209 protein-coding genes, 7 tRNA genes and 7 pseudogenes (1 of these 223 running past the window's edge) are annotated in these 227,510 nt (G+C 63.1%); 126 read left to right on the forward strand and 97 right to left on the reverse strand.

Features of this window, described 5'->3' with window-relative positions:
* Positions 1-94 precede the first annotated feature (94 nt).
* The 5 genes from V1293_RS00005 to V1293_RS00025 form a co-directional block, all read right to left on the reverse strand.
* Positions 95-1,213: a branched-chain amino acid ABC transporter substrate-binding protein gene (locus tag V1293_RS00005; RefSeq protein WP_334505592.1), complete on the reverse strand. Its 1,119-nt coding sequence runs from the start codon at positions 1,211-1,213 to the stop codon at positions 95-97.
* A 183-nt stretch (positions 1,214-1,396) separates the two neighbouring features.
* Entirely contained in the window at positions 1,397-2,143 is a 747-nt protein-coding gene (locus V1293_RS00010) for an ABC transporter ATP-binding protein (RefSeq protein ID WP_334505594.1), read from the reverse strand.
* Positions 2,140-2,973, reverse strand: coding sequence for an ABC transporter ATP-binding protein (locus V1293_RS00015; RefSeq protein ID WP_334505596.1), 834 nt, complete (start codon positions 2,971-2,973; stop codon positions 2,140-2,142). Before V1293_RS00015 ends, V1293_RS00010 begins: the two co-directional genes overlap by 4 nt.
* A complete protein-coding gene (gene livM / locus V1293_RS00020; protein WP_334505598.1) occupies positions 2,970-4,289 on the reverse strand; it encodes a high-affinity branched-chain amino acid ABC transporter permease LivM in 1,320 nt (439 codons plus the stop codon). The genes V1293_RS00015 and livM overlap by 4 nt, the downstream gene beginning before the upstream one ends.
* 11 nt (positions 4,290-4,300) lie before the next feature.
* On the reverse strand, positions 4,301-5,218 hold the full coding sequence (locus tag V1293_RS00025; RefSeq protein WP_334505600.1) for an ABC transporter permease subunit: 918 nt from the start codon (positions 5,216-5,218) through the stop codon (positions 4,301-4,303).
* A 362-nt stretch (positions 5,219-5,580) separates the two neighbouring features.
* On the opposite strand from V1293_RS00025, the gene V1293_RS00030 reads away from it, so the two are divergent.
* Together V1293_RS00030 and V1293_RS00035 are read left to right on the forward strand one after the other, a co-directional pair.
* A complete protein-coding gene (locus tag V1293_RS00030) occupies positions 5,581-5,748 on the forward strand; it encodes a hypothetical protein (protein WP_334505602.1) in 168 nt (55 codons plus the stop codon).
* 185 nt (positions 5,749-5,933) lie between these two features.
* Positions 5,934-6,437: a hypothetical protein gene (locus tag V1293_RS00035; RefSeq protein WP_334505604.1), complete on the forward strand. Its 504-nt coding sequence runs from the start codon at positions 5,934-5,936 to the stop codon at positions 6,435-6,437.
* On the opposite strand, the gene V1293_RS00040 is transcribed toward V1293_RS00035, so the two are convergent.
* The 4 genes from V1293_RS00040 to V1293_RS00055 form a co-directional block, all read right to left on the reverse strand.
* On the reverse strand, positions 6,434-7,690 hold the full coding sequence (locus V1293_RS00040; protein ID WP_334505606.1) for an MFS transporter: 1,257 nt from the start codon (positions 7,688-7,690) through the stop codon (positions 6,434-6,436). The two genes, V1293_RS00035 and V1293_RS00040, sit on opposite strands and share 4 nt — an antisense overlap.
* Before the next feature lie 151 nt (positions 7,691-7,841).
* Entirely contained in the window at positions 7,842-8,234 is a 393-nt protein-coding gene (locus V1293_RS00045; protein WP_057902478.1) for a carboxymuconolactone decarboxylase family protein, read from the reverse strand.
* Positions 8,235-8,244: 10 nt separating this feature from the next.
* Positions 8,245-9,027: a 3-oxoadipate enol-lactonase gene (gene pcaD / locus V1293_RS00050; RefSeq protein WP_334505608.1), complete on the reverse strand. Its 783-nt coding sequence runs from the start codon at positions 9,025-9,027 to the stop codon at positions 8,245-8,247.
* 18 nt (positions 9,028-9,045) lie between these two features.
* Positions 9,046-10,401 carry a 3-carboxy-cis,cis-muconate cycloisomerase gene (locus tag V1293_RS00055; protein WP_334505610.1) on the reverse strand — a complete coding sequence of 452 codons (1,356 nt, stop codon included), beginning with the start codon at positions 10,399-10,401 and terminating at the stop codon, positions 9,046-9,048.
* A 167-nt stretch (positions 10,402-10,568) separates the two neighbouring features.
* Between V1293_RS00055 and V1293_RS00060 the strand changes: the two genes are divergently transcribed.
* The 8 genes and pseudogenes from V1293_RS00060 to V1293_RS00095 all read left to right on the forward strand — a co-directional run bounded on the left by V1293_RS00060 (position 10,569) and on the right by V1293_RS00095 (position 17,476).
* Positions 10,569-11,015 carry an SRPBCC family protein gene (locus V1293_RS00060; RefSeq protein WP_334505612.1) on the forward strand — a complete coding sequence of 149 codons (447 nt, stop codon included), beginning with the start codon at positions 10,569-10,571 and terminating at the stop codon, positions 11,013-11,015.
* Positions 11,016-11,216: 201 nt separating this feature from the next.
* Positions 11,217-11,696 carry a (2Fe-2S)-binding protein gene (locus V1293_RS00065; protein WP_334505614.1) on the forward strand — a complete coding sequence of 160 codons (480 nt, stop codon included), beginning with the start codon at positions 11,217-11,219 and terminating at the stop codon, positions 11,694-11,696.
* 43 nt (positions 11,697-11,739) lie between these two features.
* On the forward strand, positions 11,740-12,543 hold the full coding sequence (locus tag V1293_RS00070; RefSeq protein ID WP_334505616.1) for an FAD binding domain-containing protein: 804 nt from the start codon (positions 11,740-11,742) through the stop codon (positions 12,541-12,543).
* Between the two features lie 37 nt (positions 12,544-12,580).
* Positions 12,581-13,489: an AAA family ATPase gene (locus V1293_RS00075; RefSeq protein WP_334505618.1), complete on the forward strand. Its 909-nt coding sequence runs from the start codon at positions 12,581-12,583 to the stop codon at positions 13,487-13,489.
* 139 nt (positions 13,490-13,628) lie between these two features.
* Positions 13,629-14,832: pseudogene (locus V1293_RS00080) on the forward strand (vWA domain-containing protein).
* Between the two features lie 12 nt (positions 14,833-14,844).
* Entirely contained in the window at positions 14,845-15,174 is a 330-nt protein-coding gene (locus V1293_RS00085) for an XdhC family protein (RefSeq protein ID WP_334505621.1), read from the forward strand.
* Entirely contained in the window at positions 15,171-15,875 is a 705-nt protein-coding gene (locus V1293_RS00090; RefSeq protein WP_334505623.1) for an XdhC family protein, read from the forward strand. Before V1293_RS00085 ends, V1293_RS00090 begins: the two co-directional genes overlap by 4 nt.
* The gene (locus V1293_RS00095; protein WP_334505625.1) at positions 15,872-17,476 is read left to right on the forward strand and encodes a molybdopterin-binding/glycosyltransferase family 2 protein; all 1,605 of its coding nucleotides are present in this window, start codon (positions 15,872-15,874) and stop codon (positions 17,474-17,476) included. The genes V1293_RS00090 and V1293_RS00095 overlap by 4 nt, the downstream gene beginning before the upstream one ends.
* A gap of 137 nt (positions 17,477-17,613) precedes the next feature.
* Here V1293_RS00095 and V1293_RS00100 read toward each other — a convergent pair whose 3' ends face one another.
* Positions 17,614-18,408, reverse strand: a complete 795-nt coding sequence (locus V1293_RS00100; RefSeq protein WP_334505627.1) for a hypothetical protein — start codon at positions 18,406-18,408, stop codon at positions 17,614-17,616.
* Between the two features lie 208 nt (positions 18,409-18,616).
* Between V1293_RS00100 and V1293_RS00105 the strand changes: the two genes are divergently transcribed.
* Positions 18,617-19,006, forward strand: a complete 390-nt coding sequence (locus V1293_RS00105; RefSeq protein WP_334516562.1) for a DUF4189 domain-containing protein — start codon at positions 18,617-18,619, stop codon at positions 19,004-19,006.
* Positions 19,007-19,105: 99 nt separating this feature from the next.
* Here the strand turns inward: V1293_RS00105 and V1293_RS00110 are convergent, their stop codons facing one another.
* A complete protein-coding gene (locus V1293_RS00110) occupies positions 19,106-21,001 on the reverse strand; it encodes a peroxidase family protein (protein ID WP_334505629.1) in 1,896 nt (631 codons plus the stop codon).
* Positions 21,002-21,237: 236 nt separating this feature from the next.
* Between V1293_RS00110 and V1293_RS00115 the strand changes: the two genes are divergently transcribed.
* From V1293_RS00115 to V1293_RS00130, 4 genes are all read left to right on the forward strand, one after another.
* Positions 21,238-21,648 carry a DUF2000 family protein gene (locus V1293_RS00115; RefSeq protein WP_334505631.1) on the forward strand — a complete coding sequence of 137 codons (411 nt, stop codon included), beginning with the start codon at positions 21,238-21,240 and terminating at the stop codon, positions 21,646-21,648.
* Positions 21,649-21,974: 326 nt separating this feature from the next.
* Positions 21,975-23,264 (forward strand): sulfite oxidase, encoded by a 1,290-nt coding sequence (locus tag V1293_RS00120; protein WP_334505633.1) that lies wholly within the window; start codon positions 21,975-21,977, stop codon positions 23,262-23,264.
* Positions 23,265-23,317: 53 nt separating this feature from the next.
* Positions 23,318-23,611 (forward strand): hypothetical protein, encoded by a 294-nt coding sequence (locus V1293_RS00125; protein ID WP_334505634.1) that lies wholly within the window; start codon positions 23,318-23,320, stop codon positions 23,609-23,611.
* A 93-nt stretch (positions 23,612-23,704) separates the two neighbouring features.
* A complete protein-coding gene (locus V1293_RS00130) occupies positions 23,705-23,926 on the forward strand; it encodes a hypothetical protein (RefSeq protein ID WP_334505635.1) in 222 nt (73 codons plus the stop codon).
* A gap of 149 nt (positions 23,927-24,075) precedes the next feature.
* Here the strand turns inward: V1293_RS00130 and V1293_RS00135 are convergent, their stop codons facing one another.
* The gene (locus V1293_RS00135) at positions 24,076-24,285 is read right to left on the reverse strand and encodes a dodecin (protein ID WP_334516563.1); all 210 of its coding nucleotides are present in this window, start codon (positions 24,283-24,285) and stop codon (positions 24,076-24,078) included.
* A gap of 365 nt (positions 24,286-24,650) precedes the next feature.
* Between V1293_RS00135 and V1293_RS00140 the strand changes: the two genes are divergently transcribed.
* Positions 24,651-25,739, forward strand: a complete 1,089-nt coding sequence (locus tag V1293_RS00140; protein WP_334505636.1) for a TRAP transporter substrate-binding protein — start codon at positions 24,651-24,653, stop codon at positions 25,737-25,739.
* A gap of 177 nt (positions 25,740-25,916) precedes the next feature.
* Here the strand turns inward: V1293_RS00140 and V1293_RS00145 are convergent, their stop codons facing one another.
* The gene (locus tag V1293_RS00145) at positions 25,917-26,228 is read right to left on the reverse strand and encodes a hypothetical protein (RefSeq protein WP_334505637.1); all 312 of its coding nucleotides are present in this window, start codon (positions 26,226-26,228) and stop codon (positions 25,917-25,919) included.
* 235 nt (positions 26,229-26,463) lie between these two features.
* Positions 26,464-26,835: a nuclear transport factor 2 family protein gene (locus V1293_RS00150; protein WP_334505638.1), complete on the reverse strand. Its 372-nt coding sequence runs from the start codon at positions 26,833-26,835 to the stop codon at positions 26,464-26,466.
* A gap of 1,213 nt (positions 26,836-28,048) precedes the next feature.
* On the opposite strand from V1293_RS00150, the gene V1293_RS00155 reads away from it, so the two are divergent.
* The 6 genes from V1293_RS00155 (at position 28,049) to V1293_RS00180 (ending at position 33,988) form a co-directional block, all read left to right on the forward strand.
* Positions 28,049-28,759 carry a TetR/AcrR family transcriptional regulator gene (locus tag V1293_RS00155; RefSeq protein ID WP_334505639.1) on the forward strand — a complete coding sequence of 237 codons (711 nt, stop codon included), beginning with the start codon at positions 28,049-28,051 and terminating at the stop codon, positions 28,757-28,759.
* Positions 28,756-29,541, forward strand: coding sequence for an HlyD family secretion protein (locus tag V1293_RS00160; RefSeq protein ID WP_442894190.1), 786 nt, complete (start codon positions 28,756-28,758; stop codon positions 29,539-29,541). Before V1293_RS00155 ends, V1293_RS00160 begins: the two co-directional genes overlap by 4 nt.
* A complete protein-coding gene (locus tag V1293_RS00165) occupies positions 29,538-30,482 on the forward strand; it encodes an ABC transporter ATP-binding protein (RefSeq protein ID WP_334505640.1) in 945 nt (314 codons plus the stop codon). The genes V1293_RS00160 and V1293_RS00165 overlap by 4 nt, the downstream gene beginning before the upstream one ends.
* On the forward strand, positions 30,479-31,645 hold the full coding sequence (locus V1293_RS00170) for an ABC transporter permease (RefSeq protein ID WP_334505641.1): 1,167 nt from the start codon (positions 30,479-30,481) through the stop codon (positions 31,643-31,645). The genes V1293_RS00165 and V1293_RS00170 overlap by 4 nt, the downstream gene beginning before the upstream one ends.
* A 104-nt stretch (positions 31,646-31,749) precedes the next feature.
* Complete coding sequence (locus V1293_RS00175) at positions 31,750-33,060, forward strand: adenylate/guanylate cyclase domain-containing protein (protein WP_334505643.1); 1,311 nt, start codon at positions 31,750-31,752, stop codon at positions 33,058-33,060.
* A 13-nt stretch (positions 33,061-33,073) separates the two neighbouring features.
* Entirely contained in the window at positions 33,074-33,988 is a 915-nt protein-coding gene (locus tag V1293_RS00180; RefSeq protein ID WP_334505645.1) for a PhzF family phenazine biosynthesis protein, read from the forward strand.
* Positions 33,989-34,071: 83 nt separating this feature from the next.
* On the opposite strand, the gene V1293_RS00185 is transcribed toward V1293_RS00180, so the two are convergent.
* Positions 34,072-34,536: a DUF488 domain-containing protein gene (locus V1293_RS00185; RefSeq protein WP_334505647.1), complete on the reverse strand. Its 465-nt coding sequence runs from the start codon at positions 34,534-34,536 to the stop codon at positions 34,072-34,074.
* Between the two features lie 138 nt (positions 34,537-34,674).
* On the opposite strand from V1293_RS00185, the gene V1293_RS00190 reads away from it, so the two are divergent.
* Complete coding sequence (locus V1293_RS00190) at positions 34,675-35,646, forward strand: Bug family tripartite tricarboxylate transporter substrate binding protein (RefSeq protein ID WP_334505649.1); 972 nt, start codon at positions 34,675-34,677, stop codon at positions 35,644-35,646.
* Between the two features lie 3 nt (positions 35,647-35,649).
* On the opposite strand, the gene V1293_RS00195 is transcribed toward V1293_RS00190, so the two are convergent.
* Positions 35,650-36,474: a DUF72 domain-containing protein gene (locus tag V1293_RS00195; protein WP_334505651.1), complete on the reverse strand. Its 825-nt coding sequence runs from the start codon at positions 36,472-36,474 to the stop codon at positions 35,650-35,652.
* A 171-nt stretch (positions 36,475-36,645) separates the two neighbouring features.
* The gene (locus V1293_RS36070; protein WP_442894326.1) at positions 36,646-36,954 is read right to left on the reverse strand and encodes a phasin family protein; all 309 of its coding nucleotides are present in this window, start codon (positions 36,952-36,954) and stop codon (positions 36,646-36,648) included.
* A gap of 535 nt (positions 36,955-37,489) precedes the next feature.
* Between V1293_RS36070 and V1293_RS00205 the strand changes: the two genes are divergently transcribed.
* The 3 genes from V1293_RS00205 (at position 37,490) to V1293_RS00215 (ending at position 40,652) form a co-directional block, all read left to right on the forward strand.
* Complete coding sequence (locus V1293_RS00205; RefSeq protein WP_334505655.1) at positions 37,490-37,687, forward strand: hypothetical protein; 198 nt, start codon at positions 37,490-37,492, stop codon at positions 37,685-37,687.
* A gap of 324 nt (positions 37,688-38,011) precedes the next feature.
* A complete protein-coding gene (locus V1293_RS00210; RefSeq protein ID WP_334505657.1) occupies positions 38,012-39,142 on the forward strand; it encodes a glycosyltransferase family 2 protein in 1,131 nt (376 codons plus the stop codon).
* A 7-nt stretch (positions 39,143-39,149) separates the two neighbouring features.
* On the forward strand, positions 39,150-40,652 hold the full coding sequence (locus tag V1293_RS00215; protein WP_334505659.1) for a glycosyltransferase family 39 protein: 1,503 nt from the start codon (positions 39,150-39,152) through the stop codon (positions 40,650-40,652).
* Positions 40,653-40,665: 13 nt separating this feature from the next.
* Here the strand turns inward: V1293_RS00215 and V1293_RS00220 are convergent, their stop codons facing one another.
* Positions 40,666-42,561, reverse strand: a complete 1,896-nt coding sequence (locus tag V1293_RS00220) for a CHASE2 domain-containing protein (protein WP_334505661.1) — start codon at positions 42,559-42,561, stop codon at positions 40,666-40,668.
* An 8-nt stretch (positions 42,562-42,569) separates the two neighbouring features.
* Positions 42,570-43,088 carry a FecR domain-containing protein gene (locus tag V1293_RS00225; RefSeq protein WP_334505663.1) on the reverse strand — a complete coding sequence of 173 codons (519 nt, stop codon included), beginning with the start codon at positions 43,086-43,088 and terminating at the stop codon, positions 42,570-42,572.
* A gap of 275 nt (positions 43,089-43,363) precedes the next feature.
* Here V1293_RS00225 and V1293_RS00230 point away from each other — a divergent pair, with 275 nt between their 5' ends.
* From V1293_RS00230 to V1293_RS00260, 7 genes are all read left to right on the forward strand, one after another.
* Entirely contained in the window at positions 43,364-44,059 is a 696-nt protein-coding gene (locus V1293_RS00230; RefSeq protein WP_334505665.1) for a DUF899 family protein, read from the forward strand.
* Between the two features lie 148 nt (positions 44,060-44,207).
* Entirely contained in the window at positions 44,208-45,548 is a 1,341-nt protein-coding gene (locus V1293_RS00235) for an RtcB family protein (protein WP_334505667.1), read from the forward strand.
* A 266-nt stretch (positions 45,549-45,814) separates the two neighbouring features.
* Positions 45,815-46,990: a DUF2778 domain-containing protein gene (locus V1293_RS00240; protein ID WP_334505669.1), complete on the forward strand. Its 1,176-nt coding sequence runs from the start codon at positions 45,815-45,817 to the stop codon at positions 46,988-46,990.
* Between the two features lie 376 nt (positions 46,991-47,366).
* A tRNA-OTHER gene (locus V1293_RS00245) sits at positions 47,367-47,437 on the forward strand.
* An 8-nt stretch (positions 47,438-47,445) separates the two neighbouring features.
* Positions 47,446-47,509 (forward strand) — tRNA-Arg (locus tag V1293_RS00250).
* Between the two features lie 342 nt (positions 47,510-47,851).
* Positions 47,852-49,003 (forward strand): slipin family protein, encoded by a 1,152-nt coding sequence (locus V1293_RS00255; protein ID WP_334505671.1) that lies wholly within the window; start codon positions 47,852-47,854, stop codon positions 49,001-49,003.
* Positions 49,004-49,811: 808 nt separating this feature from the next.
* On the forward strand, positions 49,812-50,591 hold the full coding sequence (locus tag V1293_RS00260) for a Crp/Fnr family transcriptional regulator (RefSeq protein ID WP_334505673.1): 780 nt from the start codon (positions 49,812-49,814) through the stop codon (positions 50,589-50,591).
* A gap of 89 nt (positions 50,592-50,680) precedes the next feature.
* On the opposite strand, the gene V1293_RS00265 is transcribed toward V1293_RS00260, so the two are convergent.
* The 5 genes from V1293_RS00265 to V1293_RS00285 form a co-directional block, all read right to left on the reverse strand.
* A complete protein-coding gene (locus V1293_RS00265; protein WP_334505675.1) occupies positions 50,681-50,878 on the reverse strand; it encodes a hypothetical protein in 198 nt (65 codons plus the stop codon).
* 42 nt (positions 50,879-50,920) lie between these two features.
* Positions 50,921-51,133, reverse strand: coding sequence for a hypothetical protein (locus V1293_RS00270; RefSeq protein WP_334505677.1), 213 nt, complete (start codon positions 51,131-51,133; stop codon positions 50,921-50,923).
* A gap of 207 nt (positions 51,134-51,340) precedes the next feature.
* On the reverse strand, positions 51,341-51,787 hold the full coding sequence (locus V1293_RS00275; RefSeq protein ID WP_334505679.1) for a phasin family protein: 447 nt from the start codon (positions 51,785-51,787) through the stop codon (positions 51,341-51,343).
* Positions 51,788-52,197: 410 nt separating this feature from the next.
* On the reverse strand, positions 52,198-53,841 hold the full coding sequence (groL, locus tag V1293_RS00280; protein WP_334361075.1) for a chaperonin GroEL: 1,644 nt from the start codon (positions 53,839-53,841) through the stop codon (positions 52,198-52,200).
* 91 nt (positions 53,842-53,932) lie between these two features.
* Entirely contained in the window at positions 53,933-54,247 is a 315-nt protein-coding gene (locus tag V1293_RS00285; RefSeq protein ID WP_214488690.1) for a co-chaperone GroES, read from the reverse strand.
* 382 nt (positions 54,248-54,629) lie between these two features.
* On the opposite strand from V1293_RS00285, the gene V1293_RS00290 reads away from it, so the two are divergent.
* Positions 54,630-54,917, forward strand: coding sequence for an usg protein (locus V1293_RS00290; RefSeq protein ID WP_334505683.1), 288 nt, complete (start codon positions 54,630-54,632; stop codon positions 54,915-54,917).
* A 176-nt stretch (positions 54,918-55,093) separates the two neighbouring features.
* Positions 55,094-55,642 (forward strand): cupin domain-containing protein, encoded by a 549-nt coding sequence (locus V1293_RS00295; RefSeq protein ID WP_334505685.1) that lies wholly within the window; start codon positions 55,094-55,096, stop codon positions 55,640-55,642.
* A gap of 104 nt (positions 55,643-55,746) precedes the next feature.
* Here V1293_RS00295 and V1293_RS00300 read toward each other — a convergent pair whose 3' ends face one another.
* Together V1293_RS00300 and V1293_RS00305 are read right to left on the reverse strand one after the other, a co-directional pair.
* The gene (locus V1293_RS00300; protein ID WP_334505687.1) at positions 55,747-56,997 is read right to left on the reverse strand and encodes a NupC/NupG family nucleoside CNT transporter; all 1,251 of its coding nucleotides are present in this window, start codon (positions 56,995-56,997) and stop codon (positions 55,747-55,749) included.
* Positions 56,998-57,016: 19 nt separating this feature from the next.
* Positions 57,017-58,192, reverse strand: a complete 1,176-nt coding sequence (locus V1293_RS00305; protein WP_334505689.1) for an IS481 family transposase — start codon at positions 58,190-58,192, stop codon at positions 57,017-57,019.
* A 189-nt stretch (positions 58,193-58,381) separates the two neighbouring features.
* Between V1293_RS00305 and V1293_RS00310 the strand changes: the two genes are divergently transcribed.
* Complete coding sequence (locus tag V1293_RS00310) at positions 58,382-59,605, forward strand: MFS transporter (RefSeq protein ID WP_334505691.1); 1,224 nt, start codon at positions 58,382-58,384, stop codon at positions 59,603-59,605.
* A gap of 140 nt (positions 59,606-59,745) precedes the next feature.
* Here V1293_RS00310 and V1293_RS00315 read toward each other — a convergent pair whose 3' ends face one another.
* Together V1293_RS00315 and V1293_RS00320 are read right to left on the reverse strand one after the other, a co-directional pair.
* Entirely contained in the window at positions 59,746-60,510 is a 765-nt protein-coding gene (locus V1293_RS00315) for an SDR family oxidoreductase (protein WP_334505693.1), read from the reverse strand.
* A 13-nt stretch (positions 60,511-60,523) separates the two neighbouring features.
* Positions 60,524-61,282, reverse strand: coding sequence for a proteasome-type protease (locus V1293_RS00320; protein ID WP_334505694.1), 759 nt, complete (start codon positions 61,280-61,282; stop codon positions 60,524-60,526).
* Positions 61,283-61,416: 134 nt separating this feature from the next.
* Here V1293_RS00320 and V1293_RS00325 point away from each other — a divergent pair, with 134 nt between their 5' ends.
* Entirely contained in the window at positions 61,417-61,803 is a 387-nt protein-coding gene (locus V1293_RS00325; RefSeq protein ID WP_334505696.1) for a hypothetical protein, read from the forward strand.
* Between the two features lie 62 nt (positions 61,804-61,865).
* Positions 61,866-63,476 carry an ABC transporter substrate-binding protein gene (locus tag V1293_RS00330; protein WP_334505698.1) on the forward strand — a complete coding sequence of 537 codons (1,611 nt, stop codon included), beginning with the start codon at positions 61,866-61,868 and terminating at the stop codon, positions 63,474-63,476.
* A gap of 136 nt (positions 63,477-63,612) precedes the next feature.
* Here the strand turns inward: V1293_RS00330 and V1293_RS00335 are convergent, their stop codons facing one another.
* The 3 genes from V1293_RS00335 to V1293_RS00345 all read right to left on the reverse strand — a co-directional run bounded on the left by V1293_RS00335 (position 63,613) and on the right by V1293_RS00345 (position 66,961).
* The gene (locus tag V1293_RS00335) at positions 63,613-64,449 is read right to left on the reverse strand and encodes a transglutaminase family protein (RefSeq protein ID WP_334505700.1); all 837 of its coding nucleotides are present in this window, start codon (positions 64,447-64,449) and stop codon (positions 63,613-63,615) included.
* 132 nt (positions 64,450-64,581) lie between these two features.
* A complete protein-coding gene (locus V1293_RS00340; protein ID WP_334505702.1) occupies positions 64,582-65,526 on the reverse strand; it encodes an alpha-E domain-containing protein in 945 nt (314 codons plus the stop codon).
* A gap of 16 nt (positions 65,527-65,542) precedes the next feature.
* Positions 65,543-66,961 (reverse strand): circularly permuted type 2 ATP-grasp protein, encoded by a 1,419-nt coding sequence (locus V1293_RS00345; RefSeq protein ID WP_334505704.1) that lies wholly within the window; start codon positions 66,959-66,961, stop codon positions 65,543-65,545.
* Positions 66,962-67,181: 220 nt separating this feature from the next.
* Between V1293_RS00345 and V1293_RS00350 the strand changes: the two genes are divergently transcribed.
* The 3 genes from V1293_RS00350 to V1293_RS00360 all read left to right on the forward strand — a co-directional run bounded on the left by V1293_RS00350 (position 67,182) and on the right by V1293_RS00360 (position 69,216).
* Entirely contained in the window at positions 67,182-67,922 is a 741-nt protein-coding gene (locus V1293_RS00350; protein ID WP_334505705.1) for a competence/damage-inducible protein A, read from the forward strand.
* A 73-nt stretch (positions 67,923-67,995) separates the two neighbouring features.
* Entirely contained in the window at positions 67,996-68,487 is a 492-nt protein-coding gene (gpt, locus tag V1293_RS00355) for a xanthine phosphoribosyltransferase (protein WP_108516673.1), read from the forward strand.
* Positions 68,488-68,598: 111 nt separating this feature from the next.
* Complete coding sequence (locus V1293_RS00360; RefSeq protein ID WP_334505707.1) at positions 68,599-69,216, forward strand: hypothetical protein; 618 nt, start codon at positions 68,599-68,601, stop codon at positions 69,214-69,216.
* 76 nt (positions 69,217-69,292) lie between these two features.
* On the opposite strand, the gene V1293_RS00365 is transcribed toward V1293_RS00360, so the two are convergent.
* The gene (locus V1293_RS00365) at positions 69,293-70,315 is read right to left on the reverse strand and encodes a methionine synthase (protein ID WP_334505709.1); all 1,023 of its coding nucleotides are present in this window, start codon (positions 70,313-70,315) and stop codon (positions 69,293-69,295) included.
* 118 nt (positions 70,316-70,433) lie between these two features.
* Here V1293_RS00365 and V1293_RS00370 point away from each other — a divergent pair, with 118 nt between their 5' ends.
* The 3 genes from V1293_RS00370 (at position 70,434) to V1293_RS00380 (ending at position 72,881) form a co-directional block, all read left to right on the forward strand.
* Positions 70,434-71,135, forward strand: coding sequence for a glutathione S-transferase N-terminal domain-containing protein (locus V1293_RS00370; protein WP_334505711.1), 702 nt, complete (start codon positions 70,434-70,436; stop codon positions 71,133-71,135).
* Between the two features lie 163 nt (positions 71,136-71,298).
* Positions 71,299-71,907, forward strand: a complete 609-nt coding sequence (locus V1293_RS00375) for a 2-hydroxychromene-2-carboxylate isomerase (RefSeq protein WP_334505713.1) — start codon at positions 71,299-71,301, stop codon at positions 71,905-71,907.
* On the forward strand, positions 71,907-72,881 hold the full coding sequence (locus tag V1293_RS00380; protein ID WP_334505715.1) for an NADPH:quinone oxidoreductase family protein: 975 nt from the start codon (positions 71,907-71,909) through the stop codon (positions 72,879-72,881). The genes V1293_RS00375 and V1293_RS00380 overlap by 1 nt, the downstream gene beginning before the upstream one ends.
* 35 nt (positions 72,882-72,916) lie before the next feature.
* On the opposite strand, the gene V1293_RS00385 is transcribed toward V1293_RS00380, so the two are convergent.
* The 7 genes from V1293_RS00385 to V1293_RS00415 all read right to left on the reverse strand — a co-directional run bounded on the left by V1293_RS00385 (position 72,917) and on the right by V1293_RS00415 (position 81,358).
* Positions 72,917-73,915, reverse strand: coding sequence for an IS30 family transposase (locus V1293_RS00385; protein ID WP_334505717.1), 999 nt, complete (start codon positions 73,913-73,915; stop codon positions 72,917-72,919).
* 103 nt (positions 73,916-74,018) lie between these two features.
* Positions 74,019-74,717: an esterase/lipase family protein gene (locus V1293_RS00390; protein WP_334505718.1), complete on the reverse strand. Its 699-nt coding sequence runs from the start codon at positions 74,715-74,717 to the stop codon at positions 74,019-74,021.
* Positions 74,714-75,604 (reverse strand): crotonase/enoyl-CoA hydratase family protein, encoded by an 891-nt coding sequence (locus tag V1293_RS00395; protein ID WP_334505720.1) that lies wholly within the window; start codon positions 75,602-75,604, stop codon positions 74,714-74,716. Before V1293_RS00395 ends, V1293_RS00390 begins: the two co-directional genes overlap by 4 nt.
* Positions 75,605-75,776: 172 nt before the next feature.
* Complete coding sequence (locus V1293_RS00400; RefSeq protein WP_334505722.1) at positions 75,777-77,201, reverse strand: amidase; 1,425 nt, start codon at positions 77,199-77,201, stop codon at positions 75,777-75,779.
* Positions 77,194-78,366, reverse strand: a complete 1,173-nt coding sequence (locus V1293_RS00405; RefSeq protein WP_334505724.1) for a M20 aminoacylase family protein — start codon at positions 78,364-78,366, stop codon at positions 77,194-77,196. Before V1293_RS00405 ends, V1293_RS00400 begins: the two co-directional genes overlap by 8 nt.
* 5 nt (positions 78,367-78,371) lie before the next feature.
* On the reverse strand, positions 78,372-79,904 hold the full coding sequence (locus tag V1293_RS00410; protein WP_334505726.1) for a M81 family metallopeptidase: 1,533 nt from the start codon (positions 79,902-79,904) through the stop codon (positions 78,372-78,374).
* 323 nt (positions 79,905-80,227) lie between these two features.
* Positions 80,228-81,358 carry a M20/M25/M40 family metallo-hydrolase gene (locus tag V1293_RS00415; RefSeq protein ID WP_334505728.1) on the reverse strand — a complete coding sequence of 377 codons (1,131 nt, stop codon included), beginning with the start codon at positions 81,356-81,358 and terminating at the stop codon, positions 80,228-80,230.
* A 407-nt stretch (positions 81,359-81,765) separates the two neighbouring features.
* Between V1293_RS00415 and V1293_RS00420 the strand changes: the two genes are divergently transcribed.
* The 4 genes from V1293_RS00420 to V1293_RS00435 all read left to right on the forward strand — a co-directional run bounded on the left by V1293_RS00420 (position 81,766) and on the right by V1293_RS00435 (position 86,894).
* Positions 81,766-83,346, forward strand: coding sequence for an ABC transporter substrate-binding protein (locus V1293_RS00420; protein WP_334505730.1), 1,581 nt, complete (start codon positions 81,766-81,768; stop codon positions 83,344-83,346).
* Between the two features lie 65 nt (positions 83,347-83,411).
* Entirely contained in the window at positions 83,412-84,353 is a 942-nt protein-coding gene (locus tag V1293_RS00425; RefSeq protein WP_334516567.1) for an ABC transporter permease, read from the forward strand.
* Entirely contained in the window at positions 84,353-85,276 is a 924-nt protein-coding gene (locus tag V1293_RS00430; protein ID WP_334505732.1) for an ABC transporter permease, read from the forward strand. The genes V1293_RS00425 and V1293_RS00430 overlap by 1 nt, the downstream gene beginning before the upstream one ends.
* Before the next feature lies 1 nt (position 85,277).
* On the forward strand, positions 85,278-86,894 hold the full coding sequence (locus V1293_RS00435) for an ABC transporter ATP-binding protein (protein ID WP_334505734.1): 1,617 nt from the start codon (positions 85,278-85,280) through the stop codon (positions 86,892-86,894).
* Positions 86,895-87,231: 337 nt separating this feature from the next.
* On the opposite strand, the gene V1293_RS00440 is transcribed toward V1293_RS00435, so the two are convergent.
* Positions 87,232-88,089 carry an alpha/beta fold hydrolase gene (locus tag V1293_RS00440; RefSeq protein ID WP_334505736.1) on the reverse strand — a complete coding sequence of 286 codons (858 nt, stop codon included), beginning with the start codon at positions 88,087-88,089 and terminating at the stop codon, positions 87,232-87,234.
* Positions 88,090-88,213: 124 nt separating this feature from the next.
* Between V1293_RS00440 and V1293_RS00445 the strand changes: the two genes are divergently transcribed.
* On the forward strand, positions 88,214-88,981 hold the full coding sequence (locus V1293_RS00445; RefSeq protein WP_334505738.1) for a lysophospholipid acyltransferase family protein: 768 nt from the start codon (positions 88,214-88,216) through the stop codon (positions 88,979-88,981).
* Here V1293_RS00445 and V1293_RS00450 read toward each other — a convergent pair.
* Both V1293_RS00450 and V1293_RS00455 read right to left on the reverse strand, forming a co-directional pair.
* Positions 88,978-89,559 carry a TMEM175 family protein gene (locus V1293_RS00450; RefSeq protein WP_334505740.1) on the reverse strand — a complete coding sequence of 194 codons (582 nt, stop codon included), beginning with the start codon at positions 89,557-89,559 and terminating at the stop codon, positions 88,978-88,980. The two genes, V1293_RS00445 and V1293_RS00450, sit on opposite strands and share 4 nt — an antisense overlap.
* A 204-nt stretch (positions 89,560-89,763) precedes the next feature.
* Positions 89,764-89,850 (reverse strand) — tRNA-Leu (locus V1293_RS00455).
* Positions 89,851-90,024: 174 nt separating this feature from the next.
* On the opposite strand from V1293_RS00455, the gene V1293_RS00460 reads away from it, so the two are divergent.
* Positions 90,025-90,468, forward strand: coding sequence for a twin-arginine translocation pathway signal (locus tag V1293_RS00460; protein ID WP_334505742.1), 444 nt, complete (start codon positions 90,025-90,027; stop codon positions 90,466-90,468).
* 33 nt (positions 90,469-90,501) lie between these two features.
* Here V1293_RS00460 and V1293_RS00465 read toward each other — a convergent pair whose 3' ends face one another.
* Positions 90,502-91,704, reverse strand: coding sequence for an FAD-dependent monooxygenase (locus tag V1293_RS00465; protein ID WP_334505744.1), 1,203 nt, complete (start codon positions 91,702-91,704; stop codon positions 90,502-90,504).
* 7 nt (positions 91,705-91,711) lie between these two features.
* Positions 91,712-91,957, reverse strand: coding sequence for a zinc-finger domain-containing protein (locus V1293_RS00470; RefSeq protein WP_334361042.1), 246 nt, complete (start codon positions 91,955-91,957; stop codon positions 91,712-91,714).
* A 249-nt stretch (positions 91,958-92,206) separates the two neighbouring features.
* Between V1293_RS00470 and V1293_RS00475 the strand changes: the two genes are divergently transcribed.
* Positions 92,207-93,367, forward strand: coding sequence for a hypothetical protein (locus tag V1293_RS00475; protein WP_334505745.1), 1,161 nt, complete (start codon positions 92,207-92,209; stop codon positions 93,365-93,367).
* A 53-nt stretch (positions 93,368-93,420) separates the two neighbouring features.
* Entirely contained in the window at positions 93,421-94,173 is a 753-nt protein-coding gene (locus V1293_RS00480; protein WP_334516569.1) for an alpha/beta fold hydrolase, read from the forward strand.
* A gap of 18 nt (positions 94,174-94,191) precedes the next feature.
* On the opposite strand, the pseudogene V1293_RS00485 reads toward V1293_RS00480, so the two are convergent.
* Positions 94,192-95,544: pseudogene (locus tag V1293_RS00485) on the reverse strand (hypothetical protein); the annotation flags it as partial.
* 204 nt (positions 95,545-95,748) lie between these two features.
* On the opposite strand from V1293_RS00485, the gene cysE reads away from it, so the two are divergent.
* Together cysE and V1293_RS00495 are read left to right on the forward strand one after the other, a co-directional pair.
* Positions 95,749-96,576, forward strand: a complete 828-nt coding sequence (gene cysE / locus V1293_RS00490) for a serine O-acetyltransferase (protein ID WP_247520682.1) — start codon at positions 95,749-95,751, stop codon at positions 96,574-96,576.
* 107 nt (positions 96,577-96,683) lie between these two features.
* The gene (locus tag V1293_RS00495; RefSeq protein ID WP_025590201.1) at positions 96,684-96,902 is read left to right on the forward strand and encodes a DUF3126 family protein; all 219 of its coding nucleotides are present in this window, start codon (positions 96,684-96,686) and stop codon (positions 96,900-96,902) included.
* Positions 96,903-97,012: 110 nt separating this feature from the next.
* Here the strand turns inward: V1293_RS00495 and V1293_RS00500 are convergent, their stop codons facing one another.
* Positions 97,013-97,723, reverse strand: a complete 711-nt coding sequence (locus V1293_RS00500; RefSeq protein ID WP_334505746.1) for a hypothetical protein — start codon at positions 97,721-97,723, stop codon at positions 97,013-97,015.
* A 217-nt stretch (positions 97,724-97,940) separates the two neighbouring features.
* Between V1293_RS00500 and V1293_RS00505 the strand changes: the two genes are divergently transcribed.
* Entirely contained in the window at positions 97,941-98,270 is a 330-nt protein-coding gene (locus V1293_RS00505; RefSeq protein WP_334505747.1) for a DUF6949 family protein, read from the forward strand.
* A gap of 73 nt (positions 98,271-98,343) precedes the next feature.
* Positions 98,344-98,874 carry a gamma carbonic anhydrase family protein gene (locus V1293_RS00510; RefSeq protein ID WP_334505748.1) on the forward strand — a complete coding sequence of 177 codons (531 nt, stop codon included), beginning with the start codon at positions 98,344-98,346 and terminating at the stop codon, positions 98,872-98,874.
* A gap of 19 nt (positions 98,875-98,893) precedes the next feature.
* On the opposite strand, the gene V1293_RS00515 is transcribed toward V1293_RS00510, so the two are convergent.
* Together V1293_RS00515 and V1293_RS36075 are read right to left on the reverse strand one after the other, a co-directional pair.
* A complete protein-coding gene (locus V1293_RS00515) occupies positions 98,894-99,061 on the reverse strand; it encodes a hypothetical protein (RefSeq protein ID WP_334505749.1) in 168 nt (55 codons plus the stop codon).
* Positions 99,058-99,564 (reverse strand): hypothetical protein, encoded by a 507-nt coding sequence (locus V1293_RS36075; RefSeq protein WP_442894191.1) that lies wholly within the window; start codon positions 99,562-99,564, stop codon positions 99,058-99,060. The genes V1293_RS00515 and V1293_RS36075 overlap by 4 nt, the downstream gene beginning before the upstream one ends.
* A 425-nt stretch (positions 99,565-99,989) precedes the next feature.
* Here V1293_RS36075 and V1293_RS00525 point away from each other — a divergent pair, with 425 nt between their 5' ends.
* The 5 genes from V1293_RS00525 to V1293_RS00545 all read left to right on the forward strand — a co-directional run bounded on the left by V1293_RS00525 (position 99,990) and on the right by V1293_RS00545 (position 116,107).
* Positions 99,990-100,553: a hypothetical protein gene (locus V1293_RS00525; protein ID WP_334505750.1), complete on the forward strand. Its 564-nt coding sequence runs from the start codon at positions 99,990-99,992 to the stop codon at positions 100,551-100,553.
* 101 nt (positions 100,554-100,654) lie between these two features.
* Positions 100,655-100,804, forward strand: a complete 150-nt coding sequence (locus V1293_RS00530) for a hypothetical protein (RefSeq protein ID WP_334505751.1) — start codon at positions 100,655-100,657, stop codon at positions 100,802-100,804.
* 325 nt (positions 100,805-101,129) lie between these two features.
* Entirely contained in the window at positions 101,130-105,785 is a 4,656-nt protein-coding gene (locus tag V1293_RS00535; protein ID WP_334505752.1) for a beta strand repeat-containing protein, read from the forward strand.
* A 527-nt stretch (positions 105,786-106,312) separates the two neighbouring features.
* Positions 106,313-114,037 (forward strand): MBG domain-containing protein, encoded by a 7,725-nt coding sequence (locus tag V1293_RS00540; RefSeq protein WP_334505753.1) that lies wholly within the window; start codon positions 106,313-106,315, stop codon positions 114,035-114,037.
* A 303-nt stretch (positions 114,038-114,340) separates the two neighbouring features.
* A complete protein-coding gene (locus V1293_RS00545; protein WP_334505755.1) occupies positions 114,341-116,107 on the forward strand; it encodes a ShlB/FhaC/HecB family hemolysin secretion/activation protein in 1,767 nt (588 codons plus the stop codon).
* A gap of 21 nt (positions 116,108-116,128) precedes the next feature.
* On the opposite strand, the gene V1293_RS00550 is transcribed toward V1293_RS00545, so the two are convergent.
* The 8 genes from V1293_RS00550 to V1293_RS00585 form a co-directional block, all read right to left on the reverse strand.
* Positions 116,129-117,016: a dienelactone hydrolase family protein gene (locus tag V1293_RS00550; protein ID WP_442894192.1), complete on the reverse strand. Its 888-nt coding sequence runs from the start codon at positions 117,014-117,016 to the stop codon at positions 116,129-116,131.
* A 388-nt stretch (positions 117,017-117,404) separates the two neighbouring features.
* Complete coding sequence (locus V1293_RS00555) at positions 117,405-117,905, reverse strand: hypothetical protein (protein ID WP_334505757.1); 501 nt, start codon at positions 117,903-117,905, stop codon at positions 117,405-117,407.
* A gap of 156 nt (positions 117,906-118,061) precedes the next feature.
* Positions 118,062-118,949 (reverse strand): alpha/beta hydrolase, encoded by an 888-nt coding sequence (locus V1293_RS00560; RefSeq protein WP_334505759.1) that lies wholly within the window; start codon positions 118,947-118,949, stop codon positions 118,062-118,064.
* Between the two features lie 22 nt (positions 118,950-118,971).
* Entirely contained in the window at positions 118,972-119,436 is a 465-nt protein-coding gene (locus V1293_RS00565) for a GNAT family N-acetyltransferase (RefSeq protein WP_334505761.1), read from the reverse strand.
* Between the two features lie 275 nt (positions 119,437-119,711).
* Positions 119,712-120,341, reverse strand: a complete 630-nt coding sequence (locus tag V1293_RS00570) for a transglutaminase-like cysteine peptidase (protein ID WP_334505763.1) — start codon at positions 120,339-120,341, stop codon at positions 119,712-119,714.
* A gap of 331 nt (positions 120,342-120,672) precedes the next feature.
* Entirely contained in the window at positions 120,673-121,290 is a 618-nt protein-coding gene (locus V1293_RS00575; protein ID WP_212422063.1) for a PilZ domain-containing protein, read from the reverse strand.
* 96 nt (positions 121,291-121,386) lie between these two features.
* Positions 121,387-122,550, reverse strand: coding sequence for an MFS transporter (locus tag V1293_RS00580; RefSeq protein WP_334505766.1), 1,164 nt, complete (start codon positions 122,548-122,550; stop codon positions 121,387-121,389).
* A 62-nt stretch (positions 122,551-122,612) separates the two neighbouring features.
* On the reverse strand, positions 122,613-122,897 hold the full coding sequence (locus V1293_RS00585) for a hypothetical protein (protein WP_334505768.1): 285 nt from the start codon (positions 122,895-122,897) through the stop codon (positions 122,613-122,615).
* 145 nt (positions 122,898-123,042) lie between these two features.
* Here V1293_RS00585 and V1293_RS00590 point away from each other — a divergent pair, with 145 nt between their 5' ends.
* Positions 123,043-123,816: an enoyl-CoA hydratase-related protein gene (locus tag V1293_RS00590; RefSeq protein ID WP_334505770.1), complete on the forward strand. Its 774-nt coding sequence runs from the start codon at positions 123,043-123,045 to the stop codon at positions 123,814-123,816.
* Between the two features lie 9 nt (positions 123,817-123,825).
* Here the strand turns inward: V1293_RS00590 and V1293_RS00595 are convergent, their stop codons facing one another.
* The 6 genes and pseudogenes from V1293_RS00595 to V1293_RS00620 all read right to left on the reverse strand — a co-directional run bounded on the left by V1293_RS00595 (position 123,826) and on the right by V1293_RS00620 (position 128,175).
* A complete protein-coding gene (locus V1293_RS00595; protein WP_334505772.1) occupies positions 123,826-124,554 on the reverse strand; it encodes an amino acid ABC transporter ATP-binding protein in 729 nt (242 codons plus the stop codon).
* Positions 124,541-125,191 (reverse strand): amino acid ABC transporter permease, encoded by a 651-nt coding sequence (locus V1293_RS00600; RefSeq protein WP_334505774.1) that lies wholly within the window; start codon positions 125,189-125,191, stop codon positions 124,541-124,543. Before V1293_RS00600 ends, V1293_RS00595 begins: the two co-directional genes overlap by 14 nt.
* A gap of 3 nt (positions 125,192-125,194) precedes the next feature.
* Positions 125,195-125,857, reverse strand: coding sequence for an amino acid ABC transporter permease (locus V1293_RS00605; RefSeq protein ID WP_334505776.1), 663 nt, complete (start codon positions 125,855-125,857; stop codon positions 125,195-125,197).
* A gap of 21 nt (positions 125,858-125,878) precedes the next feature.
* Positions 125,879-126,658, reverse strand: a complete 780-nt coding sequence (locus V1293_RS00610; protein ID WP_334505778.1) for a transporter substrate-binding domain-containing protein — start codon at positions 126,656-126,658, stop codon at positions 125,879-125,881.
* 224 nt (positions 126,659-126,882) lie between these two features.
* Positions 126,883-127,437: a PAS domain-containing protein gene (locus V1293_RS00615; RefSeq protein ID WP_334505780.1), complete on the reverse strand. Its 555-nt coding sequence runs from the start codon at positions 127,435-127,437 to the stop codon at positions 126,883-126,885.
* Positions 127,438-127,883: 446 nt separating this feature from the next.
* Positions 127,884-128,175 (reverse strand): annotated as a pseudogene (locus V1293_RS00620) (GIY-YIG nuclease family protein).
* A gap of 386 nt (positions 128,176-128,561) precedes the next feature.
* On the opposite strand from V1293_RS00620, the gene V1293_RS00625 reads away from it, so the two are divergent.
* Positions 128,562-129,359, forward strand: a complete 798-nt coding sequence (locus V1293_RS00625) for a rhomboid family intramembrane serine protease (protein WP_334505782.1) — start codon at positions 128,562-128,564, stop codon at positions 129,357-129,359.
* A 189-nt stretch (positions 129,360-129,548) separates the two neighbouring features.
* Positions 129,549-129,977, forward strand: a complete 429-nt coding sequence (locus V1293_RS00630; protein ID WP_334505784.1) for a CBS domain-containing protein — start codon at positions 129,549-129,551, stop codon at positions 129,975-129,977.
* Between the two features lie 304 nt (positions 129,978-130,281).
* On the opposite strand, the gene V1293_RS00635 is transcribed toward V1293_RS00630, so the two are convergent.
* A complete protein-coding gene (locus V1293_RS00635; protein ID WP_334505786.1) occupies positions 130,282-131,346 on the reverse strand; it encodes a patatin-like phospholipase family protein in 1,065 nt (354 codons plus the stop codon).
* Between the two features lie 227 nt (positions 131,347-131,573).
* On the opposite strand from V1293_RS00635, the gene V1293_RS00640 reads away from it, so the two are divergent.
* Positions 131,574-132,677 (forward strand): hypothetical protein, encoded by a 1,104-nt coding sequence (locus V1293_RS00640; RefSeq protein ID WP_334516573.1) that lies wholly within the window; start codon positions 131,574-131,576, stop codon positions 132,675-132,677.
* 214 nt (positions 132,678-132,891) lie between these two features.
* Here the strand turns inward: V1293_RS00640 and V1293_RS00645 are convergent, their stop codons facing one another.
* Both V1293_RS00645 and thrS (V1293_RS00650) read right to left on the reverse strand, forming a co-directional pair.
* On the reverse strand, positions 132,892-133,455 hold the full coding sequence (locus V1293_RS00645; protein WP_334505788.1) for a nitroreductase family protein: 564 nt from the start codon (positions 133,453-133,455) through the stop codon (positions 132,892-132,894).
* Positions 133,456-133,537: 82 nt separating this feature from the next.
* Positions 133,538-135,580: a threonine--tRNA ligase gene (gene thrS, locus V1293_RS00650; RefSeq protein WP_334505790.1), complete on the reverse strand. Its 2,043-nt coding sequence runs from the start codon at positions 135,578-135,580 to the stop codon at positions 133,538-133,540.
* 312 nt (positions 135,581-135,892) lie between these two features.
* On the opposite strand from thrS (V1293_RS00650), the gene V1293_RS00655 reads away from it, so the two are divergent.
* Positions 135,893-137,068, forward strand: a complete 1,176-nt coding sequence (locus tag V1293_RS00655) for an MFS transporter (RefSeq protein ID WP_334505792.1) — start codon at positions 135,893-135,895, stop codon at positions 137,066-137,068.
* Between the two features lie 83 nt (positions 137,069-137,151).
* Complete coding sequence (locus tag V1293_RS00660; RefSeq protein ID WP_334505794.1) at positions 137,152-139,488, forward strand: TonB-dependent receptor; 2,337 nt, start codon at positions 137,152-137,154, stop codon at positions 139,486-139,488.
* A 142-nt stretch (positions 139,489-139,630) separates the two neighbouring features.
* Here V1293_RS00660 and V1293_RS00665 read toward each other — a convergent pair whose 3' ends face one another.
* Together V1293_RS00665 and V1293_RS00670 are read right to left on the reverse strand one after the other, a co-directional pair.
* Entirely contained in the window at positions 139,631-140,803 is a 1,173-nt protein-coding gene (locus V1293_RS00665) for a hypothetical protein (RefSeq protein ID WP_334505796.1), read from the reverse strand.
* Positions 140,804-140,991: 188 nt separating this feature from the next.
* Entirely contained in the window at positions 140,992-142,302 is a 1,311-nt protein-coding gene (locus V1293_RS00670) for an alpha/beta hydrolase (RefSeq protein WP_334505798.1), read from the reverse strand.
* A 304-nt stretch (positions 142,303-142,606) separates the two neighbouring features.
* Between V1293_RS00670 and V1293_RS00675 the strand changes: the two genes are divergently transcribed.
* Both V1293_RS00675 and V1293_RS00680 read left to right on the forward strand, forming a co-directional pair.
* Complete coding sequence (locus V1293_RS00675) at positions 142,607-143,980, forward strand: APC family permease (RefSeq protein ID WP_334505800.1); 1,374 nt, start codon at positions 142,607-142,609, stop codon at positions 143,978-143,980.
* Positions 143,981-143,982: 2 nt separating this feature from the next.
* Complete coding sequence (locus V1293_RS00680) at positions 143,983-145,203, forward strand: hypothetical protein (protein ID WP_334505802.1); 1,221 nt, start codon at positions 143,983-143,985, stop codon at positions 145,201-145,203.
* Between the two features lie 12 nt (positions 145,204-145,215).
* Here the strand turns inward: V1293_RS00680 and V1293_RS00685 are convergent, their stop codons facing one another.
* Both V1293_RS00685 and yidD read right to left on the reverse strand, forming a co-directional pair.
* On the reverse strand, positions 145,216-145,383 hold the full coding sequence (locus V1293_RS00685; RefSeq protein ID WP_334505804.1) for a hypothetical protein: 168 nt from the start codon (positions 145,381-145,383) through the stop codon (positions 145,216-145,218).
* Positions 145,384-145,461: 78 nt separating this feature from the next.
* Positions 145,462-145,815, reverse strand: a complete 354-nt coding sequence (yidD, locus tag V1293_RS00690) for a membrane protein insertion efficiency factor YidD (protein ID WP_334505806.1) — start codon at positions 145,813-145,815, stop codon at positions 145,462-145,464.
* A gap of 235 nt (positions 145,816-146,050) precedes the next feature.
* Here yidD and V1293_RS00695 point away from each other — a divergent pair, with 235 nt between their 5' ends.
* Positions 146,051-146,968, forward strand: a complete 918-nt coding sequence (locus V1293_RS00695) for a hypothetical protein (RefSeq protein ID WP_334505808.1) — start codon at positions 146,051-146,053, stop codon at positions 146,966-146,968.
* Positions 146,969-147,116: 148 nt separating this feature from the next.
* Here the strand turns inward: V1293_RS00695 and V1293_RS00700 are convergent, their stop codons facing one another.
* Positions 147,117-147,566 carry an iron-sulfur cluster assembly scaffold protein gene (locus tag V1293_RS00700; protein WP_334505810.1) on the reverse strand — a complete coding sequence of 150 codons (450 nt, stop codon included), beginning with the start codon at positions 147,564-147,566 and terminating at the stop codon, positions 147,117-147,119.
* Between the two features lie 230 nt (positions 147,567-147,796).
* On the opposite strand from V1293_RS00700, the gene folE reads away from it, so the two are divergent.
* The 3 genes from folE to V1293_RS00715 all read left to right on the forward strand — a co-directional run bounded on the left by folE (position 147,797) and on the right by V1293_RS00715 (position 150,243).
* On the forward strand, positions 147,797-148,519 hold the full coding sequence (folE, locus tag V1293_RS00705) for a GTP cyclohydrolase I FolE (RefSeq protein WP_334505812.1): 723 nt from the start codon (positions 147,797-147,799) through the stop codon (positions 148,517-148,519).
* Positions 148,520-148,546: 27 nt separating this feature from the next.
* Positions 148,547-148,978, forward strand: coding sequence for a phosphoribosyl-AMP cyclohydrolase (gene hisI, locus V1293_RS00710; protein ID WP_334505814.1), 432 nt, complete (start codon positions 148,547-148,549; stop codon positions 148,976-148,978).
* A gap of 251 nt (positions 148,979-149,229) precedes the next feature.
* The gene (locus V1293_RS00715; protein WP_334505816.1) at positions 149,230-150,243 is read left to right on the forward strand and encodes a transglycosylase SLT domain-containing protein; all 1,014 of its coding nucleotides are present in this window, start codon (positions 149,230-149,232) and stop codon (positions 150,241-150,243) included.
* Positions 150,244-150,287: 44 nt separating this feature from the next.
* Here V1293_RS00715 and V1293_RS00720 read toward each other — a convergent pair whose 3' ends face one another.
* Positions 150,288-150,629 (reverse strand): hypothetical protein, encoded by a 342-nt coding sequence (locus V1293_RS00720; RefSeq protein ID WP_334505818.1) that lies wholly within the window; start codon positions 150,627-150,629, stop codon positions 150,288-150,290.
* Between the two features lie 245 nt (positions 150,630-150,874).
* On the opposite strand from V1293_RS00720, the gene V1293_RS00725 reads away from it, so the two are divergent.
* Together V1293_RS00725 and thrS (V1293_RS00730) are read left to right on the forward strand one after the other, a co-directional pair.
* The gene (locus V1293_RS00725; RefSeq protein WP_334505820.1) at positions 150,875-152,050 is read left to right on the forward strand and encodes a DUF2336 domain-containing protein; all 1,176 of its coding nucleotides are present in this window, start codon (positions 150,875-150,877) and stop codon (positions 152,048-152,050) included.
* Between the two features lie 398 nt (positions 152,051-152,448).
* Positions 152,449-153,660: a threonine--tRNA ligase gene (gene thrS / locus V1293_RS00730; RefSeq protein ID WP_334505822.1), complete on the forward strand. Its 1,212-nt coding sequence runs from the start codon at positions 152,449-152,451 to the stop codon at positions 153,658-153,660.
* A gap of 123 nt (positions 153,661-153,783) precedes the next feature.
* Here thrS (V1293_RS00730) and V1293_RS00735 read toward each other — a convergent pair whose 3' ends face one another.
* From V1293_RS00735 to V1293_RS00755, 5 genes are all read right to left on the reverse strand, one after another.
* The gene (locus V1293_RS00735) at positions 153,784-154,362 is read right to left on the reverse strand and encodes an Hpt domain-containing protein (protein ID WP_334505824.1); all 579 of its coding nucleotides are present in this window, start codon (positions 154,360-154,362) and stop codon (positions 153,784-153,786) included.
* Positions 154,363-154,383: 21 nt separating this feature from the next.
* Positions 154,384-154,929 carry a response regulator gene (locus V1293_RS00740; RefSeq protein WP_025590237.1) on the reverse strand — a complete coding sequence of 182 codons (546 nt, stop codon included), beginning with the start codon at positions 154,927-154,929 and terminating at the stop codon, positions 154,384-154,386.
* A 167-nt stretch (positions 154,930-155,096) separates the two neighbouring features.
* On the reverse strand, positions 155,097-155,876 hold the full coding sequence (locus tag V1293_RS00745) for an NAD kinase (RefSeq protein WP_334505826.1): 780 nt from the start codon (positions 155,874-155,876) through the stop codon (positions 155,097-155,099).
* Positions 155,877-156,001: 125 nt separating this feature from the next.
* Complete coding sequence (locus tag V1293_RS00750; protein ID WP_334505828.1) at positions 156,002-158,128, reverse strand: adenylate/guanylate cyclase domain-containing protein; 2,127 nt, start codon at positions 158,126-158,128, stop codon at positions 156,002-156,004.
* A gap of 49 nt (positions 158,129-158,177) precedes the next feature.
* Positions 158,178-158,843: a hypothetical protein gene (locus tag V1293_RS00755; RefSeq protein WP_334505830.1), complete on the reverse strand. Its 666-nt coding sequence runs from the start codon at positions 158,841-158,843 to the stop codon at positions 158,178-158,180.
* 289 nt (positions 158,844-159,132) lie between these two features.
* Between V1293_RS00755 and V1293_RS00760 the strand changes: the two genes are divergently transcribed.
* The gene (locus V1293_RS00760; protein ID WP_334505832.1) at positions 159,133-160,731 is read left to right on the forward strand and encodes a S10 family peptidase; all 1,599 of its coding nucleotides are present in this window, start codon (positions 159,133-159,135) and stop codon (positions 160,729-160,731) included.
* A 180-nt stretch (positions 160,732-160,911) separates the two neighbouring features.
* Here V1293_RS00760 and V1293_RS00765 read toward each other — a convergent pair whose 3' ends face one another.
* On the reverse strand, positions 160,912-161,448 hold the full coding sequence (locus V1293_RS00765) for a tetratricopeptide repeat protein (RefSeq protein WP_334505834.1): 537 nt from the start codon (positions 161,446-161,448) through the stop codon (positions 160,912-160,914).
* Positions 161,449-161,739: 291 nt separating this feature from the next.
* Between V1293_RS00765 and V1293_RS00770 the strand changes: the two genes are divergently transcribed.
* The 5 genes and pseudogenes from V1293_RS00770 to V1293_RS00790 all read left to right on the forward strand — a co-directional run bounded on the left by V1293_RS00770 (position 161,740) and on the right by V1293_RS00790 (position 165,159).
* The gene (locus V1293_RS00770) at positions 161,740-162,039 is read left to right on the forward strand and encodes a His-rich protein BRANT (RefSeq protein ID WP_334505836.1); all 300 of its coding nucleotides are present in this window, start codon (positions 161,740-161,742) and stop codon (positions 162,037-162,039) included.
* A gap of 209 nt (positions 162,040-162,248) precedes the next feature.
* The gene (locus V1293_RS00775; RefSeq protein ID WP_334505838.1) at positions 162,249-162,671 is read left to right on the forward strand and encodes a hypothetical protein; all 423 of its coding nucleotides are present in this window, start codon (positions 162,249-162,251) and stop codon (positions 162,669-162,671) included.
* 205 nt (positions 162,672-162,876) lie between these two features.
* A pseudogene (locus V1293_RS00780) lies at positions 162,877-163,706 on the forward strand (alpha/beta fold hydrolase).
* A gap of 320 nt (positions 163,707-164,026) precedes the next feature.
* The gene (locus tag V1293_RS00785; protein WP_334505840.1) at positions 164,027-164,740 is read left to right on the forward strand and encodes an outer membrane protein; all 714 of its coding nucleotides are present in this window, start codon (positions 164,027-164,029) and stop codon (positions 164,738-164,740) included.
* 179 nt (positions 164,741-164,919) lie between these two features.
* Positions 164,920-165,159, forward strand: a complete 240-nt coding sequence (locus V1293_RS00790; RefSeq protein ID WP_334505842.1) for a hypothetical protein — start codon at positions 164,920-164,922, stop codon at positions 165,157-165,159.
* 100 nt (positions 165,160-165,259) lie between these two features.
* Here V1293_RS00790 and V1293_RS00795 read toward each other — a convergent pair whose 3' ends face one another.
* The 3 genes from V1293_RS00795 to V1293_RS00810 all read right to left on the reverse strand — a co-directional run bounded on the left by V1293_RS00795 (position 165,260) and on the right by V1293_RS00810 (position 166,877).
* Positions 165,260-165,514 carry a hypothetical protein gene (locus tag V1293_RS00795; RefSeq protein WP_334505844.1) on the reverse strand — a complete coding sequence of 85 codons (255 nt, stop codon included), beginning with the start codon at positions 165,512-165,514 and terminating at the stop codon, positions 165,260-165,262.
* 378 nt (positions 165,515-165,892) lie between these two features.
* Positions 165,893-166,369, reverse strand: coding sequence for a hypothetical protein (locus V1293_RS00805; RefSeq protein ID WP_334505848.1), 477 nt, complete (start codon positions 166,367-166,369; stop codon positions 165,893-165,895).
* Between the two features lie 283 nt (positions 166,370-166,652).
* On the reverse strand, positions 166,653-166,877 hold the full coding sequence (locus tag V1293_RS00810; protein ID WP_334505850.1) for a hypothetical protein: 225 nt from the start codon (positions 166,875-166,877) through the stop codon (positions 166,653-166,655).
* Positions 166,878-167,420: 543 nt separating this feature from the next.
* On the opposite strand from V1293_RS00810, the gene V1293_RS00815 reads away from it, so the two are divergent.
* Positions 167,421-168,461 carry an alpha/beta hydrolase family protein gene (locus V1293_RS00815; protein ID WP_334505852.1) on the forward strand — a complete coding sequence of 347 codons (1,041 nt, stop codon included), beginning with the start codon at positions 167,421-167,423 and terminating at the stop codon, positions 168,459-168,461.
* 21 nt (positions 168,462-168,482) lie between these two features.
* Here V1293_RS00815 and V1293_RS00820 read toward each other — a convergent pair whose 3' ends face one another.
* On the reverse strand, positions 168,483-169,022 hold the full coding sequence (locus V1293_RS00820; RefSeq protein WP_334505853.1) for a MarR family winged helix-turn-helix transcriptional regulator: 540 nt from the start codon (positions 169,020-169,022) through the stop codon (positions 168,483-168,485).
* A 381-nt stretch (positions 169,023-169,403) separates the two neighbouring features.
* On the opposite strand from V1293_RS00820, the gene V1293_RS00825 reads away from it, so the two are divergent.
* From V1293_RS00825 to V1293_RS00835, 3 genes are all read left to right on the forward strand, one after another.
* Positions 169,404-170,999 (forward strand): porin, encoded by a 1,596-nt coding sequence (locus V1293_RS00825; protein ID WP_334505854.1) that lies wholly within the window; start codon positions 169,404-169,406, stop codon positions 170,997-170,999.
* Between the two features lie 208 nt (positions 171,000-171,207).
* Positions 171,208-171,417: a DUF3551 domain-containing protein gene (locus tag V1293_RS00830; RefSeq protein WP_334505856.1), complete on the forward strand. Its 210-nt coding sequence runs from the start codon at positions 171,208-171,210 to the stop codon at positions 171,415-171,417.
* 297 nt (positions 171,418-171,714) lie between these two features.
* Positions 171,715-172,398, forward strand: coding sequence for an addiction module antidote protein (locus tag V1293_RS00835; RefSeq protein WP_334505858.1), 684 nt, complete (start codon positions 171,715-171,717; stop codon positions 172,396-172,398).
* A gap of 175 nt (positions 172,399-172,573) precedes the next feature.
* On the opposite strand, the gene V1293_RS00840 is transcribed toward V1293_RS00835, so the two are convergent.
* A tRNA-Thr gene (locus tag V1293_RS00840) sits at positions 172,574-172,648 on the reverse strand.
* 429 nt (positions 172,649-173,077) lie between these two features.
* On the opposite strand from V1293_RS00840, the gene V1293_RS00845 reads away from it, so the two are divergent.
* The 6 genes from V1293_RS00845 to V1293_RS00870 all read left to right on the forward strand — a co-directional run bounded on the left by V1293_RS00845 (position 173,078) and on the right by V1293_RS00870 (position 178,474).
* On the forward strand, positions 173,078-173,797 hold the full coding sequence (locus V1293_RS00845) for a dienelactone hydrolase family protein (RefSeq protein ID WP_334505860.1): 720 nt from the start codon (positions 173,078-173,080) through the stop codon (positions 173,795-173,797).
* Positions 173,798-173,961: 164 nt separating this feature from the next.
* Positions 173,962-174,657 (forward strand): HoxN/HupN/NixA family nickel/cobalt transporter, encoded by a 696-nt coding sequence (locus V1293_RS00850; RefSeq protein WP_334505862.1) that lies wholly within the window; start codon positions 173,962-173,964, stop codon positions 174,655-174,657.
* Between the two features lie 57 nt (positions 174,658-174,714).
* Positions 174,715-175,689: a Bug family tripartite tricarboxylate transporter substrate binding protein gene (locus V1293_RS00855; RefSeq protein WP_334505864.1), complete on the forward strand. Its 975-nt coding sequence runs from the start codon at positions 174,715-174,717 to the stop codon at positions 175,687-175,689.
* Between the two features lie 535 nt (positions 175,690-176,224).
* Complete coding sequence (locus tag V1293_RS00860; protein WP_334505866.1) at positions 176,225-176,737, forward strand: Mpo1 family 2-hydroxy fatty acid dioxygenase; 513 nt, start codon at positions 176,225-176,227, stop codon at positions 176,735-176,737.
* Between the two features lie 33 nt (positions 176,738-176,770).
* Positions 176,771-177,820, forward strand: coding sequence for an NAD-dependent epimerase/dehydratase family protein (locus V1293_RS00865; RefSeq protein WP_334505868.1), 1,050 nt, complete (start codon positions 176,771-176,773; stop codon positions 177,818-177,820).
* 27 nt (positions 177,821-177,847) lie between these two features.
* The gene (locus V1293_RS00870) at positions 177,848-178,474 is read left to right on the forward strand and encodes a methyltransferase family protein (protein ID WP_334505870.1); all 627 of its coding nucleotides are present in this window, start codon (positions 177,848-177,850) and stop codon (positions 178,472-178,474) included.
* A gap of 14 nt (positions 178,475-178,488) precedes the next feature.
* Here the strand turns inward: V1293_RS00870 and V1293_RS00875 are convergent, their stop codons facing one another.
* The 3 genes from V1293_RS00875 to V1293_RS00885 form a co-directional block, all read right to left on the reverse strand.
* Positions 178,489-179,421, reverse strand: coding sequence for an alpha/beta fold hydrolase (locus V1293_RS00875; protein WP_334505872.1), 933 nt, complete (start codon positions 179,419-179,421; stop codon positions 178,489-178,491).
* A 140-nt stretch (positions 179,422-179,561) separates the two neighbouring features.
* Entirely contained in the window at positions 179,562-180,317 is a 756-nt protein-coding gene (locus V1293_RS00880; protein ID WP_334505874.1) for a hypothetical protein, read from the reverse strand.
* Between the two features lie 193 nt (positions 180,318-180,510).
* Positions 180,511-182,148, reverse strand: a complete 1,638-nt coding sequence (locus V1293_RS00885) for an alkaline phosphatase family protein (RefSeq protein WP_334505876.1) — start codon at positions 182,146-182,148, stop codon at positions 180,511-180,513.
* A 247-nt stretch (positions 182,149-182,395) separates the two neighbouring features.
* Between V1293_RS00885 and V1293_RS00890 the strand changes: the two genes are divergently transcribed.
* Positions 182,396-182,842, forward strand: a complete 447-nt coding sequence (locus V1293_RS00890) for a hypothetical protein (protein ID WP_334505878.1) — start codon at positions 182,396-182,398, stop codon at positions 182,840-182,842.
* Between the two features lie 33 nt (positions 182,843-182,875).
* Positions 182,876-183,244, forward strand: a complete 369-nt coding sequence (locus V1293_RS00895) for a hypothetical protein (protein ID WP_334505879.1) — start codon at positions 182,876-182,878, stop codon at positions 183,242-183,244.
* A 120-nt stretch (positions 183,245-183,364) separates the two neighbouring features.
* Here V1293_RS00895 and rlmB read toward each other — a convergent pair whose 3' ends face one another.
* Positions 183,365-184,192 carry a 23S rRNA (guanosine(2251)-2'-O)-methyltransferase RlmB gene (gene rlmB / locus V1293_RS00900; RefSeq protein WP_334505880.1) on the reverse strand — a complete coding sequence of 276 codons (828 nt, stop codon included), beginning with the start codon at positions 184,190-184,192 and terminating at the stop codon, positions 183,365-183,367.
* Positions 184,193-184,396: 204 nt separating this feature from the next.
* Here rlmB and V1293_RS00905 point away from each other — a divergent pair.
* Positions 184,397-184,482, forward strand: a tRNA-Tyr gene (locus tag V1293_RS00905).
* Between the two features lie 139 nt (positions 184,483-184,621).
* Here the strand turns inward: V1293_RS00905 and V1293_RS00910 are convergent.
* Both V1293_RS00910 and V1293_RS00915 read right to left on the reverse strand, forming a co-directional pair.
* Positions 184,622-185,851, reverse strand: a complete 1,230-nt coding sequence (locus V1293_RS00910) for an ABC transporter substrate-binding protein (RefSeq protein WP_334516575.1) — start codon at positions 185,849-185,851, stop codon at positions 184,622-184,624.
* A 342-nt stretch (positions 185,852-186,193) separates the two neighbouring features.
* Entirely contained in the window at positions 186,194-186,583 is a 390-nt protein-coding gene (locus tag V1293_RS00915; RefSeq protein WP_334505881.1) for a YciI family protein, read from the reverse strand.
* Between the two features lie 513 nt (positions 186,584-187,096).
* Between V1293_RS00915 and V1293_RS00920 the strand changes: the two are divergent.
* Both V1293_RS00920 and V1293_RS00925 read left to right on the forward strand, forming a co-directional pair.
* Positions 187,097-188,232: pseudogene (locus V1293_RS00920) on the forward strand (ATP-binding protein); the annotation flags it as partial.
* A 421-nt stretch (positions 188,233-188,653) separates the two neighbouring features.
* A tRNA-Gly gene (locus V1293_RS00925) sits at positions 188,654-188,727 on the forward strand.
* Between the two features lie 260 nt (positions 188,728-188,987).
* Here the strand turns inward: V1293_RS00925 and V1293_RS00930 are convergent.
* A complete protein-coding gene (locus V1293_RS00930) occupies positions 188,988-189,470 on the reverse strand; it encodes a MarR family winged helix-turn-helix transcriptional regulator (protein WP_334505882.1) in 483 nt (160 codons plus the stop codon).
* Between the two features lie 191 nt (positions 189,471-189,661).
* Here V1293_RS00930 and V1293_RS00935 point away from each other — a divergent pair, with 191 nt between their 5' ends.
* The 15 genes and pseudogenes from V1293_RS00935 (at position 189,662) to V1293_RS01005 (ending at position 207,477) form a co-directional block, all read left to right on the forward strand.
* Positions 189,662-190,789 carry an amidohydrolase family protein gene (locus V1293_RS00935; RefSeq protein WP_334505883.1) on the forward strand — a complete coding sequence of 376 codons (1,128 nt, stop codon included), beginning with the start codon at positions 189,662-189,664 and terminating at the stop codon, positions 190,787-190,789.
* Positions 190,786-191,889: an amidohydrolase family protein gene (locus V1293_RS00940; RefSeq protein ID WP_334505884.1), complete on the forward strand. Its 1,104-nt coding sequence runs from the start codon at positions 190,786-190,788 to the stop codon at positions 191,887-191,889. Before V1293_RS00935 ends, V1293_RS00940 begins: the two co-directional genes overlap by 4 nt.
* Positions 191,889-192,302 (forward strand): Rieske (2Fe-2S) protein, encoded by a 414-nt coding sequence (locus V1293_RS00945; RefSeq protein WP_334505885.1) that lies wholly within the window; start codon positions 191,889-191,891, stop codon positions 192,300-192,302. Before V1293_RS00940 ends, V1293_RS00945 begins: the two co-directional genes overlap by 1 nt.
* A 52-nt stretch (positions 192,303-192,354) precedes the next feature.
* Positions 192,355-193,371: an ABC transporter substrate-binding protein gene (locus V1293_RS00950; protein WP_334505887.1), complete on the forward strand. Its 1,017-nt coding sequence runs from the start codon at positions 192,355-192,357 to the stop codon at positions 193,369-193,371.
* An 11-nt stretch (positions 193,372-193,382) separates the two neighbouring features.
* Positions 193,383-195,143 carry an ABC transporter permease gene (locus V1293_RS00955; RefSeq protein ID WP_334505889.1) on the forward strand — a complete coding sequence of 587 codons (1,761 nt, stop codon included), beginning with the start codon at positions 193,383-193,385 and terminating at the stop codon, positions 195,141-195,143.
* The gene (locus tag V1293_RS00960; protein WP_334505891.1) at positions 195,130-196,251 is read left to right on the forward strand and encodes an ABC transporter ATP-binding protein; all 1,122 of its coding nucleotides are present in this window, start codon (positions 195,130-195,132) and stop codon (positions 196,249-196,251) included. Before V1293_RS00955 ends, V1293_RS00960 begins: the two co-directional genes overlap by 14 nt.
* A 138-nt stretch (positions 196,252-196,389) precedes the next feature.
* Positions 196,390-197,583, forward strand: a complete 1,194-nt coding sequence (locus tag V1293_RS00965) for a M20/M25/M40 family metallo-hydrolase (RefSeq protein ID WP_334505893.1) — start codon at positions 196,390-196,392, stop codon at positions 197,581-197,583.
* Between the two features lie 398 nt (positions 197,584-197,981).
* Positions 197,982-198,557: an HdeD family acid-resistance protein gene (locus V1293_RS00970; RefSeq protein ID WP_334505895.1), complete on the forward strand. Its 576-nt coding sequence runs from the start codon at positions 197,982-197,984 to the stop codon at positions 198,555-198,557.
* 51 nt (positions 198,558-198,608) lie between these two features.
* Positions 198,609-198,842, forward strand: coding sequence for a hypothetical protein (locus V1293_RS00975; protein WP_334505897.1), 234 nt, complete (start codon positions 198,609-198,611; stop codon positions 198,840-198,842).
* 37 nt (positions 198,843-198,879) lie between these two features.
* Positions 198,880-199,908 carry a patatin-like phospholipase family protein gene (locus V1293_RS00980; protein WP_334505899.1) on the forward strand — a complete coding sequence of 343 codons (1,029 nt, stop codon included), beginning with the start codon at positions 198,880-198,882 and terminating at the stop codon, positions 199,906-199,908.
* Positions 199,909-199,912: 4 nt separating this feature from the next.
* Positions 199,913-200,218 (forward strand): annotated as a pseudogene (locus V1293_RS00985) (GntP family permease); the annotation flags it as partial.
* A gap of 221 nt (positions 200,219-200,439) precedes the next feature.
* Positions 200,440-202,803, forward strand: coding sequence for an ABC transporter substrate-binding protein (locus V1293_RS00990; RefSeq protein WP_442894193.1), 2,364 nt, complete (start codon positions 200,440-200,442; stop codon positions 202,801-202,803).
* A gap of 316 nt (positions 202,804-203,119) precedes the next feature.
* The gene (locus V1293_RS00995; protein ID WP_334505901.1) at positions 203,120-205,474 is read left to right on the forward strand and encodes an ABC transporter substrate-binding protein; all 2,355 of its coding nucleotides are present in this window, start codon (positions 203,120-203,122) and stop codon (positions 205,472-205,474) included.
* Between the two features lie 290 nt (positions 205,475-205,764).
* Entirely contained in the window at positions 205,765-206,991 is a 1,227-nt protein-coding gene (locus V1293_RS01000; protein ID WP_334505903.1) for a CaiB/BaiF CoA transferase family protein, read from the forward strand.
* Positions 206,992-207,084: 93 nt separating this feature from the next.
* Positions 207,085-207,477: a RidA family protein gene (locus V1293_RS01005; RefSeq protein ID WP_334516578.1), complete on the forward strand. Its 393-nt coding sequence runs from the start codon at positions 207,085-207,087 to the stop codon at positions 207,475-207,477.
* A 67-nt stretch (positions 207,478-207,544) separates the two neighbouring features.
* On the opposite strand, the gene V1293_RS01010 is transcribed toward V1293_RS01005, so the two are convergent.
* On the reverse strand, positions 207,545-208,801 hold the full coding sequence (locus tag V1293_RS01010) for a vanadium-dependent haloperoxidase (protein ID WP_334505905.1): 1,257 nt from the start codon (positions 208,799-208,801) through the stop codon (positions 207,545-207,547).
* A gap of 150 nt (positions 208,802-208,951) precedes the next feature.
* Between V1293_RS01010 and V1293_RS01015 the strand changes: the two genes are divergently transcribed.
* Positions 208,952-210,523, forward strand: coding sequence for a winged helix-turn-helix domain-containing tetratricopeptide repeat protein (locus V1293_RS01015; protein ID WP_334505907.1), 1,572 nt, complete (start codon positions 208,952-208,954; stop codon positions 210,521-210,523).
* Positions 210,524-210,854: 331 nt separating this feature from the next.
* Here the strand turns inward: V1293_RS01015 and V1293_RS01020 are convergent, their stop codons facing one another.
* Positions 210,855-211,547 carry a TetR/AcrR family transcriptional regulator gene (locus V1293_RS01020; RefSeq protein ID WP_334505909.1) on the reverse strand — a complete coding sequence of 231 codons (693 nt, stop codon included), beginning with the start codon at positions 211,545-211,547 and terminating at the stop codon, positions 210,855-210,857.
* A 211-nt stretch (positions 211,548-211,758) separates the two neighbouring features.
* Here V1293_RS01020 and V1293_RS01025 point away from each other — a divergent pair, with 211 nt between their 5' ends.
* The 4 genes from V1293_RS01025 (at position 211,759) to V1293_RS01040 (ending at position 215,457) form a co-directional block, all read left to right on the forward strand.
* Positions 211,759-212,991, forward strand: a complete 1,233-nt coding sequence (locus V1293_RS01025; protein ID WP_334505911.1) for an acyl-CoA dehydrogenase family protein — start codon at positions 211,759-211,761, stop codon at positions 212,989-212,991.
* A gap of 56 nt (positions 212,992-213,047) precedes the next feature.
* A complete protein-coding gene (locus tag V1293_RS01030) occupies positions 213,048-214,106 on the forward strand; it encodes a phosphotransferase family protein (protein ID WP_334505913.1) in 1,059 nt (352 codons plus the stop codon).
* A 79-nt stretch (positions 214,107-214,185) separates the two neighbouring features.
* On the forward strand, positions 214,186-215,088 hold the full coding sequence (locus V1293_RS01035) for a DMT family transporter (protein WP_334505915.1): 903 nt from the start codon (positions 214,186-214,188) through the stop codon (positions 215,086-215,088).
* Positions 215,089-215,100: 12 nt separating this feature from the next.
* Positions 215,101-215,457 carry an NIPSNAP family protein gene (locus V1293_RS01040; RefSeq protein WP_334505917.1) on the forward strand — a complete coding sequence of 119 codons (357 nt, stop codon included), beginning with the start codon at positions 215,101-215,103 and terminating at the stop codon, positions 215,455-215,457.
* A gap of 70 nt (positions 215,458-215,527) precedes the next feature.
* Here the strand turns inward: V1293_RS01040 and V1293_RS01045 are convergent.
* Positions 215,528-216,311, reverse strand: a pseudogene (locus tag V1293_RS01045) (SDR family NAD(P)-dependent oxidoreductase).
* A gap of 156 nt (positions 216,312-216,467) precedes the next feature.
* Here V1293_RS01045 and V1293_RS01050 point away from each other — a divergent pair.
* A complete protein-coding gene (locus tag V1293_RS01050; RefSeq protein WP_334505918.1) occupies positions 216,468-217,175 on the forward strand; it encodes a histidine phosphatase family protein in 708 nt (235 codons plus the stop codon).
* 89 nt (positions 217,176-217,264) lie between these two features.
* Positions 217,265-218,032 (forward strand): SDR family NAD(P)-dependent oxidoreductase, encoded by a 768-nt coding sequence (locus V1293_RS01055; protein WP_334505920.1) that lies wholly within the window; start codon positions 217,265-217,267, stop codon positions 218,030-218,032.
* Positions 218,033-218,175: 143 nt separating this feature from the next.
* Here the strand turns inward: V1293_RS01055 and V1293_RS01060 are convergent, their stop codons facing one another.
* Positions 218,176-219,399, reverse strand: coding sequence for a serine hydrolase domain-containing protein (locus V1293_RS01060; RefSeq protein WP_334505922.1), 1,224 nt, complete (start codon positions 219,397-219,399; stop codon positions 218,176-218,178).
* A gap of 205 nt (positions 219,400-219,604) precedes the next feature.
* On the opposite strand from V1293_RS01060, the gene V1293_RS01065 reads away from it, so the two are divergent.
* Together V1293_RS01065 and V1293_RS01070 are read left to right on the forward strand one after the other, a co-directional pair.
* The gene (locus V1293_RS01065; RefSeq protein ID WP_334516580.1) at positions 219,605-220,213 is read left to right on the forward strand and encodes a hypothetical protein; all 609 of its coding nucleotides are present in this window, start codon (positions 219,605-219,607) and stop codon (positions 220,211-220,213) included.
* Between the two features lie 85 nt (positions 220,214-220,298).
* Positions 220,299-220,374: transfer RNA gene (locus V1293_RS01070), tRNA-Trp, on the forward strand.
* 97 nt (positions 220,375-220,471) lie between these two features.
* Here V1293_RS01070 and V1293_RS01075 read toward each other — a convergent pair.
* Together V1293_RS01075 and V1293_RS01080 are read right to left on the reverse strand one after the other, a co-directional pair.
* A complete protein-coding gene (locus V1293_RS01075) occupies positions 220,472-221,686 on the reverse strand; it encodes an OpgC domain-containing protein (RefSeq protein ID WP_334505924.1) in 1,215 nt (404 codons plus the stop codon).
* Between the two features lie 265 nt (positions 221,687-221,951).
* Positions 221,952-222,137 carry a hypothetical protein gene (locus V1293_RS01080; RefSeq protein ID WP_334505926.1) on the reverse strand — a complete coding sequence of 62 codons (186 nt, stop codon included), beginning with the start codon at positions 222,135-222,137 and terminating at the stop codon, positions 221,952-221,954.
* A 376-nt stretch (positions 222,138-222,513) separates the two neighbouring features.
* Between V1293_RS01080 and secE the strand changes: the two genes are divergently transcribed.
* The 5 genes from secE (at position 222,514) to V1293_RS01105 (ending at position 225,683) form a co-directional block, all read left to right on the forward strand.
* Positions 222,514-222,705: a preprotein translocase subunit SecE gene (gene secE, locus V1293_RS01085; RefSeq protein ID WP_283034105.1), complete on the forward strand. Its 192-nt coding sequence runs from the start codon at positions 222,514-222,516 to the stop codon at positions 222,703-222,705.
* A gap of 20 nt (positions 222,706-222,725) precedes the next feature.
* Positions 222,726-223,256, forward strand: a complete 531-nt coding sequence (gene nusG, locus V1293_RS01090) for a transcription termination/antitermination protein NusG (RefSeq protein ID WP_108518403.1) — start codon at positions 222,726-222,728, stop codon at positions 223,254-223,256.
* A 224-nt stretch (positions 223,257-223,480) separates the two neighbouring features.
* On the forward strand, positions 223,481-223,909 hold the full coding sequence (rplK, locus tag V1293_RS01095) for a 50S ribosomal protein L11 (protein ID WP_247779299.1): 429 nt from the start codon (positions 223,481-223,483) through the stop codon (positions 223,907-223,909).
* A gap of 6 nt (positions 223,910-223,915) precedes the next feature.
* Positions 223,916-224,608, forward strand: a complete 693-nt coding sequence (gene rplA, locus V1293_RS01100; RefSeq protein ID WP_025588712.1) for a 50S ribosomal protein L1 — start codon at positions 223,916-223,918, stop codon at positions 224,606-224,608.
* Positions 224,609-224,726: 118 nt separating this feature from the next.
* Positions 224,727-225,683 (forward strand): 2-hydroxyacid dehydrogenase, encoded by a 957-nt coding sequence (locus tag V1293_RS01105; RefSeq protein WP_334505930.1) that lies wholly within the window; start codon positions 224,727-224,729, stop codon positions 225,681-225,683.
* Between the two features lie 37 nt (positions 225,684-225,720).
* On the opposite strand, the gene V1293_RS01110 is transcribed toward V1293_RS01105, so the two are convergent.
* Entirely contained in the window at positions 225,721-226,353 is a 633-nt protein-coding gene (locus tag V1293_RS01110) for a TetR family transcriptional regulator (RefSeq protein WP_334505932.1), read from the reverse strand.
* A 92-nt stretch (positions 226,354-226,445) separates the two neighbouring features.
* Between V1293_RS01110 and V1293_RS01115 the strand changes: the two genes are divergently transcribed.
* Entirely contained in the window at positions 226,446-227,117 is a 672-nt protein-coding gene (locus tag V1293_RS01115; protein WP_334505934.1) for an O-methyltransferase, read from the forward strand.
* Positions 227,118-227,129: 12 nt separating this feature from the next.
* On the opposite strand, the gene sigJ is transcribed toward V1293_RS01115, so the two are convergent.
* On the reverse strand, positions 227,130-227,510 hold the final stretch of the coding sequence (gene sigJ / locus V1293_RS01120; protein WP_334505936.1) for an RNA polymerase sigma factor SigJ. It continues 507 nt past the right edge of the window; the window shows 381 of its 888 coding nt (coding positions 508-888); the start codon falls outside the window, past its right edge; the stop codon is at positions 227,130-227,132.

Raw genomic sequence — 227,510 nt, forward strand, 5'->3', positions numbered from 1 at the left:
CCCGTTTGTTCCCGTGACCGGAAAATTATCTGGAACCGAAAATGAAAAACGCCCCGGCAAGCCGGGGCGTTTGACGTTCTGATCGATGAAGAGATCAAGACCCCTTCGGATTGATCTCGGTGTAGTTGCCCTTGGCGTCCCACTTGTAGACGACGTAGTCGATCACCTTGATGTCGCCCTTGGCGTCGAAGCCCAGCTTGCCGAGCACGGTGTCCCATTCGCCGGCCTTGATGGTCTCCATGACCTTCTTCGGATCGGTGCTCTTCGCCTTCGTCACCGCCTGCGTCCAGACCTGCATCGCGGCGTAGGTGTAGAGGGTGTAGCCTTCGGGATCGATGTTCTTGGCCTTGAACTTCTCGACGATTGCTTTCGCCGTCGCCTTGTTGCGCGGGTCGGGACCGAAGGTGAACAGCGTACCTTCGGCGGCCGGTCCGGTGATCGAGGCGAACTCCTTGTCGTTCATGGCGTCACCCGCCATCAACACCGTCTTGAGGCCCTGGTCGCGCATCTGGCGCAGGATCAGGCCGGCTTCCTGATGGTAGCCGCCGACAAAAACCAGATCGATATTGTCGCGCTTCAGGCGCGACACGATCGAGTTAAAATCCTTGTCGCCCTTGTTGTAGGATTCGAACATCTTCTCGGTGAAGCCGGCCTTGTTGAGCGCCTTTTTGGTTTCGTCGGCAAGGCCTTTGCCGTAGGTGGTCTTGTCGTTGAGGATGGCGACGTTCTTGCCCTTGTAGTTCTTGACGATGTAGTCGGCGGCAACCAGGCCCTGCTGGTCGTCGCGGCCGCAGACGCGCGCCACGTTCCACAGCTTGCGCTCGGTGAACAGCGGGTTGGTCGAGGCCGGCGTAATCTGCAGCACGTTGCCGTCGGCGTAGGCTTCCGACGCCGGGATCGACGACGACGAGCAGAAGTGACCGGCCACGAACGGGATCTTGGCGCTGGCGAACTTTTCCGCCACCGAGCGCGCCTGCTTGGGATCGCAGGCATCGTCGCCGATCTGCAGCGCCAGCTTCTTGCCGAGCACACCGCCGGCGGCGTTGATGTCGGCCACCGCCTGTTCGGCGCCGTTCTTCATCTGCCGGCCGAACGCGGATTCGCCGCCCGTCATCGGGCCCGCCACTGCGATGGAGATGTCCTGCGCCAGCGCCGTTGTCGACAGCGCCAACGATGCGCCCAGAGCCAGGCCGATAAGTTTCAGTGATTTCATGAGATATCCTCGCAGGTCAGTCGATTTCGGGAAGCACCCGGTGACCCGGGTACGAAAATCACGCCTATTGTCGGCTGATTTTACGGCGAAGTCATCGGCAATTTTCGGGCAAATCCACGGTCGGTTCGCAGCACCTTGCCGCAGCACGCGCCGCGGCAAGGTGGGAGGCAGGTGGGAACGTGACTATTCCCGCCGGCCGCCCTCCAGATAGGCGGCGCGGATTTCCGGGCGCTGCAGCAATTCGCTGCCGGTTCCGGACAGCGTGATCAGGCCGTTGACCATGACATAGCCGCGATGGGCCAGTTTCAGCGCATGGTTGGCGTTCTGTTCGACGATCAGGACGGTCAGGCCGTCCTGCCGGTTCAGGGTCCGGATCGCATCGAAAATCTGCCGCGCGATCAGGGGGGCCAGCCCCAGCGACGGCTCGTCCAGCATCAACAGGCGCGGCCGGCTCATCAGCGCCCGGCCGATCGCCAGCATCTGCTGCTCGCCGCCGGACAGCGTGCCGCCGCGCTGGGTCATGCGTTCCTTGAGCCGCGGGAACAGCGCGAAGACGCGTTCCAGGCCGCTCGTCCGGTCGGCCTCGCTGCTATCGGTCGCGTCGGCGCCCATCTGCAGGTTTTCCGCCACGCTCATGCGCGGGAAGATGCGGCGACCCTCGGGCGATTGGGCGATGCGCAGCCTGGCGATCTCATGCGTCGGCACGTCCGTGATGTCGTGGCCGTCGAATTCGATCCTCCCTGCGCGGGCGCGCGGCCGGCCGAAGATCGTCATCATCAGGGTCGACTTGCCGGCGCCGTTGGCCCCGATCAGGGCGACGATTTCGCCGGCGTTGATGTCGAGATCGACGCCCTTCAGCGCCTCGATCTTGCCGTAGGCCGCGCGCAGCGAGCGGATCGCGAGCAGGGGCGTCTTCGATGGGGCGGTCACGTTCCGCTCTCCATCACGGCGATGGCTTCTTCCTCGTCGGCGCCGAGATAGGCGGCGATCACCTTGGGATCGTCGCGGATGTGCTGCGGCGTGCCCTCGGCGATCTTGACGCCGTAGTCCATCACGACCACGTGGTCGGAGATTTCCATTACCACCGACATGTCGTGCTCGATCAAGAGGATCGAGGTGCCCTGATCGGCCCGTATCGAGAGCAACAGTTCGCTTAAAGCGGCGCTTTCGCGCGCGTTCAGTCCGGCCGCCGGCTCGTCGAGGCAGAGCAGCGCGGGCTGCGTGCACATCGCGCGCGCGATTTCGAGACGCCGCTGGTCGCCATAGGGCAAATTGCCGGCGGCATCGTCGGCGCGGTCCAATAGCCCGATGCGGTCGAGCCAGGTCCGCGCCAGATCGATTGCGGCCTGCTCGGCCTTGCGCCAGGAGGGTACGCCGATCAGCCCAAGGAACGTCAGCCCGGAGGCGCGCATCAGCGCATTGTGCTGCGCCACCATCAGGTTCTCCAGCGCCGTCATGCCGGGAAACAGCCGGATGTTCTGGAAAGTGCGCGCGACCTTGGCCAGCTTGGAAATCCGGAAATCGTTCAGCCGTTCGAGCTGGATGGCATGGCCGTCATCATGCGCGAGCCGCATCGCGCCCGAGGTCGGCTTGTAGAAGCCGGTGATGCAGTTGAACACCGTCGTCTTGCCGGCGCCGTTCGGTCCGATCAGCGCGGTGATGTTGCGCCGCTCGGCGTTGAAGGAGAGGTCGTTGACGGCGACGATGCCACCGAAGCGCATCGACAGGCGATCGACGGACAGGATCTGATCGCCGCTCATCCGTGGCCCTCCTTGACGAGGTCGGATGAGATCGCCTGGCTGTGCTTCAAGAACACGGTCGGCGCGCGATGGCCGATCAGGCCGCGCGGCCGCCAGATCATCAGCAGCACCATCGCCATGCCGAACACCAGCATGCGGTACTGGTCGAGCCCGCGGAACAGCTCGAAGCCGCCGATCATGGCAAGTGCTGCGAGCGCCACGCCGAGTTGCGAGCCCATGCCGCCGAGCACCACGATTGCCAGCACCAGCGCCGATTCATGGAAGGTGAAGGATTCCGGGCTGATGAAACCCTGCCGCGTGGCGAAGAACGCGCCAGCCAATCCGCCGAACAGCGCGCCCGTCGCAAACGCCGTGAGTTTGGTCGTGGTGGTGTTGATGCCGAGCGCGCGGCAGGCGACTTCGTCTTCGCGTAACGCTTCCCAGGCGCGGCCGATCGGAAGGCGTCGCAGGCGGATCGTGACCCAGTTGGTGAGCAGCGCCAGCGCCAGGATCAAATAGAACAGGAACACGATGCGGTGCGTCGGCGAAAATTCGATGCCGAGCATGGCCGCAAGCCCGTCGTCGCCGGGCGTGAGCGGGATGCCGAACAGGGTCGGGCGGGGAATGCCGGTGACGCCGTTCGGCCCGCCGGTCAGGCTCTGCCAGTTGATGATGACGAGGCGGATGATCTCGCCGAAGGCCAGCGTGACGATAGCGAGATAATCGCCTCGCAGCCGCAGCACGGGAAAGCCGAGCAGCACGCCCCAGAACGCGGCGAGGATGCCGGCGAGCGGCAGGCAGACCCAGAACGACAGTCCGAAATTGGTCGCCAGCAGCGCGTAGGAATAGGCGCCGACCGCGTAGAACGCGACGTAGCCAAGGTCGAGCAGGCCGGCGAGGCCGACCACCACGTTCAGCCCCCATCCGAGCATCACGTAAGTGAGCACGAGGATGCCGAGGTCGAGAATGTAGCGCTCGTCATAGAACAGGACCGGCACCAGAAACGTGAACACCAGCAGCACGGGCGCGATGGCGCGGCGCGCGACGGCGAGGGTGCTCTGCACGGAAGGTGGCACGATTCTGACCGTGTCGACCGGTCTCCACCATTGCCGCAGCAACTCGACGACGATGCTGCCGCCGAACACGGCCGCGACCATGACGGCGAGGTCGCCGAAGCGCGTCCAGTAGATCAATTGTCCCTGCGGTCCGGCCTCGGTGCGCACGCCGATCATCAGCGAAAACAGCACCAGCGCGACCAGCGCGCTGATCAGCGCTTTCTTGAAGATGAAGGCGGCGCCCGGAGCGCGCGAGGTTTGGGCGGCGGGGGTTGCGCTCACGCTGTCGTCCGTCAGACTTTTTCGACTTCGGGCCGGCCGAGCAGGCCGGTCGGAAGGAAGATCAGGACCACGATCAGGATCGAGAACGCAGCGACGTCCTTGTATTCGACGGAGAAGTAGGCCGACCACAGCGTCTCGATCAGGCCGATCAGGAGTCCGCCCAGCATTGCGCCGGGCAGCGAGCCGATGCCGCCGAGGACGGCGGCGGTGAATGCCTTGATGCCGGCGACGAACCCCATGAAGAAATCGACCAATCCGTAATAGAGCAGGTACATCATGCCGGCGACGGCGGCGAGCGCAGCCCCGATCACAAAGGTCATGGAAATGGTGCGGTCGACGTCGACGCCGAGCAGCGAGGCCATGGTCTGGTCCTGCTCGCAGGCGCGCATGTCGCGCCCCAGTCGCGTGCTCGACACCAGCCAGGTGAATAGCGCCAGCAGCACGATCGTGGTGATGACAACGATGATCTGGATGTTGGAAAGCTGCACCACGAAGCCGCCCGCGCCCTCATGCAGGGTGTAGCCACCGGTGATGATCGGCGGCACCGGTTTGACGCGCGCGCCCTGCGCAACTTGCGAATAATTGGTCAGCACGAATGACATGCCGATCGCGGAGAGCATCGGCGCCAGCCGGAACGAATGCCGCAGCGGCCGGTAGGCGATGCGCTCCACCGTCCAGCCGTAGAGCGCCGTAATCGCCATCGATACCAGCAGTACCACCAGCAGGATCAGGGGGATGGCGGTCAGGCCGAACGAGACCAGGATCAGGAACGTGATCAGCGCGATGAAGCCGCCGATCATGAAAATATCGCCGTGGGCGAAGTTGATCATGCCGACGATGCCGTAGACCATCGTGTAGCCGATGGCGATCAGGCCGTAGATCGAGCCGAGCACGAGGCCGTTGATCAGTTGCTGGGCGAAATAATCCATGCGCTGCCGCTCGGGCCTGTTCAGGACTGAACAGGCCCTGGTTTTCCTTTTGACGCGTTTTCTTCACGCGAACCGGTAACCACTTCGCTCGAAAACGCTATGAAGAGCCGCGACGCGGCGAGAGCTCCGGCAGCCCAAGACGACGCGTCGTGTCGTTTTCTAACAGTGGGAACCGGGGGCGGCAACAGCACCGGGTGCGGCTTAATTGGCTTGTACAGAGCTAGTTTTTGCGCAGCGGTTCCCGCTTCACAGTGCTGCCACGCCTTTGCCGCGCAATGATCGCAACGGAACCGGCGTTCCCTTGCAACGAATGCCATGTCTCTCCGTTTATCCCGGCTATGGTCAACAACGGAGATCCCCCAATGACCAATCAGAACAACCCGGGCCAGCAGAACCAGAACCCGGGTCAGAAGCCCGGCCAGCAGCAGCAGGGCGGCGGCCAGAAGCCGGGTCAGCAGCAGCAGGATCCGGGCCGTGAGAAGCCGAACCCCAACCGCCAGGGACAGCAGATGCCTGATCAGGACCGCTAGCCGGACGGGTCAGTGAGTAAAAAGAAGGCCCCGCCGAAAGGTGGGGCTTTTCTTTTTCAGCGCGGGCCGCTCCCCGATCGCGTTAAGGTAAACGAATGGTTTAAATTGCCGCTGGCAATCTTGGGGAGTTACGTCGGTCTCGATCCGCGCCTTAGCGTTGGCCGCGGACTAGGCGGGGAAGCGACATGTCCGGAAACCGGCGGATCAGCACATTCAACGGCGCGCTGCTGGCGGCCTATTTCATTCCGGCCTGGACCATCGCGGCCCTCACGATCATCATTTCGCCGATCCACGGTCTCTATGAGCGGCCGAACATCTCGCTGGCGCTGTTCGTCAGCGATCACCTGCAGCTTTCCGGGATGGCCACCGTTCGCGTCGCATGGCTGTTGGCGCTCGGCCGGATGACCGTGGTGGCGTTCCTGGCGGTGTTTCTGGTTTTCATCGCCCGCGCGTCGATCCGCCGGAGCGGCGGCTGCGACGAAGCGCTCGGCATGGCGCTTGCAATCGGCAGCGTGATGAGTTTTGCCGGCGTGCTGATGGCCTCGCAGGCCGGCGAGACGGCTGCGCTTCGGCTGCATGCGGCCGAGCTCATGATGACGCTCGGCACGGTCATCGTCATGCTGATCGAGCGCCCCGCGCAGCCGATAGCCGGCGCGGCGTCCGCCGCGCTATCTCTTCAGCAAAGCTAGTTCGGCGACAAGCCGTTCTTTGCAGCGCGGCGATACAGGACGAACAGAAAAACCAATAGCACGACAGCCGACAGGCCGAGCGACCAGTGAATGCCGATCGCAGCACCGGCGAGGCCCACGGTGATGCCGCTGAAGGCCCGCATGCCGAGGCCTGCCATGTTGAACAGGCCGACAACGCGGCCGCGGATATCGGCGGGGGCATTTATCTGGACCAGGGCCTGCGCCATCGTGTTGAACGACAGCTCGAAGAAGCCTGCGGCGAACAGCAACGCGATCGCCAGCGCATAAATCCCAACGGACGCGAATGCGAGCAGGGACAGGCTCCATAGAATGGCCAGCACGATGGCTGTCCGGGGATCAGGCTTGAGCCGTCCCCAGGCTTCCAGGGCGATGCCCGCAAGCAGCGCGCCGGCGGCGTCAGCAGCCAATAGCACGCTGTAGGACACGCCGGGGTCGCCGTGCCCGAGGTCGCCTGCAAAGCCCGGCATCTGGGCGTGGTAGGCGTTGCCGATCATGAAGGAGGTGAGCCCGGCGAGCAGCGTCATCGAGGTCAGGACCCGCTGCGTGCCGATGTCGCGGATGGTCTGCACGATGTCGGCAAGGCCGCGGACAGGGATGCGCCGGGGTGCGGCGTCCTTGGCTCTGGTCGGCGCCCAGAACAGCCAGAGCAGCATCGGCAGATAGAACAGCGTGTTGAAAATGATGCCGTGGGACGGGCCGAGCGCCAGCATGATGACGCCGCCCACGGCCGGACCGACCAGGATGCCCAGATAGCGCGCCGTCGCGTTCAACCGCACCGCGCTCGGCAGATCGGCTGGGCCCACGATGTCGTAGAGTAGCAACTGGTTCGGCGTCTGCCACAGCACGCCGGCACAGCCATGGATGACCAGCAGCAGCATCGCGTGCCACATTTGCAGCGTGTCGGTGATAAAGAAAATTCCCCATCCGCTGGAGGCCACCATGAACAGCAGCATCCCGCACTGGATGATACGGCGCGGATCGAACCGGTCGGCCAGCCCGCCGACGGCGACCGAAAACAGCAGGAACGGAAGCCAGTGCGACAGCACTGCAAAACCGGCCAGCGCGGGCGAATGGAATTTCTGGAACACCACCCAATAGCTGATCACGTGCTCGATATTGTCGGCCATCATGGCCAGCACGTAGGTCAGGAACTGAGCGCGATAGGGCGATGACTTCATGGCTGCAAACGAGCCGGATGCAGCCACGGGATTCGTCGGGGGCTGGGAGTTCAAGATATCACCTGGGTAGGACTTCACCGGCTCGGCGATTGCGATGCTGCCGACGCCGCACCTCGGCATGATTGTTTATAATCCCGCCACGCGTTCAGATGCCGATCGCATCAGATCGCTCGTCACATCGCAGCCGGGGCGGGCGCCTTCCCAGCTAACCCTTCAGCAAACCTAATTCCGCGATGATCGCGCCCGCTTCCTTCACCGCGTGGTTGGCCGCCGGCACGCCGCAATAGATCGCCTGCTGCAGCAGGATTTCCTTGATGTCGTCGGGCGTGAAGCCGCCCTCGGCCAGTGCCGCGCGCACATGCAGGCGGAATTCATCCCATTGGCCGAGCGCCACCATGGTGCCAATCACAAGCACGCGGCGGGTGCGATGGTCGAAATGCGGCCGGGTCCAGATGTCGCCCCAGGCATAGCGGGTGATCAGGTCCTGGAAATCGGTGTTGAAGGCGTTGCGGTTCTTGATCGACTTGTCGACCCATTCATTGCCGAGCACTTTTCGGCGCTGCGCCATGCCGTCGTCGCGGCGTTGATTGTCGTCCATTGCGGGCCTCTCAGCGTTGCGTCAAAAAGCCGACCAGCGCATCGGTGAAGGCGTGCGGTTGCTCGACGTTCGAAATATGAGCCGCATCGAGGATGGTCATGCTTGCGCCGGGAATCCGGCTGCGCATGAATTCGGCGTCCGCGATCGTCGTCGACATATCGTGGCGGCCGGCGATGACCAGCGTCGGGCTCTTGATCCTGGGCAGCAGTTCGCGCTGGTCGAGCGTCGACAGCGCCTCGCAGCAGGCGATGTAGCCCTCGACCGGCGTGGTCAGCATCATCGCCTTCATGTTGGCCGCGATCTGCGGCTCGCGCTCGCGAAAATCCGCCGTCAGCCAGCCCGCCATCACGGCGTCGGCGACCGCGGCGATGCCGCCTTGCTTCACCGCCTTGATGCGGTCGTTCCAGCGCGTCGGGTCCGGGTAATGGCAGGTGGTGTTGGCCAGCACGATCTTGCCGAATCTGTCTGATGCGTTGGCGCCCAGCCATTGCCCGACCATGCCGCCCATCGACAGCCCGCACCAATGGGCTTTTGCGATGTTGAGGTCGTCGAGGATCGCCAGCACGTCGCGGCCGAAACGCTCCAATGAATAGGGCCCGGGCGGCACGCTCGACTTGCCGTGACCGCGACGGTCGTAGCGGATGACGCGGAACACCTGCGTCAGCGCCTTCATCTGCGGCTCCCACATCTGCATGGTCGAGCCCAGCGAATTCGACAGCATTAGCGTCGGGCCGCCGTCGCGGCCTTCGACGGATACGTTGAGCAGGCACCCGTCGGCGTCGATCATCGGCATTTGGAATTCTCCGGTCTCTTATTTGTCGTCCAGCGAAGCGAGCAGGCGGTCGATCAGCGCCTGCGAGGCGCCCTGATAGGCCATCGGCTCGAACAGTGCAGTGATTTTATCGGCGCTGAGCTGCGCGGTGATCTTGGCATCCGCCGTCAGGACATCGCGCAAATGCTTTTTGTCGGCAACCGCCTTCTTGCTCGCCGCCTCGACCAGATGATGCGCATCGCTCTTGCCGATCTTTTCGGCCAGCGCCATCGTCACCGCTTCGGCCATAATCAGTCCGCCCGTCGCGTCGAGGTTGACGCGCATGCGCGCGGCATCGACTTCCAGCCCCTCGGCGATATCGACGATCGCCGCCAGCGCGCCCGAGGTGACCAGCAGCAGTGTCGGCAGCGTCGGCCATTCGGCGTGCCAGGGACCGGCGCTGCGCTCGTGGTCCTGCACCTGCGCCGCAAAAATCGTCGCCGCGAGGTTGGGCGCCATCGTGGCCGCCGCCAGCGCACTGGCTGCCGCCACCGGATTGCGCTTGTGCGGCATGGTCGAGGAGCCGCCGCGGCCTTCGCCCGAGGGCTCGAACGCTTCGCCGACATCGGTCTGCATCATCAGCGAGATGTCGCGCGCGATCTTGCCGCAGGTGCCGGCGATGATGGCGAACACCGAGGCCGCTTCCGCGATGCGGTCGCGGTGGGTGTGCCAGGGCGCATCGGGTAGCGGCAGGTCGAGTTCTTGCGCCAGCCGTTCCGCGACCGGCAAGCCCTTGTCGCCGAGGGCGGCGAGTGTGCCGGCCGCGCCGCCGAATTGCAGCGCCAGCGTCTCGCGGCGCACGCGCTGCAGCCGCAGCTTCGAGCGGTGCAGCGCCGCGGCATATTCGGCGAGCTTGAGCCCGAACGGCATCGGCAGGGCATGCTGCAGCCAGGTGCGGGCGACCACGGGGGTATGGCGGTATTGACGCGCCAGTGCGGCAAAGCCCGCGATCGCGCGATTGGTGTCGGCGAGCAGCGCGTCGATGCCGGCGCGGAGGCCGAGCATGGCGCCGGTATCGATCACGTCCTGGCTGGTCGCGCCCCAATGCACATAGCGCGCCGCCTCGGCATCCACCTTGGCGACATTTGCCGTGAGCGCCTTGACCAGCGGGATGGCGAGGTTACCGGAGCGGGTGGCGGCGTCGGCCAGCGCGGCGAGGTCGAACGATTCGGTCCTGCACGCATTCGTGATCGGTCTCGCGGCGCTTGCCGGAATCACCCCCAGCGCGGCCTCGGCGCGCGCCAGCGCAGCCTCGAAATCCAACATGTTTTGCAAGGCCGCGGCATCGTCGCATGTCGCGCGCATCGCGGCGCTCGACAGCATCGGGGCAAGCAATGGGGAGAGTGAGGCGCTCATCTGCGCGCGACCTAACCATCCCGGCCGGTCAATGCCAATGCCCTTGTCGGATCGCTCGTGTTGCACTTGCGAATATGCAACGCTTATCGCATTGGGCGGCCTTCCTTTTGGCCCGGCCGTGCTTTACTTGGGAGATATCAGGTTGAGGCGATCCAGGAGGCACCCCCATGGCCATGACGATGAACGGCGAAGTCCAGCTTGCGGCGTCGCGCGAGGCCGTGTGGGCCAAGCTGAACGATCCGGAAGTGCTGAAGGCCTGCATCCCAGGCTGCGAGGAGCTGGAAAAGACCGAAGACAACGGCTTCCGCGCCACCGCCAAAATGAAGGTCGGGCCGGTCTCCGCCCGGTTCAAGGGCAAGGTCATGCTGAGCGATCTCGACCCGCCCAACGGCTACAAGATCTCGGGCGAAGGCGAGGGTGGCGTCGCCGGCTTTGCCAAGGGTGGCGCCACCGTGGCGCTCGCCGAAAAGGATGGCGGTACCCTGTTGAGCTATAATGTCGAGGCCCAGATCGGCGGCAAGCTTGCCCAGCTCGGCCAGCGCCTGATCAACGGCGCGGCCAAGAAACTGGCCGACGAGTTCTTCGCCAATTTCGCCAAGGCCGTGCAAGGTTGATCAAGGCTGACCAAGGCTGATTCTGCGCGGCCCACCCCGGTCGAACAGGCCCGTCAAGTCCATCTGGCCATGCCCCAGGAGAGGGGCTCGTGAGGGGCTCGTGAGGTTGCTCATTATCGGGATGGCCCATATTATGGCTTTTGGAATGACTTTAAACGCCTGCGCGGCCGATATGCGGCGGTGCAGCTCAAGAGAGTGCTGATGGCCAAGATTTCCCTGATCGTGAACGGTAATCCCGTAAACGCCAATGTCGATTCCCGTACCCTGCTGGTCCAGTTTCTGCGGGAAAATCTGCGGCTGACGGGCACCCATGTCGGCTGCGACACCTCGCAATGCGGCGCCTGCGTCGTGCATATCGACGGCAAGGCGGTGAAATCCTGCACCACGCTCGCAGTGATGGCCGATGGCCACGAGGTTCGCACCATCGAGGGGCTGGCCGCGGACGGCGCGCCGCTGCATCCGATGCAGGAAGCCTTCCGCGAACATCATGGCCTGCAGTGCGGCTTCTGCACCCCCGGCATGATCATGACCGCGGTCGATCTGGTCAATCGCAAGGGCCATGATCTTTCGGACCAAATCATCCGCGAAGAGCTCGAAGGCAATCTGTGCCGCTGCACCGGCTACCAGAACATCGTCCAGTCGATCGCCGCCGGCGCCAAGGCGATGGCCAAATCCGCTTAATCGACAAATCGATTTCATCGCGACTGCGATCAGGAAGTTCTCAATGTACGAATTCAAATATCATCGTCCGGCGACCGTGCGGCAGGCCGCCAATCTCCTGGTGAAGAACGAAGACGCCAAGGTGATCGCCGGCGGCCACACGCTGGTGCCGGTCATGAAGCAGCGGCTCGCCAGCCCGCCGCATCTGGTCGACCTCTCCCATATCGAAGGGCTCGACGCGATCGAGATGAAGGGCCGTTCGCTGGTGATCGGCGCGACCGCCAGTCATGCCGCCGTCGCGACGTCCCCGATCGTCGGCGAAGCCATTCCGGCGCTGGCCGAACTCGCCGGCGGAATCGGCGATCCCGCGGTGCGTCACAAGGGCACGATCGGCGGCTCGCTCGCCAACAATGATCCCACCGCGGATTATCCCGCAGCGGTGCTGGCGCTCGGCGCCACCATCGTCACCAACAAGCGCCGCCTGAAGGCGGAAGAATTCTTCCAGGGCCTGTTCACGACCGCGCTGGAAAGCGACGAGATCATCACCAAGGTGATGTTCCCGCTGCCGAAGAAAGCGGCCTATATCAAATTCCGCAACCAGGCCTCGCGTTATGCGTTGGTTGGCGTGTTCGTCGCCAAGCGTCCGTCGGATGTGCGCGTCGCGGTCACCGGCGCGGGCTCGGACGGCGTGTTCCGTGCCACCGCGTTCGAAGAGGCGCTGAAAAAGCGCTTCTCGCACAAGGTGCTCGACGGCATCTCGGTATCGTCGGAAGGGCTGAACAGCGATCTGCACGGCAGCGCCGAATATCGCGCGCACCTGATCGGCGTCCTGACGCGCCGCGCCGTCGAAGCCGCGACGGCGAAGTAAGTTTGCCGGTTTCTGGCTTATCAAGATTGGCTATCCCATGAGTGCATCGGCGCTACCCAAATCCGTCGATGCCATGCTCGAGCTGTTGACATCGCGCGGCTATCTCGCCGAGCGGTCGCTGGCGACGGTGGCCTATCTGTCGCTGCGCATGGGCCGGCCGCTGTTTCTCGAAGGCGAGGCCGGCGTCGGCAAGACCGAAATCGCAAAAGTGCTGTCGGCGGCGCTCGGGCGCAAGCTGATCCGCCTGCAATGCTACGAGGGGCTCGACGTCGCCTCCGCTGTGTACGAGTGGAGCAGCGCGGCGCAGATGATCGCGATCCGGCTGGCGGAAGCCGCCGGCGATACCGACCGCGAGCAATTGTCGTCGGACATTTTCGCCGAGCGCTTTCTGATCAAGCGCCCGCTGCTGCAGGCGCTGGAGCCGGACGTTGCCGGCGCGCCGGTGCTTTTGATCGACGAACTCGACCGCGCCGACGAGGCGTTCGAGGCGTATCTTCTGGAAATTCTCAGCGACTTCCAGGTCACGATCCCCGAATTCGGCACCATCAAGGCGCCGCAGCCGCCGATCGTCATCATCACCTCGAACCGCACCCGCGAGATCCACGACGCGCTCAAGCGCCGCTGCCTCTATCACTGGGTCGACTATCCCGAGGCCGAGCGCGAGCTCGCGATCGTCAAGTCGCGCGTGCCGGGTATCTCGACCAAGCTGTCGCAGCAGGTCGTCCGCTTCGTGCAGGCGCTGCGCGACCAGGATTTCTACAAGTCGCCGGGGGTGGCCGAGACCATCGACTGGGCCACCGCGCTGACCGAACTCGACGCCCGTTCGCTGACGCCGCAAATGGTCGGCGACACCCTGGGCGCGCTGTTGAAATACCAGGACGACATCGCGCGCATGCAGGGCGATACGCTGCAGAAGGTTTTGAAGGAAGCGACGAGCGAGAATTAGGTCGCGCGTCGTTGTAGAGTTCGTCATTCCGGGGCGACGCGTCAGCGTCGAACTATGGTGCGCAATTGCGCACCTGAGAATCTCGAGATTCCGGGTTCACGCTTCGCGTGCCCCGGAATGACGAAAGCAGAGTTGTCCGATGACCATCGATCATCTCAATCCACCGACCGGGCATATGGCCGACAATGTTGTCGGCTTCGCCCGCGCACTCCGCGCGGCCGGGATTCCCGTAGGTCCCGGCGCGGTCATCGACGCGCTCAACGCGCTGCAGGCGATCGAGATCGGCCACCGCGCCGACGTCTACGCCACGCTGGAGGCGATCTTCGTCAAGCGTCACGAGCATATGCTGATTTTTGCACAGGCGTTCGACCTGTTCTTCCGTGCCGCCGAAGACTGGAAGCACATGCTGGATTCGGTGCCGCTGCCGGACCACGCCAAGAAGAAGCCGCCGCCGGCCTCGCGCCGGGTGCAGGAGGCCATGGCGCAGCCCTCTGCGCGGGATGACGCACCGCAGGTTCAGGAGCAGGAACTGCGGCTGTCGGTTTCCGACAAGGAGATCCTGCAGAAAAAGGATTTTGCGCAGATGAGCGCGGCCGAGATCGCCGAGGTCACCCGCGCCATCGCCAACATGAAGCTGCCGCAGGCCGAATTGCGCACCCGCCGCTACCAGCCTGACGCCAAGGGGCTGCGGCTCGACATGCGGCGCACGCTGCGCAGTTCCCTGCGCACCGGCGGCGAGATCATCGATATCCGAAAGCTCGGCCGGATCGAGAAGCCGGCGCCGATCGTGGCGCTCCTGGATATATCGGGATCGATGAGCGAATATACCCGCCTGTTCCTGCATTTCCTCCATGCCATCACCGACGCGCGCAAGCGCGTCTCCGTGTTCCTGTTCGGCACGCGGCTGACCAATGTGACGCGGGCGCTGCGGGCGCGCGATCCGGATGAGGCGCTGGCGAGTTGCTCGTCTTCGGTGGAGGACTGGGCCGGCGGCACCCGCATCGCCACCTCGGCTGCACAGCTTCAACAAATTGTGGGGCCGCCGCGTGCTGGGGCAGGGCGCCATCGTGCTCTTGATATCAGACGGGCTGGAGCGGGAGGCCGACGCCAAGCTGGCGTTCGAGATGGACCGGCTGCACCGCTCCTGCCGCCGCCTGATCTGGCTCAACCCGCTGCTGCGCTACAGCGCCTTCGAGGCCAAGGCCCAGGGCATCAAAATGATGCTGCCGCACGTTGACGAATTCCGCCCGGTGCATAATTTGACATCGATGGAAGGGCTGATCGAGGCGCTTTCGGCGCCGCCCCCGCCGCACCACATGAGCCGTATCCGCTCAGCAGCTTGAAAGGGCATCAAAATGCTCAACCGCGATGACGACATCCTGCAGGCCGCCGAGAACTGGCAGAAAGCCGGCCATGGGGTCGCACTGGCGACCGTGGTCGAAACCTGGGGCTCGGCGCCGAGGCCGGCGGGTTCGAGCCTTGTCATCAACGATGACGGCACGTTCTTAGGGTCGGTCTCCGGCGGCTGCGTCGAGGGCGCCGTCGTTACCGAGGCGCTGGATGTGATCGCCAATGGCAAGCCAAAAATGCTCGAATTCGGCGTCGCCGACGAGACCGCCTGGAATGTCGGGCTGTCCTGCGGCGGCACCATCCGCGTTTTCGTCGAGAAGGTCGCTCAGTCGTGAAACTGGAAACCCTGACGCAGGTAAACGCCGAGCGCGCCGCGCGCCGCCCGGTGATCGTGGTCACCGATACCGCCAATGGCGAACAGCGGCTAGTAAAGGCGAAGGATATCGCGACCGATCCGCTCGGTGCCGAACTTGCCAAGCAGTTGCGCATGGGCAAGAGCGGCACAATCGAGGCCGGCGGCAAGAAACTGTTTCTCAACGTCTACGCGCCGACCGCAAAACTCGTGATCGTCGGCGCGGTCCACATCAGCCAGGCGCTCGCGCCGCTCGCACGCGCACTCGACTACGACGTGACGGTGGTGGATCCGCGCACCGCCTTCGCCAGTCCCGAGCGCTTTCCCGACGTGCCGCTGATCGCCGAATGGCCCGACGTGGCGCTGCCGCCGCTCAACGTCGATCATTACACGGCGTTTGTTGCCCTTACGCACGATCCCAAGATCGACGATCCGGCGCTCTTGCACGCCTTCGAGCGCGACTGCTTCTACATCGGCGCGCTCGGCTCGCGAAAAACCCATGCCAAGCGCGCCGAGCGGCTGAAGGCGCAGGGCGCTGATGACGCCGATATCGCGCGCATTCATGCGCCGATCGGGCTTTCGATCGGCGCGGTATCGCCATCGGAGATCGCGGTCGCGATCATGGCCGAGATCACCGCCGAGCTGCGTCTGTCGAAAGAAACCGCGAAGGTGCAGGCGGCATGAAGTTCGGTCCCGCCAGTCCGGCTGATGCGATTGGCGGCGTTACTGTGCATACGCTGCGGCAGGGTTCGCTGGTGCTCAAGAAGGGCACCACGATTGGCGCGGCCGAAGTCGAGGCGCTTAACAACGCCGGCGTCAAAGAAATCGTCGTGGTGCGGCTGGAGCAGGGCGATGTCTCCGAGGACGTCGCTGCCGCCAGCATCGCGCAAGCCGTTGCCGGCGAGGGCGTCACGGTCGAGCGCGCCTTTACCGGCCGTTCCAACCTATTCGCGGCGCAGGCCGGCGTGCTGGTGGTCGATCGTGCCGCGGTCGACCGCATCAACGGCGTCGACGAGGCCATCACTTTTGCGACGCTCGCAGCCTTCAAGCCGGTGGTCGAAGGCGAGATGATCGCGACCGTAAAACTGATTCCGTTCGGCGTCGAGGCGAAGCTGCGCGATGCGGCCGTTGATGTCGCGGGCAAGGGTGCGCTGCGGATCGCGCCCTACACCATCAAGAAGGTCGGCGTGGTCTCGACGCTGCTGCCCGGGCTTGCGCCAAAGGTGATCGACAAGACCTTGCGGGTGACGGCGGAGCGGCTTGCGCCGGCCGGTGCCAGCATCATCGCCGAGCGCCGCGTGCCGCATGACGAGGCTGCTCTGGCGTCCTCAATCAAGGAATTGCTCGGCCTCGGCGCCGAACTCGTCATCGTGTTCGGCGCCTCCGCAATCGCCGACCGCCGCGACGTCATTCCGGCCGCCATCACGGAGATCGGCGGCCAGATCGAGCATTTCGGCATGCCGGTCGATCCCGGCAATCTGCTGCTGATCGGCAGCGCCGGCGGCGTGCCGGTGCTGGGCGCCCCGGGCTGCGCGCGCTCGCCGGTCGAAAATGGTTTTGACTGGGTGCTGATGCGGCTTCTCGCCGGCCTGAAGGTCACGCGCGCCGAACTCACCGGCATGGGCGTCGGCGGTCTGCTGATGGAAATCGTCACCCGCCCGCAGCCGCGCACCGTTGCCGACCTCGAAGCCAACCGCAACGTCACCGCCATCGTGCTCGCAGCCGGTCGCTCGACGCGGATGGGTGGCCCGAACAAGCTGCTGGCTGAAATTGACGGCAAGAAGCTGGTGCGGATCGTCGCGGAGCAAGCGCTGGCCTCGAAGGCGACCGAAATCATCGTCGTCACCGGCCATCAGGCCGAACTGGTCGAACAGGCGCTGGCGGGGCTGAACGTAAAGTTCGTCCGCAACCCGGATTTCGCCGGTGGGCTGGCGTCTTCCGTCAAGGCGGGCATTGCGGCAGTGCCCGAGAATGCCGACGGCGCCGTCGTCTGTCTCGGCGACATGCCGCTGATATCAGCAAAATTGATCGACCAGTTGATCGAAACCTTTGCGCCGGACCGCGGCCATCTGATCGCCGTCCCCGTCAGCGACGGCCGCCGCGGCAATCCCGTGCTATGGTCGCGCCGCTTCTTCAGGGAGCTGATGACGCTGGATGGCGACGTCGGCGCCCGTCACCTGATCGCCAAGCACGCCGAGGCCGTGGCCGAAGTCCCGGTCGACGGCCAGAGCGCGTTTCTCGACATCGACACGCCGCAGGCGCTGGAAGCGGCGCGAGGATCGTAGATTCGTATGGTGGGCAAAGCGACTTGTCCGCCGTAGCTCTGAGAGCGAAGGCGGGAGCGAGCCCGCCACCCTTGTTCGCGCTGTGGATTGGTGGGCATGGCGCTTGTGCGCCTTTGCCCATCAAGCTGCTCCTTTGTCTAGAATCCTCCGGCAAGCCTGAAAACGAGCTTCGGCTTATCTTGTGAAACATCGTGAATCAGAGTTGCCGAAAAGGAGTCGCTTTCGCAAGAAAATGCGTGGCTCAGAACATAGGTGCGGCCAGAAAGGGCGAATGCGAACTCGATGCCGCCGCAGGTATGTTCCACATTCACCTTGGTCGAGCGAACGTCTTTGAAGAGGTCCATCAATTTCTGTCCAACCAGTATTGGCACATTTTCACAATAGCTGCAGCCGCTCGATAATTGCTTTTCCAGGTCGGGCACGTCGTTAGGCGGCGACAAAAACGTCTCAGACAACAAGATGGTTGGCGACAACCGGAGCAGTCGGGTCTTTAGCAGTCGGATATCCGGATCGAGATTTAATTCCTTCGTGTTCTGGATATGTCGACCTATCCTTCCGACGAGCGCTCCGTCCTGAACTTCCTCGAATGGGAGTTCGTTGACCATCGATGTGTCAGCCAAGATGGCAATCATGGTGGCGTCCTTCGGCGGTGATGCGGCGACCCGCAGCCGAGTGCTTGTTCTGATGCCGTTCTGGATATCTTCGTTTGCGTTTGAGAATTTTTCTTTTGGCAGGGCTGAACTCTTCCAGCCTTTGGCGATTACGGTCACCTGCTTTCCTTTTGGAATTGTGCCGTAGACACATACTGAAGAGGATCCGCGTTCCGGGCACGCGTAGACATCACGAAAAAGGTTACTTTGTTCGCTGGCGCGGCAAGTAGCAGTCGTCAGCAAGATGGCGAATGCCGCCAGTGACAAATATTTCATGACCATCAGGACTCAGGTTTTTCCGGTTTCCGCGCCATTGCGGAGACCTGCCAATCGATGTCGATCAGACCAATCTACCGCATGTGAAGCTTCTCGGTAACGGGCCGGTACGGCGACAAGAGTGGCTTTTGCCCTGAATTTCAACCACCCGTTCACCAAGTTGAAACTCCCTCCCGGCTAGATTCTGTCTGTTACCTCGGGGGAGGGGATTTTGATCGTTTCGACCGTCGCGGCACAGCGCCGCGCGCTCTTTGTCCTTGCGCTGACGTTGATACTGGGCGTCTCGGGCTTCATCACCAAGGCATGGGCGGCCGGCGCCTTCGCCGTCGGCAAGTGCGGCGCCTATGGCCAGGCCTATGACTATCCCGCCGAGGCCACTGCGCGCGCCGCGGCGCTGAAGCAGTGCAGGGGCAGTTGCACCGCGCTCACCATGAAGCGCGCCTGCGCCGCGCTTGCGGTCGACATGACCAACCCCTGCGGACCCCACGGCTATGCCGTGAAACCGAAAATTTCCAGCTCGCTCAACGCCGCGACAAAGAAGTGCTACGATTTCGGCGGCAAGGAATGCGTCATCCGCGCCTGGGCCTGCGACGCAAAGGGATAGCGCCAGGGGACAGCGTCAAGGGCATGCACCCATAAAGCCTGCGACGTGAGAATGCTGCGTCGCTCACTCCGAGTTAAGCGACGCAGCACTCAGGCTTACTTACTCCCAGTCGAAATGATGCAATTCATTCGGCCTTACACCCTGCAGGTCGATGGTCTCGTTGCCGACTTGCAACAATGTTCCCCCGTGATGGTCAGATGATTTCCTGACATGGGCATCGGTCACGAGTTGCAGCTTGTCTTCGTTCGGATCGAAGTCGGTGATAACAGCAGTGTTGTGCCGACCCTTGATTTGATCAAGGTTGATCACGAAGGTGTCGGCACCATCACCACCGGTCATCGTCATGTGGCCGCGCGCCGCCACCAGCGTGTCATCCAGCTCCCCGCCGGTCAGCGTATCCTTGCCGGCCGATCCGACCACAAGTTGCGCCATGCCTTCGGCGGCCTCTTCTCCGGTCGGGTCTACGCCTCCCAGGGTGCCGCTGTGCCGCTCGGTGGCGACGAAGGCATCACTCTGCATGGCGGTGGTATCGGTGTCGCGCAGGATCAGGTCCGACAGGGTGGTGCTCTCGATTTCCCTTAGCGTCTCCCTGTCGAACTTCTGATTCTCGAAATAGTACCGATCGCCGTCGCGCAATGCGGTGAACTGATCGCCGATGATCTTGCCGAAGGTAGGTCCGATGATGGCGCCTTCGGCATGGTCCTCCGCCAATCCGCCAGCCCACAAATCGACGGCATTGATATCGCCATAGGCTTTCTCGAACGCGGCTGCTGTCTCCGGATCAGAGCTCAGCTGATCGAAGCTGGTGTATGGCGCAAGCCCCAGCGCCTCCCGAGTCTGGTTCAGCGTACCCAGCCCAAGATCATGGCCGCGCTGGATATTGATCGCCGCCAGATCCATGCCATCGGGAGGATCGACCAGAAAATTCCGCAAGCCGTCGACGATGTGGGCGTCCAGCGGGTTGGCCAGGTCTCCCGACAGATGCCGAAGCAAGCCATCGGCACCCGTAGCGTTGAAAGTCGCCGGGTTTTCGAAGAACGATTCCGCCAGCGTCTGCTCCGACGTGAAGGCACCCAGATTGCTGATCGCGCTGATTTCGTCTGACACGATGGAGTGACCGAAGCGGTAGGCAGCGCCGGCAAACTCCTCGGTGATCCGCGAGTCTACCGCAGGATCGTAGCCGTGGTACGGCTTGATCGCGTCCTCGCCCAACAGATGCGGCAGGAACTCGCTGTAGGTGATGTTGACCATCTCAGCCGTGGTGATGGCCTTGGCCGTCTCGTACAGCCTGTCGCCGCTCCAGTTCGGATGTTCCTCGTGCAGTCGATCGACCTGATAATTGTGTTCGCGCACAAACAGGACCTGCAAGGCCGTCAGGTCGGGGTTCTCCTGCGCCCGCACGTCGCCGGCCGCAAAGGCCGGGCCCTGAGGGGTATCGACGATGGGCAGATTATCGCCCTCCGACATCTTCATATGACCGTCGGCGGTCCGCAGGTTCGCGGCAGTGGCTGCGTCGGATCCGTATATTTGTGATCCATCCAGCCAACCCGTGACCGTATTGATGGCGGTTGCGGGGTGCCCGGGAACGCCGGTCGCAGGATCGATCGCGACCCGCGTCAACGGGATGCTGCTGCCGGGCGGCAGAAACTGATCATCCGCCGGGACCGGGATCGAGATGTCAGTGGTTGTGGCCGACTTTTGCAGATCCAGATCATGATCGATGAACTGGCCCCACGCATACATCATGCCTGACAGCGCGACGCCGTTGTCGTCAGTCAAATGCGGGCCGTCCTCTCCGGCGTCCTCCTGCGCCACAACGATGTTACTGATCTCGCGGGGATTAGGCCCCGTTGTCATTTCGTTGAACCCATCGGCGAAGTTCGCCGGACCCACGCGAGTAAAGTCGGTGCCGGCCTGGTTCAGGGTGGGATCGGCAAGATTGTTGTTGGAGCCGTCGATGGTACGGAAGTCGAGTGTACGGAATCGGTGTGCCATGGCTCACCCTCCCTATGGAGTGTATGACCCCAGCTCCTCTACATTGACGACCCCTTGACGGCCCTTGAAATGGCGCTTTCATGAATCATTGTGATTGTTGGGTGACTGTTGAGAGACGGCATGCTGGCTTTTCGGAGGCGTCGCCGAGTCGATCAGCTTTCATCGCTCGACCTATCCGTGCTCGACATATTCGCTGCTGGCGACGCAAGCCGGAATGACATCTTTGGGGCAATCCAATGCAATTCGACACCAAGATCGCGGTCGTGATCCGGACCGATCTTGAACCGTGGCAGAAGCTCAACGTCGCTTCGTTCCTGGCCGGCGGGATTGCCGCCGCCTTTCCCGAATGTATCGGCGAGCCCTATGGCGACGCATCAGGCACGAAATATCTGTCGCTGATCGGCCAGCCGATCCTGATCTACGGCGCCGATCGCCCGGCGCTCTCCCGCGCGCTCGAGCGGGCGCTGACGCGCAACGTCACGCCCGCAGTCTATACCGAGGACATGTTCAGGACCACGCACGACGCCGCCAACCGCGAGGTGGTCAAGGCCGTGATCCGCGCCGAGCTCAATCTGGTAGGCCTCGCGATGCGCGCCGAGCGCAAGGTGATCGACAAGATCGTCGACGGGCTGAAGTTTCATGGCTAGCAGCGGACTGCTGAATTCAGAGCGAGGTCCTCAGGCGGTTACGCGCCTTCACAGGTGCGAAAGCCCTGATCGCAAATTCCGTGCCTTTAGAATGCCGAACGGGTCTTCTCGTTGGGCCAGCTTCGCGCCGTGCGCCGATTTCTTCCGCCCCAGCTCCGCGTGGTCCGGTCTGCTTGCGGGGGGGGCACGCCGGCGGCTTCCCCTGGCCGTCTTCCCCTGGCCATCTTGCGGCAGGCGCGCAAAACGCAAATACTCCGCCCAGTCGGGATTCCCGAAGGGGAAACCGGCCAACAAAGCCCGGGAGCGGGCAACAAGGGAGAGAAGTCATGGCGCGGGAAACCGGAGCCAATTCGGCTGATGGCAACAACTTCGAGACCAGCCGGCGCAGATTTTTGGGCAGTTCAGGTCTGGCGGCGATCGGCGCCGTCATCGGCGGCGCGCTGCCGCTGTCACGCAACGGCGGCATGCCTCAGGCCCACGCGCAGGCCGCCGCGCCCGCTGCGGCGAAGGCGCCGCAATATCTGAAATTCCCCGGCAAGAACGAAGGCCTCGTCGTGCTTGGCGAAAAGCCGCTGGTCGCCGAGACGCCGGAAAGCCTGCTCGATGACGACACCACGCCGATCGAGAAATTCTACATCCGCAACAACGGACAGATCCCCGAGGAGGCGAAGGACCCCGACGGCTGGAAGATCACCATCGACGGCGAGGTCAACAACAAGATCGAGATCACGCTCGGCGAACTGAAATCGAAATACAAGGCCGTGACGCGGCGCATGGTGCTGGAATGCGGTGGCAACGGCCGGGCGGGCTTCTCGCCGCCGGCGCGCGGCAACCAGTGGACCAATGGCGGGGCGGGCTGCGCCGAATGGACCGGCGTGCCGCTCGCCGACCTGCTCAAGAAGGCCGGGCTGAAGTCCAGCGCAAAATACACCGCGCATTATGCCGCCGATTTGCATCTGTCGGGCGACGCCGGCAAGCCGAGCATCTCGCGCGGCGTGCGCATCGAGAAGGCCATGGATCCGAATACGATGATCGTGTGGGCCATGAACGGCAAGCCGCTGCCGAACATCCATGGCGGACCGGTGCGTCTGATCGTGCCGGGCTGGGCGGGCTCGGCCTCGCAAAAGTGGCTGACGCGCATCACCATCCGCGACAAGGAGCATGACGGCCCCGGCATGACGGAATTTTCCTATCGGCTCGCCATCAAGCCGATGGTGCCCGGGGGCAAGGCCGATCCGGCGAATTTCCGCATCCTGGAATCGATGCCGGTGCGTTCCATCATCACCAATCCGGCGAACGGCGCCAAGTTCGCCGCCGGCACCAAGGAGCTGAAGCTGCGAGGCGCCTCCTGGGCCGGCGATCTCACCGTCAAGCAGGTGGATATCTCGACCGATTTCGGCGCGAGCTGGCAGCGGACCACGCTGCAAAAGCCGAAGAACAAATACGACTGGCAGCGCTGGACCGCGACCTTAAAACTGCCGACCGACGGCTATTTCGAAATCTGGGCGCGCGCCACCGATTCGAAGGGCGCGATGCAGCCGCATCAGGCCGGCTTCTGGAATCCGCAAGGCTATGGCGGCAACGCCATGCACCGCATCGCCGTGCTGGTCGGATGATGGTGCGTTTTGCGTGGCTCGCATTGGCCGGCGTGCTCTGGATAGCGCCGGCCATGGCGCAAACAACCTTTACCCCGCGCGACGAAAGTCCGGAGCAGTTTGCCGCGGGCGCCGGCCGCGACGAGGCCTTCTACGCCTGCACCGCCTGCCACGGCTTCCGGCTGGTGGCGCAGCAGGGTATGACGCGCGCGCAGTGGGAGGATTCGATCAACCTGATGGTCCGCCGCCACAACATGCCGCCGCTCGACGACAAGGACCGCGAAAAAGTGCTGAATTATCTCGAGACGGCCTATCCGCCGCGCGCGCCGGCGGGCCGGGGAGGCTGGGTGAACCCGTTTGCGAAGTGAATGCCTGGATATGAATGATGCGGCCAGCTGTGCCCTTGACGCAGCCGCTCGCCAAGCCAGAATGGCCGGTGGTTTGCGCCGGGAGGCGATCATATGAGGTTTTTGATTACTGCGCAGGATACGGCGGGAAACGTGACCCTTAATCGGGCGTCGGTTCCAGCTGCGTTGAAGAAAGCCACAGAACTGATATCGGACGGCTGCTGGAACGTCGAGATCGTAACGCCCGATGGGGCCACCTATCACCCCGGTGAGTTCGATCAGTTGAGAGAGCGAGCTGGCCCGGCGGACCCCGATCTATCGCTGACCGCGCAATAGCGGAGCTCCATGCTTCGCCCTCAATCAGCTTCGTGCCGGAAGCTGCTGACCGGGTGAGTGCGCATTGATAAGCCGCCAGGCAAGTCCGTACGCGGTAGATGCGCCGGGTTTCTTGGCGTGCTCTGCTCGTCCTGCTGCCTCGCCGCGAATTACCCTTCCAGGGTAAATCCAACCCGCAAGGCGACCTGGTAGTGGCGCACGGATCCACCCTCGATGTGGCCGCGCGTTTGCACCACTTCGAACCATTTCATGCCGCGAACGGTCTTTGATGCGCGGGTGATCGCGTTCTGAATGGCATCCTCCATGCTTTTTTCCGAAGATCCGACGAGTTCAAGGATCTTGTAAACGTGGTCTTTCATTTCGGCTGGATCTGGCACGGCGAACCTCCGTTGCAATAGGCGTGGGGCAATCCGGGTTTATCGCCCACGGCGGTGTCTCGATCCGCGTGAGCCAACGCCATGCTCTCATCGGAGTTCCGACGGCCAGGCATGATTGTCGGGGGCAGGCGGCTGGGCCGTCCGACAGGTGCGTGCCTGAGACGAAGTGCCATCGAGGATTTGCAGCGGCTCGCATTGGGTTTTAGTGTAAGGCGACGGCACGCTAAATTGACCGGTTTCGCGCTTCCACGCATGCCCCGAAGTTCGTTATGCTGAGGGCCAAATGGTCCCGGGCTCTATGCGCGCCCTACGCCAATGGACTTGCATCTCGAGGGAGTGAGCACATCATGAAACGCCGGACGTTCCTCAAAGGCAGCGCCCTGGCCGGCGCGACGGCGCTGGTTGCGGCGCCTGCGATCGCGCAAGTGGCGCCCGAGATCAAGTGGCGCCTGACCTCGAGCTTTCCAAAATCGCTCGATACCATCTTCGGCACGGCGCAGACCTTTGCGAAATACGTCGCCGACGCCACTGACAACAAGTTTCAGATCCAGACGTTTTCGGCCGGCGAGATCGTGCCCGGCCTGCAGGCGCTCGACGCCGTGAGCAACGCGACCGTCGAGATGGCGCAGACGCCGCTCTATTTCTACATCGGCAAGGAGCCGGCGCTGGCCTATGCGACAGGGGCGCCGTTCGGCATGAACCACCGCCATCAGCATTCGTGGTGGTCGTTCGGCGGCGGCGCCGAACTCTGCAACGAGGCGCTGAAACCCTTCAAGACGCATGCCATCCTGTGCGGCAATTCCGGCACGCAAATGGGCGGCTGGTTCCGCAAGGAGATCAAGACACCGGATGACCTCAAAGGCCTCAAGTTCCGCATCGCGGGCATGGGCGGCCATGTGCTGGCAAAGCTCGGCGTGGTGCCGCAGCAGATCGCGGGCGGGGATGTATATCCAGCGCTCGAGAAGGGGACAATCGATGCCGCGGAGTTCGTCGGTCCCTATGATGACGAGAAGCTCGGTTTCTACAAGGTCGCGAAGTACTACTACTTCCCCGGCTGGTGGGAAGGCGGCGCCATGCTGCACATGATCATCAACGAAGAGAAGTGGAATGCGCTTCCCAAACAATACCAGGCGGTCCTCAACCAGGCCGGTTCGGCCGCGGGCGCGTGGATGATCGAAAAATACGACAGCGTCAATCCCGCCGCCCTGAAGCGGCTGGTCGCGGGAGGAGCTGAGCTGCGCGCTTTCCCGCAACCGGTCATGGAGGCCTGCTACAAGGCCACGCAGGACCATCTGAACGAGATTGCCGAGAAGAGCGCGCTCTTCAAGAAGACCAAGGAGAGCCACGACGCGTATATGAAGGAAGTGCTGTTCTACACGCAGATCGCGGAAAACTATTACGACAACTACCTGCTCAGCAAAATGCGCAAGGGGTGAGCGCGCCCCGGTCGGCGCGGCCAACTGCGGGGTGGCGAGGGCAGTGATCCGCGCCGAACTCCATCTGCTCGGCTCGCGATGCGCGCAGGGCGCAAGGCGATCGACGAGATCGTCGACGGGCTGAAGCTTCACAGCTGGCGCGCAGACCGATAAATTCGGAGCGGCCGGCGATGAATCCTACATTCCAATAAATCCACGCAGCTTCTTGACCGTTTCGGCGGCGTCCCTGGCTTCCTCGGTTGTCAGGACGATGATCTCGCCAGTACGCTCGTGCAAGACGCTGTGATGGATTGCCGCGCCTGAAAGGCCGTCCACGTCCGACTTCACCGCGATGTCGTCGATATTGGAGAGCGCGAATTCGACGGGCTTTTTGTTCCACAGCAGTATTTTTTGCTGAAGCGTTGCCTTGCCGGAATCCTTGTCGAGCGTCAGTGTCGTTGAGCCGGCTTTCAAAACGAGCCTGCGCGGAGTTTCTTCGATACTAGCCATGGCAGGTCCCCTCGCTGGTTCCCTACATTCACATGTCAGATATCGGGTGATGCACCGATAGACGGTTATATCGCCGAAAATTTTCGCAAGGTTTATGTGCCGTGTCGAGCGGCAAATTGACGCCAGCGCCAGACCTATGTCCTTGGGCGGCTTCCGACATGGTCTGCCGGCCGGCGACGGCTGGATCGCCCAGCGGACATTTGCCGGGACGTCGAATCAACCGGCCATCCCGGGCTCACTCGACGAGTTTCCAATATGAGTCTTTTCGAACCACTTTGCCGTCGCGGAAGCTGTAGAAGTCGCAACCCCGCACTTCCAGCTTCTTGCCATCCCGACCAGTGCCAGTGAGGCACCATTTCGAAATGCCGGTTTGAGTTTGCGAATCCACAAAATGCTCGGCGTTTCCGTAATGGACGTCGGGCAGTCCTTCAAAACGCCCAGCCAGCCCTTGCCGCACATTCTGCTTGCCCTCAGAACGGGAGCCATACGGCTTATTCCCCCTTGGCATCTCCAAAACGCAATCATCGGCAAAGAAACTCATGATCCGGTCCAGATCGTGCGCATTAAACGCATCGCACAGCTCTGTTAGCTTGGCTCGAATATCCATCTGCGCCTCGCTCGACTTCAACACGCTGCCATTTCGGCAGGCCAACGCTTCATGGCCCAGTCAATCATGTCATCCTGGCGCGGACAACGCATTAGGCCGAGGCCTCGGACGACGTATTGGCTGTGCGTACGCTCACCAGCGCGGGCAACCGCGCTGGAAAAGCAGTGCGCGCAAAATCTAATTTGCTGAACAGATTCAATCTGATTTGGGTCGTCCAGCCTGCCTTGCAAAAATTTCCCGCTTTTAATTGACCCCAAATCAGTGGCTATTTCCGCGCTGTCTCGTCTCGACAAGAGGGGCGTATCGCGATCGTCACGAACGCGAGGCGGGATGTGGTGGACGCGGCAGCGTCGGCGCACAAGGTGGTCGCAGGGTGGGTTGAACCTCATGAGCGGCAAACGGTGCGCAAGACGTACGGCGCTGACGCGTACGGCAAAACCGTGTGGTCCCGACACCCGTGGCTGGTGCCAAGCTGCCGGTGGCGAGGTCGATCCAACCGGATCGATTGAGCCATCAAGCCGGCAGTGATGGAGGCAAGACGAATTCGTCTCCAGGGAGAGCGCGGCATAAGCCGTCAAGCCATTGCGCAGGGAATGCCGGAGTGCTCCGGCTGTACCTGTATGCTCGTGTGCGCATTTCTCTGCATATTGCACACGAGACCGCGGGTGCAGCAAGCACCCGGCATTCCCTGTTCCCTCTCGTTTGAGGGAAAGGCTTTTAAGCAAATCTCGGGCGCAATGCGTCGCGAGAACGCGAACACACATTCATCTGTCATCGTCCGCCTTGTGCGCACTTGCGCACTGGGGCGGACGATCCAGTATTCCAGAGACAGCAGTGATTGAATCGATAGGCCGCAGCGTACTGGATACCCGCCTTCGCGGGTATGACGTTCCTTCGTCATTGCGAGCGAAGCGACTTGTCCGCCGAAGCTCAGCGAGCGAAGGCGGAAGCAATCCATCCATTCTTTATGCCGCGGGGTGGATTGCTTTGCGGAGCCTGTCATCCGGCGGCGCTTTGCGCCGACCGGGTGGCTCGCAATGACGCGGATAAGCCGCAGCGTACCGGATACCCCGCATCTGTGGCGTATACGCGCCATTGGAGCCGCGCAATATCCTACAGCCAGCCAGCGCGATCGAGGTTCGGTCACGCCCATGTGAAAGGTCGTTTTCCGGTCCAAATTGACAATGACTGACTAGTCAGTCATAATATGAGCATGAAAAAGGAAGCTACCAAAAACGTCCGGAAATCGGCCCCGAAACCCGCCAATCGCCGGGCCGGGGAGACGGCATCGGCCGCTCCGGCGTTGCCCAGGCCTACCTCCAACCGCGCCGAACGCGCGGCCGAACGGCGCGGGGCCATTATCGAGGCGGCGATGGACGAGTTCATTGCGCGCGGGTTTGCGGCGACGCGGCTCGATGACGTCGCCAGGCGCGCCGGCGTCGCCAAGGGCACGATCTATCTGCACTTCAAGGACAAGGAATCGATGTTCGAGGAATTGATCCGCACCGCCATCGTGCCGATGATCACCCGTCTCTGGGGCACGCCACCTCAGCCCGGCGCGTCGGTACGCGACATGGTGGAGGCGTTTGCCAAAACCTTCATCGAGGAGGTGGCGACCACGCGGCGCGGCGACCTCGTGCGGCTGATCGTCGCCGAAGGCCCGCGATTTCCTGAAGTGGCCGACTTCTATTACCGCGAGGTGGTGTCGCGCGGCCTCGCCGGCATGCGCGCGCTGATCGAACTCGGCATCGCGCGCGGCGAGATCAAACAGAAAAACCTGGCGCGGTTTCCGCAAATCATGGTGGCCCCGGCGCTGATCGCCGTGATCTGGCAGAGCCTTTTCAGCAGACATGCGCCACTGGACGCCCTCGAAATGTTTCGGGTGCATCTCGATCTGATTTTTGGCGAACGGAGGACGACATGACCTCGTCGCGAATGACGGCAATTCTGGCCGCGCTGGCGCTCGCCGCCGTGCTCACGGGCTGCAAGGAGCGCAAGGATCCCGGCTTTCAGGGCTGGGTCGAGGCCGACATGATCTTCGTCAGCCCGGACGAAAGCGGGCGCGTGACCAAGCTCAACGTGCGCGAGGGCGACGAGGTCAAGCCCGGCATGCAGCTCTATTCAGTCGACGACGATCTGCAGCAGGCGGACCTCAATCAGAACAAGGCCACGCTCGCCAATGCACAGCAGACCTTCGATCGCGCGTCGTCGTTGAGCAAGACAGGTTCCGGCACGCAGGCCAACCTGGATTCGGCGACCTCGGCGTTGCGCGTGGCCGAAGCGCGCGTCAACACCTCGCAGACCCGGCTGGCGCGGCGCGGCGGCTTTGCGCCGGTCGGCGGCACCATCCAGCAGATCTATTTCCGCGAAGGCGAAATGGTGCCGGCGCAGCGGCCGGTATTGTCGATCATGCCGCCCGGCAACATGAAGCTGCGCTTCTTCGTGCCGGAGACGGAACTGCCGAAGCTTGCGATCGGTGACGATGTGAAGGTGACCTGCGACAATTGCGCGGCCGACCTGACGGCGAAGATCTATTTCATCGCGACCACGGCCGAATACACCCCGCCGGTGATCTACAGCCTCGATGAGCGCAACAAGCTGGTCTATTTGATCCAAGCGCGGCCGAGCCGGGCTGATGTGCTGCGCGTCGGCCAGCCGATCAGTGTATTCCTTAATCCCCAAACACCGGTGGCGGAAAAGCGATGAGCGCAGCGCCAACCTCAGCGCCAGACATCGCCATCAACGTCGAAGGCCTGTCAAAATCGTTCGGCGGCCGCGAGGTCGTGCATGACCTCTCGATGCAGGTGAAGCGCGGCTCGATCTATGGCTTCCTTGGGCCCAACGGCTCCGGCAAGACCACCACCATCCGCATGCTGTGCGGGTTGCTGACGCCGGATGCCGGCGAGGGCACCTGCCTCGGCTACGACATCCGCCGCGACGCCGACAAGATCAAGCGCCAGGTCGGCTACATGACGCAGCGCTTCAGCCTGTACCAGGATCTCTCGGTGCGCGAGAACCTCGAATTCGTCGCGCGGCTTTACGGCCTGCGCGATGCGCGCGGCGCCGCACGCGACATGATCCAGCGCATCGGGCTGAACGGCCGCGGGGAGCAGCTTGCCGGCGAGCTTTCGGGCGGCTGGAAGCAGCGGCTGGCGCTCGGCGCCTGCACGCTGCCAAATCCGCGATTGCTGCTGCTGGACGAGCCGACCGCCGGCGTCGATCCCAAGGCGCGGCGCGATTTCTGGAACGAGATCCACGCGCTCGCCGCCGACGGCCTGACGGTGCTGGTCTCGACCCATTACATGGACGAGGCCGAGCGCTGTCACGAGATCGCTTATATCGCCTATGGCCACCTCTTGGCGCACGGCACGGTGGACGAGGTGATCGCGAAATCGGAATTGTCGACCTGGACGGTTTCCGGCGACGACCTCAACGGGCTTGCGGCAGAGCTTGCCGGCAAGCCCGGCGTCGACATGGTGGCGCCGTTCGGCACCAGCCTGCACGTCTCGGGGCGCGATAAATCCGCGCTCGAGGCGACCATCGCGCCTTACCGGGACCACCGGGGATGGCAGTGGCAGGATAGCGAGCCGTCGCTGGAAGACGTGTTCATCGACCTCATGAACCGCTCAAAGGACAATTTCCAATGAGTGCAACCGAAGCGACCAATCAGAATCGTGACGTCCCGGAGCCGGCTTTCGGCTTCTGGCGGCGCAGCTATGCGATGCTGGTCAAGGAATTCATCCAGCTCCGCCGCGACCGCGTCTCGTTCGCGATGATCGTGATGATCCCGGTGATGCAGCTATTGCTGTTCGGCTATGCCATCAACACGACGCCGCGCCATCTGCCGACGGCGGTATTGATCCAGGAGGACAGCGATCTGGCGCGCTCGGTGCTGAAGGCGATGGAGAATACCAGCTACTTCCGCTTCACCCGCGAAGTGCACAGCGTCGCCGAATTCGACGATCTCCTGCAGTCCGGCAAGGTGCTGTTCGGGGTGGAGATTCCGCGCGGCTTTGAACGCGCGGTGCGGCGCGGCGACAAGCCGGCGCTGCTTGTCGCAGCGGACGCCACCGATCCGGTCGCTGCGGGCTCTGCACTTGGCTCCCTCGGCGCCCTGGTGCAGACCGCGCTCGCCCACGACCTCCACATCGGCGATCCGCCCGAGATGCCGTTCGAGATCAGGGCGCATGCCCGCTACAACCCGGCGGCCGAGTCGCGGCTCAACATAGTGCCGGGCCTCGTCGGCACTATCCTGACCATGACCATGCTGATCTTCACCGCGTTGTCGGTGACGCGCGAGATCGAACGCGGCACCATGGAGAGCCTGCTGTCGATGCCGATCAAGCCGGTGGAGGTGATGTTCGGCAAGATCATTCCCTATGTGATCGTTGGCTTCATCCAGGCCTCGCTGATCGTCAGCATCGGGGTCCTGCTGTTCGGGGTGCCGATCCTCGGCAGCGTGGCGCTGCTGGCGGCGCTGACGACGCTTTTCATCACCACCAATTTGTCGATCGGCTACACCTTCTCCACCATCGTGCAGAACCAGTTGCAGGCGATGCAGATGTCGATGATGTTCTTCCTGCCCAGCATTCTGTTGTCCGGATTCATGTTTCCATTCGCGGGCATGCCGGTATGGGCGCAATATCTCGGCGAGGGGCTGCCGCTGACCCATTACATCCGCATCGTCCGCGCCATCATGCTGAAGGGCGCCGCGCCTTCCAACCTGCAATACGATACGATTGCACTCATTGCACTGATGCTGATTGCGATGACGATCGCCGTGACGCGCTTCCGTCGCACGCTGGATTGAGGTTATATGCGCATCGTCATTCCGGGGCGATGCGCAGCATCGAACCCGGAATCTCGAGATTCCGGGTTCACGCTTCGCGTGCCCCGGAATGACAAGGGGCAATAATGCTGGGATTCCGGGGCAAGAAAACAAAAGACCAAGACACAGGAGTGTCGGCTGACTTCCAGCGCGCGCTGATGCAGGAAGTGATGACGACCGAACTGTTGCGGATCAAGGCGCTGATCGCAACTACCGCGCTGCTCGCCGTCATCCTATGGACCGTCTACTTCTTCGCTTCCGACGCGGTGAGCCGCGTCTGGCACGGCAATTTGAAGCCGCAATACCTCTATTCGATCATCCTGCCGTTCATCCTGTTCGAGCTGTGGGTGCATGGCCAGATCACCCGACACATGCAGCATGGCCGCGACCTGCCGGTGGTCCGGCGCTATATCGGCGCGCTCATCGAGACCTCGATGCCGACGGTCGCGCTGGCGCTGCACATCAACAGCATGGGATCGGTGGCCGCGCTCGGCTTCGTGACGCCGATGACCTATTTCATCTTCATCATCCTCTCGACCCTGCGGCTGGATTTCTGGCTCTCGACCTTCACCGGCGCCGTCGCCGCCGTTCAGCTGTTTTGCATGGCGATGTTCTATCATCCGGCCATCGGCGATCAGGCCGAACCCATCTATTATCACGCCGCGCGCAGCCTGATCCTCCTGATCTGCGGCGTGCTCGCAGGCGCGGTCGGGCACCAGTTGCGTCGCCAGTTCGAAGCCAGCATCAAGGCCGCCACCGCGCGCGACCGCATCACCAATTTGTTCGGCCAGCACGTCTCGCCGCAGGTGGTCGAACGCCTGATGGCCGAGGGCACGCGAACCGACAGCGACGTCCGCCGGGTCGCCGTCATGTTCGTCGATTTTCGCAGTTTTACGGCCGGCGCGCGCACCCGCACGCCGCAGGAAGTGGTCGACCGGCTCGATGGTGCCTTCGCAATCCTGGTCGATATTCTGGATCGCCATGGCGGCATCGTGAACAAGTTTCTGGGTGACGGATTCCTGGCGCTGTTCGGCGCGCCGCTGGAGGCGCCGGACCCGGCGCACCGCGCGGTCGCCGCGGCGCGCGAGATGCTGGAAGCCAATGCGCGGGTCAATGAGGCGACGAGTTGGCCGCTGCGCATGGGCATCGGCATCCACATCGGCGAGGTGGTCGCCGGCAATATCGGCTCGCCGCGGCGCAAGGAATACACCGTGATCGGCGACACCGTGAACTTCGCCTCGCGGTTAGAGGCGCTCAACAAGGACTTCAATTCGCAATTCCTGATCTCGGAAGCGGTTCGCGACGCGCTCGGCGAAGCATGCGGCGATGCCGTCTCGCTCGGCGAGGTCGAGGTCAGGGGCTATGAGCAGCCGATGGCCGTGTGGCGGCTGGGATAACGGGAGTATCGAAATGAAGCGGCGTTATATCACTTTGGATGTTTTCACCGACCGCGCCTTCGGCGGCAATCCGCTGGCCGTCGTACTCGACGCCGGTGGAATGTCGACCGAACAGATGCAGGCGATCGCCACCGAGTTCAACTATTCGGAGACGACGTTCGTGCTGCCGCCGGCCGATCCCGCCCACGACGCGCAGGTGCGCATCTTCACGGTGAACAGGGAGCTACCCTTCGCGGGCCACCCCAATGTCGGCACCGCCTTCGTGCTGGCGACGCAGGCTACAAAGCCGTCGGCGCGGCTGCTGTTCGAGGAGGGTGCAGGTCTCGTGCCGGTCGAGATCGTGACCGTGCAGGGCAGGGTCGTCAGCACCGAATTCACCGCGCCGCAGCCGCTGAACCGGATGTCGCATCTTCCTGTCGAACAGGCGGCTGCCTGCCTCTCGCTGCCGGCTGGCGACATCAAGACTGACCGTCATGCGCCGCAGATCATCTCGGTCGGGCTGTCGTTTCTGGCCGTCGAAGTCGCCTCCCGCGAGGCGCTGCGACGGGCCAGGCCCGATGCTGCGGCGTTCGCAAAAACTTTCCCATGTGACGGCAGCGACGCCGTTTACTTCTACACACGCGACGTGCCGGCCGGCGAAAAGCCATGCGAGCTGCAGGCGCGGATGTTTCATCCCGGCGCCAGCGGGCTGTCCGAAGATCCCGCGACCGGCAGCGCGACGGCGGCCTGCGCGGCGCTGCTTGCCGATCTCGACGACATCAAGGACGGCGAACTGAAATTGAAGATCGGGCAGGGCGTCGACATGGGCCGGCCCAGCCTCTTGCTGACGCGCGTCCGCAAGAAGGATGGCACAGTCGTTTCCATCCATGTCGGCGGCAGTTGCGTGCAGATCATGGAGGGAACGTTCGGGCTTGATGGCAAGGGCTGATGACCTCGTAGATCCTATGGGTGGCAAGTGGTCAGGGGTAAGCTGAGTTTGCGACCACCCACTCACCCAGAGGATCTACGGCTCTACACTTGCGGCGCGACCAGATTCTCCACCTTCACGCCGTCGCGCTCCTCGATGATCTCGGCAATCCATTGCCGGTGGCAATGGGTATGATCGCGCTCATAGCAGAGAATGCAGACAGGACCGGACTTGTTCACCAGCGCCGACAGCTCGTCGAGCTCCTCCTTCGCCTGCGCCGTCTTCAGATGCGCCGAATAGATCTTGTGCAGCAGGCCGAACTTGCCGCTGCGCGCCGCCTCACGGCCGCTCTTCGGCGTCCCGAGCCCCTTGAGGTGAAGATAGGAAATGCCGCGTTCGTCCAGACCTGCCGCGAGCTGATTCTTGGAGAACCCCGGCCGCCGCGAGGATGCGACCGCGCGCACGTCTACGAGCAGCATGACACCGGCGCTTTCCAACTCGTCGAGCACCGCCTTGGCCGGCGTCTGCTCATAGCCGATGGTGAAGAGACGCTTTGTCCTGCGGGCCATATCGATCCAGACATTATGTCGCTGGCACAAGGCTACGGTAATGATCGATCGATTGCTACATCCGCGTTGCGGCCGGAAGTGGCGTGTCGCATAGTTCCGGGAAAGAGCGTGTCGATGGCCATTCTCCGGGGGGACAAGATGAACCGAATTAGCCGCTCGCTGACATGGACACTCGCGCTGCTCGTCTGCGGCGCTGCGGCGGCGCACGCACAGACCGGCTATCCCGATCGGCCGGTGAAGATCATCGTCCCGATCGGGCCGGGCGGCAGTTACGATCTGGTCGGGCGGCAGCTTGCGGATGCGCTGTCGAAGCGGATGGGGCAGGCCTTCGTGGTCGAGAACAAGCCGGGCGCCGGCACCGTGGTCGGCACGCAGGCGGCAAGCCAGAGCGAGCCGGACGGCTACACGCTGGTGGTCGGCGGGCTCTCCAACATGGCGTTCAATTCGGCGCTGTATTCGAAGCTCGGCTACGATCCCCGCAAGGATTTCGTGCCGGTCGCGCTGATCTACAAGTTCGGTTACGTGATGGTCGGCCGCAAGGATTTGCCGCATGGCAAGCTGGCGGACATCGTCGCGGCTGCAAAGGCCAACCCCGGCTCGATTTCGGTCGCGACGGCCGGCGTCGGCACCGGCCAGCATCTGGTGGCGGCTGCGTTCATGAAGGCGGCAGGCGTAAAATTTCAGGAGATCCCCTACAAGGGCTCGCCGCCGGCCTTCACCGACCTGCTCGCCGGCCGCATCGACCTGTTCTTCGATTCGAACGCTGCCGGGCTGCCTTACGTGCAGTCGGGGCAGGCTAAGGGCATTGCGGTGCTGTCGTCGAAACGCAGCCCGCTGGCGCCTGACGTGCCGACCATGTCGGAAGCCGGCGTGCCCGGCCTCGATGTCGATTCCTGGCTTGGGATTTTTGCGCCCGCAAAAACCCCGCCGGATGCGATCGCAAAACTGCGGAAGGAAATCCGCGCCTCACTGCCCGAGCTCAAGGAGCGTTTTGAGAAGAGCGGCGGAGAGGTGTGGGATCTCCCGGACGACAAGCTCGATGCCTTCGTCGCGTCGGAATACGACAACTGGACAAAGCTGATCCGCGAGGCCGGCATCAAGCTGGATTAGGAGTTACTTCACACGCTCGATCAATTCCATCGCGCCGGCCGGTGCGCGCACCTTGCCCTCGTGGATGACATAGGCGAACACGTCGCGCGGCGCCTTCGTCGGCTTGGCCTTGTCGACGCGCGGCAGATCATCGGGCTCGCCGCCACCGGCCCAGGCCTGGAAGCGCTTGGCCCAGGCGTCGAGCTGCTTCGGCGGATAGCAGGTCTTGAGCTCGTCATTGCCCTTCTGCAGCCTCGCATAGACGAAGTCGCTGACGACATCGGCAATCGCCGGATATTTGCCGTGCTCGGCGAACACGACGGGCGTCTCGAACTTGCGCAGCAGCGCGATGAACTCCGGCACGCAGAAACTGTCATGCCGCACCTCGACTACGTGACGCAGCGCGCGGCCTTCGTGCTTGCGCGGCAACAGTTCGAGGAACTTGCCGAAATCGGCCTCGTCGAATTTTTTGGTCGGCGCGAACTGCCACAGCACCGGACCGAGCCGGTCGCCGAGCTCCAGCACGCCGGAATCGTAGAAGCGCTTTACGGAATCGCCGGCTTCCGCCAGCACGCGACGGTTGGTCGCGAAGCGCGGTCCCTTCAGCGAGAACACGAATCCGTCCGGCACCTCGCGCGCCCATTTGCGAAAACTCTCCGGCTTCTGCGAGCCGTAATAGGTGCCGTTGATCTCGATCGAGGTCAGCTTCGATGCGGCGTAGGACAGCTCCTTCGCCTGCGCGAGCTTTTCGGGATAAAACACCCCGCGCCACGGCTCGAAGGTCCAGCCGCCGATGCCGATAAAGATGTTGCCGCTGTTTTTCGCGGTCGATTTGGAAGGCCTGCTCACGGGAGGGCTCGTCGGAAATGGGGGAGGGCAAGGCGCATGTTAACCAAATCGGCCCGGATTGGCCAGTTTGCCGGGGCTGGCTTAAGGCGTGGTCTCTCGACAAAAAAGGCTCCGGAAAACCGGAGCCTCTTGATTCCACCAATTTTGCGCCAAACCGGTTTCGCGTTCGGCTCAGGACTTGCCGTGCGTCGCCGGCGTCTTGCCCGTCAACCCCTTGAATGGGTCGAGGGTCTGCTTGGCGAGCCGGTTGTGGAGTTCGCAGATCTTCTGCGACTCGGCGACCGAAGTTTCATAGGCCCGCTTCACGAATTCGCTCTGAACCGTCATCGCCTTGTCGAGCGAGCGAACGCCGCTGAGCTGTTCGACAAACGATCCGAACTCCTCGATCGATTTCCTGGTGTAGTCGCGATAGGCATTCGCGATGGTCTGCAGGCTAACCGGTACCGGCTCCGCCGCGGACTCGGCTGCTGCGGGCTGGATCGACGCGGCCTCGGCGGGCGCGGCCTTGACTGGTGCGGGCTCGGGCGGCGAGGGCGCCGCGGCCGGCTGCGGCTCGGGCGGCGCGGCAACGGCCTCCACTGGTTCGTCGATGGCCGGCTGATCCACCTTCGGGCTTTCCGCGTGAACCGGCTCCGGTCGCGGTGGTTGATCCTGATCCGGGCTCTGCAATTCAACCGGCGCCGGGCTCACGGTCGAACTCACGGTCGAACTCTCTTGGGGAGCGGCTTTTTTGCCCCGCTCTCCCTTCCGGTTGCGCCGTCCGGATTTCCCGGCCGGTTTGCCCTGATCTGTATTCGACATCTTCTTCCCCTATTCCCTGTCAACCCGAAGGTCGAGACTCCGCCATGTTTGCGATGGAATCGCGGTTCTTGCTTGTCCGTCGCGCGGCGCTCGCGTGGTGAGATTTTGGAGGCCTGGTCGCGGCCGGTATTGTTGGTGGCTAACGCCGAGACTATTCCTCCACAAGCTTTTTCCGTGATATCAGTTCCCGATCAGGCGTAGGGGATGGTTGAGTATGAATTCGCAGTCAGTCGCCGGTCTTTTGGGAGCCATCGTCGCGTCGATCGTGATGGTCGTTGCAATCGCCTACGGGCCGATCGGCCAGTTCGGAAAGCCCCCCAAGCCGGCGACCCTTCAGCAGCCCGCGCCGGTTCAGCAGGTTCCTGCGGCGCCAGCCCCCCGCGGGCCGGTGATTCGGGAAGTGCCGAACTAGGGGCGGGATCGCCATTGCGAAATCGCCGGGGCATTCCTATCTAGCCGCCAACGGCGACGTTGACGCTTCAAGGCTCCGGCGCCGGGACGACCATGAATAGTTTGGCTGCGCCGGATGTACGCGCGCCCTCTGTTCGTGGTCGTTGGCATTTTCAGAGCATTTTCAAGCGAAGCAGGCCCTGGATCCGATCCCGCGGAAGGCCACCGGGCAGCCCATGACGGGCAGACACCGGGTCGGTTTCATCCACCGTTTTCACCGTCCAGTCACTTCGTTCCTGACGCTCGCCTTGGCATGTCGGGCGGCTGCGGATATACGCTGGCGATCATGAATGACGCCATCAAACCGGGCCCCGAAACCCCGTCGCAGGCCGGTTTGCCTGAGCTTTCGGTCGTTGTGCCGACCTTCAACGAGCGCGACAACGTCACCGTGTTGTACCGGCGGCTGGAAGCCACGCTATCAGGCATTGCCTGGGAAGTGGTCTTTGTCGACGACAATTCCCCTGACGGAACCTGGGAAGTGGTGCGAGGGCTGGCGCGGAGGGATTCCCGCGTCCGCTGTGTCCGCCGGATCGGGCGGCGGGGCCTGTCGGGGGCATGCATCGAGGGCATTTTGGCATCGAGCGGCCCCTATGCAGCGGTCATCGACGCCGATCTGCAGCACGACGAAACGCAACTGCCGAAGATGGTCGCGCTGTTGCGGACCGGCGAGACGGAACTCGTGGTCGGCAGCCGCTATGTCGAGGGCGGCAGCGCCGACAGTTTCAACAAGCAGCGGGCAGGGGCCAGTCAGCTTGCAACCGAGGTTGCCAGGCGCGTCCTGAAGGTTGAGGTCGCCGATCCCATGAGCGGCTTCTTCATGATCCGCCGCGACCGCTTCGAGCAACTGGCGCCAGAGCTCTCGACCCAGGGCTTCAAGATCCTGCTCGACGTCATTGCGACCGCGCAGGGCAAGCTGCGCGCCATCGAAATTCCCTACACTTTCGGTTCGCGCCAGCACGGCGAGAGCAAGCTCGATTCCATGGTGGCGCTGGATTTCCTCGGCCTGGTGCTGGCGAAGCTGACGCACGACGTGGTGTCGCTGCGTTTCCTGTTGTTTGCAATGGTCGGGGGCACCGGCCTTGTCGTGCATCTCACGGCGCTGTTCATTGCGCATGAAATCCTCCAGATGCCGTTTGCGGAGGCGCAGGCCATCGGCGCGCTGGTTGCCATGACCAGCAATTTCATCCTGAACAATTTTCTCACCTATCGCGACCAGCGGCTGAAGGGATTTGCGATCCTGCGCGGCCTGTTGCTGTTCTATCTCGTCTGCGGGGTCGGACTGCTCGCCAATGTCGGCGTCGCGTTCGCGGTCTTCGACCAGGAACCGATCTGGTGGCTCGCGGGCGCCGCAGGCGCGCTGATGGGCGTGGTCTGGAATTACGCGATGTCCGGACTGTTCGTCTGGCGCAAGCGATGACGGGAAGATGAATCCGAACGAAGCGCGGGTTGCCCTCAACACTGGTCTGGCAATCCTGGGGCTGGTGGCGCTACGCCTGATCGCCGCGGCGTTCACGCCAATCACCTTCGACGAAGCCTATTACTGGATGTGGTCGAAGCATCTCGCCGGCGGCTACTACGATCATCCGCCGATGGTCGCCGTGGTGATCCGGCTCGGCACGCTGATCGCGGGCGATACCGAGTTCGGCGTGCGGCTGGTTTCTATCCTGCTGGCGCTGCCGATGAGCTGGGCGATCTATCAGGCCGGCGCCATCCTGTTCGGAAGCCGGCGCGTGGCCGCGTCGTCGGCGATCCTGCTGAACATCACGCTGATGGCCGCGGTCGGCACCATGATTGTCACGCCGGACGCGCCGTTGTTGGTCGCTTCCAGTCTCCTGCTGTTTGCGCTCGCCAAGGTGCTGCACACCGGTCGCGGCGTATGGTGGCTGGCGGTCGGCGCCGCCGCCGGTTGCGCGCTGCTGTCGAAATACACCGCGCTGTTCTTCGGACCGGCGATCCTGATCTGGCTGGTCGCCGTTCCCAAGCTGCGGCATTGGCTGATCTCGCCGTGGCTTTATCTCGGCGGGCTCGTCGCGCTGCTGCTGTTTGCGCCGGTCATTCTCTGGAACGCTGATCACCACTGGATTTCCTTCATCAAGCAGATGGGGCGGGCGAGGATCGAGGATTTTCATCCGGTCTTCATTGCCGAGCTGATCCCGACACAGATCGCGTTCGCGACGCCGCTGGTGTGGATGCTCGGTGCGATGGGCCTTTACGCGCTGTTCCGCCGGCGCGCCGGCGCGCCGGCGGGGAGCGTGCTCGTCAATGCGATGTTCTGGGTTATCGTCGCCTATTTCGTCTGGCACTCGCTGCATGCCCGCGTCGAGGCCAACTGGTTTGCGCCGGTCTACCCGGCGTTTGTGATCGCCGCCGCCGTCGCCGCGCATCTGGTCGAATGGCAGCCGCGCTGGCAACGGCTGGTCGATTTCTGCCGGCGCTGGGCGGCGCCGGGCGGTGTCGCGATGTTCGTGCTATTGGTCGTGCAGGCCGACACCGGCATGCTGTCGGGCTATCGCCGCGATGCCACCGTGCGCAGCGTCGGCATCGGCTGGCGCAAAACGGCCGATGAAATTGAGGCGGTGAGGGCGCGCGTTGGCGCGACATGCGTGCTCGCGGCGGATTACGGCACCACCGCCTGGCTCGCCTTCTATCTGCCGAAGGGGACTTGCGTCGCACAGCACAGCCAGCGCATCCGTTGGGTTAATATGCCCGAACCGGATGCAGCGCAGCTCGACGGCAAATCGCTGTATGCATATGAGGCGTGGCTCGGCGATGCCCCCTTCATGAAGGACAGGTTCGCTCGCGTCGAGCGGGTGGGCGAAGTTGCGCGCAAGCGCGGTCCGCTGGTGATCGAGACCTATGCGCTCGATGTGCTGGAAGGGCCGAAGGATGAGGTGTTCGACCGTAGGCCGCCGCCGGAGTTGCAATAGAGCGCGCGGCCGGTCACTCCGCGGCGTCGGGATGCGTGCGTTGATCCTGCGTGGGATGTTCGCCCCGCCACAGCCAGACGGTGAGCGAGCCTGATCGGCCGCGAATCTGTGTCTCGACGGGGCCGGCAAGGCTGCCGGTCTTCAGCCGGGCGCCGGTGCGCTCCGCCGCGATGCGCAGCGTATCGCTCAGCGCCAATCGAACCTCGTGGCGGGCCGCCACTTCCATCAGACGGCTCGCCACGTTCACGGTGTCGCCGGTCGCGGTGATGTGCTGATGGTTTCGGCCGCCGAGCCGGGAAGCGACGATCGGTCCGAAATGTGCGCCGATCTTGAAGCCGATGCGCTGGGCGATTGCCGGCGGCAACGCCTCGATCCAGCGTTCGGTCTTGACGCAGAGCGCGATCGAACATTGCGCCGCGCGCGTGGCGTCATCCGGCGCTGCCTCCGGCAGGCCGAACAGGATCATGGCGCCGTCGCCGAGAAAACTCGTGATCATGCCGCCGCACCGCGTCACTTCCTTGTCGACCAGGGCGTGAAACTCCTTCAGGAGCCCCCGCGTGGCATCCGGATCGAGCGTTTCGCTGAGCGAGGTAAATCCGGAGAGATCGACGAACACGACGGCGGCATTCTGCCTGACCGGCGCCAGCAGGAAATCGGGATCGTGCGTCAGCCATTGCTGCAGGCCCGGCGTCTGGAATTGTTCGAGCAACCTGTTTTGCGTGGCGAGATGCTGGGCGCTGCGGCGGCCCGACCACAATTGCAACGTACCGAACAGGACGACCGGCGGCGCGGCGGCGGCAATGGTCGTCGCGGCGTCGAACCATATGCCATGCGCGAAGGAAATCGCATTCGCCGCCGCCCATGCCAGCACGACCACGCTGACCGTCAAGAGGCCGATCGCGTTTCGCCGCCAGGCCAGCAGGCTGATCAGCAGCATTGGAAGCAGGATCGTCATAATGGCCTCGACAAGACGAACCGGCCGGTCGCGCACGACGCCGTCCCCTGCGACCAGATGCGTAATCGCGGTGGAAATGATTTCCACCCCCGGCATCAGTGAATCGAATGGCGTCGGAAAAAAGTCGCCGGCGCCGGTTGCGGTCGCACCGAGGACGACGATCCGGCCCCGAATGGCTTCCTTGTCGATCTGGCCATCGATCAGATTTGCGGCGCTGACGGTGCGAATGCTGTGGCGCGGGCCGTAATAGGAAATCGGCAGCGCATAATCGGAAGCGGTCGCGATCGGCCGGTCGCCGAACAGCAGGCGGTCGGGCTCGATCGTCAGCTTCTGGCCGATCGCTATGGAGGCGACACGAAGCGGAAACGACAATTCGATTCTGTCGCGCGTTCGGAACAGCATCGGGACCGACAGCGGCGTGCCGGTCTGGCCCGTCGCCACATTGGCGATGCCGACTTCCGCACGGTCTGCAAAGGCCGGGAGTGGCAGCAGGAAGCGGTCAGCCTTCGGCAGCCGGGCCAGCGGCCCGTCGTCCTCTGCAGCAGGCTGAACGGTGTTCGAAAATACCGCCGCCGCCGCAAGCACGGCCGGACGCGCCGCGAGCGATTCCGCGAGCGCCGCATCGCCATCGGCGGGTCCCTTGTCGACCAGCAAGAGATCGATCGCAATGACCTTCGGCTCCAGCTGTGCGATCGCCTCGACGATTTTGGCGATCTCAGCGCGCGGCAGCGGATAGGTGCCGGCGAGCTTGACGATGGTGTCGTCAATCGCGACGATCGTGACGAGGTCAGGCGGCGCCTTTACGCCGCGCGCCAGCGTTCGCATATCGGTCAATGCCGATTCGAGCCGGTCCAGAAACCGCAAATGGCCGCTCGAATGGCCGAGCCATATCGCGCCTGCCCACAATCCCGTGCAAAGCAACGCAGCCAGAATATGAAGACGTCGACGGCTCATTTGCGTGTCTATTGTCCCAATCTTGCCATCAGGGCCGTAACGCGCGCGGGCGGCCAGCGCTTGACGATCAATTCGCCCGATGGCTCGACATCGACGCCGTCACCGGCGCCGAGTACGACGCTGCCGCGGCCGGCGGGCCGCGCCACGCTGACGCGGCCGTCGACGACGAAGACCGATGTCTTTGCGCCTTCGGCGTCCACCGCCCATTTGGTGCCGCGCACCGCCGCAATCGCCTGCGGCGTCACCACGTCGAACCTGGCGCGGCCCAGCTTTTTCGGCACCTCGAGCAGCAGGGCCTTGTTGCTGAGTTCGACGGAATCGATATGGCCGTCACGGTTGCGATCCCCCAGTTCGAACTTCGCACCGCTCTCGGCCACGATCGTGATCGCCGTTGGGCAATGCACGGTTTGCGTCCCTTGAGCTGTCGGCGCGGACGTACAGCCCAATTTCGGCTGGGCCAACGCAGGTCCAGCGAGGAGGCCGAGGCTTGCAACAGCGATACTTCCGGCGCGTGCCAGCTTTGTCATGGCAGCTTCCCCTTCGGGGTATGGGCGGAACAGGCGTGGTGGTGATACGGTGCCGTATCACAGCGCCAGCCTCCAATGCAAAGCCATCGGCAGGCGATAGTATGTCTGCCTCCGGCGGTTAAGGTTCGGCGATAGCTCCCATGCAGAATATCCACGCAAAATAGCTCGAAAACGGGCGGAATCTGCGGTTGTAGGTCGAATTTTTTTCCCGCGGGTGTCGGACCCCCGAGGCGCAGAGCGTCTTGTAGCTGAGCAACCAACGCAGAGGTCATGCCATGTCCGGTTCCGCCCTGAAACCCGCCACTGAGCTCGCACGCGGCAACGGCGTGCGCGTCCCCAACGAGAGCGCCGAGTATCGCCGCGCCCGCGAGCAATTGCTGGCGGAGGAGATCGAGCTGCGCCGCCACATCGAGCGCGTCGCCGAACTGCGCCGCGCGCTGCCGCCGGGCGGGGTGGTGACGAAGAACTATGCGTTCGAAGGCGAGGGCGGCAAGGCAACCTTGCCCGACCTGTTCGGCAACAAGCAGACGCTCGTGATCTATAGCTATATGTTCGGACCCCAGCGTGAGCAGCCGTGCCCGATGTGCACCTCCTTCATGAGCACCTGGGAAGCGAAGCTGCCCGATGTCGAGCAGCGCATCGCCTTCGTGTTCGTGGCGCGCTCGCCGATCGCAAGGCTGATCGAGGCGAAGAGGGCGCGCGGCTGGACGCGGCACCGGATCTACTCGGACGCATCGGGCGACTACACGCGCGACTATGTCAGCGCTGCGGATGCGGACGCGCCCGGCTACAACGTGTTCACGCGCCGCGACGGCAGCATCCGCCATTTCTGGTCCGGCGAAATGGGACCATCGACCGCCGATCCCGGACAGGATCCGCGCGGTGCGCCGGACTTCGATCCGCTGTGGACCATCCTGGACACCACACCGGAAGGGCGCGGCAGGGATTGGTATCCGAAGCTGAGTTATTAGTACTCGCGGCGCGCAAAGCCATTCCTGGCATGCTCGACGTTGTGATACTTCACTGCGAACCGAACGGACCTCTGTTGCGAGCGACATGGGATCCTTCGAAGCCTTGAACGGCTTTCGGTATGAGGCGTTTGCAGTGAAGGAGGATCAAATGCGATCCGATCCCTACCAGGAGCGGGCCCGGGCTTTGGCCGTTGAAGCCGGGCTTGACCCCGACGCGAAGATCGATCGGCCCGGCCAGCGGCCGATGCCGACCTGGTGCCTGTTTCGGGACGCCGCGCGCAAGGAGAAGCTCGCGCGCGACGTGGAGGCCGTGGCGGCCGATATCGCGCTCAAGCCGCAGGCGGCGCAATACCAGAACAGCCCGCTCAAGATCTTTGGCAAGCAGGATGACGCCACCATCGCGCAGATGCGCAATTGCATGTCGGTCGGCAATGTGGTCGCCGGCGTGATTTGCGCGGACGGTCATCTCGGCTATGCGCAGCCGGTCGGCGGCGTGATCGCCTATGAGAAGCAGATCAGCATCTCCGGTGTCGGCTTCGACATCGGCTGCGGCAACATGGCCGTGCGTCTCGACACGCCGTTCAGCCAGATCGAAGGTAACGTCGGCACGATCATCAAGGACGTGCACAACGTGATTTCGTTCGGTGTCGGGCGCACCAACGACGAGCGCGTCGAGCATGAACTGTTCGACGACGCCGATGCGTGGCGCGAGTCCGACATGGGCGGCTACCGGCAGAAGGCGATCTCGCAACTCGGCACCGTCGGATCGGGCAACCATTATGTCGATCTGTTGCGCGACGAGGAGGGCCTTGTCTGGATCGGCGTGCACTTCGGCAGCCGCGGCCTCGGACACACCAGCGCGACCCGCTACCTCAAGGCCGCGGGCGGCAAGGACGGCATGAACGTGCCGCCCGCCGTCATCGACGAGGACAGCGAGATCGGACGGCGCTACATCGCGGCGATGCAACTCGCCGGGCGTTACTCCCATGCCGGCCGCGAATGGGTGATCGAGCGCGTGCGCCGGATCATCGGTGGCGAAGTCACCGACATGGTTCACAACCACCACAATTATGCGTGGCGGGAGAACCATGGCGGCAGGGATTTGTGGGTGGTGCGCAAGGGCGCTACTCCGGCATTTCCCGGCCAGCGTGGCTTCATCGGCGGATCGATGGGCGACGACGCGGTCATCGTTGAAGGCGTCGACAGCGAGGAGGCGAAGGCTTCGCTGTACTCGACGGTGCACGGCGCAGGCCGTCTGTTTGGCCGCAAGGAGGCCAAGCGGCGGTTCACGCGCGCCGAGATGGACGCCTGGCTGCAATCGCGTGGCGTGACGCTGGTAGGCGCCGACCTCGATGAAAGTCCGATGGCCTATCGACGGCTGCCGGAGGTGCTGACCGAGCACGCTCGCTCGATCAAGGTGCAGCATACGCTGCGTCCGTTCGCGGTCGCGATGGCCGGCGAGAACGAGTTCGATCCGTTCAAGGATTGAGGCCAAACTTGGCCCGATGTGGGACACCCGGCGAGCAATTCGCCGGGTGTCCCTGATTGGGACTAATCCCCGGATCATTACGGGGGTAATTTCCCCAATAGTTCCATGTATTTGAACCCGCCTTACATCCGCCCGCGTTTAAGCCGGATTTAACTAAAAGTCGCCTTAATGACGCTCTGTGCCTCTGCGAGATGCTGTCGGGGACCTATCCGGACGCGGCATCAAACGGGGGACTTGGTGGAATTGTTGTTCTGGGCGTTGTGTGAATGAGTAAGCGTATGCGTGCGTTCGGCCCTGCGGTGCACAACCGCAGGAAACCTTCCCGTAAAGGCATTCCCCAACATTTCCTCGGCGGTGTCGCGGTCGCGGGGCTCGTGCTGGGCTGCGCCTGGACCGTTTACACCAACGTGCTTGGCGCCAACGTCTATCCATCCGTGAACAGCGCCGCCTTTGAGGCGCCTGTCGTCAAGAACCCGACCGTGGTCGCTGCCCGCACGGTGCGGCCGGCCTTCAACGAAATATTCGCGTCGCTGCCGCAACAGTCCCTGGTGATCCCTGCGCCGGAGAACGTCGCGAGCTCGCTGATGTTCAACGAACGGTTTGCCGCGGCGGCGCCGCAAGGCGAGCCGTCCAGATCTCTTGAGCCCCAACCGGTCGAAGCGACGAAGCTGGCGGAAGCTTCGCCGCCGGCGGAAGCGCCGAAGGCCATTCAGGCGTCGAAGCCTGCTGAGACGCCGAAGCCGAAAGTTTCCACGCCGGCTACCAAGCTCGCCTTGAACGTTCCGGCCGCGGCGCCGAAGGAGACCGAAGCCAAGGCTGCGGAGGACAAGACCGCGAAGGCATCCTCCGGCTCCACCGTTCGCGACATGGCGCAGCGCGCCAAAGCCGCCGTGATGTCGATTGCTTCCAACGAGAAGCAGTCGATGGTTGAAAAGCTATGGGGCAAGCAGCCTGCGCAGAACGCGCTGCTCGCTTTCGCATCCGCCGACGCCAGCGTCACCGGCAGCATCATCGACACGCGAAGCCAGAACCCGATGATGGGCGGCGCGCCGCCCTATGACCGCCAGACCGCGGTCTACGATATCGCCGCCAAGATGGTGTATCTGCCCGACGGCACCAGGCTGGAGGCGCATTCGGGCCTCGGCTCGAGGATGGACGATCCCAAATCTTCGCATGTGCGGATGCAGGGCGTGACGCCGCCGCACATCTACGAACTGAAGCCGCGTGAAGCGCTGTTTCACGGTGTGCCGGCGCTGCGGCTGACGCCAATCGGCGGCGAGGAAAAAATCTACGGTCGCGACGGCCTGCTCGCGCACACCTACATGCTCGGGCCGAGCGGCCAGTCCAACGGCTGCGTCTCGTTCAAGGACTACTACGCGTTCCTCGATGCCTACAAGAACAAGGGCATCCGTCGTCTCGCGGTGCTGGCGAAGGTCCAGTAGGCGCCGCCGCCTCAATTCAGATTCGAATTTCAAACGGCCTACCGAGGTCGTCGTCCGGCTTGATCGGACGATCCGGGACGCCGTCCCACGTCATTGCCAGGAGCGCTTGCGACGAAGCAATCCATTCCTCTGCAAGCGGCGAAATGGATTGCTTCGCTTCGCTCGCAATGACGGTGGAAGGTTCTGGGCTGCTCCCTGCGCTGTGGTCGCCGCGCTACAGCCCACGCTCGTCGGCAAAAATTTTCGCACGCAGGCTTGCAACTGAAAGATGTTTCGTCTATTGACCCGCTCCTTCGCTTTGGCCATGGGTTCGGGCTCGTTGTGATCCCGACTGGCGCGGGCCGGTTTCCGGTTTCGTGTTCCGCCAGGTGAAGACGCGACAGTGGCTCAGCGGTAGAGCGTCGGGATGATACCCGAAGGTCGCCGGTTCGATTCCGGTCTGTAGCACAAACGAAGGATAGCTCAGTGGTAGAGCAGATGACTACGAATCATCGTGACGCGGGTTCGAATCCCGTTCCAACGCTCCGGTTCAGCCTGAAAAGCTGATTCCCATTGAAGGGGACCGGACGCGCGCTTCAGTCGCAGTCCGGCCGTGTTGCCGAAAGGCTTTTCGTCCGAACCTAGACACTGTGAGACCGGCTTTGCGCCGCGGTGGATACCGCTTGCGTTGATGCCGGGTGGCAACGCTCGACCGCTCGACACATGTCGGGCGATCGCGCGCGTGCGCCCGCTATCTGCGCAAGCTCAAACCCGGCCCGCCGAGCTTTCAGGAAGTGTCGTCCGCGTCCCCACGTCCTTTGCAAAAACGAGACCCGCTTTCCGACCCGGCGAGGGCCGGAGGGCAAACCATGGAGGCGTGCCATGACCTGGCATTTGCTGATGAAGACGCTGACGGTGAAGGATGGCGAGCGCGCGTTGCTGACGCGTAACGGCAGGCTCGAGCGCGTGCTCGAACCCGGTCGTCACCGGCTGCTCGATCTGCGGCGTCAGTTGACGGCGGAGATCTTCAACGTCGTTCGCGCCGAATTCCCCGCGGAGCGTTACGCGGTGCTGAAGGCCGCGCGGCCCGATCTTGCTGCAGAGCTGTTCGAGGCTGTCGAGACGAAGGCGAACGAGATCGCCATCGTCAGCCTTGACGGCCGTCCCGTGCACCTGATGACGCCCTGGCAGGCGCGCGTCTACTGGAACGTCGCGACCTCAGTCGATGTCGAGCGCATCGATGTAGCCAGCGATCCCCGTGTGACCGCACGTCACCTCGCGATGATCGAGCGCAACCGTCCTACCATCGTGACGGAAGCGGTGGTCGAGAACCACGAAGCCGGTCTGCTCTACGTCGAGGGCCGGCTGGTGGAGCGGCTTGCGCCCGGCCGGCACGCCTTCTGGATCGCCGGCCGCAAGATCGAGGTGAAGCGCCTCGATCTGCGTCCCCAGGCGGTCGAGATCACCGCGCAGGAAATGCTGACCAGAGATCGCATCGCGCTGCGTGTGACCCTGACGGCATTCCGCCGGATCGTCGACCCCGAGCGCGTGGTCGCGGCCGTGCCCGACGTGGATGCGTGGCTGTACCGGCTGGTGCAGTTCGCGATCCGCGAGGCGGTGGCCGGTCGTACGCTCGACGAGGTGCTGTCGGCGAAGGCGTCGCTCGACGCGGAGCTGCGCGACTACGTGCGCGAGCGTATCGCCGATAGCGGTGTCGAGGTCTCCGAACTCGGCGTGAAGGACGTGATCCTGCCCGGCGAGATCCGCGAGCTCGTCAACAAGGTGGTGGAGGCGGAGCGGGTCGCGAAGGCGAACCTGATCCGCCGGCAGGAATCGACCGCGGCGACGCGCTCGCTCCTGAACACCGCCAGGCTGATGGAGGAGAACCCTCTGCTGCTGCGGCTCAAGGAGCTGGAGTCGCTGGAGCGGCTGGTGGAGAAGGTCGGCCGGATCGACCTTCATGCGGGTGACGGGCAGGGCCTCGACGCCCTGCTCACCAAGCTGGTCCGCCTCAAGCCTGCGGAGAACGCGTGACAGGAAGGGTCGCCCACGGGCGGCCCTTCACTTTTTTGTTTTCAGACATCGCAGAGCAACGCTGCATTCGCATCCATGTCCCAGCCCGATTTTCAGCCGACGCTTGTCGGCCCACCGTCACCGTCAGGCCAATTTCCAGGGACGACTGGACCGACATGTTTGCAGCCGGCTCCGACCCGGAGATCTGGTAAGTGCATCCGGTGCCGGATCGCTACACCGAAGCGGGGTTTCAGAAATTCCTTGATGGCGCAGTCGATTCCAGGATGGGGTTTGCATTCGTCGACCGAACGACTGGACGCATCAGCGCGTGTTCTCCGCCCAAGCAGGAGGGGCACGGCGTGCGCCACGCCCTTCCGCATGAGCCGTCTTCACCAGCATTGACCGCGATCTGGCGGGCCGGCGCGGAGAGTGCGTTGCGCACCATCTCAGCGTGTGTCTTCTGATCATGACGGCGCCGCTCGTTGCGGAGAGGCTGCGCCCGTAGTTTGCGAGCGGAGTAGCCTCGCCGTTCGAGAGCAGCTTTGCCGTCCGCCGGAATTGGAACCGCAAGTTCCCGCAGTCTTACGGTGTTACCCATGCGCATTTTACTGTTGCGTCGAACGGCCCATTTGCATCTAACTCATGCTGCTGCGAGCAGAAAAGTCCGCCTCGCGGCCGCGTTTGAAGTTTGTTGTTGGAGTGAGTGTTGTTAAGAGTGAGGGCGTATTTGAGTGAGTGCGTGTAGCGAAAGTTTTAAACTTGGTTTAACGCCGCCGTTCCGTGACCCTTTATATGGAAAAGGTCGCAGGTTCACTGCGGGGGCCCGGCAGTGACGCCTCACGGCGGAGTGGGCAATCGCCTTCTTTCAGCATTGCCGGCATCGGACCTCGATCTGCTGAGGCCCGAGCTCGAGACGATCGCGCTCGATCAGGACGCGGTCCTTTCGTGGGCGGGTGACGATATCGAGTACGTCTTCTTCCCTCATAGCGGAGCGATCTCACTGATGATCGACATGGCGGACGGACACACGGTCGCCACCGCCGTAATTGGGCGTGAGGGGGCAGTCGGCACGCTTTCGGTGCTCGGGCCGTCACCTTCGGCCAATACCGCGGTCGTTCGCGCGGCCGGCACGGCCGCCCGGATCCCTGCATCGCGATTTCACGCCGCCTTCGGCCGGAGTCCCGCGATCCGGCATGCGGTCCAGAATCACGTCAGGTCGATGCTGATACAGTTCCAACTCGGCTCGGCCTGCAATGCGTTGCATCCGGTCGAAGCCCGCATGGCGCGCTGGTTGCTCCAGCTTCGCGACCGCGTCGACCATGACGTGCTCCCGCTCACCCAGCAGGCGCTGTCGCAAATACTCGGCGTGCGACGCACGACGGTGACGCTCCTGATGCGTAATCTGCGCGCGCGCGGAGCGATCAGGTCCGATCGACGGGGCCTGATCGAGATCGACCGAACGCGGCTCGCGGCGGCAGCCTGCGAATGCCACAGCGTCATGCGTCTCGAAGTCGAGGAGATTTTCTCGACGAATGCGGACCGATCTCGCGCGACGGCTCGGCCCGTAGATCGGCGCATCCCTGAAATTGAATCGGGCGATGCCATGTGAGCGCGTTTCCGCGCGACCGCGTGACTTGCCACGTCGCGACGCGCCGCGGCGGCGTTTCTGGCCCATCAACGAGCGGATCCTCCGCTCGATCAGGTTCTCTGCCGCCGATCACGTTCGAGGGCTTGCTCGGATGCCGCCTCGAGTTTCGCAAGCTCGCGCAGCACCTTCGCCGTCTCGCGCAGCTCGTTGCGCGCAGGGCCCGGCTTCTGCCGTCGTGCTTCGTCGAGAAAGTCCTTGGCCTGCAGCAGCCAGGTTGAGGTTTCAGATGAGATTTGCATGCGCGCCATGGTGTCCCTCCATCGCGATCGTCACTTGATCTGTGTCGACGATTAGGCCGGGGAGCCCGCGCTGCGACGCCGCACCCGGATGCTCGACTCGTCGACCCAGGCTTCGCGTGCAAACCACGCGTGATCGGTGTGGCAGATCACACAACGCGTGCGCGAGAAAAACACCGCGCGACGCCCGAAGCTTTCGCGATCAGTCTTGATGCCCGTCGGAATCGCGTATCCGGTTTGCGGACATTTGATCATCACCATACCCATGTCGCCCTCCCTTATCGTCTTCATAGTTTCTTGCAAAAAAGCACCGGCCGGTTGGAGTACGCCTGTTGTCGGTGCGGTCACTTGGGGGGCATCGCGCACCTTGTTTGGTCGAGCAAGGCCAGTGGGGGCTGCATGCTCGCCGGGCTTGTTCCAACCGGCCGGATCCCTCCTCAAAACGAATCCTTGGACGTGAACTGAGCAGGCTTGTTAGCCTGCTTGGCGGATGACCTTCGTGAAGTGCTTCCTGATCGGCTCACCCGTTTCAGTCGCCAGCTTCTGGGCAAGCGCCCACAATTCCCTGTTCTGGTCGGAAGCGGTGTCGAACGCCTTGCGCGTCTGCGCTGCGGACAATTTGAAAACATCGGTCGCTGACTTGCTGCCGCAGAGATGGATCAAGAAATCGAGCGCAGAGGCGGCATTGGCGTTTGAGATTTCAAACACTTTCAGCCCGTAGTCGGTCGCGCTTCTGGCATTGCCCGAATAGGCCTCGCCCAGCGCCACCGTCATCTCCTCCGACGCGGCCTTGATCTTCTCGAAGCCTTCCCGTGCGCGGGAGAGGACCTGCTCGTTGCCGCCGATGCCAGGCAAGGCGATCTTCGAGAGGTCCAGCAGCGGCATCCCGAAAACATTGGTTCCGTTCGTTGTCGCTTTCATTTCACTTTCACTCACGCAACATTCTCCTTCTCAAGCGAAAGCATTCTCCGCAACGCTCGCTTGCGTCACGAGAGCTCACGCTCCGTGTTCGATCAGATTTTGGATGAGCTTTGGTTTAGCCCCGACCCAATACGACTTTGGCGTAAGAGAAGCGAAGCGTCGGTTCGAAATGCGACTCTCGCAAAAATTTTTTTTGAGATTGTCAACACAAACGAACGTATAATTACGGAGCGCTGTGTATAACAGGGATATCTCAGGGAGCAGGAAGCCTTTTCTTCAGCGTAACGTTGCGAGGGCGGCGTCGGCATTCGCTGTGGTGTGGCGGGCATCTACATCGTCTGCCCAAACAAAAAACCCCGGCATTTCTGCCGGGGTTTTGCATTTCTTGAGTATCGCCTGAAAGGCTGGACTTAGAAGTCCATGCCGCCCATGCCGCCGCCCGGAGGCATGCCGGCGCCGGCACCGGCGTTCTTCTTCGGCAGTTCGGCGATCATGGCTTCGGTGGTGATCAGGAGAGCCGCGACGGAGGCCGCGTTCTGGATCGCCGCACGAACCACCTTGGTCGGGTCGATGATGCCCTTGGAGACCAAATTGCCGTATTCGCCGGTCTGCGAGTCGAAGCCGTAATTGTACTGCTCCTTCTCGAGGATCTTGCCGACGATGACGGAGCCGTCTTCACCGGCATTGATTGCGATCTGGCGGGCCGGCGCGGACAGCGCCTTGCGCACGATCTCGACGCCGGTCTTCTGGTCGTCGTTCTGGGTCTTGATGCGCTTGAGCTGCTCGGAGGCGCGCAGCAGGGCGACGCCGCCGCCCGGCACGATGCCTTCTTCAACCGCCGCACGGGTCGCATGCATCGCGTCATCCACGCGATCCTTGCGCTCCTTCACCTCGACTTCGGTGGCGCCGCCGACGCGGATCACGGCTACGCCGCCCGCGAGCTTGGCCAGACGCTCCTGCAGCTTCTCACGGTCGTAGTCCGAGGTGGTTTCCTCGATCTGCGCCTTGATCTGCTGAACGCGCGCCTCGATGTCGGCCTTCTTGCCGGCGCCGTTGACGATCGTGGTGTTCTCCTTGTCGATCATCACCTTCTTGGCGCGGCCGAGCATCTGCAGGGTGACGTTCTCGAGCTTGATGCCGAGATCTTCCGAGATCGCCTGACCACCGGTCAGAACGGCGATGTCCTGCAGCATGGCCTTGCGGCGATCGCCGAAGCCCGGAGCCTTGACGGCAGCAACCTTCAGGCCGCCACGCAGACGGTTGACGACGAGGGTGGCGAGAGCTTCGCCTTCGACGTCTTCCGCGACGATGACCAGCGGCTTGCCGGTCTGCACCACGGCTTCGAGCAGCGGCAGCAATTCGTTCAGCGAGGAGAGCTTCTTCTCGTTGATCAGGATGTAGGCGTCGTCCATTTCAACGCGCATCTTGTCGGCGTTGGTGACGAAGTAGGGCGAGATGTAGCCGCGGTCGAACTGCATGCCCTCGACGACGTCGAGTTCGGTTTCGAGCGACTTGGCTTCCTCAACCGTGATGACGCCCTCGTTGCCGACCTTCTTCATGGCATCCGCGAGGAACTTGCCGATTTCGGCGTCGCCGTTGGCGGAGATGGTGCCGACCTGGGCGATTTCCTCGTTCGAGGTGACCTTCTTGGAGTTCTTGACGAGGTCGGCGACCACGGCTTCCACCGCGAGATCGATACCGCGCTTCAGATCCATCGGGTTCATGCCGGCGGCAACCGACTTGGCGCCTTCACGGACGATCGCAGCCGCGAGAACGGTCGCGGTGGTGGTGCCGTCGCCGGCAGCGTCCGCCGACTTCGAGGCGACTTCGCGCACCATCTGCGCGCCCATGTTCTCGAACTTGTCGTCGAGCTCGATCTCCTTGGCGACGGTGACGCCGTCCTTGGTGATGCGGGGAGCGCCGAACGACTTGTCGAGCACGACGTTGCGGCCCTTCGGACCGAGCGTCACCTTGACGGCGTTGTTGAGGATGTCGACGCCGCGCAGCATGCGGTCGCGGGCATCGACGCCGAATTTGACTTCTTTAGCTGACATATTTGATTTCCCTGAGTTGATCTTTGTTTCTCACCCTGTCGGGGAGGCGCCTCGCGGGCGCTCCTCAGGGTGAGCGATGCGGGCGAAGCGCTTAGGCAGCCTTCTTCTTGGTGGCGGGGACGTCGAGCACGCCCATGATGTCGCTCTCCTTCATGATCAGGAGATCTTCACCGTCGATCTTGACCTCGGTGCCCGACCACTTGCCGAACAGGACGCGGTCGCCGACCTTGAGGTCGATCGGGATTAGCTTGCCGGCTTCGTCGCGGCCACCCGGGCCGACGGCGGTGATTTCGCCCTGCGAGGGCTTTTCCTTGGCACTGTCCGGAATGATGATGCCGCCAGCGGTCTTCTCTTCGGCGTCGATGCGCTTGACCACGACGCGGTCGTGAAGCGGACGGAATTTCATGCAGTCCTCCTAAGTTTCTGAAGATGTTATCAGAATTGGAAATTTTGGCAGTCCGGGCTGGCGAGTGCCAACTCGGCTGCGGCTGATTTAGGCCAGACTTGTTCGGGGGACAAGGGGCTTCTAGCAGAAAAATTGGCACTCAAATATGACGCCTGCCAATTTCGTTAATCATGATTAATTCGGCGGCCGGGGCCTCCAGCCCCATATTAGCACGTGCGGTAAGCTGCTGCTAACGCGCGAATTTTCAACAATTCATTAAACATTTAGGCTTGTGATGGGTTGGTATCGTGCGTCACATTTCTCTCATGTGAGCGCATCTCCGCCGGGGTGGCTCGGTGTGCGGCCACCACGTGAAATGCGCTTCCAGCAATGGAGGTTTGGCATGGTCTCGCGGGTTGGAGTTGCTTCCGACGATTTTCGGAAGCAGGTGCTGGGTTACGGGCTGACGACGGCGCAAATCCTGTATCGGATGCCCGATCACCCGTCGTTGCTGCAGACCTATGTCTGGCAGAATTACGATCTGTTTCCGAAATTCCCGGCGCTGAAAGATTTCCTCGCCTTCTGGGAGGAAAAGCTTGATGGCCCGCTGTATTCCGTCACGGTCGCGCATTCCAGGCTGATCAAGCCGGCCGAACTGCGCGCGGTGGATGGCGTGTTCAGGCTGCATTGATTGAGATGCCGCAGGGTGGGCAAAGGCGCTTGGCGCCTTGCCCACCATCTGACACTCCGCCCGCGGGCACGCTTCCGCCTTCGCCCTGCGGGCTACGGCGAGACAAGTCGCTTTGCCCACCCTACAAAATCCGATTTGTGTTAGCCTCCCGCCACAAACAAAAAAGGGAGGCACCCATGGCCAAGAAGAAAGTCGCGTCGCGCGCCGCGGCGCAGCCCGCCGTAAAGAAGAAATGGTCGGGCCACAAGACGGCAGCCAAATCCTCAGCCCGCAAGACCATCAAGTCGAAGGCGAGAGGCGTTGCGGCGGCCAAGTCGAAACCGGCCAGGAAGGCGCGGCCGAAACAGCGCATCGCCATCAGCCATCACCGCGAGGAAGATTTTAGGGCGGACGGCCTGCGTACCTACGCAAAGTACCGCGACCTCGGCATCGCTGACGCCACCCACGGTTTGGCGCGGGCGCATGTGATCCGCCTGCAGGGTCCGTGCAATCCGGCCGAAGTTTCAAAGCTGCACTACCACGACGTCGAATTCCAGATGGTCTACGTGCTCAAGGGCTGGGTGAAGACCTACATGGAAGGCCAGGGCGAGACGCTGATGAAGGAAGGCAGCGCCTGGACGCAGCCGCCGCGTATCAAGCATCTGATCATGGATTATTCCGACGACGTTGAACTGCTGGAAGTGATCCTGCCGGCGGAGTTCAAGACGGTGGAATTGGCGAGTTGAGATGCCGTCATTGAGATGCCGTCATTCCGGGGCGCGAAGCGAACCCGGAATCTCGAGGTTCCGGGTTCGACGCTGACGCGTCGCCCGGAACGACGGCGAGAGTATTACGTCATCACTCCCACGATCGCCCCCATCAAACACGTCGTCAGCGTCCCCGATACGATCGACTTCAGCCCGAGCGCATTGATCTCCTCGCGCCGCTCCGGCGCCATGGTACCGAGGCCGCCGATCATGATGCCGAGGCTCGCGAAGTTGGCAAAGCCGCACATCGCATACAGCATGATCAGCCGCGAGCGCGGATCGAGCGTATCAGCGCCGAGCTTTGAAAGTTCGACATAGGCGATCAGCTCGTTGAGGATGGTCTTGATGCCCATCAGGCTTCCCGCCGTGATCGCTTGCGGCCATGGCAGGCCCATCAGCCAGCACACCGGCGCCATCAGGTAGCCCAGCACGCGCTGGAGAGAAATTCGCGCCCCACCGATCTCGGGCAGCAGTCCAAGGATAGCATTGGCGAGATAGACCAGCGCCACCAGCACCAGGAGCATGGCGACGATGTTGAGCAGCAGCTCAAGCCCGGCCGTGGTGCCCTTGACGATCGCATCCATGGTGCTCGAGGTTTGCATATCTGGATCTTCCAATGATCCGCCGGTGCGCTTGTCTGAAGTCTCCGGCACCATGATCAGGCTAACGAGTATGGCTGCCGGTGCTCCAAGCACGGATGCAATGACAAAATGCGCCGCGGCGTCCGGGATCAATGGCGCGAGGAACGTGGCGTAGAGCACCAGTACGGTGCCGGCGATGCCGGCCATGCCGCCGGTCATCACCAGAAACAATTCGCTGCGGGTGAGCTGCGCCAGATAGGGGCGGATGAACAGCGGCGCCTCGACCATGCCGAGGAAGATATTGGCCGCGGTCGACAGCCCCACCGCGCCGCCGACGCCGAGCGTGCGCTCCAAGAGCCACGCCATGCCGCGCACGATCGGCGGCAGCACGCGCCAGTAGAACAGCAGCGTCGTCAGAACGCTCATGACCAGCACGATCGGCAGGGCCTGAAACGCCAGGACGAAATCCGCGCCCGGCGCCTTGAGGTCGAAGGGCAGTGCACCGCCGCCGAGATAGCCGAATACGAAGGAAGTGCCGGCGCGCGTCGCTGCCGCGATCGTGTTGACGGCGTCATTGATGGCGCCGAACGCCTTTGCCACCGGCGGCAGCTTGAGCAGCACCAGCGCGGTCACGACCGTGACGGCGAGGCCAACCGCGATTTGCCGCAACGAGACCGCGCGGCGGTTCTCACCAAGTGCCCACGCGATCGCCAGCAACGCCAGCACGCCAAACGCCGATTGCAGTTGCAGCATGGATCCCCCGCCAACCTGTTTAGTCCGGAGACATGGCTGACACCTGTTCGGACACATCACTGACAGGTTGGTCATTGGTCAAGTCGATCGATGCGACCTGCCAACTGGCAAAGAAGATACCGTAGTGGCCGTCGCGATCGAGCGGGCGGATGGCAAGGCGCTCGCCGACGAAGGCTTTCGGAACTTTCCAGAACTGTCCCTTGAAAGAGATGTAGCTTCGGGTCGGCGAGACGGTCCGAACCGTCTCGCCGAGGTCGTATTGCACCTCCGGAATACGGGCCGGCATCGCACGTGAACTCGGCCGAAAGCGGTCGGCGGGGACGCTCATATCGAGGCCTTGGTGAGGCCGCTCCAGATTGTAGACCATGCGCCAGGCGTCGAGGGCGCGCTGGACCTCCGGCAGGGTGCGGAAGGGGCGCATGGCAAACACTTCGGCGTTGAGGGTGCGATGGAAGCGCTCGTTCTTGCCGCGGCCCTGCGGGTGGCACGGTCTGGCATGCACCACCCTGATGCCGAGCTTGAGCAGCCACACCTTCAGCCCGGTCCAGCGACCGCCGGACGTATCACCCCAAGGTGAGCCGTTATCGATATAGAAGGCCTCCGGCAGGCCATAGCGGCGGAACGTGGCCGTCAGATGCTCCTGCACCGTGGGACGCTGCTCGTTCTCACACGCCTTCAGGCACGGGACATAGCGCGAATGATCGTCGATCACCGTCAGCGGATGGCATCGCGTCCCGTTGGCGAGTGGCATGTGGCCCTTGAAGTCCATCTGCCACAACTGATTGGGAGCTTCCTTCTCGAAGCGATGGCCTGGATTGGGCGGCGCATTCTCGCTCGGCTTGATCCGGTCGTTCCGACACAGGATCCGATGCACGGTGGACGGCACTGGCACAGCCTGCCCATTGCGCTTCAGGCAATGGGCGATCTTGCGTGCTCCCCAAGCAGGATGCTTGTCGCGCACAGTTACGACCCGCGCCTCCACGGCAGCGGCGCTGCGCTTGGGCATCCGCTTCGGACGACGGGACTGATCCGAAAGCTCCCGATCGCCGGCCTGCCATCGCCTCAGCCATTTGTAGCCCACATCAGGACTGATCCCGAACCGCCGGCAGAGCTCCCGGCGGTTCGCTCCTTCCTGCAAGGCAAGTCGCACGAACTCGCGTCGCTGATCCATTACTGACACCTCGCTCCACGGCATGGACGGCTCCCGAATCGACCAATCCAGCCAATTTTGATGTGTCAGCTATGTCTCCGAACACCCGTCAGTGATCTGTCCGGGCTAAACACAACCCCGGGAGCGATTATGCCAGCGCCGCGCGGTCGCGCAATGCCGTGTTGCGGGCCTGCCCGTTGACATCTGCACCGCGCTCGGCCACCGGTCTCACCCATGTCCTCGACGATGCCGGTGGGCGCCCGCGACCTGCTCAGGCACGGGCCGTTCCTGTTCTTCCTGTTGTCGCGAAGCCTTTCGCGCTTCGCCAGCCAGATCGCGGCGGTTGCGATCGGCTGGCAGATCTACGACATGACAGGCAGCGCCTTCCAGCTCGGCATGGTCGGGCTGGTGCAATTCCTGCCCACGGCGCTGCTTGTTTTCGTAGCCGGCCACGCGGCTGATAGGTTCGAGCGCAAGCGGGTGGTCCAGCTTTGCCAGTTCGCGGAAGCGGCGACGGCGCTGTTTCTGGCGGTCAGCACCTTTGCCGGCTCGCTCACCGTGGCGCAGATCTTCATCGCCACCTTCGTGATCGGAATCGCCGGCGCCTTCGAGAGCCCCGCCACGGCCGCGCTGCTGCCGCTGATAGCGCCCAAGGGCTCGGTTCAGCGCGCGACCGCGATCTCCTCCGGCGCCGCCCAGGTCGCGACCATCACCGGGCCCGCGCTCGGTGGGCTGGCTTATGTGTTCGCGCCGAGCCTGCCTTACTTCGTCATCGTCGTGTTCTGGCTGGCGGGCGCGGTTCTTACCGGCTTCATCCATACGACGAGGCAGGAGCTTGCGAAGGAGGATTCGACGGCAGACGATGTGTTTGCCGGCGTCCGCTTCATCCGCAACAATCCGGCGATCCTCGGCACCATCTCGCTCGACCTGTTCGCGGTGCTGCTCGGCGGCGTCACGGCGCTGTTGCCGATTTATGCGCGCGACATCCTGCAGGCCGGCCCGCTTGGGCTGGGCATCCTGCGCGCCGCGCCCGCGGTCGGCGCGCTGCTGATGACCATTGTGCTGGCGCGCTACGCCATCAGCCGGCATATCGGATTACGGATGTTTCAGGCCGTGATCGTGTTCGGCGCGGCGACGGTGATATTCGCCCTCTCGCAGTGGATGTGGCTATCGGTGCTGGCGCTGGCGTTGCTGGGCGCCGCCGACACGATCAGCGTGGTAATCCGTTTTTCGCTGGTGCAGCTTTCGACGCCCGACGAGATGCGCGGCCGGGTCGGCGCGGTCAATTTCCTGTTCATCAATGCGTCCAACCAACTCGGCCAGTTCGAGAGCGGCGTCACCGCGGCGCTGTTCGGCACCATGCCGGCTGCGGTGCTCGGCGGCGTCGGAACCATCGCCATTGCGCTACTCTGGATGAAGCTGTTTCCGGCGCTGCGGAAGGTGGAGAGGCTGGAGTAGGGGGAGTTAGCTGCATGTCCCGGACGCCGCGCGGCATGAAATGACGCGCTGCAGAGCCGGGATCCATTGTGCCGCAAGCATAGGCCCCGGCTCAGCAGCGCAGCACTTCGCGCCGCGCTGTGTCCGGGGCACGAAACGAGCTACCCCCGTCCCACGAACGGCATCTTGCTCGCCATCACCGTCATGAACAGCACGTTGGCGTCGAGCGGCAGGCCGGCCATGTAGGCGACGGCATCGCCGACGGCCTTCGCGTCCATCCGCGGTTCCTGTTTCATCGTGCCATCGGGCTGCATCACGCCGGGGCCGGCGACCATGCGGTCCGTCATGGGCGTCGCTGCATTGCCGATGTCGACCTGGCCGACTGCGATGTCGTACATGCGGCCGTCGAGATTGGAGGCCTTGGTCAGGCCCGTGATCGCGTGCTTGGTTGACGTATAGGCCGCCGAGAACGGCCGCGGCGCGTGCGCCGAGATCGAGCCGTTGTTGATGATGCGGCCGCCGCGCGGCTTCTGATCCTTCATGATGCGGAAGGCGTGCTGCGTGCACAGAAAGGGGCCGGTGAGGTTGGTGTTCACCACCGCCTGCCACTGTTCAAGGCTGAGGTCCTCGAAATTCACCGGCGGCGCGCCCATGCCGGCATTGTTGAAGAGCACGTCGAGCCGGCCGTAGGTATCCATCACCTTGGCGAACAGGGCGGCGATCGAGCCGGGATCGGTCATGTCGGCGGACACGCACAGGCTCTTGCCGACATTGTCGCCGAGCTTCTTGGTTTCTTCCAGCATCTCCATGCGCCGTCCGGCGAGCACCACGGTGAAGCCGGCATTCATCAGCGCCAGCGATGCGGCGCGCCCGACGCCGGTGCCGGCACCGGTGACGATTGCGATCTTGTTGGTTGCGTCGGCCATTGGTTCCTCGCCTTCAGTTTTTTGTTTCTGTTTCGGATTTGTAGGGTGGTCTCGGAATATTCTGGTGCGCCGCCCGCAGGGCCGCCGACCAGCGCGAGCGCAGGTCGTGGAAGTAAGGCTCGCCCGCCTCGATGCGGTGGTTGAGATCGGCCTCGCAGGCATCCGTGCGCACCACCAGCACGTCGATCGGCAGCCCGACGCCGAGGTTCGAGCGCATGGTCGAATCCATCGAGATCAGGCCGGTCTTCAGCGCCTCATACAGTTCGACGTCGTAATGCATCGCGCGGTCGAGAACCGGCTTGCCGTATTTGTGTTCGCCGATCTGCAAATAGGGGGTGTCGGTGGTGCATTCGATGAAATTGCCGGCGGTGTAGACCATGAACAGCCGCATCCGCGAGCCCTTGATCTGTCCGCCGAACAGGAAGGAGACGTCGAAAGAGACGTCTTCGGATCGCAGTGCCGGGCCTTCGGTGGCATGGACCAGGCGGATCGCCCGCCCGATGCGCTGCGCCGCCTGGAACATGGTCGGCGCGTTCGTCAGCGTCTCGACCTCGCCGGTGTTGGGGTCTTCGACGCCCTCGGTCAATGTCGACAGCACCGACTGGCTGATGGCCAGATTGCCGGCGCTGGCAATCGCCATGATGCGCTCACCGGGCTTGCTGAAAATATGGAGCTTGCGGAAGGTCGAGACGTTGTCGAGACCGGCATTGGTTCGGGTATCCGCGATCATCACGAGACCGTCCCGCACCAGAATTCCGCAACAATAGGTCATTCCAAGTCCCCGAACGCGCCTGATTTTTTCGGCGCCAGACTAGTAGCCAATTTCGCGGAGCCATCCAACCCCAATTCCCGTGGCGCGGCATGCGCCGGGCGGGTAAAATCGGTCCTCGGGAGGGTGGGGTAGGCATGCAGAAATCAGCTTTGATCGGCACGATCGTGGCCGCGGTGTTCCTGGACAGCGCCAATGCGCTGGCAGGCCCCTGGGAAGACGGCATGGTGGCTTATAACCGCGGCGACTACGTTCCGGCGATCCGCCTGTTCCGCCCGCTGGCGGAAGCGGGCAATCCGAAGGCGCAAACCCAGATTGGAACGATGTACCGCAAGGGCGAAGGCATGCTGTCCAGCCCGACCCGCGCCTTCATGTGGTTCAGTGTCGCTGCCAAGCGCGGAGATGCCAAGGCGAAGGCCGGTCTCCGTGACGTCTCCAGGAAAATGACGCCTGCGGAAATGTCGCAGGCCAAGCAGATGGCGCAGGCCTGCGAGGCTTCGAATTACCGAAGCTGCGAGTATTGATTAAGCCGGCGGCCTCCGGCAGTCTGACTGTTCGACAAGAACAAAAAGATTGGGAGGCCACCATGCGCGCCATGCGGTCGTCATTCAAACCAGCCGCGTCCATCGCGCTCCTTTGCGTTGCAATGGTCGCCGCATTCCCCGCTGCCGCGCAGAAAAAAGGCGGCACGCTCCGCCTCTATCACAACGACAATCCGCCCTCGACCTCGCTGCGCGAGGAAGCGACGATTGCCTCGGTGACGCCGTTTGCTGCGATCTTCAACAACCTCGTGGTGTTCGATCCCGCAAAGGTCCACGAAAGCATCGATACCGTCCTTCCGGATCTGGCCGAAAGCTGGTCCTGGGATTCCACCAGCACCAAACTGACCTTCAAGCTTCGGCAGGGCGTGAAGTGGCACGATGGCCAGCCGTTCACGGCAAAGGACGTGCAGTGCACCTGGCGGATGCTGATCGGCAAGACCGAGACCCAGGACTTCAAGCGCAATCCGCGAAAAGTCTGGTACACGAAGCTGCAGGATGTCAGCGTCAACGGCGATTACGAAGCGACCTTTGAGCTGAGCGAGCCGCAGCCCAGCCTGCCGGTGCTGCTGGCGAGCGCATTTTCACCGGTCTATCCCTGCCATGTGCCGCAGCAGGTAATGCGCACCAAGCCTGTCGGCACCGGGCCTTTCAGATTCGTCGAATTCAAGCGCGGCGAGTCGGTGCGACTCGTGCGCAACCCCGATTATTGGAAGAAGGATCGGCCATATCTCGACGAGATCGCGTTCCGGATGATCGACAGCCGCGCCACGCGCATGCTGGCGTTCGCCACCGGCGAATACGACATCACCTTTCCCTCTGACGTCAGTATTCCCCTGATGAAGGACATCAAGGCGCGCGCACCGCATGCGATCTGCGAGATGACGGCGACGGGAGTTCAGATCAATCTGATGGTCAACCGCGTCAATCCGCCGTTCGACAATCCGGATATCCGGAAAGCGATGTCGCTGGCGCTGGATCGCAAGCCCTTCAACACCATCCTGATGGAGGGGTTGGCGCGGATGGGCGGCGCGATGCTGGCCAAGCCCCAAGGCGAGTGGGGCATGCCGCCGGAGACGGTGTCGTCGCTGACCGGGTACGGTCCCGACACCGAAAAGAACATCGCCGAGGCGCAGGCCATCATGCAGAAGCTCGGCTACAGCGACGCGAAACCGCTGCAGATCAAGATCCAGACGCGGAACCTGCCGACCTATCGCGATCCCGCCGTGATCCTGACCGACCAGCTCAAGAAGATCTACATCACGGGCGAACTCGACATTCTTGATACGCCGCGCTGGTACGCGCGGCTGGCGAAGAAGGATTACACGATCGGATTGAACCTGACCGGCGTCAGCGTCGACGATCCCGACGGCAATATCGTCGAGAATTATTCCTGCAAGTCGGAGCGCAACTACACGCAATATTGCAATGCCGAGGTCGACCGGCTGCTGGCCGCGCAATCGAGCGAGCTCGACAAGGAAAAGCGCAGGAAAATAGTCTGGGATATCGAGCGGTTGTTGGTCGAGGACGCCGCGCGGCCGATCATCCTGCACTCATCGGCCGGCAATTGCTGGCAGCCTTACGTGAAGAATTTCCGGCCGCACGACAACAGCCAGTACAACAATCTCAGGTTCGAGGACGTGTGGCTGGATAAGTGACGGCGATATAGCCGTCATTCCGGGGCGCGCTTAGCGCGAACCTCAGATGTGCAATTGCACATCAGGGAATCTCGCGCGACAACTTCGAGATTCCGCGTTCAGCCCTGCGGGCTGCCCCGGAATGACGTACCAAAATCTACTGCTGCGACTGCCACTGGCCCGGCCGCCCGGCCTGTTCGACCTTGACCGCCACCGTCAGTGTTTCCGCGCCGCCGCCATAGCGGGTGCCGCGCACCGGCGCGGCGCCGAGGTAGTCGAGCCCGATCGCGACACGGGCATGGGCGTCGGTGATGCAGATGCCGTTGGCGGCATCGAAGCCGACCCAGCCCAAATCTGGCACGTAGGCCTCGGCCCAGGCATGGCCCGCCTGCTGGTGCACGGTGCCGTCGGAACGCAGGAAGTGGCCGGAGACGAAGCGCGCCGGCACGCCGCCGGAGCGGGCGCAGGCGATGAAGATGTGGGCGTAGTCCTGGCAGACGCCGCGCTTGAGCGCAAAAGCTTCCGCCGCCGACGTGCCTGAATTGGTGGGGTCCTCGTCGAACGTCATGTGCTCGTTGATCTGCACCATCAGCGCATGCAGGAAGCCGAGCACGTCGCCGTCGGATTCCGAGCGCATCTCGCGGGCAAACGTCGCCATCGCGGGATTGACTTCGGTGAGCGCGGTCTGGCGCAGGAACAGGCTCGGCGGAAAGCGCTCGTCGGTGCCGCGCAGCACGCCGCCGGTGTCGTGGGTCTCGATCAGGCCCTCGACATGGATGGTGAGGTCGGCGATCGGCCCGTGCGTCAGCACATGCGTGACATTACCGAACGCGTCCTGGTGCATGTCGAGGCGGGAATCGGTGGAGACGTCGATCTGCCATTCGGCGACATATTGCCCGTCATGGCTGCCGGGTGTCATGCGCAAGACCTGGATCACGCCCGAGGCGGGGGGCTCATAGCGATAGCTGGTGGAATGGGCAATTCGCAGGCGCATGGCGGAACCAGGTTCGGATCGTCATGCCCGGCCTTGTGCCGGGCATTCACGTCCTTCGGTTGGCATAGCAAGACGTGGATGGCCGGGACAAGCCCGGCCATGACGGTGTTTTGTTGCGTGCGTCCGAAAGCTCTAAATCAAATACTGCCTGGTGATGATCTCACCCAGCCGCGCGTTGTCCGCAATGAATTCCTGGATGAATTCATGGACGCCGTGCTGGAAGATATCGTCCATGTGGCTGTGTTCCAACCGGTTTCGGACGCCGCGGGCATGGCGCTGGGAGGCGCCCTGGCGGCCATAGGCGACGCCGATCTGGTCGAGATTGCGCACCAGGTTGCTGTAGCAGCTCGCCAGCGAGCGCGGCAGCGTGTCGTTGAGGATCAGGAGATCGGCGATCAGCCAGGGTTTCAGCGTCTCGCGATAGACCCAATGATAGGCGGTCAGCGCCGACACCGAGCGCAGGATCGATGTCCACTGGTAGTAGTCCAGCGGGCCGCCGACATGTTCCTCCTCCGGCAGCAGCACGTGATATTTGACGTCGAGAATGCGGGCGGTATTGTCGGCGCGCTCCAGATGCAGGCCGAGCCGGGAGAACCAGTAGGCGTCGTTGCGCAGCATGGTCCGGTAGGCCGAGCCGTCGAAGCGCAGCGAGGTCTCCTGCACGAAGCGCAGGAATCGCGCCAGTTCCTCGCGGCTCGAAGTGCCCTTGCCCCAGACCTCCTGCAATTCGATCCATGCCGAGTTGATGGTGTCCCACATTTCTGACGTCAGCGCGGTGCGCACCGAGCGCGAATTGAGCCGCGCGGCCTCGATGCAGTTCTTGATCGAGGAGGGATTGGACGGCGAGAACGCCAGATACTCGACGACGTTCCGCTCGTTGGCCTCCTGATAGGCCTCGTAGAAGCTCGCGCTGACGCCGGCCGTCAGAAGCGCCGATTCCCACTCATTGGTCTTGCCGATATAGGCGGCGGGAAGCGCGGTGACCCGCAGCGTCGCGTCGATGGTGCGCGCGATATATTCGGCGCGCTCGACATAACGGGCCAGCCAGTACAGGTTTTCGGCGGTGCGCGACAGCATACGAAGATTTCGCTCTCTATTCGTCCAGTATCCAGGTGTCCTTGGTGCCGCCGCCCTGGCTCGAATTGACCACCAGCGAGCCTTCCTTCAGCGCCACCCGCGTCAATCCGCCGGGCACGATAGTGACGTGCTTGCTTCCCGTCAGCACGAACGGCCTGAGATCGACATGGCGCGGCGCGAGGCCGGAGGCGGTGCAGGTCGGGCAGGTCGACAGCGCCAGCGTCGGCTGGGCGATAAAACCCTCCGGCTCGCGCTTGAGCTTGTCGCGGAACGCCTCGATCGTCGCCTTGGTGGCGGCGGGGCCGATCAGCATGCCGTAGCCGCCGGAGCCGTGGACTTCCTTCACCACGAGTTCGCTCAAATTGTCCAGCACATAGGCCAGGTCCTTCGGCTCGCGGCAGCGCCAGGTCGGCACATTCTTCAGGATCGGCTCTTCGCCGAGATAGAATTTTACGACCTCCGGCATGTAGGAATAGATCGCCTTGTCGTCGGCGATCCCGGTGCCCACCGCGTTCGCCAGCGTGATGTTGCCGGCCGCATAGGCCGACATCAGCCCGGGCACGCCGAGCGCCGAATCCGGGCGGAAGGTCAGGGGGTCGAGGAAATCGTCATCGACGCGGCGGTAGATCACGTCGACACGCTTCAATCCCTCGGTGGTGCGCATGAATACCTCGTCGTTCTTGACGATGAGGTCGCGGCCTTCGACCAGCTCGATGCCGAGCTTGTCGGCCAGGAAGGAGTGTTCGTAGTAGGCGGAGTTGTAGACGCCGGGTGTCATCAGCGCGACTGTCGGCTCCGCCGAGGCGGAGAGCGGCGCCACCGAGCGCAATGCCGACAGCAATTCGTCGGGATAGCGTTCGACAGGTGCTACCCGGTGCCGCGCGAACAGGTCCGGAAAAAGCCGCATCATGATTTCGCGGTTTTCCAGCATGTAGGACACGCCGGACGGCGTCCGCGCATTGTCCTCCAGCACGATGAAATTGTCGGCGTCGACCCGGACGATGTCGATCCCGGCGATGTGCACGTAGACGTCGTGCGGCACACTCTGGCCGTTCATCTCGGGGCGGAACACCGGGTTCTGGAAGATCAGGTCGTCGGGAATGATGTTGGCGCGCAGGATGTCGCGGCCATGATAGATGTCGCGCAGGAACATGTTGAGCGCGCGGACCCGCTGCTTCAGGCCCTTTTCGAGCGTGGCCCATTCCTTGGCCGACATGATTCGGGGGATCACGTCGAAGGGGATCAGCCGTTCCTGGGCTTCGGCGTCGCCATAGACGGCGAAGGTGATGCCGATCCGGCGGAACAGCAGTTCCGCTTCCTGGCGGCGATATTCAAGGGCGTCCGGAGGGGTCTCCTTCAGCCAGCGGGAGAGCTCCCGATAGGCCGGGCGGAGGTCACCGCCGGGCCCGTTCATTTCATCGAAGGCAACTGCCATAAATCCTGACTATCTCTCGAAGCCATGCGGCACAGTGCATGACTTCACGGGATGGTAGCAAGGCTCGGGCCAGCGCGATATGCATTGGCCAGCGGCATTTCATGTGGGTAGCCTGCCGCGCTGCCCTAAATAAAGGCTGCCGGGTGCTTATTTCGGCAGCAAACCCCAGTGACTTCAATGCGTTGCCGCGCAAAGTTAGGGGTACAGGTGGGGAGAAGTCATGAGCGAGATCGTCACGGCGGGTATTTTGGTCATTGGCGACGAGATCCTGTCCGGCCGGACCAAGGACAAGAACATCGGCTTCATCGCCGAATACCTGACCAATATCGGGATAGACCTCCGGGAAGTCCGCGTCGTCGCTGACGAGGAGTCCGATATTGTCGATGCTCTTAATGCACTGCGGAATCGCTACACCTATGTCTTTACCACCGGGGGCATCGGGCCGACCCATGACGACATTACCGCCGACAGCGTCGCCAAGGCATTTGGTGTCGGGATCGACCATCACCCGGAGGTGGTCGCGCGCTTCCGCGAACGCTGGACCGAACAGGACCTGAACGAGGCGCGGCTGCGCATGGCACGCGTCCCCGACGGCGCCGAACTGATCCAGAGCGCGACCATCCTGGCGCCCGGCTTCAAGCTCGGCAACGTCATCGTGATGGCCGGCATCCCCTCGATCATGCAGGCGATGATGGACATCGTCGCGCCCAAGCTGAAATCGGGGGTGCGGATGCTGTCCGACTCGGTCCGCGCCAATGCGCGGGAAGGCGACATTGGCGGGCCGCTGCGCGAGATCGCCAATGCCCACCCGGACACCATCATTGGCAGCTATCCGTTCATGGACGAGGACAAGAAGCCGAACACCAACCTCGTCGTCCGCTCCCGCGATCCCGACAAGCTCAACGCCGCGATGGCTGCGGTGAAGGAAATGCTGGCAAACCTGAACATCGCCGCCCGGTAGCGGCGGCGGGTGTTCCAATTCCGAAGTTTCGCAATACGGAGAACAAAGTGACAGATCGTTCTGGAGCGGGCTCATGACAGCGCCGCCGGAGAAAGCCTTTCCGGTCTCTTGGGACCAGTTTCACCGGGATTGCCGGGCGCTGACCTGGCGGCTCAACGAGGTCGGGCCATTTCATGCCATTATCGCGATTACCCGCGGCGGCCTGGTGCCGGCGGCCATCGTGGCGCGCGAGCTCGGCATTCGCATCATCGATACCGTCTGCATTGCCAGCTACGACCACACCCGGCAGGGCGACCTGAACGTGCTCAAGGGCGTTTCGACTGAGGTGGCAAAACTCGGCGGCGGCACCGGCAAGGGGCTGTTGATCGTCGACGATCTCGTCGACACCGGCAAGACCGGGCGGCTGGTGCGCTCGATGATGCCGGACGCGCATTTCGCAGCCGTCTATGCCAAGCCGCAGGGCAAGCCGCTGGTTGACACGTTCATTACCGAAGTGTCGCAGGATACCTGGATCCACTTTCCCTGGGATACTGCGCTGTCGTTCCAGCCGCCGATCCGTCCGTGAGATGTTCGTCATTCCGGGGCGCCTCGAAGAGGCGAACCCGGAATCTCGAGATTCCGGGTTCGATGCTACGCATCGCCCCGGAATGACGGTGACCGATGATCAGGCTTGCCCATGCCCCTCCAAAACCGCGTCACGCCCACCGGTGACATCATCGCGACGGAGCATCGCGGCCTGTTCACAGGCAACCGCGGCATCATCCACGATCCCGCGACGAAGACGCTGCTCAGGAAGCGCTGGTCGAGCCCGGCGTGGATCACCTGCCTCTGCGAGTTCAGGGGCTGGCGGCGCAAGGTGATGGGCCGGCGGAGCTGGACCGAGCTGTTCTTTCTCGACGAAGCCACCGCGTTCGCGGCCGGCCACCGCCCATGCTTCTTCTGCCGCCGCGACGACGCCAACCGCTTCCGCGCGGCGTGGGAGGAGGGCAATGGCGTGACGGGCATTCGCGCGCGAGAGATGGACAACGTGCTGCATCGCGAGCGGCTGGAGCGCGGGAAGAAGCGGCTGCATTCGCTGCCGGTGCCGGTAGCGCAGTTGCCCGACGGCGCGATGGTGCAGGCGGCCGAGGCGAGTTTTCTCATTTTGCAGGGCAGAGCGCTGCAGTGGTCGATGGCCGGCTATCGCACGGCGGATGGCGCGATCGAGGACGGGATGCTGCTGACGCCGCCGTCAACGCTGCGCGCGCTGAATGCGGGGTATCGACCGGTGTTGCATCCGAGTGCGGTGAATTGAAAGTTCGAGCCCGGCTCTATCCTTTGTCATGCCCGGGCTTGACCCGGGCCATGACGGCTGAAACAGACGGGACGACTCACCCCAACTTCTGCCTCGCCAGCCGCGCCCCCGCGCCGAGCGCCATCAACTTTGCCTCAGCGATATCCCGGCGCATCGGCGCCATGCCGCAATTGGTGGTCGCGACGATGTTACTAAGCGGCACAAATTTCGAAACCGCCTCGATCACCCTCACGACATCCTCGGCGGTCTCGACCGTGTCGCTGGCGACGTCGATCACGCCCGCCTGGACGACCTTGCCGGGCAGCAGCGCGAGCAAATCCAGTGGCACCTTCGAATTGCGGCACTCGATCGCGACCTGCTGGATCGGGCTTTTGACGATCGCCGGAAAAATATCCTCGTACTGCCGCCATTCGCTGCCCAGCGTCTGCTTCCAGTCCGTGTTGGCCTTGATGCCGTAGCCGTAGCAGATGTGCACGGCGGTGGTGCAGGTCAGGCCTTCGGCGGCACGCTCCAGCGCCTTGATGCCCCAGTCGGAGACCTCGTCCATGAAGACGTTGAAGGCGGGCTCGTCGAACTGGATCACGTCGACGCCGTCGGCCTGCAGTGCCTTGGCCTCGTTGTTGAGCAGTTCGGCGAAGGCGAACGCCATCTTGACCTTGTCGCCGTAATATTTGTCGGCGACGGTGTCGGCGATGGTCATCGGGCCGGGCAGGGTGAATTTCAGCTTGCGGGTGGTGTGGGTGCGGGCGACGCGGGCTTCATCCGCATGGACGCGGCCCTTCAGCGTCAACGGCGCGACCACCTGCGGCACCATCGCCTTGTAGCGGTCTTTCCTTATGCCCATCTCGACCTTGTGGGCGAAATCGATGCCCTCGACCTTCTCCAGAAATCCGTGGACGAAATGCTGGCGGGCCTGTTCGCCCTCGGTGACGATATCGACGCCGGCATCTTCCTGCAGCTTCACCGCCAGCATGGTGGCGTCGCGCTTGGCGCGGGCGAGTTCGTCGCCTTTTGATCGCCAGGGGGCCCAGAGCGTATTCGGCTCGGCAAGCCATTCCGGCTTGGGCAAGGAGCCTGCGATTGTGGTTGGAAACAGCATGGGAGCCTCCCGGTCGGTTCTGATTGAGCGCCTGTCTGCCATGTCTTATGCTGGAGGTACAGAACAACAAAAGTCGCCCATTGCGGGGAATATTCCCGTATCGGCAGCTAGGGGAGCCATGATCGACCTGCACTATGCGCCGACGCCCAATGGCTGGAAAATCTCGATCATGCTGGAGGAACTCGGGCTTCCCTATCAGGTCATTCCGGTCAACATCCGCGCCGGCGAGCAGTTCAGGCCGGAATTCTTGGCGATCAGCCCGAACAACCGCATTCCGTCCATCGTGGACCGCGCGCCAGCCGACGGCGGCGAGCCGGTGTCGGTGTTCGAGACCGGCGCGATCCTGATCTACCTCGCCGACAAGACCGGGCGCTTCCTGCCGAAGGAAACACGGGAACGCTCCCGCGTCATGGAATGGCTGATGTGGCAGATGAGTGGGCTCGGGCCCATGCTCGGCCAGCACGGCCATTTCGCGCTCTATGCGGCGGAGAAAATCCCCTACGCGATCGAGCGCTACCGCGACGAGGCGGCGCGGCTCTACCGCGTGCTCGATACGCAATTGGGCAAGACCGGCGCCTATGTCGCCGGCGACTACTCGATCGCCGACATCGCCTGCTTTCCCTGGACCATGACCCACAAGGCGCAGGGTTTTACGCTCGACGATTATCCCAACGTCAAGCGCTGGTACGCGAAGGTGCGCGCGCGGCCGCAGGTGCAGGCCGGGCTTGCGATCGGCAAGTTCGTCAAGGAGCCGTTCGACGAGGAGGCGCGGCGGAATATGTTCGGCGCCCGCGCGAAGGAATTGGCGGGGAAGGATTAAGCCGTCGCCACGCCGTCGTTGCCTGCGACAAACGCGAAGCGTTTGCGCAAGGGAGCGAAGCGACGAAGCAATCCATACTTCTCGTGCGGCAAGATGGATTGCTTCGCTACGCTCGCAATGACGGTGGAACAACACGGATCACAAATAACAGAGGAAAAACCCCATGATCGAATTCTTCTTCGACTGCTCAAGCCCCTGGACCTATCTCGCCTTCCACAACATCCAGCCGCTCGCCAAGGAACTCGGCGTCGAGATCAGTTGGCGGCCGATCCTGGTCGGCGGCATCTTCAATACCGTCAATCCCAGCGTCTATGCGCAGCGCGAGACGCCGGTGCCGCTGAAGGCGCGCTACATGAAGAAGGACCTCGCCGACTGGGCGCGCTCGGCAGGCCTTGCGATCAAGATGCCGCCGACGGTGTTTCCGGTGAACAGCGTCAAGGCGATGCGCGGCTGCATCTGGCTTGGTAGCGACATGGTGCCGTTCGCCACCGCGGTGTTCGAGGCCTATTGGGGCAACGACAAGGACATCTCGCAGGACTCGGTGTTGACGGAGGTCTGCAAGAAGGCCGGCGTCGATCACGTCAAATTTTCCGACGGCATCGGCCAGCAGGCGATCAAGGACCAGCTCAAGGCCAACACGGACGAGGTGATGGCGCGCGGCGGGTTTGGTTCGCCGACGATCTTCGTCGACAAGACCGACATGTATTTCGGCAACGACCGGATGCCGCTGATCCGCGAGGCGCTGGAGCGCGTGAAAGCGCGGGCTGCCTGATGCCGAAGGCCGTCGTCTGCCGCGAGCTCGGTCCGCCCGAGAGTCTGCGCCTGGAAACGTTTGACGCCGTGCCGCTGGCGCCGGGCATGGTGCGCGTCGCCGTCCGCGCCGCCGGGATTAATTTTCCCGATATCTTGATGGCGGCGGGCGATTACCAGCTCAAGCCGCCGCTGCCGTTCACGCCGGGCGTCGAAGCTGCCGGCGATGTCGTCGAGGTCAACGCGGCCGAGGGCGCCGTGGTTGGTGATCGCGTGATCGTCAAGATGCGGCACGGTGCCTATTCCGATGAAGCGGTCGCTACGCCCTCGCAACTCGTAAAACTGCCGTCGACGTTCGACTACGCCGAGGGCGCGACGTTCCTGGCCGGCCACGGCACGGCCTATCATGCGCTGATCGATCGGGGCCGGCTTCAACCGGGGGAGGTGCTGTTAGTGCACGGCGCCGGCGGCGGCGTTGGCTTGGCGGCGGTCGAGATCGGCAAGTTGCTCGGCGCCACCGTGATCGCCACCGCATCGAGCGATGAGAAGCTTGCGATTGCGAAGGCGAGGGGCGCCGATCATCTCATCCGCTACGACCAGGAGCCGTTCCGCGATGCCGTCAAGCGCATCACCGACGGGCAGGGCGCGGACGTGGTGTTCGATCCCGTCGGTGGCGAGGTGTTCGAGAACTCGATGCGCTGCATCAACTGGGGCGCACGGCTCCTGATCATCGGATTCACCGGCGGCATCGGGCTTGCGAAGACCAATCTTCTGATGATCAAGGGCGCGAGCGTGCTCGGCGTCCGCGCCGGCGAAGCCGTGCGAAGAAATCCTGCGCTCGGCGAAGTCAGGATCAAGGCGCTGACGGAATGGGCGGAAGCCGGAAAAATCCGCCCCAACGTCTCGCACCGGCTGCCGCTGGAAGACTATGCGAAGGCGATGCGGTTGTTGATTGACCGCAAGGCCATCGGCCGCGTGGCATTGATGATGGGGTAGTTTCTCGTCATGCCCCGCGAAGGCGGGGGATGGAGTCACGTTTGAAGTGCAACGATTGATTTGAGTGCGGAGAATGCCTCGGCGGGCGTCTTGAAGTCCAGGCATTTGCGTGGGGTATCGTTGAGGCGCTGAACGTGCCGCTTGAGGTCGGCTGCCGTGATGAGTTTGAGGTCAGTTTTGCGGGGCAGCAGGCGTCGTAAGCGCCCGATGGAGTTTTCCACGCCGCCTTTTTGCCAGGGACTATGGGGATCGCAGAAGAAGGTCTGGACGCCGAGGGTTTGGTGAAGCCTGTGATGCTCGGCGAATTCGTTCCCGTTGTCGAAGCTGACGGTTTTGCGCATTGCTTGGGGAAGTTTGCCGAGTTGACGGCCGATGGTCCGAGCGGTGCGGACAGCTTTTCGATCGAGTGGTCGGTGAACCATGTTGAAGCGGGTTTGCCGTTCGTGGAGAACAAGCAACCCTTGGCCACATCGGGCGAACAGCATGAAGTCGGCTTCCCAATGGCTCGGTGTCCCGCGGCCTTCGACCTCGGCGGGGCGTTCGGTGATCGAGCGCCGTTGTTTGATGAGGCTGGCGGGGCTGCGTCCTGGACGGTGCCCTCGTCTTCGTTTGCGGCGCGGCAGCAGGCGGTGCCAGCAATCCTTCTGAGCGGCACGATGATAGATGAAACGATAGATTGACTCATGGCTGATGATGACGCGACCATGTTCCAGCGCCAGCCGGCCAGCGATCTGCTCTGGGGAATGTCCCATCGCAAGGCGTTTGCCCACGCGGTTTCGCAGGTCCGGCTGGCGCGCCAGCTTGAAGCGGCCATCCCACCGTCGCCGACGCTCGGCCAATTGCTGAGCCCGGACAGGCTCGTAGCCCCCGGCCCAGACCTTGGTAGGCCGGGAATTGCGCCGCAGCTCCCGGCTGATCGTCGATGGCGCCCGGTCGAGCGCAGACGCAATTTCGTTTTGAGATTTACCGCCTGCATGCAGGCGGTAAATCTCAACGCGCTCTTCAAGGCTGAGCTGGCCATAACATTGTCCCATCGCCACAACACCCTAGCAGGTGTTGCACTTGTGTCGTGAGCCCAAGGGGCATCCAGTACGCCGCGGCCCTTCCGTTCGAGCGCGGACGCTCTGGAATACTGGATCACCCGCCGCGGGTGATGACGGTGGAGGGTATGAACTTCCCATCCCGCAAAAACGCAATCGTCTGCTCGAGTGCTACGGCATTTCGCACTAGCCACGGATGCGAAGTGCGGATCACGATGTGGTCCGCCATGCCGTCGATCCTGGTGTTCACAACAGACACGCGTCCGTCATGTGGCTTCGGCAAAAATGCCGAGGTGATCGGATAGATCGAGCGATTACCGGCGATGATGCCGACGGGATAATCGATCGGCGGAAACAGCGCATTGATCGCTTCATTCCGCTGCGTGCCAAGCTGTTGTCCCGCTGGTCCGAAAAAAGCGCGGTAGGGCCTGAAATGCCTGAGACGGTCGACGATTTCGCTGCCGCTGTTCGGCGTGCCGAGCATGACGACGCGGCCGAGGCGCTTTGGCCGGTATCTGGCAATGTAGACCCGCGCCAATAATCCGCCCATGGAATGACCGACAAAATGGACGGAGCCATCGATGCCATCGGCAAAACGCTGGATGGCGGGATGGATGTCCTCTGCCAGCGCTTCCAGCGCCTTGCGGCGGCTCGCATAATCCTGGTTGAGGGTAGCGAAGCCGCTACCTTCGAGCACCGTCTGCATCTTTCGGAACGATCGCGCCGTCCTGCTGATGCCGTGCAGCAGGACGACGCCGTCTTGCGTCGCGTCGGCAGAAGCGGGCCGGCCGCTCACTTGTACTCGCGCTCTTGCCACCACGGGAAATAGTCGGGCATGTCGCTGGAGACCTTGTTCTTGAATTCGGCCGGGCGCTTTTCCAAAAACGACACCACGGCTTCCTTGACGTCGTCGCTTCGCCCGCGGGCATAGATGCCGCGGCTGTCGACCTTGTGGGCTTCCATCGGATCGTCGGCGCCCATCATGCGCCACATCATCTGCCGGATCAGCGCCACCGACACCGGCGCGGTCTTGGTGGCGAACTCCCTGGCGAGCGCGCGTGCGGTCGGCAGCAAATCGTCCGGCGGCACCACCTTGCTGACGAGGCGGCCGGCCAGCGCCTCTTGCGCCGGGAAGACGCGGCCTGAATAACACCATTCCAGCGCCTGCGAGATGCCGACGATGCGCGGCAGGAACCAGCTCGAGGCGGCCTCGGGCACGATGCCGCGCTGGGAGAACACGAAGCCGAAGCGTGCGGCTTCCGATGCGATGCGGATGTCCATCGCAAGCTGCATGGTGACGCCGATGCCGACGGCGGGACCGTTCACCGCCGCGATCACGGGTTTCAGGCACTTGAAGATCCGCAGCGTCACCTGGCCGCCGCCGTCGCGCACCATGGGATCGCTGTAGTCGACCGCGCCGCTGGCGAGCCGTTTCACCGGACCACGTCGCGCGTCGCGGTCAAACGTGTTGGCGCCGGAAGAGAGGTCGGCGCCGGCGCAGAAGCCGCGGCCTGCGCCGGTCACGATGATGGCGCGGACATTGTCGTCCTTATCGGCCGCGTCGAACGCGCCGATCAGTTCCTGCTGCATCGTGCCGTTGAAGGCGTTGAGCTTGTCGGGCCGGTTCAGCGTGATGGTGAGAATATGTTCGTCGACCTCGTACTTGATGGTCTCATACGCCATGGGTCTAATTTCCTTCCTGCATGTCTTGTTTGTGATTTTTTAGCCCGTCATTCCGGGATGCGCCATAAGGCGCAGACCCGGAATCTCGATCGGTTTGTCGCAGGAGATTCTCAGGTGCGCAATTGCGCACCATAGTTCGTCGCTGCGCGACGCCCCGGAATGACGGCGAGAATTATTTCCCCGGCGGCGACGGCCACGGGCGCTGCGGGCCGCGCAGGCCTTCGAACGCCTTGGCCATGCCGAGCACGCCGAGATCGTCGAAGCGGCGGCCGATGATCTGCACGCCGATCGGAAAACCTTTGCTGTCGTAACCGCCGTTGAGCGAGATCGCAGGATTTTCGGACATATTCCACGGAACGGTAAAGCCGATGTGTTCGAACGGCTTGTCGGGGTCGTTGATCGGCGCGGCGAATTCGGCCGGGAAGTTCACCACTGGCGACACCGGCGAAATCACGTAGTCAAGGTCGCAGAACAGCTTTGCCGCCGCAGCGCGGATCGCCATCGTCGCGTTGAAGCCTCTCACGACGTCGACGCCGGAAAGTTTTGCGCCGGCTTCCGCCCATTTGTGGATGTAGGGCAGCACCTTGCCGCGTTCCTCGGGCGAAAGTTTTGAGAGATCGTCCCACATCCGCGCCCGAAAGAAATTGTCGATCCCATCGAGCATCTCGCGCGTCAGGATGCCGTCGACCTCGGTGACGACAGCGCCGGCGGACTCGAACGCCTCGGCGGCTTTGACGGCAACGCTTCGCACGTCGCTTTCGAGCACCTGGCCTGCACCGGCATCGAGCATCAGGCCGACGCGCAGCTTGCGCGGCGACTTGTCGAGTGTCTTCCAGTGAATGCTGCTGTCGGCCGGCAGGCTCATGCCGTCGCGGCGGTCCGGCTTCGACAATACGCACATCATCAGCGCCGCATCGTCGACGGTGCGGGTCATCGGCCCGGCGACGCGGCCGACATAGGGCGGATCGTACGGAACGCGCCCGAAACTCGGCTTCAGCGCGACCAGGCCGCACCACGATGCCGGTAGCCGGACCGAGCCGCCGATGTCGGTGCCCAGATGCAGCGGGCCGTAACCGGCCGCGCCGGCCGCGCCCGCGCCCGCGGAGGAGCCGCCGGGATTCTTGGTCAGGTCCCAGGGATTGCGGGTGAGGGGATGGAAACTGGAAAGGCCCGACGACAGCATGCCGTAGTCCGGCATCGTGGTCTTGGCGAAGATGATCGCGCCGGACTCACGCAACCGCGCGGCCGGCGGCGCATCCTTCTCCGCCGGTATGAGCTTGACGCTGGCCGCGCCGAGGGGGATCGGCTGACCCTTGGTGGCGATATTGTCCTTGATGGTGACCGGAATGCCGTCGAGCGTGCCGTTCGGCTCACCCCGCTGCCAGCGGTCGGTTGAGGCCGTTGCGGCAGCGCGCGCGCTGTCCGGATCAAACAGATAGAGCGCCTTGATGTGCGGCTCCCACGCCGCGACATGCGCAATCACTTCCTCCAGCACTTCCGAGGGCGAGAACTGCTTGGCGCGATAGCCGGCGATCAGGTCAACGGCGGAAAGGTCGTGCAGCGAGGTGATCTCTTCTTCGGCGGCTGGTTTATGCATGCGAACCTACCGGCAAACGGGTTTCGATGATGCGGGCGAACATGCTGGCGCCGATCGGCAGGATCTTGTCGTCGAGGACATAGCCGGGATTATGCACCGGCACCGAGCCGTCATGGCCGATCCAGAAATAGGCGCCCGGCACCACTTGCATCATGTCGGCGAAATCCTCGCTGCCCATCTTCGGCGTCGAGCGCGTGAACACGTTGGCGGGATCGACCACGGTCTTCGCCACGGCCTCGACCACCCGGGACTGCTCTTCCTCGTTAACCAGCACGCTGAAACCATCGCGGATATCGACGGATATTTCGCACTGGAAGGTCGCGGCAATGCCGGCGCTGATCGCACGCATGCGTTCACGGATCAGCGCGCGCACGCCGTCGTCGAACGCGCGCACCGTGCCGCAGAGCTTGGCGTCGCCGGGGATCACATTATAGGCGGAACCCGAATGGATCTGGGTGATCGACAGCACCGCCGCCTTCAACGGATCGACGTTGCGGCTGACGATGGTCTGCAGGGCCTGCGCCAGCGTCGTCGCGATCACCACCGCATCCTTGGAGCGTTCCGGCATCGCGCCATGCGCGCCGTAGCCTTGGATGGTGATGTCGAAGAAGTCGGCGCCGGCCATCGCCGGTCCCGGCAGGATCGCGATCTCGCCGTGGTTCAGGTCCGGCGCGTTGTGCAGGCCATAGACCTCGTCGCAGGGAAATTTCTGGAACAGGCCGTCCTTGATCATGGCGCGCGCGCCGCCGAGGCCTTCCTCGGCGGGCTGAAAGATGAAATGCACGGTGCCGTCGAAATTTTTGGTCTCGGCCAGATAGCGCGCGGTGCCGAGCAGCATGGTGGTGTGGCCGTCATGGCCGCAGCCGTGGAAGCGGCCGGGAATCGTCGAACGCCATTTCAGGTTGGTGTTCTCTTCCATCGGCAGGGCGTCCATGTCGGCGCGCAAGCCGATGCGCTTGCCGCCCTTGCCCTTGCCCTTGAGCACGCCGATCACGCCGGTGCCGCCGAGGCCGCGATGCACCTCGATGCCCCATCCCTTCAGCTTCTCCGCGACGATGCCGGACGTGCGCACTTCCTCGAAGCCGACCTCGGGATGGGCGTGCAGATCGCGTCTGATGGCGGTGAGCTCTTCGGCATAGCCGTCGATGCGGTCGATGGTGGGCATGTCTGTTATCCCGTGACTGGAGATGTTGAGCGAGATTGAGCGGATAGGGTGAAGGCAGGGCCGTTCGGCTTGATGCGGATGCCCGGACGCAGCCGCCTCCAGGGTAATGTCGCCGTATCGGCCGGCATCGCGCCCGGCGCGGCACAGATCAGAAGTTTTTCGGCGATCGGTTCGAAATCGGCGCGGAAATGCACCGAGCTCTTGTTGACCAGGATTTTCTGTTCGGTCGGCTCGATGCCGACGTAGCGGTACATCGACTGGTCCGCGAGCTGCGCCTTGTAGGAGCTTACGACCACGCGAACATCGCCGATGCGCAGGCAGGCGGACAGTCCCATATCCATGTCGCGTCCGCGATAATAGGGGCCGGCCGCCACGAATTTGCCGTCGGACAGTTTTTCGACGACGAAAGTTTCGCTGTATGGCGCATCGCCTGATATCCCCGACTTGCCGCCGAGATCGAGCGTGACCGTGGCGCCGGCGCCGGCCGCATGCGCGGCCCTGGCCGACTCCGGATCGTAGATCACGCCGGTGGCTCCGGAGGCCTTGTTGCGCACCAGCGCGCGCAGCATGCCCGTGGTGTCGGAATCGCCTCCGGCGCCGGGATTGTCCTGGGTGTCGGCGATGACGATCGGCTTGCTTGCCGATTTCGCGAGCTCCATCGCGAGGCGCACGCCGTCATCGGGCGAATAAATGCGGCCGTCGAAATCGTCCTCGTGGCTCTCGACCAGCGCCACCAGTTTGTCGGCCGCGGCATCCGCATCGGCCTGCGTCCGGCCGTAGGCAAACACGCTCGGCCCGCAATCCCGGAAATCCGCCGCCGGAAAGCCCGGCGCAAAGGACAGCGTCGGCACCGCGTCGCTTTCGAGCGCCACGAGCTTTTGATAGATGCCTTTGGTCGGCTGGTCGTTGGTGCATTGCCAGGAGATCGGGATCAGGAACGGCAATTGCCGGAAGGCTTTTGCAAAGCGCAGCCCCGTCTTCAGCATCAGCGCGAGGTGTCTTGCACAGGCGCGACCGGTATCGGCCATGTCGACGTGGGGGTAGGTGCGGTAGGCAATGAGTGCATCCGCATGCTCCATCATCTCAGGCGAGACGTTGGCATGGAGGTCGAGGCTCACGACCAGCGGAAGGTCTTTGCCGATCACTTGGCGCACGCGGGCAAGCGTTTCGCCTTCGCCGTCATCATATTGCTCGGTCACCATGGCTCCGTGCAGATCGAGATAGACGGCATCGATTGATCCTGCCGCAGCGATGCCGTCTACCATCTCTTTCATGACGCGCTCGAATGCATCGTTGGTGACATGCGCCGACGGGACTGCGGCCGCCGAGATCGTCGGGACCAGCTCCCAGCCATTGGCTTCAGCCGCCTCGACGAAGCCGGCCAGGCCGACATTGATCTTGCGCATCACCTTGAGGACGTCGGCGCCATGCGCCATCGACGGCCAGCCGCCGCCATGAACGAAATCGTCATAGGTCGCCTTGGTCGGCGCGAAGGTGTTGGTCTCGTGCAGAAAGGCGCCAACGGCGATGCGGGTCATTAAGTCTCTCGGGTCAATGCTTTTCGTTGGGGGGACGTTAAGCGCGTCATCGTGGCAAGTGCAAGCCGGGGAGCAATTCCGTTTTGCATGCCGCGTGGGCGTTAGTAATTGCCTTGCACCGCGATTGGCGCCGTCATCGCCTGCGACAAACGCAAGCGTTTGCGCAAGGGAGCGAAGCGACGAAACAATCCATGCCTCAGCAAGCGGCAGCATGGATTGCCTCGCTTCGCTCGCAATGACGGGGAGAGAGCGTCGTTACTTCGTTGCCACGGTAATCGGGCGAAAGCCGGCGAAATCGCTGCCGCAGGCGGGCAGCGCATGTCTCACGTCAGCGTCGCCAGCAAGCCCGCCATCAAACGGCCACGCTCGGCGAGGCTGTCGACCTCGATATGTTCGTTAAGAGTATGAGCGTCGGCGCCGCGAACACCCAAGCCATCAAGGGTCGGGATGCCCATCGCGCCCGTAAAATTACCGTCGGAGCCGCCACCGGCGCTGCCATGCGGGAGCTCGACGCCCAGGCTCAGGGCCACGTTGCGGGCCTGTTCGTAGAGCGCCATCGTGCCGGCATCGGGTTCCCACACCGGCCGGGTCACACCACGGGTGACCTTGAACGTGACATCATTGCTGCTGCCGGAAAGCGCGAGCATCCGTTCGACGCCGCGATCGAGGTCGGCCTGTCGTTTGGCCATGCTGAGCGCCTCGCCGGCGCAGGTGGTGGCAACGCAATTGACCCATTGGCCGCCATGCACGACACCGACCGAGAAGGTGCAATCTTCAGTCGTCATGCCGTCGATAGTGATAATCTGGCGTGCCATCTCGCGGATAGCGGAACGGCCGGCGGAGAGCGTGGCGCCGGCATGGCTCGGCTTGCCGACGGCTTCGAGATTGAAGCGGGCAATCGCATATCGCCCGGTGACCACGCCGTTGTTCGGGCGGCCCGGCTCCGGCACCAGCACAAATTTGTTGCGGGCGGCTTCGGCCTCGATGATGTCGCGGGTCGATGGCGTGCCGACCTCTTCGTCCGGCGTGAACAGCACGGTGATCGGCAGCGGCGTCGTGAGCGCGGCGCGGGCCAGTTGCCGGATGGCTTCGAGGGCGAGGTAGTTGCCACCCTTCATGTCGAAGATGCCCGGGCCGTAGCATTTGTTGCCTTCGCGCCGCCACGCCAGCTTTTCCAGCGTGCCGACGGGATGGACGGTATCGAGATGACCCGCGATCAGGATTCCAGGCTCGCCTTGCTTCGGGTGAGGGAAGCGCGCGCGGACGCAGCCGGCAAAACCCTGCCGTCCGGCGATGCGTTCGATGGTCGCACCCATGATGGCCATTTCGCGCGACGCAAGATCGAGCATGCGATCGACCGCATGCGCATCCCAGGTCGGGCTTTCGCATTCGACCCAGGCCCGCAAACCCTGCAGCATGGTCTCGGAATCGAAGGGAAGGTTGGCAGGATTCATGATGGGTCCTCCCGGTTGGGCCGGAATGTTTGGGGTTCGGTGTGGACCCTTTACGAGAAAGATCGGCGGCGACTTTGTAAAGGGAAAACATGGCGCGTTCGGACCTTCCCGGTGCGAGGTCGGGGCAACGGTATTTCTGGCATCATTCTTGATTGTAGATTTTTGAGAAGGCGCGTTGGCGGAGCTGAACCGGGACTGCAATCCATCCGGCGGCAGGCGCAAGCCGGCCGCGAAAGGACCTGTCCGGAGGGCTGTCCTGATTTCTGCCTGAGCGCCGGCGTCACCAGTGTCGTCTGGTCAAAAGGGTGTTGTGAAGCTGAATATCGACCCTATAGTCCGGTGAGAAACCGGGCAGGGCGCCTGAAGAAGAAGCATTCGGGCGTTGAAACGACAACGGAGGTGAAGGAATGAACGTGTTCAGAAAAGCAATTCTTGCTGCGACTTGTGTCGGCAGCCTCGTGGCCGTGGCAGCACCTGCGCTTGCCGAGACCACGTTGCGCGCCGTCATGCACTCGGATCTGAAGATCCTGGATCCGATCTGGACCACGGCCTACATCGTCCGCAACCACGGCTACATGATCTACGACACGCTGCTCGCTCAGGATGAAAAGGGCGAGATCAAGCCGCAGATGGTGGAGAAGTACGAAGCCGCGGCTGATGGTAAGGGCTACACCTTCACGCTGCGCGACGGATTGCTATGGCATGACGGGCAACCGGTAACGTCGGAAGACTGCATCGCCTCGATCAAGCGCTGGGCCGCGAAGGACTCCCTCGGCCAGAAGATGATGACGTTCGTCGACTCGATGACTGCTGTCGATGCCAAGACTTTCACCATCAAGCTCAAGGAACCGACAGGTCTCGTGCTGCTGGGCCTCTCGAAGCCCTCGTCGAACGTGCCGTTCATGATGCCCAAGCGCGTCGCCGAAACCGACCCCAACAAGCAGATCGAGGATTTCACGGGATCCGGCCCCTTCGTCTTCAAGAAGGACGAATGGAGGCCGGGCGACAAGACCGTCTACGTCAAGTTCGACAAGTACAAGCCGCGCAGTGAGCCGGCGTCCGGCATGGCCGGCGGTAAGGTCGTCAAGGTCGACCGCGTCGAGTGGCGCGCGATCTCCGACGCGCAGCAGGCCGTCAACGCGCTGTCCAAGGGCGAAATCGATCTGGTCGAGCAGCCGAGCCACGATTTGCTGGGAACGCTGAAGAAGGACCCCAATGTCTCGGTCATCATTTCGCCGCCGCTGAAGGCGCAATACGTCTTCCGCCCCAACCATCTCCACAAGCCGTTCGACAATCCGAAGATTCGCCAGGCGCTCTGGTACGCCTTCAATCAGGAAGACTTCCTGATGGCGACCATCGGTGATGAGGCATACATCAAGGAGTGCAAGGCGCTGTTCATCTGCGGCACGCCGTTTGCGTCGACCAAGGGGATGGACGGGCTTCTCACCTCCAACGCCAAGAAGGCGCAGGAGCTGTTGAAGGAAGCCGGCTACGACGGCACCCCTGTGGTGCTGATGCACTCCACCGATCTGAAGGTGCTGACCAACCTTGCGCCGGTGGCAAAATCCCTGATGGAGAAGGCGGGCTTCAAGGTCGACATGCAATCGATGGATTGGCAAACGTTGGTCGCACGCCGCGCCAAGAAAGATGCTCCCGACGCCGGCGGCTGGAATGCATTCCTGACCGCGTGGGTCGCCGCCGACGTGATGAACCCGGTCTCGACCGCCTATCTGAACGCGTCCTGCGAAAAGGCGCTGTTCGGCTGGCCGTGCGATGCCCAACTCGAAAAGCTGCGCGACGATTTTGCGCGCGAGGCGGATCCGGCCAAGCAGAAGGCGATCGCCGAGGCCGTGCAGTTGCGCACCATCGAGGTGACGCCCGAGATCCCGGTCGGCGAATATGTGACGCCGGTCGCGATGCGCAAGAACGTCAAGGGCTTCCTCATCGCGCCGGTGCCGGTGTTCTGGAACATCGAAGTCACCAAGTGAGTTGAGCGGCGCGGGCTGGGACTTTTCTCCGCCCGCGCTGTTCCAGGGTCGAGTTGATCATGTCCATGTATGGCTATCTCCTGCGGCGGCTGCTCGGCACTATTCCCGTGCTGCTGGTCGTTGCGGTCTTTATCTTCCTGATGCTCCGCCTGACGCCGTCGGACCCGGCGGCGATCATCGCCGGCGACAATGCCAATGCCGAACAGGTGGCGCAGATCCGCAGCCAACTCGGCCTCGACAAGCCGATGATGCAGCAGTTCGTCATCTGGTCGGGCAGGGTGCTGACGGGCGATTTCGGCGAAAGCTTCTTCTTCAAGAAGACGGTTGCCGCGCTGATCGGCGAGCGGATCGAACCGACGCTATCGCTGGCGTTCTTCACGATGCTGATCGCCGTGTGCCTGGCGGTGCCGCTCGGCGTGATGGCGGCGCACTGGCACGGGAGCTGGCTTGATCGGCTTGTCATGGGTTTCTCGGTGCTCGGATTTTCGGTGCCGGTATTCGTGGTCGGTTATCTCCTGATCTATGTGTTTTCGATCTGGCTGAACTGGCTGCCGGTTCAGGGCTATCAGCGCCTTTCCGAAGGCGTCGGCGGCTGGGCCCTGCGGCTGCTGCTGCCCTCGGTGACGCTGTCGGTGATCTATGTGGCGCTGATTGCGCGCATGACCCGCACCAGCGTGCTCGAGGTGCTCTCGGAAGACTACATCCGCACCGCACGCGCCAAGGGACAGTCCGAGCGAAAGGTGCTGTTCCGCCATGCGCTGCGCAATGCGGCCGTGCCCATCGTCACGGTGATCGGCCTCGGCGTGGCCCTGTTGATCGGCGGCGTCGTCGTGACCGAAAGCGTGTTCACGATCCCCGGCCTTGGCCGGCTGACGGTCGACGCGGTGCTGGCGCGCGACTATCCGACGATCCAGGCCGTGATTCTGCTGTTCTCGTTCGTCTACGTCATGATCAATCTGACGGTTGATATGATCTACACCGTGCTCGATCCCAGGATCCGTTACTGATGGCCGACACGACGATCCTCGAACCCGTTCTGCCGGCCAGCCCGGGCAAGCCGGCTGCATATCGCAAATTGCTGCGCAACCCGAGCGTGGTGTTCGGCGCCACGATCATCGCGATTGTCCTGCTGATGGGGCTGCTGGCGCCCTGGCTTGGCACCATCGACCCGACGGCGATCAATCCGGTGGCGCGCAACAAGGTTCCCGGCGCGGAAATTTCGATGCGCACCGATACCGGCGAGCGCATTCGCATGATGGCCGCCTTCGGCACCGACGGGCTCGGGCGCGACGTCTACAGCCGCGTCGTCTATGGCGCGCGCGTTTCGCTGCTGGTCGGTGTTTCCGTTGCGCTGATCAGCGTCGCCGCCGGCCTGTTCATCGGGCTATTGGCCGGCTTCTTCCGCATTCTGGATGCCGTGATCATGCGGATCATGGACGGGTTGATGGCTATTCCCGCGATCCTGCTGGCGATTGCCATGGTGTCGCTGTTCCGCTCCAGCGTGCTGACCGTCATCATCGCCATCACTGTCCCCCAGATTCCCGGCGTCGTTCGGCTGGTGCGCTCGATCGTGCTCAGCGTGCGCGAGGAACCCTATGTCGAGGCCGCGGTCACGCTCGGTACATCTGTCCCGAAATTGCTGTGGCGGCATGTGCTGCCCAACACCATCGCGCCCATGATCGTGCAGGGCACCTTCATCTGCGCCTCGGCCATTCTCATCGAGGCCATCCTGTCGTTCCTCGGCATCGGCGTGCCGCCGGAGGTGCCGACCTGGGGCAACATCATGGCCGAGGGCCGGCAGGTCTTCAGCCTGTATCCGCACAACATCATCTATCCCGGCGTGTGCCTGGCCCTGACGATCCTTGCCGTCAACGTTCTCGGCGACGGCTTGCGCGATACGCTCGATCCCAAGATGGCAAAGCGGGTGTGATGTGAGCAACACCGTCCTCGACGTCTCGGATCTTAGCGTCGCCATCAACGGAGGCGACAGGACGCATGCGGTGCAGGGTATCAACCTGACCGTGGGTGCCGACGAGATCGTCTGCGTGGTAGGCGAATCCGGCTCCGGCAAATCGGTGACGGCGCAGGCCGTCATGGGCCTGCTGCCGAAAGGCGCGATGCGGGTCGAGAGCGGTTCGATACGGTTGCAGGGCGATCAACTCCTCACCAAATCCGACACGGAGTTGCGCGCGATCCGCGGCACCCGCATGGCCATGGTGTTCCAGGAGCCGATGACCGCGCTCAATCCGGTCGAGCGGGTCGGCGACCAGATCCGCGAAGTGCTGGAGATCCACACCAGCCTCGACCAGAAGGAGCAGCGCGCGCGCGTGCTCGAGATCATGCGCGCGGTGCATCTGCCCGATCCCGAACAGATGATCGACGCCTATCCGCATCAGCTTTCCGGCGGCCAGCGCCAGCGGATCATGATCGCGGCGGCGCTGGTGCTCGATCCCGCGCTGCTGATCGCCGACGAGCCGACCACCGCGCTCGACGTCACCACGCAGGCGCAGATCCTCAAGCTCGTGCGGGAAATGCAGGGCCGCAAGAAAACCGGAGTGCTGTTCATCACCCATGATTTCGGCGTCGTTTCCGAGATCGCCGACCGTGTCGTAGTGATGCAGATGGGCCGGATCGTGGAGCAGGGCCCCTGCGAGGAGGTGCTGCGGAATCCACGCGAGGATTATACCCGGATGCTATTGGGCGCGGTGCCGAGCATGACGCCGCCGAAGCGGTCGCCGGTAACCGGTCCGGTGGTTCTTGAGACCGAGAATCTTTTCAAGACCTATGGCAAGCGCTCGCTGTTCCAGCCGAAGGCGCGCGTGGTTGCCGCGGTCAAGGACGTCTCGCTGACGATCCGGCGCGGCGAAACGTTGGGCATTGTCGGCGAGTCCGGGTCCGGCAAGTCGACGGTGGCACGCTGCGTCGCGCGGCTGGTCGATACGTCAGCCGGCGGCATCAAGATCGACGGCGTCGATATCGCGGCGATGCGGGAAGCAAAATTCCGCCCAATGCGCCGGCGCATCCAGTTCATCTTCCAGGACCCGTATCGATCGCTCAATCCGCGCCGTACGGTCGGCGAGGCGATCATCGAGGGACCGATGAATTTTGGCCTCAGCCGCAAGGAGGCGCTGCAGCGTGCGCGCGACCTGATGGCGGTCGTGCATCTGCCGCCGGCCGCGATCGATCGTTTCCCGCATCAGTTCTCCGGCGGCCAGCGCCAGCGGATCTGCATCGCGCGGGCGCTGGCGATGGAGCCTGAGTTGCTGATCGGCGACGAGCCGGTATCGGCGCTCGACGTCTCCGTGCAGGATCAGGTGCTGAAGCTCCTGGACGAAGTGCGCCGCAAGTTCAATCTGGCGGTGCTGTTCATCACCCATGATTTGAGAGTGGCCGCGCAAGTCTGCGACCGCATCGCGGTCATGCAGCGCGGCGTGATTGTCGAGCAGGGCGTCACGGCAGACGTTTTTGCCGCGCCCCAGCACGAATACACCAAGGCACTGTTCGACGCCGCCCCCGGCCGGCATCAGGAATTTGCTGCCAGCGCGTAATTGCATCGCGCAAATCCCGTCATTGCCTGCGACAAACGCAAAGCGTTTGCGCAAGGGAGCGACAGCGACGAAGCAATTCATGTCTCCGCATGCGGCGCTATGGCTTGCTTCGCTTCGCTCGCAATGACGTGATCGTCAGCAGTGGCTGTCGCGCACCAGTTCCGGGCCATCGTTCGCCAGCGGCGGGGGGATTTGCGGTTGCTGCGGCTGGGAGGGCCGCCGATCCGGGGGCGATTTGCGCCCGGTTGCAGCAGGCTTGTCCGAGGATTGTTCGCTGGCCATGTCGTCATACTCCTTTTTTGTGCATGACAACATTTTTGCGGGCTTCGCGTTCCTCTCACACCGGATGCGCCGCCAGATGTTCCAGCAGCAGTTCGCACACCCGCTCCGGCGCCTGATCCGCCGCAAAATGGCCGACGCCCGGAAGCACCTCGAAACGATAGGGTGCGGCGATGAAATCGACCGTGCCTTCGGCGGCAGTGCGGCCGACGGTGTCGTCGGCGTCGCCCCAGATATAAAGCGTCGGCACGCGGATCGGGCCGAGCGGCCCGCGGATCGCGCCGCGGGCGCGATACCAGGCGAGCGCCGCTTCCATCGCATCCTTGTTGCCGAGCACGGCCAGATGCCTCTCGACCGCCTCAGTAGGAACGCCGTTGGCGGTGAGGCGATCGCGCAGCCATCTGGCGTTGTCAGCCAGCACGACATCGGCGGCATCGGGTTCCAGAAACGCCTTGTGGTGCTTTGAGCGCTGCGCCTGCTCGCCGTCGGCCATCAGCGCGCGATTGAACGCGTTCGGATGCGGCCGCGAGAGAATGGTGAGCGAGGCGAGTCGCTCGTGGTGGCGGTCGGCGATGCCCGAGGCGATGCTGCCGCCCCAGTCGTGGCCGACGAGATGAAAGCGCGCCTCGCCATAGCCCGCGGCCGCCACGACCGCCATCGCGTCGTCCATCAGGCGGTCGATCAAATAGTGCGAAAACTCGCGCGGATCGGGCCGGGCGCCGGGCGAATAGCCGCGCTGGCTCGGCGCAATGGCGCGATAGCCCATGTCGCCGAGGGCGGTGACCTGTGCGCGCCAGCAATGCATCGATTCCGCAAAGCCGTGCAGCAGCAGGACGAGCGGCGCCCCGGGCGTGCCGGCGGTTATGGCATCGAAGACCAGATGCGGCGCGATGGCGATTTGTTCTGAGGCCGGCATGCGGCGATCCTGGATGGGCAATCGGGCCGATCCATGGTGGGCCATATTTCAGCGGGGTGGGCGGAATTGTGCAACCCGGGAAAAGTGCTGTATTGGAAGCCGCAGAGGCCCGAGGGACGGACGTTTGCATTATCTGAGGTCGATCATATTCGATACCGCCGTGGTGATCCTGACGGTCGTCGTTTCGCTATCGGTGCCGTTCATGGCGCTGTTCAAAGCGAGCAGCGCGACGGTGCGCGCGGTCTCCCAGGTCTGGGCCAACGGCATCATGTTGCTGATGAAGTACGTGGTGGGGCTGGATTATCGCGTCGAGGGGCGCGAGCACGTTCCCGACGGAGCCTGCATCATCGCCTGCAATCATCAATCGCTGTGGGAGACGGCGGCGCTCTGCGTGATCTTCCCGGATGCCAGCATCGTCGCCAAGAAGGAGTTGAGGAAGCTGCCGCTCGTCGGCTGGTTTCTCGAGCGCTATCCGATGATCCTGGTTGACCGCTCGGCAGGCCGCCAGGCGCTACGGCAGATGGTCGATGAAGCGAGGCGCGCGGTCGGCGAGGGGCGCAAGGTGCTGTTGTTTCCGCAAGGCACGCGGCAGGCTATCGACCAGCCTGTCAAGTTCCAGTCGGCCGGCATTTCCGCTTTGTACACGAACCTCGACGTCCCGGTCGTGCCGGCGGCGTGCAATTCCGGCCTGTTCTGGGACAAGAAGACCCTGATGATGCATTCGGGGACCATCACCCTCTCTTTTCTCTCGCCGATCGCGCCGGGCCTGCCGCGCAAGGAGTTTCAGGAAAAGATGGAGCGGGCGATTGCCGAAGAGGCGAGCCGGTTGCTGACAGTGAGTGAGCCGAAGGTTTCGCGCAGGCCCGTGACGCGATCAGACCACGCCGCCTAGCCAGCACGACGTGCGGCGATCCAGCCCGCCAGCGGCGCCAGGAAAGCCAGGCACCAGACGAACTGCGCAATTCGCGGGGCTAGCAACGCCACGGCGGTCCCAAGGACGAACACGAACACCGGAAACAGCGCTGTCATCAGCAAACGCGGATCGCTGCGGTCCCTGAGCGCAAGAACCCATAGCGCCGCATTCAGCGCGGCGATGATGGTCAGGTGAAACCCGTAGAGAACAGCCAGCACGCCATCGAGCCGGTAGGCGCCGTAGAGTCCGTTCGTCACCGGCAGGATGATGATCGAGAGCAGAAAAAACAGATTGAGAAACACCACGCCTCGGTCGCCTTCCGGCGCAACCGCGAGCCGGCGGTGATGGCTGAACCAGAACATGCCGGCGACGATGAAGCTGATCATCAGTGCGATGACCGGTTGCGCATAAACGCGCATCAGGTCGTGCCAGTCGGGCGCCTGCGTGAAGCTGGAGGCTTTTGGCAAGTCATAGGCAAGCAGCGTCATGGCAACGCCGAATATGGTGTTGCTCAGCATCTCCAGCCGGCGCATTTCGAAAAGACCGATTTGCGGCATATGCCCCCGTACGTCACCAGTCCGTCTTCGCTTTCGCTTCGCTCAAGCTACGCCGGACACGCCTCGCCCTGGCGGTCTTCGCGTGGCTGCGCCACGCGTAGCCCGTCAGGGCGTGGCTTGCCAAGCCGTAGCTCGCGGATGCAAAGCCCGCCTTCGCCTGTCGGCTTCGGCGCGGCAGCCTTCACTCGCTTCGCGCGCGAAGGCTGGTGCGGGCGGTGGGACTCGAACCCACACGACGTTGCCATCGAGGGATTTTAAGTCCCTTGCGTCTACCAATTCCGCCACGTCCGCTTAGTCTCAGGGGATCAGATACTTAGCGCGTTTTCCGGAGAAGTGGAATTGGCATGTTCCCCGGCCGAACGCATCCTTTGCTTTAAGCGAGCACGTCTGCCAAAGCAAAGCCTCAATGCGGACACTTGTGCCTGTTTTAGGCAATCTCAACATTATCCGCTTAACGAAGGTCCGATGCCGATATCGCTGTTCCACTGCCGGTCATTCAAGGGCTGCCTTGCCGCGCTGGCGTTGGTTGCGCTCGGAGCCGGCCTGTCCGGCTGCGCCGGGATGAGCGACGCCATTTCCCCGGCCTTCGCCGACCCCGCCAAATACGATCTCTACGATTGCAAGCAACTCGAGCCCGAGCGCAAGAGCCTTGCCGCCCGCACCGCGGAATTGCAGGGGCTGATGACGAAGGCCGAAACCGGTGTCGCCGGTCCCGTGGTGGCGGAGATGGCCTATCGCAATGATTACATTGCGCTGCGCGGCCAGTCGAAGCTGGCCGATGAAGCCTGGCAGAAGAACAGGTGCCAGGAATCGAAACCGGAAGCCAGACCTGCGCCGGTCCCGCCATCGATCGCGCCGGCTCCCGCCGCCAAGGGCGGCCGTTCGAAGGTCAGCCGCACGGCAAATTAAGGAAGCGATATCCGGGCTACAGAATTCCCAGCTCTACACCCGCCAATCATAAATCCAGTCCTGCCGTGCCAGCATGCGCGCCGGGCCCATCGTCTTGATGGCGAGGTCGCGGGCCAGCGCCAGCGGTCCGGTGAGATGATAGATGCGTCCTTGCTGCCGTGCGGCGCGCTGCACCCGCAGCACGCGGCCGCGCCGCAGCCGGCCGTAGCGCTTCAGCGCCGCCGGGATGCCCGCGATATTGTCGCCCGGGCTTTCGCTTAAGGCTTTGGCGAGCACGGCGGCGTCTTCGATCGCCATCCCCGCCCCCTGTGCGGCAAACGGCAGCATTGCATGCGCGGCGTCGCCAAGCAGCGCGATCGCGCCGTCCGTCCATTCGCCGATGTCGGGCAGGGTGAACAACGCCCAGCGCCGCCAGCCGTCGACGGCGCCGATCAGCATCCGCGCGGTCGCGGGCCAGCGCTGCGAGGCGAACGCGCTCTTGAGTTCGTTGGGATCGCCGGGTGCGCTCCAGCCCGGCCTGTTCCAGGTTCCCGGCACGATCGCGACCACGTTGATCTGGCGCGCCGCCGAGATCGGGTAGGCCACCAGATGCGCGTCCGGTCCCATCCAGAGCTGAACCCGCGGCGCGGTATATTCGCGCGGCAGCGTCGTCGCATCGAGGGTTCCGCGCCAGGCAATCAGGCCGGAAAATTGCGGCTGCACCTCCGGGAATAAATGGTTCCGCACCGCCGACCAGATGCCGTCGGCGCCGATCAGCGCGACCGCCAGTTCCTGCTGCCGCGCATTGCCGCGGCGCTGGACCACGGTCAGCCCCTTGGCGTGCGAGGTCACGTCCTCGAACTGGCAACCGAGCCTGAGGTCGATGTCCGGATGGTCGTTGACCTCTGCCTGCAGTGCGCCCTGCAGATCGGCGCGGTGCATCACCCAATAGGGCGCGCCGGCGCGAAGGCTGGCGGCTTCGCCGAGCGGCAGGCGGGCGATCTCGCCGCCCGCCCGCGCGCTCATGATGTTGATGGCCTCGGGCGTCACGGCACGCGGCGCAAGCCGCGGCCGCAGGCCGAGGTCGACCAGGATTCGGCTGGCGTTGGGCGAAAGCTGCAGGCCGGCGCCGGCTTCCTCCAGCCGTTCGGCCTTCTCCAGAATGATGACGCGAAAGCCTTTCGCGGCGAGCGAAAGCGCTGCCGTCAGTCCCCCGATCCCGGCACCAGCAACGATGATGGTGCGCGCGGCAGCCACCGAAAGGTCAGGCGACCTTGTCCTTCAGGACGCATTCGGGCGGCCGGGCTTCGCCTGCGGCGAGGTCGGCGGCAAAGCGGAACAGCGTCGAGCAATAGGGGCAGATGATCTCGTTGTCGTTGCCGAGGTCGAGGAACACGTGCGGATGGTCGAACGGCGGGTTGGCGCCCACGCACATGAATTCCTGCGAGCCGATCTCGATTACCGAGACTCCGGCGTCGTTATGGAAATGCGGGACGACATGGTCGGACATCAGTTTCACCTTGGATAGCAACGACGGGCGCACGCAATCAACGCGAGGCGGCAGGTTCGAAATGCCGCGCACCATAGTGGGGGGTGCCGATGATTCCTAGAGCCGATTCGGGGCGTCCCCGCCGCACATTTGCTCATGCAAATTCGACACAATCTTGTCGTCGGAGAAAAGCCCTTCTTTCGTCGGGGCAGTTGTGTCTTAAAAGCGGCATACCATCTTGAGATAGACGAAAACATTAGGCTTTTTTGGATGAGGCGGTTGCGGCTCGGATCAGCACTGGCAGGGGCATTGGGGTGCATGGCGCTCAGCGTAGCGGTGTGCGCGGCGTTGTGGCCGCACGCCCGCGAGGCCACAGCCATTCTGGCGGCGCAGGACGACCCTGCGGCGCTGTCCGATATCCACATCAATTCCGCCCTGAGGAGCAATCAGGCGCTGGTCGCCGACAACATCGAGGCGGCGCTCGCGGCTGATGATTCCGATCTCGCCAACAGCTTCGTCGAACTCGCCCGCGACAAGGGCATTGCCGTCAGCGACGAACTGTCGAAGCGCGTCAGCGATGCCGTTACCGACGCGGGCTCGGCGTCGCATTTTGCCAAGCGCTTTGCCACCGGTCTGGTGACCGGTAACGTCGACGACGTCGCGAGCCTGTCGGGCACGGTGGCCGGTGATCTCTTCGTGTTCGGCGACATCAGGGACGTGGTGCGCGAGGGCAAGCACCTGGCGACGGGCGAGGAGGTGGACCGGCTGGTGCTGGGCCTCGCGACGGTAGGGCTCGTGGTGACCGCCGCGACCTACGTATCCCTCGGCGGCGTCGGCCCGGTGCGCGCCGGCCTTTCCATGGTCAAGGACGCCCGCAAGGTCGGGCGGCTGGGCGAGGGGCTGACGCAGTGGGCCGGCCGCTCGGCGCGCGAGGTCGTCGATGCGCCCGTCCTGCAGCAGGCGGTCGCGAAGGGCTCGGTGCTGCGGCCCGGCGAGACCGTCAGCGCGATCAAGGCGGCGTTCCGCGCCGAGAAGGCCGGCGCGCTGGTGCGGCTGGCGAAAGACGTCGGACGCGTTGGCGAAAAGGCCGGCACGCGCGGGGCGCTCGATACGCTGCGCATCGCGCAAGGGCCGAAGGACGTGGCGCGCGCGGCGCGGCTTGCCGAATCCAAGGGCGGCCAGACCCGCGCGATCCTGAAGGTGCTCGGCCGCGGCGCGCTGCTGCTGGCTGCCGGGACGTTCAATCTGACGATGTGGGTGTTCGGTGCGCTGTTGGCGCTGTTCGGATTTCTGTCGTCGATCAAGGCGGCCACCGAGCGTGCGACCGAAGCCTGGCTGCGTCGCAGCAAGGCGCGGCGGTTACGAAAGCAGGCGGCGGCAGCATGCTCGCCGTCTGGTCCGGCTCTGGCGGGCGCTGCCGCGCACGGCTAGACTTGCGGCCTTGCAAGATCGCCCATTCCGATCCCCAAAACATGGAACTGATGATGCCGAGTTTTCACCACGGCGCTGTCGAAATTGCCTATCTCGACGAAGGCGAGGGCGATCCGATCGTTCTCGTGCACGGCTTTGCTTCCAGCAAGAACGTCAACTGGATCTATCCGACATGGGTTTCCGATCTGAGGAAAGACGGCCGCCGCGTCATCGCGCTCGACAATCGCGGCCACGGCGATTCCGAAAAGCTCTACGATTCCGCTGATTACGAAATCGCGATCATGGCAAGCGACGTCATCGCGCTGTTGGATCATCTGGCAATCGAGCGCGCCGACATGATGGGTTATTCGCTGGGATCGCGAATGACGGCGATCCTGGCGCGCGAGCAGCCGCAGCGGCTGCGCTCGGCGATCCTCGGCGGCATCGGGATCGGGCTCATCGAGGGCGGCGGCCCCGGCGAGAACGTGGCCATCGCGCTGGAAGCGCCGTCGCTGGAGGACGTCACCGATCCGGTCGGGCGGACGTTTCGCGCGTTCGCCGACCAGACCCGCTCCGATCGCCGCGCGTTGGCCGCCTGCCTGCGCGGTTCGCGGCGGCTGATGACGTCGGAGGAAGCCGCCGGGATCGGCGTGCCGGTCCTGATCGCGGTCGGCACCAAGGACGAGATCGCTGGCTCAGCCGCGGCGCTCGGGAAAATCATTCCGGGCGCCGAGGTGCTCGACATTCCGAACCGCGATCATATGCGCGCCGTCGGCGACAAGGTCTACAAGACCGGCGTCACCGACTTCCTGTCGCGCCGGCAATGAGTGGTCGCGCGCTCCGGCACCGGCGAGATGCCGGATAGCCGCAATCAGCACGACCGTGGTCGCAAGCCACGCCATCCGCGCGCCGTAACGATCGTGCGGGCCGGATATCACGGCACAGACGAACGCGTTGCCGAGCACGGCTGATGTGACTGTTCCGGCGAGCAAGGAGAGATCGTCGAACGGCCGGCGCAGCACGCCGTGGCCGAACAGGATCGCGGCCAGCAGCATCGACGCCAGCGCGACGGGAACATGAATCCCGTTGATCGCGGTGAAGTCGAAATGCCAGCGCTGCTGCTGCGCCGCGCGCATCGGCTTCACTTGTGCGGGAAGAAAGCGCTCGATGATGCCGTAGGTATGGCCGACCCAGACGCCAATGCCTTCACCGGTGGCGACATGGCCCAGTTGCTGCACCGTTCCCGTCAGCGCCGCCTTGGCCTGCCAGGCCGGATACTCGGCCAGCGAATGCAGCACGATAAAGCCCATCTCGTCGTTCAGCCCCTGAAAGCGGCCGAGCGTGTTGAACATGCTGTTGCCCCACAGGAACTGGTCGGCGGTGGCGGGAAGCTGATTGCGATAGGGGCAGAGCTTGAAGCTCAGCTTCGGGCAATGATCACGCAAATATTGCGCGACGATCCCATCCTGCAGCATCCGTCCGAAGGCTACGCCGTAACCGCCCGGCGTCCACGCCAGCTTCCCGGACAATGCGAAATTGGTCGACAGCAGCAGCGCAGCGCCGGCGACGAGGGTGAGACTACCTTGCGTCAGCCCGGAAACGGAAATCCGCCCGCGCAGAAACGGACGTGCGATCCAGCCCACACAGCACAGTCCGAGCAGCACGGCGAGCGTTGCGCTGTGGGTCGCCGCGGCGAAAGCGGTGAGGCCGAACAACAGGCATTTTTCCGGGATCGACGTCCGCTCGCCATGCGCGGCCAGGATGAAGAGCGAAAGCACCGACAGGCCGGCGAAAATGTCGGTCAACAGCGTGCTGGCGAGCCACGGCAGCGAGGTGGTCAGGACCAGCACGAGGCTCGTGGCCAGGAGCCGCAACGGCTGGGAGATGCCGAACACGCGCAGCGTCAACTGCAGGATCCACAGCGTCGCCAGCGCGTTGATCCCGAGGTTGATCCAGAAGCTCGAATCCTCGCCGAAATGAAGATAGAGGCCGAACGTGGTGGAGCGGCTGGGCACCAGGTAGCCTTCATACCATCGTGCCAGGTAGCCGCCGGTATCCCACTGGAGCAGGGGATAGCCATTCCACAGGGCCGGGGCCAGCAACATCAATGGGATGGTGATGGTCGCGATCCAGGCCGACCGCCAGCCCGCGGCGGCCCGCGCCTGCAATATCTGCGTGCTGATGTGACTTCCCCCCATTTGGTTCCAGCATCCGGGAATGGCTGGCCGGCCGAAATTGACCAATAGTCGGACATCATCCGGCTTGATTTCCGGAATTGGTTGACCACCTTGAACTGAGCCCAATGGCCCGGCGGCGGTTTACTTTGGCCAGCGCCTGCCCGGGACAGAAGCCCGCCCGCCGTGCTATAGTACCAACGAAATAAACGGATTTGCGAGAGCCCCATGGCAGTGCATCAGGTCAATCCGCAAGGTTCGAAGCTCGCCGCACTCGATCCGATCTGGGACCGCGTCCGGGGCGAGGCGGAGGACATCGTCCGCCGCGAGCCTGAACTGGCTTCCTTCATCTATTCGACCGTGCTGCATCACGAGCGCCTCGAAGATTCGGTGGTGCATCGTCTCGCCGAGCGGCTCGATCATTCGGCGCTGTCAGGCGATTTGATCCGCCAGACCTATGACGAGGCGCTGCGCGACGAACCCGATCTCGGCAACGCGTTCCGCGCCGACCTGGTCGCGGTCTACGACCGCGATCCCGCAACCTCGCGCTTCATCGATCCGTTGCTCTACTTCAAGGGTTTCCACGCGCTGCAAACACACAGGCTGGCGCATTGGCTCTATCAAAAGGGCCGCAAGGATTTCGCCTACTATCTGCAGAGCCGCTCGTCGGCGGTGTTTCAGACCGACATCAACCCCGCCGCCAAAATCGGCCGCGGTATTTTCCTCGATCACGCGACCGGTTTCGTCTGCGGCGAGACCGCCGTGATCGACGACGACGTTTCGATCCTGCATGGCGTCACGCTCGGCGGCACCGGCAAGGAGAACGAGGACCGCCATCCGAAGATCAGGCGCGGCGTGCTGATCGGGGCGGGCGCGAAAATTCTCGGCAATATCGAGATCGGCCATTGCGCGCGCATCGCAGCCGGCTCGGTGGTGGTCAAGCCTGTGCCTCACAACGTCACGGTCGCCGGCGTCCCCGCCAAGATCGTCGGCGAGGCCGGCTGTGCAGAGCCGTCGCGCACCATGGATCAGATGCTTGGTGCGATCGGGCTTTGATTTTCCACACTTTCTCGCAGCCGTATTTGTGAAGTTACGGCTGGTAGTCTGCGCCGTCTCGTCCTAAAAACCTCCCGGAAATTCAAAGAATCCGATTGGAGACCGCCGTGGACGTTCAGGAAGTCAGGAAGCTCGACGCCTATCTCAAGCGCGTATTCGGCAATCCCAAGATCCGCGTCGTGCCGCGGCCGAAAAAGGACGATTCCGCCGAAGTCTATATCGGCGAGGAGTTCATCGGCGTGCTGTTCGTCGATGACGAGGACGACGATCGCTCGTTCCAGTTTCAGATGGCGATCCTCGAGGAAGATCTGGCCGACGTCGGGTGACGGGGCGCATTAGCGAGGCGTGCCCACCATCTTATTTTCGTGGTCGCGGATTGATGGTGGGCACGGCGCTGACGCGCCTTTGCCACCCTACAAATTCGCCCTGCCGTTCACTAGCCCTTCGGCCCGCGCATCTGCGCCGTCAAGCGGTCCATCGCATTCGCAACGTCGCGCCATTGCGACAGCCAACTCCGCGGAAAGCGGAACGTCAGGTCGGCGCCGTCAACGCGGCGCTCGCTCAGGCACATGCCAGGCGTCTGGCCGTCGCGCGAACAGCGCGCGTTGAGGCTCGGCGTCGTGCCGGAGAACAGGTCTTCGTTGGCGTAGGGCGAGCCGTCGCGAAACGTGCGCATCGTCAATCCGTCTTCCACCGGCGTTGAAGCCTGCTCGAGGTAGCGCGGATAGATCGTGCGGACCCGCGCATCCGGCGCCAGCGTATCGTGGTGGGCCGATATTGACACGAATATCCGGTCGATCGGCTGCTTCTCCTCGATCGTATTGGCGCTGACGTGCTTCGGCGCATCCGGCGGCTCCAGCGACGGGAAGGCGAAACTGAGATCGACCCGTTCCTGCGGCCCGGAGTGACGCTGGATTTTCCGGCGGATCGCCGCGGTCGGCACGTTGAAGAGCGTAGCGCCGACGCTGACCGGCAACCGATCGGGGGCGCCGGCGGGGCGCGCGACCCAGGTCGGCCACAGCAAATAGGCGACCAGCGCAACGGCGCTCGCGGCAACGGTTACCGCGACCATGATCAGGATCATGTGCGAGCGCGGGTCCCTGCGAGTGTCGCGGGCGAGGTACTGGGCCGTCGAAAGCAGGGTCATGAACGAAGCATCGGTCGGGCAAGAGCCAGGCGAATCATCCCGCGAATATGCCATGGGGAGCGCAGTTTCCTCATGATTTCGCGGGAGTCCGGCCCCGCTAGCCATGCGCAAACGCGGTCCGGGCGGTCCGTTGTTAACCTTTCCTTAAGGATGCTGTGGCGGCCGCCGCCCAATTTTGCGAAAGCAGGGCGCGGTTTTTCGAGTAGGGGAAGTTGCCATGTCGCCCGATGCGTTGAATTCCCTGTTCTCCCTGTGCATCGGCTTTGCGCTCGCAGGCGCGCTCGCCAGCGGCTATCAGGCGATGGCGGCGCGGCCGGCGGGGTTCGGGCTGCTCGGGGAAGGCGTGGCGCCGAAGACGTTTGCGGCCGTGCCGTTTCTGGTTTTCGCCGCACCCTTCATCATCATGCGCAACACGTTGCGCGGCGCGAAGATCGAGCGCCGCCGCTTCGAATTCGTGATGATGGCGACCGTGCTTTCAGGCTTCTGGAGCTTGATGTCCGGCACGTTTTTCCTGATGACGCTGCGTGCCACCGGCGTGCTGGCCTGAGGCTTCAGGCCTGCTCGCTTGATCCCGCGCCGGCGGCTGTGCAAAGGTCTCCGCCAACGGAGACCTTTTTGCCATGGCGATCTACGAACTCGACGGACAGGGGCCTGAACTCCCCGGAGACGGAAACTATTTCATCGCAGATACCGCTGTCGTGATCGGCAAGGTGCGCCTTCTGAATTCGGCCAGCGTGTGGTTCGGCGCGGTGCTGCGCGGCGACAATGAGTGGATCGAGATCGGCGAAGGCTCCAACGTGCAGGACAATTCCACCTGCCACACTGACCGCGGCTTTCCGCTGACGATCGGCAAGAACTGCACCGTCGGCCACAATGTCATCCTGCACGGCTGCACGCTCGAAGACGACGCGCTGGTCGGGATGGGCTCGATCGTGATGAACGGCGCTCGCATACGCCGCGGCAGCATCGTCGGCGCGGGATCGGTCATCACCGAAGGCAAGGAGTATCCCGAATATTCCTTGATCATCGGCTCGCCCGCGCGCGTGGTCCGCACGCTGACGCCGGAGCAGGTGACGGCGATGGGAAGTGCGGCAAAGTTCTATGCCATTAACGGCCCGCGCTTCAAAAACGGATTGAAGAAGATCGGCTGACGCCGGCCTGCTTACCGGCTCATTTGCCTTCGCTCTCGTTCGCCTCGCGGGCGCCGGCGACCTTTTCATGGCCGGCAGCCCAGAGCGCATGCTCCTCGCTGCCATCCCGATACGGATTGGCTTCCGCCGGAATGTTCTGGCGCGCGGCGCGCTCGCCTAGCTCGAAAGGGTCGGGGTCGGAATTCATGATGGCGTCTTTCCGGTTTTCGATCTTGTGTTCTTCGCCGTCACGGCCTTCGAAAGCCCTGCACTTGCCCGCAGTGCGTCCTTGAGGTCGATGGGAATGCCGTGTTTCTTGAGCAGGTCCGCAAAGGCTTCGTCGGCCAATTCCTGAAATGTCGCCATCCGGTCACGCGCAAGCTGGGTGAGCTTGTCGAGCGTGTCGTCGTCGAAGGCGATCAATTTGCGCAAGCGCGGCCAGTTCCTGATGTCGAGCGGATGTGAATGAATGATCTGGATCGAAAATCGTTCCGGCAGGAACAACGGCCGGGGCGCCGTCGTTGCTCCGAAAAGGAGATTTCCGATGAAGATAGCCTCTGCAACTGCCGCCATTGCGGCGATCGCGATCCTGATATTCCCGGCCATTTCGGTTGCGCAGAGCGCCGGTGGATCAACTGGTGGATCGTCCACCGGGAGCAGCAGCGGCAGCGCTGCCGGCTCGCCGAGCGCGGGTTCGGCCGGTGCTGGCACGCAAAGCGTCACCGGGGTGCCGTCAGGTCCTGCCAATCCGGGCGGGTTGAACAATGCCGGCCAAGATCCGAGCGGCCCGGCCAATTCGTCCAGGCTTGCGTCGCCGCCCCCGCCAGGTACCAACAGCGCTGGTACTGCCCAGTCGTCTGGTCGCGGCGTCAACACCGAAAGCGGTGTAACGACGGGCGCGGGAAAATCGGCGGGGTCAGAAAGCGTTGACGCGGCCATCACGGAAGAGAACAAGACGGTCGATCGCAAGATCAAGAGCATTTGCCGCGGCTGCTGATCTTCCAAATACAGTCGCGCAGAAGTGAGCAAAATTGCCCAGCCAACTCTGAGAACTGGTCCTAGAGTTGCTCCGGATCTGTGAGGATCCGACGCCGAAAGCGTCGAGCGTTCGAACGCAAGATCACGGAGGATGGGTCATGTTACGCAAAATGATGATCGCCTTGTTCGCATGCGCGTCGGTCGCCATGCTGGCGCCGGACGTGGCTTCGGCCCGCGGTGGTTTTGGCGGTGGTGGTTTCCACGGCGGCGGAATGGGCGGCGGCTTCCGCGGTGGCGGAATGGGCGGCGGTGGCTTCCGCGGCGGGATGGGAATGGGCGGTGGCGGCTTTCGGGCTGCCGCGATTGGCGGCGGCGGTTTCCGTGCGGCCGGGATCGGGGGCGGTGGTTTCCGTGCGGCCGCTTTGCCGGCTGCCGGATTTCGCGGCGGCACCCTGGCCGTCAACAGTTTCCGCGGCGGCTTCCACCCCGGATTCAGGCATCATCGGAGATTTCCGATTGCCGCGGCAGCAATCGGACTCGGCTTGGGCTACGGCCTCTACGGCGGCTACTACAACGATTATTATGATTACGGCGATCCGTATTACGCCGGCTATGGCTACGACGATCCCTACTACTACGGCGATGGCGGCTGCTACATCGTGCGGCGGAGCGTGCTGACGCCTTATGGCTGGCGCATTCGGCCTGTGCAGATCTGCGGCTGATCCCGTCCGGCCCGAATAATGCGGCCTTGGTGTTCTTACACCGAGGCCGTTATGATATCGTTCGCTGATACGCCGTTTGCACCGCATGGGGGATGTTGAACATGCTCACAGCGCCCGCATTGACGTTGATGTTTTTGATTGTCGTGGTTGGTCTGGGTACGGCGTTCGTCTGGATGTTCTGGGAGATTGAGCAGATGTCCAGGCTGCGCCGGATGTCCAGACCACATCGCAAGGGCGATCGCATCGGATAGTCGGGCGGACATCGCGCGCAGTCATGTTCCGCGCAATGCCTGATGTCCGCCGTGACCATTCGTTACTTAAAATTTTTAGATAAGTTGCGACTATTGATTGATGCATCCTTAGATTGGAACCTGCAACGGTGCGGCGTGTGCATGGAACCGTGCACGTCCGACAAGGAATTTGCGGGGACGGGACGGTGCCGCCGCCTTTCAGTGCATGGTGGTTCGATTGATCGTCTCATCTACGTCAGCTCCCTCATCTTCGCGCACCAGAAACTTTCGAGCCTCCGTCAGCCTGATTGCGCTTTTGTGCGGCCTGGGTTGCGCGCAGCCGTCGATGGCGCAATCGCTGCCGACCGGCGGAACGGTGGTCAGCGGAAGCGTTGCAATCGGTTCGACGTCGCCGACCGGTCTTACGGTCACCCAATCGAGCGCCACCGGCATCGTCAACTGGTCGAGCTTTTCGGTCGGGCAGGGCCACCAGGTCCAGTTCAATAACGGTAGCGGCGCGACACTCAACCGCGTGACCGGCAACGTGCCGTCGTCGATCAACGGGCTCGTGTCGGCAACCGGCTCCGTCTACCTCGTCAATCCGGCAGGCGTCGTCGTCGGACCGACCGGCGTGATCAAGACCGGTGGCAGCTTCGTGGCCTCGACACTGGACGTCAAGGATGCGGAGTTCCGCGCCGGAGGATCGCTGACCTTCAGCGGCAACAGCAACGCCTCGGTGGTGAATCTCGGCAAGATCGGCTCGTCGAAGGGCGACGTCGTCCTGATCGCGCGTCAGGTTCGTAACGACGGCTCACTGACGGCGCGCAACGGCACCGCCGCGATGGCCTCCGGCAGCGAGGTGGTGCTGAGCGACGGTTCGCTCGGCAATGGCAAGGTGCTGGTGCGGCGTCCGGCGCAGGATGGCGAGATCCGCAACAGCGGCGCGATCCGCGCGGCGGAAGTAGAATTGCGCGCCAATGGCGGCAACATCTACGCGCTGGCCGGCAACACCGGGAATAACATCTCGGCGACGGGGATCGTCAACAAGGGCGGCCGCATCTTTCTGACCGCTCAAGGCGGCTCGGTCACGGTCACCCAGAAAATCGTGGCGCGGCGCAGGCTGGCGGACGTAGCGCCGGCCAGCCGGCAGGCCGGGACACGCGGCTCGTCCAGCGGCGGGGACATCGTTGTCAGCGGCGACACGGTCACGGTCGGCGGCACGATCGCGGCGAAGGGCAACGGCGGCGCCGGCGGCACCGTCGTGGTGACCGGCACGGACGTCACCCTGACGTCGAATGCTCGGATCGACGCCAGCGGGACATCGGGCGGCACCGTGCTGATCGGCGGCGACCGCGCCGGCGGATCGGATGCTGCGCTGAAATTTCTGCCGCAGACCATCGCCAATGCGCAGAGCACGACGCTCGAAGCGGGTGCGACGATCACGGCCGACGGCACGTCGGGTGCCGGCGGCAATGTGGTGGTGTGGTCGGACGGCACGACGTCGTTCGCCGGCGCCATCAGCACCCAGGGGCTGCGCGGCGGCTTCATCGAGACCTCGGGGCACACGCTCAACTTCACCGGCGGCAGCATCAATGCCGGCAGGGGCGGCGCATGGCTGCTCGATCCCATCGATCTGACGATCGATGCGACGCTTGCCGGCACCATCGCGACCGCGCTCAACGCCGGCAGCAACGTTACCCAGCAGACCAGCGCGACCGGCAGCGGCGGCAACGGCGACATCACGGTGGCCAGCGGCATCAACTGGTCGACCAGTGCGACGCTGACGCTCAGCGCCTATCGCCACATCGCGGTCAACAGCAACATCACGAGTACCGGCGGCGGTGGCGTGGTGCTGCGCGCCGACAACGCCGGCACGGGGACAGGCACCGTGACCTTCGGCGGGGGCCAGATCTCGACCGCGGGGACGGTCTCGATCTTCTACAACCCGACCGGCAGCAACTCGACCGTCAATGCCGCCAAATACAAGGCGCCGACGCAGACGAGTTTCAGCGCCAACGTCACCGGCGGCGCCACGCTCCAGACCTATATGCTGGTCAACACCGTCTATGACCTGCAGAATATGAAGAACAATCTGGCCGGCACCTATGCGCTCGGCCGCGACATCGATGCGAGCGCAACCGCATCGTGGAACGGCGGCGCGGGCTTCGCGCCGGTCGGAACCTACTCCTACTACAGCACGGACTTCACTGGAACGTTTGATGGCCAGGGCCAGACAATCTCGAATCTCGTCATCAATCGGCCTGCGAGCCAGTTCGTCGGGTTGTTCGGCTCCACCGAATTCTCGGCGACGGTCAGGAATCTGGGGCTTCTGAACGTGTCCATCACGGGCCAAGCGGCCGTCGGCGGCGTCGTTGGCCAAAACATGGGTACCATTACGGGAGTTTACACATCCGGGTCGGTTACCGCCACCGATTCCGGAGCGGGCGGCATCGTCGGTTACAATTACGGGTCGCTGTCGAACGTTTATTCGGCAAGCGCCGTGAGCGCGCCGGTGGACTATGCAGGCGGAATCGCCGGGGTGAGCGTCGGCGACATATCCCGGGCCTATGCGACCGGGCCCGTGAGCGGCGGCAGCTATGTGGGCGGGCTGGTCGGCTACTTGGGCACTACAGTCACCCAGTCCTATGCAACCGGCCATGTGAGCGGTACGTCCAATGTCGGCGGGCTGGTCGGCTACAACGGCGACTCGATCACGCAGTCCTACTGGGACAGCCACACGACGGGGCAGACGGCCGGAATTGGTAGTGGCGAGGCGGCGATCAGCTTGACTGAAGTAACCAGCGATCCTGCGCAGTCGGCGGCGGCAAACTATGCGTTCAAGCAGAGCGCCTATAGCGATTTCGATTTTACCTCCGGCAATCGCTCTACCGGCTGGTTCTCGATCGACGGCCGGACCCGCCCGTTCGGCCAATGGGAATACTCGACCAATATAGCAAACGCACACCAGCTTCAGTTGATAGCGATGAACCTCGGCGCGAGCTACAAGCTCGCATCCGATATTGATTTTTCGAGCGGGCTTGCTGTGGGAGGCAAACATCCCGGCATGTGGTCGTCGAGCGGATTCTCGCCGATCGGCAATTCGTCCACCCAGTTCACCGGAGGCTTCGACGGGCAGGGCCACGCGATCCGGAATCTTGCGATTAACCTGCCGTCGACCGCTTACGTCGGACTATTCGGCGCTATCGGGGTTGGCGGATCGGCCAGCAATCTCAGCCTGCAGAACGCCACCGTCACCGGCCTCGGCTATGTCGGCGGTCTCACCGGGTTTAACAACGGCAGCATCTCCAACGTCTCTATCTCGGGCGCCATCGCGGGGTCACTTCGCATCGGTGGCCTCGTCGGCCAAAACAATTCGGGCAAGAGCATCAACAACGCCTCCGCGTCCGGCACCGTCACGGTCAGCGGCGTTGGATATGCCGGCGGCCTGGTGGGCGTGAATCTCGGCAGCATCTCCGGCAGCTTCGCGACGGTCGCCGTCTCTGGAAGCGGCTCAGCTACCGCCCCCTTTGGCGGCCTGGTTGGGTGGAACAATGGTGCTGCCGCGATCATCCAGAACAGCTACGCCACCGGTTCTGTGAGTTCCGGCACCGGGAGCACGCGCACCGGCGGCCTGGTCGGACAGAACAACGGGAAGGTGCTCGACAGTTATGCCACCGGTGCCGTCAGCGGTGGCACGCAGGGTACCGGCGGGCTAGTCGGCTACAACGCCAGCGGTGCCACGATCGCGCGGACCTACGCCGTCGGAACGGTGAACGCCTCAGCTCTTGTCGGGGGGCTGGTCGGCAGCAATGCCAGCAGCATTGCGCAATCCTATTGGGACACGACCACATCAGGACGATCGGTCGGCGTCGGGGCCGGAAACGCGGCGGGTGCGACGGGCCTGACCACCAGCCAGATGCACGATCCCGCAAACTTTGCGTCGACCTACGCGGGCTGGGATTTCTCCACCGTCTGGTCAGCCCCGAGCGCCGGCTACTATCCGCAGCTTTATGGCGTCAACTACGTGCTGCGGGTCGACCCGGCCAATGCGTCGCGGGTCTATGGTGAAGCCAACCCGGCGTTCGCCTATTCAATCTATGGCTTTCATGCCGGCGATACGGCGGGGATCGTCACCGGCCTCTCGGTATCGACGGCGGCGACGGCGACATCGAATGTCGGCACCTACGCGATCAGCGCAAGCGGCGGCAGTGCCGTCAGCGTCTCCGGGCAGGCCTATCGCTTTATCGATGCACCCGGCACGTTGACCGTCACGCCGCGCTCGATCACCGTCACGGCCGATGCCGCGAGCCGCGCCTATGGCAATGCCAATCCGGCGCTGACCTACCAAGTCGGCGGCTCGGGCCTGGTCAATGGCGATACGCTGTCGGGCGCGCTGGCGACGTCGGCGACGGCAGCCAGCAATGTCGGCGTCTATGGCATCACGCAGGGCACGCTGGCGGCTTCGATCAACTACACGGTGTCTTCATTTACCGGCGCCAATCTCAGCGTCACGCCGCGGGCGATCACGGTGACGGCCGATGCGAAGAGCCGCGCCTATGGCGACGTCAATCCAGCGCTGACCTATCAGGTCGGTGGCTCGGGGCTGGCCAATGGCGACACCCTGTCGGGCGCGCTGGCAACGTCGGCGACCGCAGCCAGCAATGCCGGTATCTACGGGATCACGCAAGGAACGCTCGCGGCCTCATCGAATTATGCCTTCATCTATGTTGGAGCGAATCTCACGATTACACCGGCGGCCCCTCGAGTGCCGACCGAAATGCCCGGATCCTCCGTGAAGTCGTCAGTGCCGGTGCGCGCGCCACAGCCGTCCGAGCGGACGCTCGAGTCCGAAAGTATCGGTGAATCATCTCCCGCAATCATCTGCAAATCCGAGCAATGCCTCAAGCTTCCTCATCCCGACAACCGGCGAATTGGCACCCGGGCCAGATTCGTCGACAAGATGACCGATCGCAATCGGCTGCCGGCCTCTCTCGACAATTGATCTTGATCGCATGAGCCACGGCCGTCGTGCGCGGCCGTCTGCGCGAAACTTCGGCGTCGTCCTCGACTTGTTTTCCTTTGCCGGCGACACCTGCCGTTTCTTTCAGGGAAGCGGCAGCACAGATTCACCTGCTTCGATGCGCGCATCGGATGTCCAAGCCGTATCGCAAGAGCGATCGCGTCGGATAGGCGATCTCGACAGCACCGTGCGCTTTTGCGGCATCACGTACTGCGCGCGATGCCCGACGTCCGCCGTCACTGGCTATCATTCGCAATTTTCCGAAAAATTGCGAATATTAGTTGGAACATCCTTAGATAGTCTCGTGGAACTTTGCCGCGCGTGCATCGAACCATTGCAAGTCCGACAAAGAATTTGTGGAGGCGGGAAGTTCGTCGTGCCGAGATCTGTAGCGGATGGTGGTTCGATTGATCGTCTCATCCACGTCGAGTCTTTTATCGGCCAGGGAGCTTCGAGCCTCCGTCAGCCTGATTGTGCTTTTGTGCGGCCTGGGTTGCGCGCAGCCGTCGATGGCGCAATCGCTGCCGACCGGCGGAACGGTGGTCAGCGGAAGCGTTGCAATCGGTTCGACGTCGCCGACCGGTCTTACGGTCACCCAATCGAGCGCCACCGGCATCGTCAACTGGTCGAGCTTTTCGGTCGGGCAGGGCCACCAGGTCCAGTTCAATAACGGTAGCGGCGCGACACTCAACCGCGTGACCGGCAACGTGCCGTCGTCGATCAACGGCGTCCTGTCGGCGACCGGCTCGGTCTACCTCGTCAATCCGTCGGGCGTCGTCGTCGGACCGACCGGCGTGATCAAGACCGGCGGCAGCTTCGTGGCCTCGACACTGGACGTCAAGGATGCGGAGTTCCGCGCCGGAGGATCGCTGACTTTCAGCGGCAACAGCAACGCCTCGGTGGTGAATCTCGGCAAGATCGGCTCGTCGAAGGGCGACGTCGTCCTGATCGCGCGTCAGGTTCGTAACGACGGCTCGCTGACGGCGCGCAACGGCACCGCCGCGATGGCCTCCGGCAGCGAGGTGGTGCTGAGCGACGGTTCGCTCGGCAATGGCAAGGTGCTGGTGCGGCGTCCGGCGCAGGATGGCGAGATCCGCAACAGCGGCGCAATCCGCGCGGCGGAAGTGGAATTGCGCGCCAATGGCGGCAACATCTATGCGCTTGCCGGCAACGCCGGGCGGGCCATTACGGCAACAGGCGTCGCCAGCAAGGGCGGACGAATTTTTCTCACGGCCGAGGGCGGTTCGGTCAACGTGACGCAGAAAGTCGTGGCGCGGCGTATTCAGGCGGACGTTGCGCCCGCGCCGATGCGTGCAGGCGTCTCCGGGCGGCGCTCGTTCACCGGCGGCGACGTCGTCGTCAGCGGCGACAAGGTCGTGGTCGGCGGCACGATCGAGGCGAAGGGCAACGGCGGCGCAGGCGGCACCATCGTGGTGACGGGCACGGACGTCACCCTGACTTCGGGCGCTACCCTCGACGCCAGCGGGACATCGGGCGGCACCGTGCTGATCGGCGGCGACCGCGCCGGCGGATCGGACGCCGCGCTGAAGTTTCTACCGCAGACCATCGCCAATGCGCAGAGCACGACGATCGAGGCCGGCGCGACGATCACGGCAGACGGCGCATCGGGCGCGGGCGGCAATGTGGTGGTGTGGTCGGACGGCACGACGTCGTTTGGCGGTACGATCAGCGCCACCGGACTGCGCGGCGGCTTCATCGAGACCTCGGGGCATACGTTCGATTTCGCGGGCGGCAGCGTCAATGCCGGCCCCGGCGGCACCTGGCTGCTCGATCCGGTGGACCTCACGATCAATTCAACGCTCGCCGGCACCATCGCGACCGCGCTCAATGGGGGCAGCGACGTCACCCAGCAGACGAGCGCGTCCGGGACCGGCGGCAACGGCGACATCACGGTGGCCAGCGGAATCAACTGGTCGACCAGCGCGACGCTGACGCTGAGCGCCTATCGCAACATCGCGGTCAATGCCAACATCACGAGCACCGGCGGCGGCGGTGTCGTGCTGCGCGCCGACAATGTCGGCACCGGCACTGGCACCGTGACGTTCGGCGGCGGCCAGGTGTCGACCGCGGGAACGGTCTCGATCTTCTACAACCCGACCGGCAGCAGCTCGACCGTCAACACCACCAAATATACAGCGCCGACGCAGACGACTTTCAGCGGCAACGTCACCGGCGGCGCCACGCTGAAGACATACATGCTGGTCAACACCATCTATGACCTGCAGAATATGAACAACAACAAGGCCGGCACCTATGCGCTCAGCCGCGACATCGATGCCGGCGTCACGTCCACCTGGAACAGCGGGGCCGGGTTCCAGCAGATCGGGGCCGGCAACAGCTTCACCGGAAACCTGGACGGCCAGGGCCACACGATCTCGGGCCTCTTCATCAATCGTCCGTCAGACCAAAACGTCGGGCTGATCAGCTATCTCGCCGCCGGCGGCACGGTAAGCAACGTTGGCGTCATCGGTGCAACCATCACCGGGGGAACTTCCGTCGGCGCGATCGTCGGCAACAACTACGGGACGGTCAGCAATGTCTACTCGAGCGGATCGGTCACCGCCATCAGCGCCGGCGCCGGCGGCCTCGTCGGCTATAACTTTCAGATCTTGTCGAATGGCTATTCGAACAGCAGCGTGAGCGGACCGCTCTATGTTGGCGGCGCCGTCGGGCTGAACAATATCGCTGCCGGTCCTACCGCCGGCTCGATGTCGCAGGTCCATGCGACCGGCGCCGTGACCGGCACAGGCGGCAGCCCGAGCGCTGTCGGCGGGCTGGTCGGCTACAACGGCAACTCCATCACGCAATCGTACTGGGATAGTTACACGACGGGGCAGGCGTCCGGCGTCGGCTCCGGCGGTTCAGCCGGCGTGACTGCAGTGACCAGCGACCCCGCGCAGTCCGCAGCGGCCAACTACGCCTTCAAGCAGAGCGCCTATAGCAGCTTCAGCTTTCCGGGAACAGGCACGACCGGCTGGTTCATGGTCGACGGCCAGACCCGGCCGTTCGGCCGCTGGGAATACCAGACCACCATCACCAACGCGCACCAATTGCAGTTGATGGCGATGAATCTCGGCGCGAGCTACACGCTGGCGGGCAACATCGACCTCGGCTCCAGCCTGACGGCCGTCGGCGGCAAATATCCTGGCATGTGGTCGTCGGCGGGCTTCGTCCCGATCGGCAGCACCGCCACCAAATTCACCGGAGCGTTCAACGGCCTGGGGCACACTATTGCTAACCTGACCATCAATCGATTGACGACCGACGATGTCGGACTGTTTGGATATGTTGGAACGGGCGTAACGGTGCAGGACGTCGGTCTGCTGGGCGCCGCAGTAACCGGCAGGAACGAGGTCGGCGCACTGGCCGGCAACAACGCCGGCACCATCACGCGGTCCTACGCGACAGGCGTGGTGAACGGCACCGGCAATGATGTCGGCGGGCTGGTCGGGAAAAACGTTGGTACGGGCAGCAACATCACGCAATCCTATGCCAGCGTGACGGTCGGCACTCCCAATTTTTATGTCGGTGGACTTGTCGGCTACAATGATGGCGCGATCACGCAGGCTTACGCCGTCGGCGCCGTCAACGGCAAGGCCGCCGGAGGTCTTGCCGGCAACAATAGCGGCACCATCACCCAGGCTTACGCCGCCGGGGCGGTGAGCGGCTCTACCCTCGGCGGGCTGGTCGGCAATAATGGTGGCACGATCACCCAATCCTATTTTGACACGGTGACGACAGGCCAGAACGCCGCCATCGGAAACGGAAGCGTCAACGGCGGGATCGGCCTGACCACCAGCCAGATGCAGAATCCTGCCAACTACGCGACCACATACGCCGGCTGGGACTTCGCCCTCGTGTGGTCGGCGCCGAGCGTCGGCTATTATCCGCAGCTCTACGGCGTCAATTATGTCCTGCGCGTCGACCCCGCCAATGCGTCGCGGGTCTACGGCGACGCCAACCCGGCTCTCACCTATACGGTCTACGGCCTGCACACGGGCGACACATCAGCCATTCTCTCCGGCCTCTCGCTGTCAACGGCGGCGACGACGACGTCCAATGTCGGCAGCTATGCGATCACAGCGGGCGGCAGCGTCATCAGCGCCGCCGGGCAGGCCTATCGCCTGATCCAAACGCCTGCCGCGCTGACGGTTACGCCGCGCGCCATCACGGTGACGGCCGACGCGAAGAGCCGCACCTACGGCGATACTAATCCGGCGTTGACCTATCAGGTCGGCGGCTCGGGCCTGGTCAATGGCGACACGCTGTCGGGCGCGCTGGCGACATCGGCGACGACAGCCAGCAACGTTGGCACCTACGGCATCACGCAGGGTACGCTCGCGGCCTCGAGCAACTACACACTGTCTTCGTTTACAGGCGCCAATCTCACGGTCACGCGGCGCGCGATCACGGTAACAGCCGATGCGAAGAGCCGGGCCTATGGCGATGCCAATCCGGCGCTGACCTATCAGGTCGGCGGCTCCGGGCTGGTCAACGGCGATACGCTGTGGGGTGCGCTGGCGACGTCAGCGACGACAGCCAGCAATGTAGGCACCTACGGCATCACGCAAGGCACGCTCGCCGCATCGAGCAACTACACACTATCTTCATTTACGGGCGCCAATCTCACCGTCACCCAGCGGGCGATCACGGTGACGGCCGATGCCAAGAGCCGGGCCTATGGCGATGCCAACCCGGCGCTGACCTATCAGGTCGGCGGCGCGGGCCTGGCCAATGGCGAGACCCTGTCGGGTGCGCTGGCGACATCGGCGACGACAGCCAGCAACGTTGGCATCTACGGGATCGGACAAGGGACGCTGGCGGCCTCGGGCAATTACGCGCTGAACTATACGAGCAACAACCTCACCGTCACCCAGCGGGCGATCACCGTGACGGCCGACGCCAAGAGCCGCGCCTATGGCGATGCCAATCCAGCGCTGACCTATCAGGTCGGCGGTTCGGGCCTGGTCAATGGCGATACATTGTCGGGCGCGCTGGCGACATCGGCAACAATTTCGAGCAATGTCGGCCTCTACGGCATCACGCAAGGCAGCCTTGCGGCTTCGGGCAACTATGCGCTGAACTATACGAGCAGCAACCTCACCGTCACCCAGCGCGCCATCACGGTGACGGCCGATGCCAAGAGCCGTGCCTATGGCGATGCCAATCCGGCGCTGACCTATCAGGTCGGCGGCGCGGGCCTGGCCAATGGCGATACGCTGTCGGGCGCGCTGGTGACGTCGGCGACAGCAGCCAGCAATGTCGGCACCTACGGCATCACGCAAGGCAGCCTTGCGGCTTCGGGCAACTATGCGCTGAACTATGCGAGCAACAACCTCACCGTCACTCAGCGGGCAATCACCGTGACGGCCGACGCCAAGAGCCGCGCCTATGGCGATGCCAATCCGGCGCTGACCTATCAGGTCGGCGGCGCGGGCCTGGCCAATGGCGACACGCTGTCGGGTGCGCTGGCGACGTCGGCGACGACAGCCAGCAACGTTGGCCTCTACGGCATCACGCAAGGCAGCCTCGCGGCTTCGGGCAACTATGCGCTGAACTATACGAGCAGCAACCTCACCGTCACCCAGCGGGCGATCACCGTGACGGCCGATGCCAAGAGCCGTGCCTATGGCGATGCCAATCCAGCGCTGACCTATCAGGTCGGCGACGCGGGCCTGGCCAATGGCGACACGCTGTCGGGTGCGCTGGTGACGTCGGCGACAGCAGCCAGCAATGTCGGCACCTACGGCATCGGACAGGGAACGCTGGCGGCCTCGGGCAATTATGCGCTGAACTATGCGAGCAGCAACCTCACCGTCACCCAGCGCGCCATCACGGTGACGGCCGATGCCAAGAGCCGCGCCTATGGCGATGCCAATCCGGCGCTGACCTATCAGGTCGGCGGCGCGGGCCTGGCCAATGGCGACACGCTGTCGGGCGCGCTGGCGACGTCGGCGACAGCAGCCAGCAATGTCGGCCTCTACGGCATCACGCAAGGCAGCCTCGCGGCTTCGGGCAACTATGCGCTGAACTATACGAGCAGCAACCTCACCGTCACCCAGCGGGCGATCACCGTGACGGCCGATGCCAAGAGCCGTGCCTATGGCGATGCCAATCCGGCGCTGACCTATCAGGTCGGCGGCTCCGGGCTCGTCAACGGCGATACGCTGTCGGGTGCGCTGGCGACGTCGGCGACGACAGCCAGCAACGTTGGCACCTACGGCATCACGCAGGGTACGCTCGCGGCCTCGAGCAACTACACACTGTCTTCGTTTACAGGCGCCAATCTCACGGTCACGCGGCGCGCGATCACGGTAACAGCCGATGCGAAGAGCCGGGCCTATGGCGATGCCAATCCGGCGCTGACCTATCAGGTCGGCGGCGCGGGCCTGGTCAATGGCGACACGCTGTCGGGTGCGCTGGCGACATCGGCGACGACAGCCAGCAATGTCGGCACCTACGGCATCACGCAAGGCAGCCTCGCGGCCTCGGGCAATTACGCGCTGAACTATACGAGCAACAACCTCACCGTCACCCAGCGGGCGATCACGGTGACGGCCGATGCGAAGAGCCGGGCCTATGGCGATGCCAACCCGGCGCTGACCTATCAGGTCGGCGGCTCCGGGCTCGTCAATGGCGACACGCTGTCGGGCGCGCTGGCGACATCGGCGACGACAGCCAGCGATGCCGGCACCTACGGGATCACGCAAGGCAGCCTTGCGGCCTCGGGCAATTACGCGCTGAACTATACGAGCAACAACCTCACCGTCACCCAGCGCGCGATCACGGTGACGGCCGACGCCAAGAGCCGCACCTACGGCGATACTAATCCGGCGCTGACCTATCAGGTCGGCGGCTCCGGGCTCGTCAATGGCGATACGCTGTCGGGTGCGCTGGCGACGTCGGCGACGACAGCCAGCAATGTAGGCACCTACGGGATCGGACAGGGGACGCTGGCGGCCTCGGGCAACTATGCGCTGAATTATACGAGCAACAACCTCACCGTCACCCAGCGCGCGCTCACCGTCACGGCCGATGCGAAGAGCCGTGCCTACGGCGACGCGAACCCGGCACTGACCTATCAGGTCGGCGGCGCGGGTCTGGTCAACGGCGATACATTGTTGGGCGCATTGGCGACGTTGGCGACGACAGCCAGCAACGTTGGCACCTACGGCATCACGCAAGGCAGCTTGGCGGCCTCGGGCAACTACGCGCTGAACTATGCGAGCAACGACCTGACGGTCACCCAGCGGGCGATCACGGTGACGGCGGACGCCAAGAGCCGTGCCTATGGAGATGCCAATCCAGCGCTGACCTATCAGGTCGGCGGCTCCGGGCTGGTCAACGGCGACACGCTGTCGGGCGCGCTGGCGACGTCGGCGACAACTTCGAGCAACGTTGGCACCTACGGCATCACGCAGGGCAGCTTGGCGGCCTCGGGCAACTACGCGCTGAACTATACGAGCAACAACCTGACCGTCACCCAGCGCGCGCTCACCGTCACAGCCGATGCGAAGAGCCGCGCCTATGGCGATACCAATCCGGCGCTGACCTATCAGGTTGGCGGCTCGGGTCTCGTCAATGGCGATACGCTGTCGGGTGCGCTGGCGGCGTCGGCGACAGCAGCCAGCAACGTCGGCGTCTATGGCATCGGGGAGGGCACGCTAGCGGCCTCGGCCAACTATGCGCTGAACTATGCGAGTGCCAATCTGACCGTCACCCAGCGGGCGATCACCGTGACGGCCGATGCGAAGAGCCGCGCCTATGGCGATGCCAATCCGGCGCTGACCTATCAGGTCGGCGGCTCCGGGCTCGTCAACGGCGACACGCTGTCGGGCGCGCTGGCGACGTCGGCGACGACAGCCAGCGATGCCGGCACCTACGGGATCACGCAGGGAACGCTTGGGGCCTCATCGAACTACGCCTTCGCCTTTGTTGGAGCGAGCCTCACGATTACGCCGGCGGCGGCCCCTCGCGTACCGACCGCAGAACTCGGAGCTTACGTGAAGTCGCGGGTGGCTTTGCCCGCGCCGCAGCCGCCCGAGCAGATGCGCGAGCCCGTGAGCATCGAGCAATCGGCTGCCGCAATCATCTGCAAATCCAGGCAATGCCTTGAGCTTCCTCATCCGGACAATCGGCGGATTGGCGAACGCGCCAGATTCGTCGACACAATGATCAATCGCAATCGGCTGCCAGCCTTCGTCGACAATTGAACGTTGATTGCGTGAGGCCACGGCAAGCGTCCACACAGATCCGGATGCGTCGATACACGCATAAGTTGGTGCGAGCAGAGCCGTTTCAACCATTCACGCTGCGGTTTTGCCACACATGGAACTCAACCTTAAACCGTTCTTAATCCATAAACCGTATTGGTTGACTTATTCATTGTTCGCCGTGTGCGACAGAACGTCGGAAACGTGCAGCACATGCAGACTCACGCGTCGATATCCCCGAAGCCCTGGCAGGCTCCGGTCGTCATGATGCCGCCATCGCTTTCAGAACATTTCGGATCGCGCATGACACAGCGGGTACGAACATCCGCGCGTCATGGAAGCGGAATCCGCACCTGGTGCGCGCTGATCATGACCTGCTTTGTTGCGATCGCGCCCGATGGCATCGCGCAGGCGCAAGTGGTGGAGCGCAATCTGCCACCGGAGCCGCCGCGTCGCGCATCGGCGATAAAGATCGATACCAACGATCTGCTCAAGAGCGATGATGCAACGCCGCTCGGCGTGAATGTTCGAGCCATCGTCCTGATTGGAGCAAACGCCGGCGCGAAGCCGGTCAGCGGCGCGACGGGTGTCGATGTGAGCGAGGTCAGCGGTGTCGACGCCGCTGCGCTTCGCGAGCAACTCACGCCATTCGTCGATCGACCGCTCAGCCGCAAGCTGATTGCCGAGGTGCAGGCGGCGGTGGCCACAGCTTACCGCGAAGCAGGGCGGCCGTTCGTATCAGTCACGCTGCCGCCGCAGGAAGTATCGTCCGGCGTGCTTCAGCTCCGCGTGATCCTCTTCAAGGTCGCCGGCATCAAGGTGACGGGTGCCGCGGCCGAGAACTATCCGCAAAGCCGCATCCGGCTCGTCCCCGGACAGGAAATCGACGCGCGCAAACTCGAGACCGATCTCGACTGGGCCAATCGCAATCCGTTTCGGCAGGTCGAAGCGGTGTTCGGTCCGGGCAAGGACTTCGGCCTGACCGACGTCAACATCCAGGTGACGGACCGCAAGCCGTGGCAGGTGTACGCCGGCTATGCCAACAGCGGCACGCTCCTGACTGATCGCAATCGCTATTATGTCGGCGCCAGCGGCGCGCCGTCTGCCGATATCCTCGCGTCCTATCAGCTCACCGGCAGCGGAAATTTCTGGGTCGACGACGGGCTGTTCAGCCGGCCCGACGACGCCAAATATGTCAGCCAGGCGGGGCGGCTGCTCACGCCGCTCGGATTGCGCACGAGTCTCGAGGTCGTGGGCGATCACGTGCTGACCAATGAGCGGCCGAACAATCTGTTCCGGATCAAGACTCAAACCAGCCAGGCATCGGCAATCGTTCGGACCGCGCTGTCCGGTCTGGTGCCGTCGACAACAGGCGATCTGCTCGGCGGCGTCGAACTCAAGCACCAGCTACGCACGACCATCTTCGATGGTACGCCTGTCGCGGAGGGCAGCGCCGATGTTGCCCAATTGGTGGTCGGATGGAACGGGCGCTGGTCGGACAATCTGGGCGCCAACACCCTCGACGTCCGTTTCAAATCCAACCCCGGCGGTATCCTGTCCGGCAACAATTCGGGTGCCTGGAGCGCCTTCACCAATGGACGCATCACCGATGTGCGGACCAATCTCGTCACCCTCGAGTTTGGCCGCGTGACACCGCTGCCGAAGGGCCTGTCGCTGAAATCGGAAGTGTCCGTGCTGGCGTCATCCAAGCCGCTTCCGGACACTGAACGCATCGGGCTCGGCGGCATCCACGCGGTGCGCGGTTATGTGACCGAAGACGGTGCAGTCGACCAGGCCATGATCCTGCGCAACTCGCTTTACGTCTCGATGCCCAGCATGCCTTCCTGGATGCCGGGCACGCTGGCGCCGTTCCTCTTGGCCGACGTCGGGTGGGGGCGGGATCTTTTTTTCCGGCGCGAATCCACGCTGTCATCCGCTGGGGCAGGATTCGACTTTTCGGTCGGGCAAAATTTCAACTCAAAGTTGCTGGCGGCCAGAGCCATGACTGATGGGTTGCATACCCCGGCCGGATCCTGGCGTGTCTCGTTGCAGGCTTCGGTAAGCTATTGAGGACCTCTGTTTCACCTCAAGCTAGCTCAACACCCCGTACTTTCTGAACCAGGCTTGCATCTGGCTCCAGGCGTCCTCGGCGGCTTCCTTGCGGTATCTCGGGCGATAGTCGGCGTGGAAGCCATGCGGTGCGCCGGGATAGATCTTGAACTCGGCAGTCTTCTTGTCCGCCGCCAAAGCCGCTTTGAAGGCTTCTACCGTTGCGACGGGAATGCCGGCGTCGGCCTCGCCGTAGAGGCCGAGGACGGGCGCTTTCATCTCGCCCGCGAGCTGCGTCGGGCTCTTCGGCCAGACCGGATTCGGCGGATCGACCAGCGGACCGTAGAACGCCGCGCCCGCCTTGAGCGTGCTGCTGTGGGCGGCATATTCCCAGACCGTGCGTCCGCCGCGGCAGAACCCGATGATGCCCAGTCTCGAAGTATCGCCGCCCTCCGACCTGGCCCAGGTAGCGGTGCCGTCGAGATCGGATAATAGTTCGGCGTCCGGTTTCGAATTCACGATCGGGAGTAGCTGCGGGATATCCGTGACCTTGGTCAGGTCGACGCCCTTGCGGAAATAGTAATCCGGCGCCACCGCGAACGCGCCGAGCTTGGCGAGGCGTCGCGTCACGTCCTTGATGTATTCGTGCAGACCGAAAATCTCCATCGCCACCAGTACCACCGGCGGGTTGCTGACGCCGGCCGGCCGCGCGAAATAGCCGGGCATCTCGTCGTCGGCGACCTTGATCCTGACGTCACCGGTGGCCAGTCCGCTGGTCTCGGTCTTGATCGCGTCGGCGCGCACCGGCCCGGCCGCAAGCGTGTAGCCCGCCGTCACTGCGGCCGACGCGGTCATGAAGCCGCGTCGCGAGAATGGTGCGACTTTGGTCAGTCCGATGACATCCGAGGTCGGCAGCGGTTCGGCGCTCATGGCGGCCCTCCTTTTTTTGGAGGCGCATTCAGCTTGTAAACCGGCGCAAACGCAAATCACCTGCTTGCGAGATGTCAGCTGGTTGGGGGGCGCACGGCGCAACCGCCCAAAATCGGGCACAAAAAAACAAGGCCGTCGACGCAGTATACCGTCAACGACCTTGCCAGCCCCGGATATTAAAATCGGCTCACGCCATCCGGTGAATTTCAGGATGCCCGTGAATCTCCCGGCCATATGTGAACCAGTTCACACTCGGTGGAGAAAAATTGCCGGAGCGGCGGCTTTCTCAGGGCACAGTCCCGCCCGGCCACGATGACGAGTCCAGCCGGCCATGCCGGCTCACGCACGGAGCCGACAGGCCGTAGACCGCTTGGAATAGGAGCTTCGATCAGCCGCGCGACTTGCCGCGGTTCGCGGTTCGGCTGGTGCGGGGCCCTGCCTTGACCGACCGCTTGCGGGGCGCGGGAGTGGCGGCGGGTTCGGCGGCTTGCGCGCTGGCAAAGGATTGCCGCAAGCCATCGATCGCTTCGGTGAGCGTTCCGACCTGCTCGGAAAGCTTCCTGGTGTCGGTCTGCTGCGCGGCGAGCAGGCGGCGCACGGTCAGCAGTTGATCCTGCACCACCTGCAGCTGATCGATCGATTCCTGCTGCGTCGCCTCCAGACCCTTGGTCTTCTCGACCAGTTGTTCGGACGCCTGAGTGGCGCGCGCCTGCAACTGCCGGGTCGCGGCCACGCGTTCGGTCTCGGGGGCGCTGCCGGTATAGGCACGCCAGAGGGTGATAGAGGTTACGCCAACCACAACAATGACGAGGGCCGCAGCGGCGATCGCAATCGGCTGTCCGCCGAAACGCGCGATGGGGCTGGCACTCCGGGGCGCGAGTTCGATCATGCGACTCCAAATCCGGACGTGATTCTAAAGTTCCAAAATAGCATAGGCCGGACGGCGCTAAAACCCGGGATTTGCCGAGAGGCCGCGGGATTCCGGGCAAAACCCTTAGGTGACCGCGGTTTGAGCTGCAGGAACGGCCCGGAGAGCCCCTCGGGGCTACCGGATCTGCGCCCGGATGAACTGGCCGGCGTAGGCCAACGCGCGGCGGCCGTCTTCGAGATTTGCATTCCAGACCGGCCATGCATGGATCATGTGCGGCCAGATTTGCAGCGTCACATCGACATCAGCCGCCCCCGCGGCCTCGGCAAGCCGCGTCGCGTCCGCGAGCAATGTCTCGGCCGAGCCGACCTGAATCAGGACCGGCGGAAAGCCTGTGAGATCGGCAAACAGGGGCGAGACCAGCGGATCGCGGCGATCGATGGAAGGCGGCGCATAGGCATCCGCAAGTTCAGCGAGATAGACCTTGTGAATCAGCGGATCGACGGCGTCCTTGGTCGCGAGCGTGCTGCCTGACATGGTGAGATCGGTCCACGGCGAAATCAGCCAGGCGCAGGCGGGCAGCGGCTCTCCCGCCGCGCGCAAACGGCTGATCAGCCCGAGCGTCAGGTTGCCGCCGGCGCTGTCGCCGCCGACGGCGATACTCGTTGCCGGAATGCCTTGCTTACGCAGGAAGCGCCACGCGGCGAGCGCGTCATCATGCGCAGCAGGGTAGGGATGTTCAGGGGCAAGCCGATAGTCGATCGCAAGCGTACGTGTGTGTGCCGCGCGCCCGGCCTCCGTCACCAGGCGCCGGTGACTCACAATCGAGCCGGAGCAATATCCGCCGCCGTGGAAATACAGCAGCGCGCGCATCGGCTCGCTGCCCGGAACGATCGACCACTCACCCGCGACGCCGTCGCAATTGACGGCCTCGCATGTCACGTCGGACGCCACCGGCCAGGTCGATCCGACTTCGTCGAGACGTTCACTTCGCTCCGACCAGCCGACCGGCCGCGGTTTTGACGTCAGCAATCTGCGGATGGCGTCGATCTCGCGTTCGGCCATGTCGTGCTCCCGATTGTCCGCGCTACAACAGCCCGCGATAAACGCCGGGTTCGGAGCCCTCGATCGGTATCGCGCCGACCGTCTTTGCATAGAACTCCGCAGGGCCCACGCCACCGATAATGGCGTAGCCATATCCCTGCTGCTTCATGGCTTCGAGGCAATTGAAAAGCAGTGCCTTGCCGATCCCGTTCTTTCTTTCGTTCTGGTCCACTCCCGTGGGCCCAAAGAAGTTGGGGCAGGTCGCGTCATGGCAGGCAAACCCCAGAATGCTCTTTTGCCTGATGGCGATGAAGCAGGAGACCGGTTGCCGGGAAAACGCTACATCGACTTCGCTGGCCCAGGCCTCGCTGAAATTCTGTCGGACCCAGGCGACGACCTTGTGCTTTTCCGGAGCGAGCGCGCGCCGCGTCGTGATGGCCGCCTTGCCCAGGCGCTCAAACACGTCGCGGGAGGGAGGCAGCGCGTACAGCTTGACCAGCATGTCCATAGGCGGCGGCTTCCTTCAAGGGGGCAGCTTGTGCATTATGGTTGCTGGGCGAGCACTCGTAAATCCATTGGCGGCCGTCTCATGGCAGGCGGACATAGCTGGCGTGCAGCTGCTTGAGACGCCTTTTAACCCAGTGAAAAAGTGAACAGCCTGCAAAGGATCGCCAAAAAAGGTGCGGCCACCCTTTGGGGGAAGGGTGGCCGCGCGCGAACCGGTCTGGGACGGGGAGGGGTGGGGATGTGACCGGGTCGCGGGTTCGTAAAATCCTTCTGTCGTTATCGATCGCGTGACGAGGCGGTGGCGACCGCCGGACGATTGTCACCGAGCGAGACCCACACATTGGGATCACTCTGCGACTGACGCTTGACGAAGCGGTAGCCGGTCTCGGTCCAGGCCAGGACGTTTTCGTTCTGGTTGTCGAGAACGAACTCGCCCTTGTCGGTCTTCACCGTCAGCACCGCGTGGCCTTCGCCCTTCTTGTCGCGCACCACCGTGATCAGCAGCGCTTCGCGCGGCCACCCGGCGTCGATCAGCATCTTGCGCTTCAGAAGCACATAGTCCTCGCAGTCACCGTAACCGTCCGTCGGCAACGACCATTTCTCGATCACGCCCCAATGATCCATGTCGGTGATCGGCTTGATGGTCTCGTTGACCCACTTGTTGACCCGCAGCAAATCCCGCCACGCCGTCTGCGACATCACGATGTCGCGCGGCTGTGATGCGCCGCCACGGCAATCGCCGGGATTCTCGGCGCAAAATTCGACCCAGCCGATCGGCGAACGCGCGGTCTCGCCCAGGCTGGCATAGAGAGCCTCGCCGGCTTTCGCCGCCACGCCCATTGAAGCGTTTAACCCCAACAGGACGGCGATGACCGCCAGTCCCTTCCCCTGTCCCCTGAACAACATTCTGGCCCCCGTTTCTTGTTGGGACCATGTTTCGCACAAAGGATTTGCGCCGCCGCTAAGTCAGGCAAGTACATTTGACGTGAATACAAGTAAAAGCTGCGGCTAATTCGATCTATACTTGAATCGAATTCGACTAAAATTTGAAACAACTGCAATTGATTCAAATTTTATACATTAACACGCGCGGCGCTTCGCCAGCGGCGGATAAGCGCACGAAAGCCCGCCGCGTTAACCGCGTTTTGCAGGCCCTAAGACGCGGCAAAGGCGGCATCCGTGGTGCGGATACCGCCTTTTGAGACTGAAAAGTCAGGGATTTTTATCGGCCGGCGCTTTACCGCGCGGTAACCGCTTCTTCGAGCGCCTCACCGACTTGCTCGTGGACGAACTCGAGCGCGAAGCCTTCCTCGAGATTTCGCACCACGCGGGACTGCACCTTGCCCAGCATGACCAGCGATTTCAGCGGCGGGCGGTTTTCCGCGGCGATGGCGGCGCCCGACAGCGAGAGGTCGATGATGCGGCAGGTCATCTTGCTGCCGTCCTCGAGCGTGAGGAGCGCAATCGGGTTGCGCGGCACGATACGGTCGTGACGGCGATCTTCCGGCAGATTGAGGATGTCGCGGTTGGCGAGCCAGGTGAGCTGGGCGGCGAGCTTGTCACGCTTGCGCGCGGTGGCGCCGACCGTCATGGCAAAGCCGTTGTCGATGATGCGGGTGATTTTGCCCTCGACCCGGCCGATATGGTCGAGATAGGCGATCACGCGGTCGCCGACATTGCCGATGCCGGGCGCCAGCAGGGCCAGTCCGCCCGGCGACATGTTAATAATCTGGCAAGGAAATTCGCGGCGGTCCGGCAGCATGTAGCGGCCGAGCAGGTGTACTTTGACACGCTGAAAGCGCCGCCGCTCCTGGGCGGACGGTACTGTGGTTGTTTTCTTTTGCGCAAACGACATCTTCGCCACCAGACAGCCGGTCCTTCGGCGTCAGGAAGACCCTAAGGCCGACAGGGTTAACGATGTGTTATCGGTTGTTGCATGAAGTGTTGGCATTCACGCGGCGGGCAGTCGCGGCGCGACAATCCGATTGTATCCCCATAACAATACCGGACAGGCCAGCAGCGCCGCGGCGCCGAAGTCGAACGCCGCCGCGGCACTGCCGGTCCATTTGGCGATGGCGCCGGCAATCGTCGGGCCAAGCATCATCGCGGCGTAATAGGCGGTGTAGAAAATACCCATCCCGATCGCGCGCGTCTGAGGCTGCAACACGCGCGCGGGCAGGCTCATGATCGGCCCCGAGGGCAGGGCGCTGATCAAGCCGATCGTGATCACGAGGGGGATCACCGCCGGGCTGCGGGGCAGCGCCAGCATCAGTAGTGCGAACATGATGCATCCGACGACAAGCACCGATTGCGGCCGTCCGGTCCAATCGGCCAGAAATCCGCCGGCCGTTCCGCTCAGCGCCGCGAGCCACAGTACGATGCTGATTGCGGAGCCCGCCGCCGTGATCGACCAGCCGCGTTCGACCAGCAGCGTGGGGCCGAAACTGAAAATCATCGCGAAGCCGATGTTGAAGACGCCCCAGATCAGACCCGCGACGATCACGGCGAACAGGGTGTTGCCGTCGAGCCGTGATGCGGCTGAAGGCGCCGCTGCAGGAGCCGACGGCGATCGATAGCCCACGAAAAGAAGCAGGATGCCCAGGCCGATCAGCGCGGCAACCGAAAGATAGACCGCGCCGACGTCATAAGCGGTGCCGATCGCGGGCAGGGTCAAAAGCGAGATGGCAATGCCCGCCGGCCACGAATTCACGAAGATGGCCATCGCGGTCGCGATTTCCTTGCCGGCAAACCAGTCGGCGACCATTTTCGACATCAAGACGTTGAGCAAGACGCCGCCACCGCCGGCGACCAGCCGTCCTGCAATTTGCCAGCCCCAGGAATCCGAAGCCACCATGGCGAGTTGGCCGATCAACATCAGCAACAGCGCGCCTGACACCGTGGCCTTGTCACCAAACCTTTTCCCGATCGCGCCGCCCGGCAGCGACAGTGCGACGCCCGGCGTGAAATAGAGGCCGATCAGGAGTCCGATATCGGCAAGGCTCGCATCGAATTTGGTGCCGAGCAGCGGCGCAACCGCGGCGACGCTCTGAAACTGGAACGCCATCGCGAGCCGCACGGTGAACAGAACGGCCAGAATGCTCCAGCGATTGCTCAACGCTCGCTCCTCGACCGGGTGGACCGACACTGCGCCGTGCTGGCGCAGTGATTGCGGGTCGCCTATCTCTGTACCAGTTGATTTAGGTCCTGCTTGATCGTGTTCAGCAGCGACTCCAGACGTTCTTGCCGGAATGCCGGTTGCACAGGCGCGGCTTCAGCGGGGCGTTCCGGCGGCGCGGATCGAACCGGGCGCTTCGGAAACACAGGGCGCACGGGTTCTTCTGCATGCGGTTCGCTTTTGACGAACTCACCATGCAGCACATCGTTGCGACGTCCCATCAGCCAGAGCACGGCCCAATAGGCCACCGCAAGAAAAATGACGCAGAAAATACCGGTCTCAAACATAACTCACGTCCAATCAGCCAAGTATTTCTGGGAACTGCGATTTTGGTCAAGTCTGCGGGAGGCGATTGTTGCGCGCGGTGGCATTAGGGTTACTCTCGCGCCCGGCCGAGCGCGGCCGAAAATGCCAGCGGACGGAGGTTGCGGAATGCCGGGAGTGAAGCGGGAACGCGATGACGGCGTCGGCGTGCTGACCTTGGATGAGCCTGAAACCTTGAACGCGATGACGCCCGATCTGTTGGGCGACCTCGCGATCGCCATTGCCGAAATGACCGACGATCCGCAGGTGAGGGCGCTGGTCTTGACGGGCGCCGGCCGCGGCTTTTGCTCGGGCCAGAACCTCAAGGCCGCGCAGATCCTCGGCGACGACATCGCCGCCGGCGTGATGAAGTACTACTGGCCGACATTCACGGCGTTGCGCGAATGCCAGGTTCCGGTCGTGGTCGCTGTCAACGGCGTGGCGGCGGGCGGCGGGTTCAGCCTTGCGATGGCGGGTGACATGATCGTTGCCGCGCGTTCGGCGCGCTTCATTCAGGTGTTCAGCCGCATCGCGCTGGTCCCCGATCTCGGTTCGACCTGGCTGTTGCCGCGCCTCATCGGCCGGCAGCGCGCGCTCGAACTGATGATGACGAACGAGCCGCTCATGGCCGATCAGGCCAGGGAGTGGGGATTGGTCCGCGACGTCTTTGACGATGCCGCGCTTCGCGATGGCGCGCTTTCGCTGGCGCGCAAACTCGCTGATGGCCCGACGCGTGCGCTGGTCGCGACGCGCCGCCTGATCGACGAGAGCGAACATGCCAGCTATGCCGACCAGTTCCGCCGCGAGATCGAGACGCAGGCGAAGATACGCCTGAGTGCGGACGCGGTGGAAGGGCGCAACGCGTTTCTCGAAAAGCGCGCGGCGCGGTTCAGCGGCCGCTGACGTCGAAGCTCAGCCGACCTGACCCACGAACTGTTGCAGCTCCGGCGTTCGTGGCGCAGCGAACACTTCCTTTGGGACGCCTTCCTCGTGCACCTTGCCATGGTGCATGAAGACGAGCTTGGTGCCGACGTCGCGGGCGAAGCGCATTTCGTGCGTCACCAGAATGAGCGTCATGCCTTCGCGCGCCAATTGCTCGACCACGCGCAGCACCTCATTCACCAGCTCCGGGTCGAGCGCCGAGGTGATTTCGTCGCAGAGCAGTACTTTCGGCCGCATCGCGAGCGAACGGGCAATGGCGACGCGCTGCTGCTGGCCGCCGGAGAGTTCGCTCGGATAGGCGTCCATCTTTTCCGATAATCCCACCTTGGCCAGCACCTCGGCGGCGGTGGCGCGGGCTTCGGCCTTCGACACCTTGTTGACGACGGTCGGTGCCAGCATGACGTTTTCGGCCGCCGTCAGATGCGGAAACAGGTTGAACTGCTGGAACACCATGCCGACATGGCGGCGTAGCTCGCGCAGGTTGGTATTGGCGCCGGCGACCTCGATCCCGTCGGCGGTGATGCTGCCGGACTGGTAGGTCTCCAGCCCGTTGATGCAGCGGAGCAGGGTGCTCTTGCCCGAACCGGAGCGGCCGATGATGGCGACCGTGTCGCCCTTGGCGATGTCGAGCGAGACGCCTTTCAGCACCTCGTTCGCACCAAAACTCTTCCTGACGTCACGAATGCTAACGAGCGACATTGAGGCGGCCTTCGATTTTCTTCGCCCACCAGGACAGCGGGAAACATAGACAGAAATAGATCAACGCGACCAGCGAGTAGACCAGGAACGGCCGGAAGGTCGCGTTGTTGAGCATGGTGCCGGCCTTGGTCAGTTCGACGAAGCCGATGATCGAGGCGAGCGCCGTGCCCTTGATGACCTGCACGGAGAAGCCGACGGTCGGCGCGATCGCGATGCGCGAGGCCTGCGGCAGGATGACGTAGCGCATCTGCTCGATGTAGCTGAGCGCGAGGCTGGACGATGCCTCCCACTGGCCCTTCGGTATCGCCTCGACGCAGCCGCGCCAGATCTCGGTCAGGAACGCGCTGGTCCAGAACGTCAGCGCCAGCGTCGCTGCCATCCACGGCGAGACCTCGATGCCGAACAGCGCTATGCCGAAGAAGAACAGAAAGAGCTGCATCAGGAGCGGCGTGCCCTGGAAGAACTCGATGTAGACCTTGGTGAACCATTCCAGCGTCGCGATCCGCGACGTCCGCATGAACAACAGGACCAGGCCTACGATGCCGCCGCAGACAAACGCGATCAGCGACAGCACGATCGTCCATTGCGTGGCGATCAGCAGGTTGGAGAGGATGTCCCAGAAGCTGAACTGCAGCATGGCTCACCTCGCCTTGAAGATGACGCGGCCGAGCGCGCGCAACAGCGAGCGCGTCAGCATCGCCAGCAGGAGGTAAGCCAGCGCGACCAACAGGTAGACTTCGAAGTTGCGGAAGTTTCGCGACGCAATGAAGTTCGCGGCATAGGTGAGGTCTTCCGCCGAGATCTGCGACACCACCGCCGAGCCGAGCATGACGATGATGATCTGCGACGACAGCGCCGGATAGATCTTGCGGAACGCCTGATTGAGCACGATGCGGCGCAGCACCTCCCATTTGGTCATCGCGAGGCTGAGGCCGGCCTCGATATGGCCTTTGGGGACGGCCTCGATGCCCGCGCGGATGATCTCGGTCGAGTAGGCGCCGAGATTGATCACCATGGCGAGGAAGGCGGCGGTGGTCTCGCTGAGCTTCAGCCCCAACGCCGGCAGGCCGAAGAAGATGAAGAACAGCTGCACGATGAACGGCGTGTTGCGGATCAATTCGACATAAACCGCGACGACGCGGCCGAGCCACGCCGGCCCGAAGGTGCGCGCCGAGGCGCCGGCGGTGCCGACGGCGATGCCGGCCACCGTCGACACGACAGTCAGCACGATCGTGAAGATCAGCCCCTGCAGCAGCACGTTCCAGTAGGGCAGCAGTTCGGCGAATTGCAGTTTGTAAGACACGCGGGTGCCCCGGCGCTGGCGTTAGAAGCCGGGCGGCAAGGGCGCCTTCAGCCACTTCTCCGACAGTTTTCCGATCTCGCCCGACGCCTTCGCCTTGGTGATGATCTCGTTGACCTTGGCGAGCAGCGCCGGCTCGTTCTTGTTGAGCCCGACATAGCAGGGGCTGTCCTTGATCACGAACTTCAGCGCCGGCGCGCGGGCAGGGACCTTTTCGGCGATCGCGGCGGCCACCGTGTTGCCGGTGGCGATCAGGTCGACCTGACCGGACACGAAGGCTGCGATGGTGGCGTTGTTGTCTTCGAAACGCTTGACGGTGGCGTCCGGCGGGGCCGAGGCGGTCAGCGCCTGTTCCTCGATCGCGCCGCGGGTGGCGCCGATGGTCTTGCCCTTGAGATCGGCGGCGCTGGCAACCGCGATCGCCTTGGTGCCGAACACGCCGGAGAAGAACGGCGCATAGGCGATCGAGAAATCGATGACCTTTTCGCGCTCCTCGTTCTTGCCGAGGCTTGAGATTACGAGATCGGCCTTGTTGGTCTGCAAATAGGGAATGCGGTTGGCGCTGGTCACCGGGATGATCTCGGTCTTCACCCCGAGTTCCTTGCCGATCAGATTGGCCATGTCGATGTCGTAGCCCTGCGGCTTGAGATCGAGGCCGGCGGAGCCGAACGGCGCAAAATCCTGCGGCACCGCGATCTTGACCACCTTCGACTTCATGATGGAATCGAAGGCGTCGGCATGGGCCTGCGTCGCCACCGCGGCAGTGACCAGTGCGGCGGCAAGCATCAATCTCTTGAACAGCATTCTAAGAATCTCCGAGGTTACGGCGAACAACCGCCTCCGAGATTCCTCTCGGTGCGTATTCGGCTGATGTGGCCCGGCTCCACGTCGTGATTCGACCCTGCCTGACGCCTCGCATTTAGGCAATGCTTGGCGTGCTCTTTTTGGCGGCTTTTGTGGGTCTTTTCGAGCATGGTCACGCGACCATGCGTTGTGCTGCGGCGTTCGTTGAACCCGTCGGTTCGTGATTACCGCAGGCCTTCATACACCATGAAGCCGCGGGCGATGGCGAGCTTGCGCAAGGCGCGCGGAACGAGCTTTTGCGGCCGGTGCAAATAGCGCCACGACGTCACCTTGAAATCCCTGATCGTGCCGAGGTCGCCTTCGAACGGCGCCAGCACCCCGGTCAGGCTGATCGGCGCATGTGCGCGGTTGTTGAATGGCAGCAGCAGCAACTCCAGATGCGCCGTCGTGCCGTCTTGCGAAGTCGCAGTGATGCCGGCAATCGCCGCCAGCATTTCCTCGGCAACGTAAGTGACGATGTCCTCGATCTCGCGGCGGCTGTCCGGGGTGAACAGCGCGGAGAAGCTCGTATCCTTCAGGTCGCGGCCGAGCAGGGCGCAGACCCGCGTTCCGGCGACGCGAAACGGGTAGCCGGCATCGTTGTCGTAGGACAGCACGAAGATGTCGCCGAGCAGTTCGCGCACCGCACCGGGTTCGATCTCGCTGCGGTCCGGCGCCCGCGCATCGCCGCGCTTCGCATCCCAATAGGCGAAGAACTCGCGGCTCGATGGGTGTTTCATATCTAATCCTCGCCCCCGGATTGCCTCGGCGAGACACTTCTGTCCCGGTTTTGCGCAACACGCCTTCCCTTGGCTGTTGTGCAGGACAGGCTTTGCAGCGTCCATGCCGCCAACGCGATTTGGCTGCGCGAGCCACGGCTTTGCGTTGTTAACGTTAAATTAACTATGAGGTTGGCGAAGGCGGGGCCGCGTGCGTAGTGTGGAACGCATCGGACCGCGCCGGCTTATCTGAAGGCTCTCGGCGCAGTTGGTACACAGGTGGCGTCAAACAGTTTGGTCATCGCGCGGGGAGGGGTGGGGATGTGATCCCGGCTCCAGGGGCGCGAGAAGACCAGCAAGGCAAGGGAGGATGTTCTCAGCATCCTCCCTTTTTCTTTTCCAACGAACTCGTGTCTCTGCGTCGCGTCACTTCGTGCCGCGCCGCGTCCGGGACACGAGCGTTTGCGTCAAGAATTCAGTCTATTCGTCAAATCATCCCAATCTGGGTTAAATTCCTCGATGAGTTTGACCTTCCAGGCTCGCCGCCAGCGCTTCAGCGAATGTTCCCTCGCGCGCTTCGAGAACGGAATCGAACGCCTCGAAATAAACCAGCAGATCGACGCCATATTTGCGGGTGAATCCGGGGACGAGCTTGCCTTTGTGCTCCAACATCCGCCGCGCAAGATTATTTGTGACGCCGACATAGAGTGTCCCGTTCCGTTTGCTTGCCAGGATGTAGACGAAGAATGATCCATCCATGTGGTATCAAGCCAGATCACTATCAATCTTAGGCTGTAATGTGGCAATTTTGCCGGAGATTGCCAATTCTCTTGTCCCGGACTGTCTCTTGTCCCGGACGCGGTGCAGCGTTCTTCACGCTGCTCCGCAGAGCCGGGACCCAGATGCAGCCGCCTGGGTCCCGGCTCTGCGACGCGTCACTTCGTGCCGCGCCGCGTCCGGGACACGAATCTCCGTTCCCCGGACGCGGCGCAGCGCCTCTTTGGCGGTGCGATGCAGAGCCGGGGCCCATGCGGTTGCAGAATTCGCTCCTCACCCCGAATTGCCGATTGTGCACTTGCACAGGGCGGGCAAAGCCGCCTATCTGGACCCATACGCCTCGAAGCCGCCTTGCAAGGTCCTGGTCTTTGGAATCCCAGCCTTACTCATCCCTGGACGAGCCGCCGGACGCCCCGCGGGAGCCGATCCTGACGCTGCCGGGCGCGCTGACGGCCTATATCGCGCTGATCGCAGCGATCCATTTGCGGGTTCTGCTGCCGGTGGAACTGGAGAACTGGACCATCGACGTGTTCGGTTTCATTCCGAAGCGTTACGATTCCACGCTGCTCAACATCACCTTTCCCGGCGGCGCCGGCGCTAAGGTCTGGACCTTCGTCACCTATTCCCTGCTGCATGCCAATCTCAGCCATATCGGCTTCAACGTGCTGTGGCTGCTGCCGTTCGGCAGCGCGCTGGCGCGCCGGTTCGGTCCTGTCAGGTTCTTCGCATTCATGGCGGTGACGGCAGTGGCGGGCGCACTGGCGCATCTCGTCACCCATGAACACGCGATCGCGCCGATGATCGGCGCCTCGGCCTCGGTATCCGGCGCCATGGCCGCCGCCATCCGCTTCGCTTTCGTGAAGGGAAGTTTTCTTTCATTCAGCCGGGGCGACGCGGATGCCGCGGCGAAGGTTCCAGCGCTGTCGCTGGCCCGGGCGCTACGCAACCCGCGCGTGCTCGGATTTCTGGCGGTGTGGTTTGGCGTCAACATCATCTTCGGCCTCGGGTCGATTTCGATCGGCACTGAAGGCGCAACCGTCGCCTGGCAGGCGCATATCGGCGGATTTCTCGCCGGCCTGATGCTGTTTTCGCTGTTCGACCCGGTGCCGCGTGCGACGCCACATGCCGCCGAGGCCTCATCGCCGGACGAGCCTGGCCGCGTCTGATCGTCGCTTGCGGCGAGGGGCGATTTCATTCATCATCCATACAAGTTGTAACGCAAGCCAATGCCGCTGCCGTGCACGACAGCCGCGCTTGTAGACCGCGCCTCGAAACGAAGCCGGTGCGCAATTGTTGATTGAAGACTCGCGAACAAGTCGGGCTCTCGGGGCACGAACGGATTCAGGGAGGCGACAATGACGGTACGTTCAATTCTCGACACCAAGGGCCACCAGATCCAGAGCGTCGACCCCGACGTCAAGCTTTCGGCGGCGATCAAGATCCTTGTCGAGCGCAAGATCGGCGCCGTGCTGGTGATGAACCAGGGACGGCTTGAAGGCATTTTGTCGGAGCGCGACATTGTCCGGGTGCTGGGCGAGCGCGGCGCCAGGGTGCTCGAGGAACCGGTCAGCGCCGTCATGACGCGCAAGGTCGTGAGCTGCCGGGAGTCCGACACCGTCGCCGGGATCATGGAAATGATGACGCTCGGCAAGTTCCGCCATTTGCCCGTGGTCGAGGACGGCAAGGTGGTGGGCCTGATTTCGATTGGCGACATCGTCAAGCGCCGCGTCCAGGAATACGAGACCGAGCAGGAAGCCCTGCGCGACTACATCAAGACGGCCTGACGATGCATTCGCGCTGAAATGAGGGCCGAGGTCTTCATTTCCGGCGCTGCCTTGTTTTCAATTCTGGCCCTCGTTCAGGCGAGCCAGCCGGCGCATGCCTGCGTGTGCCAAGGATGCGGCTGCAAAGGTGGCCCAGGTTGGCGCGACAGCGATAATCATTGTGTTTCGCACAGGCAATTGAAGAAGGTTTGCGGAGAGCCGTTGACCACCAACTGCACCTACGAAGGCGCCACTCAGGTTTGTCCGACCGGGCGCCGATCGCCCGGCCGGACGCCAGCTGCAATTCCGCAGTAATCCCGTTCCGCTATTGCTTCTCGGCCCTTTCGACCGCCGGCTCGGCTTCGCCCGCCGGCGGCGGCGCCAGAATGTGGATCGCCTCCTGGATCGAGTCGAGGGCGCGCTCGGCGGCGCGCACGCCGTGCGCGATCAGGTCGTCGGCGCGGTGAAAATCGAACCAGCCGATCTTGCCGACGCGGGGCGAGATCAGGAGGTCTGGCGGATCGCCGGCCAGTCGCGCGCGGGTGATGCGGTCCTGCATGATGTTGAAGGCATCGACCATGACCGAGGAGATGCCCGGCCGTCCGCCGCCGCCGAAGAACTCGCGCTTCATGGTGCGCTCGGCGGAGAAGAATTTTCCGATACCGCGCTTCCGCGGCTCGGGCACCGCTTCCGGCATCACCGATACCGAAACGCCGGCCGTTGGGCCGTGGGAATATATCGTGGTGGAGTGCGTGAAGACGTCGCTGGAAAGATTGGCGGCGATGACGATCTCCGCGCCGAGCGCGCGTGCCGCCGACACCGGCACCGGATTGACCAGGGCGCCGTCGACGAGCCAGCGGTCGCCAACCAGGACCGGCGAGAATATTCCCGGCAGGGCGTAGGAGGCGCGCATTGCATCCACCATCGGGCCATGGGTCAGCCAGATCTCGTGGCCGGTGCGCACTTCGGTCGCCACGGTGGCAAATTTCACCGGCAGTTCCTCGATCAGGCTCTTGCCCAGTGCGGTCTCTAGTTCGGCCGCAAGCTTGGCGCCGCCGATCAGGCCCGAGCCGTTCAGGCGGATGTCGAGATAGGAGAGGACGTTTCGCGGCTGCAGGCTGCGCGCCCATTCTTCCAGCGTGTCGAGATGTCCGGCGGCATAGGCGCCGCCGACCACGGCGCCGATCGACGTTCCGACCACGACGTTGGGAATGATTCCGTGGGCCACCAGCGTCCGGACGATGCCGATATGGGCAAAGCCGCGCGCGGCGCCGCCGCCCAGCGCCAGCCCGATCACCGGCCGGCGGATGCTGCCGAGCCCTACCTTGTCCTGGGCCTTTTCTTGGGCATCGGAGCCCTTCTGGCCGCGGCCCATCCAGCTATCCAACACGCAAACTCTCCTGCGGCTTCAACAATATTCGCCGCGGCGCGGCCACGCCAGTCCCTTCCGATTCGCCTGCATGGTTTATGCCGGCGGAAACGGCTTAGGCAGGGAATGTGACTGGACCTCGACCGCAGCATTAACATTGGGTGCTGGTGTGGGTTCCGCTACCGCCGCCGGCCGAACTTCCGCCACGGAGGCTTGAATTTGCCGCGTTTTCAGTGAAAAGCATGGCCATGATTTCGGGCGGTCACGGTATCGTTGGAAACGGGCGGGGCGGATGGCCTTTCCCGGCGCTGGCGCTTGGCTTGACGCTTGCCTTGACGCTTGCCTTGACGCTGGCTGCTCTGCTTCCGGCCCCGGTCTCGGCCCAGATGTTCTCGGACCGCCCGCCACCGGTGCCGCCGGCCGCGGTTCCGGATGTCCAGACCGGGCCCGCCATGAATCTGGCCCCACCCTCGGGGACGGGAACGATCCCGCCGCTTCCGGCGCCGCTGAACCAGCCCACCATTGTGCCCCCGTCGATCGCGACGATCTCGCCGGCAGCGCCTCCACCAGCGGCCGCAGCTCCAAATCAAGGGGTGCTGTCGCTGACGGCGCGCTACGGCAAGGATCTGCCGGTCATCAATGGCGGGCTGGTGTGGCGGGTGTTCGCCGACAAGCCCGACGACACCGGCACGTTCAAGCTGATCCGCGAGGAGCGCGGCGCGACCCCGAACATCGTGCTGCCGCCCGGCAATTACGTCGTCCACGTCGCTCTCGGCCTGGTCAGCGCGGTGCGGGCGGTGAGCCTGAAAGCGGAAACCGATCGGGTGGCCTTCGTGCTTCCGGCCGGCGGATTGCGCATCGAGGGCCGCGTCGGCAGCAGCAAGATTCCGCCGAACCAGATTTCGTTCGCGCTCTACAAGGGCAGCCAGTTCGAAGGTGGCGCCGGCGCCGAACGCCAGTCGCTGGTGCCCAACGTCGCCGCAGGCGACGTCGCGCTGCTGCCGGAGGGGACCTATTACATCATCTCCAACTATGGCGACGCCAACTCCGTCGTGCGCTCCGACATCCGCGTCCAGGCCGGCAAGCTGACGGACGTGACCGTCAGCCACCGCGCGGCGGTCATTACGCTGAAGCTCGTCAGCGACAGGGGCGGCGAGGCGCTCGCCAACACCGCATGGTCGGTGATCACGCCGGGCGGCGACGTCATCAAGGAATCGATCGGCGCGTTTCCGCGCGTCGTGCTGTCCGAGGGCGAATACCGGGCGATTGCCAAGAACGAAGGCAAGGTGTTCGAGCGTCCCTTCAACGTCGTCAACGGCGTCGACGCCGAGGTCGAGGTCATCGCGCGCTAGCCGCGTTTCCCGGGCGCAGCAGGTACGCCGCAGGGTCTGTACACAAAAACTGCGAAAACAACCCCATGCAAAGTAGAATGCGCCGGCTCTGAGCACTCACGCCGCTTGCATCCGGGGCATGAGAAGGTCCGCCATCACGGCCCAACCTAACCTCATCCTGCTCTAGCCGCCGAGCGGCATCGTCATGCCCGGCAACGACCGCGGCGTGTCGGCTTCAAAACCGCGTCACGATATCGGACAGCGCCGGGCGGGGGCGGTCCTCGGCGGGCTTCGACGAGGTGCCGATATGGATGAAACCGGCGAGCTTTTCGTCGGCCTTCAACCCGAGCCCGTCGAGCACGTCGCGGTCGAAGGCGAACCAGCCGGTCAGCCAGCACGCGCCGTAACCAAGCGCGGCGGCGGCGTTGACAATGTTCATCGCGCTGGCGCCGGCGGACAGTTCCTGCTCGAGGGGCGGTACTTTTGGATGCGGCCTGGTGAAACTGACCACACCGATCACCAGCGGCGCGTCCATCAGTCGGCGCTTCTCGATCTCGATATCGGCGGCCGGCGCCGACGGGTTTTTACGTTCAAACACCTTGGCGATAACCTCGCCGGCGCGAAGGCGCCCGTCGCCCTCGAACACGATGAAGCGCCACGGCGTCAGCTTGCCATGATCCGGCACCCGCGCGCCGATGGTCAGGATGGTGTCGAGTTCGTCGGCCGTGGGGCCCGGGCCGCTCATCTCGCGGGGCTTCACCGAGCGGCGGATCTTCAGGAGTTCAAGGGCGTCGGGCACGAAGTTTTCTCTCGTAGGAAGTGGCTGTGCCACAGATAGTGGCACAGCCGGCCCAGCGGAAGCCGATTTAGACCGATTATGATCAGGCGGACCGCATCCGCTTCACGTCCGGCGGGGTCGCTTCCTCCACCAGCGCTGCCAGCGCCTCGTCGGTCGGCATCACCTTCTGGCCGTCGCTGCCAAGCCGGCGGATCGAGACCGAATGGGTCTCGGCTTCCTTCTTGCCGACGACGAGGAGAGCAGGGATTTTTGCCAGCGAGTGCTCGCGGACCTTGTAGTTGATCTTTTCGTTGCGCAGGTCGATCTCGACGCGCAGGCCCGCGCGCCGCGCGGCGGCGGCGACCACCTTGGCGTATTCGTCGCCTTCGGAGGTGATCGTCGTCACCACGACCTGGGTCGGCGCCAGCCAGAGCGGGAAGTTGCCGGCGAAGTGCTCGATCAGGATGCCGATGAAGCGTTCCATCGAGCCGCAGATCGCGCGGTGCACCATGACCGGCACTTTCTTCGAGCCGTCGGCATCGATATAGAACGCGCCAAAACGTTCCGGCAGGTTGAAGTCGACCTGCGTGGTGCCGCATTGCCAGTCGCGGCCGATGGCGTCGCGCAGCACATATTCGAACTTCGGCCCGTAGAACGCGCCTTCGCCCGGGTTGATCGCGGTCTTGATGCGATTGCTGCCGCTGGCCTGGATTTCCGCCAGCACGGTGGCCATCACGCGCTCGGCATGGTCCCACATCTCGTCGGTGCCAACGCGCTTGTCCGGCTTGGTCGAGAGTTTGATCGTGAGTTCGCCCTCGAAGCCGAAATCCGCATAGGTCGACAGGATCAGATCGTTGATCTTGAGGCATTCCTCGGCGAGCTGGGCTTCCGTGCAGAACACATGCGCGTCGTCCTGCGTAAAACCGCGCACGCGCATCAGGCCGTGCATGGCGCCCGACGGCTCATAGCGATGCACCACGCCGAATTCTGCAAGGCGTAGCGGCAGGTCGCGATAGCTCTTCAGACCGTGCTTGAAGATCTGGACATGGCCCGGGCAATTCATCGGCTTGAGCGCAAACCAGCGCTTGTCCTCGGCTTCGTCGCCGGCCGACTGCGCCGCGAACATGTTCTCGCGATACCAGTCCCAGTGGCCGGACGTTTCCCACAACGCCTTGTCGAGGATCTGCGGCGCGTTGACCTCGCTGTAGTCGCCGGTCAGGCGGCGCCGCATATAGGCGATCAGCGCCTGGAAGATCGTCCAGCCCTTCGGGTGCCAGAACACCACGCCAGGGCCTTCCTCCTGGAAGTGAAACAGGTCGAGCTCGCGGCCGAGTTTGCGGTGGTCGCGCTTCTCGGCTTCCTCGATCTGCTTGAGGTAGGCGTCGAGCTCTTCCTGTTTGGCGAACGCCGTGCCGTAGATGCGCGTCAGCATCGGGTTGTTCGAGTCGCCGCGCCAATAGGCGCCCGCCACCTTCATCAGCTTGAAGGCGTTGCCGACCTTGCCGGTCGAACTCATATGCGGGCCGCGGCACAGGTCGAACCAGTCGCCCTGGAAATAGATCTTGATCGGCTCGTCGCCGGGGATGGCGTCGACCAGCTCGACCTTGAAGGCCTCGCCCTTGTCGCGGAACACCTGTTTTGTCTTCTCGCGGTCCCACACCTCCTTGGTGAAGGGCTTGTCGCGCGCGATGATCTCGCGCATCCGCTTTTCGATCGCCGCAAAATCTTCCGGCGTGAACGGCTCGTTGCGGAAGAAGTCGTAATAGAAGCCGTTCTCGATGACGGGACCAATCGTCACCTGCGTGCCCGGCCACAACGACTGCACCGCTTCGGCGAGCACATGCGCGCAGTCATGCCGAATCAGTTCCAGCGCTCTGGCATCGTCGCGGTTGATGAGCTCGATCTTCGCGTCATGCGAAATCGGATCGTTGAGGTCAGCAACGACGCCGTCGAGCGCCATCGCTACCGTGCGCTTGGCCAGCGAGGGCGAGATGCCCTTGGCGACGTCGAGCCCGGTGATGTCCTTGGGAAATTCGCGTTTTGCGCCGTCGGGGAAGGTGAGGGTGATCTTTTCCAATGGCTCGGCCGGTTTCAAATTGGCAAGGCCAAACTGGAATCCCGATGAAGGCGTATTCTGGTCAGGCATTTGAGTCTCCTAAAGCTCACTCCTGCGAACGAGCGCAGGTAAGCGGGAAGCAGCGGTATAGCAGGGGATTCGGCTCCTGCAATCGGGCAATTTGCTACACTGGGCGTGATGGAAGCAGCTGCGGGCTACAGCCGCGGCCTCATTGCCCGGAAACGGATTACTTCTTCAAAGCCAAACAACGCGCGCAGAGCCCGCGAGGCATCAGCGGCATCAAATCAATAAATCTCATGACAGCGATGACAAATAGTCCGGCATCGCGGCCTTTTCTTGGCGGGGCTCGCCGCGTACATGCATGTGCATGAAACATGTGCCATGCCCCTCCATACCGAACGCCGCTTCGCGCCTACCGCACTCATGCTTGGCAACATTGTCACCGGATGCTCGGTGCTGGCGCCGGCGGGCATGCTGGTCGAATTATCTTCCGGTCTTGACGTCAGCATTCGTACCGCAGGTCTTCTGATCACCTTCGGCGCGATCATGCTTTGCATCGGTTCGCCGGTTACGGCGTGGCTGACTTCCAGGATCGATCGCCGCGCCCTGCTCACGGTGACGCTCGCGGTGCTTGCGCTTACCAACTTCGCCTCCGCCTTCGCGCCCGATTACACCAGCTTGCTGGTCATCCGCCTGGTGATGCTCGCGGTCGGTGCACTCTACACGCCGCAGGCGGCGGGAACGGCCGCGCTTATCGTGCCCGAAGAAAGGCGCGGCAGCACCATCGCCTATATTTTTCTCGGCTGGTCGCTGGCGGCCGCGGTTGGCCTGCCGCTGATCACGTTGATCGCCAGCCGATATGGCTGGCGTGCCGTCCATGGCAGCATCGGCCTGATGGGCTGCGTAAGCTTCCTGCTTCTGGCGTGGCGCCTGCCACGCGGGCTGATGGGCGCGCCGGTCGACCTCAAGACATGGGCCGCTATCGGCCGCAGCCGCATGATTGCGCTGTTGTTGTTGATCACCACGCTGCAGATGTCCGGCCAGTTCGTGGTGTTCACCTTCATAGGTCCGCTGCTGGCGAAGCTGACGGGAGCAGGGTCGGATGCGATCGGGCTGGTGTTTGCCGTCTACGGCATGTGCGGCGTTATCGGCACCGCGATCGCAACCCGCATCGTCGATTCCTGGGGCGCCTGGAAGACCTCGCTTCTCTTCACTTCGGTGTTGCTGGCTGGCGTCGCCGGCTGGGCGCTGAGTGCCGGGATCTATCCGTTGATGGCGGTGTCCGTCGCGATCTGGGGGCTCGGCTTTGCTTCCACCAATTCAATGCAGCAGGTGCGGCTGGTCGGCGCGGCGCCTGCGCTCGCATCCGCTTCCGTGTCGCTCAACACATCGGTCCTCTATATCGGGCAGGCGGTGGGATCGGCGATCGGCGGCTTTCTGTACGCGCGTGAACTCTTCTACGCCGCGGGCTACGTCGCCTCGGCCTTCGTCGCGCTGGCGCTGGTGACGGTGATTCTAACCAAGCCGACCAAGGTCCAAGGAAGCGCACCGCGCTGACGCCGGCCGAAGTTTTTGACATCCCCACGCGAGTTCCATAGATGTAATGTTATAACATTACGACCAGCTGGGGGTTCTAAGCAATGGAAAAGATGGGCAATTGGTATGAAGTGCGGAGGCAGATCGGACGCCGAACGCGGTTGTTGGCAGTTCTGGCCGCAGCATCCTTTGCTGCGGGCGGTGCACGCCCCGCCATTGCTCAAACCGTCCCTCAGGCTGTCCTGCCTGCGATTACGGTGGAGGGACGGCCAGCCACCAAGCAAAAGCAGCGAACGACCAAGCGCTTGCAGATGCGGGCTGCGTCCAACGCGCGCCAGGCGCAGACCGGCGCGGATCGAGCGCCGCAAGGTCCAATCGACGGATGGCCAGGAGGCTTGCCGCGCGACTACATCCGTTCGACGACCGATCTCAACGTACCCAATACGACCGGATCGCGACTGCCCGGCACGGCTCGCGACATCCCCGCCAGCGTGGAGAGCATCAATCAGGCGACGATGCAGGAGCGAGGCAAGACCAGTTGGGTGGACGCCCTTCAAGGCCTGACCGGCTTCTCGTCCGCCGTCCGGCCAGGAGCTGCCGGCGTCGCATCGACGCGGGGGTTCACCGAGAACGGCATCGCGGTGCTCTATGACGGAATTCGTGTCACCAACACCACGATCAGCACGCGCAACTACGACAGTTTCATTTTCGATAGGGTAGACGTGCTGCGCGGACCGGCGTCGGTCCTTTACGGTGAAGGCGCCATCGGGGGCGCCGTCAATCTCATTCGCAAGCAACCGAGCGGGGTCAACGAGCCGTTCGAAACAATCTCCTCACTTACTACTCGCGAAGGCGTCCGCCAGGCCGTGGGAAAGGGAGGTCCGCTGGGGAACGGCTTCTCTTATCGGCTCGACGGCGTCGTCAACGGATACAACGGCCCGGTCGACGACAACCACGTCAGATACGGCAACGTCGCAGGCGCCTTGCGCTGGGACGTGACGCCGCAATTGTCATCGACCGTCGATTTTGACTACATGAAATCGAAAATCGAGAACGCGTATTGGGGTACGCCCCTGGTGCGAGGGCAGATCCGCTCCGATCTCCGCGAGGTCAACTACAATAACCTGCCGAACAACAAATACGACGACAGTGTGCTGTGGCTGCGCTGGAACACGACGTATGACACCGAGGAGCTAAAGATCCGCAATCGCTTCTGGTCCTATCAATCCGATCGCGATTGGATCAACACGTACCGCTTTGCCTATATTCCCGCAGGCGGCACCTGCTCTTTCCGCGGGCAGAACCTCCTCAACAACACCGGTACGGACCAGGTCTGCCGGCAAACGTGGGAGAATCTCGGTTACGACCATCGCTTCGTTGGCGATCGTTTCGACGTGAACTGGAACGGCAGCTTGGGAGCGATGCCGCTGTCGACGGTCATGGGCGTTGAAGTTGCAAGCACGCGATGGGACAGTCCGCGCAACGAGGTGACATCGCTTCAACTCGTCGATCCCTACAATCCCGCACCGACGGACTTCTTCACGCGAGGCACTGCACGGACGCAAAACGTGCGCGCAGATCTGACGCAGAAGGCGGTTTTCGGCGAGGCGCGCCTGGAAGTGCTCAAAGGGGTCAAGATTGTCGGCGGGTTTCGGGTCGATCAAATGGAGGTGGACTACAATCGGCGGCCGGCGAACCAGCTCTACAGCAAGACGTTCGAACCCAGCACCTATCGCATAGGTGGACTGTGGGACATTCGCGCCGACACGACGCTCTACGCGCAATATGCAACTGCGGTTGAGCCGCGCTTTGCTCTGTTCACATTGGGCGTCACCGATACCCCATTCAGCCTCACCAATGCGCCTCAGGTGGAAGGCGGTATCAAACACGCCTTCGCGAACGGACGAGGTGAGCTGTTGGCGGCCGTCTATCACATCGAAAAGACCGATATTCCCTCGACTGATCCGCTGACGGGATTCACGGTTCAGGTGGGCAAGCAGTCATCCCGCGGCTTTGAGATTTCCGGCAGTTACCGCCCGATGGAGACCTTGCGTCTCGAGGCGAACTTTGCCTACGTGGATGCCCGGTATGACGAATATCGTACCAGTACGGCCGCGAACTACACGGGTAATACGCCGCCGAATGTGCCGCAGGTCGTGGCGAACTTTGGTGCCACGTGGCAGCCGTTCACAAATTGGGCGGTTGGCGGATGGATCAATCACAAGGCCTCCATCAAGGCTGACGATGCCAACCTGGTGACGTTGCCATCTGCCACCACCGCGGATGTTTTTGCCACCTACCGTTTTGCGCAAAACGCCGACCTGACATTCCGCGTTCGCAATATCACCGACGCGGTCTATGCAGCGTGGGCTCCGGACGCGAACTACGTCATTCTTGGCGCGCCGCGGACCTTCGAGCTTTCTCTCCGTACGCGGTGGTAGGTGGGTTCAGGAATGCTCGTTCGCAGCAGGCGTCGGCGTGCTCCGCCGGCTGCGATGCGCACGGTTTCCGGGCAGGCAAAGCGTTCGTGTCCGGACACGGGAAGCCGGCGATCCGAACGCACGGCGCCGATAATTCAATGGCTCACGCCATCCCCTCCGATCGCAAGCAGGTTCGAGGGGACGCCCCTACCTTGATACGCTGTCGCTCGGCGAGGGTTGTTGCGTCGAGAATTGCCACTTCGCTCGTACGCGGGTCGGAGACGGCGACATACGGGCCGATGGAAGCGATCTGCGGGCGGACGGTGCTCTGATCCATCGCATAGCGCTCGGTAACGCGTGTTTGGGCTTCGGTCGTGCCGGTCAACGGGTTGATGCTGAGAAGGGTACCATCTTCAATGATGACGAAGAGCCGGTCTCCCGACTCCGGATGGAGATTGAAGTCCAGCCTGCGCGCCGGCAGAGCGATGAATTGGAAGTCCCCATCCGAAGCAGAAGGATCGACGATGACCATGCCGTCGAGACCGAAATCACCGGCAACAAATGTAAATCCGGATGCGCCGGTCATGCGGCGGATCATACGTCCAGGCGGCAGCGAAGCTGGATAGGGGAGTTGGCGACTGACGACGCCGTTGCGTGCCATCTCGAAGATCGCAACGCCATCCGCACATCCGAAAACGGCGAAGCGGCTCGTCGCCGCTTCGCCGTGCAAGCTTGGGCATTCAACCCGGTGCGGCTTTGGCGTGTCCTCGCTGCGGAGTTCGATCGCATCCGGAAGGCCTTCGCCTGCGGGTGGAATGGTGACGGCCAAACGCCTTGCAACCGGAACGGCTACGCCGTGATGCTTGACGCCCATTTCGGCACGCTGAATGCGTTCCATGCGGCCCGCGACGAAGTCTTGCTCGTTGAAAATCTGGGCTGTTCCGTCGCCGTCGAAAAACACGGCAACGCGAACATTGTCGTGCGTGAGATGGGAAGGGCGCAAGCCGCGAAGCCGGGAAGACAGAAGCGCTGGAGCGGAAATCTTTATGTCGGCATGATCGCCGTGGCTCCCCAGCTCAATGCCGGTGTCGATGACGGCGACTTCATCCGCTTCGGGCTGCACCGCATACGCATAACGGCCAGAGGCTCCCGCGTGGAGGCGCGCCGGACTGGCCAGGGGCAGTGCGGCAAGCAACTGGCCGTTTTCGAGATCAAAGATCGTGAGTGCCGCCACCTTGGCATCGGCAACCACGAGCCGAAAAGCCTGCGCGGTGCCCGCAGCGTGGGTGCGATGTTCGACGACGGGGGCGTGCGCATCGCTGGTTGCGCCGGACATTCCGCAAAGAACCATCGCTAGAGCAAGAAGTCGGCGCATCGCTGTCCTGTAAGATGGAAAACATGAAATGTTATAACGTAACAGCTACATGCGGCAAGGCGCGTGGCACAAGTCATCCATGATCAACATGACGATTTGATCCAGCGGATGGTGGCTCGCACGCCGCGATGCCGCAGCGAAGAAGTCGGTTACCGGTTGGCGTAGGGCGCGCCGGCGACCCGCGTCAATGCAGGCGTTACCGCCATCTTGACCAGCACATCCTTGACCGGATGCTCGGTCCAGGCCTGCGTGACGTAATCGCGATGGGTGACGCCGTCGGGCGTCTTCACGAACACGACGCTGCCGGGCCGCAGCGGCCCGTCCATGCTCTCGGTAACGGTGATACCTCTGTCGCGGAGCATCTGCATCAGCTCCTGGTCGTGCCGCTTGGTGTAGCGGGTATACGAAGAGACGAAGAACCCGGTCCGGTTTTTCTCGATCCAGGACGCGAACTTGTCGAGCTCGCCGTAGACGGCGTCGAGCAGGAACACGCCGCGGACCCGGTTGGGGACGCCACCGACCTCAAGGCTCCAGGCGGTCGGCAGGAAGCCGCCGCTATAGCCGACGATCACGATCGGCAGGTTCGCGAACGCCTGCTCAGACTTCGGATCACCATAGAGGCGGGCGAGGTGGCTCGCTGACTCATCGATGAAGCGCTTGAAGCCGCCCGGCTGCCAGAACTTGCCGGCCGAGGAATCGGCGGCGTTCACCGCAAGCTGGGGCGCGAGCAGCACGGCGTTGACGCCGGAATCCGAGATCTGCTGCGGCACCAATTGCCGGTCGCGGACGTCGCGCTCCAGCGTCGCGCCGTTGCCGTGGAAGAACACCACGATCACGCCCGGCTTCCTGACGTCGAACGTCTCGGGGACATGCACCAGCACGCGGCTGTCGTTGTAGGTCTCGTCCTGCCAATAGACCCGGCCGCCATAGCTGCGGTGGCCCTTGCGGTCGCCCTTGGAGATGTTGAGGAACGGCTCTTCCGAGCGCGGGTTGGTGCCGAAATAGGGGAAGGCCGAGGACTTCATGCTGACCAGCGTGGTGGCCTCTTCGCGCTCCGTGCGAGGTAGCGTCAACGTCGGCGTCAGCGACGCGACCCTCACGGGCTCGGTACGCACGGCGCGCGGCTGCGGCGCCAGCGCGACCTGGCGCTGGACCTGCGGGAGGCTTTCATTGGCGGTCGGGAAGCGGTCAGCGAATTGCGGCTGGGGGAAACGATCGTCGAACGTAACGATCGAAGTCTGCGACTTGGCGGTCCGGGATTTCGCGCCTTCGGTGTTCGCCGCCAGCATCTCTGCGCTCGGCGCCTTGCCGCATTGAATGAGCATAAAGGACAGCGGCACGAACAGCGCAGCCAGCGCACCCCAGTGCCATCGAAGGGGCAGAGCACGGCGCGATACGACCGGGGACGTCGCCCGGCTGGCGCGATCGGCTATCTGGAATTTCGGATTAGCTCCGACCATCCACCCCACATCCCCAAGATACACCCAGGATCCACCGTCAACCGGCGTAAGCTCGTACGCGTTCAGACGTTAAGCGTCCGGAAAAACTCCCCATCCGGAAGCCTTGAGGAGACCATGCAATCGTGTCGCGATTGTGGGACCGTCACGATGTTTTCGCAATCCAGTAGTGGCACGGGGGTAGTAGTAGGTATTATCGAACCTATTTTACCTTTCAATTTAAACCCTTGTTAACATTGCTTGAATTGAAGCGCGTCAGCCTGCACGATGCAGCTACTGGCTGCGGGCGCTGAAGGTACGGTCCGACATGGCGGCATCAGAAACGGGAAGCCCGGCGTGGCCCGGCTCGCTCTCTGGCGGCGGCTCCACCGTTTCGGCCCTGGTGGCGGTGGCCATCGTTGTTGCCGACATGGTCGGCGTCGGCGTCTTCACCAGCCTCGGCTTTCAGGTCAAGGACATCCCCTCCGGCTTTTCTATCCTGTTGCTGTGGACCGTCGGCGGCATCGTCGCGTTGTGCGGGGTGTTTTCCTACGGTGAACTCGGCGCGATGTTTCCGCGCTCGAGCGGCGAGTACAACTTCCTCGGCCGGGCCTATCACCCGGCCTTCGGCTTTGTGGCGGGCTGGGTATCGGCAACCGTCGGCTTCGCCGCACCCGTCGCCCTGGCCGCCATGGCATTCGGCGAGTACGGCAAGTCGGTAGTATCAGATGCGCCGCCGCTGGCGCTTGCGATCGGCGTGGTCTGGCTGGTGTCGCTGGTGCAACTCACCGGTGTCCGGCACTCCTCGACCTTTCAACTGATCGCGACCATCCTGAAGGTACTGCTGATCGTGGCCTTCCTGGTCTCCGGCTTCGTGATCGGCTCCGGGCAGCCGGTGTCATTCGCGCCATCAGCTTCCGACTTCACCCATATCGTCAGCGCGCCGTTCGCGATCAGCCTTGTGTTCGTGATGTATTCGTTCTCGGGATGGAACGCGGCGACCTACATCATCGGCGAGGTGAGGCTGCCCGAACGCAACGTGCCGCGGGCGATGCTGATCGGAACGCTGATCGTGCTGGTGTTGTATGTGGCGCTCAACGCGGTGTTCCTGCACACCGCGCCGATCGACAAGCTCGCAGGCCAACTCGACGTCGCCCGCATTTCCGGCGGCTACATCTTCGGCGAGTTCGGCGGCCGCATCGTCGGCGCGATGATCTGCTTCGGGCTGATCTCCTCGATCAGTGCGATGATGTGGATCGGGCCGCGCGTCATGATGACGATGGGCGAGGACATTCCGGTGCTGCGGGCGTTCGCCCGCAGGTCGACCGGCGGCGCGCCGGCCCATGCCATCCTGTTTCAGCTCTCGGTCGCGAGCCTGATGCTGTTTACGCGCAGCTTCGAGGCAGTGCTGGATTTCATCCAGTTCGCGCTGCTGTTCTGCTCGTTCTTCACCGTGCTCGGCGTGGTCAAGCTGCGCATCACGCATCCCGACCTGCCGCGGCCCTACCGTGCATGGGGATACCCGGTTACCCCTGTGGTTTTCCTGCTCGTGACCGGGTTCATGATGTACTACCTTTTGACCGAGCGGCCGTTGCAGTCGCTGCTGGGTCTTTTGATCATGTTTTCAGGCCTCTTGATTTACGCCGTCTTCCGCAAGCGGGCAGATCAAGGCCCCGTGGCCGCATCTCCGGGTCGCGAATGAACATGCTGCATTCTCTGCGCATTGCGACGGTCGCTGCCGCCATGCTGGTCGCGGCCGCCAGCCACCTCCATGCCCAAACCGCGACGGTGGACGACACCGCGAAATTCCTGGCCGGCATGATGCCGTCGGCGGATTCACCGCTCGTGCCGCTCACCAAGGAGGCGGCCTGGCAGCGCCACGCCAAATTCTTCGACAGCGCGTTTGGGCAACTCGAGCAGCGCCAGTTGTCTCGAATCCGCGCCTGGGCGGATACCAATCTGGCGGCGCCGCGGCCGACCATGTTCTACATGTTCTCAGGCCCGGACTTTCTCTACGCGAACGCGTTCTATTCAAAGGCGTCGACCTACGTGCTGAGCGCGCTCGAGCCGGTCGGCTCGGTGCCCGACCTCTCGAGATTGCCGCGCGGCGGCATTGCGTCAGCGCTCTACAATGTAGAACGCTCGCTGGGATCGATCCTGAGCTTCAGCTTCTTCATCACCAAGCAGATGAAGACCGATCTGCAGGCGGGCCAGATCAGCGGCACCTTGCCGATCCTCTACGTGTTCCTGGCGCGCTCGGGCATGACCGTCAGAAGCGTCAGTCCGATCTCGCTGGACGACAAGGGCGCGGCGTATTTCGCAGGCGAGAATGCTGGACCGAATGCCGTGCGCGGCGTGCGCATCATGTTCGCCGGCAGCGACGGTCAGGAAAAGACGCTGTATTACTTCTCGACCGATCTTTCCAACTCCGGCGTAAAGGGGAGCGGCTTCCTGAAATTCTGTGCGACGCTCGCGCCCGGCAACAGCCTGATCAAGAGCGCCTCCTATCTGCTGCATTCCGGCAACTTCACCACCGTGCGCGACTTCCTGCTCGCCAACAGCGCCACCGTGATCCAGGACGATTCCGGAATCCCGCTTGCGTATTACAGCGCGAAGAAATGGCGCTTCTTTCCGTTCGGCCGTTATCTGGGACCGATCGACGAATTCCAAGGACGCTATCAGGAATCTTATGCCGCGCTGTTCCGGCGCGCGCAGCCGATGGATTTCGGCATCGGCTATCGCTGGCGCACCAATGAATCGAATTTGCTGCTGTCGGTAAAATTGCCGGACGACGGCCCGGCGAGTTCCGACGCGACGCCGTCGACCGAAACCCCGCCACCGCCGCCGCCGCGCGTGCGAAAGCCGCGTCCGCCGGCGGACATCGGACCGCAGCCGAGGGGCGGCGGCTTCTTCTTCTGGCGATAGAACGCCCGGACTTCACCAGCGTACGCTTTGACTAGGTACGATGAAGGCCGCTTTGCTTGACGGTTCGGAACGCGTGCCGAAATATTGCCACGCCGCGACAATGAGGATGAGCAGCGCGAGGACCGCGAGCAGGTCGTTCAGCCGGGGGTCGTGACCGTGATGGCTGGTTTTCCAGCGCATCGTTTGTTTCCTCCCTGAGGGAGCGTCCAAATCAATGCGGAAGGGGAACCGGAGTTCCCACGCATCAGCAATGCATGTTCATGAGGAATTGACGCCGCGCCAGCGGCCGTAGCGCCACGGCAGATACCATCGCGCACCCGCAGGCTTCGTGAGCGGCACGTTGTCGATGCCGGATGTGCCGAAGGGCTGGCAGCGCAGGATCCGCGCCAGCGTCATCCATCCGCCGCCCCACAGGCCGAAACGCTCGATCGCTTCGTCGCCATACACCGAGCAGGTCGGCAGATGCCGGCAATTGTAGCCGACCAGCGGCGACAGCGTGTGCCGGTAAATCCAGATCAGCGCGCGCCCCGCATTGCGCGGTAGATCACGGACGGTGTTGGCACAATCCGTGCAGTGTTTTGGAGGTGACGATGAATGATCTGGGCGCGCCATGCTACTATTTACGTAGTTTTGCGGGTGTTCCCAAACAAGGAACTCAAGCCGTGCAGATATTTACGCCACAGTTCGCAATTATCGCACCGCAAAACACCGGAGCAAGCCAAGGTATAATGGACGGCACATGTCAGTACGGTTACCGTTTCAGCATCGCTTCGATGACAGAATCATGTGGCGCTGAAGTGGGGCCGTTGCCATCGCTCCCTGAGGGAGCTTGGGGGAAGGAACCAAATTGAGGTTTGTGAGGTCGCTGAAATTTCGCGGCTGGGCGCTGCTCGGCGCCACCGCCTTCTGTCTCGCATTGCCTGGCGCGGTCACGACGCTGGGCAACTCGGCGCACGCCGGCGGCACCCTTGAAGAACGCAAGCAGCCGATGCATTTCAAGTGGAATACGTGCCAGCCGGATTGCAGGGGCTGGGTCTCTGCGGTTGGCATCGTGACATCAGATAGTCCTAGAGAGTTCGAGGAATTCGCCAGGGATCGCCAGCTCGCCGGCGTAACCATCGTGCTGGATTCCAGCGGCGGCTCGGTCAACGATTCCATCACGCTCGGCCGTAAGTTCCGCAGTCTCGGCGCGCTGACCACGGTCGGCGCCACGGTGCGCACGAAAAGCCCGCAGGGCGAACGCGCGAGCGTGGCTCCGGAAGCCTATTGCGAGTCGATGTGCGTGTTCTTGCTTCTGTCAGGCAAGACCCGCTACGTGCCGCCTGTCGCGCATGTCCGCGTGCACCAGATCTGGATGGGCGATCGCGCCGACGATGCCAAGGCCGCAAGCTACTCCGCGCAGGATCTGATGATCGTGGAGCGCGACATCGGCCGGCTCGCGAAATATACCTTCGAGATGGGCGGCACCGGCGATTTGCTGTCGCTCGCGCTCAGCGTGCCGCCGTGGGAAGATCTGCATGAATTGTCGCGCGGTGAATTGCGCCTGAGCAATCTCGTCACGACCGATGCGGTCGCCGACGTATTCCTGCAGGACAATGGGACGCTGCCGATGGCCGAGGCGAAGCCCTCCAAGCCGCAGGATCGCTTCGCCAGTTCCGCCGTGGACGGCGACGCGCAGCCGCAGCCGGGCAAGTCGACCAAGACCGCCGAGGCCGCGGCTCCGACCGGCAGCGCCGCGACCGCGCCGGCCCAGCCGCAGAAATAGGCTCTATCCCGCACCCACGGTGTCATCATCCGCGAAAGCGGATGATCCAGTACATCACGGCGTTTGTGTGATCCGACGAGAATTCACGGCGTACTGGATACCCCGCATTCACTCGCGGGGTATGACGACGGTATGCTGGGCTCGCCCCTTACGCCGACGCCGGCTGCCTGGCCTTGGCTTCGATCTGGCCGATGGCGTCGACCACGGCGTCGAAGGTCAGCATGGTCGAGGCGTGGCGGGCCTTGTAGTCGCGCACCGGTTCGAGCAGGGCGATGTCGGCCCATTTGCCTTGCGGGGGACCGCCGTTTTCTTTCAGCATTTTGCGCACGGTTTCTCGCAATTCACGTAATTCGCTAGCCGTCGAGCCGACCACATGGCTTGCCATGATCGAGGAGGAGGCTTGTCCCAGCGCACAGGCCTTCACGTCATGGGCGAAGTCGGTGACCACGGGCCCCTCCATCTTGAGATCGACCTTGACGGTCGAGCCGCACAGCTTGGAGTGGGCGGTGGCGCTGGCGTGGGGATCGGGGAGGCGGCCGAGGCGGGGGATATTGCCCGCCAGTTCGATGATCCGCTTGTTGTAGATGTCGTTCAGCATGAGATTAGGTGTCCCGGGCGGCGGTCGGAGCGCCCTTGGCGGCTGGGTTTCATCGTCCTATATATGAACAGGAAGGGCCGAAAAACAGCCCGGCCTTTCGCCGAGGCGTGCCGAAATGGAAACCAGTTCGCCCGCCAACGTATTGTGATGGGACTCAGGCGCCCGGCGGCAAAACCGCCCCGTCTGCCCGGTGACACTCCGGTCCTTCGGGCCGGTCGAACGGAGAAGACATGGACGCATTGATCAAATCCCTCCGCCCAGGCAAGCCTTCTGAAATCAAGCCTTCTGAAGTCAAATCGCCCGATGTGGCCCCGGAAACCCGCCCGGCCGAACTCGATCCGGCCGAATTCCTGGCGGCTGCCGTTCGCGCCGATCTGCCGCGCCCGTCGCGCGGGGAGGCCGAGCAGGCCGTGCTGACGCTGCTCAGCTATATCGGCGAGAACCCCGGCCGCGAAGGCCTGCTGGATACGCCGCGCCGGGTGGTCGAAGCCTTCGACGAACTCTATCAGGGCTACCATCAGTGCCCGGCCGAGGTGCTGGACCGCACCTTTGGCGAAACCGCCGGCTATGACGATTTCGTCCTGGTTCGCGACATCGAATTCACCTCGCAATGCGAGCACCACATGATGCCGTTCTACGGCAGGGCGCATATCGCCTATACGCCGGTCGAGCGGGTAGTGGGATTGTCGAAGCTGGCGCGGCTCACCGATATCTTCGCCCGCCGCCTGCAGACCCAGGAGCACCTGACCGCCCAGATCGCGGCCGCCATCGACGAGGTCTTGAAACCCCGGGGCGTTGCCGTGCTGATCGAGGCGGAGCATACCTGCATGTCGGTGCGCGGCGTCGCCAAGCATGGCGCGATGACGTTCACCAGCCGGTTTACCGGCATGTTCCGCGACAATCCGGCGGAGCAGCAGCGTTTCCTGTCCCTGGTGCGAGGACCGAACCGGTAACCTCGCTTGCAGTTTGCGAGGTTTTCCGTGTCTTCAAAACATGACCATGATCGCGAAGAAGGGCTGACTTTCCAGCCCAAATTCGACGCGTCCGGGCTCGTGACCTGTGTGGCGACCGATGCCGCCACCGGCGACGTGCTGATGGTCGCACACATGAACGACGAGGCGCTGCGCAAGACGATCGCGAGCGGCGAGGCATGGTACTTCAGCCGGTCGCGCAATGCGTTGTGGCGAAAAGGTGAGACGTCGGGTCAGACCCAGCGCGTGGTCGAGATGCGCCTGGATTGCGATCAGGACGCGGTCTGGATCAGGGTGGAGCAGACCGGCGCCGCCTGTCACACTGGGCGGCGGTCGTGCTTCTACCGCAAGATCGACGCGGGCAAGGGTGGGGCGCGTTTGTCGTTCGTCGACGCGGACAAACTGTTCGATCCGGCGAAGGTTTATTCCAAGAACACGTGATGTGGCGTTCCCCGGATGCTGCGCAGCGCGCCGCTCTTGCGGCGTGGTGCGCTGCTGATCCGGGGTCCACGGTCGCAATGGGTCCCGGCTCTGCGGTGCACCGTCGAAGGGACGCTGCACCGCGTCCGGAATACGGGCGCCCTTAACCCGTCATTAACCATAATTGCGGCAGTCTCGGTCTCGTATAGGCGCTGATTGCCAGTGCCTTGAGGGCCCGCGCGAGCTTTCGCGAGGAGCGGGGCACCAGAGACATGTCGGTCGACACAACGAGCGCCACGGCTGCGGCAGGTGTCGATCCCGCGCGCGCGAAGATCGCGGGCTCGATCAAGCAGGCCGCTTCGACCACCGGCGCCAGCTTCGAATATCTGCTCGCCACCGCGAAGATGGAATCCAACTTCAACCCGAAGGCAGCCGCCACCACCTCGTCGGCGCGCGGGCTGTTCCAGTTCATCGACCAGACCTGGCTTGGCACCGTGAAAGAGGCGGGCGCCCATCTCGGCTACGGCAACTATGCCGACGCCATCACCAAAAATCCTTCCGGCAGCTATTCGGTCAGCGACCCCGACGCGCACGCGGCGATCATGAAACTGCGCGACGATCCGGAGGCTGCCTCGTCGATGGCGGCGGTGCTGACCCAGTCCAACAGTTTCAAATTGACCGGCAAGATCGGCCGCCGCCCGACCGACGCCGAACTCTATATGGCGCATTTCATGGGCGTCGGCGGCGCCGGCAAGCTGATCCAGAACGCCGAGGACAATCCGAACGCGTCAGCGGCGCGGATGTTTCCGAATGCGGCTGCGGCCAACCAGTCGATCTTCTATGATCGCTCGGGGCAGGCGCGCAGCGTCTCGCAGGTCTATTCGGTGCTGAGCACGCGCTACGTGGCCGCCGCCAATTCGCCGGTGACACGCACCGCCATGGCGGCCGCCGGCGGCGATCTTCCAAGGCGGGTGACGATTGCGAGCAATGCTGCGCCGGCGGCGATCGACAACGCGGCCTATCTCTCGAGTTTTCCGGATCAGCGCGCGGTGACGCCGGTGGCGGCAACGTCGCAGACAGCCGCCGCGTCACCCGAGCCGATCTTCCGCTCGCTGTTTCAGGCCGGCGAACGCACGCAGCCGATTTCCCCGGCGGTGCAGGAATTGTGGGGCAGCAGTTCGTCGCTGACCTCGGCGAGCACCATATTGTCGGGACATAAGCCCGAGGTCCGCGCTCCCGGCCGGCTCGATCTCTTTAGCGACCGCGACGGCACGTTCAGCAGCTGACCCATGGTGAGGAGCCGCGCAGCGGCGTCTCGAACCATGCGGCCCTAGCTGGGCTTTCCCGGATGCCCAACCATCTTCATCAGTCCGACCGTGATCCGAACCGCCTCGACCTGAGTGACCGTAGGATCGATGCTCTGCGCAAACTCGGTGATCGCATCAATGACCGCCGTCGCGCGCACCTGATCCTCCGAGCCGACAGCTTCACGATATCGCTTCATAATCTCTGGATTCTCGGCTGCTCGCTGAACAAGCGGATGGAGTTCCTCTAGCGTGCGCATCGGCTCAAGCGGACGAAGGACATCCTCTAACGATCGTTGGGTCGGCTTCTCGGCAAAAGACGGTATCCGCAACCAAGCGAGAGGCTTGTCGTCCTTGTCGTCAGGCATTTTCCACATCCGGCATCGTCATGCACATCGATCCCGCGAGCGGAATTCGATGGTACATTCTTATCCTTTCAGATGCGCTTTGCGTTCGTCAGGATGAGGGCAAGGAATAGCCGGCCCTCGCACCCTTAACAAAACGTCAATAAAACCAGCCGTTTATGGTGAACCCTTTGTTAAGCGTCATGGTTTATTTTTTCTAATAGTGGCACCGCGTCACGGTGTCGTCTCACGTTGCGTAAGCCAGGACCATGATCGTTCGGCAGTTCATCAGTTGGATTCGTACCGCTCCGGCAGGCGAGCGGGCAGAGGCGACGCGGGCTTTGGCGCGGGCCTGGTTGATTTCAGATCTCAGCGAGGACGATCGCATCGCCGCCGAAGGCGCGCTGCTGATGCTGCTCGACGATCCGTCGCCGCTGGTCCGCCAGGCCATGGCGGAAGTATTTTCGCGCAGCTCGGACGCGCCGGCGGCCATTGTGCAGGCGCTCTCGCTCGACCAGCCCTCGATCGCGCTGCCGGTGCTCGAATATTCACCGCTCCTGATCGATGCCGATCTCGTCGACATCGTCGCGACCGGCAACAGCGAGATGCAGTGCGCCATCGCCCGCCGCATCAATCTGCCGCCCTCGGTCTCCGCCGCGATTGCCGAAGTCGGCTCGGCGGCCGCAGCGCTCGAACTGATCGAAAACGCCTATGCCGAGCTGGCGCCGTTTTCCTGGGACCGCATCGTCGAACGCCATGGCCATCTCGCCGCGATCCGGGAATCGATGCTGGTGCTGGAAGGCCTGCCCGCCGCCACCCGCGTGGCGCTGGTTGCCAAACTCACCGATACACTGGCGCAATTCGTCGTCGCGCGTAATTGGCTCAGCGCCGACCGGGCAGGGCGGTTGGCAAGCGAAGCGCGCGAGCGCTCGACCGTGAACATCGCGGCGCGCTCGCGCGGCGAGGATATGCAGGGCCTGGTGCGGCACCTGCGTGCGACCGGGCAATTGAACGCCGGCCTGATCCTGCGTGCGCTGTTGTCGGGCAATCTCGAACTGTTCGATTCCGCGCTGGCTGAATTGGCCGATCTGCCGCTGGCCCGCGTCACGGCGCTGCTGCACGACCGCGGCGGCGCCAGCCTGCAGGCGCTCCTGATCCGCGCGGGCCTTCCCGAATCGACCTTCGCGGCGTTTCGCGTGGCGCTCGAGGTCAGCCATGAAACCGGCTATGTCGATACGATCGGCGGCGCGGCGAGACTGCGCCGCCGCATGGTCGAGCGCGTGCTGACCCATTGCGAGACCGATCGCAAGGCCGCCGAGCCGCTATTGATCCTGCTGCGGCGCTTTGCAACCGAATCCGCGCGCGAAGAAGCCCGCATGTTCTGCGAGGAACTGGTCGCCGACGAAGCGCACGTGCCGCCCGTGCGCGATCTGATCGCGGCGTAAGCCGATCCCGCGACACAACCGATGTCGTCCCTGCCTAGTGCGCAATTGCGCACGGGCGCGCGACTCATGACCACCAGGTTGATTTTTTAAAGACAACTAGGGCGGTTGGCCCGACGTGAGGGTAGAGTGTTGATGTCCCCGCGCATCATCCATATTCTGCGACGCCAAGCGGCTGGCGTTGACGCTTGAGCGTTTTACCGTCATATACAGAGCATGAATAAGCTTCGATCAGCCGCATTGACCACCACGGCGACCGCTTACGGCGGATCGCCTGCTGGTTGCGCGCGCTAGAGACAAGCGTACTTCACCCAGAAAAGGCCCCGCCGGCGACGGACGGGGCCTTTTCTGGTTTTTGATGGTCCCGTCCGCGCTTTTTCCCGTCACAAGGAACTTAAGCCATGGACGATCTCGACCACAGAAATCTCGGCGTGCAGCTCAAGCTCTGGCACCTTCGGGACGATGCGCCGGGCATGGTGTTCTGGCATCCGCGCGGCTACGCGGTCTACCGGGCGCTGGAGGACTACGTCCGGCGCAAGATGCGCCGAGCCGGCTATGCCGAGGTCCGGACGCCGCAGCTGCTGCCAAAGGAGCTCTGGGGCCGCAGCGGCCACTGGGACAAGTTCGGCGCGCACATGTTCCGGGTCGACGACGGCGAGCTGGCGATGGCACTGAAGCCGATGTCGTGCCCGTGCCACGTGCAGATCTTCAACAAGGGGCTGCGCTCGTGGCGAGAGCTTCCGATCCGCTATGCCGAGTTCGGCGCCTGCCACCGCAATGAGCCTTCCGGTTCGCTGCACGGCATCATGCGGACGCGCGCCTTCGAGCAGGACGACGCCCATGTGTTCTGCCGCGAGCAGGACGTGGAGGGCGAAGTCGCGTGCTTCATCGCCCTGCTGGGCGAGGTCTATCGCGACCTCGGTTTTCCCGACTATGAGGTGGCGCTGGCGACGCGGCCGGCGGTGCGCGCCGGCGACGACGCGACCTGGGACTGGTCGGAGGCGAAGCTCGGCGATGCCGCGCGGCGCTGCGGCCTCGCACCTCAAATCAACTCCGGCGAAGGTGCGTTCTACGGACCAAAGCTGGAATTCGCGCTGCGCGACCGGCTGGGACGATCCTGGCAGTGCGGCACAGTGCAACTCGACGGCGTGCTGCCGCAGCGGCTCGAGGCGTCCTATGTTGCCCCCGACGGCAGCCGCGCGAGGCCCCTGATGATCCACCACGCCATCTTCGGATCGCTCGGCCGCATGATCGCGATCCTGCTCGAGCACCATGGCGGCGTGCTTCCGTTCTGGCTGTCGCCGGATCAGGTCGCGGTTGCGCCGATCTCGAAAGACCAGGCCGGATACGGCGCGGATGTTCTGGCGGCGTTTTGGGATGCCGGGATCCGGGCCGTTGCCTATGACGGCGCCGATACCCTTTCGCGGCGCATCGTGGCGGCGCATGAAATGGCGGTGCCGGTGATGGCTATCGTCGGTGGGCGCGAGATGAGGGACGGCCGGGTGAGCCTGCGCGAGCGCGACGGCTCACAGGCCGACGTTCCGCTCGCCGAGGCGGTGTCTCGCCTGCAGGCGAGGGCACGGCCGGGCGCCCTTGTGGCGGAAGCCCCGTAAACGTGCCTCAGGCGCACTCCGATCGGTGGATCCCTAGCCTGCCGGGTGTTGGCGCAGCGCACGCCGTGGCGTATGAGTCTCTGCGTTCGCAAGGGACGACACCGTGAGAGAGTGGCGACTCTCTCACTCCGCCGGAACGATGCTCGGCGCCAGGATCGCTTCGAGATGCTCGGGGCGGTCGCGGTTGACCTTGAGCAAAAATTCATCCGCGACCCCGCGGAGCTGCTTGCTCAGCTTGCTCGCCATCGTGGCGGTGTCGAGCTTGGTGCGTTCGCGCACGATCGCCTGAATGGCGTTGATGTGGTGGGTGATCAGTTCCGCCGGGACCTGGTCGAGGTCGGGCGCGTGTTCGATGATGCGGCAGAGGCTTTCGGCGGCAGCGCCTGCGGAAGGGAAGCCGAACGTGGCGGCGTCGCCCTTGATGTCATGGGCGGCGCGAAACAGCTCTTCGCGGTTGTCGACGGTGAAGCCGTTACGGAGAACGACCGCATGCGCCGCCGAGAGCCGGTCGGCCTCGATCGTCATCCAGTTCTTGAATTCGCCGGACAGTCCGGCGAGCGCCTTTTCCGCGCGTCCGACGGGGTCGTCGAGGTCGGATTCGGGGACGCGCAGCAATACCTTGCGGAGCGGATTGGGCTGCGTGATCACGTGGTGATCGCCGAACGACTTGACCTGTATCGTCCCGGGCTTCTGTTTCGTCATGATGGTCTCTCCAGGCCGGCGCTAGACGGCCGAACGCGCCTTGTCGAGCAGCGACGGCTGTTGCATGACTTCCACCTCGCCGCCAACGCGGCGCTCGGGGCCGATATAGGCATTGTTGGTATTGCGCCGGCGGTCGGGGCCGAAATAGGTCTTGGTCTTGATGAAGGGGCGCGGGTTGGCGACGACGTTGAGAATGCGCTGGTAGAGCCCCTTGGCCGAGATCGGCTTCGCCAAAAACTCGGTGACGCCGGCGTCGCGTGCGACGGTCACGCGGCGTTTCTCCGAATGCCCGGTCAGCATGATGATCGGCGCGTAAGGGTTACCCTTCGATTCGGGCTGCCGGATCATCTGCGCCAGTTCGAGACCGTCGAAGATCGGCATCGACCAGTCGGTGATGACGATGTCAGGCACGTAGTGGCTGTACATTTCCAGCGCGGTAGCGCCGTCCTCGGCCTCATAGGCTTCGCGTGCGCCGAACGAATGCAACAGCGTCCGCAGGATGCGGCGCATATGCGGATTGTCGTCGCAAATCAGAAATCGCAGCTTGTTGAAGTCGATGCGATACATGGTCCGGCCCGGCCAAGCAAAACGGTATACTGGTGTTAACCATATCGCGGCGCCCGTTAAGGAATGGTTGCGAAGCCGGCCTATTAGGCTCGCGCCGATAGCGAATGGCGCCACATTTTCTGGATAGGAACCCGGTTCAAGGTCACCGGGCGGTCACCGGGCGGGCGTCAGGACCCGAACTGCTCGCGCAGGATGCGTTCCTCGAGGCTGTGGCCGGGGTCGAACAGCATCCGCATCGAGATCGTCTTGTCGGACAGCACCTCGACGCGGCGGACGTCGCGCACGTCGTCATGGTCGGCGGCGGCCGCGACCGGACGCTTCTCGCTCTCGAGCACTTCGATGACCACGAAAGCGGAGTTGGGGAGCAGGGCGCCGCGCCAGCGGCGCGGGCGGAATGCGCTGATCGGGGTCAGCGCCAGAAGCGCGGCGTTGATCGGCAGGATCGGTCCCTGTGCCGAGAGATTATAGGCGGTGGAGCCGGCGGGCGTCGCCACCAGGATGCCGTCGGCGATCAATTCCGCCATCCGCTCGTGCTCGTCGATCAGGATGCGCAGATGCGCGGCCTGGTTGGTCTGGCGAAACAGCGCGACCTCGTTGATGGCGTGATGCAGATGCACCGTGCCATGGATGTCGGTCGCGCGCATCAGGAGCGGATTGATCAGGGATTCCCGCGCCGCCGCCAGCCGCGTCTGCAAATCGTGCGTGGTATATTCGTTCATCAGGAAGCCGACGGTGCCGCGATGCATGCCGTAGATCGGCTTGCCGGAGCGCATGTGGCGATGCAGCGTCTGCAGCATCAATCCGTCGCCGCCGAGCGCGACCACGACGTCGGCGTCGTCGGCATCGTGATTGCCGTAGAGCTTGACGAGCTGCGCCAGCGCGGCCTGCGCCTCGGTGCCTGCGCTCGCGACAAAGGCGATCCGGTCATATCGTTTGGGGGTGGCCATCGGACGAGCTCACTCACGGGTGGCGCCGGATTGCGCCGCGCTCGTCTATACACCTTACTGGGCCTTGTCGAGATGGCCGAACCAGCCTTTCGCGCCGGTAACCTAAACCGGCGGTCATCGGGACGTCATTTTTCCTGCAACGTCCTGATCGGGTCCCAGTCCTCGCCCGGCGGGTTTTGGGCCAATTCCCGGGCCCGCGCGGCAAACAGCGACGCCGGCCGGTCGATGTCGGCCGAACGGCGGAAATACTGCGCGGCGCGCTCGAATTCGCGGGCCCGCCACTGCGCAAGCCCGTCGGCGTAGTTGGCGATCAGTGTCGCTTGCGAGGAGGTCAGCCCGGCTGACGGCGCCAGCAATTGGTAGATTTTCAGCGCCTGGGTTCGCCCCTTGACCCTGATGGCGTCGAGTTCGCGCCAGGCGAAGGCATCACCGGTAAGGGCCACGGTGGTCTCGGAAGCGATGACGGTGGTGCCGTAGAACTTGTTGGCGCCCTCCAGCCGCGATGCCAGGTTCACGGCGTCGCTCATCACTGAGTAATTGAAGCGCCGCCGCGATCCGAAATTGCCGACCAGCGCCTCGCCGGAATTGATGCCGATCCGCTGCGCCAGCTTGAATTCCTGGAAGACGGCGGAAGAGGCGTTGAGTTCGGCAAGTTGCGTGCAGCAGTCCAGCGCGGCGCGCGCTGCGTTCGCGGCATGGTCAGGGTCGTCAGCAGGCGCGCCGAACACGGCCACGATGGAGTCGCCGATATATTTGTCGACATATCCGCCGTGACGCTCGATGACGTCGGTCATCGCGGACAGATATTCGTTCATCAGTTCCATCAGGCTATCGGGCGACATCTTTTCCGCGATCAGCGAAAATCCCTCGATGTCGGAGAAGAACACCGTCACGTTGCGGGTTTCGCCGCCGAGTTCCGGCAATTTGTTCGACGACAGCATGCGGTTGATGACATGCGGGGCGAGGTAGAGCGCAAAGCTCTTCTGCAGCAATCGACGGTCCTTGTCGGCGACGACGAAGCGGAATCCGATCGTGGCGGCGAGCGCGAACAGGCTCGCCAGGAACGGCTCGGCGATCGGCAGCGCCAGCGCGTGGTTGAAGGCGACGGTAGCGCCGGCAACGCTGGCCACGATCACGGCCGCCCAGGCCAGTGCCGCGCTGAGCGGTCTTAAGCGCCACGCCGCGATCGCGGCCAGCGCCGCAAACAGGGCGGAGATCAGGAAGCGCGACAGCGGGCCGGGCTCGATCACGGCATTGCGCAAGATCAGATTGTTGACCGCCGTCGCATGGATATAGACGCCCGCGATCGTGCTGATCCTGAAGCCAGCCATGACCGGCGTGCTCTCGGCCGTGCAACGCGGTGCGCGCGCGCCTTCGATGCCGGTCGCAAAGCGCTTGGAGGTCTGCTGGCGGTCCCCGATATCGAGCACGGTGCCGAAGACGACGACCTTGCCGGCGAACCAGCGCCGGAAGTAGTCCTTGTCGTTCTTGACCGCGCATGCCCGCAGATCGGCGAACGAGAACGTCGGAATGTCGCCGCCGCCGCCTTCGAAATTCAGCGTCATCGTGTTCGGTACCCGGCCGGGGACGCGGTACCCGGCAAGCGTCAGCCGGCCGCGTTCATCGAACTCGGGTGCCGCGCCCAACGCGCGCGAGGCCAGCTCGACCGCCATCGAAGGCACCGTCCCCCCATTGACGGGGAAGCTCAGCGGCAGGCGCCGCACGATATCGTCGCTGTCGATGTGAACGTTGAGCGGCCGGATGTTCTGCTGCTGGCGTACCGCGACGCGCTGTCCCGGCGACGGTCTGACGGGCTGGTTGCCCAGGGTTTCTCCCAGCACCACCTTGCCGTTCGCCGCCGCACCGGCGAGTGCACGAAGGAAGTCGCGGTCAAATCCGCGGACCTTCTCGCCGAGCATGCCCTCGCCGAACGGGATCTCCGACTGCTCGATCGATGCCGGGATCACGATGTCGAAGCCGGCCACCTTGGCGCCGCCTTCGAGCGTCGCTGATAGCACGCGGCCGATCTCCCCGGTCCAGGTCAGCATCGGCGCGCCCTTGAACGGCGGGGTGCGCAGGCTTTCCTCGTCGATCGCGACGACGACCGCCGGCGAAGCGACGGGATCCTGGCTGCGGCCGAACAGCTCCCAGCGCAGCGCGGTGAGGATATCGAGGGAGAGCCCGCGGATCGGTCTGGCCGCCGGAGACACCGAAGCCGCCGCGCAGACCAGCGCGATGGCGGCAACCACCATCCTGTTGCGCGTGCTGCGCCGGATTCTCAAGCGGGATGGCCCGTCACGCCTATTCCATCCGCAGCAACCGGCCGACGATCGGCGTCGCGCCGGGTTTGGCCTGCGCATCCACCCGGAACACGATCTGCGATGATTTGAACGTGGCGGCGTAGAGGCCGCCGGGAACCAGGGCGACGTTCTCGCTGGCGAAATCGAGGAACCGTCCCTTGAGCTGGGTGCCGCCCAGATTAATCTCCTGACGCTCGCCCGGCACGTCGAGGCGCCGAATGATCAGCTTGCCGCGTCCTTTGGCCTCCACCAGCGGCGATGCGCCGTAAAGCGTGAGCTGCGGCTGCGGCAAGGAGGCCGTGTTGTCGACACTGCGCAGCACGGTGGCGGCGACGCCGCTGGTCTCGCGCGTGGTCGCGTTGGCCTGGTTGGGATCGCAATTCGTTTTCTCGGCCTTGACCTCGGCGAGGTGAACGGCGCTCTCCTCGGTGCCGACGATGATGGTGCCGGCACCGCTGATCGTCTCGCGGCGGCATGACTTCAGATAGCTGAGAATGACGGAGCCGCCGTCGCCGATCTTGATGACTGCTTTGGGCGTCACATAGTCCATAAATTCGGCGCCGGTGACCTTGCCCTGAACGTCCTCGACCACCGCGACCGGCGAATCTGCGGCCGCCGGCGAAGCCAGCGCCAGCAGGCCGAGGCAAACAGCAATCGAACGTTTCATGTTAAGTCCCCATTGAAAAGCGCAGGTTCATTAGTCGCGCCAGCGCCCGAATGGTTGCATGGATGGATCAAAAATACCCGGCCGGTGCGCCGGTGGAACCGACCGATAGCACCTGACGGCCGGCGAGGACAACCACCGGACGCAGCGGCCGCTTTCTCACGCGATGCTGTCGGGATTGTGATTTTCGAAAAAGTTTCTCCTTGTTGTGCACCATGGCCTCATTGTCGCACTGTTGCGGCAGAATCCGCGGGGGCACGGCTGGATCGCGGGGGCGCAGGGAGCAAACGGCATGGCTTTTCGTTTCACGGCGACGCGGCCCATGCGCCTTGCCGCCACGCTTCTGGTCGTGTGCTGGGTGAGCGGTGCGCACGCCGAGGAGGCGAGTTCGCCAACTTCGCAGCAGCCGGCCGCGGCCGCGGCCGCGGCAACGCCGTCACCGTCGCCATCGGGCCAGAAGGGCGGAGCCGGGCGGGGCGCCGCCGCGCCAGCGCCCTCTGCCGCCGAACAACACCGCCTGCCGCCGGATTCCACCACCACGCAGACGCTGGCGCTGCCCGGCCGCACGCTCAACTTCACCGCCACCGCAGGCTCGATCCGAATATTTGACGACAAGGGCGAGCCGCAGGCCGATATCGCCTACACCTCCTACCAGCTTGACGGCGCCGATCGCACCAACAGGCCGGTGACGTTTCTGTTCAATGGCGGCCCCGGCGCGTCCTCGGCTTGGCTGCAATTCGGCGATGCCGGGCCGTGGCGATTGTCTATCGGCGGCGATGGCGCGATTTCTTCGGCTTCGCCTGATCTGCTGCCCAACGCCGAAACCTGGCTCGACTTCACTGATCTCGTCTTCATCGATCCCGTCGGCACCGGCTACAGCCGCTTCGTTGCGTCCGGCGAGGACGTGCGCAAGCGGTTCTTTTCGGTCGATGGCGACGTCAATTCGATCGCGCTCGTGATCCGGCGCTGGCTGGAAAAGTACGACCGTTTGCTGTCGCCGAAATTCGTCGCCGGCGAGAGCTATGGCGGCATTCGCGGGCCGAAAATCGTCCGCAATCTGCAGACCCAGCAGGGTGTCGGGGTGCGCGGGCTGATCCTGGTGTCGCCGTTGCTCGACTTCCGCGACTTTTCCGGATCGAGCCTGCTGAAATATATGTACAGCCTGCCGAGCATGACGGCGGTGGCCCGTGAAGCCAGGGGCGAGACCAAGGGGAGGGTGGCGCGCGCCGATCTCGCCGACGTCGAGCGTTACGCGCAAGGCGAATTCATCGTCGATCTCCTCAAGGGGCAGGCCGACAAGGAGGCAACGGCGCGGCTCACGGACAAGGTGGCTGCGCTCACCGGGATCGATCAGGCGGTGAGCCGCAGGCTGGCCGGGCGTTTCGAGGTTGGCGAATTTCGCCGCGAATTCGACCGGCGCAACGGCCGGGTGACCGGGCGCTACGACGCCTCGGTATCGGGCTTCGATCCCTATCCGGATTCGAACTACGCGCATTTCGGCGATCCGTCCGGCGATCCCTTGATGGCGCCGCTGACGAGTGCAGCGGTCGACCTCGCAACGCGCAAGCTCAATTGGCGGCCGGATGGCTCGTACCAATTGCTCAGCGACAGCGTGAACAAGTCGTGGGATTTCGGCCGCGGGCCGGCCGAGTCGGTTTCACAGCTTCGCGAGATTCTCGCGCTCGATCCGAAAATGAAACTGCTGGTCGGCCACGGGCTGTTCGATCTCGCCACACCGTATTTCGCTTCCAAGGTCCTTCTCGACCAGTTGCCGGCGTATGCGAGTGCGGACCGGGTGAAACTTGTCGTCTATCCCGGCGGCCACATGTTCTATTCGCGCGATGGCGCGCGCCAGGCGTTCCGCGCGGAGGTCGAGAAGGTGATGAAGTGAGTTCAATAAAAAACCGGTGCAGTGATTACGAACTGCGCCGGCCATTGTTGTTCGTCATTGCGAGCGAAGCGAAGCAATCCATATCGCGGCATAACAGACAGATGGATTGCTTCGTCGCTCTCGCTCCCTTGCGCAAACGCTTCGCGCTTGTCGCAGGCAATGACGCGACGGGCTAACTCTTTAGTACACCAATCCGGTGCCCGGCGGCTTTTCAAGCGCGGCGGCCAGCGAGCGGTATTCCTCGCTTGAGGTGCCGGTGAGTTGAGCGATGCGGTTCAGGTGATACTGCGCCTGGTCGCGGTTGCCCTGTTCGACCTGCCACAGCCCGTAATACTGCCAGGTCTTGACGTGGTTCGGGTCGGCCTTGAGCGCGCGCTCATACCAGATCTGCGAGACCTTGTAGTCGCCGAGCTTGCGATAGGAATAGCCGATCAGGTTGGCGACGGCGGCCTGGTCGTCACGGCCGAGCGCCTTCAACTGCTCGATCGCCGAGGCGTAGTCATGGCGGTCGTAGATCGCGGCGTAGGCGGCGCGATAGCCGTCGGCGAATGCGGTCTGCTCGATGCCCGGGCGGGCTTCGCTGGATTTCTTTTTCTTCTTGTCCGGCGGCGGGGGATCGTTGTCGGGTGCTGCGTAGACGACGCTAACGACAGGGGCTGCCGCGAGCGTGAGCGACAACATTGCAAGAGTCAAAATCCTGATCGCAAGTCTATTCATGCATGTCTCCTGATGGCCGGTTCGGTAATGCTACACCGAAGCCTGCTGATTTGAACCCCCGGCGCCTAAGAACATTCCCGCGCCGTCATCTCGATTCCGCCAATTTTCACCGGCGGCCGTTCGTCACCGGACATGACGAAGATGTCATTCAGATGAACGGAATCCAAAAGTCCGATTCAGGAGGGGTTCAGCGCGGAGCCGCTAGCGTCGCCTGCATGATCGGCGAGCCCGGCCTTTCGACCGGAAATGCCCGCGGGTCCCAAGGCACTGGAAAAGGAAGAGGAGACAACCATGCTCAAGACCATTACCGCAGCGCTCGTTGCCGTTTCCGTTCTCGCCGCGCCTGCGCTTGCTGGCACGCCGGGCAAGACCGCGCAGGCGCCGGTGAACAAGACCACCCAGGCTCCGGCGAACAAGTCCACGCAGGCACCTGTCATCAAGGCTGAGGGCAAATCGAAGGTGCTGAACGCCAATGCAAGGATTCACAAGCATTATCGGCATCATCGCCACCACAAGCACATCGGCTTGCACAAGACGCATGCGAAGCACATCGCGGTCAAGCACGTGACGCCGGCCGCAAAACGCAGCTGAACCTGATTCGCCGGCGCGCGTTTCGTCCCCATTGCCCGGCGCGCGCTTTGCGAATGTCAGACCAGCCCACGCGCCATTTGCTTTGCTAATGGCCGTGGGCTGGCGCGCGCTCAACTTTTCGAGAGCGAAGTGAGGAGATAACCAAGTTGCGAATTCCATTCTTGAGCCGAGCGGTCTAAGAGACGGCCGAGGGCAGGGGAAGAGTTCGCTTGAGAGGTCCGGCCAAATTCGCGGCGATGATGTTGCTGCCGATCATGCTGTCGGCGTGTGCCGCCAGCGATGACGGCAAGCCGATCACGTTTACCGATGACCGCGGTGTCTCCAGCCAGCCGTTTCCCAAAAATTACCGCGACGAAGTGCTGGCGTTTCTGAAGACCTATCTCAACGATCCCGTCGGCGTGCGCGACGCCGTCATGGCCGAGCCGGTCGAGCGCGTTGTCGGCGGGCGGCTGCGCTATCTCGCCTGTCTCCGGTTCAGCGCGCGCGAGCCCGATGGCGGCCACCGCGAGCCGCGCGAACGCGCCATCCTCTTTGTCGATGGCCGCCTCGACCGCATCATCGAAAACGCCGTCGAGCCCTGTGCGGGGGTGGCGTACGCGCCATTCGCGGAACTGGAGAAAATGACGCGATAGATTTGCGCGCGCTTCATTGAAGGCGCGCAAAGCTTGTGGTCGCCCGAGCCAGGCTTGGGCTGGCTGGATCTGACTTGCGGATTTCATCCTGGCCGCCACACGAGAGTGTGATGCCGCGTCGACCGGAAGGGTTTGACATGGTGTTGCTGGCTATTTAGATCGCATACGATATAATCGTATAAGATAAAGAACCAGAGTGAGATCCATGTCCCAGCCCATTGACCCAGGCCGCCGCCGTTTCCTTGGCACCGCCGCCATAACGCTTGCGGCTGCACCGTTCGCCATGAGCGTCGCCCTCTTCGCGCAGTCCGGCGACGCCAAGCCCGGCGCCGGCGCAGTCAGGCCGGGCGCCCACACCTCGTTTGCCGCGCTGAAACAGATCGAGGCCGGCGTGCTCACGATCGGTTATGCCGAAGCCGGGCCCGCCGACGGTCCCGTCGTCATCCTCCTGCACGGCTGGCCCTACGACATCTATGCCTTCGCCGACGTCGTCCCGGTGCTGGCGTCAGCGGGCTTCCGGGTGATCGCGCCCTGGCTGCGCGGCTACGGCACGACGCGCTTCCTCTCGGACGATACGCCGCGCAACGGCCAGCAGGGCGCGCTCGCCACCGACGTCATCGCCCTGATGGATGCGCTGAAGATCGACGAAGCGTGGTCGCCGGCTACTGATCTGGCAGCTCGCCTCAAGTGGAATTTCGATGACGCCACCTTCGAGCGCAGCGCGGCGTCCTTCGACAACCCCGACCAGTCGCCATCGTGATCCACAACTATCGCTGGCGGCTTGGTCTCGCTCCCGGCGAGGCGAAATACGACGAACTGGAAAAGCGGCTGGCCGAATTCCCCGCCATCGCCGTGCCCACCATCACCCTTGAAGGCGACGCCAATGGCGCGCCGCATCCGGACCCCAAGGTCTACGCCAGGAAGTTTTCCGGCAAATATGCCCACCGCCTCATCACCGGCGGCATCGGACATAACCTGCCGCAGGAGGCGCCGCAGGCCTTCGCCGACGCCGTCATCGAAGTGGCGCGCGCTTGAAGAGAGCCTGGTCCCGCCGGCGAGCCGCGAAACTTGCCGGCGGGGCTGCATTGCGGTGTTCCCGAGACGGAACCGTGAACGAAATCGGATCACTTTTCGGCGAGGGTTGAACCTTGCTTTAGTCATCCCGGACATCAACTAAGCGGGAAACCACCTCCTTAACGGAGGAAAAAGCCTTACGTGCGAGGAACTAAAACGTTTTGTTGCTGTGCCGTCACAGTGGCGCGCCATCGGGTCGCGGGGCATATGCCGCAAAGCAACCTAAATGAAGTCACGTTGTTTGGATTGGTATCCGCAACGTGCGTAACGGGGAAAGTGATATGAAGAAGTTCCTGCTCGGCGCCGCCGCGCTGGCCGCCATGGCGGCTCCAGCTTTCGCGGCTGACCTGCCGCCGCGCCCCTACACCAAGGCGCCTGCCTACACCGCGCCTCAGGTGGTCTATAACTGGACCGGATTTTATGTCGGCGGCCATGTCGGGGGCGCCTTCGCGGGCGACAACTCGCTGCAGGGCAGCGACGCCCGCTTCCTCGGCGGCGTGCAGGGCGGCTTTGACTATCAGTTCGCGCCGAACTGGGTAATGGGCGCCGAAGCCCAGTACAGCTGGCTGCCGAACAACAATAATAATGGCGTCCTGTTTCCGGGCGGCACCCTCGTGACATCAAACACCGACCAGCTCGGCTCGGTGACCGGCCGGCTCGGCTACACCTGGGGTCCGGCGCTGCTCTACGCCAAGGGCGGTTACGCCTGGCGCGACGGCAACGCTCTCGGGGTGTCGGTGGCCGGCGTGCCGGTGGGCTTCACCACCAACGGCAACCACAAGGACGGGTACACTGTCGGCGGCGGCCTGGAGTACATGTTCGCACCGAACTGGTCGGCCAAGGCCGAGTACCAGTATTACAATTTCGGCGACACCACCTTCACGTCCGGTCCTGCCGATATCGCCGGCCGCAACTTCCGCAACGACGAGCACACCGCCAAGGTCGGCGTGAACTACCGGTTCGGCTGGGGTGGACCTGCTGGAGGCAAATATTGATACCGATTTTGGTATCGACACGTGCAAAGGCCGGCTTCACGCCGGCCTTTTCTTGAGGAACGTCGAGGCGAGCGCGCCTCGGCTGATTTTTTGGCGCGTGCGAAAAAAATTTCGCGCTGCATGCAACTTTTCGTCACGATCCGATATTATGGTTCCGGCCGGCTGGTGGGACAACGAACATGCGTGTTTTTGCGTTAGGGCTGATCTTTTCCGCGGCGGCGTCTCCGTGCCTTGCCCAAACTGTCCTGAAATCCGAACCGCTCATCCTTGCTCCCTATGAAGTCGCCTTCGTGCAGGATCCCTCCTGCGGGGCCGGCAAGGTGCGCAAGGTAACCGGTGCGATCAGGGGACTGCAGCGGCGCAAGGCCTGTGTCACTCTGGCTGCGGAACAGGCATCGCTGGCCTCGGCGACGCCGTAAAACCGATTTACCGCCTCGGATGTCGTTCCCGGCGAACGGGACCCATCTGCAGAGCCTTTGTTTGTCCGCCCGGGGTTTGCCCGCCCGGCCGTTCTCGCCCTTACGACGCCAACTGCAACTCCGTCTGCGCTTCGCGCTCGGCCTCGGCCTTGTTTCGGGCCGGGTCTTCATGCGGCTCGAGCTGGCACGGTTTGATCTCGTAATCATGGTCCAGCACCGGGCGAGGGGCGGTGCTGTCTTGCTCGGAAACGACATCCACCACGAGGCCGCTCTTCTGGGCAATCTTCCAGACGTCGGCCGCGGTGGGATAGGCCTTGCTCAGCTTGGCATCGTTTGAGAACAGCGCGTAGGGCATGGTCGGCTCCGTAAAAACGATCAACGCGGAAGCTGGGTCCGGGTTTCAGGCTTGGCTGCCATGCCGTCATTCGACAGGCCGTTTCGGGAGCAAATTGGCTCGTTTCGGCCCATTTTCGTGGAGTCTCTGAGTCTTTAACGAGTCGTAAATCCCGGAAAAAAGAATCCCCGAGACTCGACCGCCAGAATCGCCGGATGTTTCCGGCCATGAGAACGAGCCTCCAGATCTCCTGCGAGCGTGTCCAACTCACGCTGTCCGTCTGCCTGCTGGTCGCCTGCGCGGCCAACATGGCGCTGGTCTACGCCTGGTTCTGAACTGGCTCTGAACATCGTGCGGATGCTGGGGAAGCGCGGTTTTGCGCGCTGGGTCTGCCTGGGTTTACTTGCCCGGCCGCGTCGGCTGCTCGCCTTCTTTGAGGGCCGCGTGGACCTTCGCCATGGTCGCGCTGCAATAGGCCTCGCGCTCGCGGTTGAACCGCTCCTGATGGGCGCGGAAATTGGCGACCCGCGCCCTGATCTCGGACTGGAAATCTTCCCGCAGATCGGGACGCGCCGGAGGGGCCGGCCTCGGTGTCTCCCGCGGCATTTCCTTAGGTGCTTCTCTTGATATGTCTCGTGATGCTTCTTTTGGCGCCCGGGCAACGGGCGGCGTCTCCGCCGGGAGAAACTTAATGTCGGGAAGGCCCGCGGTCGCACGGGTGGTTTCGGATGTCTCGACGGAGAGCAGGGCAACCGGCGTCGTGACCGTCTTCTCGGCCTCCGGCGTCTTCTCGGCCTCCGGCGGCTTGCCGGTCACCGATTGAACGAACGCCATCGTCTGCGCGATCAGGAGATCGCGTTCCCTCATCCATTTCATGAAACACCTCGGCCCAAGTCACTCCATCAAACGCCTTTTGTGGAATCAAGCGGGTGGGGAGGTAACCGTGGATAACTGCCGCGCTTTTGCGCGCAAGGTGACAAAACGGTGACAGTTCGTGACCGGCAGCGTGCACATGGCGCGTCGGACTTTAGTGTCCTGGACCGTGCTGTGTCCTTCGACGGCGAGTCAGGATCTGACGCTTACAATGTGAATCTCGAATCCGCGCAAGTCATGCCAGCGGCGCGCCGTGCAGCATCCGGGGAAAGCGGCCTGATGAACGTCAGCGTTCGCGCGGATTGGTGTTGAGAACGAACGGCGCACCGACCACGCGGACCGGCGGCTGATCGCTGACGTCGATGATCTGCTTGTCGGGTGAGGGGGCCTGCTGCGCGCGAGCAGTCGACCGATCGGCGAGATTGGCCGCCTTCTTTTCCGTCGGTCCCACCAAACTGGCGCCACCCGCGATCGCCACCGTGAACAAGGTGACGACGGCGAGCAGAACCATATTGCAGTTTTCTTCGCGGATTCTCATGCCTGGAAACGTGGGAGGGCAGGGCTGGTTCCGACCGGGAAGGGGAGAGAGGGTGGGGCAGTTCAACAGCATACGTCCCCCTCCGAGCCACGGTAGAACAGCTACTGAAATAGCTCCCAAGTGCCTCCAAGTGTTCTACCCTGCGGCAGATCAATCGTGCGGCATTTGGTAGCTTTGTACCGTAAACTACGGAAAATCTGCACTAAAAACGAGCAAACAGCACAAAAAATCAGCAATTTAGGCTCCTCTATGAGCCCATAAGCTCTTTTCGCGCATCGCGAATGGATGTCATACCATTCCAAGGTTCGTGAGATCCTGCCTGCTTCGTCGGATTTACCTTCGATTGAGGTAATCTTGGCGCACGACTTGCTCGAGTTCCATTTTCGGGTATTAATTTATGATCTATAACTAATTTTATCAATTGAGTGGCTCCGGATTGTTTCGCGTATGAAAGTTCATTATGGCCCGGGGGGCTGGGTCCAATGGCCCGATCACGAAGAGTTCTCGATCGAGTTCATGAGGCTGCTCGGCGCGGCGCAGGAAGGCGGTTCGACGATTTCCGAATGCTTCCTTGCCGCGAGCAGAATTGATCCGAAGGATGGCGGCGATTCGTGGTATCGAGAATGGATAAGGATCGCCAATCTTAGCAACGAGCGGGCCAATGCCGTGTTCGAGCGCGGTCATGTGCTGACCGCGCAAAGCAACTGGCTTCGCGCCATCAATTACTATCAAGCATCAACGTTCGAATTCGACGCTGCCGACAACGAGCACCAAAGCGTGCTCAGAACCATGCGCGCCTGCGCCCGCCGCTACATTGCGCATTTGACGCCGGCGGGCGAGGTCGTCGAGATACCCTGGCTGGAAGATTATGCGCTGGAAGGCTATTTCCTGCCTGCGCCTGCCGCTTCTGATCGAACGCCGGTTATCATCTGCATGGGGGAACCCGGACATCGGAAGGAAGAATACCTCTTCAAGGCGGCACGCTACGCCCGCGACCGCGGAATGTCGCTGTTGGCGGTGGACCTTCTTGGATCCGGCACCGGCACTAAATTCGATAAAGTCGTGGGCCGTCCGGATCTCGAAACGGCGGTCGGCCACGTGATGGACTACCTGACGACGAGGGACGATATCGACCAACACAGGATCGCGATCCTGGGCGACGGTTCGGGGTCATCCTTTGTGGCGCGTGGGGTCGCTTTCGACAACCGGTTCGCGGCCGTGGTTTGCGATGGCGGAATCTGGGATATGCAGGAGCGCGCCTTCCTGATGGAGCGCCTATCGCCGAGTTGCGCCGGAAGTGAAGCAACCAACGGCGGCTTGCCCGGGCGAAGATTCCGCTGCCCGGTCCTGATCACCATGGGCGAGCATGGTTGGCTCGAACCCGATCACGTCACCGATCTGTTCGAACGGCTCGGGATCGACCATCCCGACATCTCACTAAAGATTTTCAAAAGCTCTGAAACGGCTGCCGCGCAAGGGCATCGCGACAACCCCACGCTTGCCAACGAATTCATTTTTGACTGGCTGGCCGATCGTCTCGAATCGGTCTCGGGTTGACCGGCCGCCGCCGAAAATCTCTCATATGCCCATCGCCACCTTCAGGCTGGCCTTTTCGAGACGATTCTTCAGTCGCGCGAGCTTGCCGGTGAGCTCACTGAGCTCGCGTTCGCTGAATTCCGCAAAAATGAAGTCGTTGAGAGCCTCCTGCTCGGAAGCCAAGCTTGCAATGTGCTTGTAGGTTTTGTCCGTCAGGGACATCTCCACAACCCTTGCGTCGTCCAGCGACGTCTTTCGGCGCATGAAGCCTTTCTTCTCGAGCATTTTCGACTGCGTCGTTACGAAGGACGGGTCGACATGGAGCATCTTTGACACAACGTTCACCGGCACGCCGTTGCCCTGGTCCAGGTCGGCCAATGCCATGAGGATCATCCATTGCGGACCGCTGATGCCGAGGGTTTTTGCCCAGAAATAGCGAATCTCCTGCAGGTGTACGTTGATAGCGGCGATCTCCCAGGCCAGTTGCCGGGCGACGTCCTGATTCTTTCCACCGGACTCATTCGACGCTCCGCGTTGGGCGCGCCCCGACGAGTCTGGTCCCTTGCGGACTTCTTGTGCCATGGCTTGTTTCATTCCGATTGATCACGAACCTGCTTAACTGATTTACTAACAAGACCATCCAATTAGGCATCTTTTACGACGGTCATTTGAACAAGATTTCGCGAGCGGGCCGGTGTTGCCGCCGCGACACAGTCGAACAGGATAGAGATAGCTGAGTTCATAAAGTATTTTGATTAAGTAACTAGCACATGCATAGTTCCTGAGACGGTGGGGGGTCCTCAATCGTTCCGTTCTGGTGGTTCGCTTAAGTCCCTCGCGTTCATGCGGGTGTGTCCGAAGACGCGAAGCGGCTGAGCGGTTTTCAAAAGGCGAGGGCGGACCAGTCTTGGGGGAATCCGCAGGTCCGGTCTTCGTCCTGGCAGAGCAACTTGGAGGTTTAACATGACTATGATCAAGAGCCTTATTCTCGGCTCAGCGGCGGGTCTCGTCGCCCTGAGCGGAGCACAGGCTGCCGATCTTCCCGTCAAGGCCAAAGCGGTCGAGTACGTCAGGATCTGCTCCCTGTATGGCGCGGGTTTCTTCTATATCCCGGGCACTGACACCTGCATCAAGCTGGGTGGTTATCTGCGCGTCGACACCACATTCAACGGCGGCATCTACGGCTCGCCAGCGTGGAACGGTGATATCGGTCAGGGCAACCGCTACCGTGATTACTTCGCTGCCCGTTCTCGTATGTCGCTGTTGGTTGATACCCGTACCGCGACCGAATACGGCGTGGTGCGTACGTTCGGTCAGGCCAACTTCCAGTTCAGCACGCTCGGCAACAACACCTTCAATCCGAACTCGCTCGCGACTAACCTGGGCAACAACACGAACCTGCTTGACTCCACTGGCGCTGGCTACGTCGCAGTCGACCAGCTCTTCTTGCAGTTCGCTGGCTTCACCTTCGGTAAATCGGTTTCGGCTTTCGCGACGCCTTGGAACGGTTATCCGGGCAACAACAACTCGAACCTGTTGGGCGGCCATGACAGCGTTACGGGTGTGAACAACATCCAGTACACCGCTCAGTTCGGCAACGGTGTGTCGGGCACCATCGGCCTCGATGAACCGACCGTGTACAGCCGCACGAGCGTCGGATATTTGCAAACCTACGCTGCCACAGCTGCTACTCCGACTGCGCTCGCGACCACCACGGCCAGTTCGGTTTCGACGCTCGGAATTGCGGCAAACGCCTACGCCGGCGTGCATGCTCCCGACATTGTCGGCAACATCCGCGTCGACCAGGCTTGGGGTCTGTTCCAAGTGTCGGCTCGTGCGCACGAAGTAAGTGGTTCGTACAACGTGCTAACATCGGCGGGCCTGCCCACCGGAGCTTCGGAACTCAGCGGTCATCCCGACACGAAGTGGGGCGGCTCGGTGATGGCTGCCTTGCAGATCAAGAACCTGCCGACCGGCCCTGGCGACGACTTCAAGATCGACGCGACCTACGCAAAGGGTGACACGAAGAACGTCATCTCCACGAGCGGCGCTTCGCCGAGCTTTGCGATGTTCGGTGGTACCAGCCGTCCGGGAGCCTATCAGAGCCTGGGCGTTGGCTACACCAGTGACGGCGTATACATCCCGGGTGGTCAGATCGAGCTTACGGATGCCTGGGGCGTCCGTGGTGCGTTCAACCACAACTGGGATCCCTACTGGTCGACCAGCTTGTGGGGTAGCTATGCGGCTGTCCGCTACAATGGCACCGCGACCGCGAACTACTGCGCGGCCTATGCAGCCCCTGTATTTGGTCGCGCTTTCAGTGCTGACTACACCTGCAACCCGGACTTCAATGTCGCGCAGGTGGGTGCGGTCACCCGTTGGACTCCCGTCAAGAACCTGACGTTCTCGGCTGAAGTCGGCGCGTTCTTCCTCGACCAGAAGATGACGGGTGCGATCACGGCTTCTCCGGGCGCGACCAGCCCGAAGCCGAACACGACCTACGAGTTCCGGGACCAGAGCACCGTGTTCCTGAACATTCGCGCTCAGCGTAACTTCTGATCCTGATCTCTCGATCACTACTGCAACAGAGCCCCCAGCGGAAAACCGCTGGGGGTTTTCATTTTGATGCTCCCCTTCGCAAGTCCGTGCGCCAGAATCGATTGTGGCTAAGACGAGAGCCCGTCCATTTCGTTTTGAGACATACATCGCACAGGTGGAGATAATCAAATGCGTGCCTCGCGGCAGTTGCCGTGATTTTTGCCTCGGAATGACGTCTGCGACCGTTGAGGCGCGGGACTATCCGTTTTGCATCAATGGTGAGTTCTGGCCCAATACGGTCGGGGAGTGCAGGTTCCAGTGTTTGGCGACGGCATCGGGAGGCGGGGCGTCGTTTTGCGACGCGAATCCCTTCTTCGATCATCGCTCGAGCCAGGCCGCAGTCGTTGATTCGAACAAGCGGAGCAGGCGGTCTCACTGAGAGCGGGGCATTCTGACCTGACGGCGTGAGAGCCTCATGGAGCGAGAGAGGATTCTGAGTGCCACACAAAAAAACTGGAAAACATCAAAGCAATGAAAACGTTATTTACTAAGGTAATTTTATAAAGTAATATTCGATCAGTAGCCGGCAAATTCCTTGGCGGCCGCTCATGGAGAAGCGCACCAGCATCTTCAGAAATACCTCCGAAACCTCTGGCCATGCCCGGCCAGAGGTTTTTCGGCCTCTGGATGGCTGTTTCTGATTGCGCCCCGTGAGTGCAGACCCGGATGGCACCAGATGGCCAAGACGGCGCATCGCTCTCAATACGCCAGTACGGCTCAGCTTGAAAAATTCTTAAATCAGGCGTTTCAAACCACCGATGGTCGTCAGGTTTGCCTAGCCCTCGGTGAAGCAGTCCGGGCCCAAAATGTCACGACGATCGCCAATGCATCTGGAATAGAGCGGGCACATCTCTACGGGGCTTTTGTGTCGGAGAGGGGGCCGCGGCTTTCCACAGTGACGAAGGTGATTACGGCACTCCGCATGAGGCTGGTTACAGTGCAATCGCCAACATCCGCGATCGAAAGATACAGTCCTGAATACCCGGTGCATGGCCATTTGCGTTACAGGACTCCGGCGGGAGTTGCCGAGCTCCTCAACCCTGCCCTCGAAACATCTGATCTTCGTGCCATTTGTTCTACCTTCGGTGAGATCATCCGAGCCCAGGAGAATGTTGCTGAGTTCGCGCGACGGATACAGATCGGCCGAACACGTCTCTACCGCTCGTTTATGGGCGATCGTTCGCCCGAATTTACGACTGTCCTGACTATTCTACAGGCGTTCGGATTGCAGCTGCGCGTAAAGCGGGTATGCAAACGGAAAGCGTCGCTCGATCCCTATTCAAGTCCGCGCCTGGGGAAATCGGCAGAGATGGTGCTCCTCCAACAACTTTCCGTGGAAATGCCAAGGGTGGAGGCCTGAATAGGCCTTGGCTCGACCGCAGGCGATTGCCTGAAGCAGAGTAACGCTCGCGCGGATTTGTGTTGGGCAAGAATAGCGCGCCGACAACGCGAACCGGCGGCCGGTCGGAGACGTAGACGATCCTGCTGATTAGCGGCGCCTGTTCGAGGGAGCGGGCGGCCCGATGCTCTTTGAATGGTGCCGGTTGAGAGGATTGAACTCCCGACCTTCGGTTTACAAAACCGCTGCTCTACCGCTGAGCTAAACCGGCGAATTGGAGCGATCGGCGAGATGAAGTATCCCGCCACGTGGTCCGATCTTCGGCGGGTCGAATATCAGACTTGGTCGCAAAGGGCCAGAACCTCAAGAACGGCTTTCACGGCTCCTGCATGGAAAAGGCGGCCTTTTCAGCCGCCTTCTTCGAACCCGATTCGCAATCGCCCTACTGGCAGAGATGCCGCCGGCCATCCTCGCCGCGGAACCAGGTGCCGGGGATGCACACAAAACCGTTGCGGCGGGCGTCTTCGTCGCCGCCAACCGGGGAGGTGGCAATGGCAGCCGCGGTGCCGGCCTTATTGTGGGGAGTCAAACGGCCGTGATGCCGAAGACCGGAAGGGCGCGGCTTTTCGATTTCGGTTGTGCGATCTCCGGACAGATGTGAAGTTCCGGCACGTTATCATTTGAAGGATCACAGAATTTCATGCAGGCGCGCGACATCGATTACCGCTGCGGCGAAACCAGTTTGCGCGGCTATCTCGCGCTTGACGAGAACGCCGCCGAGCGGCGGCCGGGCGTCGCTGTATTTCACGAAGGGCTCGGGCTCGGTGAATTCACGATGGAGCGCGCGCGCCGGCTTGCCGGTCTCGGCTATGTCGCGCTGGCCGCCGACATGTTCGGCGATCGGCGGCAGGCGTCCAATCTGCAGGAAGTCGCAAGCCTTGTCGGCGGTCTTCGCGCCGAGCCGGAAAAACTCCGCGCCCGCGGCCGTGCCGCACTAGCTACGCTCGTCGCGCTGCCGCAGGTCGATGCGGGCCGGCTGGCGGCGATCGGTTTCTGTTTTGGCGGGTCGGTGGTGCTGGAGCTGGCGCGCGAGGGCGCGGACCTGAAGGCGGTGGTCAGTTTCCACGGCGTGCTGGCGACTAAAATGCCGGCCCAACCGGGACAGGTGAAGGCCAGCGTGCTGGTCTGCACCGGGGTCGACGATCCCCTGGCGCCGCCGGAACAGGTCGCCGATTTCGAGAACGAGATGCGCATCGGCGGCGTGAAGGACTGGCAGGTCATCGCCTACGGCAACACGCTGCACGGTTTCACCAACCCGGCCGCCGACGGCTCGATGATGCGCGCCGCCTTGTACAACGAACAGGCCGACCGCCGCTCCTGGGCGTCGATGAAGAGCCTGTTCGATGAAGTCTTGACCTGACAAAGGCTTCCAACTGGTATTTCATGGCGTTTCAAGCGAAAGCATGCCCTTGGACTTGATCCGTCGATGGGCACCGGTTCGCGTGAAGAAAGCGCGTCAACATCAAAATCAGAAGTTCATCTTCGAGCTGAACTTCAACTGATACAGCGGGTAGCAGGGGGCGTATGTTCGGAATTCTGGGGCTGGGGTTTTTGCTGGGCATGCAGCATGCGCTCGAGGCCGATCACATCGCCGCCGTCTCCAGCATCGCCGCGCGCCGCAGCCATGTCGCCGATATCGTCAAGCACGGGCTGACCTGGGGGCTCGGCCACACGCTTACCTTGTTCATCTTTGCCGGCGCGGCCATCCTGCTCGGCCGCGCGATCCCTGAGGGCATTGCCCGCCCGATCGAGACCGCCGTCGGTCTGATGCTGGTCGGCCTCGGCGCCCATGTGCTGTGGCGGCTGTGGCGCGACCGCGTGCATTTCCACCAGCACGGCCATGGCGATGGCACGGTGCATTTCCATGCCCACAGCCATGCCGGCGAAACCAGGCCGCATGCCCGTGCGGCCCATGCCCACCAACATGGCTTCCGCTGGCGGACCCTGCTGGTCGGCCTGATGCACGGCATGGCGGGCTCCGCCGCGCTGCTGGTGCTGACGGTCACGCAGGCCTCCAGCCCTGCCGCCGGGCTCGGCTATATCGCACTGTTCGGGATAGGCTCGATGATCGGCATGGGCGCGCTGTCGACGGTGATCGCGGTGCCGCTTGCGGTCTCCGCCCGCTGGCTCACCTGGGCCAATCGCGCCCTGCAGGGGGCGGTGGGTCTTGCCACCGTCGCGATCGGAATTATGACCGTAGTCGAAACGGTGCTGGCCTGACGCGTGGCGCTTCAGCGGCGCGGGCTGATCAACAACTAAAGAGTTCGGAGGAATAAGATGAAACGCCGAGATTTTCTCGCCGGAAGCGCCGCATGCTCATTGGCCGCATTGACGGGCCAGGCGCTGGCGCAATCGGGCCCGCTGACCAAAATCATCTTTCCCTTTGCGGCCGGCGGCGGCGGCGACGCGCTGTGCCGCTTGCTGGCGCAGCACATCGCTCCCTTGCTCGACCGCAACGTCATCGTCGAGAACCGCACCGGTGGCGACGGGCTGATCGGCATCAAGGCGGTGAAGGGGGCCAATCCCGACGGCACCACCATTCTGGTCACCACGGGACCGACGATGTATCTGCTGCCGATGGTCGAGACGACGCCGAGTTTCGATTCGGCCAAGGATTTCGTTCCGGTCGGCCAACTCGCGCGCTTCGAGTTCTGTGTCTTCGTCGGCACGGCCGTCCCGGCCGAGGTCAAGGACTTCAAGCAATTCGTCGCCTGGCTGAAAGCCAATCCGGACCAGGCCACGTTCGGCGTGCCCAGCAACGGCACCATTCCGCATTTTAGCGGATCGCGGCTCGAGCAGGCGCTGGGCATCAAGCTGACGCGCGTGGCCTATCGTGGCAGCGCGCCGATCATCAACGATCTCGTCGGCGGCCATATGCCGTTTGCGATTTCCACGTTGACCGATGCCATCCCGCAGCATCGCGCCGGCAACATCCGGATTCTCGCGGTCGGCAGCGCGGCCCGTTCGCCGTTCCTGCCCGATGCCCCGACCCTGAAGGAGAGCGGCGTCGATCTGGTGGCGGACGCCTGGTACGGCATGTGGCTGCCGGCGGGGGCTTCATCCGATTTCGCGAAGAAACTGAGCGAAGCGGCCGCCGCCGCGCTCGCCAAGCCCGAGGTCAAGGAGAAGCTGCTCGCGATCGGCCTGATCCCGGTCGGCTCGACCCCCGAAGGCCTGACCGAGGTGCTCGCCGCCAACACCGCATTCTGGCAGCCGATCGTGAAGGCGACGGGGTACAAGATCACGAATTGAGGATCCTGAGCTTCATCCTGAGCAGCGCGCATGGCGCGCTTCTCGAAGGATGAAGGCTTCCGGGCGCGGCCCGCCCACGTCGCAGAGGCGATGGGTTACCTGGTCGCCTTCAATCGTGCGTTTGACAGACGGTTGGAGCGCCACCGGCCGCCTGGCGACAGGCGCATATAGTGTCGGAGTAAAGGCGCCCAGCGGCGTGCGCTCCTTTATGGCTCCATCGCGCCTGCACTCACAAAACGTTCATGACGGCTTGGTCGAATGGCAATCCTGCGGGAAAAATTGTCGCAACGCGTGGCGGTTCCCGAGACCCCTATACCATGTTAGTCGCTTGAATTACTGCATGATTTGCCAACGCTAGCAGCGCCTTCGTGCGCTCGATGGGCTAATATGCCACGCCGCGCTTTGACTTGATGGCGATTCACAAGTTTAACTACCATTATGTCTCTGATGAGAGTTCGGCATCGAAGCGGGTGTGCCGGGTTTTTGGTTGACCCGTCTCGCTGGGTCTGCCCACAGCAGGAGGGATAAGCACCGCATGAGTTCATATTTTCGGCGGCAGCTTGCGGATTACGTTGAATACCATCGTGATCCGTGGAATTGCGCAATGCATGTCTTCGGCATCGCGTTCTTGTTCCTGGCCGCCGTTCTTCCGCTCAGCTTGTGGTCCATCACCGTATTCGGGTTCCAAACCAGCGCGGCGACCATCGCTGTCGTACCGGTGCTCATATACTGGTTCCTGCTCGACTTCGCGCTGGGAGCCGCGATCCTTGGGGCCGCAATCGTGTTGCTCTCAGTCGCTGCCGTGATCGTTAGTCATGCGACGACTGCTGGCATGTGGTCACTTACGGCCATCCTGATTGTCGTTGGGGTCGCATCGCAGATTGTTGGGCACCGCGTGTTCGAGCGACGGCAGCCGGCGCTGGTCGACAACCCGACCCACCTGTTGCTCGGACCAATGTTTGTCATGGCGAAGCTGTTTATCGCGCTGGGCTTCCGGCACGATCTCGCCATCATCATCCAAGGGCATCCGCAAGGTGCTGCATCTTGATCTCGAATAGTTCAGCTTGAGCGCACCCGTAGCATGACACGTATACTGGTCACAGGCGGCAGTGGATTCATCGGAAAGCACCTCGTCTCGGCGCTGATAGCGCGAGGTCGGCAGGTGAGGGTGCTCGATCTTCAGTCACCTCCTCGCGCGTTGCCGCAGGTTGAGTATGTCAGGGGATCGGTGCTTGATCGGGATCTGGTCAACCGCGCGATGGACGGGGTCGACGAGGTCTATCACCTGGCCGGCCTGCCGGGGATGTGGGTGCCGCGAAAGGACGATTTTCACACCGTCAATTTCGGTGGCACCGAGATCGTCATAGAGACGGCGCGCAAGCGCGGCATAAAGCGCGTCCTGCACTGCTCGACGGAATCCATTCTGTTCCGTGCCTCGCCATCGATGGTTCCTGTCGTCGACGATGCGTTCCTGCCGGACGACATGCCGGGTCCATACACGCGCTCGAAAATGCTCGCGGACCAGTTCGCCATGCAGGCGACCGCATCCGGATACCCGGTGATCATCGGCTGTCCCACCATGCCCGTCGGGCCTTACGACCACAACGTTACCCCGCCGACGGCGATGCTCCGGTATTTTCTCAGCCGACGTCTTCAATTGCATCTTGATTTTGTCGTGAACCTCGTCGATGTGCGCGACGCCGCCGAAGGGCTGATCCTTGCCATGGAGCGCGGACACGCCGGACATCGCTACGTTCTCGGTGGCGAAAGCATGCCGCTGAGACGGGTTCTCGAACTCATGGCTGAGATCAGCGGTCGTCGCGTCCGGTGCATTCAAGTGAACGGCAAGGTCGCGGAAATGGTCACGGCAACGCTGGAGTTCATCGCCGATCGCGTGACGCACCGCCCTCCATCGGGTACGGCCGAAGGCGTTCGTATCGCACTGCGGGCGGGGGCCTTGTCGATCGAGAAAGCACAACGAGAGTTGGGCTATGCGCCGGGCCCCGTCGAGCCTGTGCTGCGGGAAACCATTGCGCATCTGCTTGATGCTGGCCACCATCAGCCTGAATCGAGCTCAACGCCGGGTAGTCGCGCTCGATCGTTTCACATCGAGCGCCGGCTTGGCGGTTGATCCAATCGCCCACTAAAGGTCCGCGACATGCTGCACGATCCCGGTCAATGGTTGGCGTCCGCCTTGAGTGGCTGGACCACTGCCTGGCCCACCCAGTTGCTCGCCATCATCTGGATTTTGTGGGTCATCAGTTGGGTTTTGGCGTCGTTCTGGTCCGGTCAAACCAAGAAACACGTGATGACTTGGGACTCGCTCAAGTACCGCTTCCCCATTCTCGCAGGGGCAATTCTTTTCTTGCCATTGACTGGCAAGGTCCTGGGAGAAAAGCCGCTCTGGCAGTTTGGCAGCGTTGGCGTCTACGTGCTCGCGTGCCTTGTCCTTGCGGGGATCTCGTTCACGTGGTGGGGGAGAATTCACCTCGGACGTTTCTGGTCGAACGCGATCACGCACAAGGAAGGCCATCAGGTCATCGACACCGGCCCCTATGGTCTTGTGCGCCACCCGATCTATACGGGCCTTATCGCGGGGATGCTGGTCACGGGTATCGCGGTCGGAACCGTGACCGCGATGCTGGGTGCGGCGCTGATCTCGCTCGGGATGGGGTTGAAGGCCCGCATGGAGGAAGGCTTCCTCACGGCGGAACTCGGTGCGGAAGCCTATGGATCGTATTGCCGTCGCGTTCCGATGCTGATTCCGTTCCTGCGGCCCTCCTGACGCCTTTCCCCAAGCTACCGTTTCGGGCGCGACGCCACTGATGTTGCAACAGGTGAAATAAGACGGCGCGGAACCAAAACGCGCTGGCCTTGTGAGAGCGGTGCACTCTCCGAGTACTGATTGACCTGGGTAAGTGACCACAGCGGCACATGGTTAAGTGCCGCGAGCCGCTGCAAGGTATCGCCCGAACGGGCGGATTGCGGCGTGCCGCTGTCCCACAGCTCAAGCGGGGCATCTGGAGGAACGACGTAGCGCAGCGGGAGCGCCTCTCCTTTGGCCGGCAAAGGCGTCGTCGCAAGCTGTGCAATCGCTGTCACCAATTGCTCGTGGATGGAGTCCTGCTTGTCGATGTTGATGTGAGTGATTTCCTCGTGCTGCTTCAAATCGAAGCTTGCGTAGTGACCCTGGTAGCCTTGCTCCGCCACCACATCGCCGCCGCCCAATACACTGTCGGACAGGAAAATGTTGATGAAACGCTCGACGTTCAGCGGCACCTTCGGGCTTGCGTGGGCCGGATCAATGGTGACCACCAAGCTTACCGGGATGTTTTCGGACTTCAGTATCTCCGCGAACGTCAACGCGCAAAGTCCGCCCATCGAATGACCGATCAAGACGATCGGAGCGGCATTTTCGCGGAAATCGCGGATGGCCTGATCGGCGATCAGCCGGCAAATGGTGAATTCGTAGACGTCGGCCCGGATGCCGGCTTCTTCGAGACGCTTGGTCAGGCGGTCCATCCCGCGCGAAAAGATCGGACCGAGTGCGCCCCGGAACAGGTAGACGCGCGCCTGCGGCGGGGTCGCAACTGGCGGGGCGAGGGGGGCGCTCGTTGCGGCAGCGTCGGACGACGGCGCGACCGGACCGGCGTGCGTCAGATTGCAACTGAACGAGAAGGCGGAAAGAGCCGCCCAGATCGCCACCGCCGCAACCTGCGTCGGACTGCTCATGCGCGTTCTACCCGCAATTCCAATTGTAAAAGCACACCCCAACACCACCCAGCGCTCTGCGGGTGATCTATCGTCGAAGAATGGGCAGAATTTGCGGCACTCTTGCCTTCGACGACTGCCTTGGAACCGGGCCGGTCACGCTACTGGCGTACCGCCGCAGTGTTCGCCGTCCCAGATCGCACCGCGCTTGCCGCTCCAGCCTGCCGCGGCTTCTGGGCTCCTGCGGCTGGTGCCGATCGGCCGAAAACGACGGCATCGATCTCGCTGATCACCTTCCGCTGCATGATCTGGTTCTTTTCGATGGACATGTGCCCGACGCCAGGCACGTTCTGTACATTGATATTCTCAAGCTTGCCCTGGAATTGCGCGGTCTTCGCAACCGGCTCGCCATTGCCGTTGGCGATGTAGAAGTTGACGTAGCGTCCCACGCGCCCCGAGAGCCTGGTGCGGAACACCGAATCCAGGCCGATTGCCAGCGTCACGGGAGCGCCAAGCTGATCCAGTCTGGCGACCATGTCGGGTAGCGCGGTCGCACCCGAGGAATGCCCGACCAGAATGATCGTCTTGATCCTGCCGCTCTTGTATTCGGCGGCCGCTTCGTCGGCGAGCGACGACCAGGAGGCGAAGTTTGCGACCGTGACCGGGATGCCCTGCGCCCGCAGTTGCGCCGCAATGTCATCCAGGCCCAGTGAGAAGATATTGAGCACGCCGCGGAGAAGATAGACGCGAGCAGTCGAAGCTGCCGACGCGGAACTCGGCGCTGCCGGCGCGGCACTTGCGCCGATCGCCAGGAGCAGCAAGGCCGCGATCGCTATCGCATGCACTCGAGGCCACGATGCCCGGCCGAGAAGGGATGACCAGCGGACAAATCCGGTGCCGGCGCGATATGGCTTCATGGCTCTCCTCGAAGGGCTGCGAAGTATTTGGCCGGCGCGACCGTAGCGCTCGCGTGCTGGGCGCTGCAACAAGGGCGGGCTTAGCCGCCGCAATTTGTCGAAGCGAAGTGTCTCCGCTGCAACACCAGTTTCCAAGCCTTCAGTGATTTTCGCAATTTGCCGAGAGTAGAACGCCATTCGCGTACGAGGTCGGCTAAGGCTTCATTCCGATCCGTTCCCTGATCGCGCCGAGTTCCGCCTCGTCCCAGATGCCGATCAGCACGCCGTTCTTGACCTGCAATTGCTGGGCCGCATACGCCGCGATCTTCGTATTCGGCGTGGTGATGTGCATCCTTGGATGCAGCGCCCAGTCGAACAGCTCCGATTGCAGCCGCGCCACGATATCGGCGCAGGCGGGATCAGCGCCGCGGTCGACAAATTCCTGCGGGTCGGTTTCGAGGTCGTAGAGCATCGGCCGGAAGCCGGAGGCGTGGATGAATTTCCAGCGGCCGTCGAACACCATGAACAGCCGGCAGCGCTCGATCGGCTGGCCCAGCATCACGCGGACGTCCTGCATGGCGTAGTCGTATTCGGAGAACACCACCCTGCGCCAGTCAACCGGCCGCTCGCCGTGCAATAGCGGCAGCAGTGAGCGTCCCTCCAGAATGTGATCCGGCGGATTGCTGCCGAAATAGTCGATGAAGGTCGGCGCCAGGTCGATCGCCTCGACCGGCGCGTCGCTGACGGTGCCGCGCGTGCTGTCGGCGGCCGCCGACGGATCGATCACGATCAGCGGGATCTTGGCCGACTGTTCGTGGAACAGATCCTTCTCGCCCATCCAGTGATCGCCGAGATAGTCGCCATGGTCGGAGGTGAACACGATCATGGTGTTGTCGAGCAGGCCGCGCGCTTCGAGGAAGCGCATCAACACGCCCATCTGGTCGTCGATCTGCTTGATCAGGCCCATATAGGCCGGAATGACTTTTTCGCGCGCCTCGTTCCGCGACATGTTGCGGGAGTAGCGCATGTCCATGTAGGCGGCGAACACCGGATGCGCGTTGGCGCGTTCGGCCTCGGAGCGGATCGCCGGCTGCACGTCCTGCGGCCCATACATGCTGGCGTAGGGCTCCGGCGCGATATAGGGCCAATGCGGCTTGATGTAGGACAGATGCAGGCACCATGGCCGGCCGTCGTCGTCCGCTTCGGCAATGAACTCCATCGCGCGCCGCGTCATGTAGGGCGTCTCGGAATGTTCGTCCGGCACGCGCGCGGCCTTGTCGGCGTGCACCAGCAGCCAGCCGTTCTGCAAGGTCCCGTCATCAGCCGCACCGGAATTGGCCCAATGCTCCCACGGGTTCGGCGCGTCGTAGCCGTGCTCGCGCAGATAATTGTCGTAGGCCGGGCGCGGCCGTCCCGTCGGATGCAGCCCATCGTCCCGCTCGTAAGGCTCGAACCCGCATTCCGACACATGCACGCCGATGATGGAGTCCTGGGGGATGCCGAGATTCTTCAGCCCCTCCAGGTCCGGCGCCATATGCGTCTTGCCGACCAGAACGTTGCGGACGCCGATCTTCTTCAGGTGATCGCCGAGCGTCGGCTCGCCTATGCGCAGCGGCCAGCCGTTCCAGTGCGAGCCATGCGAGCGCATGTAGCGGCCGGTGTAGAACGACATCCGCGACGGCCCGCAGATCGGCGACTGCACATAGGCGTTGGAAAACAGCACGCCGCGCTTGGCCATCGCATCGATGTTCGGCGTCTTCAGAACCGGATGCCCGGTGCAGCCGAGATAGTCGTAGCGAAGCTGGTCGCACATGATCCAGAGCACGTTCTTCGCAGGTGTTTTGGTCGTCATTTCAGGCATTTCGGCTGGAGTTCGGAGAGAGCGGAAGAGGGCGGGATGGTGCGATATCGCCGCGCAAATGACAATCGAGCCGTGCAGTCGCGGGCGCGGCGTTAACGTTTGGATATCGCTTTTTCTCGCAATTGAACGGCGATCCATGCTGGCGCGTTAGCCTTACCGGCAGTTTGGCCGGCCGCCTTAACCCCTGCGATGGCGTGCTGGATTAAATTGGGACCTGAGGAAACCGGGATCCCAGGCGATGCGTATCGGCGTCACATTGGCACTTTTCATTGCGACGACATCGGCCGCCTTTGCCGGCGGTGGCTTCGAGATCGTGATTCCCGGCCGTCCCGGTGTACCCATCATTATTAATGGCGTCGATGCATCCTATGCGGTGGTCGAGGGCGATTGGGGTCTGGGTAAAGGCACCCATGTCGAGCCGACTGTCTACGGTGGCCGCTATATCGATCCGGTGCCGAACGTCGGCCATTATTATCCGAGCGCCGGCCGCATGCCCGGTTACGGGCGGCTGGAAATCGAACCGCCGGCGAACCGCCGATTGCCGCAGCCGGCCGAGGGCTATCATCAATCCTGGTCGGCGCAGTCGGCGCCGCTGCCGGCGCAATCGAACGTTCCCGTCAATCCGCCCGAGATCATCTACGCACCGGACTATGACCGGCGCAGGCCGGGCCACCTTCCACGCTAAGAAGACCAACGAAAATACCGACAGGAGAGAGTAATGCGTCAGATACTTAAAGGATTGGTTGCGGCAGTCGCCATTATCGCCGCAGCGCCCGCGATGGCCTGCGGTTACAGCCCTTGCGCCCAGCCGGTCTATGTTGCGCCGGTCGCGGCCTATGCGGGCTGCAATCCCTGCGGCGGTTGGGTCCGTGAACGTCTGCCCGATCCGGAGCAGCAGTATTATTGGGTCAATCAGGGCCCGACCTATACCGGTCCCGGCAACTGGGCGCCGCGTCCCGTCTATCGCGAAGGCTCGATCTCCGGCTATGGCTATGGCTACAACCGTCCGTATCGCGCGCACCGCCATCACTACGGCTACGCGCACCGTTATTACCACGGCCAGCGCGTCCTGCGCCGCTACTACTGATCTCACGATCGGCGAAGCATTTCAGCGCCCGTTCGCATTGAGTTGCGAGCGGATGTCATAGCGTTTTCAAGCGAAGTGGGTACCGGTTCGCGTCAAGAAAACGCGTCAAACCAAAAAAGGTCATTTCATCAGGCCGAGCCGGCTCGCGCCGATATAGAGCGCCAGAACCGCGGCGTTCGAGACGTTCAGGCTCTTGATCTCACCGGGCATGTCGAGCCGCGCCACCACGCTGCAGGTCTCGCGCGTCAGTTGCCGCAGGCCCTTGCCTTCGGCGCCCAGCACCAGCGCGAGCGGCTGCTGTAAAGCCACCGCGCCGAGATCCTCAGTCCCCTCGCTGTCGAGCCCGACCGTCATGAAGCCGCGGTCGTTCAACTCGTTGAGCGCGCGGGCGAGATTTTGCACCGTGACCAGCGGCACCAACTCGAGCGCGCCGGACGCAGACTTCGCCAGTACGCCGGTGGCCTCCGGGCTGTGCCGGGCGGTGGTGACGATCGCCTTCACCGCAAACGCTGCCGCCGAGCGCATGATCGCGCCGACATTGTGCGGATCAGTGATCTGGTCGAGCACCAGCACGATGCCGTCCTGCGGCAGCGTATCGATATCCGGTGCGGGCAGGGGCTCGGCCTCGGCCAATAGCCCCTGGTGGACGGCGTCGGGGCCGAGCCGCTGGTCGATCGCGTTCGGCCGGACGATTTCGGGGGGAATGCGGGTGTCGATATTCTCGTCCGCCAGGCGCCTTGCGGCGTTTTCGGTCAGGAACAGCTTTCGGATCTGCCGTTCCGGGTTGGCCAGGGCCGCCGAAACCGTGTGCCAGCCATAAAGAATCACCGGCCCGTCAGGGCTCGCGTTCCGGTCCCGGCGGCCCGGCGGACGGACGAATTTCCGCCCTTTTTCGAAGGGTTTGCCGCCGCCGCGGCGGAACGGAGGTTTTCGGTCGCGATCGCTCATGGGGAGCTTGTGTCACGGGAGCCCGAATATGGCAATTTGGGTCGCTTGAGGGCGCATTTAGCGGCTTGCGTTGGTTGACTTTGCCATCCCGCTTCGCCCATAAACGCGCCGGTCGAAGCCGGTTCAAAACGGGCTTTCGGCCTCAGCGTCATCCATGGTCCGGTCCTCCGCCACTCTGGCGGCCGGTTCCTGACGCTGACGGACGGGGAAGTGTCCCGAGTGGCAAAGGGAGCTGACTGTAAATCAGCCGCCTCATGGCTTCGAAGGTTCGAGTCCTTCCTTCCCCACCAGCCTTCGCTCGCGAAGCGAGAGAAGGCTGCCACGCCGAAGCCCCATAGGGCGAAGGCGGGCTGTGGCCGCGAGCTACGACCAGCCAGGCTATCCCATCCCCTCGAACTCTCCCACCGATCGCCCGCTCGAACGCACCGCCTACTTCTGCGCGTTGGAGAAAGCCGTTTCGAGCACGTCGCCAATCGGCTGCCAGGTGCGGCCGTCGAACTGAATCAGTCGCAGGTGTTTGATCGGCCGGAAGTTCCAGGGTCCGGTGCTGATTTTGATCCCAGGCAGCAGCATGGAGCCTTGGTAGTCCTTGAGGGCCGCTGCCTGCTTCATGACGTTCTCGCGAGACAGGTCGTCGCCGCATTGCTTGAGCACCTGGGCCAATGTCTCGGCGGCGGCGTAGCCGAAGACGGCGGCATTGTCGTCCTTGCCGCCGGCCCGATTGTATTTCTCAACAAATGCCTGCCAGTCCTTGCTAGCTTGTTCGTCCTTCCAAGCCGGATCATTTGCATCCTTCAGGAAGGCGGCCGTAATAGCGCTCAAGGCGTTGTCCGGGCCGGCGGGCTGCGCCGTCGCGACCGATGACGCCATATGGTTCAAGATGAACACCGGATGCCAATTGAGATCCGCCGCTACCCGGACGACTTTCGCTGCGTTTGCAGGCGCTCCTGCAAATACAAAAATTTCAGCTCCTGATTGCTTCAAGATCGATACGTGCGTGTCCAGATGCTCATCTGCTGTATCGTAGGCGATGTCGACCCTGATCATCCGGGCGATGTCACCGAGCCCGTCTTCCAACCCCTTGAATAATTCTCGGCCGAAATGATCATTCTGCCAAAGAGCGACGATCCTTCTTCCGGGGTAGAACGCCTGTATGTAGTTGGCGTAGATGCGCCCCTCTTCCCGAATGGAGGGCTGCCAGCCCATTGTCCACGGAAACAGCGACGGATCGCTCAGATGATCGTCTCCGGAGGCGACAAAGAGTTGAGGAACTTGCCTTTCGTTCAAGTACGCGCGAACGGCAAAATTCCCCGGAGTTCCGAACGAACCGAACATCAGGAGGACGTCGTCTTTCTCGACAAGACCGCGCGTAACGTCCAGCGCGGTCGAGGGATTGGATTTGTCATCATATGAGATGAATCGCACCTTGCGGCCGTTGATCCCGCCGCGCTCGTTGATCATCTCAAAATACGCCGCTTCGGCTTTTCCAATCGCTCCGAAGACCTCCAGACTCCCGCTATAGGGCATAACGTTGCCGATGCGAATTTCAGTGTCGGTCACGCCTGGATCGCGCACCCGCTCGGTGATCGCGCTCAACGACGTCAGCGCCAAGATCAGCGCCAAGACAACGGCAATCAGCGTTCGGACCCTGGTTTGCATCGGATGAACTCCGTTACAAGGACTGCAGCCAGATTTCGCGGCCTTTGGGCGGCGCTCGGCCTGATCCAGATCAAACGCCAACAGATTGACGGCAGCGTGATCGATAGCTTGCGGCAGGGCTCGAGCAGGTTCCCGCACAACGCGATGCGACAAGCGTACGCCGTCGATCGGTTGTGTCAACGAAACCGCTTTTATTCCCCTGGAGGCACGCTGCCCCTTGCACTCTCCCGCCGGCCACCGCGACGAAGCGGGCACGAGAGCACATCATGTTCGATTGGCTGATCTCGCTCTTTATCGTGGTCGTTCTCCTGATCAAGGTTCTCGATTATCACCGCGATCGGGTTAACCGCCTTCTGCCGCGGTTTCCGGCAAGGATTCTCCGGGGAGATAAAGCCTGATCGGGCGAATCTCGTAGACGGCGGACGGATTGACCCGGCGCAGGTCGCGGGCGACATCGAGCGCGGCGTCCGCGTTGTCGCAGTTCACCACATACAAGCCCAATAACTGCTCCTTGGTCTCGGCAAACGGCCCGTCGATCACCATCCCGTTCCCCGGTCCGCGCAAGGTGCGGGCCTCCGCCGTGCCACCCAGCCGCGCCGCCGGCCCCAGCAGCTTGTCCGCGTTGAGCCGGTCATGCACCGCCAGCAGGCCGGTCATGACAGCCGCATCCTGTTCCGGCGTCCAGGACATCACCTCGGCTTCGACGTGATAGGCGAGAATGGCATAGAGCATTGGGTTCTCCCTGATAGGCTGGCCGGACTGGCTGTCCCCTTAGAGGACGATTCGGCCCGGATCATCCCGACATATGGTCGCGACGAAACATTCCGGAAACACGATATATCGGATTGCCCTTGAACGTGCCGCGACAAGTTCTCGACTGATGAGCAGAACGCCAGCCACGGCGCACCCTTCAAGGAGACGGTCATGCGACGCCAGCCGGCCACCATTATCTGCGATGCCGCCAGATTGCGTGCACCACAGCCGGCGTCGTCGCAAGCAGGCGACTGGCACGACGTCACCGGCCATCACCGCTACTACGGCAGTTCGGCCCGTCAATGGCGGCGAGCGCATCGTCGAAGACCGCCGCGGAGCGCGCTTCGTCTGCGGTATCTGATCGCGCATTCAGACCGCCGGGCAGGGCCGCGATCGCGCCCAGCCCCCCGCAAATTCCATCACGGATCGTTCAGCACCTGTTTGACCAGCGCCTCGCGCAACCGGGCCAGTTCGCCACTGGCGTCCATTTCCCGGCTGCGCCAATCCCAGAAGATGGATGCGATCGGCCAGCTCACCGGCGGCGTTGCCCACGACTTCAACAACGTACTGACCGTCATCACCGGCACGATCGAGATCTTGCAGGACGGTCTGGCGGACAAGCCGCAACTCGCCGCGATCGCGCAATTGATCGACGACGCGGCGACGCGCGGCGCCTCAATCACCTAGCAGCTCCTGACATTCGCGCGCCGCCAGCCGCTGGAGCCGCGCGAGATCGAGATCAACGGCCTGGCGCTGGAGACCGCCAAGCTGCTCACGCCGATCCTCGGCGAGCACGTCGAGATCGAGACGGTGCTCGCGCCCGAGGCCTGGGGCGTGCTGGCCGATCCCTCGCAGCTTTCGGCGGCCATCGTCAATCTCGCGGTCAATGCGCGCGACGCCATGCGCGGCGGCGGCAAGCTCACGATTGAGACCGCCAACGTGACGTTCGACGAAGCCTCCGACTGCGAGATCAAGCCCGGGCAGTTCGTGATGATCGCCGTCGGCGATACCGGTCACGGCATCCCGGCCGACATCCGCGATCGCGTGTTCGAGCCATTCTTCACCACCAAGGGGGTAGGCCGCGGCACCGGGCTCGGCCTCAGCATGGTCTACGGCTTCGCCAAGCAGACCGGCGGCGCCGTCAGGATCGAGAGCGAGGAGGGGCGCGGCACCTCGGTCAGGCTGTATCTGCCGCGCGCGGAAGGCGTGGCGCTGCGCGTTGCCGAGCCGTCATCGATCGCGGCCGCGCCGCTCGGGCGGCACGAGACCATCCTGGTGGTGGAGGACGACGCATTGGTGCGGGCTACGTGATCGCCCAGCTCGGCGGCCTCGGCTATCGCACGTTGGTCGCCAGCGACGGTACGGCGGCGCTCGCGTTGGTCGATCAGGGCACCGAATTCGATCTCCTGTTCACCGACGTGATCATGCCCGGCGGAATGAACGGCCGCCAATTGGCGGACGCCGTGGTTGCGCGCCGTCCGGGAATGAAGGTGCTCTACACGTCCGGCTACACCGACGGCGCGATCGTGCATGAGGGCCATCTCGACCCCGGCCTAGCCCTGCTCAGAAAGCCATACCGGAAGGCAGACCTGGCGCAGAAGATCCGCGAGGTGCTCGGGAGCGGCTAGAGCGTTTTCCAGCGAAGTGGGGACCGGTTCGCGTCAAGAAAACGCGTCAAATCAAAAATCTAGAGCCCCGTTCCGATTCCATCGGAACGGAAAAGGCTCTAGCCCCCAACAAGAAAGCGCGGCGGGATGGCTCCCGCCGCGCTCCAACTCTTGTGCTCGCTGGTCCAGGCCTGAGAGCGCCCGGAGCCAGACCTTTAAACAAGGCCTAGCGGGCGATCCCAGCGAGGTGACAGCGCTTGGTATAAGGCACTGGATCACCTCCTTTCATTGTTGGTGGAAACATCAATATAGGCGGCGAATCAGCCCCTGTTAAGGGTTCGGACCGGCCGGGTGCCGGGGAACAGGGCCGCTTTTAACGGAAATTAAGGGCCGCACGGGGCGGGTTGAGGCCGCTTGCATGGCGTGTTAGGTCAGCGCCAGCGCGGGTGTAGCTCAATGGTAGAGCAGCAGCCTTCCAAGCTGAATACGAGGGTTCGATTCCCTTCACCCGCTCCAACCAATTTCAATGGCTTGGCACGAATCTTCAGATTTCATTCCGGCAAACCATTCTGACAACGCCGCTGACGGCCGATTTGAATTCGTCCGTTTTCAGTCTAGCGAAATGACGTCATCATCACGGCAACTAATCGCATTCCCTCATGCGCAGAACTATTCATGCGATATCCTTGGAGCTTATTTGCTGAAGTTAGCTCAAACTTGCTCGCGATGGATTGGGGCGAGAGAGGTTGGCTCGGGACGAAGTCGCCACTAGTGAACTAGTGATCCCAATCGGCGCCGGCCAAGGCCTGCGACAATTGTTGAAGCAGCGCTTTCAAATGTTCCCTGTCGGCACGGCTAAAGCTCTTGAACAGCCGCGTCTCGCGCTCACGCGAGATATTCAGCAATTTTTCTGACAGCTTTCGTCCTTCGGCCGTCAGCCTGGCGATCGCGGCGCGGCCCCGGGTTCGGGTCTGCTCGACCGAAATAAGTTTGCGCTCCTCGAGCAGGACGAGGCTGCGGCTCACGGCCGCCTTGTCCAGATCGGCCGCCCCTGACAACTCACTGACATTGAGCGACTGGGTGCTGTTGAGCACGATCAACAGGCGCCATTCGGTCATGCTCAGGTCAAAGGCGCTGCGGTAATAGGCCGTGGTGCCGCGGAGCAGCCGCACGCCGATATTGGATATCAGCATTGCAATATGTTCTTGCGCCAGCATCCCGTAATCTTGCGGCCGTTTCGAGGGCGCATCGTTGAGCATCAATCGCTTGGGCGAAGGCATCAAAGGAGTCTCCTGGCCGCTCGGCCAACTTCTCAATGCGGCGGTTCCCGCCGCCTTGATCTACATCAATTTACTTGACATGTCATTTATTGACGCATCAACATAAAACAGACGCCGGCCTAGAAGCTGACCGAGAGCTGACCAAGAACCGGCGCGTCAGGGTGGTGTCCATGGCAGACGGCGAGACGGCCAATGCAGAGCGTCCGGCCAGGTACGCCGGTGCGATCGATTGCGATCTTCATCCGGCCGTGCCGGGGATGAATGTGCTGCTGCCGTATCTCGACGAGTATTGGCGCGAAATGGTCTCGGTTCGCGCGCTTGATCGGCTCAACCTCGCTCTCACCAGCTATCCGCAGAACGCGCCGTTGTCGTGCCGTCCCGACTGGAAGCTCGCGGATGGCCAGAAGCCGGGCGCCTCGCTGCAGGCGATGCAGGAACATGTGCTGGACCGCTACCAGCAGCGGTTTGGAATCCTCAACTGCCTCTACGGCGCCCAGGTCATGCACAGCGAGGACATGGCGGCGGTGTTCTGCCGGGCGACCAACGACTGGATCCGGGATGAGTGGCTGAGCCGCGATCCCAGGCTGCGCGCCTCCATCGTGATTGCAGCCCATAACACCGAGCTCGCCGTCGCCGAGATCGAACGGCGCGCGGACGACATGCGGTTCGTGCAGGTGCTGATGCTGGTATCGGGCGAGGTTACGCTCGGCCGGCGGCAACTGTGGCCGATCTATCGTCTGGCGGAGAAGCTTGGCCTGCCGGTCGGAATTCACGCCGGCAGCGCCTACCGCTATGCGCCGACCGCGGTTGGATGGCCGTCCTATTTCGTCGAGGACTATGTGTCGCAATCGGCTGCCTTCGAAAACCAGTTGCAGAGCATGATCTCCGAAGGCGTCTTCGCCAAATTCCCCGCGCTCAAGGTGGTCGCGATCGAATCGGGACTGACCTGGCTGAGCGGCTTTGCCTGGCGCGCCGACAAGACCTGGAAGGGGGTTCGCGCCGAAGTGCCCTGGGTGACGCGCGCGCCATCGGAGATCGTCCGCGAGCACGTTCGCTTCACGGTCCAGCCGATCGACGCGGCCGACGAGGCGGCGGCCATCCTGCGGCTGATTGATCACCTGCGATCCGACGAGCTGTTCCTGTTTTCGACGGATTATCCGCACTGGCAGTTCGACGGCGATGCGGCGTTGCCGGACGGACTTTCCGCAGGGCTGTTGCGCAAGATCGTCAGTGACAATGCGCTTGCGACCTATCCGCGACTGATGAAGGCCGATCGAGCCATGGAGATTGCCGTATGAGCATCGTCGAACTCGAGCGAAGCAGCGCCGCCAGGTCCAGGCTTCGGATCATCGATTGCGATATCCATCCCGCGATGACCTCCTGGACCGAGGTTCATCCGTATCTCGCCAGACAATGGATAGATCACCTCTCGATTTATGGCAGCCATTTGCGCCACGCATTCTCCGAAGCGCTGTCGCATCCGCGGATGTCGCCGGATGCGGCGCGGGTCGATGCCTATCCCGAGGAGGGCGGTCCGCCGGGCTCAAGCCTCGACTTGATGCGCAAGCAGCATCTCGATCCCAACGGGGTCGAGACCGGCATGTTGATCCCTCTGCGGTGGAATCCTGGCAGCCAGCGGAATCTGGATTTCGGCGTGGCCCTGACGCAGGCCATGAACACCTGGCAGGTCGAACGTTGGGTGAAGAACGAGCCGCGTCTGCGGGCATCGGTCCTGATCGCGCAGGAGGACACCGGCGCTTCGGTCGCCGAGATCGACGCGCGGGCAGGCGATCCGAGCTTCACCCAGATTCTGGTGTTGCCGAAGACCGATGAGCCCTTCGGCCGCCGCCGCTACTGGCCGATTTTCGAGGCGGCGGTGCGCAGCAATCTGCCGATCGCCATCCATGTCGGCGGCACCAATGGCCATCCCTCCACCAGCGGAGGCTGGGCGTCCTACTACATGGAAGAGCACCATACGGTGGCGGAGACCATGCAGGCGATCCTGACCAGCCTGGTGTTCGAAGGCGTGTTCGAGCGCTTTCCGCAGCTCCGCGTGGTGATCATGGAAGGCGGGCTCGGATGGATCCCGTCGCTGACTGCGCGCATGGACAAGCACTGGTCGCGCCTGCGCAGCGAAGTGCCGCATCTAAAGCGGCCGCCGTCGGAGTACATTCGCCAGCAGGTGTGGTTCACGACCCAACCGATGGAAGAGCCGGGAAGCGCTGCGCAGCTGATCGATCTGTTCGACCGGATCGGCTGGGATCGCCTGCTGTTCTCGACCGACTACCCGCATTGGGACTTTGACGATCCGCGCTACGCCTTCCGCGCCAACCTCAGTGAAGCGCAGCGCGACCAGATTCTCTGCAAGAACGCGCAGGCGTTCTACGGGCTGCCCTGATGGCGCGGCACGTCGTTGCAACCGTCGATGACATCCCTCCCGGACAGCGCATGCTGGTGAAGGTGGGCGGCCGGGAAATCGGCATCTTCAATGTTGGCGGAGAGTATTTCGCCGTCGGTAACCGTTGCCCCCACGAAGGCGCATCCCTGTGCAAGGGGCGCATCGTCGGCCTGGTGGAATCCAGCGAGCCTGGATCCTACCAGTTCAGCCGGCGCGGCGAACTGTTGCGCTGCCCCTGGCACGGCTGGGAGTTCGATCTGAGGACCGGCAAATCATGGTGCGAACCCGATCGCACCAAGGTTCGCAGCTTCGACCTCAAGGTGGAATCGGGCGGGGCTCTCGTCGAAGGCGAGCTTCAGGCCGAAACTTTCCCGGTCGTGATCGAGAAGCAATATGTGGTGATTGAAGTCTGACATCCGGTCGGTGTAGTCGATCGGCAAAACAATAAGACGCGTGGAGGATGCAGTGTTTTTGAAGCTGAAGAGAGTTGCCCTCGTTGCCCTGGTTGCCGGCTTTGCGTTCCCTGCGTCGGCAGAGGATGCGTCTTGGGATGCTGTCGTCGCCGCTGCGAAGAAAGAAGGCAAGGTCGTCGTCTACAACATGGCGCTGGGCGCGCCTTACTTCGCCGCGGTCGTAAAATCGTTCGAGAAGGAGTATGGCATCGCCGTCGAGAGCCTCGATCTGCGCGCCAGCGAACTCGTCGAACGTCTCCGGACCGAGCAATCGGCGGGGCGCTATCTCGGCGACGTCGAAATGATCACCACGACCATGATCGAGGAGCAGCTCAAGAACGGCGATTTCATCCAGAAACTGCCGCCTATCCCGAACGCTGCCAACCTCCGGCCGCCGTTCAAGGCCACCGAATACAGCATTCCCGCCTATGTTCAGCCGATGGGGATCCTGATCAATACCAGGCTGGTCAAGGGCGACGACGTTCCCAAGAGCTGGAACGATCTGAATTCACCGAAGTGGACGGGAAAGTTGCTCTCGGACGACATGCGTCCGCTCGGCAGCGGCAACACCCTGTTCGCGGTGCTGCAGAACAACATGGGCGCCGAGTTCAACGAAAAGCTGGCCGAGCAGAGGCCCGTCTTCAGCCGCGACATGCGCAACGATGCCCGCCGCGTCGCCCGCGGTGAGTATCCGATCTACATTACGCAGGTTTTCGCCTTTGCCTCCGATCTCAAGGGCCTGCCGGTGAAGGTGATCGTGCCGCAGGAGGGGGCGCCTTATGCGGAGATGGATCTCGCGGTGCTGAAGAACGCCCCGCATGCCAATGCGGCGCGCGTCTTCATGCAGCATTTCCTCAACGTGGACTCCCAGGCCCTCTACGCCAATGCCTGGATGCTTCCCGTCGTGAAGGGCGCGGCCGAGCGCGCCGATCCCGAGGCGCAGCCCTACGCCAACGCCAGGCTGATGGGAATGGCGAAGCTGTCCGAACGCCCGGACATGATGGCGCTGGCCAAGAAGCTTTATCCCTGAGGCGCTGGCAGATGGCTCTTTCGGCCGACGACCGCGTAGCCGATCTTGGAACCATGCGGGCACGGCTGCCTCACGCGCGGCGCTTCCTGAACAGAGCGCCTGCGGGGCGCGTCGTCGGGCTGACGCTGCTCGCGCTCGTTCTCGCCTTCCTGACGGTCTACCCGCTGTCGATGCTGCTCTATGGGAGCCTGCATTCGACGCCGCCGGGCGTTGCCGGTGTCTTCACGCTCGACGGCTATCGCGACATCGTTTCGCAGCAAAATTTGCTCACGCTGCTCAACACCGTCGGCATCGCGCTGGCCAAGACGATCCCGTCGCTGTTTCTCGCTGTGCTGCTCGCGTGGATTCTTGCGCGGACTGACACGCCGTTCCGCGGCACGCTGGAGGTTCTGGTCACGCTGCCTTTCTTCATTCCGCCGATCCTGACGGCGATGGCCTGGGGCATGTTGGGCAATCCGCAGGTGGGATTGCTGAACCAGCTATATCAAGGGATCACCGGATCGACCGCGTCGCCGATCAACGTCTATTCCTATGGCGGCGTCGTCTGGCACATGATGCAATATTCGGTGCCGTTCCTTTTCCTTTTGATCGTCGACGCCTTTCGGGCGATGGATCCGAGCCTTGAGGAAGCCGCACGGATGTGCGGCGCCACCCGGTTGCGGACGTTCTGCACCGTCACGCTTCAATTGATGCTGCCGGCACTGACCGGGGCCGCGATCCTCAGCTTCATCAGGGGTGTAGAGAATTTCGAATCGCCGCTGTTCTTCGGCTCGCCTGCCGGCATCCACGTCATCACGACTGATATCTACGACTCCATTAACCAGCGCTCGCCGCCGCAATATCAATATGCCACCGCGATCAGCTTCGTGATCATGGCGCTGATGTTCCTGATCATCCTGATGCAATGGCGCATCCTGCGCGGCCGCAGTTTCCAGACGGTGTCGGGAAAGGGCTATTCGCCCGGGGTCATGAAGCTCGGCAAATGGCGCTGGGCGACGTTCGCGTTTTGCGCGCTGTTCTTCGCCGTCACGGTCGTACTGCCCGTGAGCCAGCTCCTGATCGGGTCCTTCTTCAAGTTCTTCGGCTTCTACGAATGGGACATGTTGACGCTCGAGCATTATCAGGCGGTTGCGGGGAGCAGCGAGTTCTGGCGGGCCTTCAGCAATACCATGCTGCTGGGTTTTGTCGGCGCTACGCTAACCATGCTGCTTGGCGGTATCGTCGCCTACGTCTCGGTCAGGACCAAATGGCGCGGTCGCCGTCTGATCGACGCCATGGCATGGTTGCCGTGGATGATGCCGGGCATTGTCCTGGGCGTAGGCTTTCTGTGGGGGTTCGCGCTGCTGCCTCATGCCATCCCGATCTATGGGACGATCTGGGCGCTGCTGCTCGCCTACATCTCGCTGGGAACACCGCTCTCGGTGCGCGTCATGTCCAGCGCCTACGGTCAATTGTCCTACGACCTCGAAGAGTGCTCGCGCGTGCACGGGGCGAGCTGGCTGCAGACGATGTGGCGCATCATGATCGCGCTGGTCTGGCCCTCCTTTGCCGTGGGCTGGGTCCTGATCTTCTTCGGAATCATGCGCGAGTTGAGCGCCTCCGTGCTGCTCTATTCCGTCGGCTCCGAGGTTCTGTCGGTCGTGCTTCTGAAACTCTGGGCCAATGGGAGCGCGGAACAGGTGAGCGTGATCGGTCTCATCATGATGGCCATGGTGATCGTTTTCAGATGGGTGCAGCTCCGCGTCATCAAGCGATGGATTGGCGCCCTGTGACTGGATTAGGTGTCTGATGTCAAATGTCGTCCTGGAAAAAGTCAGCCGCAAATTCGGCGAGTTTGCCGCCGTGAACGACATTGATCTCCGCGTCGCGGAAGGCGAGTTCATGACGCTGCTCGGGCCGTCCGGCTGCGGCAAGACAACCACGTTGCGGATGGTCGCAGGCCTTGAACAGAATACCAGTGGCCGTATCAGCCTCGGGAACGAGGTGGTCAGCGATGCGGCCTCGGGCGTGTTTGTTCCATCGGAGCGGCGGCGCCTCGGTATGGTTTTCCAGTCCTACGCGATCTGGCCGCATATGACGGTTTTCGAGAACGTTGCATATCCATTGCGGGTGCGCCGTCGTCCCTCGGCCGAAATCCGGGATCTGGTTTCAAAGTCGTTGCGTCTCGTCGAAATGGAACGCTTCTCCGAGCGTCCTGCGCCGGCTCTGTCGGGCGGTCAGCAACAGCGTGTAGCCATTGCGCGGGCGCTGGTGTTCGAGCCGAAGGTGCTTCTTCTCGACGAGCCGCTGAGTAATCTCGACGCCAAGTTGCGGTTGCAGATGGGCGACGAGTTCCGTGCGATCCAGAGACGGCTCGGCATGACGACCCTTTATGTCACGCATGACCAGTCGGAGGCGATGGCGCTCTCCGACCGCGTGGTTGTGATGGATCAGGGACGAATCCAGCAGGTTGGTGTCCCCGAGGACATTTATCGCTACCCGGCCAATCGCACTGTCGCGGGATTCTTCGGCAACCCAAATCTTCTTAAAGCTAGTGTAGAGGCTTGCGCGCGCCTGGAGGGAGGTCGGGTTCAGCTTGATGTCGTCGGGCACGGTTGGCAGGGTCGATGCGAGGCCGCAACCGAAGTGCCGCCGGGACAAACCGTCACGGTCATGGTGCGGCCGGAAGACATCAGGATTGCGCCCGCCGGTACCGACAAGGATGGGCTGCGATGGTCCGGACGGATCGCCCACACGATCTTCCGTGGCCCGACAAGGTCGATCGTGGTGGAGATCGAGGACGGTCGCCTCAATGTCGATGCTCCCGCCTTTGGCGGCTATTCGGTCGGCGACAATGTGACGGTGGTCGTTCCTCAGAACGCGGCTTGGGCCGTCGGGTAAATCATTAGTGGTCTCAATCGCCCAGAAAGCTGCGAAACGTCGGAGCCAAACAGCCCGGCTCTTCCTTATGAGGCTTGCGAAGCAACGCGTCTCGAACGATGCTCACGAGCACCGCAAGCCACTATCCAAGGGATCGTCATGCCCGTCGACGTCAAAACCGCCACCGACCGCCTCATGCGCTTCCTCGCTATCGAGGGAGTGACCGGAAAGGAGGCAGCCATAGGACGCGAGCTCAGCGCGGCGCTGCAGGAAAGTGGCGTGCCGGCGACCGCGATCCGCCTCGACGACGCCAACACACGCATTCCCGTGCCGACAGAGACCGGCAATCTCATTGTCGATCTGCCCGGCCGGGGCGCAATGCACAACCAGCCGCGGATCATGTTCATGACTCACATGGACACCGTGCCGCTGTGCGCCGGAGCGAAGCCGAAGCTAACGGGGCGCAAGATCGTCAATGCGGCGAAGACCGCGCTCGGCGGCGACAACCGCGCCGGCTGTGGCGTTCTCGTCACGCTGGCGGCCGAGCTTGCGAAACAGAAGCTCGATCATCCGCCGATCACGCTGCTGTTCTGCGTGCGCGAGGAGAGCGGGCTTTGGGGGGCGCGACACGTCAAAACCGCTGACCTCGGCTCACCGGTCATGGCCTTCAACTACGACGGCGGCTCTGCCTCCAATGTCACGATCGGCGCCGTTGGCGCGGATCGCTGGCAGGTCGAGATTTTCGGCCGCGCCTCGCACGCCGGCGTCGCACCCGAGCGCGGGATCAGTTCGACCATGATCCTGGCGCTTGCGCTTGCCGATGTGAAGGCTGGTGGCTGGTTCGGCAAGGTGGTGAAGCGCAAGCTGAAGGGCACGAGCAATGTCGGCCCCGTCACCGGCGGCGACGGCCGGCCGGCCGGGGACGCCACCAATGTTGTCACCGACTATGTGCACGTGCGCGGCGAAAGCCGCAGCCACGACAGCAAGTTCTTCAAGGAGATTACGAAGGCCTACAAGGCGGCGTTCGAGAAGGCGGCAAAGCGCGTGAAGAACAGCGATGGCAAGTCGGGCCGCGTCAAGTTCAAGGCTGAGACCGACTATCATCCGTTCCGCATGAAGGAGAGCCTGCCCGTGGTCAAACGCGCGGTCGCGGCAGTGTCCGGCATCGGCGCAACACCGAACATCCGCGCCGCGAATGGCGGATTGGATGCAAACTGGATGGTCCGCCACGGCGTTCCGACGGTGACCTTCGGCGCGGGGCAGAACGAGCCGCACACGATCGACGAGTGGATCAATCTCGACGAATACGACCGGGCGTGTGCTCTCGCAGTCCAACTCGCGACGATGCGATGAGCATCGCGGTTCAGCTCCCGAGCCATCGAGAGCGCCGCAACAGGCTGCCTGGTTCGGCTCGCGACCTGGCGGCGTCGAGCAGCAAGGAATGAACGCATAGGTGAGAGTCGCCGTTCCGACAAAGAGAAATTCGGTGATGATCTCAATCGCCCAAAAAGCTGCGAAATGTCGGAACGGCTCTTGAAAAGATTGCGAAATTTCGGAGCCTTCCAAAGCTGAATACGACGGTTCGGTTCCCTTCACCCACTCCAAGCAATTTCAGTGACTTAGTACAAATTCTCGATCTCATTCTGACAACCGTTGGATGTTAATTAGACTGAATTCCTCTTCCAATTTTGCTATTACCTTCCATCCCTTGGAGACGAATGTCGGTTAGGTTTTCGCATCGGAGGACCGTCATGACCAATACTTCAGGTACGATGGGAGATCCCCAAGCCGGTTCGGATACGGCGCCACTGCGTGCCAAGTCGGGCTGGATCATCGCACTCGGCGTTGTCTATCTCATCGCAGGATTTATCGCGCTTGGCAGCGTTGCGATGGCTACCGTCGCGAGCGTCCTCATCGTCGGCGTGATGATGATCATCGCCGGCGTCGCCGAAGTGTTCAGCGCCTTCCAGATCAAGAACTGGGGCAAGTTCCTGCTCTGGGCCTTGCTCGGCGTGCTCTACATCGTCGCGGGCTTCGTCACGTTCCAGAATCCGCTGCTCGCGGCGGTGCTGCTCACCCTCATTCTCGGCGCATCACTGGTGGCCTCGGGCATCATGCGAATCTTCCTGGCCTTCAGCATGAAACGGGAAACGCCCTGGATCTGGGTGGTGCTGTCAGGCGTGATCACGCTGCTGCTCGGCCTCTTGATTTTGGCGCGCTGGCCGGTCTCGAGCCTCTATATCCTCGGCCTGTTCCTTGGCATCGATCTCATCATGGCCGGCGCTGGCTGGATCGGAGTGGGCTTGGGCCTGCGTCGCGCTCGCTGAGGTGGGGTGGCGGACTGCGCCACGCGGTTGATCGACGTTCAGGAGGCGCCCATGCGCTGGATCTACCTCGCCGTCATCATTCTGTTCGCCGCCGCGACGATCATCTTCGCAGCGCAGAACTTCGAGATCGTCACCATGTCCTTCCTCGGCATCAATGCCCGCGTGCCGCTCGCGCTGCTGGTCGCGGTCGCCTACCTCTTGGGCGCGGCGACGGGCGGCAGCCTGTTCGCGCTGCTGCGTCGATCTTACCAAGAGTCGAGACGAGGCCTTAGGGGCTCGTCCTGAATCGGGTGTCGTTTCATCCCGACCGAAGAGGGCGACGATGGACGCAACAGCACGCGAAGCGGTTCTGGTGGATCTCGCCTTGCAGGGCGGCGGCTCTCACGGCGCGTTCACCTGGGGTGTGCTCGATCGGCTGATCGAGGAGCCGTGGCTGCGGATCGAGGCGATCTCCGGCACGTCGGCGGGCGCGATGAATGCAGCCCTGGTGGCGGACGGATGGACGCAAGGCGGCGCCGAAGGCGCGCGGGCGGCGCTTGAGACCTATTGGCGGCGGGTGTCGCAGGCTGCGGCGTTCAGCCCGCTGCAGCGCTCGCCGCTTGACCGGCTGATGGGCCGCTGGACGCTCGACACGTCACCCGCCTATGTGGCCATGGACCTGATGGCCCGCGTGGCTTCGCCCTATGATCTCAATCCGCTCGGCCTCAACCCGTTGCGCGCGGTGCTCGCCGAAAGCATCGATTTCGACCGGCTGGCCCGCGCACCCATCAGGCTGTTCGTCACTGCGACCAATGTGCGCACCGGTCGCGGCCGCATCTTCCGCAACAAGGAGATCACCGCCGACGTCCTGCTTGCCTCGGCCTGCCTGCCTACCATGTTCCATGCGATCGAGATCGACGGCGAACCTTACTGGGATGGCGGCTATGCCGGCAATCCGACGCTAACGCCGCTGGTGCGCGAAAGCGACGCGCATGACACCATTCTGGTGCAGATCAATCCGCGCGAACGGCCGGAACCGCCGCGCACGGCAAATGAAATCCTCAACCGGCTCAACGAGATTTCCTTCAACTCGCCGCTGATGAAGGAATTGCGCATGATGGCGCTGCTGCGCCAGGTGGCGGACCCCGGACACGGCGAAGGCGCGCGCTGGGCCGGAATGCGCACGCACCGGATCATGACCGACACGCTCACAGAATTCGGCGCGTCGTCGAAGCTCAACGCCGAGTGGGCGTTCGTCTCACTCCTGAAAGAAGAGGGCCGCAAGAGCGCCGACGCATTCCTTGACGCCCATGGCGAGCATATCGGCAGGCAATCCACGACCGATCTCGACGCGCTGCTCGCGGAATGCTGAGGCTATGACGGGGGCGGGGCTTCTCGGCATCCTGATCGGGCTCGGCCTTTTGATTGCGTTCGCGTTCCGGGGTTGGAGCGTGTTGCTGCTTGCGCCGCTCGCCGCCTTGATCGCAGCACTGTGCTCCCGCGAGCCGCTGCTCGCCCATTGGACCCAGATCTTCATGGTCAGCGCGGCCGGCTTTCTGCTGTTTCGTGCGGCCGGCATCCCGCGGCGTCTGATGCCGGCGGCCATCGTGCTCGGCACCTCGACCTTCACCATGTCGGCACTGCCCGGCACGCCGTCGATCCAGAACGCGATACCGATGCCGTAAACCTGTGGTTGCTGCTCGGTGAAAAGTTGACGTCAATTTCGGGGCGTTTCTGCGGGCGAAATGCGCGCCTGGTAACCATGCCTTGCGGAACGCCTGGACTCGCCACAAAATCAATCCGATTCAGACACATTGTCGGCGAGTAGGGTTGAAACGGTGCCTGCTCGCATCACACGCCCAAATAATATTACAAAAATATGGGCTCATATGGGGGGACTGCAATGGGAGCGACGATCTGCATCACTCGTCCGCGTATGGCGCAACTGTCCCGGTTTCGGACAGCGACCATCCGCCGGCTTTTCACCGCGCCTCGGCGCAACGCGGCAACGGCGCTGATACTGGCCGCGATGGCGGCGCCGGCGTTGACCGAGCGGACGCTTGCGGGGCCGGGCGACAACGAGATCCGGATCGGCAATACCATGCCCTATACCGGTCCGGCTTCCGCCTATGGCGTGATCGGCAAGGTCATGGCGGCCTATTTCGACAAGGTCAACGCCGAGGGCGGGATCAGGGGCCGCAAGATCAATTTCATTTCCTATGACGACGCCTACAATCCGACCAAGACGATGGAGGCGACCCGCAAGCTCGTCGAGGAAGACAACGTTCTCTTTATATTGGCGAGCCTCGGCACCAACACCAGCCAGGCGGTCCATCCCTATTTGAACTCGAAGAAGATCCCGCAGCTCTTCGTCGCCTCGGGCGCCTCGATGTGGGACCAGCCGCGCGAGTTTCCCTGGACCATGGGCTTCCTGCCCAGCTACCAGACCGAAGCGCACATCTATTCGCAATATATCCTGGAGAACCATCCGCGCAGCAAGATCGCGGTGCTCTATCAGGACGACGGTTTCGGCAAGGACTACCTCAAAGGCCTGAAGGATGGCCTCGGCGGCAAGGTTCCGATCGTGGCCGAGGCGCCGTACAAGGTGACCGACACCACCATCGACGCCCAGATCGCCAAGCTCAAGGCCTCGGGCGCCGACATCTTCATGCAATTCACCACGCCGAAATTCGCCGCCATGGCGATCAAGCGAAATGCCGAACTCGGCTGGAAGCCGGTGCATTTTCTCGCCTCAGTGTCTGAATCGGTATCGGCCGTGATGGCGCCGGCGGGCGTGGAAAACGGCGAAGGCATTATGTCGGCCATGTACCGGGTGGAGGGCGAGGATGCGCAGGGCGCCGGCCCCGCGGCGTTCCGCGAGTGGAGCGCCTTCATGGAGCGATATGTCCCGAGCGTCAGCAAGGCGAACGGCCAGGCCGTCTACGGCTATCTGAACTCCAAGCTCATTATCGAAGTCCTGAAGAACTGCGGCGACGACTTCTCGCGCGAAAACATCATGAAGCAGGCCCGCTCGATCAAGGGCTTGCAGATTCCGATGATGGTGCCGGGCATCCAGATCAACACCAGCCCGTCCGACCACGCGACGATCGAGCAGATGCGGATGATGCGCTTCACCAACGGCCACTGGCAGTTCTTTGGGCCGGTGCGAAGCGGCATCGATCCCGGCACCGTCAGCGATTCCTTCAAGACTCTCTTCAAGTACGGCACCGCCACCAAGCGCGATCTGGCCAACCAGCTCAACGCCAACACGGTGAGCCTGATGACCGGCTCGTTCGGCTCGACCTACGCCCAGGTCGGCGCCGATCTCGCCTCCGTGCTCGACAATGGCACGGCGCTGCGGATCCTGCCGGTGATGGGCCGTGGCTCGGTTCAGGCAGTGTCGGACATCCTGCTGCTGCGCGGCGTCGACGCCGGCATCGTCCGCAAGGACACGCTGTCCTATCTCGACCGCAAGGACTTCGCCAAGGACATCCGCAACCAGTTCGTCTACGTCGCCAAGATGTTCAACGAAGAGATGCACGTGCTGGCGCCGAAGACGATCACCAACATGAGGGATCTCGACGGCAAGACCGTGGTGGTCGATTTGCCCGACAGCTCGACCTTCGTGACGGCGATCAACGTGTTCGACCGGCTCGGGATCAGGCCGCATCTGATCTATCAGGAGCCGCGGCTGGCGGTCGACATGCTGCGCAAGGGCGAGGTCGACGCGATCGTGGCGATCGAGGGCAAGCCGTTGCAATGGCTGAACCAGATCCAGGACCGCAACCTGCATCTGGTGCCGGTCGACTACGCCAAGCCGCTGCAGGAGGAGTATCTGCCGTCCAAGCTTTCGTCGGCGGACTACCCGAACCTGGTGGCGGATGGCGGCTCGGTGGAGACGATTGCGGCCGAGGCCGTGCTGGCCTCGTACAATTGGGCGCCGAACAGCGACCGCTACCGCCGCCTGTCGCTTTTGGTGGACACCATGTTCGACAAGGTCGGGCAGTTGCAGCGGCCGCCGTTCCATCCGAAGTGGAAGGAAATGGCGCCACGAGCGACGGTATCCGGCTGGACCCGCTTCAAGGCGGCGCAGGAATGGCTCGACCGCAACATGCCGCTGCCCGCGGGCGCGGCCGTGTCGTCGGCATCCGGCGCTGCGCCGGCGGCGGTTGCCGCGCCGGCCACCGCACTTGCCCCGCAGGACCCGCTGTATCGCGAATTCCTGGAGTGGCGGGCCAGCCGCGCCAAGGCCAGCACCAACAGGTGATCAGGCCAGCCGGTAACGCGGTTTGACGACAAGACGGTCCGCTTCGGCGGGCCGTCGTGCTTTCAGGGTGCGTTTACAACCATGAGGAGAATTGATGCGCGCGGGCGCAACCGAGTCCCGATTCGGTAACGCTAATGTGCTGCATTGTCGCGGTCGAACACACAATCGACTAACCGCGCTCTGGTAAACGACTGGCCTTGACACAAAATCAATCCGATTGAGACACAATGTCAGCGAGTAGGGCTGAAACGGTATCGTCTCGCTGCTCGAAAAATCGCAGGTATATTGCTCTAGGGGGCGCAGTCAGATGCGGGCTTTGATCGACACTCGTTGGGCGCAATTGTCCGGGTCTGCGGCCCGCGACGGTTTGCGCAGGCTTTTCACCGCGCCTCGGCGCAGTGCTGCGGCGGCACTGGTGCTTGCCGCGATGGCGGGTCCGGCTTTCGGGCAAGGCCTGGCGGCCCCGGGGGACAGGGAGATCCGGATTGGCAACACCGCGCCCTATACCGGTCCGGCCTCCGCCTATGGCGTTATCGCCAAGACCATCGCGGCGTATCTGGACAAGATCAACGCTGAAGGCGGGATCAACGGCCGCAAGGTCACTATGATATCCTACGACGACGCCTACGAACCCACCAAGACTATGGCGATGACCCGCAAGCTGGTCGAGGAGGACAACGTTCTCTTGGCTTTGGGGACTATCGGCACCAACACGAACGCCGCGATCCAGCCCTATTTGAACTCAAAAAAGGTACCGCAACTTTTTGCCTTGTCGGGTGCGGCGGCCTGGGACCAGCCGCAAGAGTTTCCCTGGACCATCGGCTTCTTGCCGACCTACACGGCTGAAGCGCAAATTTTTGCGCAGTACCTCTTGGAGAACCATCCCCGCAGCAGGATCGCCGTCCTCTATCAGGAGGATGGGATGGGCAAGGAATACCTGAAGGGCCTGAAGGACGGCCTGGGTGGCAAGATTGCGATCGTGGCCGAGGCCCCATACAAGGTGACCGACACCACCATCGACGCCCAGATGGCCAAGCTCAAGGCCTCCGGCGCCGACGTCCTCATTGAGTTCACCACGCCGAAATTCGCCGTCATGGCGATCAAGCGAACCGCCGAACTCGGTTGGAGGCCGCTACAGTTCGCCGCCTCGATCTCTAATTCGTACTCGGCCGTGATTCAGCCGGCGGGCCCGCAAAATGCGGAAGGCCTGTTGTCGGCTGCATACAGGCTGGAGGGCGAAGACGCGGCGGCGGCCGGCGAGGCGGTGTTCCGCGAATGGAGCGCCTTCATGCAGCGCTATCTCCCGAGCGTGAGCAAGACCAACGGCCAGGCCGTCCTCGGCTATCTGGTCGGCAAGTTGACGGTCGAGGTCCTGAAGAACTGCGGCGACGACCTGTCGCGCGAAAACATCATGAGGCAGGCCCGCTTGCTCAAGGGTATCCAGCTTCCCATGATGGTGCAGGGCATTCAGATCAACACCAGCCCGTCCGATCATGCGCCAATCGAGCAGATGCGGATGATGCGCTTCACCAACGGCAATTGGCAGCACTTCGGCCCGGTGCGAAGCGGCGTCGATGCGGGCGCCGTCAGCGATTCCTTCAAGACCATCTTCAAGTACGGCACCGCCACCAAGCGCGATCTGGCCAACCAGCTCAACGCCAACACGGTGAGCCTGATGACCGGCTCGTTCGGCTCGACCTACGCCCAGGTCGGCGCCGATCTCGCCTCCGTGCTCGACAACGGCACGGCGCTGCGGATCCTGCCGGTGATGGGCCGTGGCTCGGTGCAGGCGGTGTCGGACATCCTGCTGCTGCGCGGCGTCGACGCCGGCATCGTCCGCAAGGACACGCTGTCCTATCTCGACCGCAAGGACTTCGCCAAGGACATCCGCAACCAGTTCGTCTACGTCGCCAAGATGTTCAACGAAGAGATGCACGTGCTGGCGCCGAAGACGATCACCAACATGAGGGATCTCGACGGCAAGACCGTGGTGGTCGATTTGCCCGACAGCTCGACCTTCGTGACGGCGATCAACGTGTTCGACCGGCTCGGGATCAGGCCGCATCTGATCTATCAGGAGCCGCGGCTGGCGGTCGACATGCTGCGCAAGGGCGAGGTCGACGCGATCGTGGCGATCGAGGGCAAGCCGTTGCAATGGCTGAACCAGATCCAGGACCGCAACCTGCATCTGGTGCCGGTCGACTACGCCAAGCCGCTGCAGGAGGAGTATCTGCCGTCCAAGCTTTCGTCGGCGGACTACCCGAACCTGGTGGCGGATGGCGGCTCGGTGGAGACGATTGCGGCCGAGGCCGTGCTGGCGTCCTATAACTGGGCGCCGAACAGCGACCGCTACCGCCGCCTGTCGCTCTTGGTGGACACCATGTTCGACAAGGTCGGGCAGTTGCAGCGGCCGCCGTTCCATCCGAAGTGGAAGGAAATGGCGCCACGGGCGACGGTATCCGGCTGGACCCGCTTCAAGGCGGCACAGGAATGGCTCGACCGCAACATGCCGCTGCCCGCGGGCGCGGCCGCGGCATCAGGCGCTGCGCTGGCGCCGCCGCCTCCGGCTGCCGCACCGGCCGCAGCGCTTGCCCCGCAGGACCGCGATCCCCTCTATCGCGAATTTTTGGAGTGGCGGGCCACCCGCGCCAAGGCAAGCACCAACAGGTAATCAGGCCAGCCGGTAACGCGGTTTGACGATAGGACGGCCCGCTTCGGCGGGCCGTCGTGCTTTTGGGGCAATGTCAGGCAGCTCCCCGTGCCCGGAATGCCGCATCCGCTTCCCAGCGAGACCGTTGAAACTGTCACTTCGTCCGCCCATTGGCGTGCAAAGCGGGCGGCCAACGGATGGCGTCATGCCGTTAATGCAGGGCTCAGCCGCACAAAATAGTGTATCGGCTTGGCTTCGCAGCGCCCGGACACGTTCCCGCGCCACCACGCCAAAAAATTCGGAGGAAGTTCATGTCGGCTCTGCCACTTTCGGGCATCAAAATTCTCGACCTGACGCGGGTGCTCGCTGGTCCCTTGTCGGCGCAGATGCTGGCCGATCTCGGCGCCGAGGTGATCAAGATCGAACGCCCCGGCGGCGGCGACGACGCCCGCGCCTTCGGCCCGCCTTACCTGAAAGACCCGGAGGGCAAGGCGAACAACAACAACTCGTTCTACCTCTGCGCCAACCGCAACAAGAAATCCGTGACCGTCAATATCGCGACGCCGGAAGGGCAGGACATCGTCCGCGAGCTGGCAAAATCCTGCGACGTGATGATGGAGAACTACAAGGTCGGCGATCTCAAGCGCTACCGGCTCGACTATGAATCGATCAAGGCCATCAACCCCGGCATCATCTATTGCTCGGTGACCGGCTTTGGCCAGACCGGGCCTTACGCGCCGCGAGCCGGCTACGACGCGATCCTGCAGGCGATGGGCGGCCTGATGAGCGTCACCGGCCATCTCGACGGCGAGCCGGGCGCGGGACCGATGAAGGTTGGCCCTTCCATCGTCGACTACATGACCGGCATGAACTCATCGATCGGCATTCTGGCGGCGCTCTATCACCGCAAGGCCAATGGCGGGGAGGGGCAGCATGTCGACGTCTGCCTGTTCGACACCGTGATCGCCTCGCTGTCGCATTACGCGCAGATATTTCTCGTCAACGGCCAGACCCCGCCGCGGCGCGGCACCTGGGGCAATGGCGGCATGCCGGCCGGCGTGTTCCGCTGCACCGATGGCGAATTGATGCTGGTGGTCGGCAATGACGGCCAGTTCCAGCGCACCTGCGGCGTTCTCGGCGCCCCCGAGCTCGCGACCGATCCAAAATTCCTCAAGAACAACGACCGCGTCGTCCACGGCAAGGAGATCATGGCGATCTTCGCAGGTCTCTTCCTGAAAAAGCCGGTGGCCTACTGGCTGGAAGAGCTGGAGAAGGCCGGTGTCCCCTCAGGCCCGATCAATGATTTCTCGCAGGTGTTCAACGATCCCCACGTGCAGTCGCGCGGCATGCAGGTCAAGGTCGACCACCCCTTGCAGCACGACCTGTCGCTGATCCGCAACGCCATCACCTTCTCCGGCACCCCGGTAAAGGACTATCGCGCGCCGCCGCTATTGGGTGCGGACACCAAGGATGTGCTGGCGACGATCGGCTATGACGACGCCAAGGTCGAGACGCTGAAGGCGCAGAAGATCGTCTGATCTCGACATCGACACTTCCATCTTAATCGAAGCATGCTGGCGCTGAATGGCGCTAGTCTGCACCCTCGATCAGTTCGTTCGAGAGGTGCAACGATGAAACGGGAAGTCATTCGCGTCGAACCGATGTCGTCCTGGCTTGCGAAACGGAACGCGCCGGTCTCCCCGGTGACGCGCGGCGGTGGCATGGTGTTCGTTTCGGGCCTGCCGCCGTTCGATCCCGATACCGGTGAGCTTTTCACAGGTCTGATCGAGCGTCAGACCGAACTCGTCCTTGAGCAATTGAAGCTGTGCCTGGAGACCGCGGGCACATCGCTGCAGAATGTCATGAAGTGCAATGTCTATTGCACCTCAAGCGGGCACTTCGCCGCCGTGAACGCGATCTACGCACGCTATTTTCCGGAAGATCCCCCGGCGCGCATCTTCGTGTGCGTGCCAGAATGGTTTGGGCCGTTCGATATCGAGATTGACTGTGTGGCCTTGGCGTAGGCATGCTCGTGATCGAGATCGAAGAGGCCGCCCGGCCGGCGGCCTCAACCCGATGTGATCCACCCGATCAACGCTTCTGCTGTGCATCGGCCACGGCGCCGAGCATCAGCGTCGTAACCGCGAGGTCACCGATCTTCTTTCCCATGTCCCTGCCGGCTTCGGTCGAGAAGCGGTAGTGGAAGCCGGCATAGATCCGCGCGCTGGAAACCTCGTCGCTATAGTCCTGCAGCCGCGTCCACTTGCGTGTGACGCCGGCAGCCGTCGGGCTCGTCAGCGTAATCTCGCCGACCTCGTTGCCCACGACGTGCTGCAGGACCGTGGAAACGGCGCCGGCGACGATGCAATGTGCGCACGGATATTCCGGGTGCATCGGCGTCACGCCCAAAGGCTGCCATGATGCCTCGCGCGGGGTCGCCGGGTTGGACGTGAGATCGGCGTTGCGGATCGCTGTCACAGGACGCCACAGATTGTAGGCATATTTCGCATCGAACACGGCGGTGAAGGCGTCTGCGCTGGCGATCGATGTCAGCGCATAGAGGCGGGCGCAATCGACGAGGTCCATCTTCCTGTCGGAGGCGATCTGGCGGACGATCGCATTGTAGGTCCTGGGCCCGGTGAAGAACCAGAAGCGGGCGATCGTCGTCTGCTCGGCCGAGCGCTTGGTGCTCGCATTGCTGCCGATCTCACGAATTTCGTTCAAATCCCTGGTCCAGGTTTCCGATGTCAGGGCGGGAGGCGGAGCGGCGCGAAATTGCGACGCGCTTGCCATCACAAACGGCTTGGTCTTTGAACTCGCGGATTCGATCGGTATCGTGGTCGGCACATAGACGCCGGCCGTGGTGGCGGGGCGATAGTCTTCCGGTGTGTTGCTACCGTCATCGCTGCGCAACGCGATGATCCCGGCGGCGGCCTGCCTGCCGAGTTCGACGCCCTTCGTCTTCGCCTCATTGTCGGCAATTCCGGCCAGCGACGCCGCAAACGTCACATCGAGATCGGCTTTCTTGTCGGGGTGCAGCGCCAGCAGCACATCATACGCCGCGGCGGCCGCCGCGGCTTCCCTTGACACGTTCTTATCCGCGGTGAGCTTGAGCTTGTAAGGCGCATAGCGCCTGTCGATGGCGTTGACCGCCTCGAACATCGCGGTGTGGAGCATCGCCTGTCCGCGGGAATTGGCAGCATTCAAGAGCTGCTTTTCGACGGCGAGGGCGTCGGCCTTGGTGTTCCAGTCCATGATGATGTCGCCGCGGGCGGCGGTGGCAAACAGCGCGGCCGCGAGGGCGCCGCTGATCCGAACTGCCAGTAAGACCCCTGATATTGGCTTCATTGGAACTTCTCCCTGCGTGCCGCCCTCGGCAGAGGGCTTGCCCGGAAAGTCCCACATTCGCGGGCGTGGCAGTCGTGAAGAACCGGTGAAATTGTGATGAAATGCTCTAAGATTGCCCGTGAACCCCGGCATAAGCCGCGCATCGCAGACATGGCCGAACTCAAGAGCTACCGTTTTGGCCCGTTCCTGGTCGACCGCCGATCGGCATGCCTGCGCCGCGAGGGCGTCATCGTGCCGCTGCGGCCGAAGTCCTTCGATGTGCTGGTGTATCTCGCGCAGCATCCCGGCCGGCTCGTTCCGAAGGCAGAACTGATCGACAACGTCTGGCAAAACCTGAACGTTACGCCGAATTCGTTGGTTCAGTGCATCAAGGAGGTCCGGCAAGCGCTGCAAGACGATGGCCAAGCGATCATCGAAACGGTTTCCAAGCGCGGTTATCTGTTTGCTTTGCCGGTAGTCGACGGCGACGACGAACGCTCTTTGATCGCAATCGCCGCGACAACGGACGCCGATGAACACCGTGCGCTGCCGTTGCCCGATCGTCCCTCCATTGCGGTGCTGCCGTTTGACAATATGAGCGGCGATCCGGACCAGGACTACTTCGCTGACGGCATCTCCGAGGACCTGATCACCGGTCTCTCCCGCATCCGGTGGCTGTTCGTCATCGCGCGCAACTCGACCTTTGTCTACAAGGGCCGCGCCGTCGATGTCAGGCAAGTCGCAGGCAAGCTCGGCGTTCGCTATGTGCTCGAAGGCAGTGTGCGCCGGGCCGGCCGGCGCCTACGCGTCAGCGCGCAGTTGATCGACGCGGTAACCGGTGGCCATCATTGGGCGGAGCAATACGACCGCGAACTCGGCGACATCTTTGCAATCCAGGATGAGATCACGAGCAGCGTGGTCGCTTCGATCCAGCCGCGCCTGCTGGCGGCGGAGGGCGTTCGCGCATTTTCGCGCTCGTCGGATGATCTCGGCGCCTGGGAGCTGGTGGCGCGCGCGCAAACCCATGTCTGGCGGCTCAATCGATCTGATCATGAAGCTGCGATCGAGGCACTCCATCGCGCCGTCGACGCCTATCCGGATTACGCGCCGGCCCGGAGCCTGCTCGGGTTTTGCCTGGTGTTTTCAGCGCATAATGGCTGGATCGATCGCGACCAAGGCTTGCTTGCGGCGCGTCCACACATCGTTCGGGCGATTGCGCTGGACGACTGCGATCCGTGGGCACAGATCGCGCTCGGCTATTGGTCGATGATGGAACGGCGTACCGAAGAGTCGATCGCGGCGTTCCGGCGCGCTGTCAGCCTCAATCCGAGCTTCGCGGCCGCGCATTGCTATCTCAGCCATGGGCTGGCGTTCTCCGGGCGATGCGACGAAGCCATCGCGCATGGCAACGAGGCGATCCGGCTCAGCCCGCTTGATCCCGACACCGCGATGTTCCTCGGCGGCATTACCGTCGCGCACTATCTGGCCGGCCGATACGCAGACGCCTTCCGAACTTCGGAAGAGTTGCTGCGATTGCGCCCGGGCTTTCACGGTGCCCAGCGGCTTCGTTGTGCGAGTCTGGCCCAGATGGGAAGAGTGGAGGAGGCCAGACATTCTCTCGCCGCGGTACGGCTCGAGCAGCCTCAACTCTCGATCGACTGGATCAAATCGAGCGTCCCCTATCAGACGCCGGAACTGATGGAGTATTTCCTGACGGGAATGCGCAAGGCCGGGCTGACATGAGATTGAGCCAGGAGGGCAAGGCCGTTCAGGTTCGTATATTGAAAGACTTGTGTTTTTTCCTCCGTGCCCGACGGGCAAATCACCCCAAACTGGTCCAGCCCCCTTTGCAAAAATATTCCGCTTAACGTGTCGGGAAAATCAGTCGCATAACGCCGCCCGTCTCACGGCGGATGAGGGGCGTTGGCCATCGTCACGAACGTGCGGTGAGATGCGATGGACGCAAATGGCGCGATAGACGTGCGCGCCTCACGCGTACGGCGAAGTCGTGTGGTCCTGACGCCGCGGTGCCGGCGTCAAGTTGTGCAGATCAAGATGAAAACAAGAACTCAGCTCAGAGATCCTGCCGGGTCAGCCTGCCATGTGGCACCGCCGATCGGACCGGCGCTTTCTTCGCCGGCGTCTCGCCACCCGTCAGCGCCATCACCGAGACCGAGACCACGCGATCGACGATGGCATCCACGTCGTTGAGGTCGCATTGGCCTTCCGACAATTTCGTCAGCCGCTCTTTTTCCCGGATGGTGTGATGCGACATCGCCAGCGCGAAGTGCAGGCCCCAGTAGAGATCGGCGTCGTCGCGGCCGGGCATCGCGCGGCGCATCGCGGCGATGAACTTCCGCAAATGATCGACCTCGCGGTTTTTGATGCGGCGGATCGGTGGCACCGATTCAATGGACGCGCGGATCATGAAGCGCGCCGCCGTCGAGCCTTCGCGGTCGGGGCCGAGGCAGCCGCGCAGGGTAGGGCCCACCAGCGCATGCAGGATGACCTCGATCGGGGCGCGGCCGCCGCCTTTTTCCTCCGCAAGCTTCAATTCGTTGAGCCGCTCGCGGTTGGTGGCGAGGCTGCGGGTGACGAACAGTTCCGCGATCAACTCGTCCTTGGAGCCGAAATGATAATTCACCGCGGCGAGGTTGACGTTCGCTTCGGCGACGATGTCGCGCAGTGTCACATCGCCGAAGCCGCGATCGGCGTAAAGCCGTTCGGCGGCGGCAAGGATGGCAGATCGGGTCCGATCGCTCGACATATCTGGCCCCCGTTTGGGGAGTTGCAATTAAAACAGTTGTATGAAACTATCGTTTGAAGAGCTGGAAAAGTCAATCCACGTTTGCGAGCGTGTCGCATTTCCGGCCGGTTCCGGACTGTCACCGTCATCCGCAAAATGCCTTGCGGGCCCCAAGCGGTGGGCAGACAGTGCGGCCTAACAATTTCAGAAGCCAAGAGCCGAGGAGCGTCCCATGAACTTCGATATGTCCGAAAAGCAAAAGGAATGGCTGAACCGCGTGCAGGCATTCATGAAGACGCATGTCCGTCCCGCGGTGCCGATCTACGAGAAGCAGGATGCGGAGGGCCCGCGCTGGAAGGTGATCCCGATCCTCGAGGAACTGAAGAAGAAGGCGAAGGCCGAAGGCCTCTGGAACATGTTCATGCCGCCCAACGCGCATGAGGACGACGAATTCCGCGGCGCGGGATTGACCAACCTCGAATACGCGCTGCTGTCGGAAGAGATGGGCCACATCTCCTGGGCCTCGGAGGTGTTCAACTGCTCCGCTCCCGATACCGGCAACATGGAAGTGTTCATCCGCTACGGCACCAAGGAGCAGAAGCGGAAGTGGCTGCGGCCGCTGATGGACGGCGAGATCCGCTCTGCCTTCCTGATGACCGAGCCCGCGGTGGCTTCATCGGACGCCACCAACATCGAAACGCGCATTGAAAAGGATGGCGATCACTACGTCATCAACGGCCGCAAATGGTGGTCGTCGGGCGTCGGCGATCCCCGCTGCAAGATCGCGATCCTGATGGGCAAGACCGATCCGAAGGCGGCCAAGCACCAGCAGCAGTCGCAGATCCTGGTGCCGCTCGACACCCCCGGCATCAAGGTCGAGAAGATGCTGCCGGTGTTCGGCTTTGACGATGCGCCGCACGGTCACGCCCAGGTGTTGCTGCAAAACGTTCGCGTGCCGAAGGAAAACATCCTGCTCGGCGAAGGCCGCGGCTTCGAGATCGCGCAGGGCCGTCTCGGTCCGGGCCGTATCCATCATTGCATGCGCACCATCGGCAAGGCCGAGGAGGCGCTGGAGAAGATGGTGAAGCGGCTGGCCTCGCGCACCGCGTTCGGCAAGAAGATCATCGAGCACTCGGTGTGGGAACAGCGCATTGGCGAAGCGCGCGCCGATATCGAGATGAATCGTCTGCTGTGCCTCAAGGCCGCCGACATGATGGACAAGGTCGGCAACAAGACCGCGCAGGCCGAGATCGCGATGATCAAGGTCACAGCCCCGAATATGGCGCTGAAGATCATCGACAATGCCATCCAGGCCTATGGCGGCGGCGGTGTCTCCGACGAGGCGGGCCTGGCGCGGGATTATGCGCACATCCGTACGCTCCGCCTGGCTGATGGTCCGGACGAGGTGCACAATCGCGCCATTGCCAGACTTGAACTTCGGAAGTATGCAAACGCTACTAACTAACGGGAACGCTCTGATGGCGCTCCCCAACGTCTAAGAAGAATTGAGGGAGCGTCATCGTGGCGGACGGCGTCAGGAAAGACGAAGAGTTTTCGGGCACCAAGGAAGTCGAGGAGCGCCATCGCATTGATGAAGCGAGCCTCGAGCGCTGGATGCGCGAGCATGTCGAAGGCTATCAGGGGCCGCTGACCGTCCTGCAGTTCAAGGGCGGCCAGTCGAACCCCACCTACAAGCTCGAGACGCCGGCTCGCTCCTACGTGATGCGCCGAAAACCGTTCGGTAAATTGCTGCCATCGGCGCATGCGGTCGACCGCGAGTTCCGCGTCATCGCAGCGCTCGGCAAACAGGGCTTTCCGGTGGCGAAGGCCTACGCGCTGTGCACCGACGACGCCGTGATCGGCGCGGCCTTCTACATCATGTCGATGGAAGAGGGCCGGGTGTTCTGGGACCCGACGCTGCCGAGCCAGACGCCGGACGACAGGCGCAAGATCTTCACCAGCAAGATCGAGACGCTGGCCAAGCTCCACGTTTTCAATCCGGAGGCGATCGGCCTCGGCGATTTCGGCAAGCCCGGCAATTATTTCGCGCGCCAGATCGATCGCTGGACGAAGCAGTACCGCGCCTCCGAGACGCAGCACATTCCGGAATTCGAGAAGGTGGCCGAATGGCTGCCGCGAACCGTGCCTGAGCAGAAGCGCGTTTCGATCGTCCACGGCGACTACCGCCTCGACAACATGATTTTCCATGCGACGGAACCGCGCGTGCAGGCGGTGCTGGACTGGGAGTTGTCGACGCTCGGCGATCCCATGGCCGACTTCACCTATCTGTTGATGCAGTGGACCATGCCGGGTCTGGCCAATGCCGACCTCAAGGCGCTCAACATTCCGAGCGTGGAAGAGGCCGCGCAGATCTACTGCGACGTCACCGGCACGGAAGTGCCCGACCTCAACTGGTACTTCGCCTACAACATGTTCCGCCTTGCGGGCATTACACAGGGTATCGCCGGCCGTATTCGCGACGGCACCGCCGCCAACGCCAAGGCGCTGGAGTCGGCGGCGCGCACCGTGCCGCTGTCGAAATCTTCCTGGGAATACGCTCAGAAGGCCGGCGCGACCTAAGCTGCGCCGTTAGTTCAGCCGTTTGGTTTCCTTGGCACTCTCACCGAACATTCGCGGCAGCCTGCTCATGGCGGTGTCCATGGCGGCGTTCACTGTGGTTGACACCATCACCAAGGCGGTGTCGTCAGAGATGAACATCGGCCAGGTGATGCTGGTGCGCGGGCTGTTTGCGGTTCTGCTGGTCGCGGCGTTCGCGCACCAACAGGGCGCGCTGCGGCCGCTGCACACGCTGATGCTGAGGCCAGTGGCGCTCAGGGTGCTGGGCGAGATCGGCGGCACGATCTCGTTCATGACGGCGCTGGTGCATCTGCCGCTTGCCAACACCTCGGCGATCTTGCAGGCGCTGCCGCTGGCGATCACGCTCGGCGCTGCCGTGATCCTCCGCGAGCCGGTCGGCTGGCGGCGCTGGTCGGCGATCGTGGCGGGCTTGATCGGCGTGCTCATCATCGTGCGGCCGGGGCTGGCTGGGTTCAACCAGTTCGCGCTGCTCGCGCTGGTGTCGGTCGCCTTTTGCGCGCTGCGTGACCTCGCGACCCGGCGCATTCCCGCAAAGATTCCGTCGCTGTTCATCACACTGCTGACGACTGTGACGGTGACGGCGGCCGGCGGCGCTATCCTCGTTCCGCTCGGCGGATGGACACCGCCATCCGCGAGTGCCCTTGGCCTGCAGGCGCTGGCCGCGGTGCTGCTGCTGATCGGCTATCAATGCATCATCTCGGCGCTGCGCTCCGGCGACATTTCGGCGGTGGCGCCGTTCCGCTATTCCGCGCTGCTATGGGCGATGCTGCTCGGCTATCTCGTGTTCGGCGACGTGCCTGATGCGATGATGGTGTTGGGGGCATCCATCATCGTGCTGTCCGGCCTCTACGCCTTCTACCGCGAGCGCATCCGTCCCCTCACCGCACGCTGGCAGCGGAATCATCCGGCTTGCCGCCCGACGGGTTGTGACCAGCGTCGCGGGAGCCCATATCTCCGAAGCTGATTGGAGATGGTCATGATCCAGCAACTGCGCATCTACGAAATATTCGAAAACAACAAGGCTGCGTTCCACGCCCGCTTTCGCGATCACGCCGCGCGCATCATGAAAACCAGATACGGTTTCCGGATCGTCGCGATGTGGGAAACCAAATTCGACGACAGGACCGAGTTTGCCTATCTGCTGGAATGGCCCGACGAGGCAACCAAGACCGCCACGTGGTCGGCTTTCATGGCCGATACCGAGTGGTCCGAGATCAAGCGCGTGACGCATGCGGAGCATGGCTTGATGGTGGGCCAGATCGAAGACCGTTTGCTTGTGCCGACGGACTATTCGCCAGCGAAACGCAGGAGCCTTCTTGCGGCATCAGCGTAGAACATTCTTGCGTTCCGGCTCTGCGGAGCAGCGTTACACGCTGCGCCGCATCCGGGGCGCGAGATCGTCGCTAAATCGGCTTGCCGGTGTAAGGCATCGACGCGGTGAGGCCGCCGTCGACCGGGATCGCCTGACCGTTGACGTAGGAGGCGTCGTCGCTGGCGAGGAACAATCCCATCGCCGCGAGCTCGTGCGGCTGGCCGGGGCGCTTCAGGGGATTGAGCTGGCCGATCTTGTCCTGGGTACCCCGCTCCTTGGCGCGGTCGAACACCGGCTTGGTCATGCCGGTTTCGATCAGGCCCGGGCATACCGCGTTGATGCGCACGCCGGTGCCGGACAGCGAGTAGGCGGTGGTCTGCACCAGGCTGATGACGCCGGCCTTGCTGGCGCCGTAAGGATGACCGCTGGCGCCGGCCTTGAGGCCCGCAACCGAGGCGGTGCAGACGATCGAGCCGGACTTCTGCTTGATCATGTGCGGCATCGAATGCTTGATCGCCAGGAACGGCCCGATCAGGTTGATGCGCAAGACTTCCTGCCAGTGGTCGACGGTCTGCTCAGCCAGCGGCACCAACCCGCCGCTGACGCCGGCATTGGCCCAGATCGCGTCGAGCCTGCCATATTTCGCGACCGCCTTGTCGATGAAGGCCTTGACGTCGGCTTCCGAACCCGCATCGGCCATCACGGCCTCGACTGCCGCCGGCATCGCTGACGAGCTTTGCGGTTTCCTTCACGCCCTCGGTGCGGTCGACGATGACGAGCTTCGCCCCTTCCCTGGAGAACAGCACCGATGCGGCGCGGCCGATGCCGCTGCCAGCACCGGTGATGACGACGGATTTGCCTTCGAGGCGGCCCATGAGTTTCTCCCTGATAGTTATGCGCGCAGGCGTCTGCCGCCTTGCGGAATTCAAACAAGATTTCAAACGTCCAAGAATCTTTGCCTGCCAAAGTCACTTGAGACGATGCGTGCTCTGACGTACAGCGACAACGAACAGTATTGAAGGGCTTTGGCGATGTCCAATCCAGACAAACCGCGGGTAGTTGCGACGCGATGGTGGTGGGTTCGCCATGCGCCGGTCCGCGAAGATAACGGCTGCATTTACGGGCAGAAGGATCTTGGCTGTGACACCAGCGATCGGGTGGTGTTCGAAGCGGTCGGAAAAATCCTGCCGCGCAATGCGGTCTGGTATGCGAGCAATCTGAAGCGAACGCACCAGACCGCGGACGCTATCTGGGCCGCCGGCTTTCCTAAGCCGTCAGATATGCCGCACGTGAATGCATTTGCCGAACAGCATCTCGGTGAGTGGCAAGGCCTGAATCGCGCGGCGTTCCTCGCCAGCCGGCCGATCGGCAGCCACTGGCTTACTGAGATCGACGAACCCGCGCCCGGCGGCGAGAGTTTCATGGACCTGTACAATCGCACATGCGGCGCCATCGAGCGCATCAACGCCGAGCAGGCGGGCAGGGACGTCATCGTCGTCGCGCATGGCGGCACGATCAGGGCCGCTGTCGGGCTTGCACTCGGTCAGCCAGAGAGAGGTCTCGCCTTCGATATCGACAATTGTTCGGTGACGCGGCTCGATTATCTCTCAAGCGCGAATTACACCGGCTGGCGGCTGCCGATGGTTAACCAGCAGCCCTGGATCGCGGACGCTTCGCACAACGCGATGCATCAGCCGGCAGGGCCCGAGGTGAAGCCGCCGGAGACGAAACTCGCTTGAGCCTCGAGTTGTCGAGGACCGCAAACGCTGCTTAGTTCGAATTCAAGACCAAACCGGCATCGCGCTGGATCAACATCGGGGAGAGAGACATGAGCTTGTTCGATATGACCGGGAAAGTCGCCGTCATCACCGGCTCGACGCGCGGCATCGGCCGCGCCATTGCCGAGCGCATGGCCGAACACGGCGCCAAGGTGGTGATCTCCTCGCGCAAGCAGGACGTCTGCGATCAGGTCACCAAGGAGATCAACGAAAAATTCGGCAAGGGCACCGCGGTTGCGATCGCGGCGAATATCTCGAGCAAGGAAAACCTGCAGAACCTCGTCGACGAATCCAACCGTGCGTTTGGCAAGATCGACGTGCTGGTCTGCAACGCCGCGTCCAATCCCTATTACGGCCCGCTCGCCGGCATTTCCGACGACCAGTTCCGAAAAATCCTCGACAATAACATCGTCGCCAACAACTGGCTGATCAACATGGTGGTGCCGCAGATGATCGAGCGCAAGGACGGCTCGATCGTTATCGTGTCCTCGATCGGCGGCCTGAAGGGCTCGACCGTGCTCGGCGCCTACGCGATCTCGAAGGCCGCCGACATGCAGCTCGCGCGCAACCTCGCCTGCGAATACGGCAAGCATAATATCCGCGTGAACTGCATCGCGCCCGGCCTGATCAAGACCGATTTCGCCAAGGCGCTGTGGGACAATCCCGAGACGCTGAAGGCCTCCACGGCACGCTCGCCGCTGCTCCGTATCGGCGTGCCCGACGAGATCGCGGGCGCCGCGGTGCTGATGGGATCGAAGGCCGGCGATTTCATGACCGGCCAGACCATCGTGATCGACGGTGGGGCTACGATCAGTTAATTGCGTGAACTCGTGTCCCGGACGCGGTGCAGCGCGAAAGCGCTGCTCCGCAGAGCCGGGACCTGTCGCATCCCGGCGTACAGCATCGGCCCCGGCTCAGCGACGCATCACTTCGTGCTGGGTCGCGTCCGGGGCACGAGACTTCACTCCACCGCCGCGTAGACCAGATCCCGCAGCAGGTTGCGGATATATTCGCGCTGGCCGGGGCCCTGCATCATGAATACCGTGAACAGGTCTTCCGCAGGATCGATGAAGAAGAACGTGCCGGCCATGCCGCTCCAGAAGAACTGGCCGAGCGAGCCCGGGAACGGCGCGATGCCGCGGTGCGTGCGGACGGCGAAGCCGAGGCCAAAGCCGTGGCCGGGCGGCATTAGCGGCGAGTCGACCTTCACGCCGGCGGTGAGGTGATCTGAGGCCATCAGCTCCAGCGTCTTGCGGCCGATGATCCTGTTGCCGTCGAGCACGCCGCCGTTGAGCAGCATCTGGCAGAACCGCGCATAATCCATCGTGGTCGAGACCAGCCCGCCGCCGCCGGATTCCATCGCGGGCTTCTCCAGCATGTTGAAGAGCTGCACCTTGTCGCCGTTCCACGGATCGGTCGCGAACGGCTCGGCGAGGCGGCCGGCATTGGCTTCGCCGGTATGGAATGCGGTCTCCGTCATTTGCAGCGGCGCCAGAATGCGTTCGGTCAGGAACGCGCCGAGCGATTTGCCGGAGACGACTTCGATGATGCGGCCGAGCACGTCGGTCGAGCGGCTGTAATTCCATTCCGCACCGGGCTGGCAGATCAGTGGCATGCCCGCGATCATGGTCGCGTGCTCGGCGTTGGTGATCTTGCGGCTGCGCAGCCGCGACTGCTGGTAGAGCTTTTGGACGAGGCTGTTGCCGGTGTGGTCGTAGGTCAGGCCCGACGTGTGCCGCAGCAGGTCCTGCACGGTCATCTGCCGCTTCACCGGGACCAGGTCGAGCTTGCCGTTGTTCTCGACGCCGACCTTCTGCTCGGCAAACTCCGGAATGAACTTGGCGACGGGATCGCCCAGGACGAAGTGGCCGTCCTCGACCAGCATCATGATGCCGACGGAAACGATCGGCTTGGTCATCGAGAAGATGCGGAAGATGCTGTCATGCGCCATCGGTGCGCTCGCGGCCGGGCTCTGCCGGCCGATCGCATCGAACCAGCCGACCTGGCCGCGCCGCGCCACCATCACCGTGGCACCGGGGAGGGTCCCCTTGTCGACCTCGCGCTTGAAGGCGTCCGACATCCGCTGCAGGCGGATGCTCGAGAGCCCGATGGTTTCCGGCTTGGCGTCGGGGAGGGCAGGGGTCTGGGGGGCGGATGTCTGCCGGGCGGCGGTCTGCGCGTTCATGGTCTCTCCCGTGGCGCTTGTTGTTTGTGAGACCCGAGTCTGGCGCAGAAGCTCCGGATTGAACAGAGCGTTTCTGGCAGGTATCGGGCGATGAAAAGGAGTGAAGCGGGCATTGCCTTTCATGGCTGGTCAATTAAGGGTAGTGAAAGGCGTGGGCTACCATCTGGTTGATGGACGGGGATAACGGGGGCTTCATTTGGGGACGATGCTGGGGCTGGCGCGGTTCGCCGCGCTTGCGGTGCTGTTTGCGCTCGCGGGATGCGTGACGACAGAGAATTCGCTGTCGCAAAACGACATTGCGAGCATGAAGCTGACTGGTGTCACCGTCAGCTTCGCGCCGGAGGCGGGCATCCAGTGGGAGGACGGCATCCGTGCCTATGCCACCTCCAAGGCGATTCCCGATCATGAGATCGCAACGGCTACCAACACGCCGGAGGGCAAGGCGTATGTACGGGACTCACTCGCGCCGCGGATCAAGGCGGGTGTTGAACAGGCGATGGCCGGCCAGCTCAACGGCTCGCGGCCGGTGCGGCTCGAAATAGTCGTCAAGAGCTTCGTGATTGCCTCTGCGGTGCAGCGCATCCTGATCGGAGGCGGTCGCGGCATGGTTGCCGACGCCAATCTGGTCGACGCGCGGACCGGCGCGCTGATCATCGCCTATCCCGACGTGCGCGCGGTCATGATGGTTGGAAACGGGATCGTGGGGACGGCGGTCCAGGCCGCGATCGATAGCGCGTCCACGCAAAGCCCCGCCGACAAGCTCATCGGGGTCTATGGCCAGAATTATCGGGACTGGCTGGTGCGCAGAACCTAGCGCTGATCCTTACGCTTCGCCCTTGCAATCGGGGCATGCCCTATGCTTGAAACGGCGCGAAGCGGCGCATGCGCCGGTTCCCTGCAGGAGTGTAGCTCAATTGGTAGAGCACCGGTCTCCAAAACCGGGGGTCGCAGGTTCGAGCCCTGCCACTCCTGCCAGCTAAATCAAGCACTTAAGCAGATTTTCGACAACGGGCCGGCGATGCTTCCCGGGCGATCGATCCGCGCTGCCCGCCCGTCTTTACGGAGCGTGAGATTACACGATGCCGACGGCTGCCCGATCGGCGGGCCGAGCCGGCTCGCCAGCAGCGGCGTGGAATCTGTCCACGGTCGGCGGACTAGCGTGAGCGTGAGTCGGCTTTTCAACGCGTTTCGACCATGACCGATAGTAGGCGACAGCCGTCATGATTGCGATGCCGGCGGTTCCAACCAGCAATTGAGCGATAATCCCGTCAGAAGTCGTCTTCAGGACAAAATAGCCGATGAACGAGAGGTAGATGCCGACGGCAAACACTTCGAGGGATTGCTGGCCGCACTTGATCAGCGGTTTCCAGATCGCAGCCTGGAGCCCTACGGCATCGATCGGTATGAACCGCGCGCCCAGGATGATCACGATGGCGAGATGCAGGAAGCGATAGGGCGCCAGATTGGTCTTGTCGTTCGGGCTGAAGGCTTCGAACAGAACGCGCGGAAACAAGGCCTGAAGCTCAGCTATAAGTCCGGATAGCGTCATGACGGCCGCAAAGACCAAATAGGCCACTCCGAACACGAGGACTGCCCTGGAGCGCACCAGGAAGTGCAGCGTATTGGCCCCGCCCAGCGCCAGCCATGCGCCAAGTACAAAAAGAAGCTGCCACGCGAACGGGTTGAAATACCAAACTCCTGACGGGTAGGAGGGAAGGTTCCAGCCGAATTGCCGGGCCGCGAGATAGAGCAATACGGATCCCAGCATCACCCAATTGCGGTGCCTGAGCATCAGCCAGAGCACCGGCGGAAAGGCGCCCATCAGGACGACGTAGAGCGGCAGCACGTCGAGGTTCAGCGGCTTGTACCGGAGCAACAGCCCTTGCGTGATGGTTTCAACCGGCGCGTTCAACAAGGGGGCGACATTGAACCGGTCGACGAGACCGGGCGCGTTGAAGCTGTTTGAGAGCAAATGGACGGAAGCCAGATAGAACACGAGCAGCAAGATGTGGGCGGCGTAGATTTGCCACACGCGCCGCAACAGTCTCGTCGTTCCGAAGACGAAGCCGCCCTCGAGCATTCGTCTGCCGAAGACGAGCGCCGAGGTGTAGCCGGAAATGAACACGAACAGATCGGCGCCATCGCTGAAGCCGTAGTTTCGGAACGAAAACCAGGCCAGTACGCTGGTGGAGACATGGCCAAGGAACATCAGCCAATTGGCGAGGCCGCGGAACAGGTCCAGCCGCAAGTCCCGCTTCGACGGTGGAAGTGCAAGCTCGACCTGCATTCGTTCTCAGCCCATACCGACAAGCGTCGGGACGACCTTCCCGCCAGCGCCGACGTCTTCCGGCGAGCAGCCAAGTCTTGGAAAGGCAACCTTGAGAACGTAGGGGGCCGGCGAGGCAGACCATTGAGCCAAGTCAATTGATGCGACTGGATTTACGGGGTCCGATGCGGTGGCGCAGCCGGCGGAAGCGCGCCAACCCAAGTTGGTCAGCTAAAATGAACGCCTAATCAACGGCTTGGGCGAACTTCCTGCCGTTCGGCAGGAACTAAGCGAAGAATGCGGTGAGGACAGCTACATCCGACCGGGCGGGAGGCTCGCCCCGCAGGTCGGCGTCGATCACCCGCCGGCATGCATCGATCGTAATGACGTCGCCGAGGTCGTTCGCCGCGTCGAGAACGGTCCAGGCCGTCTCGCCCGCCGGTCTTTCCAGGTCTTGGCCGAACAGAGCCATGGTCGTTTCGCTCCCCCTATGGAGCACACAGAATGGCCGGGAGCTTTTAAAATCCAGATCGCGGGCCTGTGGGCATTTGAGAGAAGGCTGTACCCAGGAATTAACCAATGACTGGCGGTCTTTTCGTTAGGCGCCCGCCCAAAGCGACCGTTTGGAGCCCCGCGGCACCCCGTACCTTGACCTTTTGCCCGGCCGGCAGTAGATACCCGCCACCTGCAGCCGGCCCGCTAGATGCGGATATCCGGCGCGGCTTTGAATTCCCCCGAACAATCGAGCCCGCTTGGCGGCTCATCCTTCGAGAGAGGGCTGGGCGCGAGAGGGCTGTTCGGATTCGCTTTAAATTGCAATCGTCTCACCAAGGACGCGGTAACCAACGATGGCTTTCAGCCCGTTCAAATTCCTGCAGGAAGTGCGCTCGGAGACCGCCAAGGTCACCTGGCCGACGCGCCGCGAGACGACGATCACCACGATCATGGTGTTCGTAATGGTTGCGCTGGCTTCGATCTTCTTTTTCACTTCGGATTTGATCATCCGTTATGTCGTCACCTTCCTGCTGGGCGTCCACTGATGAGCACCGGAACCCAATCCATGGACAAGCGCTGGTATATTGTTCACGCCTATTCGAATTTCGAAAAGAAGGTCTCGGAATCGATCCGGGAACAGGCCAAGCAGCGCGGGCTCGAGGAATTGTTCGAGCAGGTGCTGGTGCCGACCGAAAAGGTCACCGAAGTGCGCCGCGGCCGCAAGATCGACGCCGAGCGCAAATTCTTCCCGGGTTACGTGCTGGTGAAGATGAAGCTGACCGACGAGGCGTTCCATCTCATCAAGAACACGCCCAAGGTGACCGGCTTCCTCGGCGCCGAAAACAAGCCGATGCCGATCTCCGAGTCCGAAGCGATGCGGATCCTGCACCAGGTGCAGGAAGGCGTCGAACGTCCGAAGGCGTCGGTGTCGTTTGAAATCGGCGAGAACGTCCGCGTGGCCGATGGGCCGTTTGCGTCGTTCTCCGGCGTGGTTGAAGAAATTGACGAGGCGCGTTCGCGCGTGAAGGTCGCGGTGTCGATCTTCGGTCGCGCCACGCCCGTCGAACTGGAATTCGGTCAGGTCGAGAAGGTCTGATTGATCGTCATTGCCGGGCCTGACCCGGCAATCCATCCGCTTCGTAACAAGGCATTTTACGAAGATCGATGGATGCCCGGATCAAGTCCGGGCATGACAGGAGTGGAAGCGGCAACGCTTCCGTAATGCCGTGGAAGGGGACTGACGGTCGCCAGCCGTCATGCGAACCGCACCACGGTCCTGTGAAGCTTCCGGATTGTCTGGAGCAACATGAGGAGCAGTAAATGGCAAAGAAAGTGACCGGATACCTGAAATTGCAGGTGCCGGCCGGTGCGGCGAATCCTTCGCCCCCGATCGGTCCCGCGCTTGGTCAGCGCGGTCTCAACATCATGGAATTCTGCAAGGCGTTCAACGCGCAGACGCAGAAGGAAGAAAAGAACACCCCGATCCCGGTGATCATCACCATCTATGCGGACCGTTCCTTCACCTTCGAGATGAAGACGCCGCCGATGTCCCACTTCCTCAAGCAGGCCGCCAAGATCCAGTCCGGTTCGAAAGCCCCGGGCCGCGACAAGGCCGGCCAGGTGACACGCGAGCAGGTGCGCGAGATCGCCGAGAAGAAGATGAAGGATCTCAATTGCGATTCCATCGAGTCGGCCATGAAGATGGTCGAGGGCTCCGCCCGTTCGATGGGTCTGGAAGTTGCGGGGTAACGGGCCATGGCAATCGGAAAACGTTTGAAGAAGGCCCGCGAGGGTGTCGACCGCGAGAAGCTCTATCCGCTCGCGGATGCCATCAAGATGGTCAAGGAACGCGCCAAGTCGAAGTTCGACGAGACGATCGAGATCGCGATCAATCTCGGCGTCGACCCGCGTCACGCCGACCAGATGGTTCGCGGCGTCGTCAACCTGCCGAACGGCACCGGCCGCACCTTGCGCGTGGGCGTGTTCGCCCGTGGCGCCAAGGCGGAAGAAGCCAAGGCAGCAGGTGCTGACGTCGTCGGCGCCGAAGATCTGGTCGAGAAGGTGCAGGGCGGCAACATCGATTTCGATCGTTGTATCGCCACCCCCGACATGATGCCGCTGGTCGGCCGCCTCGGTAAGGTGCTCGGGCCCCGCGGCATGATGCCGAACCCGAAGATCGGCACCGTGACGATGGACGTCGCCACCGCCGTGAAGGGCGCCAAGGGCGGCTCGGTCGAGTTTCGCGTCGAGAAGGCCGGCATCGTGCAGGCCGGCGTCGGCAAGGCCTCGTTCTCCGAGGAAAAGCTGGTGCAGAACGTGAAAGCGCTTGCGGACGCGGTGTCGAAGGCAAAGCCCGCCGGCGCCAAGGGTACCTACATCCAGCGCGTGGCGGTCTCCTCCACCATGGGCCCGGGCGTCAAGGTTGAGCCGGGCACGCTGCTCGGCTAGTTCCTCGCGGCTTACGTGAATAAACAAGGGCGGAATCGGGTGACCGATTCCGCCCTTTGCGTTTGATGCGGCATTTGCGTAATCGTCGCCCCGCCGGACTTGCCAAGAAGGAACAACAATGCCCGAGAAGGTCCTGATCTATTCGCGTTTTCCAAAAGCCCAGATGGAGCGTTTCGGCGAGCGTTTTGAGCTGCTGAATGCTGCCGGCAAGCCGCCCAATGAAATGTTTTCCGCCGAACAGCTCACAGACATTCGCGCGATGATCACGGCCGGCGGTACGCCGCTCGGCGGCAATGCGATGGACCTCCTGCCCAAGCTCGGCGCCATCATCTGCTACGGTACCGGCTATGACGGCGTCGATCTGGCTGCGGCGGCGAAACGCAACATCGCAGTCGGCCACAGCCCGGGGGCCAACGCGGCGTCGGTCGCCGACATCGCGGTCACCTTGATGCTGGCGGCCACGCGGCGACTGCTCGTGGCTGACGACTATGTGCGGGGCGGGAACTGGGCCGCCGCAAAGCCGTCGCCGATGATGCGACCGCAGGCAGGGATGCTTGGTCGCAGAATAGGCGTCTACGGCATGGGCGAGATCGGCCGCAAGATCGCGTCGCGCGTCGCCGCCTTCGAGACCGAGGTCGGCTATTTCAGCCGCCGCAGGCACGACGTTCCCTATCAATATTTTCCGACGCTCGATGCGTTGGCCGAATGGTGCAGCGTCCTGATGATCGCGGTGCGGGCGGGGGCGGATACCCATCATGCCGTCGATGCCAATATCCTCAAGAAGCTCGGCAAGGACGGTTACGTCGTCAACATTTCGCGCGGCTCGGTGATCGACCAGCCGGCTTTGATCGCGGCGCTGACCGACCAGACCATCGCCGGCGCGGGCCTTGACGTGTATGCGAAGGAGCCGCACGCGCCCGACGCGCTGACGGCGCTGCCCAATGTCGTGCTGTCCCCGCATATCGGCGGCCATACGCTGGAGTCGCATGTCGCGATGCAGGACTGCGTGATCGCCAATCTCGACGCCTTCTTCGCCGGCAAGCCGCTCGCTCACCCGGTGACGTCAGCCGGCTGACCTGTCCGAGATTTGCTGACCGGCTTCGGCGCCTGTCTCAACGATGCGCGAGCCCTCTGAGGTAGGCGCAAAACATATCGGCCATGGCGTCGGCGTAGGCCTCGATCTCTGCGGGGGCTCGTGGACTTTCCGAAAACTGCTTCCCGACCGCGCTGAGCGTCGTCGTAATCAGGTCGCCAGCCAGTGCACGCGTCGCCTCTGAGGCCTTGGGCAGCGCCTCCTGCATGAAGACCCGGACCGTGCGGTCTCCCGATGCCCTCGCTTCCCTCGCCTCGGGAGCATCGCGATAGAGAGGGGCGGCGTCGTCGAGCGCGACACGCACGGCGGCCTCATCGCATTCCGAGCGGATGAAGGCGTGGACCAAAGTGCGCAGCCGTTCGCGCGGCGGTCTCCGGACGTCCTCAAGGATGCCGCGCAGCATCTCGCTCGTCTGCCGCCATTCGTCGCTCTGGAGCCGGAACAGGATCGCCGCCTTGTTCGGGAAGTACTGATACAGCGATCCCACGCTGACGCCGGCCTTCTCGGCCACCCGCGCCGTGGTGAAGCGCTGCGCGCCTTCCTTCGCCAAAACCTGAACAGCAGCATCCAGGATCGCCGCGACAAGCTCCGTCGAGCGAGCCTGCTGAGGCCGTTTTCGCGAGGAAACTGAATGGCTTAGACGATCGATCATCAGGAGCGGCGGGAATGCGATTAGGAAACGCGAATGATTAGTCGTATTTCTGGAGCGGCGCAAGGACGCGCACCCCCAGACCGGAGACCTGCATGACCACCCTGACCACCAGTCCGCTTGCGCCCCTGTTGGATCGCCTGTTCGACGAGGCCGATGCGGCCTCGGCGGAGACCGAGGCGGCCGTGGCCGATCTCTCGGACGAAGCCCGGGCGCGCCTGATGCGGAGCAAGACCGATTACCGCGACCTCTATGGGCGCTTGAAGAATGCGCCGCTCGCCATCTCGCGAGAGACCGGCGCACTGCTCTACATGCTGGCGCGAAGCTCTCGCGCGCGAACGATCGTCGAGTTCGGGACCTCGTTCGGCATCTCGACCCTGCATCTCGCCGCGGCGCTGCGGGACAATGGTGGTGGCCGCCTGATCACCAGTGAGTTCGAGCCATCCAAGGTGGCGCGGGCCCGCGATAATCTGACGGCCGGCGGTCTCATCGACCTCGTGGAGATCCGGGAAGGGGACGCCCTGCGGACGCTCAGCGTCGATCTCCCTGATATGATCGACCTGCTGCTGCTGGACGGTGCCAAGGCGCTCTATCCGGAAATCCTGAGCTTGGTCGAGAGCCGCCTTCGGCCGGGCGCCTTCATTGTCGCCGACAATGCCGATGACAGCCCCGACTATCTGGCGCGCGTGCGCGCGTCGGCTGGCGGCTATATGTCCACGCCATTCGGCGAGGACGTCGAGCTATCCATGCGGATCGGTTCCAGCTGACCGATCCGGCATTCAACTGCGGCGCGGCGCGTGGCGCAACTTGTCGGGATTGCGGACGACATAGATGGCGGCGATTTTCTCGCCTGATATCGCCATGCTCAGGGTGAGATCGAGTTCGCCGTCCAGATAGAGCAGGGCGCCCACGGCGCCGTTGATAACAGCCGGCTCGATCCGGACGTCCTGGCCGGCGGTCTTGCCGGCAAGGCCGACGAAGAAGCGCGCGACCTTGTCGGCGCCGATGATCGGATTGCGCGCCGCGAACTTGCGGCCGCCACCATCCGTGAGCGCCACCGCGTCCTCGCGCAGCAATTCGGCCAGCTGCCTGACATTGCCGCTGGCAACCGCGTCGCTGAAAGCCTGCAGCAGGCGGGCGTGACCGTCCGGCGTTGCCGC

Source organism: Bradyrhizobium sp. AZCC 1693 (assembly GCF_036924745.1).
GTDB lineage: Bacteria > Pseudomonadota > Alphaproteobacteria > Rhizobiales > Xanthobacteraceae > Bradyrhizobium.

Coding starts and splice junctions, on each gene's coding strand:
- V1293_RS00005 (WP_334505592.1), bottom strand. CDS start 1,213: ATGAAATCACTGAAACTTATCGGCCTGGCTCTGGGCGCATCGTTGGCG.
- V1293_RS00015 (WP_334505596.1), bottom strand. CDS start 2,973: ATGAGCGGCGATCAGATCCTGTCCGTCGATCGCCTGTCGATGCGCTTC.
- V1293_RS00025 (WP_334505600.1), bottom strand. CDS start 5,218: ATGGATTATTTCGCCCAGCAACTGATCAACGGCCTCGTGCTCGGCTCG.
- V1293_RS00030 (WP_334505602.1), top strand. CDS start 5,581: ATGACCAATCAGAACAACCCGGGCCAGCAGAACCAGAACCCGGGTCAG.
- V1293_RS00035 (WP_334505604.1), top strand. CDS start 5,934: ATGTCCGGAAACCGGCGGATCAGCACATTCAACGGCGCGCTGCTGGCG.
- V1293_RS00045 (WP_057902478.1), bottom strand. CDS start 8,234: ATGGACGACAATCAACGCCGCGACGACGGCATGGCGCAGCGCCGAAAA.
- pcaD (WP_334505608.1), bottom strand. CDS start 9,027: ATGCCGATGATCGACGCCGACGGGTGCCTGCTCAACGTATCCGTCGAA.
- V1293_RS00055 (WP_334505610.1), bottom strand. CDS start 10,401: ATGAGCGCCTCACTCTCCCCATTGCTTGCCCCGATGCTGTCGAGCGCC.
- V1293_RS00060 (WP_334505612.1), top strand. CDS start 10,569: ATGGCCATGACGATGAACGGCGAAGTCCAGCTTGCGGCGTCGCGCGAG.
- V1293_RS00065 (WP_334505614.1), top strand. CDS start 11,217: ATGGCCAAGATTTCCCTGATCGTGAACGGTAATCCCGTAAACGCCAAT.
- V1293_RS00070 (WP_334505616.1), top strand. CDS start 11,740: ATGTACGAATTCAAATATCATCGTCCGGCGACCGTGCGGCAGGCCGCC.
- V1293_RS00075 (WP_334505618.1), top strand. CDS start 12,581: ATGAGTGCATCGGCGCTACCCAAATCCGTCGATGCCATGCTCGAGCTG.
- V1293_RS00085 (WP_334505621.1), top strand. CDS start 14,845: ATGCTCAACCGCGATGACGACATCCTGCAGGCCGCCGAGAACTGGCAG.
- V1293_RS00095 (WP_334505625.1), top strand. CDS start 15,872: ATGAAGTTCGGTCCCGCCAGTCCGGCTGATGCGATTGGCGGCGTTACT.
- V1293_RS00100 (WP_334505627.1), bottom strand. CDS start 18,408: ATGGTCATGAAATATTTGTCACTGGCGGCATTCGCCATCTTGCTGACG.
- V1293_RS00110 (WP_334505629.1), bottom strand. CDS start 21,001: ATGGCACACCGATTCCGTACACTCGACTTCCGTACCATCGACGGCTCC.
- V1293_RS00115 (WP_334505631.1), top strand. CDS start 21,238: ATGCAATTCGACACCAAGATCGCGGTCGTGATCCGGACCGATCTTGAA.
- V1293_RS00120 (WP_334505633.1), top strand. CDS start 21,975: ATGGCGCGGGAAACCGGAGCCAATTCGGCTGATGGCAACAACTTCGAG.
- V1293_RS00125 (WP_334505634.1), top strand. CDS start 23,318: ATGGCGCAAACAACCTTTACCCCGCGCGACGAAAGTCCGGAGCAGTTT.
- V1293_RS00130 (WP_334505635.1), top strand. CDS start 23,705: ATGAGGTTTTTGATTACTGCGCAGGATACGGCGGGAAACGTGACCCTT.
- V1293_RS00135 (WP_334516563.1), bottom strand. CDS start 24,285: ATGAAAGACCACGTTTACAAGATCCTTGAACTCGTCGGATCTTCGGAA.
- V1293_RS00140 (WP_334505636.1), top strand. CDS start 24,651: ATGAAACGCCGGACGTTCCTCAAAGGCAGCGCCCTGGCCGGCGCGACG.
- V1293_RS00145 (WP_334505637.1), bottom strand. CDS start 26,228: ATGGCTAGTATCGAAGAAACTCCGCGCAGGCTCGTTTTGAAAGCCGGC.
- V1293_RS00150 (WP_334505638.1), bottom strand. CDS start 26,835: ATGGATATTCGAGCCAAGCTAACAGAGCTGTGCGATGCGTTTAATGCG.
- V1293_RS00155 (WP_334505639.1), top strand. CDS start 28,049: ATGAAAAAGGAAGCTACCAAAAACGTCCGGAAATCGGCCCCGAAACCC.
- V1293_RS00160 (WP_442894190.1), top strand. CDS start 28,756: ATGACCTCGTCGCGAATGACGGCAATTCTGGCCGCGCTGGCGCTCGCC.
- V1293_RS00165 (WP_334505640.1), top strand. CDS start 29,538: ATGAGCGCAGCGCCAACCTCAGCGCCAGACATCGCCATCAACGTCGAA.
- V1293_RS00170 (WP_334505641.1), top strand. CDS start 30,479: ATGAGTGCAACCGAAGCGACCAATCAGAATCGTGACGTCCCGGAGCCG.
- V1293_RS00175 (WP_334505643.1), top strand. CDS start 31,750: ATGCTGGGATTCCGGGGCAAGAAAACAAAAGACCAAGACACAGGAGTG.
- V1293_RS00180 (WP_334505645.1), top strand. CDS start 33,074: ATGAAGCGGCGTTATATCACTTTGGATGTTTTCACCGACCGCGCCTTC.
- V1293_RS00185 (WP_334505647.1), bottom strand. CDS start 34,536: ATGGCCCGCAGGACAAAGCGTCTCTTCACCATCGGCTATGAGCAGACG.
- V1293_RS00190 (WP_334505649.1), top strand. CDS start 34,675: ATGAACCGAATTAGCCGCTCGCTGACATGGACACTCGCGCTGCTCGTC.
- V1293_RS00205 (WP_334505655.1), top strand. CDS start 37,490: ATGAATTCGCAGTCAGTCGCCGGTCTTTTGGGAGCCATCGTCGCGTCG.
- V1293_RS00210 (WP_334505657.1), top strand. CDS start 38,012: ATGAATGACGCCATCAAACCGGGCCCCGAAACCCCGTCGCAGGCCGGT.
- V1293_RS00215 (WP_334505659.1), top strand. CDS start 39,150: ATGAATCCGAACGAAGCGCGGGTTGCCCTCAACACTGGTCTGGCAATC.
- V1293_RS00220 (WP_334505661.1), bottom strand. CDS start 42,561: ATGAGCCGTCGACGTCTTCATATTCTGGCTGCGTTGCTTTGCACGGGA.
- V1293_RS00225 (WP_334505663.1), bottom strand. CDS start 43,088: ATGACAAAGCTGGCACGCGCCGGAAGTATCGCTGTTGCAAGCCTCGGC.
- V1293_RS00230 (WP_334505665.1), top strand. CDS start 43,364: ATGTCCGGTTCCGCCCTGAAACCCGCCACTGAGCTCGCACGCGGCAAC.
- V1293_RS00235 (WP_334505667.1), top strand. CDS start 44,208: ATGCGATCCGATCCCTACCAGGAGCGGGCCCGGGCTTTGGCCGTTGAA.
- V1293_RS00240 (WP_334505669.1), top strand. CDS start 45,815: ATGAGTAAGCGTATGCGTGCGTTCGGCCCTGCGGTGCACAACCGCAGG.
- V1293_RS00255 (WP_334505671.1), top strand. CDS start 47,852: ATGACCTGGCATTTGCTGATGAAGACGCTGACGGTGAAGGATGGCGAG.
- V1293_RS00265 (WP_334505675.1), bottom strand. CDS start 50,878: ATGGCGCGCATGCAAATCTCATCTGAAACCTCAACCTGGCTGCTGCAG.
- V1293_RS00270 (WP_334505677.1), bottom strand. CDS start 51,133: ATGGGTATGGTGATGATCAAATGTCCGCAAACCGGATACGCGATTCCG.
- V1293_RS00275 (WP_334505679.1), bottom strand. CDS start 51,787: ATGAAAGCGACAACGAACGGAACCAATGTTTTCGGGATGCCGCTGCTG.
- groL (WP_334361075.1), bottom strand. CDS start 53,841: ATGTCAGCTAAAGAAGTCAAATTCGGCGTCGATGCCCGCGACCGCATG.
- V1293_RS00285 (WP_214488690.1), bottom strand. CDS start 54,247: ATGAAATTCCGTCCGCTTCACGACCGCGTCGTGGTCAAGCGCATCGAC.
- V1293_RS00290 (WP_334505683.1), top strand. CDS start 54,630: ATGGTCTCGCGGGTTGGAGTTGCTTCCGACGATTTTCGGAAGCAGGTG.
- V1293_RS00295 (WP_334505685.1), top strand. CDS start 55,094: ATGGCCAAGAAGAAAGTCGCGTCGCGCGCCGCGGCGCAGCCCGCCGTA.
- V1293_RS00300 (WP_334505687.1), bottom strand. CDS start 56,997: ATGCTGCAACTGCAATCGGCGTTTGGCGTGCTGGCGTTGCTGGCGATC.
- V1293_RS00305 (WP_334505689.1), bottom strand. CDS start 58,192: ATGCCGTGGAGCGAGGTGTCAGTAATGGATCAGCGACGCGAGTTCGTG.
- V1293_RS00310 (WP_334505691.1), top strand. CDS start 58,382: ATGTCCTCGACGATGCCGGTGGGCGCCCGCGACCTGCTCAGGCACGGG.
- V1293_RS00315 (WP_334505693.1), bottom strand. CDS start 60,510: ATGGCCGACGCAACCAACAAGATCGCAATCGTCACCGGTGCCGGCACC.
- V1293_RS00320 (WP_334505694.1), bottom strand. CDS start 61,282: ATGACCTATTGTTGCGGAATTCTGGTGCGGGACGGTCTCGTGATGATC.
- V1293_RS00325 (WP_334505696.1), top strand. CDS start 61,417: ATGCAGAAATCAGCTTTGATCGGCACGATCGTGGCCGCGGTGTTCCTG.
- V1293_RS00330 (WP_334505698.1), top strand. CDS start 61,866: ATGCGCGCCATGCGGTCGTCATTCAAACCAGCCGCGTCCATCGCGCTC.
- V1293_RS00335 (WP_334505700.1), bottom strand. CDS start 64,449: ATGCGCCTGCGAATTGCCCATTCCACCAGCTATCGCTATGAGCCCCCC.
- V1293_RS00340 (WP_334505702.1), bottom strand. CDS start 65,526: ATGCTGTCGCGCACCGCCGAAAACCTGTACTGGCTGGCCCGTTATGTC.
- V1293_RS00345 (WP_334505704.1), bottom strand. CDS start 66,961: ATGGCAGTTGCCTTCGATGAAATGAACGGGCCCGGCGGTGACCTCCGC.
- V1293_RS00350 (WP_334505705.1), top strand. CDS start 67,182: ATGAGCGAGATCGTCACGGCGGGTATTTTGGTCATTGGCGACGAGATC.
- gpt (WP_108516673.1), top strand. CDS start 67,996: ATGACAGCGCCGCCGGAGAAAGCCTTTCCGGTCTCTTGGGACCAGTTT.
- V1293_RS00360 (WP_334505707.1), top strand. CDS start 68,599: ATGCCCCTCCAAAACCGCGTCACGCCCACCGGTGACATCATCGCGACG.
- V1293_RS00365 (WP_334505709.1), bottom strand. CDS start 70,315: ATGCTGTTTCCAACCACAATCGCAGGCTCCTTGCCCAAGCCGGAATGG.
- V1293_RS00370 (WP_334505711.1), top strand. CDS start 70,434: ATGATCGACCTGCACTATGCGCCGACGCCCAATGGCTGGAAAATCTCG.
- V1293_RS00375 (WP_334505713.1), top strand. CDS start 71,299: ATGATCGAATTCTTCTTCGACTGCTCAAGCCCCTGGACCTATCTCGCC.
- V1293_RS00380 (WP_334505715.1), top strand. CDS start 71,907: ATGCCGAAGGCCGTCGTCTGCCGCGAGCTCGGTCCGCCCGAGAGTCTG.
- V1293_RS00385 (WP_334505717.1), bottom strand. CDS start 73,915: ATGGGACAATGTTATGGCCAGCTCAGCCTTGAAGAGCGCGTTGAGATT.
- V1293_RS00395 (WP_334505720.1), bottom strand. CDS start 75,604: ATGGCGTATGAGACCATCAAGTACGAGGTCGACGAACATATTCTCACC.
- V1293_RS00400 (WP_334505722.1), bottom strand. CDS start 77,201: ATGCATAAACCAGCCGCCGAAGAAGAGATCACCTCGCTGCACGACCTT.
- V1293_RS00405 (WP_334505724.1), bottom strand. CDS start 78,366: ATGCCCACCATCGACCGCATCGACGGCTATGCCGAAGAGCTCACCGCC.
- V1293_RS00410 (WP_334505726.1), bottom strand. CDS start 79,904: ATGACCCGCATCGCCGTTGGCGCCTTTCTGCACGAGACCAACACCTTC.
- V1293_RS00415 (WP_334505728.1), bottom strand. CDS start 81,358: ATGAATCCTGCCAACCTTCCCTTCGATTCCGAGACCATGCTGCAGGGT.
- V1293_RS00420 (WP_334505730.1), top strand. CDS start 81,766: ATGAACGTGTTCAGAAAAGCAATTCTTGCTGCGACTTGTGTCGGCAGC.
- V1293_RS00425 (WP_334516567.1), top strand. CDS start 83,412: ATGTATGGCTATCTCCTGCGGCGGCTGCTCGGCACTATTCCCGTGCTG.
- V1293_RS00430 (WP_334505732.1), top strand. CDS start 84,353: ATGGCCGACACGACGATCCTCGAACCCGTTCTGCCGGCCAGCCCGGGC.
- V1293_RS00440 (WP_334505736.1), bottom strand. CDS start 88,089: ATGCCGGCCTCAGAACAAATCGCCATCGCGCCGCATCTGGTCTTCGAT.
- V1293_RS00450 (WP_334505740.1), bottom strand. CDS start 89,559: ATGCCGCAAATCGGTCTTTTCGAAATGCGCCGGCTGGAGATGCTGAGC.
- V1293_RS00460 (WP_334505742.1), top strand. CDS start 90,025: ATGCCGATATCGCTGTTCCACTGCCGGTCATTCAAGGGCTGCCTTGCC.
- V1293_RS00470 (WP_334361042.1), bottom strand. CDS start 91,957: ATGTCCGACCATGTCGTCCCGCATTTCCATAACGACGCCGGAGTCTCG.
- V1293_RS00475 (WP_334505745.1), top strand. CDS start 92,207: ATGAGGCGGTTGCGGCTCGGATCAGCACTGGCAGGGGCATTGGGGTGC.
- V1293_RS00480 (WP_334516569.1), top strand. CDS start 93,421: ATGCCGAGTTTTCACCACGGCGCTGTCGAAATTGCCTATCTCGACGAA.
- cysE (WP_247520682.1), top strand. CDS start 95,749: ATGGCAGTGCATCAGGTCAATCCGCAAGGTTCGAAGCTCGCCGCACTC.
- V1293_RS00500 (WP_334505746.1), bottom strand. CDS start 97,723: ATGACCCTGCTTTCGACGGCCCAGTACCTCGCCCGCGACACTCGCAGG.
- V1293_RS00505 (WP_334505747.1), top strand. CDS start 97,941: ATGTCGCCCGATGCGTTGAATTCCCTGTTCTCCCTGTGCATCGGCTTT.
- V1293_RS00510 (WP_334505748.1), top strand. CDS start 98,344: ATGGCGATCTACGAACTCGACGGACAGGGGCCTGAACTCCCCGGAGAC.
- V1293_RS00515 (WP_334505749.1), bottom strand. CDS start 99,061: ATGAATTCCGACCCCGACCCTTTCGAGCTAGGCGAGCGCGCCGCGCGC.
- V1293_RS00525 (WP_334505750.1), top strand. CDS start 99,990: ATGTTACGCAAAATGATGATCGCCTTGTTCGCATGCGCGTCGGTCGCC.
- V1293_RS00530 (WP_334505751.1), top strand. CDS start 100,655: ATGCTCACAGCGCCCGCATTGACGTTGATGTTTTTGATTGTCGTGGTT.
- V1293_RS00535 (WP_334505752.1), top strand. CDS start 101,130: ATGGCGCAATCGCTGCCGACCGGCGGAACGGTGGTCAGCGGAAGCGTT.
- V1293_RS00540 (WP_334505753.1), top strand. CDS start 106,313: ATGGCGCAATCGCTGCCGACCGGCGGAACGGTGGTCAGCGGAAGCGTT.
- V1293_RS00545 (WP_334505755.1), top strand. CDS start 114,341: ATGACACAGCGGGTACGAACATCCGCGCGTCATGGAAGCGGAATCCGC.
- V1293_RS00550 (WP_442894192.1), bottom strand. CDS start 117,016: ATGAGCGCCGAACCGCTGCCGACCTCGGATGTCATCGGACTGACCAAA.
- V1293_RS00555 (WP_334505757.1), bottom strand. CDS start 117,905: ATGATCGAACTCGCGCCCCGGAGTGCCAGCCCCATCGCGCGTTTCGGC.
- V1293_RS00560 (WP_334505759.1), bottom strand. CDS start 118,949: ATGGCCGAACGCGAGATCGACGCCATCCGCAGATTGCTGACGTCAAAA.
- V1293_RS00565 (WP_334505761.1), bottom strand. CDS start 119,436: ATGGACATGCTGGTCAAGCTGTACGCGCTGCCTCCCTCCCGCGACGTG.
- V1293_RS00570 (WP_334505763.1), bottom strand. CDS start 120,341: ATGTTGTTCAGGGGACAGGGGAAGGGACTGGCGGTCATCGCCGTCCTG.
- V1293_RS00575 (WP_212422063.1), bottom strand. CDS start 121,290: ATGTCGTTTGCGCAAAAGAAAACAACCACAGTACCGTCCGCCCAGGAG.
- V1293_RS00585 (WP_334505768.1), bottom strand. CDS start 122,897: ATGTTTGAGACCGGTATTTTCTGCGTCATTTTTCTTGCGGTGGCCTAT.
- V1293_RS00590 (WP_334505770.1), top strand. CDS start 123,043: ATGCCGGGAGTGAAGCGGGAACGCGATGACGGCGTCGGCGTGCTGACC.
- V1293_RS00595 (WP_334505772.1), bottom strand. CDS start 124,554: ATGTCGCTCGTTAGCATTCGTGACGTCAGGAAGAGTTTTGGTGCGAAC.
- V1293_RS00600 (WP_334505774.1), bottom strand. CDS start 125,191: ATGCTGCAGTTCAGCTTCTGGGACATCCTCTCCAACCTGCTGATCGCC.
- V1293_RS00610 (WP_334505778.1), bottom strand. CDS start 126,658: ATGCTGTTCAAGAGATTGATGCTTGCCGCCGCACTGGTCACTGCCGCG.
- V1293_RS00615 (WP_334505780.1), bottom strand. CDS start 127,437: ATGAAACACCCATCGAGCCGCGAGTTCTTCGCCTATTGGGATGCGAAG.
- V1293_RS00630 (WP_334505784.1), top strand. CDS start 129,549: ATGACGGTACGTTCAATTCTCGACACCAAGGGCCACCAGATCCAGAGC.
- V1293_RS00640 (WP_334516573.1), top strand. CDS start 131,574: ATGATTTCGGGCGGTCACGGTATCGTTGGAAACGGGCGGGGCGGATGG.
- thrS (WP_334505790.1), bottom strand. CDS start 135,580: ATGCCTGACCAGAATACGCCTTCATCGGGATTCCAGTTTGGCCTTGCC.
- V1293_RS00655 (WP_334505792.1), top strand. CDS start 135,893: ATGCCCCTCCATACCGAACGCCGCTTCGCGCCTACCGCACTCATGCTT.
- V1293_RS00660 (WP_334505794.1), top strand. CDS start 137,152: ATGGAAAAGATGGGCAATTGGTATGAAGTGCGGAGGCAGATCGGACGC.
- V1293_RS00665 (WP_334505796.1), bottom strand. CDS start 140,803: ATGTCCGGCGCAACCAGCGATGCGCACGCCCCCGTCGTCGAACATCGC.
- V1293_RS00670 (WP_334505798.1), bottom strand. CDS start 142,302: ATGGTCGGAGCTAATCCGAAATTCCAGATAGCCGATCGCGCCAGCCGG.
- V1293_RS00675 (WP_334505800.1), top strand. CDS start 142,607: ATGGCGGCATCAGAAACGGGAAGCCCGGCGTGGCCCGGCTCGCTCTCT.
- V1293_RS00680 (WP_334505802.1), top strand. CDS start 143,983: ATGCTGCATTCTCTGCGCATTGCGACGGTCGCTGCCGCCATGCTGGTC.
- V1293_RS00685 (WP_334505804.1), bottom strand. CDS start 145,383: ATGCGCTGGAAAACCAGCCATCACGGTCACGACCCCCGGCTGAACGAC.
- yidD (WP_334505806.1), bottom strand. CDS start 145,815: ATGGCGCGCCCAGATCATTCATCGTCACCTCCAAAACACTGCACGGAT.
- V1293_RS00700 (WP_334505810.1), bottom strand. CDS start 147,566: ATGCTGAACGACATCTACAACAAGCGGATCATCGAACTGGCGGGCAAT.
- folE (WP_334505812.1), top strand. CDS start 147,797: ATGGACGCATTGATCAAATCCCTCCGCCCAGGCAAGCCTTCTGAAATC.
- V1293_RS00715 (WP_334505816.1), top strand. CDS start 149,230: ATGTCGGTCGACACAACGAGCGCCACGGCTGCGGCAGGTGTCGATCCC.
- V1293_RS00720 (WP_334505818.1), bottom strand. CDS start 150,629: ATGCCTGACGACAAGGACGACAAGCCTCTCGCTTGGTTGCGGATACCG.
- V1293_RS00725 (WP_334505820.1), top strand. CDS start 150,875: ATGATCGTTCGGCAGTTCATCAGTTGGATTCGTACCGCTCCGGCAGGC.
- thrS (WP_334505822.1), top strand. CDS start 152,449: ATGGACGATCTCGACCACAGAAATCTCGGCGTGCAGCTCAAGCTCTGG.
- V1293_RS00735 (WP_334505824.1), bottom strand. CDS start 154,362: ATGACGAAACAGAAGCCCGGGACGATACAGGTCAAGTCGTTCGGCGAT.
- V1293_RS00740 (WP_025590237.1), bottom strand. CDS start 154,929: ATGTATCGCATCGACTTCAACAAGCTGCGATTTCTGATTTGCGACGAC.
- V1293_RS00745 (WP_334505826.1), bottom strand. CDS start 155,876: ATGGCCACCCCCAAACGATATGACCGGATCGCCTTTGTCGCGAGCGCA.
- V1293_RS00750 (WP_334505828.1), bottom strand. CDS start 158,128: ATGGTGGTTGCCGCCATCGCGCTGGTCTGCGCGGCGGCTTCGGTGTCT.
- V1293_RS00755 (WP_334505830.1), bottom strand. CDS start 158,843: ATGAAACGTTCGATTGCTGTTTGCCTCGGCCTGCTGGCGCTGGCTTCG.
- V1293_RS00760 (WP_334505832.1), top strand. CDS start 159,133: ATGGCTTTTCGTTTCACGGCGACGCGGCCCATGCGCCTTGCCGCCACG.
- V1293_RS00765 (WP_334505834.1), bottom strand. CDS start 161,448: ATGAATAGACTTGCGATCAGGATTTTGACTCTTGCAATGTTGTCGCTC.
- V1293_RS00770 (WP_334505836.1), top strand. CDS start 161,740: ATGCTCAAGACCATTACCGCAGCGCTCGTTGCCGTTTCCGTTCTCGCC.
- V1293_RS00785 (WP_334505840.1), top strand. CDS start 164,027: ATGAAGAAGTTCCTGCTCGGCGCCGCCGCGCTGGCCGCCATGGCGGCT.
- V1293_RS00790 (WP_334505842.1), top strand. CDS start 164,920: ATGCGTGTTTTTGCGTTAGGGCTGATCTTTTCCGCGGCGGCGTCTCCG.
- V1293_RS00795 (WP_334505844.1), bottom strand. CDS start 165,514: ATGCCCTACGCGCTGTTCTCAAACGATGCCAAGCTGAGCAAGGCCTAT.
- V1293_RS00805 (WP_334505848.1), bottom strand. CDS start 166,369: ATGAAATGGATGAGGGAACGCGATCTCCTGATCGCGCAGACGATGGCG.
- V1293_RS00810 (WP_334505850.1), bottom strand. CDS start 166,877: ATGGTTCTGCTCGCCGTCGTCACCTTGTTCACGGTGGCGATCGCGGGT.
- V1293_RS00815 (WP_334505852.1), top strand. CDS start 167,421: ATGAGGCTGCTCGGCGCGGCGCAGGAAGGCGGTTCGACGATTTCCGAA.
- V1293_RS00820 (WP_334505853.1), bottom strand. CDS start 169,022: ATGGCACAAGAAGTCCGCAAGGGACCAGACTCGTCGGGGCGCGCCCAA.
- V1293_RS00825 (WP_334505854.1), top strand. CDS start 169,404: ATGACTATGATCAAGAGCCTTATTCTCGGCTCAGCGGCGGGTCTCGTC.
- V1293_RS00830 (WP_334505856.1), top strand. CDS start 171,208: ATGACGTCTGCGACCGTTGAGGCGCGGGACTATCCGTTTTGCATCAAT.
- V1293_RS00835 (WP_334505858.1), top strand. CDS start 171,715: ATGGCCAAGACGGCGCATCGCTCTCAATACGCCAGTACGGCTCAGCTT.
- V1293_RS00845 (WP_334505860.1), top strand. CDS start 173,078: ATGCAGGCGCGCGACATCGATTACCGCTGCGGCGAAACCAGTTTGCGC.
- V1293_RS00850 (WP_334505862.1), top strand. CDS start 173,962: ATGTTCGGAATTCTGGGGCTGGGGTTTTTGCTGGGCATGCAGCATGCG.
- V1293_RS00855 (WP_334505864.1), top strand. CDS start 174,715: ATGAAACGCCGAGATTTTCTCGCCGGAAGCGCCGCATGCTCATTGGCC.
- V1293_RS00860 (WP_334505866.1), top strand. CDS start 176,225: ATGAGTTCATATTTTCGGCGGCAGCTTGCGGATTACGTTGAATACCAT.
- V1293_RS00865 (WP_334505868.1), top strand. CDS start 176,771: ATGACACGTATACTGGTCACAGGCGGCAGTGGATTCATCGGAAAGCAC.
- V1293_RS00870 (WP_334505870.1), top strand. CDS start 177,848: ATGCTGCACGATCCCGGTCAATGGTTGGCGTCCGCCTTGAGTGGCTGG.
- V1293_RS00875 (WP_334505872.1), bottom strand. CDS start 179,421: ATGAGCAGTCCGACGCAGGTTGCGGCGGTGGCGATCTGGGCGGCTCTT.
- V1293_RS00880 (WP_334505874.1), bottom strand. CDS start 180,317: ATGAAGCCATATCGCGCCGGCACCGGATTTGTCCGCTGGTCATCCCTT.
- V1293_RS00885 (WP_334505876.1), bottom strand. CDS start 182,148: ATGACGACCAAAACACCTGCGAAGAACGTGCTCTGGATCATGTGCGAC.
- V1293_RS00890 (WP_334505878.1), top strand. CDS start 182,396: ATGCGTATCGGCGTCACATTGGCACTTTTCATTGCGACGACATCGGCC.
- V1293_RS00895 (WP_334505879.1), top strand. CDS start 182,876: ATGCGTCAGATACTTAAAGGATTGGTTGCGGCAGTCGCCATTATCGCC.
- rlmB (WP_334505880.1), bottom strand. CDS start 184,192: ATGAGCGATCGCGACCGAAAACCTCCGTTCCGCCGCGGCGGCGGCAAA.
- V1293_RS00910 (WP_334516575.1), bottom strand. CDS start 185,851: ATGCAAACCAGGGTCCGAACGCTGATTGCCGTTGTCTTGGCGCTGATC.
- V1293_RS00915 (WP_334505881.1), bottom strand. CDS start 186,583: ATGCTCTATGCCATTCTCGCCTATCACGTCGAAGCCGAGGTGATGTCC.
- V1293_RS00930 (WP_334505882.1), bottom strand. CDS start 189,470: ATGCTCAACGATGCGCCCTCGAAACGGCCGCAAGATTACGGGATGCTG.
- V1293_RS00935 (WP_334505883.1), top strand. CDS start 189,662: ATGGCAGACGGCGAGACGGCCAATGCAGAGCGTCCGGCCAGGTACGCC.
- V1293_RS00940 (WP_334505884.1), top strand. CDS start 190,786: ATGAGCATCGTCGAACTCGAGCGAAGCAGCGCCGCCAGGTCCAGGCTT.
- V1293_RS00945 (WP_334505885.1), top strand. CDS start 191,889: ATGGCGCGGCACGTCGTTGCAACCGTCGATGACATCCCTCCCGGACAG.
- V1293_RS00955 (WP_334505889.1), top strand. CDS start 193,383: ATGGCTCTTTCGGCCGACGACCGCGTAGCCGATCTTGGAACCATGCGG.
- V1293_RS00965 (WP_334505893.1), top strand. CDS start 196,390: ATGCCCGTCGACGTCAAAACCGCCACCGACCGCCTCATGCGCTTCCTC.
- V1293_RS00970 (WP_334505895.1), top strand. CDS start 197,982: ATGACCAATACTTCAGGTACGATGGGAGATCCCCAAGCCGGTTCGGAT.
- V1293_RS00975 (WP_334505897.1), top strand. CDS start 198,609: ATGCGCTGGATCTACCTCGCCGTCATCATTCTGTTCGCCGCCGCGACG.
- V1293_RS00980 (WP_334505899.1), top strand. CDS start 198,880: ATGGACGCAACAGCACGCGAAGCGGTTCTGGTGGATCTCGCCTTGCAG.
- V1293_RS00990 (WP_442894193.1), top strand. CDS start 200,440: ATGGGAGCGACGATCTGCATCACTCGTCCGCGTATGGCGCAACTGTCC.
- V1293_RS01000 (WP_334505903.1), top strand. CDS start 205,765: ATGTCGGCTCTGCCACTTTCGGGCATCAAAATTCTCGACCTGACGCGG.
- V1293_RS01005 (WP_334516578.1), top strand. CDS start 207,085: ATGAAACGGGAAGTCATTCGCGTCGAACCGATGTCGTCCTGGCTTGCG.
- V1293_RS01010 (WP_334505905.1), bottom strand. CDS start 208,801: ATGAAGCCAATATCAGGGGTCTTACTGGCAGTTCGGATCAGCGGCGCC.
- V1293_RS01015 (WP_334505907.1), top strand. CDS start 208,952: ATGGCCGAACTCAAGAGCTACCGTTTTGGCCCGTTCCTGGTCGACCGC.
- V1293_RS01020 (WP_334505909.1), bottom strand. CDS start 211,547: ATGTCGAGCGATCGGACCCGATCTGCCATCCTTGCCGCCGCCGAACGG.
- V1293_RS01025 (WP_334505911.1), top strand. CDS start 211,759: ATGAACTTCGATATGTCCGAAAAGCAAAAGGAATGGCTGAACCGCGTG.
- V1293_RS01035 (WP_334505915.1), top strand. CDS start 214,186: ATGGCGGCGTTCACTGTGGTTGACACCATCACCAAGGCGGTGTCGTCA.
- V1293_RS01040 (WP_334505917.1), top strand. CDS start 215,101: ATGATCCAGCAACTGCGCATCTACGAAATATTCGAAAACAACAAGGCT.
- V1293_RS01050 (WP_334505918.1), top strand. CDS start 216,468: ATGTCCAATCCAGACAAACCGCGGGTAGTTGCGACGCGATGGTGGTGG.
- V1293_RS01055 (WP_334505920.1), top strand. CDS start 217,265: ATGAGCTTGTTCGATATGACCGGGAAAGTCGCCGTCATCACCGGCTCG.
- V1293_RS01060 (WP_334505922.1), bottom strand. CDS start 219,399: ATGAACGCGCAGACCGCCGCCCGGCAGACATCCGCCCCCCAGACCCCT.
- V1293_RS01065 (WP_334516580.1), top strand. CDS start 219,605: ATGCTGGGGCTGGCGCGGTTCGCCGCGCTTGCGGTGCTGTTTGCGCTC.
- V1293_RS01075 (WP_334505924.1), bottom strand. CDS start 221,686: ATGCAGGTCGAGCTTGCACTTCCACCGTCGAAGCGGGACTTGCGGCTG.
- V1293_RS01080 (WP_334505926.1), bottom strand. CDS start 222,137: ATGGCTCTGTTCGGCCAAGACCTGGAAAGACCGGCGGGCGAGACGGCC.
- secE (WP_283034105.1), top strand. CDS start 222,514: ATGGCTTTCAGCCCGTTCAAATTCCTGCAGGAAGTGCGCTCGGAGACC.
- nusG (WP_108518403.1), top strand. CDS start 222,726: ATGGACAAGCGCTGGTATATTGTTCACGCCTATTCGAATTTCGAAAAG.
- rplK (WP_247779299.1), top strand. CDS start 223,481: ATGGCAAAGAAAGTGACCGGATACCTGAAATTGCAGGTGCCGGCCGGT.
- rplA (WP_025588712.1), top strand. CDS start 223,916: ATGGCAATCGGAAAACGTTTGAAGAAGGCCCGCGAGGGTGTCGACCGC.
- V1293_RS01105 (WP_334505930.1), top strand. CDS start 224,727: ATGCCCGAGAAGGTCCTGATCTATTCGCGTTTTCCAAAAGCCCAGATG.
- V1293_RS01110 (WP_334505932.1), bottom strand. CDS start 226,353: ATGATCGATCGTCTAAGCCATTCAGTTTCCTCGCGAAAACGGCCTCAG.
- V1293_RS01115 (WP_334505934.1), top strand. CDS start 226,446: ATGACCACCCTGACCACCAGTCCGCTTGCGCCCCTGTTGGATCGCCTG.